Source organism: Blastococcus sp. SYSU DS0669 (assembly GCF_054050895.1).
Genome location: NZ_JBJHAE010000002.1, coordinates 279,539 through 446,210, shown reverse-complemented (window position 1 = coordinate 446,210; position 166,672 = coordinate 279,539). Strand labels below are relative to the sequence as shown.

166 protein-coding genes, 1 tRNA gene, 1 other RNA gene, 1 pseudogene and 1 riboswitch are annotated in these 166,672 nt (G+C 73.8%); of the genes and pseudogenes, 103 read left to right on the top strand and 66 right to left on the bottom strand.

Annotated features, from left to right (window positions below; genetic code table 11):
• Positions 1-150 precede the first annotated feature (150 nt).
• Together ACI792_RS04715 and ACI792_RS04710 are read left to right on the top strand one after the other, a co-directional pair.
• Positions 151-1,092 carry a hypothetical protein gene (locus ACI792_RS04715; protein WP_456601548.1) on the top strand — a complete coding sequence of 314 codons (942 nt, stop codon included), beginning with the start codon at positions 151-153 and terminating at the stop codon, positions 1,090-1,092.
• 189 nt (positions 1,093-1,281) lie between these two features.
• Positions 1,282-2,136, top strand: a complete 855-nt coding sequence (locus tag ACI792_RS04710; protein ID WP_456601555.1) for an SAM-dependent methyltransferase — start codon at positions 1,282-1,284, stop codon at positions 2,134-2,136.
• A 10-nt stretch (positions 2,137-2,146) separates the two neighbouring features.
• Here the strand turns inward: ACI792_RS04710 and ACI792_RS04705 are convergent, their stop codons facing one another.
• The 3 genes from ACI792_RS04705 to ACI792_RS04695 form a co-directional block, all read right to left on the bottom strand.
• Positions 2,147-3,649, bottom strand: coding sequence for a phytoene desaturase family protein (locus ACI792_RS04705; RefSeq protein WP_456601547.1), 1,503 nt, complete (start codon positions 3,647-3,649; stop codon positions 2,147-2,149).
• 37 nt (positions 3,650-3,686) lie between these two features.
• Positions 3,687-5,348 carry a SpoIIE family protein phosphatase gene (locus ACI792_RS04700; protein ID WP_456601546.1) on the bottom strand — a complete coding sequence of 554 codons (1,662 nt, stop codon included), beginning with the start codon at positions 5,346-5,348 and terminating at the stop codon, positions 3,687-3,689.
• A 135-nt stretch (positions 5,349-5,483) separates the two neighbouring features.
• Entirely contained in the window at positions 5,484-6,602 is a 1,119-nt protein-coding gene (locus ACI792_RS04695; RefSeq protein ID WP_456601545.1) for a spore photoproduct lyase family protein, read from the bottom strand.
• A gap of 52 nt (positions 6,603-6,654) precedes the next feature.
• Between ACI792_RS04695 and ACI792_RS04690 the strand changes: the two genes are divergently transcribed.
• Complete coding sequence (locus ACI792_RS04690) at positions 6,655-7,431, top strand: LamB/YcsF family protein (RefSeq protein ID WP_456601544.1); 777 nt, start codon at positions 6,655-6,657, stop codon at positions 7,429-7,431.
• A 4-nt stretch (positions 7,432-7,435) separates the two neighbouring features.
• On the opposite strand, the gene ACI792_RS04685 is transcribed toward ACI792_RS04690, so the two are convergent.
• Positions 7,436-8,164, bottom strand: coding sequence for an ANTAR domain-containing protein (locus ACI792_RS04685; protein WP_456601543.1), 729 nt, complete (start codon positions 8,162-8,164; stop codon positions 7,436-7,438).
• Between the two features lie 151 nt (positions 8,165-8,315).
• On the bottom strand, positions 8,316-9,521 hold the full coding sequence (locus ACI792_RS04680) for a PP2C family protein-serine/threonine phosphatase (RefSeq protein ID WP_456601542.1): 1,206 nt from the start codon (positions 9,519-9,521) through the stop codon (positions 8,316-8,318).
• Positions 9,522-9,600: 79 nt separating this feature from the next.
• Here ACI792_RS04680 and ACI792_RS04675 point away from each other — a divergent pair, with 79 nt between their 5' ends.
• Both ACI792_RS04675 and ACI792_RS04670 read left to right on the top strand, forming a co-directional pair.
• The gene (locus ACI792_RS04675) at positions 9,601-10,230 is read left to right on the top strand and encodes a 5-oxoprolinase subunit B family protein (RefSeq protein ID WP_456601541.1); all 630 of its coding nucleotides are present in this window, start codon (positions 9,601-9,603) and stop codon (positions 10,228-10,230) included.
• The gene (locus ACI792_RS04670) at positions 10,231-11,076 is read left to right on the top strand and encodes a 5-oxoprolinase subunit C family protein (RefSeq protein WP_456601540.1); all 846 of its coding nucleotides are present in this window, start codon (positions 10,231-10,233) and stop codon (positions 11,074-11,076) included.
• A 74-nt stretch (positions 11,077-11,150) separates the two neighbouring features.
• Here ACI792_RS04670 and ACI792_RS04665 read toward each other — a convergent pair whose 3' ends face one another.
• From ACI792_RS04665 to glgA, 8 genes are all read right to left on the bottom strand, one after another.
• Complete coding sequence (locus tag ACI792_RS04665) at positions 11,151-11,954, bottom strand: ABC transporter ATP-binding protein (RefSeq protein WP_456601539.1); 804 nt, start codon at positions 11,952-11,954, stop codon at positions 11,151-11,153.
• Complete coding sequence (locus ACI792_RS04660) at positions 11,951-13,048, bottom strand: FecCD family ABC transporter permease (protein ID WP_456580774.1); 1,098 nt, start codon at positions 13,046-13,048, stop codon at positions 11,951-11,953. Before ACI792_RS04660 ends, ACI792_RS04665 begins: the two co-directional genes overlap by 4 nt.
• 13 nt (positions 13,049-13,061) lie before the next feature.
• A complete protein-coding gene (locus ACI792_RS04655; protein WP_456601538.1) occupies positions 13,062-14,039 on the bottom strand; it encodes an ABC transporter substrate-binding protein in 978 nt (325 codons plus the stop codon).
• A 258-nt stretch (positions 14,040-14,297) separates the two neighbouring features.
• Entirely contained in the window at positions 14,298-14,789 is a 492-nt protein-coding gene (lepB, locus tag ACI792_RS04650; protein ID WP_456601537.1) for a signal peptidase I, read from the bottom strand.
• Between the two features lie 287 nt (positions 14,790-15,076).
• Positions 15,077-16,411, bottom strand: coding sequence for a sensor histidine kinase (locus ACI792_RS04645; protein ID WP_456601536.1), 1,335 nt, complete (start codon positions 16,409-16,411; stop codon positions 15,077-15,079).
• A 9-nt stretch (positions 16,412-16,420) separates the two neighbouring features.
• Complete coding sequence (locus tag ACI792_RS04640; RefSeq protein ID WP_456580770.1) at positions 16,421-17,095, bottom strand: response regulator; 675 nt, start codon at positions 17,093-17,095, stop codon at positions 16,421-16,423.
• A 218-nt stretch (positions 17,096-17,313) separates the two neighbouring features.
• Entirely contained in the window at positions 17,314-17,724 is a 411-nt protein-coding gene (locus ACI792_RS04635; RefSeq protein WP_456601535.1) for a response regulator, read from the bottom strand.
• A 424-nt stretch (positions 17,725-18,148) separates the two neighbouring features.
• Entirely contained in the window at positions 18,149-19,339 is a 1,191-nt protein-coding gene (glgA, locus tag ACI792_RS04630; protein ID WP_456601534.1) for a glycogen synthase, read from the bottom strand.
• 236 nt (positions 19,340-19,575) lie between these two features.
• Between glgA and glgC the strand changes: the two genes are divergently transcribed.
• Both glgC and ACI792_RS04620 read left to right on the top strand, forming a co-directional pair.
• Entirely contained in the window at positions 19,576-20,796 is a 1,221-nt protein-coding gene (gene glgC / locus ACI792_RS04625) for a glucose-1-phosphate adenylyltransferase (RefSeq protein ID WP_456580767.1), read from the top strand.
• 4 nt (positions 20,797-20,800) lie between these two features.
• Entirely contained in the window at positions 20,801-21,259 is a 459-nt protein-coding gene (locus tag ACI792_RS04620) for an SRPBCC family protein (protein WP_456601533.1), read from the top strand.
• Between the two features lie 3 nt (positions 21,260-21,262).
• Here ACI792_RS04620 and ACI792_RS04615 read toward each other — a convergent pair whose 3' ends face one another.
• Positions 21,263-21,922 (bottom strand): O-methyltransferase, encoded by a 660-nt coding sequence (locus tag ACI792_RS04615; protein ID WP_456601532.1) that lies wholly within the window; start codon positions 21,920-21,922, stop codon positions 21,263-21,265.
• Between the two features lie 196 nt (positions 21,923-22,118).
• Between ACI792_RS04615 and sigE the strand changes: the two genes are divergently transcribed.
• The 4 genes from sigE to ACI792_RS04595 all read left to right on the top strand — a co-directional run bounded on the left by sigE (position 22,119) and on the right by ACI792_RS04595 (position 25,258).
• On the top strand, positions 22,119-22,706 hold the full coding sequence (sigE, locus tag ACI792_RS04610) for an RNA polymerase sigma factor SigE (protein ID WP_456580764.1): 588 nt from the start codon (positions 22,119-22,121) through the stop codon (positions 22,704-22,706).
• Positions 22,703-23,272 carry a zf-HC2 domain-containing protein gene (locus ACI792_RS04605; RefSeq protein WP_456601531.1) on the top strand — a complete coding sequence of 190 codons (570 nt, stop codon included), beginning with the start codon at positions 22,703-22,705 and terminating at the stop codon, positions 23,270-23,272. The genes sigE and ACI792_RS04605 overlap by 4 nt, the downstream gene beginning before the upstream one ends.
• A gap of 32 nt (positions 23,273-23,304) precedes the next feature.
• A complete protein-coding gene (locus ACI792_RS04600; protein ID WP_456601530.1) occupies positions 23,305-24,834 on the top strand; it encodes a S1C family serine protease in 1,530 nt (509 codons plus the stop codon).
• 61 nt (positions 24,835-24,895) lie between these two features.
• Entirely contained in the window at positions 24,896-25,258 is a 363-nt protein-coding gene (locus ACI792_RS04595) for a twin-arginine translocase TatA/TatE family subunit (RefSeq protein ID WP_456580761.1), read from the top strand.
• Positions 25,259-25,477: 219 nt separating this feature from the next.
• On the opposite strand, the gene ACI792_RS04590 is transcribed toward ACI792_RS04595, so the two are convergent.
• Positions 25,478-26,629 carry an Mrp/NBP35 family ATP-binding protein gene (locus tag ACI792_RS04590; RefSeq protein WP_456601529.1) on the bottom strand — a complete coding sequence of 384 codons (1,152 nt, stop codon included), beginning with the start codon at positions 26,627-26,629 and terminating at the stop codon, positions 25,478-25,480.
• A 154-nt stretch (positions 26,630-26,783) separates the two neighbouring features.
• Here ACI792_RS04590 and ACI792_RS04585 point away from each other — a divergent pair, with 154 nt between their 5' ends.
• Both ACI792_RS04585 and ACI792_RS04580 read left to right on the top strand, forming a co-directional pair.
• Positions 26,784-27,473: an AzlC family ABC transporter permease gene (locus tag ACI792_RS04585; protein ID WP_456580759.1), complete on the top strand. Its 690-nt coding sequence runs from the start codon at positions 26,784-26,786 to the stop codon at positions 27,471-27,473.
• Complete coding sequence (locus ACI792_RS04580) at positions 27,470-27,781, top strand: AzlD domain-containing protein (RefSeq protein WP_456601528.1); 312 nt, start codon at positions 27,470-27,472, stop codon at positions 27,779-27,781. The genes ACI792_RS04585 and ACI792_RS04580 overlap by 4 nt, the downstream gene beginning before the upstream one ends.
• Positions 27,782-27,882: 101 nt before the next feature.
• Here the strand turns inward: ACI792_RS04580 and ACI792_RS04575 are convergent, their stop codons facing one another.
• Together ACI792_RS04575 and ACI792_RS04570 are read right to left on the bottom strand one after the other, a co-directional pair.
• Entirely contained in the window at positions 27,883-28,428 is a 546-nt protein-coding gene (locus ACI792_RS04575) for a DUF1003 domain-containing protein (protein ID WP_456601527.1), read from the bottom strand.
• A complete protein-coding gene (locus tag ACI792_RS04570) occupies positions 28,421-29,659 on the bottom strand; it encodes a magnesium transporter MgtE N-terminal domain-containing protein (RefSeq protein ID WP_456580756.1) in 1,239 nt (412 codons plus the stop codon). The genes ACI792_RS04575 and ACI792_RS04570 overlap by 8 nt, the downstream gene beginning before the upstream one ends.
• Before the next feature lie 24 nt (positions 29,660-29,683).
• On the opposite strand from ACI792_RS04570, the gene ACI792_RS04565 reads away from it, so the two are divergent.
• The 4 genes from ACI792_RS04565 (at position 29,684) to ACI792_RS04550 (ending at position 33,013) form a co-directional block, all read left to right on the top strand.
• A complete protein-coding gene (locus ACI792_RS04565; RefSeq protein WP_456601526.1) occupies positions 29,684-30,559 on the top strand; it encodes a PhzF family phenazine biosynthesis protein in 876 nt (291 codons plus the stop codon).
• Entirely contained in the window at positions 30,556-31,524 is a 969-nt protein-coding gene (locus ACI792_RS04560) for a DMT family transporter (protein WP_456601525.1), read from the top strand. The genes ACI792_RS04565 and ACI792_RS04560 overlap by 4 nt, the downstream gene beginning before the upstream one ends.
• Positions 31,525-31,628: 104 nt before the next feature.
• Entirely contained in the window at positions 31,629-32,582 is a 954-nt protein-coding gene (locus ACI792_RS04555; protein ID WP_456601524.1) for an HpcH/HpaI aldolase/citrate lyase family protein, read from the top strand.
• Positions 32,583-32,815: 233 nt separating this feature from the next.
• Positions 32,816-33,013 carry a hypothetical protein gene (locus ACI792_RS04550; protein ID WP_456601523.1) on the top strand — a complete coding sequence of 66 codons (198 nt, stop codon included), beginning with the start codon at positions 32,816-32,818 and terminating at the stop codon, positions 33,011-33,013.
• Positions 33,014-33,023: 10 nt separating this feature from the next.
• Here ACI792_RS04550 and ACI792_RS04545 read toward each other — a convergent pair whose 3' ends face one another.
• Positions 33,024-33,386: a DUF4190 domain-containing protein gene (locus ACI792_RS04545; RefSeq protein ID WP_456601522.1), complete on the bottom strand. Its 363-nt coding sequence runs from the start codon at positions 33,384-33,386 to the stop codon at positions 33,024-33,026.
• Between the two features lie 162 nt (positions 33,387-33,548).
• Here ACI792_RS04545 and ACI792_RS04540 point away from each other — a divergent pair, with 162 nt between their 5' ends.
• The gene (locus ACI792_RS04540) at positions 33,549-34,751 is read left to right on the top strand and encodes an acyl-CoA dehydrogenase family protein (protein ID WP_456601521.1); all 1,203 of its coding nucleotides are present in this window, start codon (positions 33,549-33,551) and stop codon (positions 34,749-34,751) included.
• A 77-nt stretch (positions 34,752-34,828) separates the two neighbouring features.
• Here the strand turns inward: ACI792_RS04540 and ACI792_RS04535 are convergent, their stop codons facing one another.
• Complete coding sequence (locus ACI792_RS04535) at positions 34,829-35,533, bottom strand: DUF4230 domain-containing protein (RefSeq protein ID WP_456601520.1); 705 nt, start codon at positions 35,531-35,533, stop codon at positions 34,829-34,831.
• A 324-nt stretch (positions 35,534-35,857) separates the two neighbouring features.
• On the opposite strand from ACI792_RS04535, the gene ACI792_RS04530 reads away from it, so the two are divergent.
• The 3 genes from ACI792_RS04530 to ACI792_RS04520 all read left to right on the top strand — a co-directional run bounded on the left by ACI792_RS04530 (position 35,858) and on the right by ACI792_RS04520 (position 41,610).
• A complete protein-coding gene (locus ACI792_RS04530; RefSeq protein ID WP_456601519.1) occupies positions 35,858-36,793 on the top strand; it encodes a quinone oxidoreductase family protein in 936 nt (311 codons plus the stop codon).
• Positions 36,794-36,875: 82 nt separating this feature from the next.
• Entirely contained in the window at positions 36,876-37,187 is a 312-nt protein-coding gene (locus ACI792_RS04525; protein ID WP_456580748.1) for an EthD family reductase, read from the top strand.
• Between the two features lie 82 nt (positions 37,188-37,269).
• Positions 37,270-41,610 carry an FtsK/SpoIIIE domain-containing protein gene (locus ACI792_RS04520; RefSeq protein ID WP_456601518.1) on the top strand — a complete coding sequence of 1,447 codons (4,341 nt, stop codon included), beginning with the start codon at positions 37,270-37,272 and terminating at the stop codon, positions 41,608-41,610.
• 69 nt (positions 41,611-41,679) lie between these two features.
• Here the strand turns inward: ACI792_RS04520 and ACI792_RS04515 are convergent, their stop codons facing one another.
• Positions 41,680-41,976 carry a WXG100 family type VII secretion target gene (locus ACI792_RS04515; protein ID WP_456580746.1) on the bottom strand — a complete coding sequence of 99 codons (297 nt, stop codon included), beginning with the start codon at positions 41,974-41,976 and terminating at the stop codon, positions 41,680-41,682.
• A gap of 178 nt (positions 41,977-42,154) precedes the next feature.
• Here ACI792_RS04515 and ACI792_RS04510 point away from each other — a divergent pair, with 178 nt between their 5' ends.
• From ACI792_RS04510 to ACI792_RS04500, 3 genes are all read left to right on the top strand, one after another.
• Entirely contained in the window at positions 42,155-43,693 is a 1,539-nt protein-coding gene (locus tag ACI792_RS04510) for an acetolactate synthase large subunit (RefSeq protein WP_456601517.1), read from the top strand.
• Between the two features lie 101 nt (positions 43,694-43,794).
• On the top strand, positions 43,795-45,246 hold the full coding sequence (locus ACI792_RS04505; RefSeq protein WP_456580744.1) for an esterase: 1,452 nt from the start codon (positions 43,795-43,797) through the stop codon (positions 45,244-45,246).
• Between the two features lie 179 nt (positions 45,247-45,425).
• Positions 45,426-46,619 (top strand): MFS transporter, encoded by a 1,194-nt coding sequence (locus ACI792_RS04500; protein ID WP_456601516.1) that lies wholly within the window; start codon positions 45,426-45,428, stop codon positions 46,617-46,619.
• A gap of 11 nt (positions 46,620-46,630) precedes the next feature.
• Here the strand turns inward: ACI792_RS04500 and ACI792_RS04495 are convergent, their stop codons facing one another.
• Entirely contained in the window at positions 46,631-47,299 is a 669-nt protein-coding gene (locus tag ACI792_RS04495) for a hypothetical protein (protein ID WP_456601515.1), read from the bottom strand.
• Between the two features lie 141 nt (positions 47,300-47,440).
• On the bottom strand, positions 47,441-47,578 hold the full coding sequence (locus tag ACI792_RS04490) for a hypothetical protein (protein WP_456580741.1): 138 nt from the start codon (positions 47,576-47,578) through the stop codon (positions 47,441-47,443).
• Between ACI792_RS04490 and ACI792_RS04485 the strand changes: the two genes are divergently transcribed.
• The 3 genes from ACI792_RS04485 (at position 47,577) to ACI792_RS04475 (ending at position 49,373) form a co-directional block, all read left to right on the top strand.
• Positions 47,577-48,062, top strand: a complete 486-nt coding sequence (locus ACI792_RS04485; RefSeq protein ID WP_456601514.1) for an SDR family oxidoreductase — start codon at positions 47,577-47,579, stop codon at positions 48,060-48,062. The two genes, ACI792_RS04490 and ACI792_RS04485, sit on opposite strands and share 2 nt — an antisense overlap.
• A gap of 196 nt (positions 48,063-48,258) precedes the next feature.
• A complete protein-coding gene (locus ACI792_RS04480) occupies positions 48,259-48,756 on the top strand; it encodes a GtrA family protein (RefSeq protein ID WP_456601513.1) in 498 nt (165 codons plus the stop codon).
• Positions 48,757-48,866: 110 nt separating this feature from the next.
• Entirely contained in the window at positions 48,867-49,373 is a 507-nt protein-coding gene (locus ACI792_RS04475; protein WP_456601512.1) for an OsmC family protein, read from the top strand.
• 16 nt (positions 49,374-49,389) lie between these two features.
• Here the strand turns inward: ACI792_RS04475 and codB are convergent, their stop codons facing one another.
• The 3 genes from codB to ACI792_RS04460 all read right to left on the bottom strand — a co-directional run bounded on the left by codB (position 49,390) and on the right by ACI792_RS04460 (position 52,711).
• On the bottom strand, positions 49,390-50,697 hold the full coding sequence (gene codB, locus ACI792_RS04470; protein WP_456601511.1) for a cytosine permease: 1,308 nt from the start codon (positions 50,695-50,697) through the stop codon (positions 49,390-49,392).
• Positions 50,694-51,182, bottom strand: a complete 489-nt coding sequence (locus ACI792_RS04465; protein WP_456580737.1) for a nucleoside deaminase — start codon at positions 51,180-51,182, stop codon at positions 50,694-50,696. The genes codB and ACI792_RS04465 overlap by 4 nt, the downstream gene beginning before the upstream one ends.
• A gap of 152 nt (positions 51,183-51,334) precedes the next feature.
• The gene (locus ACI792_RS04460; protein WP_456601510.1) at positions 51,335-52,711 is read right to left on the bottom strand and encodes an aminotransferase class V-fold PLP-dependent enzyme; all 1,377 of its coding nucleotides are present in this window, start codon (positions 52,709-52,711) and stop codon (positions 51,335-51,337) included.
• Between the two features lie 110 nt (positions 52,712-52,821).
• Between ACI792_RS04460 and ACI792_RS04455 the strand changes: the two genes are divergently transcribed.
• The 8 genes from ACI792_RS04455 (at position 52,822) to ACI792_RS04420 (ending at position 60,608) form a co-directional block, all read left to right on the top strand.
• Positions 52,822-55,029 carry a putative bifunctional diguanylate cyclase/phosphodiesterase gene (locus tag ACI792_RS04455; RefSeq protein WP_456601509.1) on the top strand — a complete coding sequence of 736 codons (2,208 nt, stop codon included), beginning with the start codon at positions 52,822-52,824 and terminating at the stop codon, positions 55,027-55,029.
• 202 nt (positions 55,030-55,231) lie between these two features.
• On the top strand, positions 55,232-55,882 hold the full coding sequence (locus ACI792_RS04450) for an ATPase, T2SS/T4P/T4SS family (protein ID WP_456601508.1): 651 nt from the start codon (positions 55,232-55,234) through the stop codon (positions 55,880-55,882).
• 25 nt (positions 55,883-55,907) lie between these two features.
• Positions 55,908-57,344 carry a recombinase family protein gene (locus tag ACI792_RS04445; RefSeq protein WP_456601507.1) on the top strand — a complete coding sequence of 479 codons (1,437 nt, stop codon included), beginning with the start codon at positions 55,908-55,910 and terminating at the stop codon, positions 57,342-57,344.
• 222 nt (positions 57,345-57,566) lie between these two features.
• The gene (locus ACI792_RS04440) at positions 57,567-57,785 is read left to right on the top strand and encodes a hypothetical protein (protein WP_456601506.1); all 219 of its coding nucleotides are present in this window, start codon (positions 57,567-57,569) and stop codon (positions 57,783-57,785) included.
• Positions 57,782-58,027 (top strand): hypothetical protein, encoded by a 246-nt coding sequence (locus tag ACI792_RS04435; RefSeq protein ID WP_456601505.1) that lies wholly within the window; start codon positions 57,782-57,784, stop codon positions 58,025-58,027. The genes ACI792_RS04440 and ACI792_RS04435 overlap by 4 nt, the downstream gene beginning before the upstream one ends.
• A gap of 131 nt (positions 58,028-58,158) precedes the next feature.
• Positions 58,159-58,377 carry a hypothetical protein gene (locus ACI792_RS04430; protein WP_456601504.1) on the top strand — a complete coding sequence of 73 codons (219 nt, stop codon included), beginning with the start codon at positions 58,159-58,161 and terminating at the stop codon, positions 58,375-58,377.
• Positions 58,374-59,474, top strand: a complete 1,101-nt coding sequence (locus tag ACI792_RS04425; RefSeq protein ID WP_456601503.1) for a replication/maintenance protein RepL — start codon at positions 58,374-58,376, stop codon at positions 59,472-59,474. Before ACI792_RS04430 ends, ACI792_RS04425 begins: the two co-directional genes overlap by 4 nt.
• 759 nt (positions 59,475-60,233) lie before the next feature.
• The gene (locus ACI792_RS04420) at positions 60,234-60,608 is read left to right on the top strand and encodes a hypothetical protein (protein WP_456601502.1); all 375 of its coding nucleotides are present in this window, start codon (positions 60,234-60,236) and stop codon (positions 60,606-60,608) included.
• Positions 60,609-60,919: 311 nt separating this feature from the next.
• On the opposite strand, the gene ACI792_RS04415 is transcribed toward ACI792_RS04420, so the two are convergent.
• Positions 60,920-61,285 carry a hypothetical protein gene (locus tag ACI792_RS04415; RefSeq protein ID WP_456601501.1) on the bottom strand — a complete coding sequence of 122 codons (366 nt, stop codon included), beginning with the start codon at positions 61,283-61,285 and terminating at the stop codon, positions 60,920-60,922.
• A gap of 223 nt (positions 61,286-61,508) precedes the next feature.
• On the opposite strand from ACI792_RS04415, the gene ACI792_RS04410 reads away from it, so the two are divergent.
• The 5 genes and pseudogenes from ACI792_RS04410 (at position 61,509) to ACI792_RS04390 (ending at position 63,594) form a co-directional block, all read left to right on the top strand.
• Positions 61,509-61,943 (top strand): helix-turn-helix domain-containing protein, encoded by a 435-nt coding sequence (locus ACI792_RS04410; protein ID WP_456601500.1) that lies wholly within the window; start codon positions 61,509-61,511, stop codon positions 61,941-61,943.
• The gene (locus tag ACI792_RS04405; protein WP_456601499.1) at positions 61,940-62,218 is read left to right on the top strand and encodes a hypothetical protein; all 279 of its coding nucleotides are present in this window, start codon (positions 61,940-61,942) and stop codon (positions 62,216-62,218) included. The genes ACI792_RS04410 and ACI792_RS04405 overlap by 4 nt, the downstream gene beginning before the upstream one ends.
• Positions 62,215-62,331: pseudogene (locus ACI792_RS04400) on the top strand (E3 binding domain-containing protein); the annotation flags it as partial. The gene ACI792_RS04405 and the pseudogene ACI792_RS04400, both read left to right, overlap by 4 nt.
• Positions 62,332-62,337: 6 nt before the next feature.
• Entirely contained in the window at positions 62,338-62,901 is a 564-nt protein-coding gene (locus ACI792_RS04395) for an E3 binding domain-containing protein (protein ID WP_456601554.1), read from the top strand.
• A 156-nt stretch (positions 62,902-63,057) separates the two neighbouring features.
• Positions 63,058-63,594, top strand: a complete 537-nt coding sequence (locus tag ACI792_RS04390) for a hypothetical protein (RefSeq protein ID WP_456601498.1) — start codon at positions 63,058-63,060, stop codon at positions 63,592-63,594.
• Between the two features lie 15 nt (positions 63,595-63,609).
• On the opposite strand, the gene ACI792_RS04385 is transcribed toward ACI792_RS04390, so the two are convergent.
• Entirely contained in the window at positions 63,610-63,969 is a 360-nt protein-coding gene (locus tag ACI792_RS04385; protein ID WP_456601497.1) for a hypothetical protein, read from the bottom strand.
• Between the two features lie 34 nt (positions 63,970-64,003).
• Here ACI792_RS04385 and ACI792_RS04380 point away from each other — a divergent pair, with 34 nt between their 5' ends.
• Positions 64,004-64,924 carry a restriction endonuclease gene (locus ACI792_RS04380; protein WP_456601496.1) on the top strand — a complete coding sequence of 307 codons (921 nt, stop codon included), beginning with the start codon at positions 64,004-64,006 and terminating at the stop codon, positions 64,922-64,924.
• A 431-nt stretch (positions 64,925-65,355) separates the two neighbouring features.
• Positions 65,356-66,096: a hypothetical protein gene (locus ACI792_RS04375; RefSeq protein WP_456601495.1), complete on the top strand. Its 741-nt coding sequence runs from the start codon at positions 65,356-65,358 to the stop codon at positions 66,094-66,096.
• Positions 66,097-66,367: 271 nt separating this feature from the next.
• Here ACI792_RS04375 and ACI792_RS04370 read toward each other — a convergent pair whose 3' ends face one another.
• Complete coding sequence (locus tag ACI792_RS04370) at positions 66,368-67,090, bottom strand: TIGR02391 family protein (RefSeq protein ID WP_456601494.1); 723 nt, start codon at positions 67,088-67,090, stop codon at positions 66,368-66,370.
• Positions 67,091-67,162: 72 nt separating this feature from the next.
• Between ACI792_RS04370 and ACI792_RS04365 the strand changes: the two genes are divergently transcribed.
• The 6 genes from ACI792_RS04365 to ACI792_RS04340 are packed head-to-tail and all read left to right on the top strand — an operon-like array spanning position 67,163 to position 70,708.
• Entirely contained in the window at positions 67,163-67,753 is a 591-nt protein-coding gene (locus ACI792_RS04365; protein WP_456601553.1) for a CpaF family protein, read from the top strand.
• The gene (locus ACI792_RS04360) at positions 67,750-68,613 is read left to right on the top strand and encodes a type II secretion system F family protein (protein WP_456601493.1); all 864 of its coding nucleotides are present in this window, start codon (positions 67,750-67,752) and stop codon (positions 68,611-68,613) included. The genes ACI792_RS04365 and ACI792_RS04360 overlap by 4 nt, the downstream gene beginning before the upstream one ends.
• A complete protein-coding gene (locus tag ACI792_RS04355) occupies positions 68,610-69,551 on the top strand; it encodes a type II secretion system F family protein (protein ID WP_456601492.1) in 942 nt (313 codons plus the stop codon). Before ACI792_RS04360 ends, ACI792_RS04355 begins: the two co-directional genes overlap by 4 nt.
• A gap of 29 nt (positions 69,552-69,580) precedes the next feature.
• The gene (locus ACI792_RS04350; RefSeq protein WP_456580731.1) at positions 69,581-69,787 is read left to right on the top strand and encodes a hypothetical protein; all 207 of its coding nucleotides are present in this window, start codon (positions 69,581-69,583) and stop codon (positions 69,785-69,787) included.
• Positions 69,777-70,244 carry a TadE family protein gene (locus ACI792_RS04345; protein WP_456601491.1) on the top strand — a complete coding sequence of 156 codons (468 nt, stop codon included), beginning with the start codon at positions 69,777-69,779 and terminating at the stop codon, positions 70,242-70,244. Before ACI792_RS04350 ends, ACI792_RS04345 begins: the two co-directional genes overlap by 11 nt.
• On the top strand, positions 70,241-70,708 hold the full coding sequence (locus tag ACI792_RS04340; protein ID WP_456601490.1) for a hypothetical protein: 468 nt from the start codon (positions 70,241-70,243) through the stop codon (positions 70,706-70,708). Before ACI792_RS04345 ends, ACI792_RS04340 begins: the two co-directional genes overlap by 4 nt.
• Before the next feature lie 6 nt (positions 70,709-70,714).
• On the opposite strand, the gene ACI792_RS04335 is transcribed toward ACI792_RS04340, so the two are convergent.
• The 8 genes from ACI792_RS04335 to ACI792_RS04300 all read right to left on the bottom strand — a co-directional run bounded on the left by ACI792_RS04335 (position 70,715) and on the right by ACI792_RS04300 (position 78,852).
• Positions 70,715-71,518 (bottom strand): trypsin-like serine peptidase, encoded by an 804-nt coding sequence (locus ACI792_RS04335; protein ID WP_456601489.1) that lies wholly within the window; start codon positions 71,516-71,518, stop codon positions 70,715-70,717.
• Positions 71,519-71,548: 30 nt separating this feature from the next.
• Positions 71,549-72,688 (bottom strand): hypothetical protein, encoded by a 1,140-nt coding sequence (locus tag ACI792_RS04330; protein ID WP_456601488.1) that lies wholly within the window; start codon positions 72,686-72,688, stop codon positions 71,549-71,551.
• Between the two features lie 6 nt (positions 72,689-72,694).
• Complete coding sequence (locus ACI792_RS04325) at positions 72,695-74,866, bottom strand: PASTA domain-containing protein (protein WP_456601487.1); 2,172 nt, start codon at positions 74,864-74,866, stop codon at positions 72,695-72,697.
• Positions 74,866-75,408, bottom strand: coding sequence for a hypothetical protein (locus ACI792_RS04320; protein WP_456601486.1), 543 nt, complete (start codon positions 75,406-75,408; stop codon positions 74,866-74,868). Before ACI792_RS04320 ends, ACI792_RS04325 begins: the two co-directional genes overlap by 1 nt.
• A 6-nt stretch (positions 75,409-75,414) precedes the next feature.
• Positions 75,415-76,773: a hypothetical protein gene (locus ACI792_RS04315; protein WP_456601485.1), complete on the bottom strand. Its 1,359-nt coding sequence runs from the start codon at positions 76,771-76,773 to the stop codon at positions 75,415-75,417.
• A 47-nt stretch (positions 76,774-76,820) separates the two neighbouring features.
• Entirely contained in the window at positions 76,821-77,366 is a 546-nt protein-coding gene (locus tag ACI792_RS04310) for a hypothetical protein (protein WP_456601484.1), read from the bottom strand.
• Between the two features lie 13 nt (positions 77,367-77,379).
• Positions 77,380-78,333: a hypothetical protein gene (locus tag ACI792_RS04305; RefSeq protein ID WP_456601483.1), complete on the bottom strand. Its 954-nt coding sequence runs from the start codon at positions 78,331-78,333 to the stop codon at positions 77,380-77,382.
• Between the two features lie 108 nt (positions 78,334-78,441).
• Complete coding sequence (locus tag ACI792_RS04300; protein WP_456601482.1) at positions 78,442-78,852, bottom strand: helix-turn-helix domain-containing protein; 411 nt, start codon at positions 78,850-78,852, stop codon at positions 78,442-78,444.
• Between the two features lie 456 nt (positions 78,853-79,308).
• Here ACI792_RS04300 and ACI792_RS04295 point away from each other — a divergent pair, with 456 nt between their 5' ends.
• On the top strand, positions 79,309-79,776 hold the full coding sequence (locus ACI792_RS04295) for a hypothetical protein (RefSeq protein WP_456601481.1): 468 nt from the start codon (positions 79,309-79,311) through the stop codon (positions 79,774-79,776).
• 18 nt (positions 79,777-79,794) lie between these two features.
• Here the strand turns inward: ACI792_RS04295 and ACI792_RS04290 are convergent, their stop codons facing one another.
• The 3 genes from ACI792_RS04290 to ACI792_RS04280 form a co-directional block, all read right to left on the bottom strand.
• On the bottom strand, positions 79,795-81,378 hold the full coding sequence (locus ACI792_RS04290; protein WP_456601480.1) for a helicase HerA-like domain-containing protein: 1,584 nt from the start codon (positions 81,376-81,378) through the stop codon (positions 79,795-79,797).
• 67 nt (positions 81,379-81,445) lie between these two features.
• The gene (locus tag ACI792_RS04285; protein ID WP_456601479.1) at positions 81,446-83,053 is read right to left on the bottom strand and encodes an esterase/lipase family protein; all 1,608 of its coding nucleotides are present in this window, start codon (positions 83,051-83,053) and stop codon (positions 81,446-81,448) included.
• Positions 83,050-83,286 carry a hypothetical protein gene (locus tag ACI792_RS04280; protein ID WP_456601478.1) on the bottom strand — a complete coding sequence of 79 codons (237 nt, stop codon included), beginning with the start codon at positions 83,284-83,286 and terminating at the stop codon, positions 83,050-83,052. The genes ACI792_RS04285 and ACI792_RS04280 overlap by 4 nt, the downstream gene beginning before the upstream one ends.
• Positions 83,287-84,046: 760 nt before the next feature.
• Here ACI792_RS04280 and ACI792_RS04275 point away from each other — a divergent pair.
• The gene (locus ACI792_RS04275; protein WP_456601477.1) at positions 84,047-84,652 is read left to right on the top strand and encodes a DUF305 domain-containing protein; all 606 of its coding nucleotides are present in this window, start codon (positions 84,047-84,049) and stop codon (positions 84,650-84,652) included.
• Positions 84,653-84,818: 166 nt separating this feature from the next.
• Positions 84,819-85,019, top strand: coding sequence for a hypothetical protein (locus tag ACI792_RS04270; protein ID WP_456601476.1), 201 nt, complete (start codon positions 84,819-84,821; stop codon positions 85,017-85,019).
• Positions 85,020-85,110: 91 nt separating this feature from the next.
• Here ACI792_RS04270 and ACI792_RS04265 read toward each other — a convergent pair whose 3' ends face one another.
• Together ACI792_RS04265 and ACI792_RS04260 are read right to left on the bottom strand one after the other, a co-directional pair.
• Positions 85,111-86,622 carry a tannase/feruloyl esterase family alpha/beta hydrolase gene (locus ACI792_RS04265; protein ID WP_456601475.1) on the bottom strand — a complete coding sequence of 504 codons (1,512 nt, stop codon included), beginning with the start codon at positions 86,620-86,622 and terminating at the stop codon, positions 85,111-85,113.
• 341 nt (positions 86,623-86,963) lie between these two features.
• Positions 86,964-87,200, bottom strand: a complete 237-nt coding sequence (locus ACI792_RS04260) for a hypothetical protein (RefSeq protein ID WP_456580722.1) — start codon at positions 87,198-87,200, stop codon at positions 86,964-86,966.
• Positions 87,201-87,268: 68 nt separating this feature from the next.
• On the opposite strand from ACI792_RS04260, the gene cutA reads away from it, so the two are divergent.
• The 3 genes from cutA (at position 87,269) to ACI792_RS04245 (ending at position 90,623) form a co-directional block, all read left to right on the top strand.
• Positions 87,269-87,595 (top strand): divalent-cation tolerance protein CutA, encoded by a 327-nt coding sequence (gene cutA / locus ACI792_RS04255; protein WP_456601474.1) that lies wholly within the window; start codon positions 87,269-87,271, stop codon positions 87,593-87,595.
• 127 nt (positions 87,596-87,722) lie between these two features.
• Entirely contained in the window at positions 87,723-89,489 is a 1,767-nt protein-coding gene (locus tag ACI792_RS04250; protein ID WP_456601473.1) for a putative bifunctional diguanylate cyclase/phosphodiesterase, read from the top strand.
• A gap of 111 nt (positions 89,490-89,600) precedes the next feature.
• Positions 89,601-90,623: an esterase/lipase family protein gene (locus ACI792_RS04245; protein WP_456601472.1), complete on the top strand. Its 1,023-nt coding sequence runs from the start codon at positions 89,601-89,603 to the stop codon at positions 90,621-90,623.
• 23 nt (positions 90,624-90,646) lie between these two features.
• On the opposite strand, the gene ACI792_RS04240 is transcribed toward ACI792_RS04245, so the two are convergent.
• Complete coding sequence (locus ACI792_RS04240) at positions 90,647-90,937, bottom strand: DUF6343 family protein (RefSeq protein WP_456601471.1); 291 nt, start codon at positions 90,935-90,937, stop codon at positions 90,647-90,649.
• 46 nt (positions 90,938-90,983) lie between these two features.
• On the opposite strand from ACI792_RS04240, the gene prfB reads away from it, so the two are divergent.
• From prfB to ACI792_RS04185, 11 genes are all read left to right on the top strand, one after another.
• The gene (prfB, locus tag ACI792_RS04235) at positions 90,984-92,093 is read left to right on the top strand and encodes a peptide chain release factor 2 (RefSeq protein WP_456601470.1); all 1,110 of its coding nucleotides are present in this window, start codon (positions 90,984-90,986) and stop codon (positions 92,091-92,093) included.
• Positions 92,094-92,302: 209 nt separating this feature from the next.
• Entirely contained in the window at positions 92,303-92,983 is a 681-nt protein-coding gene (gene ftsE / locus ACI792_RS04230) for a cell division ATP-binding protein FtsE (protein WP_456601552.1), read from the top strand.
• A 57-nt stretch (positions 92,984-93,040) separates the two neighbouring features.
• Positions 93,041-93,925 carry a permease-like cell division protein FtsX gene (gene ftsX / locus ACI792_RS04225; protein WP_456580716.1) on the top strand — a complete coding sequence of 295 codons (885 nt, stop codon included), beginning with the start codon at positions 93,041-93,043 and terminating at the stop codon, positions 93,923-93,925.
• Positions 93,926-94,062: 137 nt separating this feature from the next.
• Positions 94,063-94,539 (top strand): SsrA-binding protein SmpB, encoded by a 477-nt coding sequence (gene smpB, locus ACI792_RS04220; RefSeq protein ID WP_091930005.1) that lies wholly within the window; start codon positions 94,063-94,065, stop codon positions 94,537-94,539.
• A gap of 58 nt (positions 94,540-94,597) precedes the next feature.
• Positions 94,598-95,518 (top strand): NADP-dependent oxidoreductase, encoded by a 921-nt coding sequence (locus ACI792_RS04215; protein WP_456601469.1) that lies wholly within the window; start codon positions 94,598-94,600, stop codon positions 95,516-95,518.
• Positions 95,518-96,411: an amidohydrolase family protein gene (locus tag ACI792_RS04210; protein WP_456601468.1), complete on the top strand. Its 894-nt coding sequence runs from the start codon at positions 95,518-95,520 to the stop codon at positions 96,409-96,411. Before ACI792_RS04215 ends, ACI792_RS04210 begins: the two co-directional genes overlap by 1 nt.
• The gene (locus ACI792_RS04205; protein WP_456601467.1) at positions 96,408-96,788 is read left to right on the top strand and encodes a VOC family protein; all 381 of its coding nucleotides are present in this window, start codon (positions 96,408-96,410) and stop codon (positions 96,786-96,788) included. The genes ACI792_RS04210 and ACI792_RS04205 overlap by 4 nt, the downstream gene beginning before the upstream one ends.
• Before the next feature lie 45 nt (positions 96,789-96,833).
• Positions 96,834-97,832, top strand: coding sequence for an N-acetyltransferase family protein (locus ACI792_RS04200; protein ID WP_456601466.1), 999 nt, complete (start codon positions 96,834-96,836; stop codon positions 97,830-97,832).
• Between the two features lie 9 nt (positions 97,833-97,841).
• Positions 97,842-98,720 (top strand): SCO6745 family protein, encoded by an 879-nt coding sequence (locus tag ACI792_RS04195; RefSeq protein ID WP_456601465.1) that lies wholly within the window; start codon positions 97,842-97,844, stop codon positions 98,718-98,720.
• Positions 98,721-98,812: 92 nt separating this feature from the next.
• A complete protein-coding gene (locus tag ACI792_RS04190) occupies positions 98,813-100,462 on the top strand; it encodes an SLC13 family permease (RefSeq protein WP_456580710.1) in 1,650 nt (549 codons plus the stop codon).
• A gap of 279 nt (positions 100,463-100,741) precedes the next feature.
• Complete coding sequence (locus ACI792_RS04185; protein ID WP_456601464.1) at positions 100,742-101,893, top strand: magnesium and cobalt transport protein CorA; 1,152 nt, start codon at positions 100,742-100,744, stop codon at positions 101,891-101,893.
• Between the two features lie 16 nt (positions 101,894-101,909).
• On the opposite strand, the gene ACI792_RS04180 is transcribed toward ACI792_RS04185, so the two are convergent.
• Positions 101,910-102,809 carry an aminotransferase class IV gene (locus ACI792_RS04180; RefSeq protein ID WP_456601463.1) on the bottom strand — a complete coding sequence of 300 codons (900 nt, stop codon included), beginning with the start codon at positions 102,807-102,809 and terminating at the stop codon, positions 101,910-101,912.
• A 4-nt stretch (positions 102,810-102,813) separates the two neighbouring features.
• Complete coding sequence (locus ACI792_RS04175) at positions 102,814-103,551, bottom strand: sulfotransferase-like domain-containing protein (protein WP_456601462.1); 738 nt, start codon at positions 103,549-103,551, stop codon at positions 102,814-102,816.
• A 106-nt stretch (positions 103,552-103,657) separates the two neighbouring features.
• Here ACI792_RS04175 and ssrA point away from each other — a divergent pair.
• Positions 103,658-104,035: a transfer-messenger RNA gene (gene ssrA, locus ACI792_RS04170) on the top strand.
• 93 nt (positions 104,036-104,128) lie between these two features.
• On the opposite strand, the gene ACI792_RS04165 is transcribed toward ssrA, so the two are convergent.
• The 3 genes from ACI792_RS04165 to ACI792_RS04155 form a co-directional block, all read right to left on the bottom strand.
• On the bottom strand, positions 104,129-105,973 hold the full coding sequence (locus tag ACI792_RS04165) for a hypothetical protein (protein ID WP_456601461.1): 1,845 nt from the start codon (positions 105,971-105,973) through the stop codon (positions 104,129-104,131).
• Positions 105,970-106,998 (bottom strand): hypothetical protein, encoded by a 1,029-nt coding sequence (locus tag ACI792_RS04160; protein WP_456601460.1) that lies wholly within the window; start codon positions 106,996-106,998, stop codon positions 105,970-105,972. Before ACI792_RS04160 ends, ACI792_RS04165 begins: the two co-directional genes overlap by 4 nt.
• Before the next feature lie 98 nt (positions 106,999-107,096).
• Entirely contained in the window at positions 107,097-107,891 is a 795-nt protein-coding gene (locus ACI792_RS04155; protein ID WP_456601459.1) for a hypothetical protein, read from the bottom strand.
• A 328-nt stretch (positions 107,892-108,219) separates the two neighbouring features.
• Here ACI792_RS04155 and ACI792_RS04150 point away from each other — a divergent pair, with 328 nt between their 5' ends.
• The 10 genes from ACI792_RS04150 (at position 108,220) to ACI792_RS04105 (ending at position 119,447) form a co-directional block, all read left to right on the top strand.
• Positions 108,220-108,369: a hypothetical protein gene (locus ACI792_RS04150; RefSeq protein WP_456601458.1), complete on the top strand. Its 150-nt coding sequence runs from the start codon at positions 108,220-108,222 to the stop codon at positions 108,367-108,369.
• 1,040 nt (positions 108,370-109,409) lie between these two features.
• Complete coding sequence (locus ACI792_RS04145) at positions 109,410-110,870, top strand: type I restriction-modification system subunit M (protein ID WP_456601457.1); 1,461 nt, start codon at positions 109,410-109,412, stop codon at positions 110,868-110,870.
• 2 nt (positions 110,871-110,872) lie between these two features.
• Complete coding sequence (locus tag ACI792_RS04140; RefSeq protein ID WP_456601551.1) at positions 110,873-112,027, top strand: restriction endonuclease subunit S; 1,155 nt, start codon at positions 110,873-110,875, stop codon at positions 112,025-112,027.
• Positions 112,024-115,446, top strand: coding sequence for a DEAD/DEAH box helicase family protein (locus tag ACI792_RS04135; protein ID WP_456601456.1), 3,423 nt, complete (start codon positions 112,024-112,026; stop codon positions 115,444-115,446). The genes ACI792_RS04140 and ACI792_RS04135 overlap by 4 nt, the downstream gene beginning before the upstream one ends.
• 64 nt (positions 115,447-115,510) lie before the next feature.
• On the top strand, positions 115,511-116,221 hold the full coding sequence (locus ACI792_RS04130) for a PD-(D/E)XK nuclease family protein (RefSeq protein ID WP_456601455.1): 711 nt from the start codon (positions 115,511-115,513) through the stop codon (positions 116,219-116,221).
• Entirely contained in the window at positions 116,214-116,816 is a 603-nt protein-coding gene (locus ACI792_RS04125; RefSeq protein ID WP_456601454.1) for a hypothetical protein, read from the top strand. Before ACI792_RS04130 ends, ACI792_RS04125 begins: the two co-directional genes overlap by 8 nt.
• On the top strand, positions 116,813-117,343 hold the full coding sequence (locus ACI792_RS04120) for a hypothetical protein (protein ID WP_456601453.1): 531 nt from the start codon (positions 116,813-116,815) through the stop codon (positions 117,341-117,343). The genes ACI792_RS04125 and ACI792_RS04120 overlap by 4 nt, the downstream gene beginning before the upstream one ends.
• Positions 117,303-117,677, top strand: a complete 375-nt coding sequence (locus tag ACI792_RS04115) for a restriction system modified-DNA reader domain-containing protein (RefSeq protein WP_456601452.1) — start codon at positions 117,303-117,305, stop codon at positions 117,675-117,677. Before ACI792_RS04120 ends, ACI792_RS04115 begins: the two co-directional genes overlap by 41 nt.
• Before the next feature lie 346 nt (positions 117,678-118,023).
• A complete protein-coding gene (locus ACI792_RS04110; RefSeq protein ID WP_456601451.1) occupies positions 118,024-119,268 on the top strand; it encodes a hypothetical protein in 1,245 nt (414 codons plus the stop codon).
• Positions 119,269-119,279: 11 nt separating this feature from the next.
• The gene (locus ACI792_RS04105) at positions 119,280-119,447 is read left to right on the top strand and encodes a hypothetical protein (protein WP_456601450.1); all 168 of its coding nucleotides are present in this window, start codon (positions 119,280-119,282) and stop codon (positions 119,445-119,447) included.
• Positions 119,448-119,673: 226 nt separating this feature from the next.
• Here the strand turns inward: ACI792_RS04105 and ACI792_RS04100 are convergent, their stop codons facing one another.
• Positions 119,674-120,558, bottom strand: a complete 885-nt coding sequence (locus ACI792_RS04100) for an alpha/beta fold hydrolase (RefSeq protein ID WP_456601449.1) — start codon at positions 120,556-120,558, stop codon at positions 119,674-119,676.
• A 14-nt stretch (positions 120,559-120,572) separates the two neighbouring features.
• Positions 120,573-122,042, bottom strand: a complete 1,470-nt coding sequence (locus tag ACI792_RS04095; RefSeq protein WP_456601448.1) for an NAD(P)/FAD-dependent oxidoreductase — start codon at positions 122,040-122,042, stop codon at positions 120,573-120,575.
• Between the two features lie 855 nt (positions 122,043-122,897).
• Positions 122,898-122,992: riboswitch (SAM riboswitch) on the top strand.
• A gap of 6 nt (positions 122,993-122,998) precedes the next feature.
• Here ACI792_RS04095 and ACI792_RS04090 point away from each other — a divergent pair.
• From ACI792_RS04090 to ACI792_RS04060, 7 genes are all read left to right on the top strand, one after another.
• The gene (locus ACI792_RS04090; protein ID WP_374201310.1) at positions 122,999-123,073 is read left to right on the top strand and encodes a putative leader peptide; all 75 of its coding nucleotides are present in this window, start codon (positions 122,999-123,001) and stop codon (positions 123,071-123,073) included.
• A 137-nt stretch (positions 123,074-123,210) separates the two neighbouring features.
• Complete coding sequence (locus ACI792_RS04085; RefSeq protein WP_456601447.1) at positions 123,211-124,227, top strand: methionine ABC transporter ATP-binding protein; 1,017 nt, start codon at positions 123,211-123,213, stop codon at positions 124,225-124,227.
• Positions 124,224-124,883, top strand: a complete 660-nt coding sequence (locus tag ACI792_RS04080) for a methionine ABC transporter permease (RefSeq protein WP_456601446.1) — start codon at positions 124,224-124,226, stop codon at positions 124,881-124,883. The genes ACI792_RS04085 and ACI792_RS04080 overlap by 4 nt, the downstream gene beginning before the upstream one ends.
• A 62-nt stretch (positions 124,884-124,945) precedes the next feature.
• Positions 124,946-125,761, top strand: a complete 816-nt coding sequence (locus ACI792_RS04075; RefSeq protein ID WP_456601445.1) for a MetQ/NlpA family ABC transporter substrate-binding protein — start codon at positions 124,946-124,948, stop codon at positions 125,759-125,761.
• Positions 125,762-125,882: 121 nt separating this feature from the next.
• A complete protein-coding gene (locus tag ACI792_RS04070) occupies positions 125,883-126,446 on the top strand; it encodes a TetR/AcrR family transcriptional regulator (RefSeq protein WP_456601444.1) in 564 nt (187 codons plus the stop codon).
• A 22-nt stretch (positions 126,447-126,468) separates the two neighbouring features.
• Positions 126,469-127,680, top strand: a complete 1,212-nt coding sequence (locus ACI792_RS04065; RefSeq protein ID WP_456582839.1) for an MFS transporter — start codon at positions 126,469-126,471, stop codon at positions 127,678-127,680.
• Between the two features lie 40 nt (positions 127,681-127,720).
• Positions 127,721-129,235: an adenylate/guanylate cyclase domain-containing protein gene (locus tag ACI792_RS04060; RefSeq protein WP_456601443.1), complete on the top strand. Its 1,515-nt coding sequence runs from the start codon at positions 127,721-127,723 to the stop codon at positions 129,233-129,235.
• A gap of 98 nt (positions 129,236-129,333) precedes the next feature.
• Here ACI792_RS04060 and ACI792_RS04055 read toward each other — a convergent pair whose 3' ends face one another.
• Together ACI792_RS04055 and ACI792_RS04050 are read right to left on the bottom strand one after the other, a co-directional pair.
• Positions 129,334-130,392 carry a potassium channel family protein gene (locus tag ACI792_RS04055; protein WP_456601442.1) on the bottom strand — a complete coding sequence of 353 codons (1,059 nt, stop codon included), beginning with the start codon at positions 130,390-130,392 and terminating at the stop codon, positions 129,334-129,336.
• Positions 130,393-130,467: 75 nt separating this feature from the next.
• Complete coding sequence (locus ACI792_RS04050) at positions 130,468-132,210, bottom strand: class I adenylate-forming enzyme family protein (RefSeq protein ID WP_456601441.1); 1,743 nt, start codon at positions 132,208-132,210, stop codon at positions 130,468-130,470.
• 82 nt (positions 132,211-132,292) lie between these two features.
• Between ACI792_RS04050 and ACI792_RS04045 the strand changes: the two genes are divergently transcribed.
• Positions 132,293-133,144: a patatin-like phospholipase family protein gene (locus ACI792_RS04045; protein ID WP_456601440.1), complete on the top strand. Its 852-nt coding sequence runs from the start codon at positions 132,293-132,295 to the stop codon at positions 133,142-133,144.
• A gap of 594 nt (positions 133,145-133,738) precedes the next feature.
• On the opposite strand, the gene ACI792_RS04040 is transcribed toward ACI792_RS04045, so the two are convergent.
• Positions 133,739-134,461: an alpha/beta fold hydrolase gene (locus tag ACI792_RS04040; RefSeq protein ID WP_456601439.1), complete on the bottom strand. Its 723-nt coding sequence runs from the start codon at positions 134,459-134,461 to the stop codon at positions 133,739-133,741.
• Positions 134,462-134,745: 284 nt separating this feature from the next.
• Here ACI792_RS04040 and ACI792_RS04035 point away from each other — a divergent pair, with 284 nt between their 5' ends.
• Positions 134,746-135,897, top strand: a complete 1,152-nt coding sequence (locus ACI792_RS04035) for a glycerophosphodiester phosphodiesterase (protein ID WP_456601438.1) — start codon at positions 134,746-134,748, stop codon at positions 135,895-135,897.
• An 88-nt stretch (positions 135,898-135,985) separates the two neighbouring features.
• Here ACI792_RS04035 and ACI792_RS04030 read toward each other — a convergent pair whose 3' ends face one another.
• Together ACI792_RS04030 and ACI792_RS04025 are read right to left on the bottom strand one after the other, a co-directional pair.
• Positions 135,986-137,581, bottom strand: coding sequence for a long-chain-fatty-acid--CoA ligase (locus tag ACI792_RS04030; protein WP_456601437.1), 1,596 nt, complete (start codon positions 137,579-137,581; stop codon positions 135,986-135,988).
• 62 nt (positions 137,582-137,643) lie between these two features.
• A complete protein-coding gene (locus ACI792_RS04025) occupies positions 137,644-138,297 on the bottom strand; it encodes a TetR/AcrR family transcriptional regulator (RefSeq protein ID WP_456601436.1) in 654 nt (217 codons plus the stop codon).
• Between the two features lie 108 nt (positions 138,298-138,405).
• Between ACI792_RS04025 and ACI792_RS04020 the strand changes: the two genes are divergently transcribed.
• From ACI792_RS04020 to ACI792_RS04010, 3 genes are read left to right on the top strand one after another with little or no spacing between them, the layout of a single operon-like run.
• Complete coding sequence (locus ACI792_RS04020; RefSeq protein WP_456601435.1) at positions 138,406-139,626, top strand: acyl-CoA dehydrogenase family protein; 1,221 nt, start codon at positions 138,406-138,408, stop codon at positions 139,624-139,626.
• Positions 139,623-140,621, top strand: coding sequence for an acyl-CoA dehydrogenase family protein (locus ACI792_RS04015; protein WP_456601434.1), 999 nt, complete (start codon positions 139,623-139,625; stop codon positions 140,619-140,621). The genes ACI792_RS04020 and ACI792_RS04015 overlap by 4 nt, the downstream gene beginning before the upstream one ends.
• Positions 140,618-141,517, top strand: coding sequence for an enoyl-CoA hydratase-related protein (locus tag ACI792_RS04010; RefSeq protein WP_456601433.1), 900 nt, complete (start codon positions 140,618-140,620; stop codon positions 141,515-141,517). The genes ACI792_RS04015 and ACI792_RS04010 overlap by 4 nt, the downstream gene beginning before the upstream one ends.
• A gap of 89 nt (positions 141,518-141,606) precedes the next feature.
• Here ACI792_RS04010 and ACI792_RS04005 read toward each other — a convergent pair whose 3' ends face one another.
• The 4 genes from ACI792_RS04005 to ACI792_RS03990 form a co-directional block, all read right to left on the bottom strand.
• The gene (locus ACI792_RS04005) at positions 141,607-142,245 is read right to left on the bottom strand and encodes a response regulator (protein ID WP_456601432.1); all 639 of its coding nucleotides are present in this window, start codon (positions 142,243-142,245) and stop codon (positions 141,607-141,609) included.
• Between the two features lies 1 nt (position 142,246).
• Positions 142,247-144,250 carry a sensor histidine kinase gene (locus ACI792_RS04000; protein ID WP_456601431.1) on the bottom strand — a complete coding sequence of 668 codons (2,004 nt, stop codon included), beginning with the start codon at positions 144,248-144,250 and terminating at the stop codon, positions 142,247-142,249.
• A gap of 172 nt (positions 144,251-144,422) precedes the next feature.
• Entirely contained in the window at positions 144,423-145,064 is a 642-nt protein-coding gene (locus tag ACI792_RS03995) for a hypothetical protein (protein ID WP_456601430.1), read from the bottom strand.
• A gap of 119 nt (positions 145,065-145,183) precedes the next feature.
• Positions 145,184-145,795, bottom strand: a complete 612-nt coding sequence (locus ACI792_RS03990) for a hypothetical protein (RefSeq protein ID WP_456601429.1) — start codon at positions 145,793-145,795, stop codon at positions 145,184-145,186.
• 182 nt (positions 145,796-145,977) lie between these two features.
• Between ACI792_RS03990 and ACI792_RS03985 the strand changes: the two genes are divergently transcribed.
• Both ACI792_RS03985 and ACI792_RS03980 read left to right on the top strand, forming a co-directional pair.
• A complete protein-coding gene (locus tag ACI792_RS03985; RefSeq protein ID WP_456601428.1) occupies positions 145,978-147,132 on the top strand; it encodes a sensor histidine kinase in 1,155 nt (384 codons plus the stop codon).
• Positions 147,129-147,809 carry a response regulator gene (locus ACI792_RS03980; protein ID WP_456601427.1) on the top strand — a complete coding sequence of 227 codons (681 nt, stop codon included), beginning with the start codon at positions 147,129-147,131 and terminating at the stop codon, positions 147,807-147,809. The genes ACI792_RS03985 and ACI792_RS03980 overlap by 4 nt, the downstream gene beginning before the upstream one ends.
• Positions 147,810-147,816: 7 nt before the next feature.
• Here the strand turns inward: ACI792_RS03980 and ACI792_RS03975 are convergent, their stop codons facing one another.
• The gene (locus ACI792_RS03975) at positions 147,817-148,317 is read right to left on the bottom strand and encodes a MarR family winged helix-turn-helix transcriptional regulator (RefSeq protein ID WP_456601426.1); all 501 of its coding nucleotides are present in this window, start codon (positions 148,315-148,317) and stop codon (positions 147,817-147,819) included.
• 82 nt (positions 148,318-148,399) lie between these two features.
• Here ACI792_RS03975 and ACI792_RS03970 point away from each other — a divergent pair, with 82 nt between their 5' ends.
• Positions 148,400-148,969, top strand: a complete 570-nt coding sequence (locus ACI792_RS03970) for a YceI family protein (RefSeq protein ID WP_456601425.1) — start codon at positions 148,400-148,402, stop codon at positions 148,967-148,969.
• Positions 148,970-149,093: 124 nt separating this feature from the next.
• Here ACI792_RS03970 and ACI792_RS03965 read toward each other — a convergent pair whose 3' ends face one another.
• Complete coding sequence (locus tag ACI792_RS03965) at positions 149,094-149,621, bottom strand: GNAT family N-acetyltransferase (RefSeq protein ID WP_456601424.1); 528 nt, start codon at positions 149,619-149,621, stop codon at positions 149,094-149,096.
• Between the two features lie 58 nt (positions 149,622-149,679).
• Between ACI792_RS03965 and ACI792_RS03960 the strand changes: the two genes are divergently transcribed.
• The 3 genes from ACI792_RS03960 (at position 149,680) to ACI792_RS03950 (ending at position 152,768) form a co-directional block, all read left to right on the top strand.
• Positions 149,680-150,021 carry a hypothetical protein gene (locus ACI792_RS03960; protein ID WP_456601423.1) on the top strand — a complete coding sequence of 114 codons (342 nt, stop codon included), beginning with the start codon at positions 149,680-149,682 and terminating at the stop codon, positions 150,019-150,021.
• Between the two features lie 100 nt (positions 150,022-150,121).
• Positions 150,122-152,014 (top strand): translational GTPase TypA, encoded by a 1,893-nt coding sequence (typA, locus tag ACI792_RS03955; RefSeq protein ID WP_456601422.1) that lies wholly within the window; start codon positions 150,122-150,124, stop codon positions 152,012-152,014.
• 316 nt (positions 152,015-152,330) lie between these two features.
• Positions 152,331-152,768, top strand: a complete 438-nt coding sequence (locus tag ACI792_RS03950; RefSeq protein ID WP_456601421.1) for a DUF5994 family protein — start codon at positions 152,331-152,333, stop codon at positions 152,766-152,768.
• 152 nt (positions 152,769-152,920) lie between these two features.
• On the opposite strand, the gene ACI792_RS03945 is transcribed toward ACI792_RS03950, so the two are convergent.
• Together ACI792_RS03945 and ACI792_RS03940 are read right to left on the bottom strand one after the other, a co-directional pair.
• Positions 152,921-153,898, bottom strand: a complete 978-nt coding sequence (locus ACI792_RS03945; protein ID WP_456601420.1) for a sulfite exporter TauE/SafE family protein — start codon at positions 153,896-153,898, stop codon at positions 152,921-152,923.
• Positions 153,899-154,238: 340 nt separating this feature from the next.
• On the bottom strand, positions 154,239-154,802 hold the full coding sequence (locus ACI792_RS03940) for a sigma-70 family RNA polymerase sigma factor (RefSeq protein WP_456582821.1): 564 nt from the start codon (positions 154,800-154,802) through the stop codon (positions 154,239-154,241).
• Between the two features lie 74 nt (positions 154,803-154,876).
• Here ACI792_RS03940 and ACI792_RS03935 point away from each other — a divergent pair, with 74 nt between their 5' ends.
• The 5 genes from ACI792_RS03935 to ACI792_RS03915 are packed head-to-tail and all read left to right on the top strand — an operon-like array spanning position 154,877 to position 159,812.
• Positions 154,877-155,521 carry a zf-HC2 domain-containing protein gene (locus tag ACI792_RS03935; RefSeq protein WP_456582820.1) on the top strand — a complete coding sequence of 215 codons (645 nt, stop codon included), beginning with the start codon at positions 154,877-154,879 and terminating at the stop codon, positions 155,519-155,521.
• Positions 155,518-157,299 (top strand): copper resistance CopC family protein, encoded by a 1,782-nt coding sequence (locus tag ACI792_RS03930; protein ID WP_456601419.1) that lies wholly within the window; start codon positions 155,518-155,520, stop codon positions 157,297-157,299. Before ACI792_RS03935 ends, ACI792_RS03930 begins: the two co-directional genes overlap by 4 nt.
• A gap of 40 nt (positions 157,300-157,339) precedes the next feature.
• Positions 157,340-158,071: a YcnI family protein gene (locus tag ACI792_RS03925; protein ID WP_456601418.1), complete on the top strand. Its 732-nt coding sequence runs from the start codon at positions 157,340-157,342 to the stop codon at positions 158,069-158,071.
• Positions 158,068-158,739, top strand: a complete 672-nt coding sequence (locus ACI792_RS03920) for an SCO family protein (RefSeq protein WP_456601417.1) — start codon at positions 158,068-158,070, stop codon at positions 158,737-158,739. The genes ACI792_RS03925 and ACI792_RS03920 overlap by 4 nt, the downstream gene beginning before the upstream one ends.
• Positions 158,736-159,812 (top strand): hypothetical protein, encoded by a 1,077-nt coding sequence (locus ACI792_RS03915; protein ID WP_456601416.1) that lies wholly within the window; start codon positions 158,736-158,738, stop codon positions 159,810-159,812. Before ACI792_RS03920 ends, ACI792_RS03915 begins: the two co-directional genes overlap by 4 nt.
• 17 nt (positions 159,813-159,829) lie before the next feature.
• Here the strand turns inward: ACI792_RS03915 and ACI792_RS03910 are convergent, their stop codons facing one another.
• The 4 genes from ACI792_RS03910 to ACI792_RS03895 form a co-directional block, all read right to left on the bottom strand.
• Complete coding sequence (locus tag ACI792_RS03910; protein ID WP_456601415.1) at positions 159,830-160,552, bottom strand: phosphocholine cytidylyltransferase family protein; 723 nt, start codon at positions 160,550-160,552, stop codon at positions 159,830-159,832.
• Positions 160,553-160,631: 79 nt separating this feature from the next.
• On the bottom strand, positions 160,632-161,765 hold the full coding sequence (locus ACI792_RS03905; protein ID WP_456601414.1) for a CDP-glycerol glycerophosphotransferase family protein: 1,134 nt from the start codon (positions 161,763-161,765) through the stop codon (positions 160,632-160,634).
• A complete protein-coding gene (locus ACI792_RS03900; RefSeq protein ID WP_456601413.1) occupies positions 161,762-162,535 on the bottom strand; it encodes an HAD family hydrolase in 774 nt (257 codons plus the stop codon). The genes ACI792_RS03905 and ACI792_RS03900 overlap by 4 nt, the downstream gene beginning before the upstream one ends.
• 41 nt (positions 162,536-162,576) lie before the next feature.
• Entirely contained in the window at positions 162,577-164,169 is a 1,593-nt protein-coding gene (locus tag ACI792_RS03895; protein WP_456601412.1) for a mannitol dehydrogenase family protein, read from the bottom strand.
• A gap of 425 nt (positions 164,170-164,594) precedes the next feature.
• Here ACI792_RS03895 and ACI792_RS03890 point away from each other — a divergent pair, with 425 nt between their 5' ends.
• The 4 genes from ACI792_RS03890 to ACI792_RS03875 all read left to right on the top strand — a co-directional run bounded on the left by ACI792_RS03890 (position 164,595) and on the right by ACI792_RS03875 (position 166,444).
• Positions 164,595-165,377 (top strand): M23 family metallopeptidase, encoded by a 783-nt coding sequence (locus ACI792_RS03890; RefSeq protein ID WP_456601411.1) that lies wholly within the window; start codon positions 164,595-164,597, stop codon positions 165,375-165,377.
• Positions 165,378-165,406: 29 nt separating this feature from the next.
• Positions 165,407-165,841 (top strand): helix-turn-helix domain-containing protein, encoded by a 435-nt coding sequence (locus ACI792_RS03885; RefSeq protein WP_456601410.1) that lies wholly within the window; start codon positions 165,407-165,409, stop codon positions 165,839-165,841.
• A gap of 10 nt (positions 165,842-165,851) precedes the next feature.
• The gene (locus tag ACI792_RS03880; protein WP_456601409.1) at positions 165,852-166,265 is read left to right on the top strand and encodes a VOC family protein; all 414 of its coding nucleotides are present in this window, start codon (positions 165,852-165,854) and stop codon (positions 166,263-166,265) included.
• Positions 166,266-166,371: 106 nt separating this feature from the next.
• Positions 166,372-166,444 (top strand) — tRNA-Ala (locus ACI792_RS03875).
• Positions 166,445-166,672 lie beyond the last annotated feature (228 nt).

Genomic DNA, 166,672 nt, shown 5'->3' with positions numbered 1-166,672 from the left:
GCGGGGGGGGGGGGGGCGTGGGGGGCGGGGAGGGGTCGGGGGGGGGGGGGGCGGGGGGGCGGGGGCGGCGCGCCCCCCCCCCCCCCCCCCCCCCCCCCCCCCCCCCCCCCCCCCCCCCACCCCGAGTGGCTCGCGCTGCCCGACCGCACCGTGGTGGTGCTGGGCGCCGGCGCCGAGATGGGCCCGCTCACCGCGCTGCTGCGGTGGGGGGCCCGCGTCGCCGGTGTGGACCTGCCCCACGCGCCGCTGTGGGAGCGGGTGCTCGACATCGCCCGCGCGGGCGCCGGCACCCTGCTGGTGCCGACGCCGGAGCCGGGCGACGAGCCGTACCCGGCGGGGGCGGGCGCCGATCTGATCGCCGAGGTGCCGGCGGTCGCCGACTGGGCCGCCGGGCTGCCCGGGCAGCCGGTGCTGGGCAACTACGTCTACGCCGACGGTGCCACGAACGTGCGGGTCTCCGCGGCGGTCGACGCGCTGACCGTGCGCCTGGCGGGGGAGCGGCCGGAGCTCGCGCTGGCGTTCCTCGCCACGCCGACCGACGTCTTCGCCGTCCCGGCCGACGCGGTCGCGCAGTCGGTGGAGGCCTACGCGCGGCGTTCCCGCACGGCCAAGCTGATGGGCCGCCCGCTGCGGACCATCTCGGGTGGCCGCCTGCTGCAGCGCGCCTACGTGCCCGGCACCGACCCCGGCATCGCCGACAGCCTGGTCGCCCAGCAGGGCCCCAACTACGCGCTGGCCAAGCGGCTGCAGCGCTGGCGGGCGACCACCGCCCGCGCGGAGGGCGGCACGGTGTCGATGAACGTCGCCCCGCCCACGCGGACCCGCTCGGTGCTGAAGAACCGGGCCCTGGCCGCGGCCTACGCAGGCGCCCACCGGTTCGGCGTCGAGATCTTCGAGCCGGCCACCTCCAACGTGCTCATGGCCGCGCTGCTGGTGCACGACCTGCACACCGGCGGCGGCCCGGCGCAGGAGCACCCGTGGCAGGACGAGGCGCACGAGGCGGCGCACGGCGGGCTGTGGCGGGCGGCGTACCAGCCGCGCAGCGCGCTCGGCCTGGCCGCCCTGCTCGGCTACGGCGCCGCCCGCGGCTGACCCCCGGCCCTGGTTGATGGGAGCGAGATGACCCGGCTGTTCGGTGCACGGACCCTGCTGACGGTCCTGCGGACGGGGAACGCCCGCGCCCGCCTGCGCGCCACGCGGGACGGCCAGGCCGCCATCCGGCTGAACCTCGGGGCGGCCGGGCTGACCACCGGCGTCCTCGACGCGGTCGGGGACGGGGCGGTGGCGGCCCCCGACCTCGCCCGCCGGCTCGGGGTGGCCGACGAGGCGCTGCTGGGCGCCTTCCTGGAGGTGCTGGCGGCAGCGGGGCTCCTGCGGCAGGACGCCGGCCACTGGTCGCTGACGGCCGGCGGCCAGGCCGTGGTGGGCGACGACCTGGTACGCGCCTCGTACGAGGCGTTCGCCGGGTTCCACACCGACGTCTACCGCGAGCTCGGGAGGCTCCTGGCCGGCGGGCCCCCGCGGAGGGACGTCGCCGAGCAGGGGACCGTCATCGCGCGGATCTCGGCCGCCTTCGAGCCGTTCGTCGACGACCTCCTGCGGGAGGTGGTCGCCGCCGTCGCGCCGCGGCGGGTGCTCGACGTCGGCTGCGGCGCGGGGCTCCAGCTGGCCACGATGCTGGCCGCGGCTCCCGAGGCCGAGGGGATCGGGGTCGACGCCGACGCCGGTGCGGCGGCGCTCGCCCGGCGCACGCTCGAGCAGCGCGGTCTCGGTGCGCGGGCCAGGATCGTGCCGGCCGACGTCCGGGGGCTGGCCGACGACGGCCCGTTCGACCTCGCGCTGCTGGCGAACGTCGTCTACTACCTGCCGGTGGAGGAGCGCGTCGCCCTGTTCACCGACGTGGCCGGGCGGCTCTCCCCGGGGGGCACGCTGCTGGTGGTCACGACGGTGGCGATGCCGCAGCTGTTCAGCCGGCACTTCGACCTGTTGCTGCGGGCTCAGGAAGGGGCCATGTCGCTGCCCACGGCCGAGGACCTCGTGGGCGGGCTGCGCGCGGCCGGCCTGCGACCGCAGGAGCCGCGGCGGATCGCACCCGGCGCTCCCCTGCTCGCCGTGGCGGCGGTCCGGCCGTCCTGACCGCCGGGTCTCAGGCCGGGCCGACGAGCCCGGCGACGATCTCGGCGGAGAGCCCGACCAGCGGCAGCCCGCCGCCGGGATGCGCCGACCCGCCGACCAGGAACAGCCCGGGGACGCGGGAGGCGTTGCCCGGGCGCAGGAACGCGGCGCGCGAGCCGTTGCTGGAGCTGCCGTAGATCGACCCGCCGACGCTGCCGGTGGCACGGGCCAGGTCGGCCGGCGTGCGGACCACGCGCCAGCGCAGCCGGTCGCGGACGTCCAGCCCCCGCCGGGCGAGGACGCCCAGCACGTGGTCGGCGTACCCCTCGGCCAGCCCCGGGGCGTCCCAGTCCACGGCGTGCCCCGGGTCGTGCCGCGGCGCGTTGACCAGGACGAACCACGACTCGCTGTCGCCGTCGGGCACCAGAGCGGGGTCGTCGGGCGCGCTGACGTAGACGGTGGGGTCGGGCACCGGGCACGGGAGGCCCGCGTGGCGGCCGGTGCCGAAGACGGCGTCGAACTCCAGGTCGTAGTCGGACGGGAAGAGCACGGTGTGGTGGTGCAGCCCCGGGGTGCGGCCGTGCAGCGCCAGGAGCAGCACGAATCCCGACAGCGACGGTGTCGCCCGGCCCAGATCCCGGCGGACGCGCCGGGTACGCGGGTCCGGCGCGAGCAGGTCGGCGTGCAGGGCGGCGGCGTCGACCCCCGAGACGACGACGTCGGCCGGCAGCCGCTCGCCGTCGGCCAGCTCCACACCGGCGACCCGGCCGCCGTCGACGAGGACCCGGCGGACCGCGCAGCCGGTGCGCAGCACCGCGCCGTGCCCGACCGCCCGGTCCAGCACCGCGAGCCCGAGCCGGTGCAGCCCGCCGCGCACGTACCAGGAGCCGAAGGCCTGCTCGGCGTACGGCACGGTCGCCAGCACCGCGGGCGCGCGGCGCGGGTCCGAGCCGGAGTACGTGGCGTAGCGGTCCAGCAGGGTGCGCAGGTGCGGGTGGCGCAGGTGCCGACGGCCGAGACCGCGCAGCGACTGCCACGGCGCGATCGCCGCGACGTCCGCCGGACGCCGGGCCAGCCGCGCCAGCGTCGTCGCGCCGGCCAGCGGGGTGCGCAGGAACGGCTCCTCGCTGATCCGCCACATCGTGGCCGCGCGTTCCATGAGCGCGGCCCACTGGGCGCCCGCGCCGGCGCCCAGCGCGTCGTCGAGGGCGGCCGGCACGGCGTCCGCGCGGCCCGGCAGCGTCAGCCGGGTCCCGTCGCCGAACCGGTAGCCCACCGCGGGGTCCAGCCGGACCAGGTCGACGGCGTCCTCGAGCCGGCCACCGGTCGCGGCGAACAGGTCCCGGTACACCCGCGGCAGGGTGACCAGGCTGGGCCCGGTGTCGAAGGCGTGCCCGTCCCGGGCGTACCAGCCGAGCTTGCCGCCGACGTGGTCCGCCTGCTCCACGAGGGTGACCGCGTGGCCGAGCGCCGCCAGCCGCGCCGCGGCGGACAGGCCGCCGAGCCCGGCTCCCACGACCACCACCCGCGCCACGGGCCCACCGTAGCCAGCGCGGCGCCGCCGGCCCGGGTCAGCGTGGGACGGAGAGCGCCAGGACGGCGAGGTCGTCGTGCTCGTGCCGGGAGCCGAGCAGCTGCCGCTCCACCGCGTCGGAGACCGCGGCGACCGTCTCCCGCGCCGCACCGGTGGGCGCGCCGGCCACGACCCGCAGCAGCGCCTCCTCGCCGTACTGCACGCCCCGGTCGTCGCGCGCCTCGGTGACGCCGTCGGTGTACAGGACGAGCGTCGCGCCCGGCGGGAGGTCGACGACCTCCTCGGAGTGGACCGCCCCCGCGTCGATCCCCAGGGGGCGCCCGGGAGTGCCCACGAAGGAGGCGGTGCCGTCGGGACGGCGCAGCACGGGGAGCGGGTGGCCGGCCACGCTGATCGAGGCCCGGTGGCCGTCGGCCGAGGGCGCCAGGAGCAGGCAGCAGGCGGTGACGAACCGCAGCGGCCCGCTGCCCTGCTCGTGCAGCAGCGCGGAGTTGACCGCACCGAGGATCCCGGCGGCGGTGCCGGACGCCGCTGCCGCCCGGGCGGTGTGCCGGGTGATGGCGGTGACCGCGGCGGCCTCCGCGCCCGTCCCGCAGACGTCGGCGATGAGAACCATCCACCGGCCGTCGGGCAACGGCATGACGTCGTAGGTGTCGCCGCCGACGAGCGCAGCCTCGCCACCGGCCCGGTAGGTGGCCGCCAGCTCCACGCCCGGGATGGCCGGCAGGTGCGAGGGGAGGAGGCTGCGCTGCAGGGTGTCGGCCAGCTCGCGCACCACCGATTCGGCGCGCAGCCGGGCGAGGAACTGGCCGATCTGCCGGCCGGCGTGCCCGAGCACCTCCAGCAGCTCCGGCGGCACGGGGCGGGACTGCGCCGAGAACAGCTCGCAGACGGCGAGCAGCGTGTCGCCGCGGAGCACCGGGAAGGCGACGCCGGTGCTGAGCCCGTCGGCGCGGACGACGTCCCGGCGGACCACGCGGGCGTCGGTGGCGAGGTCCTCGGCGACCACCGGGACCCGCTGCTGCCAGGCCTTCCCGGGCAGGCCCTCGCCGCGCCGGAAGACCCGGCCGGGCGCGTCGGCCGCCAGGGCCGGGACAGCGGCGCCGGGGGCGGCCCAGGTGCCCGCGTGGACCAGCCGCCCGTGCTCGACGTCGGCCTCCCACAAGAGCGCGGCGTCCCAGTCCAGCTCGGTGCACAGGGTCGGCAGCAGCTGCTCGAAGGCGACGTCGGCGTCCGGGGCCTCGGTCAGCGCGGCCGTCACCCGCAGCGTCGCCGCCAGGTAGCGGCTGACCTCGAACTGCCGCTCCAGCAGGATGGTGGTGCTGGCGTCCCGGAGGACGGCGACCACGAAGGCGTCCGCCGCCTGACCCGCGGTCGTCGTCAGCCGGGACAGCGTCAGGTCGACCGGCACCTCGTGCCCGGCCGCGTGCAGGGCAGGCACCCGCGTGGTGGCCCCGACGAGCTTTCCCTCGCCCGTCGCCCGGTACCGGGAGAAGCCCTCGGCGTGACCGTGGCGCAGTCGATCGGGCATGAGGACCTGCAGCGGGCGGCCGGTCACCGCCGCCGGGTCGTGCCCCAGCAGGCTGCTGACCGACGGGCTCACGTAGGCGATCCGTCCCTCGCCGTCGGCGACGATCACCGTGTCCGGCAGGGCGGCCAGGAGGGCGTCCGCAGGCAGCATCGGGGCTGTCCCGGGCATGGTTCCTCCTCGAGCACGACGACCCCCGACGGGTCGTCCACGCTCCGCCACGGTCAGAAGCCTTTCACACACATGGTGAGCACGCCGCCACAGATCGTCGACATGTGACCATGTCGACACGGTGACATGTCGCCGTCAGAAGGCATACCGGATGGCCAGCCACGGCGCGCGCCGGGCGACCAGCTCGCGCAGCCGGGCCACGGCCGCCCGCTTGACCGCCGCGCGGTAGCGCACGTTGTCCTGCCCGTTCTGGCTGCGCTTCGGTTCCTGCAGGTCGGGCCGCCACAGCAGCTGCTCCGCGGTGGGGTGCCAGCCGAGGTTCACCTCGTGCAGGGCCTCGTTGTGGGTGAGCAGGATGACCTCGGCGGCGGCCTGCGCCTTCGCTGCGGCCCCGAGCTCGTCGTCCAGGCGCTCGAGCAGGGATCCCCACGCCTCCTCCCAGCCCGCGCGGAGCACGACCGGCGAGAGGTTGAGGTGCACCTCGTACCCCGCCGCGACGAAGTCGTCGACGGCCGCGATGCGGTCGGCCACCCGGCTGGTGCGCACGTCGAGCACCCGCGCGTCGTCCTCGGGCATGACGGAGAAGCGGACCCGCGTGCGCCCGCGCGGGTCGAGGTCGAGCAGCTGCCGGTTGACGTACTTGGTGGCGAAGGAGGCCTTCGCCGTCGGCAGGTCGCGGAAGGTGGCCACCAGGTCGGCGACGTTGTCGCTGACCAGTGCATCGACCGAGCAGTCGCTGTTCTCACCGATGTCGTAGACCCAGCTCTCCGGGTCGCACTGGTCGGGCTCGGCCTTGGGCCCCTGCCGGGCCACGTGCCGGCGCAGGTGCCCCGTGATCTGGTCGATGTTGGTGAAGACGGTGATGGGGTTGGCGAAGCCCTTGCGCCGGGGCACGTAGCAGTAGGCGCAGGCCATCGCGCAGCCGTTGGCGGTGCCGGGGGCGATGAAGTTCGCCGAGCGGCCGTTGGGCCGGGTGACCAGGCCCTTGCGGACGCCGAGCACCAGCGTCTCGGTCTTGACCCGGACCCAGCGGTCGACGTTGCCGGCGTTGCCGTGCAGGTCGGGGATCTGCCAGTGCGAGGGCACCTCGACGACCTCCGCACCGGGGAAGCGGCCCAGCACCTGCCGGCCGCGGGGGGAGTCCAGCGCGGCCGGCTCGGCGTAGACGCGGCGGACCTGCAGCAGGTGGTTCGGCGGCATCGGTGCCGGCGGCGGCTCGACGTCGAAGAGCGTGAGCGGCTCGGCGGCTCCCATACGGGGTGCAGCGCCGGCGGGGCGGTCCCCATTCCGGTGCGAGACTGCGCGCGTGACCGCACCCGGCGCCCCTCGCATCGACCTCAACGCCGACCTGGGCGAGGGGTTCGGCGTCTGGCGCCTGGGCGACGACGACGCGCTGCTGGAGGTCGTCAGCAGCGCCAACGTCGCCTGCGGCTTCCACGCCGGGGACCCCGTCACGATGCGCCGCGTGTGCACCGCCGCCGTCGCCGCCGGGGTCGCGATCGGGGCGCAGGTGTCCTACCGGGACCTCGCCGGGTTCGGCCGGCGCTTCGTCGACGTGGCGCCGGACGAGCTCGCCGCCGACGTCCTGTACCAGCTCGCCGCGCTGGACGGCGTGGCCAGGGCGTGCGGCGGCCGGGTCTCCTACGTCAAGCCGCACGGGGCCCTCTACAACGCCGTGGTGCACCACGCGGTGCAGGCGGGTGCCGTCGTCGAGGCGGTCGCGGCCTACGACCCGGGGCTGCCCGTGCTGGGCCTCCCCGGCTCGGTGCTGCTCGGCAGCGCGGCCGCCGCCGGGCTGCCGACGGTCGCGGAGGGCTTCGCCGACCGGGGCTACACCCCCGAGGGCACCCTCGTGCCCCGAGGGTCGGCGGGCGCGCTGGTGCACGACCCGCAGGCGGTGGCCGAGCGGGCGGTACGGATGGCCGCCGAGGGCGCCGTCGTCGCGGTCGACGGCAGCCTGGTGCGGGTCGAGGTGGGCTCGGTGTGCGTGCACGGGGACACCCCGGGAGCGGTGGAACTCGCGCGCTCGGTGCGGGCGGCGCTGGAGGCGGCCGGGCTCGCCGTGAGGCCGTTCGCGGGCTGAACGGTCAGTCGCGCGGGCGCAGCTCCTCCATCGGACGGCGGCCGGAGAGGAGGGCGGCGGCGATCTCGTCGACCGACCGACCGGAGGCGTAGGCGTCGGCGCGGAGCACGGCCAGCGCCTCGGCCGGGTCGACGTCGTGGGTCATGCTCAGCTTGCCCACCGCCTCCCACACCGCCGCCCGCTGCCGCGGCGCCGGGCCGTGCAGCCACTCCGGCCCCTCCGCCGGGGTCCAGGTCGACCACACCGCGGCGTCGCCGAGCGCCGAGGTCACCAGCTCGCCCACCGCCACGGCCTCGAAGACGTCGAGCTCCACCACGCCGGCCGACCGCGTGAGGTAGAGGTCGAGCGCCCCCGCCCCGGCGGGGCCGGGGCCCAGGGGCAGGGCGACGACGGCGCGGAACGGCGTGCTGCCGAGCAGGAGGTCGGCGAAGACCGGCCAGCGGCGCCGGAGCTCCTCCTCCACGGCGAGCACCGGCTGGCCGGTGCTGTCGGCCGTCGCGCACGGTCCCTCACCGGCGGTGAACTGCAGGCGTTCGGCGTTCGAGGCCTCCGGGTTGCTGGCGCCCAGGGGGAGCCGGCGACCGGTGCCGTCGACCACGCTCAGGCCGGCACCGTCGACGTGGAGCAGCTCGGCGCACGCGCGGCTGAGCCGCAGCGGCAGCCCCTCCGGCCCGGCCAGCCCGGGATCGGACTGCCGCGCCAGGGCCGCGTCGAACCGGCTCCCGATGGTCACGCCCGATTGTCCGCCCGCGCACCGGGATCCACATCCTGTGACGTGTCCTCTGGCGTCCCGGGCGGGTACGTGCAGGCCGTCTCCCGCACCGCCGGTGCCCCGGCCACCGTGGCGCCCGCGGAGTCCGCTGCCGGCCGCCGGTACCCGGGTGTCACAACGCCAGTTGTTCCTCGCGTCCGGTCCGCCACTCCACCAGGACGATGGTGGCGTCGTCCTGCAGCCGGCCGGCCTGGTGCTCCATGACGCTGCGCATGAGCCGGCGGAGCGTCTCCGGCGGGGGCTCGCCCGCCGTCTCCGCTCGGACGACGAAGTCCGCGAGGCGGTCCTCGCCGAAGAAGTCGCCTACCGGCGAGCGCGCCTCGGTGATCCCGTCGGTGTGCAGGAGCACCCGGTCGCCCGGCGCGAGCTGGAGCTCGCAGGCGTGCGGGGGGCCCTGCTGGAGCCCGAGCGGGAGGGCCGGACGGCAGGGGTGCGCGGGAAGGAGCAACCCGTCGCGCACGACCAGCGGGACGCCGTGCCCGGCGTTGACCCAGGACAGCCGGCCGGACTCCAGGTCCAGCCGGCTCAGCAGCGCGGTGGCGAACTGGCTGCCGGGGAACTGCCCGGCGATCGCGGCGTCCATGGCCGCCGACGTCGCGGGGAGGGACTCGCCGCGCCGGCGGGCCGACCGGTAGGCGCCGACGGCGACCGTGGCCAGCAGCGCCGCGGGCAGGCCGTGGCCCACGGCGTCGAGGACCATGAGGTCGGCGACGGGACCGTTCACGGCGTAGTCGAAGGTGTCCCCGCCGATGTCGTAGCACGGCTCCAGGGCCGCGGAGATGACGATCCGCTCGGTGCCGAAGGTCAGCGGCGGGACGAGCGCCCACTGGATCTCCGCGGCCAAGCTCATCGGGCGGGTTCGGCGCAGCCGCGCGAAGACGTCGCTGTACGCGTCGCGCGTGACGCAGAGCTCGGCGACGAGCGCGGCGAATGCACGGCGCTCGTCCTCCTGCTCCGCAGGGGGCTCGGCGTCGAAGGGCAGCTCCAGGACGCCGACGCGCTCGGCGCCGTCGAGGAGGGGGAGCCAGAGGCGGACCGCGCTGTCGCCGTGCCCCGGGGAGCGGGTCACCTCCACCCGGCGGAAGGCGAGCCCGCCGACCGAGCCGTCGACGGTGAGCCGGTCGCGCGGCGGGACGTCGACACCGGCGAGGGGAACCAGGGACAGCTGCTCGTAGTCGGCGAGGTAGACGACGGCGGCGCGGGCGCCCAGGGCCACCGCGTGCCGCGACACCACTGTGCCGAGCCGGTCGGCGGGGAGGTGGTGCGACGACCGCAGCAGGGACCGCAGGGGATCCTCGGCGTCCGGCGGTGAGGTCACGACCGGCCCAGCATCCCACCGGCCGGCGATGACGGCGACCGGGGCCTGACGGCGGTGCCCGGTGACCGATCATGGTGCCATGACGGGTGGCGAGGGGTGCGTCCGCGCGACGGCGTACGGCGACCGGGCGGTGCTCGTCGAGGCCGCGGACCCCGCCGACGTGCCGGGCCTGCACGCCGCGCTGGTCGCCGCTCCGCTGGCCGGGCAGGTGGACCTGGTGCCCGCCGCGCGCACCGTGCTGGTGCTGCTCGACCGGCCGGTGACCGACCTCGACCTGGTGGCCCTGCGGAGCCTGGTCCCCGCCGCCCCGGAGGGCGGGCCGGCCCGCGCCCCCGTGGTGCTGCCGGTGGTGTTCGACGGGCCGGACCTCGCCGAGGTCGCCCGGCTCACCGGCCGCCCGGAGGAGGACGTCGTCACCGCGCTGACCGGGGCCGCGCTCACCGTGGCCTTCGGCGGGTTCGCCCCCGGCTTCGGGTACCTGACCGGGCTGCCGGCGGAGCTGCAGGTGCCACGCCGGACGACCCCGCGCACCCGGGTGCCGGCGGGGTCGGTGGCGCTGGCCGGTCCGTACGCGGGGGTGTACCCGCGGGCCTCGCCCGGTGGGTGGCAGCTGGTCGGGCGCACCGACGCGGTGCTCTTCGACGTCGACCGGGACCCACCGGCGCTGCTCGCCCCGGGCACGGCCGTCCGCTTCGAGGCGGTGGGCTGAGTGCTCACCGTGCTCACGCCCGGCCCGTTCACGACGGTGCAGGACGCCGGCCGCACCGGCTGGGCCTCCATCGGGGTGCCGCGCTCGGGCGCCGCGGACCGGGCGGCGGCGGCGCTGGCCAACCGGCTGGTGGGCAACGAGCCCGCGGCCGCGGTGCTGGAGGCCACGGCCGGCGGGCTGCGGGTGCGCGCCGAGCGGACCGTGCTGGTGGCGGTGACGGGGGCGCCGGTGCCGGTCGTCGTCGACGGGCGGCCGGCACCGTTCGCGGCGCCCACGACGCTGCGGCCCGGCGCCGTGCTGGGGCTGGGCACCCCGCGCGCCGGCCTGCGCAGCTACCTCGCGGTGCGGGGCGGCATCGACGTCCCGCCCGTGCTGGGGTCGCGCAGCACGGACACGCTGTCCGGCCTGGGCCCCGCCGTCCTCGCCGCGGGGACACGGCTGCCGGTCGGTGGGCTGGCGGGCGAGGAGCCGGTCGTGGACGTCGCCCCCGTGGGCGCACCGCCGGAGCGGCCGGTGCTGCGGGTGCTGCCCGGGCCGCGGCGCGACTGGTTCGACGACGCCGCGTGGCCGGCCCTGCTCGCGAGCGCCTGGCAGGTCGGTGCCGCCAGCGACCGGGTGGGCCTGCGGCTGGCCGGCCCCCGGCTGGCGCGGGCCCGCGACGGCGAGCTCGCCAGCGAGGGGCTGGTGCCCGGCGCCCTCCAGGTGCCGCCGGACGGCTCGCCCGTGCTCTTCCTGGTCGACCACCCGGTCACCGGTGGCTACCCGGTGCTCGCCGTCGTCGTCACCGCGGACCTGCCGGTGGCCGCGCAGCTGCGGCCCGGAGACGTCGTGCGCTTCCGAGCGTGACGGGCGGGGCCCGGAGGGTTCGTCGCAGGTGGGGGACGACGCGTGGTCGCGGTGTCGTCCGGAGGACGACGGTGTCACCGCACGGGGAGGACGGCCGGGCCGTGCGGCCCGGGGACGATGCGGGCCCGCGCGCCGTAGTGCTCCGACAGCACCGCCTCGGTGAGCACCTCCTCCGGGCGCCCCTCGGCGACGACCCGCCCCTCGGCCAGGAGGGTGAGCCGGTCGGCGTACTGCCCGGCGAGGGTGAGGTCGTGCAGGGTGCTCACCACGGTCAGCCCGTCCTGCCGACGCAACCGGTCGAGCAGGTCGAGCACCTGCTGGGCGTGGCCGAGGTCGAGGGCGGCGGTCGGCTCGTCGAGCAGGAGCACCCGCGGCTGCTGGGCCAATGCCCGCGCGAGGACGGCGCGCTGCTGCTCGCCGCCGGAGAGGGTGACCACGGCGCGGTCGGCGAGCCCGTCGAGCTCGAGCCGTCCCATGACGTCGGCGACGACCTCCCGGTCCACCCGGCGGGGCGCGGCCAGCAGGGGGCGGTGCGGGGTGCGCCCGAGCAGGACGTAGTCGCGGGTGCTGATGCCCTCGGGCAGCACCGGGAGCTGCGGGGCATAGGCCAGCAGACGGGCCCGGTCGCGGCGCGGCAAGCCGCCGACGGGCCGGCCGTCGATCCGCACCTGGCCGGCGTGGGGGTGCAGCCCCAGCACCGAGCGGAGCAGCGTGGACTTGCCCGACCCGTTGGGGCCGATGATGCCCAGCCAGCCGCCGGCGGCCACGGTGAACCGGACGGCGGAGAGCACCGGGCGCCGTCCGTAGCCGGCGTCCAGCCCCACCACCTCCACCCGCGCGCCGCCGGTCGGCGGCGGGGCCGCTGCCTGCCCGCTCACCGCCGTCGCGCCCCCGCCCACAGCAGGCCGGCGAAGAACGGGGCGCCGACGAACGCGGTGACCACGCCCAGCGGCAGCTCGGCCGGCGCCAGCACGGTGCGGGCGAGGAGGTCGGCGAGCACCAGGAACGCCCCGCCCGCGAGCAGGGAGACCGGGAGCACCCGGGAGTTGGCGCCGCCCACCAGCCGCCGGACGATGTGCGGCACGACCAGCCCGACGAAGCCGATCAGCCCGCTCACCGCGACGGCGGAGGCGGTGGCCAGCGAGGCGGCGACCACGACGAGCAGCCGCAGCCGCCCGGGGTGCACCCCGAGCGAGCGCGCCTCGTCGTCACCGACCGCCAGGACGTCCAGGGGCCGGGCGCACAGCAGCAGGGTCCCCACCGCCACCCCGAGGTAGGGCAGGACCAGGCCGACGTCGGACCACTGGGCACCGCCCAGGTGCCCGAGCAGCCAGCCGTAGATCTCCCGCAGGTCGTCGGTGTTCTGCTGCTGGACCAGCGTCTGCGCCGCGGCCAGGAACGCGGCGACCGCGATGCCGGCGAGCAGCAGCGACGCGCTGTGCGAGCCTCCGGCCGCGTGGCCGAGGGCCAGGGCGCAACCCACGCCGACGAGCGCGCCGACGAAGGCGGCGAGCGGCACGACGCCCACGGGGCCGACCTGCTGGCCGGGCGCGTAGGCGATCACCAGGGTGGCGCCCAGGCCGGCTCCGGCCGCCGCGCCCAGGAGGTAGGGATCGGCGAGCGGGTTGCGGAACACGCCCTGGTAAGCGGCGCCGGCGACGGCGAGCGCGGCACCGACGAGCGAGGCGAGCACCACGCGCGGCAGCCGGAGCTCGACCAGCACCGCCGCGCGGGTGCCCTCCAGCGCGCCCGGCACGGAGAGGCCCAGTGGCGCGAGGGCGCGGTCGAGCAGCGTCGCGACGACCGCGCCCGGCGGGAGCGGCACCGCGCCGACCCAGATGCCGGCCAGCACGGCGGCGACCAGGACGGCGGCGGCGCCGGTCCCGGCCAGGAACGCCGAGCGCCGCGACCGCACGGCACCCGGACCGGCCGCGGTGCGGCCGGTCCGGGTGCCAGGGGCTGCGGTGCTCATGCCGGTGCGGTCCTCAGCCCTGCAGAGCCTCGGCGACGGTCTCGGCGAAGTCCGCGACGCGCGGACCCCAGCGGGACGCGACGTCGTCGTCAGCCTCCACGATCCGGCCCTCGACCACCGCCGGGACGCTGCCGAAAGCCGGTCGCTGGGCCACCGTCTCCGCACTCTGACCGCAGCACTTGGTGTCGGCGAGCACGATGATCTCCGGCGCCTGGTCGACGACGTACTCCGCCGACAGCTGCGGGTAGCCGCCGCTGGGGTCCGAGGCGCCGTCGGCGATGTTCTCCAGGCCGAACATGCTGTAGATGCTGCCGATGAACGTGCTGCTGTCCGCGGAGTAGAGCTCCGGGCCGAGCTCGTGGAACACCCGCTGCCCGGCGGCATCGGCCGGCACCGAGTCGACGGCGGCCTGGATGCGGTCGCGCACGTCGGCGACGACCTCGGCGGCCTCCTCCGGGTGGCCGGTGGCCTCGCCGAGCAGCTCGATCTGCCCGTAGGTGTCGTCGAGGTCCTCGGCGGCCTCGAGGAGCAGCACCGGGACGTCGAGGGTCTCGAGGGCGTCGACGATGCCGTTGGTGTCGTTGCTGAGCACCACGAGGTCGGGCTCGTACCCGGCGATGGCCTCGGCGTTGGGCGTGAACGCCGACAGGTCGGTCGTCGGCGCCTCCGTGGGGTAGGTGGAGTTGTCGTCGACGGCCCGGACCTGGTCGCCGGCGCCGATGGCGAAGAGCATCTCGGTGGCGGAGGCCGACATCGAGACGATCTCCTCCGGGCGCTCGTCGAGCGTGACCTCGCCGTTGTCGCCGGTCACGGTGACGGGGAAGCCGCCGGCGGCCGAGGACGGTGCCGCCTCGTCCGCGGCCGTCTCCGGGGACCCGCCGCAGGCGGTCAGGGCCAGCAGCGGAGCGGTCAGCAGACCGAGGAGGGCAGGGCGGAGCCGCCGCGGGGCGGGCGCGCTCGTCCGCGCCGCGCGGGGGGATGTGCCGGGCAAGGGGGGCCTCCACGAGGAGGCGGCGAGCGTCGTCGCCCGAGCTGGTCCGACGCTCGATGCGCGACCCTTGCCGCGAGGGTCGGATGCACGGCGCAGGGCAGGCGATCTGGCTCGGCCGGTGGAGGGCCTTCACAGTTGCGGGACAGCGCCGGGTTCGCACCGGACTTCGCTGCCGCTGCACCGCCGGCGGGGAAGCCGGCGGGCAGAAAGGTACCAGCGGACCCGTCCCGGCCGCCCCGGGAGCGCAGCCGGCGGGGATCAGCAGGGGGTGGTCGTCGGCGCCTGTGGACGGGGCCACGTGGTGGCGAGGACGACCCCGCGGAGCCGCTCCTCGTCGACCGGGCCGAAGACCCGCGAGTCGACCGAGCCCTCCCGCTCGTCGCCGAGCAGGAAGACCGAGCCGTCCGGGACGCTGACCGGCCCGAACCAGACGCCGTCCAGCCGCGCGGGATCGCTCCAGGGCTCGCAGACGGCGGCGCCGTCCACGACGAGGACACCGTCCTCGACCGCGACGGACTCCCCGCCGAACGCCACGACCCGCTTGACCAGCGGCGCGGCGCCCGGTGCCGCCGGGTCGGCCACCACGACGTCCCAGCGGTCCACCGACACCGGCCACCGGAGGACCAGCACGAGGTCCCCGACGTCCAGCGTCGGCGCCATGCTGCCCGAGGCGACCCGCACCAGCTGCACCGGGAACAGGCCGAGGACGGAGAGGACCAGGCAGACCAGGGCTCCGGCACCCAGGCGCACCCCCAGGGAGGACCGACGACGGACCGCGGTGCGCGGCGCCGCGTGCCGTCCGGTCGGGCGGGGACCGCGGTCAGCCACGGCACCCGCGCCGGCGGCCGGCGGCGCCCGCTCCGGGCAGGGAGGGCTCATGGGAGGCGCACCGCGCGCGGCCGGGGACGTCCATCTCGGGTGCTCCTCTCCGCCGCCGCGGTCTGCGCTGTCGGTGCGAGGGTGCCGCGCCGCGGGGAGCCGGGGCAGCCGGGCCCGGGGCGTCCGGCTCCCCCCAATCCAGGGGGTCGCGGCGCAGGTCAGACCTCGTGCTCGACCGGCAGGCGGACCGTGATGCACGCCCCGCCGCCCGGGCGCTCGCCCATCTCGAGCCGGCCGCCCAGGGCGGCCACGCGGTCGGCCATCAGCTTCAGCCCCAGGTGGCCTTCCGGGCTGCCGCTGTATCCCGGCGGGAAGCCGACGCCGTCGTCGGCCACCACCAGCCGCACCCCGGTGCCGCGCCCGCCGTCGTCCGCCTCGAGCGTCACCCAGACGCACTGCGCCTGCGCGTGGTGGGCCACGTTGGCGAGCGTCTCCTTGGCGGTCCGGTACAGGGTCGCGGTCTGCTGGGGGCCCAGCGGGGGCAGTGGCCCGGTCCGCACGTCGACGGACACCCCCTGCTCCTTGAGCGGGAGCACCAGGTCGTCCAGGGCCCGCGGGAGCCCCTCGGCCGAGAGGTCGGGAGGGTAGACGTCCAGCATGACCCGGCGCAGCGACGCGACGGCGGTGCGCACCACGCCCGCCAGCCGGTCCACCATCGCCCGGCGCTCCTCGGGGACGGTGGAGCGCAGCGCGCTGAGGGCGTAGCTGACGCCGGCGAGGTCCTGCACCGGGCCGTCGTGCAGGTCGGCGGCGATGGCCCGCCGCTCGCGCTCGGACGACTCGAGGGCGGCATCGGCGAGGGCGGCGCGCTCGGCGTCGTTCCGCCGGACGCGCTTGGCGAGGGAGGCCGCGATGGGGAACTGGACCGCCTGCAGGAGCACCAGGCCGCCGAGCGCCAGCGGCAGGATCTGACCCCGCAGCCGGGCGGCCTGCCGGTCGATGACCGTGTGGTCGTAGTAGATCTCGAGCACGAGGTTCTCCCCGTTCCCCGACAGGGGGGCGTAGACCTCCAGGACCGGCCCGGAGTCGTCCCCGTTGTAGGTCGCGTCGGGGGACTCGTCGATCTCGGCGACGATGCGACCGTCGAGCGCGGCCCGCAGCTCCTCGCTGAGCGGTTCCTGCAGACCGATCAGCTGGCGCTCGCTGGAGTAGATGACCCAGCCCTCGTCGTCCCAGATGACGATCGCCTCGATCGAGGGGTCCAGGAGGCGGCTGGCGACGGCCCGCTCGAACTCGATCCGGTTGGCCACGGACCCGTTGAGGTATCCGGGCACGAGCGGGCCGAGCGCCAGGGTGGAGATGCGGGTGGTGGTCCGCTGCACCTCCTCCAGCGCGTTGGACCGGGCGATGCGCTCGCTGATGAGCACGGTGGCGGAGGACACGGCGACGAGCGCCAGGACGGCGGCGACGGAGAAGAAGGTCAGTTCCCGTCCGATCCGCGATGCGGGCCGGCGGCGGTACCACGCTCGGTGGTACGGGTCCCCAGCTGTCATCCTCCGCGTTCAGCGCTCGCGGGTGGGCGGCAGCAGGCCGACCTCTTGGGCCTTGATCACGGCCTCCAGCTGCGACCGGACGCCGAGCTTGGTGTGCAGGGACTTCACGTAGCCCCGGCAGGTCTCGACGGTGATGCCCAGCAGGCGGGCGATGCCCTTGACCGGCATGCCGCGGCCCAGGCAGTCCAGCACCTCCTTCTCGCGCCGGGTGAGCACGGGAGGAGGCGCGGTGCGCCCGGTCGGGGCGGAGGGGGAGCCGCCCGCGAAGGCGGAGGGGGCGACGATCATCTGCCCGAGCCGGACCCGGGAGAGGACGTCGATCATCTCTTCCAGGGAGCCGTTCTTCGGGATGTAGGCCGAGGCGCCGGCCTGGGCCGCCCGGACCACCCAGGTGGGGTCGCAGTGCCCGGTCACGACCGCGACGATCGTGCCGGGAGCCACCTCGCGGATCTGGCGGGTCGCCGTCAGCCCGTCCTGCCGCGGCATCTCGATGTCCATGATCACGATGTCGGGGCGAAGGTCCCGGGCCATCGCGACGGCCTGCGCCGCCGAGGTGGCCGTGCCGACTGGCTCCATGCCCGCGGACCGCAGGGCGCCGGCGAGCAGTTCGGCGAACGTCCGGTGGTCGTCCACCACCAGGATGCGCGCCGCGTCGACGCGGGTCGGACGGTCGGACAGGGTCATGAGCGGCACGGTCGACTCCCAGCTGTCGCGGCCCCCGGGTGAGGGCCTCCGTTGCCGGGCGAGTATGCGGGCGGCCAGGCCGTTGTGGTACGGCAACGGCCAGTACCGGGACCTTGGTCCTCATCGGGTGATCTTGATCACCGTCGCGCCCTCGCGCTGCGTCGTCACCGCGGTGCTGTGCGTTCCCGCCCCGAGGGCGACAACCCCCGGGCGTCCGGTCAGATGGGGCGTCCTCCGCAGGCCGCGGCTTCGGGCCACGCGCTGCCCCCGTCGGCGACCGTGCGGATGTGGTCGGCGAGGGCGTCGGAGTCCTCACCCTTGGCGAGGAAGCCGGCGGCACCGAGCGCCCTGGCCTCCTCCATGACGCTCGACACGACCGTGCCCGTCAGCAGCACGATCCTGACGTCGGGGCACTCGTGGCGCAGTTGCGCCGCGGCCTCGAGCCCGGTCATCCGTGGCATGACGTGGTCCAGCAGGGCGACGTGCGGACGGGTGGAGCGGGCGGCCGGCAGGACCTCGTCGCCGTCGGAGCAGGCGGCGACGACCGCGATGTCGGCGGTGGACTCGAAGAGGTCGCAGAGTGCGAGCCGGACACCTGTGTGGTCGTCGGCGATCAACAGGCGGATCACGTGCACCCCTGTCCTGAGGTGGCGGCCGGGTGCACCGAGGGTTCCGGTGCCGTGCGGCGGAGGGAAAGAGCCGGCTGGGAGTGTGGATGCCCCGACCGGCTGAGCGCCAACCGCGCAGTGACGGCGCGCGGTGCATCCGGGGGGTCGACGGGGGTGGTGCCGCCCCCGGGCGCTGGCCCGATGCGGCGGGACGGGCTCGTGCCCTCGGAGCCGGGATCTGGCTCCGAAGCGGCTCCTGCCCGGGTGGGGAGCGGCTCGGCGGCGGCGGCATGCGGTCCTCCTGTGCGAACGGGTTCCGGATCCCCCCGGACGGGGCGGGACGATGCGCAGAGTCTCGGCGCGCCGAGGCCCGGTCGACAGCCGAGGGGTGGGGACGTGCCTGCCCCCAATGTGAGGGGCCGCTCACTCCGCCACCTCCCGGCGCTCACCGGCGGGCGCCGAGGACCTCCGTGTAGACGTCCACCGTCTGACGGGCGATCGCGGCCCAGCCGAACTCGGCGACGACCCGCTCCCGGCCCGCCGCCCCCATGGCGGCGGCGCGCCCGGGGTCGGCCAGCAGCTCGGCGGTGCGCGCGGCCAGACCGGCGGCGAACCCGGTCGGGTCGGCCTCGTCGTACGGCACCAGCAGGCCGGTGCGGCCGTCGTCGACGACCTCCGGGATGCCGCCCACGGCGCTGGCCACGACGGCGGTCCCGCAGGCCGCGGCCTCGAGGTTCACGATGCCGAGCGGCTCGTAGACCGACGGGCAGACGAACACGGTCGCGCCGGTGATCAGCGGCACCAGCTGCTCGCGCGGCAGCATCTCCTCGATCCACACCACACCGTCGCGGCGGGCCTGGAGTGCGGCGACCGCGTCGGCGACCTGCTGCCGCTCGGCCGGGGTGTCGGCGGCCCCCGCGCACAGGACGAGGCCGGCGTCGGCGGGCAGCTGCTCGGCCGCGGCGAGCAGGTGCACCAGCCCCTTCTGGCGGGTGATCCGGCCGACGAAGAGCGCGTACGCCCGGTCGGGGTCCACCCCCAGCCCGCGGACGACCTCCGGCGCGTGCACCGGCCGGTACGCCTGCGCGTCCACGCCGTTGCGGACCACGTGCACCCGTGCCGGGTCCAGCTCGGGGTAGACGGCGAGCACGTCCTCGCGCATGCCCGAGCTCACCGCGACGACCGCGTCGGCGGCCAGGTAGGCGGTGCGCTCGGCCCAGGAGGAGAGGCGGTAGCCGCCGCCGAGCTGGTCGGCCTTCCACGGCCGGCGCGGCTCCAGCGAGTGGGCCGTGACCACGTGCGGCACGCCGTGCACCAGCGAGGCCAGCAGCCCCGCGGTGTTCGCGTACCAGGTGTGGCTGTGCACCAGGTCGGCGCCGGCCAGCGCGGCGGCGATCTCGACGTCGACCCCGACCGCCTGCAGGGCGCCGTTGGCCTCGGAGAGCCCGGGCGGCACGGCGTGGGCGGTCGCGTCCGGCCGCGCCCCGCCGAAGCAGTGGACGTCGACCTCCACGTCCTCCCCGCCGCCGGCAGGGCCCGGCACGGCGCGCAGGGCCGCCACCAGGTGCTCGACGTGCACCCCCGCGCCGCCGTAGACGTCCGGCGGCCACTCTCGCGTGACGATCCCGATGCGCACGCGGTCACCCTAGAAGGACCCCGCTGCCCCCCGCCGCTCGCAGGCTCGCGGCGGGTCCCTGCAGCGGGGCCGTTCCCTCACGTCACCTGCTCACGGCGGGTCCCTGCAGCGGGGCCGTTCCATCGGGTCACCGGGTCAGGGCGCTGTGTGCCGGCGGTCACTCGTTCGGGGGCGGCGGGGCCGCGGGGCGGGGGTTGCGTGCGGCGGGGGGACGGCCCAGCCGCTACGTTGCGGACATGCGCGGCGGTCCACGGGTTCTCGGCATCGTCCTGGCGGGCGGTGAGGGAAAGCGGCTGGCTCCGCTGACCCAGGACCGCGCGAAGCCGGCCGTCCCCTTCGGGGGCAACTACCGGCTCGTCGACTTCGTGCTCTCCAACCTGGTCAACGGCGACATCCGGCACATCGCCGTCCTCACCCAGTACAAGAGCCACAGCCTCGACCGGCACATCACCCAGACCTGGCGCATGTCCAGCCTGCTCGGCAACTACGTGACCCCGGTGCCGGCCCAGCAGCGGCTCGGCCCCCGCTGGTACACCGGCAGCGCCGACGCGATCTTCCAGAGCCTCAACCTGATCTACGACGAGCGCCCCGACGTCGTCGTCGTCTTCGGGGCCGACCACGTGTACCGGATGGACCCGGCCCAGATGGTCGACCAGCACTTGCAGACGGGGGCGGGCGTCACCATCGCCGGGCTGCGGGTGCCGCGGCGGGAGGCGACGGAGTTCGGCGTCATCGACTCCGACGCCGAGGGGAAGGTGCGGGGCTTCCTGGAGAAGCCGGCCGACCCGCCGGGGCTCCCCGACTCGCCCGAGGAGAGCTTCGCCTCCATGGGCAACTACGTCTTCACCACCGACGCCCTGCTGGAGGCCCTGCGCGCCGACGCGGAGGACGCCGACTCGGTGCACGACATGGGTGGCTCGATCATGCCCATGCTCGCCGAGGCCGGGGAGGCGTGGGTCTACGACTTCTCCACCAACGTCGTGCCCGGTGCCACCGAGCGGGACCAGGGTTACTGGCGTGATGTCGGGACGATCGACTCCTACTACGACGCGCACATGGACCTGGTGTCGGTCTCGCCGGTCTTCAACCTCTACAACGACCGCTGGCCGATCTACACCCTGCCGCCGCAGCGCCCGCCGGCGAAGTTCGTGCTCGGTGGCCGGGCCGAGGAGTCGATGGTCAGCGCCGGCGCCATCATCGGCGGTGGCTCGGTGCGCAACTCGGTGATCTCCCCGGGGGTCCGCGTGGAGCGGGGCGCGCGGGTCGAGGACAGCGTCGTCATGGACGGCGCCTACATCGGCGAGGGCGCGCAGGTCCGTCGGGCGATCCTGGACAAGAACGTGGTCGTGCCGCCCGGCGCGCGGATCGGCCTGGACCACGAGCTCGACCGCGAGCGCTACCACGTGAGCGCCGGCGGGATCACCGTCGTCGGCAAGGGCATCCGCGCCTACGTCTGAGGGGATGGCGGGCCTGATGGCGCGGGACGTCGACGTCGTCACCGAGACGGTGATCCACCGCCCCCGGGCCGAGGTCGCCGAGTTCGCAGGCGACCCCGGTCGCGCGCCGGAGTGGTACCGCACGATCGGCTCGGTCGAGTGGCGGACCGCTCCGCCGGTCGCCGTCGGGTCGCGCGTGGACTTCGTGGCCCGGTTCCTCCGCCGGCGGCTGGCCTACACCTACGAGGTGGCCGAGCTCGTGCCCGGCGAGCGGCTGGTGATGCGCACGACCCAGGGGCCGTTCCCCATGGAGACCACCTACACCTGGGACGAGCTCGCCCGGGACCGCACCCGGATGACGCTGCGCAACCGCGGGCGCCCGGAAGGCTTCCCCGCCCTCGCCTCCCCGTTCCTGGCCGCCGCGATCCGGCGGGCCAACCGCGCCGACCTCGCCCGCCTGCGCGAGCTGCTCGAGCGGTCGTAGCGGTCAGGCGCGCTTCGTCGCCACCAGGAGGCCGGAGCCGATCGGGAGGACGGCGGGCAGCAGGGTCTCGTCGTCGCGGATGGTCCGCGCGATCTCCCGCCAGGCCACCGACTGCGGGTCCCGGGCGGTGCGGTCGGCGACCCTGCCGCCCTCGAGCAGCCCGTGGCAGGTCAGGTTGCCGCCCACCCGCACCAGGGCGAGCAGGGCCGGGAGGTGCTCGGCGTACTCCCGGGGCGGGCCGGCGCAGCAGACCATGTCGTAGCCGCCGGGGGAGAGCCGGGGGAGGACCTCGCCGGGGGTGCCGAAGATCAGCCGCGCCCGGCTGGCCGGCACCCGGGCCTCGGCCAGGGCGGTGCGGGCGGCGCGCAGCTGCTCGGGGTCGCCGTCGAGCGCGGTGAGCACGCCGTCGGGCCGCATCCCGCGCAGCAGCCACAGCGCGGCCAGCCCGCCGCCGCTGCCGATCGAGACCACCGAACGGGCGCCGCTGGTGGCGGCCAGCACGGCCAGGGTGGCGCCCACGGGCGGCTCCACCGGGGCGGGGCCCGAGAGGAACTGCGCGCGCCTCCGGGCGGCCTGCATCTCGGGCGACTCGGTGGCGAAGCGGTCGGCGTAGGCGGCGCCCTGGTCGGTGCCGCCCGGGGGTGGCGGCTGATCGGCGCTCATCACCGGCCGAGGGTAGTGGCCGGGGGCCGCCGGGCCGTGTGCGCGGGCGGACCTGTGCGTCTCCTGGGAGTCGCGGTGCGCGGGAACACAGGTGAGCCCGCCGTCCGTTGATCAGGACGTGCGCCTGATGCGATCCGTGTCCCGCCCCGCCGACGCCGCGGAGGTCGCCGGCGGTCCTGTCTGCGATCCTGGTGGCGTGCCCGAGTCCACCGCTCCCGAGCCCGCCGCCGCGGCGGAGCACGAGGGCTGGGTGGCGCCCAGCTGGGAGCAGGTCGTCCGTGACCACTCCGCGCGCGTGTACCGGCTGGCCTACCGCCTGTCGGGGAACCCGCAGGACGCCGAGGACCTGACCCAGGAGACGTTCGTGCGGGTGTTCCGCTCGCTGGCCGACTACTCGCCGGGCACGTTCGAGGGCTGGCTGCACCGCATCACCACGAACCTCTTCCTCGACATGGTCCGCCGCCGCCAGCGGATCCGGTTCGACGCGCTGCCCGACGACACCGAGCGGCTGCCCGGCCGGGCGCCGAGCCCCGAGCAGGTCTACGCCGACACCCACCTCGACCCGCAGGTCCAGGCGGCCCTCGACGCGCTCTCCCCGGAGTTCCGGGTGGCCGTGGTCCTCTGCGACATCGAGGGCCTCACCTACGAGGAGATCGCCGCCACGCTGGGCATCAAGCTCGGCACCGTGCGCAGCCGCATCCACCGGGGCCGGGTGCAGCTGCGCGAGGCCCTGGCCCACCTCGCCCCGCGCCGTGCCGGTGTCCCGGGGGAGGTGGGGGCGTGAGCATCCCGGAGAGCCACCTGGCCCAGGAGGCGATCGCCGCGCTGGTCGACGGCGAGCTCGGCGCCGGGCCGGCGGCGCGGGCGGCCCGGCACCTCGCCGGCTGCGCCAGCTGCCGCATGGCCGTGACCGCGCAGCGCGAGGCCAAGGACGCCCTGCACGGCTCGGCCGACGTCGCGATGCCCGGTGACCTCATGTCCCGGCTCTGCGCGATCCCCTTCACCGCCGAGGTGCCGGGCGCCGGCTCCGGTCCCGGGGCCATGAGCGCCTCGGCCGGGGAGCTGACGGTGACCGGCAGCTCCGGCGCCTTCTCCCTCGACCTCACCGAGAGTGCGCGCCGTCGCGGGTCGGCGGGTGCCCGCTGGTTCCGCCGCGGGGTCGCCGGGACCATGGTCGGCCTGGGTGCCGGCGTGACCGCGCTGGCGCTCACCCTTCCCGGTGACCCCGGCCGCGCGCCGGCGGCAGACCCCTTGCAGCCCGAGCAGCAGACCGAGGTCGCGCCGCCGGTGCTCCGGACCGTCACCGTCGGCAACGCCGGCGGGCTCGGCTCACCGGGCGGCACGCCCTGAGCAGCACCCGCCACGACCCGTCCGAGGGACCGGTGCCCGGCGACGCCGGCGCGTACGCGCGCCCCGACGGTCAGTCGGGGGCCTTCGACGAGTCGACGGCGCCCCGGCTGGAACCCCGCGCCGTGGACGCTCCCCGGCCGACCGCCGCGCAGGCGGGCGCCTTCGGGCGGCCCGAGCGGGTGGCGGGCAGCTTCGCCGGCGACCGCCCGCCGCCGGCGCCGCGCCCCGTCCCACCCCCGCCGCCCGAGGCGCTGCTGCGCGCCTTCGGTCCGCCCGCACCGGGCCGCGGAGGGCTGCAGGAACCCCCCGGCGGGCGCCCGGGTCGACGGCGCACCGCCACCGGGCCGTGGTGGAAGGCCGACGCGCGCGAGGACCCGTGGCGCGACCCGTCGTCCCCGGCGGGCCTCGGCGCCCCCGCCGTCTACGACGACGAGGAGAACCAGCCGGGCCCGGTCGTCATCGACCCGCAGGGCCGCCGCAAGGTGCGGCTGCGCGACCTCTCGGTGCGGCTCACCACGCTCGCCGTGCTGGGACTGCTGCTCGTCGGGATCCTCGGCGGCGGGGTCGGCTGGTACCTGACGCGGACCGCCGACGAGACGCCGCTGTTCACCCCCGGCACGACGCTGGCGCAGGTCGACCCCGGCCGCACCGGCGAGCAGAGCCCGGTCTCCGACATCGCCGAGGCGGTGATCCCGGCCGTCGTCTCCATCGAGGTGCGCGTCGGTCAGGCCGGTGCCACCGGTTCCGGGGTCGTCATCGACGGCGAGAACGGTTACATCGTCACGAACAACCACGTCATCTCCGGCGCCGACGGCATCGAGGGCGCCGAGATCCGGGCGGTCTTCTCCGACGGCAGCGGCTCGGCCGCGCGCATCGTCGGACGCGACCCGGCGAGCGACCTCGCCGTCATCAAGGTGGAGAAGCCCGGCCTGGTGACGGCGACCCTCGGCCGGTCGGCCGACGTCATCGTCGGCGACCCGGTCGTGGCCATCGGCTCGCCGCTGGGGCTCGCCGGCACGGTCACCAGCGGGATCGTCAGCGCGCTCGACCGCCCGGTCCGGCTCTCCGGCGAGGGCACCGACACCAACGCCGTCATCAGCGCCGTGCAGACCGACGCGCCGATCAACCCGGGCAACTCCGGCGGGGCACTGGTGGACGCCGAGGGCGCGCTCGTCGGCATCAACACGGCGATCGCCTCCACCGGGGCGGGCGGGTCCATCGGCCTGGGCTTCGCCATCCCGGTGGACACCATGAAGCGGATCGTCGAGCAGCTCATCGCGACCGGCTCGGCCGTGCACGCCACGCTCGGCGTCAACGCCCGCTCGGTCACCGACGGCACCCGCGACGGCGCCCTCGTGGTCAACGTCGAGCCGGGCAGCCCGGCGGCCCAGGCGGGGATCCGCGAGGAGGACGTGATCATCGCCGTCGACGACACGAGGGTCGGCAGCTCCGAGGAGCTCTCCGTCGCCGTCGACGCCCGGCAGCCCGGCGACGTCGTCGCGGTCGAGCTCGTCCGGGGCGGCAGCTCGCGCACGGTCGAGGTGACGCTCGGGGCCGCGTAGGCCGGCGGGGCGGCTACGCTGACCACCGTCAGCGCTGGCGGCCGGAGGAGCGGGGAGCGCGGTGTTCGACTCGATCGGCTGGGGCGAGATCCTGGTCCTGGCGCTCGCGGCGCTCTTCATCTTCGGGCCCGAGCGGCTCCCCGACCTCGCGAAGGAAGCGGCGGCCGGGCTCAAGCGCATGCGCGGTGCCATCACCGGCGTCCGCGCGCAGGTCAACGACTCCCTGGGTGAGGACTTCGAGGGCCTCCGCGACCTGGACCTGCGCAAGTACCACCCGCGCACCTTCATCCGCGAACAGCTGCTCGGCGACGACGAGCCGCCGGTCTCCGCGGCCAGGGCGGGCGGCGCGACGGCCGCGACGGTGGTCGCCGCCCAGGCCCGCGACCGCAGCGTCCCCCCGCCCTTCGACGTCGACGCGACGTAGTCCCAGGGGCCGGCACAGGTCTTCCAGGCCGCGCGCTCGCCCCCCGCCGCCGGGATCAGGTGACCTGATCGTCGAGCGCCCTCCCTCAGGGCAGACGGTGAGGGAGGACGCGCCGCGGGGAGGGAGGACGACGGCGCGAGCGGACGGGCCCGGTCCTGAGACGCCGCGGGGCCGGTCCCCGGACGTCCGGGAACCGACCCCGCGAGGGTCGTGCACTGCTCAGTGGCGGACCGGGGTCAGCCCCAGCGACATGCCCGAGAGCCCGCGCTGGCGGACGGCGAGGCCTTCGGCGATCTTCTCCAGCGCCTGCGCCGCGGGGGAGTCCGGGTCGGCGAGCACGATCGGCGCACCGGCGTCGCCGGCCTCGCGCAGCCGGGTGTCCAGCGGGATCTGGCCGAGCAGCGGCACCCGGGCACCGAGGGTGCGGGTCAGCGCGTCGGAGACGGTCTGCCCGCCACCGGAGCCGAACACCTCGACGCGCGAGCCGTCGGGGAGGTCCATCCAGCTCATGTTCTCGATGACGCCGACGACCTGCTGGTGGGTCTGGGTGGCGATCGCACCGGCCCGCTCGGCCACCTCGGCGGCGGCCAGCTGCGGGGTCGTGACGACGAGGATCTCGGCGTTCGGCAGCAGCTGCGCGATGGAGATCGCGACGTCGCCGGTGCCGGGCGGGAGGTCGAGCAGCAGCACGTCGAGGTCGCCCCACCAGACATCGGCCAGGAACTGCTGCAGGGCGCGGTGCAGCATCGGCCCGCGCCACACGACCGGGGTGTTGCCCGGGGTGAACATGCCGATCGAGATGACCTTCACGCCCATGGACTGCGGCGGCATGATCATGTTGTCGACCTGCGTGGGCTTGTCGTCGACGCCCAGCATCCGCGGCACCGAGTGGCCGTAGATGTCGGCGTCCACGACACCGACCGAGAGCCCGCGCTTGGCCAGGGCCGCGGCGAGGTTCACGGTGACGCTGGACTTGCCGACGCCGCCCTTGCCGGAGGCGACGGCGTAGACGCGGGTGAGCGAGCCGGGCTGCGCGAAGGGGATCACCGGGTCCGCGGCGTCGGTGCCGCGCACCGTCTTCCGCAGCTCGGCGCGCTGCTCGTCGTTCATCACGTCGAGGGCGACCTGCACCGAGGTCACCCCCGGGACCGCGCCCACGGCCTGGGTGACCCGGTTGGTGATCGTCTCCCGCATCGGGCAGCCGGCGACGGTCAGGTAGACCTCGACGGCGACCGAGCCGTCGGGCCCGATCCGCACGTCCTTGACCATGCCGAGCTCGGTGAGCGGGCGGTTGATCTCGGGGTCCTGGACGGTGGCCAGGGCGGCGTTGACGGCGTCGAGCGCGGGTGTGCCGGTCAGCTGGTCGGACATCGTGTTCGTCTGTCTCCTCACGAGCGGGGGACCGGCGTCCGGTGGTCGCGGCCGGAGCGGCGACCCGCGCGATCGGTCGCCTGCCACTCTACGGCGGCACGCGGACCCGACGGCCCGGCGGAGGGTGATCTGGGGCGCAACTAGGGTCGTCGTCGTGCAGCCCGACCGTGCCGAGACCCTGCGGGACGCGGTGGGCCTCGGGCTCGCCGTCGGCCTCTACGGGGTGGCGTTCGGCGCCGCGGCCGACGCCGCCGGGCTGGACCTCTGGCAGGCGGTGGTGCTGTCGGCGGTGATGTTCACCGGCGCCTCGCAGTTCGCGCTCATCGGCGTGCTCGGCGCCGGCGGCAGCCCGCTGGCCGCCGTCGGCAGCGCGTTGCTGCTGGGCACCCGCAACACCGTCTACGGCGTGCGCCTGGTGCCGCTGCTGCGTCCCCGGGGCGCGCTGCGCCGGGCGGGCTCGGCGCACTGGGTCATCGACGAGACGACGGCCCTCGCGCTGGCCGCACCCGACCGCGCCCTGGCCCGCCTGGCGTTCCTCGTCGGGGGCGCCACCCTCTACCTCACCTGGAACGTGACGACGGCGGTCGGCGCGCTGGGTGCCGCGGCGCTCGGCGGCACGGCGCGGGCGGCCCTGGACGCCGTCGTCCCGGCGGCGTTCCTGGCGCTGCTGTGGCCCCGGCTGGGACGTGGCTTCGCCGAGCCCGCGGTGCAGCGACGGGTCGCGGTCGGGGGAGCGGTCGTCGCGCTCGCGCTCACCCCGTACGTGCCGCCCGGGGTGCAGGTGGTCGCCGCGGTCGTCGCCGTGGCCCTGGCCGGGCGCCCGCGACGGGCAGTGGCCCCGTGAGCGCGACCTGGACCGCGGTGCTGGTCGCCTCGGCCGGCTGCTACCTGCTCAAGCTGGCGGGGCTCTCGGTGCCCGCGGCCTGGGTGGAGCAGCCGTGGGTGGCCCGGGTCGTGGACTTCGTGCCCGCCGCGCTGCTGGCCGCGCTGGTCGTCGTCCAGGGGCTGACCAGCGGCGACCAGATCGTGGTGGACGGCCGCCTGGCCGGCCTGGTGGTGGCCGCGCTGGCCCTGGCGCTGCGCGCGCCGTTCATCGTGGTGCTGCTGCTCGCCGGCGCGGCGGGCGCGGGGGTGCACCTCCTCACGGGCTGACGCGCGCGTCGGACCGCGCCGGCGCGCTGGTCCACCCGGTGCGGGGCGTGGTCGACGCCGTGGTGGCACTGCTGCTCGTGGTCGTCCTGGGCCGGGCCTGGCTAGACCGGGGCCGCGCCGCCGCGCGCCTCGGCCTCCTCGCGCTCCCGCCTCTTGCGCTTCTTCTCGCGCTTCTCGCTGTCGTCGCCGTCCTCGCTGGCGAGGCGGTTGAGCTCGCCGCGGATGAAGTCGCGGGTCGCGAGCTCGCCGACGGCCACCCGCAGCGCCGCGAGCTCGCGGGCCAGGTACTCGGTGTCCGCGCGGGTCGACGCCGCCCGAGCCCGGTCTTCCTCCGCCTGCACGCGGTCGCGGTCGGCCTGCCGGTTCTGCGCCAGCAGGATCAGCGGCGCGGCGTAGGCGGCCTGGGTCGAGAAGGCCAGGTTGAGCAGGATGAAGGGGTAGGGGTCCCAGCGCAGCCGCACCGCGAAGACGTTGAGCGAGATCCAGACGACGACGAGGATCGTCTGGACGGCCAGGAACCGGCCGGTGCCCAGGAACCGTGCGATGCCCTCGGCGAACTGGCCGACGGCGTCGGGGTTGAGGCGCAGGAAGCTGCCGAACCGGTGAGCGCCGCTGCGGGGGACGTCGAGCCGCGGGCCGTCAGCCACGGCGGGCCCGCTCCCGCCAGTCGTCGGGGAGCAGGTGGTCGAGGACGTCGTCCACGCTGACCGCGCCCACCAGCCGGCCCTGCGCGTCGACGACCGGGGCGGCGACGAGGTTGTAGGTCGCGAAGTAGTGGGTGACCTCGGCCAGGGGGGCCTCGGGCTTGAGCGGCTCGAGGTCGTCCAGCACGCCGCTCACCAGCGTGGATGGTGGCTCGCGCAGCAGCCGCTGGATGTGCGCGAGCCCCAGGTAGCGGCCGGTCGGCGTGGCCGACGGCGGGCGGCAGACGTACACCTGGCTGGCCAGCGACGGGGTGATCTCCTCCTGTCGCACCCGCGCCAGCGCCTCGGCGATCGTCGCGTCCGGGGAGAGGATGACCGGCTCGCTGGTCATCATCCCGCCCGCGGTGTCCTCGGAGTACTTGAGCAGCTGGCGCACCGACTCGGCCTCGTCGGGCTCCATCAGCTCCAGCAGCCGGTTCCGGTCGACGGCGTGCAGCTCGGAGAGCAGGTCCGCGGCGTCGTCGGGGTCCATCTCCTCGAGGACGTCGGCGGCCCGGCTCTCCTGGAGGGTGCCGAGGATGGTGATCTGCTCGGCCTCGGGGAGCTCGCCGAGGACGTCGGCCAGCCGCTCGTCGTCCATGGCCTCGGCGACCTCGTGCCGCCGCTTGATCGGCAGCTCCTGCAGGGCGTGGGCCATGTCCGCGGCGTTGAGCTCGCGGTAGGTGGCGATCAGCGTCTCGGCGCCCTGCCCGGTCTGCGGCAGCGCGAGCCCGGTCACCTCGTCCCACTCCAGCTGGTGGAGCTGGCCGCGCCGGCCGAGCCGGCCGGGCTCCTGGACGGCGACGCGGGAGAGCAGCCAGTCGCCGGTGCGGGTCTGCTCGATGGCGGCGTCGACGACCGACGCGGGGCGCCCGGACTCGTTGATCGTCACCCGCCGGTCGAGCAGCTCGCCGAGCACCAGGGTCTCGCCGGCCCGCTGCTCGAACCGCTTGAGGTTGAGCGTGCCCGAGGCGAGCAGCACCGCGCCCGGGTCCAGGGTCGTCACACGGCCCATCGGGACGAAGATCCGCCGCCGCGCGACCACCTCGACCACGAGGCCGAGCACCCGGGGGCAGGCCGTCCCGACGCGCAGGCCCACGACGACGTCGCGCACCTTGCCGACCCGGTCGCCGTTGGGGTCGAAGACGGTCAGCCCGGCGAGCCGGGAGACGTACGCCCTCGTCGCCGTGGTCACGGTCGGAAGGCTACCGTCGGGGCCGTGGCTGCCCCGGTCGAGCTGGACTACGAGGTCGTCGACGTCTTCGCCCCGCGTGCGTTCGCGGGCAACCCGCTGGCCGTGGTGTTCGGGGCGGACGAGCTGACGACGGAGCAGTGCCAGGCCCTGGCGAACGAGTTCGCGCTCTCGGAGACCTCCTTCCTGTGCGCCCCGACCGAGCCCGGGGCCGACTACCGGGTGCGGATCTTCACCCCCTACGCCGAGCTCCCGTTCGCCGGCCACCCGAGCGTCGGTGCGGCGCACACGCTGGTGCGCACCGGGCGGCTGCCGGCGGGCCTGCTGCGCCAGGAGTGCGGTGCCGGAGTGCTCGACGTCGTGGTGGACGGCGAGGGCGCGACCCTCTCCGGCGGCCGGCCCACCCTCGACGACGGTCCCCCCTCCGCCGCGCTCGCCTCGGCGCTCGGCCTGGACGCGGACGACCTCACCGGTGTGCCCGCCGACGTCGCCGGCTGCGGCCTGCCGTTCGCCTACCTCTCGGTCTGCCCCGACGCCGTCGACCGCGCCGCCCCCGAACCCAAGGCGCTCGCCGGGTTCGACGTGGGGGAGGGGGTGTCGGTGCTCTCCTGGGACGCCGCCACGGCCACCGCCCGCGCGCGGGTCTTCGCCCGCGACCTGGTCTGGGGCGAGGACCCGGCCACCGGCTCGGCGGCCCTCGGCGCCGGGGTGTGGCTGGTGGAGAGCGGCTTGCTCGCCGGTGAGGGCACGTCCGGCTACACCGTGCGGCAGGGGGAGCGGATGGGGCGTCCCTCGGTCCTCGAGTGCACCGTCACCGCCGCGGGCAGCCGGGCGGTCGCCGCCACGGTGCGTGGCGCGGTCGTGCCGGTCGCGTCCGGCCGCATCCGGGTGCCCCGCTGGTGAAGGACCCCGTTCCCCTCGCACCTCGCTCCGCTCGGCGGGAGCCTCTGGACGGGGCCGGCACCGCCTGGGCGCTGCACCGTCCGGGGGGCCGGGAGTTCGGCCTGCTCGCCCTCGCGGTCGTCGGCGTCTCGCTGTCGGCGCCGCTGACCGCGATGGTCGCCGCGCCGATGCTGGCGCTGGCCTTCTGGCGCAACGCCGCCGGCGCCGCACTCCTCGTCCCCGTGCTCCTCACCGGTGAGCGGTCCACCCTCACCGGGCTCCGGTGGCGCGACCTGCGGAGCTCCGTCGTCGCGGGGTTCTTCCTCGCGGCGCACTTCGCCGCGTGGCTGCCCAGCCTGTCGATGACCACCGTCGCCGCCTCGGTCGCGCTGGTCACCACGACCCCCATCTGGACGGCGCTCGCCGCGCGGGTCTCCGGGGTCCGGCTGCCGGCCGCGGTGTGGTGGGGGCTGCTCCTCGCGTTCGCCGGCGTCGTCCTCATCGTGGGGGTGGACGTGACGGTGAGCGCGGAGGCGCTCGCCGGTGACGCGCTGGCCCTGCTCGGGGCGATCTGTGCGGGCGGGTACGTGCTCGCGGGGGCCCGCGCTCGGCAGCGGCTGGCGACCTCCGCGTACGCCGTCGTCTGCTACTCGGTCTGCGCGGTCGTGATCGCCGTTGCCGCCCTGCTCGTCGACGCGCCGCTGACCGGGTTCGAGGCGCGCGACTGGTGGCTGATCGCGGCGATCACCGTCTCCGCCCAGCTGTTCGGCCACACGCTGCTGAACCTGGTGCTCTCCTCCGTGGGCCCCACCGTGGTGAGCCTCGCCGTCCTGCTGGAGGTGCCGGGCGCGCTCCTGTTCGCCCTGGTGCTGCTGCAGCAGGTGCCCCCGCTGCTCGCGCTCCCCGGGGTGCTCCTCGTGGTGGCCGGGGTGGCGCTGGTGGTGCGGGCCGGCCGCCCGACGACGCTGGTCGAGCCCGCCACCTGAGAAAGGCCACCGTCGCCCGACGGCCGATGATCAATGCGGGTCCGTGGCCGGGGATCGTCGTCGCTACCCTCCGGTGACCAACGTCGTCGACCAGCGGAGGCACCGTGGCCGAGCTCCGATCCCGTCGTTCCAACCTCGCCGTCCCGGGCAGCAACCCCCGGTTCCTGGAGAAGGCCAAGGGCCTGCCGGCCGACCAGGTGTTCCTCGACCTGGAGGACGCCTGCGCGCCGCTGGCCAAGCCCGGCGCCCGCAAGAACATCGTCGCGGCGCTGAACGAGGGCGGCTGGGGCGACAAGATCCGGACCGTCCGCGTCAACGACTGGACGACGGAGTGGACGTTCCAGGACGTGCTCGAGGTCGTGGGCGGCGCCGGCGCCAACCTCGACTGCATCATGCTGCCGAAGGTCCAGGACGCCGCCCAGGTCAAGGCGCTGGACATGCTGCTCACCCAGATCGAGAAGAGCAACGGGCTCGAGGTCGGCCGCATCGGTATCGAGGCGCAGATCGAGACGGCGCAGGGCCTGATCAACGTCAACGACATCGCCTTCGCCAGCAACCGCATCGAGACGATCATCTTCGGCCCCGCCGACTTCATGGCCAGCATCAACATGAAGTCGCTGGTCGTGGGCGCGCTGCACCCCGACTACCCGGGGGACCCGTTCCACTACATCCTCATGCAGATCCTCATGGCCGCCCGCGCCCGCGGCGTGCAGGCCATCGACGGCCCCTTCCTGCAGGTCCGCGACGTGCCCGCCTTCGAGGAGGTCGCCCAGAGGTCGGCGATGCTCGGCTTCGACGGCAAGTGGGTGCTGCACCCGGGCCAGATCGACGCCGCCAACGAGATCTACGCGCCGTCGCAGGAGGACTACGACCACGCCGAGCTGATCCTCGACGCCTATGACTGGGCGACGTCGGAGGCCGGTGGCAAGAAGGGCTCCGCGATGCTCGGCGACGAGATGATCGACGAGGCCAGCCGCAAGATGGCCCTGGTCATCGCCGGCAAGGGGCGGGCCGCCGGGCTGCAGCGGACGTCGTCCTTCACCCCGCCGGAGGCGTGACCTCCTCCGAGGGACACGAGACGGCGGCCGCCCGGTGGGTCCGGGTGGCCGCCGTCGTCGGGCCGGTGTGAAGTCGATACCGAACCGACCGCAAATGCGGGGACGCGCCCGGTGACGACCCGTCGCCGAGTGGTCCGGCGGGCGCCGTGATGGCTTGTGGTGCCGGCGGCCTGCGCGGACCGTGTCCGCTGGAGCACCGTCAGCGCCCGGAAGCGTGGCGAGAGGTGAGGTCGATGGCCGAGGACGTCATCACGCGGGAAGCCGACCGCACGATCCATGCCATGTTGGCGGCGTCGGGCGGCAAGCCCGTCATCCAGATCATCTTCGACCCCGAGGCCGACACCACCACCATCCAGAGCGTCGGGTTCGAGCACGCGAAGATCCCGAACATCATCCACACGCTCGGGCGCGTGCTCGTCGGCGAGATCTAGCCGGGGCGCCTCAGGGGCCGAAGCCCCCGCTGGAGAGGGCCGCGAAGGCGACGATCCAGAGCAGGATGATCAGCACGAAGAAGCCGGTGACCAGGCCGCCGACGATGATCCCGGCCAGCGCGAGCCCGGCGCCGTCCTCGCCGGTCTGGCGGATCTGCCGGCGGGCGACGATGCCCAGGACCAGCCCCGCGGGCGCGAAGACGAACGCCATGATCAGCGCGAGGATCGCCAGGGTGTTGGTGGGCCGGCCCCACTGCGGGGGGCCGTACCCGGGTGGCGGGCCGTAGGGCTGCCCGTAGCCGGGCGGCGGCCCGTAGCCCGGCGGGGGGCCGTAGCCGGGGCCGCCCTGGGGCGGCTCGTCGCGGGAGGTCACGCGGGGCACGCTAGCCCGCGCCGGCCGCCGGCGGTCCGACCCCCGCGAGTTCGCCTGCACGCCGTCGCCCGCGGGGAGTGACCGAGGGCACGCAGAGCCGGGGGGCCGGGTGCTCCATACTCACCGGTAACCCGGACACCGGAGTCCCCGAGGAGCGAACCTGTGACCCGTCTGGCCCAGACCGCCGACCTGACCGACATCCAGCAGGAGATCCTGTCGACGGTCAGGAGCTTCGTCGACAAGGAGATCATCCCGCACGCGCAGGAGCTCGAGCACGGCGACGTCTACCCGCAGGAGATCGTCGACGGGCTCAAGGAGCTCGGGATCTTCGGGCTGATGATCCCCGAGGAGTACGGCGGCCTCGGCGAGTCGCTGCTCACCTACGCGCTCGTGGTCGAGGAGATCGCCCGCGGCTGGATGAGCGTCTCCGGCGTCATCAACACGCACTTCATCGTCGCGTACATGATCAAGCAGCACGGCACGCAGGAGCAGAAGGACCACTACCTGCCCCGCATGGCCACCGGTGAGGTGCGCGGTGCGTTCTCGATGTCCGAGCCGGGCCTCGGGTCCGACGTCGCCGGCATCCGCACCAGGGCAGTACGTGACGGCGACAGTGACACCTATGTCATCGACGGCCAGAAGATGTGGCTGACCAACGGCGGCAGCTCCACCCTCGTCGCGGCGCTCGTGCGCACCGACGAGGGCGCGGACAAGGCCCACCAGAACCTCACCACGTTCCTCGTCGAGAAGCCGGCCGGCTTCGGCGAGGTCAAGCCGGGGCTCACCATCCCCGGCAAGATCGACAAGATGGGCTACAAGGGCGTCGACACCACCGAGCTGGTGTTCGACGGCTACCGTGCCGAGGCCGCCGACATCCTCGGCGGCGCGCCGGGCAAGGGCTTCGCCCAGATGATGGACGGCGTCGAGGTCGGCCGGGTGAACGTCGCCGCGCGCGCCTGCGGCATCTCCATCCGCGCCTTCGAGCTCGCCGTCGCCTACGCCCAGCAGCGGGAGACCTTCGGCAAGCCGATCGCCCAGCACCAGGCGATCGCCTTCCAGCTGGCCGAGATGGCGACCAAGGTCGAGGCCGCGCACCTGATGATGGTCAACGCCGCCCGCCTCAAGGACGCCGGCAAGCGCAACGACGTCGAGGCCGGCATGGCCAAGCTGATCGCCAGCGAGTACTGCGCCGAGGTGACCACGCAGTCGTTCCGCATCCACGGCGGCTACGGCTACTCCAAGGAGTACGAGATCGAGCGCCTCATGCGCGAGGCGCCGTTCCTGCTCATCGGCGAGGGCACCAGCGAGATCCAGAAGACGATCATCAGCCGGGGTCTGCTCAAGACCTACAAGCTCAAGGGCTGAGGACGCACCTCTGCGGGGTCCCACCACGCGCAGGCTCGCGGCGGGGCCCTGCAGAGGGCGGGCGGACGGGGCCCGTCTCAGCCGGCGTCGCGGGCCGGTGGCTCGAACTCGACGGTGACGTCGTCGACCCCGAGGGAGCGGGCCAGCGCGCCGAGCATGGCGCGGGTGTTGGTCTCCGCCCGCTCGAGCACGTCGCTGTCGGCCGCGGCGGCGGCGAGGCGCCGCTCGGCCACCGCGTAGAGGTCGCTGTCGTCGGTCGGGTTCTCCACCAGCGCGCTGCCGACCCGCTGCACCAGCCCGCGATCGCGGTCGACGACCCGGCTGCTGTCCGCATCGATCCGGACCTCGGACAGCTCCGGCGCGGGCAGCACGATGGTCGCCGACCCGCCGTCGGGGGAGAGCGTGACGGCGCCGTCGTCCAGGCCCTCGAAGTCGACATAGGCGTTGGCGGTGCCGGTCGCGAGGAAGTGCACCCGCTCGCCGCTGATGACCGACGGCACCCAGGGGGTGTCGACCTCGAGGTCGACCATCACCTGCAGGTCCGCCGTGGCGGCGTGGTACTCGGAGAGGTCGTCGAGGGCGATCAGCAGCGCCGGGGTGCTCCGGTCGACGACCTGCGGCTCCAGCGGCGAGCCCCAGTCGGAGATCCAGCCGCCCACGGCGGAGACGACGGGAACGGCGACGGCCACGGCGACGCCGGCACCGATCAGCCGGACGGGTACGCGGCGACGGGCGGCCGGGGCGGCGGGAGCGCTGGGACGGTCGGTCAGGAGTGCGGGCACGCGGACACCTCGCGAATCGGGCCAGGGATTGCGACGGGATGATCGGATGTGTGAGCGCCGCCACGGTCGTCGGTATTCCGCCGGTGGGCGTGTCGGTCGGGTCCGCCCGGGCCACGCCCTCCGAGCTGCCGGGGTCGCGGCCGACGCTGCCACCGCCGTGGCGGCCGCCGCCTCGACCGGGTCGGTGAGCCGGGCCGATGCATGTCCGGGCACAGTCGGTGTCTGCCCACCCGGGCTGGGCAGAGAGCGACTGTGCCCGGGACCGGGACCGTCGCCCTGGGCGTCGCTCGCTGCCGGTGCGGCACCGGGGTGTAGGCAAGAGTCATGCGCGCAGCCGGAGTGACCGAGTTCGGCGGGCCCGAGGCCCTGCACATCGTCGACGTGGAACCCGAGCCCCTGGGGCCGGGGCAGGTGCGGCTGCGGGTCCAGGCGGCCGCGGTGAGCCCGACCGACACCCACGCCCGGAGCGGCGCCTACGCCGGGCGCGACCCCGTGAAGACCCCGCCGTGGGTGCCGGGCATGGACGTCGCCGGCGTCGTCACCGAGCTCGGCGAGGGCGTCGACCACCTGGCCGTGGGTGACCTGGCGATGGGGATCGTCGTCCCGTTCGGCCCCTACGGCGGCTACCGGGAGGACAAGGTGCTGCCGGGCGACTCCGTCGTCCGCGCGCCGGCCGGGGCCACCGCCGTGGAGGCCTCGACCCTGCCGATGAACGGGCTCACCGCGCGGCTCTCGCTGGACCTCATGGGGCTGCGGCCGGGAGAGGTGCTGGCGGTGACGGGCGCGGCCGGGGCCTACGGCGGGTACGTCGTCCAACTGGCGAAGGCCGACGGGCTCACCGTGGTGGCCGACGCGGCGGAGGCCGACGAGGAGCTGGTGCGCGGGCTCGGTGCCGACGTCGTGGTGCGGCGCGGGGACGACGTCGCCGGCCGGATCCGCGAGCACTACCCCGAGGGCGTCCACGGGCTGGCCGACGGCTCGGTGCAGGACGAGGTGGTCCTTCCGGCGGTGCGCGACGGGGGAGCGGTCGCGACCGTCCGCGGCTATCGAGGCAACGGCGAACGCGGGCTGCGGTTCTTCCCGACCCTCGTGCGCCGGGTGGCCACCGACCGCGCCGCGCTGGACCGGCTCCGCCGGCAGGTGGAGGAGGGAGTGCTCACGCTGCGGGTGGCGGGCACCTTCCCGGCCGAGCAGGCGGCCGATGCCCACCGGCTGCTCGAGGCCGGCGGCGTGCGCGGGCGGCTGGTGCTGACCTTCTGAGGTCGCGCCGGGGACCGCTGACCTGGTTGGCTGCGCGGACGGACCGGGCGACGGAGCCCGGGGAGAGCGGAGGTCGGTCGAGATGGTGCACAGGCTGGTGGTCAGCTACGGGACCCCGGAGGACCCGGCGGCGTTCGACGCCTACTACCGGGAGACCCACGTGCCGCTGGCGCTGAAGCAGCCCGGCCTGGTGCAGGTCACCTTCGGGCACGGCAAGGCCATGGACCCGGCCCAGCCGGCGCCCTACCTCGTCGCCGAGCTGGACTTCGACTCCGAGGCGGCCATGGGCGAGGCGCTGTCCTCGCCCGAGGGCCGGGCCGCCGGCGCCGACCTCGCGAACTTCGCCACCGGCGGGGTGTCCTTCGTGCACTTCGAGGTGCAGACCGCCACCTGACCCGCCCGGGCGGGTGTCCCGCGCCTGGGCGTTTTCCACAGGCCGACGGCCCCGGAGCGGCGCGTCCGCCTACCGTCCGGGCGTGCGGGTCCAGCTGAGCGTCGCCCAGGACGACGGCACGTCGCTCGACGTCGTCGTCGACGTGGACGACGACGCGCCGGTCGGCCGGGTCGGCGAGGAGCTGGCCCGGGTGGCCGGCGTGCCCGCCCAGGGCCTGTGGCTGGCCGGCGCGCGGCTGGACGACGACCAGCCGGTGGGGGAGAGCGGGCTCGTCGACGGCGTCGTCGTGCACCTGGCCCCGGTCACGGCCGACCGGTCTCCGCGCGGGTGGCAGCTGCGGGTGCTCAGCGGCCCGTGCAGCGGCCTGGTCGCCGGGCTGCCGATGGGTGAGCACCAGCTCGGCCGCGACGGCGGCTTCGGCCTCGCCGACCGGGCGGTGTCCCGGCGGCACGCCCTGCTGCGGCTGGGTGCGGACGGCGCGAGGCTGCGCGACCTCGGCTCGGCCAACGGCACCACGCTCGAGGGCGCGCCGGTGCCCGAGGACGACGACGTGCCGGTGGCGCCCGGTCAGGTGGTGCAGCTCGGCCACACCCAGCTGGTCATCGGTCCGGCCCCGGTCGCCGACGCCGCGGTCGAGCCCGCCGGCCCCGGGGCGCGCGCGTTCGTGCGGGCTCCGCGGCTGCTCCCGTCGGCGCGCGAGGTGCGCATCGAGCTGCCGCAGGCGCCGAAGGGGCGGGAGCCGCGCCGGCTCCCGTGGGTCATGGTGCTGGCGCCGGTGCTGGTCGGCGTCGTGCTCGCCGTCGTCCTGCGCTCGCCGCTGTACCTGGTCTTCGCCGTCGCCGGCCCGGTGATGATGGTCGGCAGCACCGTCGCCGACCGCCGGCAGAGCGCCCGTGACCAGCGCCGGGAGCGCGAGGAGCACGAGCGGGCGCTCGCCCTCGCCCACCAGCGGATCGAGCAGGCCCTCGCCGAGGAGACCGCTCGCCGGCGCGACGCCCACCCCGACCCGGCGACCGCGCTGCTCACCGCCCTCCTGCCGGGCCGACGGCTGTGGGAGCGGCGCCGCACCGACCCCGACGCCCTCGACCTGCGCCTGGGCGCCGCCGATCTCCCGGCCCGCGTGGTGGTCACCGTCCGGTCGGGCACCGGCGAGCCGCCGGAGCAGCGCACCGTGCACGCCGTCCCGGCCGTGGTGCCGCTGCGCGAGGCGGGCGTCGTCGGGCTGGCGGGGCCGGCCGGGCCCCTGGCGGGACTGCTGCGCTGGGCCGTGCTGCAGCTGGCGATCGCGCACCCGCCGCGCGACCTCGCCCTCACCCTGCTGGCCGCGCGGGGGAGCGCGGACTGGGGCTGGGTGCGCTGGCTGCCGCACGTCCGCCCGGCCGACGGCGAGGGACCGGTCGCCTCGGTGGGGAACGACGCGGAGACGGTGACCGCCCGGGTCGCGGAGCTGACGGCGCTCATCAAGGCCCGTCGCGCCGCGAGCACCGGGAGCGGGCGTGCCCTCCCGGAGTCCTTCCCGGCGCACGTGCTCGTCGTGCACGGCTTCCGGGCGCTGCGGGCCACCCCCGGCCTGGCCCAGGTGCTGCAGGACGGCCCCGCCGTCGCCGTCTACGCCGTCTGCGCCGACGAGGAGGAGCGCTTCCTCCCCGAGGCGGCGACCGCGACCGCGGTGCTGGACCCGGCCGAGGAGGCCCGGCTGGTCCTCCGGCGCAGCGGCCACGACCCGGTGCCCGCGGTGCTGGCCGAGCCCGTGCCCGCCGAGCTCGCCGAGCGGGCGGCGCGGGCGCTGGCCCCCCTGCGCGACGTGAGCCTGGAGGAGGACGACGCCGTCCTGCCCGGCAGCGCGCGGCTGCTCGACCTGCTCGGGCTCGAGCCGCCCAGCGTCGACGGCGTGCGGGCGCGCTGGCAGCTGGAGGGGCGGACCACCCGGCTCGTCGCCGGTGCCGGCATCCACGGGCCGTTCACCCTCGACCTGCGCACCGACGGGCCGCACGGGCTGGTCGCCGGCACCACCGGCGCGGGCAAGTCCGAGCTGCTGCAGACGATGATCGCGTCGCTGGCGGTGGCCAACCGGCCGGACGCGCTCAACTTCGTGCTGGTCGACTACAAGGGCGGCAGCGCGTTCAAGGACTGCGTCGACCTGCCCCACACCGTCGGCATGGTCACCGACCTGGACGCCCACCTCGTGCAGCGGGCGCTCACCTCGCTGCGGGCCGAGCTCACCTACCGCGAGCACCGGCTGGCCGCCGCCGGGGTGAAGGACGTCGACGACTACGTCGAGTCGCAGGTGCGCGAGCCCGGCCGCCCGCCTCTGCCGCGGCTGCTCATCGTCATCGACGAGTTCGCGTCGATGGCCCGCGAGCTCCCCGACTTCGTGAGCGGGCTGGTCGACGTCGCGCAGCGGGGCCGGTCGCTGGGCATCCACCTGCTCCTGGCCACGCAACGGCCCAGCGGCGTGGTGTCGCCCGAGATCCGGGCCAACACCAACCTGCGCATCTCGTTGCGGGTCACCGACGGCGCGGACAGCAGCGACGTGCTCGACGCGCCGGACGCGGCGCGGATCCCGAGGTCCGCGCCGGGCCGCGGGTTCGCGCGGCCGGGGCACGGCGCGCTGGTGCCCTTCCAGGCGGGCCGCATCGGAGGACGCCGGCCCGGCCAGGGCGCCGTCGCCGCGGCCGCGCCGTTCGTCGTCCCGCTGGGCTGGCATCAGCTCGGGTACGCGCCACCGCGGAAGCCGGCGACGGCGACCCGCGCGTCCGACGTCGAGGTCACCGACCTGTCGGTGCTGGTCGACGCCGTCCGCGGCGCGGCGGAGGCCGAGGCCGTGCCCGCGCAGCGCAGCCCGTGGCTGTCGGCGCTGCCCGCCCGGGTGCAGGCCGCCGACCTCGCGGCACCGGCCGGGGCCCCGGCGACCTGGCTGCCCTACGGCCTGCAGGACCTGCCGGCGAGCCAGGAGCGGCGGGTGGCCGCCTTCGACCCCGCGGTCGACGGGCACCTGCTGGTGATCGGCTCGCCGAGGAGCGGGCGCTCGCAGCTGCTGCGCACGCTGGCGGGGGCGGTCGGCGCGCGGTGCTCGACCGCCGACGTGCACCTGTACGCCCTCGACTGCGGCAACGGCGCGCTGCTGCCGCTGGCCGACCTGCCGCACTGCGGCGCCGTGGTGACGCGTGCGGAGACCGAGCGCGCGGCCCGGCTGCTCGACCGGCTCGCCCGGGAGCTGGAGCGCCGGCAGCAGGTGCTGGCCGAGGACGGTTTCGCCGACGTCGCCGAGCAGCGCCGCTCGGTGCCGGCGGAGGAGCGGCTGCCGCACGTGCTCCTGCTGCTCGACCGCTGGGAGGGGTTCACCCCGGCGCTCGGCGAGGTGGACGGCGGCCGGCTCACCGACGTCCTGCTGGCGATCGTCCGCGAGGGCGCCTCCGCAGGCATCTCCGCCGTGGTCACCGGCGACCGGTCGCTCGGCACCGGCCGGCTCTCGTCGCTCACCGACGGCAAGCTCGTCATGCGCCTGGCCGACCGGGGCGACTACCCGCTGGTCGGCGTGGCCGGCCGGCAGGTGCCCGGGTGGCTGCCACCGGGCCGGGCGGTCGCGGTCGACGGGGCGGTGGAGACGCAGGTCGCGCTGCTCGCGGAGGACGAGTCGGGGCCGGGGCAGGCCGCGGCGCTCGCCGGGATCGCCAAGGACGCCCACGTGCGCGACGCGCTGGTGCCGCGCTCGGCCCGGCCCTTCCGCGTCGACGTGCTGCCCGCGCGCCCGGGCTTCGAGGCGGCGTGGGACCTGCGCCCGGCCGGCGCCGGGGCCGGGTTCGCGCTGGTCGGGGTCGGCGGCGACGAACTGGTGGGCGCCGGACCCGACCTGGTCGAGCGGGGCCCGGCCTTCGTGGTCGCGGGGCCCGCGCGCTCGGGCCGCAGCACCGTCCTCGTCGTCATGGCGGAGTCGCTGCTGCGGCAGGGCACCCCGGTCGTCCTCTGCGCGCCGAAGGCCTCGCCGCTGCGCGCGCTGGCCGGGCGGCCCGGCGTGCTCGACGTCGTCGTCGACCCCGCCACCCCGGCCGACCGGTGGTGGGAGCTGCTCACCGCCGACCCCGGCCGGCCGCTGGTGCTCCTCCTCGACGACGGCGAGGTGCTGCGCGACTGCCCCGCGGCCGAGGTCTTCCGCGAGGTCGTGCGGGGAGCCGTGCCCCGCCGCGCCCTGGTGCTGGGCGGGAACGCCGACGCCCTCTGCACCGGGCTGTCGGGCTGGCAGGTCGAGGCGAGGAAGGCCAGGCAGGGCGTGCTGCTCTCCCCCCAGGGCAGCACCGACGGCGACCTGATCGGCGTGCGGGTGCCCCGCAGCGCCGTCGGCGGGGCGGTCCGGCCCGGGCGCGGGCTGCTGCACCTGGGCGACGGCGCCCTGCTCACCGTCGCCGTCCCCACCGCACCCTGACCGCGGCCGGCCCGGGAACGGCGACGGCCGCCTCGCGCGGGGCGAGGCGGCCGTCGGGTGGTGCTGCGGTCAGCGGCCGAGCGCCCCCGCGAGCTGGGCGTCGGCCTCACGGAACGTGGCGGCGGCCTGGGTCAGGTACTGGGCCATGCCGTCGAGGCCGGCGACCGTGGTGCGGGCGCCGGTCGTGAATTCGTCGTAGGAGGCCTGGAAGCTGCGGCTGGAGGAGTCCGTGACGTAGCCGTCCGCGACGAGCTGGTCGACCAGGCTCTTGAGCTGCGCGAGCATGCCGTCGATCTCGACCCGCCCGTTGGTGAGCCGGCCGGCGGCGTCCTCCATCTGGTGGTAGGTGACGTTGACGTTCGCCATGTGAGTCCAATCGGGAGGTCCGGGTGCACCGGGCACCGGCGGGAGCGGATGTGCGGCGGAACGTAACAGCGGGAACAGCGCCACTTCGGGGGTTGTCCACAGGCCCGAGGGGGCCCGTGCGGACGCCGTCGGGGGCTCCGGTCGCTCCCGCGCGGAGGGCGTGCCAGTGTCGGCAGGTGTGAACGGCGCACAGGCACTGATCCGGACCCTCGTCGACGCGGGCGTCGACGTCTGCTTCGCCAATCCCGGGACGTCGGAGATGCACTTCGTCGCCGCCCTGGACGACGTCCCCGAGATGCGCGGCGTGCTGACCCTCTTCGAGGGGGTCGCGACCGGCGCGGCCGACGGCTGGGCGCGCATGACCGGCCGGCCCGCCGCGACGCTGCTGCACCTGGGCCCGGGCATGGGCAACGGGCTGGCCAACCTGCACAACGCCCGCCGCGGCCGGGCGCCGATGCTCAACGTCGTCGGCGACCACGCGCGCTCGCACAAACGGCTCGACGCGCCGCTGGAGTCCGACATCGACGCCGTCGCGGGCACCTTCTCCACCTGGGTGCGGCGCTCGCTCTCGCCCGCCGACGTCGCCGCCGACGCGGCCGAGGCGGTGGCCGCCATCGCGAACGGTGGCGTCGCCACGCTGGTGCTCCCGGCCGACGTCTCCTGGGAGGAGGGCGCCGCCGTGGCCCGGCCGCGCGCGGTGCGCCCGCGGCCACGGGTGGCCCCGTCGGTCGTGGACGACGTCGCCGCGGTGGTGCGCTCCGGGGAGCCGGTGGTGCTCATGCTCGGCGGCGACGTCATGGGCGAGGACGGTCAGCTGGCCGCCGCGCAGGTCGCCGCGGGCACCGGCGTCCGCCTGATGGTGGAGACCTTCCCGGCCCGGTCGACCCGGGGCGCCGGCCTGCCCGACCTGCACCGGCTGCCCTACCCGCCGGAGATGGCGATGGCCGCCCTCGCCGGCACCCGGCACCTCGTGCTCGCCGGCGCCACCGCACCGGTGCACTTCTTCGGCTATCCGGGCGTGCCCGGCCATCCGGTGCCCGAGGACTGCGCGGTGCACGTGCTCAGCGCCCCGGGGGAGGACGGCACCGCCGCGCTGCGGGCGCTCGCCGACGTCGTCGCGCCCGACGCGAAGCCCGAGGTCGCCGACTTCGAGCGGCCCGAGCTGCCCACCGGTGCGCTGACCCCGCGCACGATGGCCGCGGTGGTGGGCGCGCTGCTGCCGGAGGACGCGATCGTCGTCGACGAGGCCCTCACCTCCGGCGCCGGGCTGACGGAGATGACCTCGGCCGGGCCACGGCACGACTGGCTCGCGCTCACCGGCGGCGCGATCGGCGACGGGCTGCCGATGGCGCTCGGTGCGGCGGTGGCGTGCCCGGACCGTCCCGTGATCGGTATCCAGGCCGACGGCAGCGCGATGTACACGATCTCGGCGCTGTGGAGCTACGCGCGCGAGCAGGCCGACATCACGACGATCATCTGCGACAACGGCTCGTACAAGATCCTCGAGCACGAGCTCTCGCGGGTGGGCGCGGCCAACGACGGCGAGCGGGCCCGCAAGCTGCTCGACCTCGGCGGCCCGCGGCTGGACTTCGTGTCGATCGCGCAGGGCATGGGGGTGCCGGCGAGCCGGGCGGGGACGGCCGAGGAGCTGGCCGAGCAGCTGCGCCAGGCGCTGGCCGAGCCCGGCCCGCACCTGATCGTCGCCACGCTGCGCTGAGCGTCCTCGTCCCGAGACCCGGCTATCCGGTTCCCTCGGTCGTGGGGTAGACAAGGGCGCCCTAGTGACGCGCAGCACAGTGCCGACGAAGGAGTCGCATCTTGTCCCTGCACCGCAACCGGTTGGTCCCCCTCGCCCTCGCCGCAGGCGTCGGGCTCGGGACGTTCACCCTCGGGGGCTCGGCCCTCGCCGCTCCCCAGTCGTCGAACCCGGAGTGGCAGCCGGTCCAGCAGTCCCCGAAGGAGCCGGTCTACAACCTCCGCTGGACGGTCGCCGACCCGCAGTACGACTACGTGAACGGGGGGCAGGGCGCGGAGTTCGTGCCGCTCACCGACGAGGCCGGCAACCCGATCAGCAAGGTGCTCTACGGCATCGACCGCGGCTCGGCCTACCGCATCGAGGTGCCGCTGGACTGGAACGGCGACGTCGTCTTCTGGGAGCACGGCTACCGGGGCACGGGCACGACCGTCTACGTCAGCGACCCGAGCTACGACCTGCGGCGCACCTACATCGAGAACGGCTTCGCGTGGGCGGCGTCGTCCTACGGCGAGAACCGGTACGACATCGAGGCCGGCGCGCTCGCGACCGAGCGGCTCGCGCAGGTCTTCGACGCTCGCGTCGGCAAGGCCGACCAGCGCTACCTGCAGGGCGTCTCTATGGGTGGGCACGTCATCGGCACGCTGCTCGAGCGCGACCGCGGGGTCGAGTGGGACGGGGCGGCTCCGATGTGCGGCGTCATGGGGGACTACGAGCTCTACGACTTCTTCCTCGACTACAACCTGCTGGCGCAGACCCTCTCCGGGGTGGACGCCTACCCGTTCCCCTCGCAGGCGGAGTACTTCTCGCAGGCCGTGCCGCAGTTCAAGGCCGCGCTCGGCACCCCGACCACGGCGACCCCGGTGTACTCGGGCCTCACCGAGGCCGGCGAGGTCTTCCGCGACAACATCACGGCGATCACCGGCGGCGAGCGCCCCGGTGACGACGAGGCCTTCGGTTACTGGGAGGGCCAGAACTTCGTCTACGCCGTCGTGACCAACGAGCCCGCCGGGCTCGACGGCGTGCTGCCGGGTGCGGTGTGGATGAACGCCGACCAGGACTACCCGGTCGACTACACGTTCGAGGACGGCAGCACGCTCGACCAGCGCATCGAGCGGGTGGCGCCGGCGCCCAAGACCCGGAGCACCTACCAGGCGGTCCCGGTGCCGGCGATCACCGGCGACATCGACGTCCCGGTGCTCTCCTCGCACACCCTGGGTGACTACTACGTGCCGTTCTCGATGGAGCAGTACTACGCCCGCGACGTCGCCGCCCAGGGCAACGCGGACCTGCTCGTCCAGCGGCCGATCCGGGCCGCCGGGCACTGCGAATACACGCCCGAGGAGGCGGCCAGCCAGTTCCTCGACCTGGTGAACTGGGTGGAGAACGGCGTCAAGCCTGCCGGGGCCTCCGTGCTCGACCCCGAGGTCGTCGCCGACCCGAACTACGGGTGCGAGTTCACCACCCCCGTGCGCACGGGTACGCGGGCCTTCTACGAGGAGTGCCCGACCCCGTAACGGCGTCGCCTGACGCGCACCAGCACGGCATGACCTGAGGGCCCTCCTCCCCACCCGGGGAGGAGGGCTCTCGGCCGACCCGGGTGGCCGGTGCCCGGCGGCGCTGCCTAGATTGCGTGGCAGTGGACGGCGGAGGAGAACCGGAGCCCGGGCCCGCCGCACCCCGCCCGTCGCGGCGGTTGATCACCGACCCCGTCTTCGGCCCCTACTGGGCCGGCAAGCTGCTCGCGAACGTCGGCATCTGGATCCAGAACATCGCCAGCGCGGCGCTGGTCTGGCAGCTGACCTCGTCGGCGTTCCTCGTCGGTCTGGTGAGCTTCGCGCAGTTCGTGCCGCAGCTGGTGCTGACACCGCTCAGCGGCGCGATGGCCGACCGGGGCAGCCCACGCCGGCAGATCCTGCTCGGCCGCGCGCTCTGCACCCTCGGCGCGGCGGTCCTCTCCGGCTGGGTGCTGCTGACCCCCGAGATCACCGACGTGCCCGCGTGGGTGGTCATGGTGACCGCGCTGATCGTGGGGCTCGGCTTCTCCGTCGGCGGGCCGGCGATGCAGGCGCTGCTCCCGTCGCTGGTGCGGCCGGGTGAGGTGGCGCGGGCCGTGGCCCTGGACAACCTCACCTTCTCGGTGGGCCGGGCCGTCGGGCCGGCCGTGGGCGGCGTCGTGGCCGCCACCGCCGGCTACGGCGTCGCGTTCGGGCTCGCCGCCGTCGGCCACCTCGTGTTCCTCGTGGCGGTCTTCCGGCTGCGGACGCCGGGGGCCCCCACCGCACCCGGGCCGCGGCTGTCGGTCATCGCGGGGGTGCGGTACCTCCGCACCGACCCGGTGGTGGGCGTGCTGCTGCTCGGGGTCACCGCGGTGGGCGTCGGCGCCGACCCGGCCGTGACGCTGGGGCCCTCGCTGGCCGACGTCCTCGGGGGCGGCCCGGAGCTCGTCGGTGTGCTGGCCTCGGCCTTCGGCGCGGGCGCGTTCCTCGGCTTCTTCGCGCAGGTGGCGCTGATCCGGTGGCTCGACCACGCCCAGATGGCGACGACGGGGCTCGTGCTGCTCGCGGGCTCGGCGGTGGGCGTCGCGGCGAGCTGGAACGTGCCCGCCGCCGTCGTCGCCTTCGTCGTCGGTGGCGTCGGTCTGACGCTGGCCATGAACGGCATCACGACGCTGCTCTACGACCGGGTGCCGCGGGAGTTCATCGGCCGGATCATGGCGCTCTGGCTGATGGGCTTCGTCGGGTCGCGGCCGCTGGCCGCGGCGCTCAACGGCGCGCTGGCCGACCTCCTCTCGGTCGGCGCGGCCCTCGTGGTGACGGCGGTGATGGTTCTGGGTGCGGCCGTGGTGTGCCGCCCCTCCGTGCTCCGGCGCCCTGCGCCCGGGAGCTGACGTCGCGCCGCTCAGCGGGCGGGTGCCCCGCGGGGTGCCTCCCGGGCGAGGAGGAGCGACGTCACGACGAGCCACAGCCCCCCGAACACGAAACCGAGCAGCCCGGAGGGGCCGACGGCGGTCAGGGCGACGAGCAGCGGCACGAGGGTCGCCGCGCTGAACCAGGTGAACCAGCGGGGGAAGGAGCCGGAGCCGAGCCCGGCGACCACCACCGCGAGCACCATGACCAGCGATGGCACGGCCGCCAGGCGCGCGCTCTCCCAGCCGGTGGTCAGCAGCGCCTGCGCCGCGGCGCCGTTGCCCAGGTCGGCCGCGGTGGCCAGGCCGATGCCGTCGGCGGCGAGGGAGAGCCACAGCGCGGCGGCGAGGACCGCCCCGGCGGCCCCCACGACCGCCACCCCGTCGGACGCCGCCCTGAGCCGCTGCCACAGCGGCCCGGCGAAGACGGCGGCGAGCACCGCGCCGACCGACAGCAGGGAGGCGCCCGCGCGCAGGGCGCCGGCGTGGTCCTCCAGGCGGGCGGCGAGCACGTCGGGCGCCATCGTCGGGCTGATCCCCGCACCGCCCAGGTCACCCAACGAGGCGCCCGCGTAGGCGACGACCACGGAGGCCGCACCGGCCAGCGGGACCAGTCGTCGGAGGGCGCGGGCGCGGTGCACGGTGGCGGTCTCCGTCGTCATGCCTGCTCCCCGGTCAGCGCTCCCGCCTGCGTCGGCGGTCGCAGCACTGTGGGGCACGCGCCGCCGCTCCGCAAGGAGTTGGGCGGCGGTGTCGACGTGGGGACCTGCGCGGGGCTCCGGCTCGGTGGGCCGGAGCGGACGTCAGTGCTTCTTGCCGTGGGTCAGGTTGTCCATCTGCGAGCTGGTGTCGGCCTTCGCCTTCTTCTCGTTCCGCTTCTCCTTGATCGACTTGCCGCTGGCCTTCTTGGTCATCGACTGTCGCGGGGACTTGTCACCCATGGTGCGCGCTCCCTCATCGGGAGCCTGGACGGCTCCGTGCGGCGGACGCTACGCCGCCGACCTCACCGGCGGGGGCGGGCGCGCGCGGCCGGCTCTGCGTGGCGTGGTCCACGGGGTGCACGCCGCCTACCCGGTGATGCTCCGCCAGGGGTCCGGGCACATCGTCAACGTCGCCTCCGTGGCCGGCCTGCTGCCGAACCCCGGTTTCGCCCCCTACGCGGCGACGAAGTGGGCGGTGGTCGGGCTGTCGCTGTCCCTGCGTGGCGAGGCCGCCTCGCGTGGCGTGCGGGTCAGCGTGGTGTGCCCCGGCGGGGTGGACACCCCGATGCTGGACAAGGGCATGCCCTCCGACCTGCCCCGTGTGCCGACGGTGGAGGCCGCCGACGTCCGTGCGGTGATCACCGCGCTCAGCGGAGGACGCCTCTACAGCGCCGACGCCCTGGCCGCCGACGTGCTGTGTGGCGTGGACCGCTCCGCCGGCTGACCTGTCACGGATCGACGCCACCGCCGGACCCACCACGTTCGGACGGGGCGCGCGGACGGCGCCGCGCTGCTGGCCGCCGTCCGCGCGTCCGCCGGCGCCGGCGCCGGACCCGGGTCGGGGTCAGGGGGCCGGGATCAGGGTCCGGCCAGGGTGCTCCCGGATGTGGCGGGAGGGCCGGGGCGCGAATGCTCGAGGCATGACAGCAGCGGTCCTCGAGCGCCCCCCGGTCACCCGGGCGGGCATGGGCATCGAGGTCCGACCCGCGCCGGTCGCGGCGTGGCTGCGGAGCGACCGGACGCCGGCGCAGTTCGCCCGGTTCGTCCTCGTCGGTGGCTCGGCCAACGCCGTCTACCTGGGGCTGTTCCTTCTCCTGGCTGGCCTGGGCGAGCAGGCCGCGAACCTCGGGGGCGTCGTCGTCTCCACCGCCGTCGCCAACGAGCTGCACCGCCGGCTCACCTTCCGCGCCACCGACCGCGCCGGCTGGGCGACGGCGCAGTGGGCCGGTGGGGGGCTGGCGCTCGCGGGGCTGGCGGCCACCAGCCTGGCGCTGGCCGCGCTGGACTCGTGGACCGCCTCGGCGGGTCCGCTGGGGGCGGTGGCGGTGGTGTGGACGGTGACCGCGGCCGTGGGGGTCGCCCGGTTCGTGGGACTGCGGTGGGCGGTCGGCGGTGCGGTCGGCCGACCCGGACCGTGATCCAGTGGGTGAGGCCCGCAGGGCCGCCCCCCGAGCACTGGCGGAGCACCTCCGCACCCCCGACCATGGCAGTGCCGCCCGTCGAGGTCGGTGACGCACCGGGAGGTCGGATGGACGCCGCACGACTGCGCGAACTGCAGGCCCCGCTCAAGCAGCGCTACCGGGACGACCCGCCCTCGGCGTGCGCGCAGATGGAGGCGCGCGCCGACTTCGCGGACCCGGGCATCACGTGCACGGTGCAGACGTGGTCGGGACCGGCCCGTGCGGGCCTGCACCCCGCCACCGGTGGTGACGGCTCGGACGCCTGCTCGGGCGACATGCTGCTGCAGGCGCTCCTGGCCTGCGCCGGCGTGACCATGCGCAGCGTGGCGACGGCGATGGGCGTCGACATCCGGTCCGCATCCCTCACGGCGCGCGCCGACATGGACGCCCGCGGCACGCTCGGCGTCTCGAGGGAGGCACCGGTCGGGCTCGGCCCGGTCGCCGTGGACGCCGAGCTGGACACCGACGCCGACGACGCGACGCTGGCGAGGCTCGCCCAGCTCACCGAGCGCTACTGCGTGGTGGCGCAGTCGCTGGCCGCTCCGCCCCGGCTCACGGTGCGCCGCACCGGCTGACCGGTCCGGCGCCGGGTCAGACGGCGGCCGGCTCCTGCGCCGGTCGCCGTCCGCGCTGCACGAGCACCACCGCGGCCACCGCGACGAGGACGCCGACCACCGGCGGGATGAACCAGCCGGCCTCGTTGCTCCACCAGGCGGCCACCGCGGCGACGACGTAGGCGCCCAGGTTGCGCCACTCGAACGCGGGGAGCACCGACGCGCTCGGCATCCCGCCCCGCCAGCGGGCGAGGAAGTCGCCGATGACGACGCCGCCCAGCGGGGGGATGAGGATGCCGAGCCAGACCAGGTACTCGATGAGGTTGTCGTAGATGCCGGTGATCGCCAGGAGCGTGCCCAGGACGACGCCGCCGATGACGAACGGCTTCTTCGACCGGGAGTTGGCGATCTCCGCGCCCGCGACGCCGAAGTTGTAGGCGGTGTTGTCGTTGGTGGTCCACAGGTTGGCGACCAGGAACACCAGCCCCCAGCCGACCAGGCCGAGCTGGTACAGGACGAGGACGAAGTCGCCCTCGCCGAAGGAGATCGCGCCGATCGCGCCGAAGCCGAGCATGAGCAGCTCGCCGATCAGGAAGGCGACGACGCAGGCCCAGAAGCCGGCCGACGGCGTCCGGGCGAAGCGGGTCCAGTTCGGCGCCTGGGTGCCGCCCGAGGCGAAGGTGCCGACGACGATGGTGACCGCGGCGGCGATCGTCATGGTCGACGAGGGCTCGACGGCGGTCAGGCCGCTCCACCCCCCGACCTCCTCCAGCGACCGCCAGGTCACCCAGCCGGCGAGGATCAGCAGCAGCGGGACGGAGACCACCGAGAGGGCGTACATGCCCTTGTAGCCGTAGTAGGCGGTGACGCCCATGACGGCGCCGCCGGCGATCATGAGCGCGATCTCGACGCCCCGGCCCGACCAGTCCAGCGCGCTCGCCGTGAGCCCGGCCAGGGTCGCGACCGTGACGCCGTACCAGCCGACCTGCGTGCCGCCGAGCAGGAGCGAGGCGAACTTGGCGCCGGTGGTGCCGAGCGAGTAGCGGCACATCATCACCGTGGTGAGCCCGGTGCGGGCGCCGATGCCACCGATGGCGGCGACGTAGACGCCGAGGACGGCGCTGCCGAGCAGGAGCACCCAGATCAGCGTGCCGACCTCGAAGGCGGCCGCGATCTGGGCGCCGGCCAGCATCGTCGGCGTGAAGAAGGTGAAGCCCAGCAGCACGATCGCCAGCGAGAACAGCGACTTGCGGGCGTGCCGGGGGACCGGGTCGATGGGGTAGTCGGGGTCGATCTCGCCGGCCACCGGCGCGACGTCGTCCCGACTGCTCGTGCTGCTGCTCATCTGCCGGCCTCCTGCGTGGTGTCGTCTTCGCCGATGTCCTCGTTCCACAGGCGCGGGTGCGCGGCGATGAACTCCGTCATCAGCTGCACGCACTCGGGGTCGTCGAGGACCAGGACCTCGACGCCGTTCTCGGCCAGCCAGTCGTGCCCGCCGGTGAAGGTGCGGGACTCCCCGACGACGAGCCGGGAGATGCCGAACTGGCGCACCAGCCCGCTGCAGTACCAGCAGGGGGAGAGGGTGGTGACCATCGTCGTGCCGCGGTAGGTCGCCTGGCGGCCGGCGTTGCGGAAGGCGTCGGTCTCGCCGTGCACCGAGGGGTCGTCGTCCTGCACGCGCCGGTTGTGCCCGCGGCCGAGCACCGTGCCGTCCGGCCCGATGAGCGCACCGCCGATCGGGATGCCGCCCTCCGCGAGCCCGGCCCGGGCCTCCTCGATCGCGACCGCCAGCCACCGCCGGGCGGTCTGCTCGTCCAGTGGGACCGTCATGCCTGGTTCACCCCGTTTTTCCGTCGGCGTGGTGCCGAACCTTGGCAGGGACGGTGCCCGCCGTCCATGACCTCCTCGTTCCCGTCAGGTCACGACTGGGCATCGGTCAGCCCCGCGAGCACCTCGCACACCCTCGCCGCGACCGTCGCCGGTCAGGTTCCCGCCGGGATCTGGCGGTGGGCCTCGTCGAGGACGTGATCACCGTGCTCGTCGATGCGGTAGCGCACCCCGGCCTCCGGCGTCGCGGCGATGGCCCGCAGCGCCTCCCCGAGGGCAGCGACGTCCCCGCTGCCGGTGGCCCTGTTGGCGCTGGCTCGCACGGCGCCGGGGAGCACGCCTCCGCCCCTGCGTGCATCCCGGTGGAACTGGTCGACCTGCTGCTCGGTCAGGCCGAGCAGCCGGGCCATGTAGGGATGCGCGCAGAAGCAGCCGCTGCGCACACCGATCCCGTGCTCGGCGGACAGCCGGGCAGCCAGCAGGCCGTGCGGGACGCCGTCGAGGTTGAACACGGCGACCGGCAGCCGCTCGCCTGCCGCGGGGCCGTAGCGGCGCAGCCCTGGAACCGTGCGCAGCTCGGCGTCGAGCGCCTCGGTGAGCGCCTGCTCGTGGGCGAGCAGCCCGGGCCAGTCGCTCCCCAGCTCCTGGGCGGCAGCGGCCAGGGCGATGGCGCCGACGACGTTGGGCGTCCCGGCTTCGTCCCGGTCCGGGGCGTCGGCCCAGACGACGTCGTCGAAGGAGACGGCCTTGACCGCGCCGCCGCCGACGAGCAGTGGCTCCCCGGAGCGGAGCACGTGCCGTGGTGCGACGAGCGCTCCCGAGCCGAAGGGTGCGTACATCTTGTGGCCGGACAGAGCGAGGGCGTCCACCCCCAGGGCCGTCATGTCGATGGGCCGGTGCGGCGCCAGCTGGGCGGCGTCCACCACCACGAACACACCCCGTGCCCGCGCGGCCGCCGCGATGGCGGCCAGGTCGGGCTGCCAGCCCGTGACGTTCGAGGCCCCGCTCACTGCGAGGACGCGGGGCGTGGGCCGCTGGTCGAGTGCGGCCACGACCTGTTCCACCGAGAAGGTCCCGCGTGCGTCGACGTCGACGATCCTGAGCCGCGCGTGCCGACGCCACGGCAGGACGTTGGCGTGGTGCTCGATGGCCGTGGTGACCACCACGTCGTCCGGCTGCAGGTCGAGCCGGAAGGCGAGGGCGTTGAGGGCCTCGGTGGTGTTGCGGGTGAAGACCGCGACGTGCGAGCACGGCTCGGCCCCGACGAAGCGCAGCACGCTCTCCCGTGCCTCCTCGTAACGGGCGCTGGTGTACCGGGATTTCGCGCCGGCGCCCCGGTGCACGCTGGAGTACCAGGGCATGAGGTCCTGGACGGCCTGCATGACCTGTACGGACGCCGAGCTGGTCGCGGCGGCGTCCAGATCGACGTAGCGGGAGTGACCCCCGACGGTGGGCACGTGGATGCTGTCACCGATGAGCCGGTTCGGGGTCGTGTAGCGGACCGGGTGCATGGTGGTCGTATCGGCCGCCACGCTGCTTTCTGAAGTGCAGGTCACGGGTGCCCGCCTTGGTGTGGCCCCTTGTGGTGAGGTGGGCGTCACAGGGCTCAAGACGCCCCCTGTCGTCTGACGACTGACCGGGCATGAGTGGAACCCGGGCCTTGGGCGCCCTCGGGCACCGTCGTCGTCGCGGCTTCCGGCTGACGACCCGGGTGTTCTGGGATCTGGCTGTCTGGATGGTCGGCCTCGGCCTGACGGTCGGGCTGATCTTCCCGCCGTTCGCCACGGGGCTCGGCGTGCCCGCCGAGTTCGCGCAACGCCCGTTGTTCCGGGCGGCCTGCCTGGGCGCCGGCTTCCTCGTCGGCGCACTCAGCTACCTGGTGTGCCGGTGCGTGGTCGGTGGTCGACTCGCCGTCCTCAGCAGTCACCTGCGATCGGTGGCCCAGGGGATCTCGGAGGCCAGCCGCACGGGTGACTGGGCCCAGTCGACGTCCCAGCGCATCCAGGTGGACTCCGACGACCAGCTGGGGGAGACCGCCCAGGCGTTCAACAGCCTGCTCGACGCCCTCGAGGCCGGAGAGCACTTCCGCTCACTGGTGCGGAACGCCTCGGACGTCATCACCGTCGTCGATTCCGCGGGGACGATCACCTACCAGACCCCGTCGGTCGGGTGGGTGCTCGGCTATCCGCCGGGGACGCTCATCGGCACCGACATCCAGGACCTGGTGCACCCCGAGGACGCGCCGGCCTTCCGCGATCAGCTCACCTCTGTCGTCCGCGGTGCTCCGACCAGTTCGTACCCGGCGGCCCGGATGCGGCACCGGAACGGCTCCTGGCGCTGGACCGAGACGGTCGTCAACCACCTCCTGGACGATCCGGCCGTGAACGGCGTCGTGCTGACCACGCGCGACGTCAGCGATCGCAGGGAGCTCGAGGAGCGGCTCCGCACGCAGGCCTACTACGACCCGCTCACCGGCCTGCCGAACCGGGCCCTGTTCATGGAGCGGCTGCGCAGGGCGGAGGAGAGCCAGCGCACCACCGGCGCGCCGGTGGCGGTGCTGTTCCTGGACCTGGACAACCTGAAGACGGTCAACGACACGCTGGGTCACGACGGCGGCGACGCACTGCTCGAGGTCGTGGCCCACCGGATCAGCGGGTGCCTGCGCCCCGGGGACACGCTGGCCCGTCTCGCCGGCGACGAGTTCGCCGTCCTCCTCGTCGGTCCGCGGAGCGAGGAGATGGCACCCGGTGTGGCCGGACGCATCCTGGCGGCGCTCCGCGAACCGGTGATCGTCCTCGATCGCGCGATCCGTGCCGGCCTCAGCATCGGCCTCGCCACCACCACCGGCTGCGCCGCCAGCGGTATCGGTCTGCTGAGCGCGGCCGACATCGCCATGTACGTGGCGAAGACCAACGGCAAGGGACGCTGGGAGACCTTCCAGCCGAGCCACCACGCCGCCCAGCTCGACCGCGAGCGCCTGCAGGCCGACCTGTACCAGGCGGTGGAGCGGAACGAACTCGTGCTGCACTACCAACCGATCATCGACCTGGCCAGCCGCCGGGTCAGCGGCTACGAGGCGCTGGTGCGCTGGCAGCACCCGGAGCGAGGGCTGGTGTCGCCGGCGCAGTTCATCGACCTGGCCGAGGAGAGCGGCCTCATCGTGCCGATCGGCCGCTGGATCCTCCGCGAGGCCACCCGCCAGGCCGCCGCCTGGCAGCAGGCCGACGGCGCCGGCCCGCGGATGAGCGTCAACGTCTCCGTGCGCCAGTTCCAGCACCCCGAACTGGTCGACCACGTCACCGAGGCCCTGCGCGGCTCGGGTCTCGACCCCCGGCAGCTCACCCTCGAGATCACCGAGTCCCTGTTCGCCGAGGACACCCACGCCACCACCGAGAAGCTGGAGCAGCTCAAGTCCCTGGGGGCACGGCTGGCTCTCGACGACTTCGGCACGGGCTACTCGTCCCTGAGCTACCTGCGCCGCTTCCCCATCGACATCCTCAAGATCGACAAGTCCTTCGTCGACGGCGTCGCCACGAACGACGAGGACCGGGCCGTCATCGGCGCCATCGTCCAGCTGGGGCGGACCCTGGACCTCGCCCTCGTGGCCGAGGGCATCGAGACGAGCGAGACGCTCGCTGCACTGGAGGCGCTGGGTGTCCACTACGGGCAGGGGTACCACCTCGGTCGCCCCGCCGCCCCGCCGGTGGATCCGCTCGCCCTGCCCAGCGCCGAGCGTCGTCGTCCGAGCAGCCCGGGCACCCCGATGCGCGCCGCACCCGAGCCCCGGGGGGGCGTGGAAGCGCTGACCGGGGAGCAGATCGACGTCCGGGAGGCCCCCTTCCCTGCCTAGCCCCGCACGGGCGGGATCCCGCCGGAGCGCAGCCGGCTCCCCGGTGCTTCCACCTCGAACCGGGCCCGTTCACCCGGCCGGGTGTTCGTGCCCCCGATCGGGCCGTGGTCTGTCCACAGATCGCCTGACGTCACCCCATGGGACCGGTCCGTTTCCCTACAGTCCCCGGCGTTCGACTGCTCGCGGCTCGACGGGGATGGGTGTGCCGACTGCTCTGGACGTCGTGGACGGTGAGGTCCGCGAGCTGATCCGCCGGCGTGGGCTGGACCCGTTCACCGATCCGGGCCCGGTGCGGTTGCTGGTGCGCGACGTCGTCGCCGACTACTCCGAGCGGTCGCTGACCTCGGCGCTGCCGCCGATCGGTGACGTGGAGTCCGTGGTGCGGGACGTGTTGGACCGGGTGGCCGGGTTCGGGCCGCTGCAGCGCTACCTGGACGACCCGGAGGTCGAGGAGATCTGGGTCAACGAGCCCGGCCGGGTGTTCGTCGCCCGCCGGGGGCGCAGCGAGCTGACCACGACGATCCTGGCGCCCGGGGAGCTGGCCGACCTGGTCGAGCGGATGCTGCGCACCTCGGGTCGGCGGATCGACATGTCGACCCCGTTCGTCGACGCGATGATGCCCGACGGCTCCCGGCTGCACGTGGTCATCCCCGACATCACCCGGCGCCACATGGCGGTCAACATCCGCAAGTTCGTGCTGCAGGCCCACTCGCTGGACGAACTGGTCGCGCTGGGCACGCTGACCGCGCAGGCCGCCCGTTTCCTCGAGGCCGCGGTCGCCTCCGGACTGAACATCCTGGTCTCCGGGGGCACCCAGGCCGGCAAGACGACGCTGCTGAACTGTACGAACTGACGGAGGTTGGGCGTAGCTTGGAGGCGTGACCACCTCGCTGACCAGGGCAAACGCGTCAATCGGTTCCGATCAGGACGCACCTCGGGCCGCGATCTACTGCCGCATCTCCGATGACCGCCAGGGCCTCGGGCTAGGGGTGCAGCGTCAACAGGAGGACTGCGAGGCGCTGGCACGCCGGAACGGCTGGCAGGTGACCCGCCGCTACATCGACAACGACATCAGCGCCTACAGCGGGAAGCCCCGGCCGCAGTACGCGGCCCTCATCGCCGCTGTGGAGGCGGGTGAAGTCGACGTGGTGGTGGCCTGGCACCCGGACAGGCTGCATCGCTCGCCCATGGAGCTCGAGCACTTCATCCCGGCTATCGAGCGGGCGGGCGTGCAGGTAGCCACAGTGCAGGCGGGTAACTGGGATCTCTCCACCGGTGCCGGACAGATGATCGCCCGCGTGCTGGGCGCGGTCGCGGCCAACGAGAGCAGGCAGAAGAGCGAGAGGGTGAGGCGGGCCTTGCAGCAGCGAGCTACGGCCGGGCAGCCTCATGGCCGCCGTGCCTACGGGTGGACCCGGGAGCACGCGCCGGACGGCACCATGCGGGAGACGGTGGTGCCCGCCGAGGCCGCCGTGGTCCGCCGTATCGCGGACGCCCTCCTGTCCGGTGAGTCCCTGCGCGCGGTAACCGCTGCCCTCAACGAGGACGGGGTGCCTTCTCCGACGGGTAAGCCGTGGGCGAAGGGCATGGTGCGGGCGTTGGTGCTGCGCGAGCGCAACGCCGGCATCCGCATCCACCGGGGCGTGGAGGCGGGGGCGGGCGCGTGGGAGCCGATCCTGGACCGGGGCCGGTGGGAGCAACTGCGGGCCGTCCTGACCGACCCGACGCGGAAGACCAGCACCGGCACCGCCGCCAAGCACCTGCTTTCGGGCATCGCCCGCTGCGGCGTCTGCGGCGCGACGCTGCGCATGGCGCGCAACCGGGGCGTGGACTCCTACGGCTGCGCCGAGCGCCGGTGCGTGATGCGCAAGCAGGCTGACCTGGACGGGCTGATCAACGGCATCATCGTTGCGCGGCTGGCCCGGCCGGACGCTGTAGACCTGTTCACCACCGGCGACACCCCGGACCAGCAGGAGGCGCTGGCCGAGGCCGAGGAGCTCCGGGGACGGCTGGACGACGCTGCCGACCAGTACGCCGACGGCAAGATCGACGGCCGTCAGCTTGAGCGGATCACCGCCCGGCTGCGCCCGCAGTTGGACGCTGCCGAGGCGCGGACGCGCACCGTGGACTCCGCGCCGTTGCTGGACGGCCTGGCGGGGAACCCCGAGGTCCGCGAGCTGTGGGACCGGCTGCCGCTGTCCCGCCGCCGTGCCGTGGTGGCCGTCCTGCTCGACGTCCGGCTGCACCGCACCCGCCGGGGTGCCCGTGCGTTCGACCCGGCGGCTGTGGAGGTGACGTGGAAGGGCGCGGACTGATTCCCGGTCTTGACCTGCGGTTATGCACCCGAGGGCAGGTTTCTAGTCACCGCATGGGCAGTTATGTAGCTTGGTCTTCAGCCCCGGTCCCGCACACCGCGCGCTTGGGCTGACCGCCCGCGGAAGCGAGCTACCTGCGTGCCCCAGACGGGCCGCCGTGGCGGGCGAGTCCAGCGGACGCCGTAATGCGTCCACCGGAAGCCGGTACCCATGAGCAGGCCCATGTCGGCCGCCACCGCCACTGCGCGCGGCCGTCTCGCTGTCACGTCCCGCCACTACGGCCCCGACGCCGACCAGACCCGGCAGGCGCGCCGGGACCTAGAAGCCGCCAAGCTGGCGGACCACATCAGGCGCGTGGTGGACACTGCGCCACCTCTGACCCTCGAGCAGCGCATCAAGCTGTCCGCCCTGCTGCGCACTCCGGCCGGGAATGCCCGGTGACGGCCCGCCGCACTGAGCCGGCCGTCGGGCTCAGCACGGCCGAGCGCCTCGTCCTGGGCTACCTGCGCGGCGTACTGCGCGCCCGCGCGGGCGCGCGGCTGAACCTGCACCGGGTGGCCGCGTGCGTGTGCCTGCCCGCCGACGTCGTCGCTGCCTCCGTGGAGGCCCTGGCCGCCCGCCGCCTGCTCCACACCCGCGCCGACGGGCGGGTGGTCCTTCACCAGGGTGGCGACGCCCCGTGAGGCCCCCGAACATGCGAGGGGCGGCCCCGGCTGACCACCGGAACCGCCCCCAAGGCACCGAGACCGCGACCGCCAAGTACGCGCCTGGTGACCATGATCGTACGGCTGGCACTGACAGTCCCGTCCCGCTTGTGGCGCTGGTCCGCTATGTCATCGACGGCCGTGACGCCAGCCCGCTGGACCGGCTGTGTCGAGCGGCCCGTGACGCCCGTTCGCTGACCGGGAGCAGCGCCGACCGGGTGACCGTGGTCGCGGCCCTGACCACCGCCGCCGAGGCCGCCGGCCTCCCGCGCCGTGTGGCCGAGGCAGTGCTGCGGCGCACCCTGCGGGGCAGGAGGGCGGCGGGGTGACCGGCGGGCCAGAGCGTGCGCTGGACGGCCCCTACATCGACCTGATCCGCGACGGCGTCACCGGCCTGGACAACGCCACCGGCAGCGACTACGACACGCCCGTCTTCAACGCGCTGGTGAAGGTGGCGATGAGCATGTGCCAGCGTGGCCACGACTTCGCCACCTACCACCTGCGGCTCACCGAGTCCGTGAGCAAGCTGGGGCACCAGGCGCGCCGCAGCCGAGGACGCAAGGACCGCAGCCGCGCCGAGACCAACGCGCTGCTGTCGAAGGCGTGGACCACGGCCGAGGGCGTGGTGGCCGAGCGACCCGCGCTGACCAGCGGGGGCCGCGCCGCGTTCATCGCCACCGTCCGCGCCCACGTGGCGGACGCCGCCCTGGACGTGACCGACAGCCAGCGCGCCGTCCTGGCCTACGCCTGCGACAGCGCCGAGGCGCACGACAACACCCTGCGGCCGGTCATGCCGCTGCGGGCCGTGGCCGAGGCCACCGGCCTGAGCATCAAGACGGTCCGGCTGGCGCTCGCGGCCCTGTCAGAGGCGGACCTGCTGCCCCGCGCGCGCCGGGGGCGTTCGGGTGCGGACCCATCCCGATGGAAGGCCAGCCTGTACCGGCTGCCCACGAGCGTGACGCTGAGGGCACATAGCACCTCGGGGGACAAGACCTATGTGCCCTCGCACAAGACCTATGTGCCCTCGCCGAGCGTGACGCAGAGCGTGACAGGCCCCGTGGTCGCGCCCGCGACCGTGACCGTGGCGGACGCCGATGCCGCCGCTGCCCGAAAGCGCCAGAGGGACCGCCAACGCCAGCAGCGCCACCGGGCGCACACGCGGGGCGATCACCGTCTGTGCATTCACCCGCCGGAGAAGTCCCCCTTCATCGACGGCACGACCGACCGCGCCACCCCCACCGCCGAGGAGGACGAGACCGTGAACCTGGCAGACCTGGCCCGGGCCAACGCCGAGATCGCCGCGCTGAAGGATGAGATCCGCGCCGAGATCCTGGCCGAGTTGCTGAGTGACCGGCAGCTCGCCCCCGTGCGACACCTGCACCCGGTGCCCGCCCCTGAGCCGGCCACTGCCCAGGGCCAGCAGTGACCAGCCCCCGAGTGCGCCTACCCCGGGCACCGGGTGGGGGTGCGGGTGCCCAGCAGCCCGGCACGTGCCGCGAGGGCGACTCGGGGGACGAGGCGGCGCGCGTCGCCCATCCCGCGCCGGGTGCGCCCCGCGCGCCGAGTGCCCGTGCACCCCGCCCCGGCGGCCAGGCCACCCCGGCACCCCAGCACCACGGCACGCACCCCGCTCGACAGGCGCGGCGCGGGCGGCAGCAGGTGGGCGCGTGCAGCGCGCCAGCCAGCCGGGCCAGCCAGCGCGGATACGCGGGCACTGCAGTCACGAGCAGACCGAGCCCGAGGCAGTCGTGCCCGGCATTGGCAGTCAGCCCGAAGGCACAGCGCAGCAGCGCAGCCAGCCCGAAGCCGAAGGCATCGCGGCAGCGACACGGCAAACACCGACATGCGGGTCAGCGAACCGCGCACCAGCCCGCACCAGCACCAGCAGCGGGCGCGCGGCACCGCCACCAACGGGCAGCCCGACAGCCCGCGAGTCGGCCTGGCAGCCAACGCCCGTGCGCTGTCACCGCAGGCCACCGCAGCAGCCACCGCACTGCGAGTGTCGCCAGCAGGACGGCAGCCACCGGCGCACCGTCAGCCAGCCCGCGCAAGCTCGCGGCTGGCAGGGGAGGGGGTGCCGAAAATCGCGGACCCCCGGCCCCTGACCCCCACGCCGCTAGTCAGGTTCTTTACCCCGACCAGGGCTAACGCCCGAGCGCCCCGAGACCCATGCGAGGAGTGACCAGTGGACATCGAGAACGTGCTGCCCGGCGAGGGCGGGACGGGCGACCGCCTGTGGGTCATTGCAACGAGGGACTACCTGCTCAGCCCCGCCGAGCTGGCGCTGCTGGGCCGGGCCTGCTCGGCTTTGAACCGCTGCGACGAGCTGGAGGTGGCGGTGGCCGAGTCCGGCTTGGTGGACCTGGAGACGGGGCGCGTGACCCCGGCGGCCGTCGAGCTGCGGCTCGTATCTCAGGAGGCCGCCAAGCTGCTGGCCGGGCTGCACATGCCCGGCGCAGACGAGGACGGCGAGGGTGCTTGGAACCCGCAGGCACCGCGCGGTCCACGCGGCCCCAACGACGGGCGCAGCCTGCGCGCGGTCGAGGGTGGCCGGTCGTGAGGCTTCGCCCGTCCGCTGTCCGCCCGGGGACCCCGCCGCCTGAGCTGCTGACCTTCAACGCCGCTGACTGGCCCGACGACGGCCCGGTGTCCGGCGACGAGTTCCCGGACTGGCCGCCCGGGTCTCCTGCCGTGGTGGTGCCGCTGCCGACGGACCTGGCCCGGCAGATGCGTGCCTGGTCTCGTTGGACGGCGGCCCGGCAGGCGTGGGTTGACGAGCACGGGGACCGCTGGCCTACCGGCGTGGTCGAGCGGTGGGTCGAGGAGCGGGACGCACGTCCAGGCGGTGCCCGTTGAGGAGGGGGCTGTTGCCTACATCGCCGCGCTGATCCGGAACTGCATGTGGGCGACGGTGAGGCCCCTGATGACTGCCATGTTGAGCGCGGTGTTGTGCTCCGTCTGCTCCCACACGTGGTCCATGTGTTCCAGCCGCCAGCCGAGGGACTCGATGCCCTCGATGAGCGCCGCCGGGTCCCACCGCTGCACGCGGGTGGTTTTCTTCCCCCCGAGGCCTACACCGCTGCCCGTCGAGAACCCCACTGTCACGGCGCACGTGAAGATCCGGCGGCCACCGTCCCGCGCACGGGTCGCGGCCTCCAGGATGGGCAGCGCTTCGTCCTGTGGGACGGAGCTGTCCTCGGGGCCGGGGCCGTCTGCCTTCTGCCTGCCGAACGCCATGCCATGACTCTAGGTGCGCCCTGACCGCACCACCCCGCGCCCGTGGCAGGCGCGCCGGACGTACTCCGGCGAAGGGGACTCGGCCCGCACCGTGCGGGGCGACCTCGCCACCGACCTCCCCAATGGAGGCCCCGTGCTCACCGATCCCGCCGTCCACCGTCCCGGCCCGGTCCCCGTCGTGGCCGCGCCAGCCCGCCGCCCCCGGCCTCGCCGCGTGGCCCCGGTGTCTGACCTGGCGACCGAGTACGCCCGCGACCTCGGCCCGGCAGGAGTGCTGCTGTGCAGCCCGCTGGCGATGCAGCACGTGGCCGACGCGCTGGCCGGTGCGGTCCGGGCGCAGCGATCCGCCGGCCTCCCCGTGCCGCCCGAGGTGCTGGACTTGGTGGCCACGCTGGTCCGGCACCTGGCCGATCATGGCGAGGGCTGCCGCCAGCGGCAGGCATCTCTGCCGCCTGCACCTGCGTCGGCAACGTGGGCTGCACCGGCCCCGCTGGTCACCGTCAGCGAGGCCGCCCGGCTGCTGCGGCTGACGCCCCGGCGGGTGCGGGACTACGTGCACGACGGCCGCTTGCCCGCCGTGCGACGGGGCCGCGAGTGGCTGCTGGACCGGGCCGCCGTCCTGGCGGCCGCCGACGACCGAAGGGAGCACCACCCGTGAGCACGATCCCCACGGTGGACCAGGCAGCCGCGCAGGTGGCCGCCGCTGAGTCCGCCGACGACACCGTTGAGCTGCGCGCCGCCCGCGCGCTGGAGCCGCTGCTCGATGACGCCTACACCCGCGCCGGGCTGCACCGCCGGACCCCCCAAGACGTGGCGCGGTACCTGGCGGTCAGCCGCGCCCGCGCCGCCGAGGCGGAGCAGCGGGCCGCCAGCCGCGACGCGAACCTGGCCGTGGCCTACGCCCGCGCCCTGTCCACCGGGGCCGTCCGGTGACCGGCCGCATCGCCCCGCCCGCGCCCACCGCAGCCGCCACCGCTCTGGCGAGCGCGTTGGGCATCCGCCTGGCGGGTGTCGCTGGCACCGGCCCCGGCGGGCAAGTCACTGAGGACGATGTGAAGTTCGTGGCCCGCGACCGGGACTACCGGTCGGGGACCGCCGCGCACCTGCACGCCGTCCCGGCCGAGCCCCGGTCCCTGACCATCGGCGGGGGGCTGGCCGCCGATCCGGCCGTCGTCACCGCCAACACCCGCGTCGCGGTGAGTGATCCGGACGTGCGCCGCCTCGCCAACACGCGCGGGGTCCTGCTGGCCCGCGTAACCGGCACCGGCCGCAACGGGGCGATCACAAGAACCGACGTGCTGACTGCCGCCGCCGCGCAGGACCGGCAGCGAGCGGCCGCGCAGCGGCGGGCGTTCCCTGAGCCGGCTGCCGCGCTCGAGCACCGGATCTCGTTCACCGCGTCCGGCCTGCCGGTGTCCGTGCTGGACGAGGTGCCACCCTCGGTGCGCCGCGCTCTGGCAGCCGCGCCGGACCACGCCACCGCCTTCGCCCTGGTGGAGCAGTACCGCGGCCTCGGGGACACGGACGCCCGCGCTGCCCTATCCCGCGACCGGTCCGTGTCCTGCGACCACGGCGGCATCGGCCCCACCGGCCGCACCGTGCCGGGCTGGGACTGACCGCGCGGACGCCGCCCCATGACTCGCGGCGGCCGGGTCTTCCTCCCTGGTGCCCGGCCGCCGCGACCATCGAGCGTGGAGGTGCGTGCCTAGGGGCTGGCTGGGGAAAGAGGTCCGTCTGAGCATCCGGGCAGTGGTGGGAGGGAGGATGCCGCCATGGCCGACGCTGTAGCGATTGCCTCCGTCGTCTCCACCGCCACGCTAGGTGTAGCGGGGATCGTCACCCAGGCGTGGCTCACGCGGCGGACGTTTCAGCATCAGCGGCAACTCGCGATCGAACAGCAGAGGGCTGACGCCGAGAAGGAGGGCCGCGCCACCCTGGCCGAGCTAGCGCGGTGGTGCATCGAGTTGCGCGATCGGCTCCGATCCAAGCCGACCGATGAGTTGCTGCGTCACACGCGCCGGGCGTGGGAGCTTGAGGCGCAGTTGGCCATCCACCTCGCCCCCAACATGCGGGCGGCAGTCGCGTCGCTGGACGCCGTGATTGGGCGCTTCGAGGAGAATCACTACGACCGGCTTTTCGCTATCGGTCGGCTTCGTGCGCAGAAGGAGGAAGCCCTCGGCGATGAAGACTTTGCCCTCGCGTCACACCTGCGAGAAGAAGAGCGCGCACTGATCGAGCAGTTGCAGCCGGAGGTGGACGCAGCCCAAGTGGAGCTGGCGAAGGTCATGGGCATGCTGCACACGCAGTAAGGGCTCGGCCGAGACCTACCCCGCAACCGACCGCACGTTGTCGTGGTCATCGACGGCGTACAGGTCCACACGTAGCCGTGCGCGGACCCACGCGGGTACCCGCTGCGCCTTGGCGACCGCCTCGTCAGGCACCACCACGGCGTAGCGCACACCGAGCCGATCCTCAACCTCCATGCGCCGAAGCAGTTGCCCGTACAGGATGTCGAGCGCGGTACCGGTGTCTGGTCCGGCGCGCCCCTTTACCTCTGCGTAGATGGTTTCTTCGCCTCGCCGGGCCACCACGTCCACCCACTTGACGCCGGTCTTGACGTCCCAGCCGTCCGCCCGCAGGTAGGCGCAGAAGGCGTCCACGACTCGCGCCTCGTCACCCTGCACGCCAGCCTCCAAGGGCACAGATAGGTTGCGGCATATGGCCGTCCCACCTTTCCACCGCTACCTCGATCCGGTTCTCAGGGCCACAGCGGACGGCAACGAGCACCGGGTAGCCGACCTAGCGGCCGAGGCAGCCCGCGTCCTCGAGTTGACTAACGAGGACCTGCGGGAGGTCACCCCCAGCGCCCGGCGCTCCCGCAATCTGGACCGAACCTATTGGGCGGTCACCTACCTCTTCCAGGCCGGGCTTCTCCTGCGCCCTGGGCGGGGGGCGGTGCGAATCAGCCCAAGGGGTGCCGACGTCCTGCGGTCCAACGGTGGCCCCGTTGACCTGGACACCCTGCGCCAGTTCGAGGAGTTCCTCGACTTCAAGGGGCGACGGCGGGAGGCGGACGGGTCCTCGCCCGACGGGTCACCGGTAGATGACGCCCTCGTCGAGTCGTCGCCTGTGGACGCCGTGCAGGCCCTGGTGGACTCCGCCAACGGCTCCGTCGCCGCCGACCTCCTCGGGCGGATCGTCGCCCAGCCGCCGGACTTCCTAGAGCGCGTCGTCCTCAAGCTGCTAGCCGCCCTCGGCTACGGGGGGCTTCAGGCCACCGCTGAGCACCTGGGCGGTCCCGGCGACGAAGGGCTTGACGGGGTGATCCGTCAGGATGCCCTGGGCCTCGACGTGGTCTACGTCCAGGCCAAGCGCTACGCCGTGGACCGCAAGGTTGGTAGGCCTGACATCCAGGCTTTCGTGGGCGCGCTCACCGGGGCGCAGGCCAACCGGGGTGTCTTCATCACGACCAGCTCGTTCACCCCCGACGCCAGGACCTACGCGGATCGGGTGGGTCTGCGGCTCGTCCTCATCGACGGCCGCGAGCTGTCCCGGCTGATGGTGGACCGGAACGTCGGGGTCTCTATCGAGGAGACGTACCACCTGAAGCGGATAGACGAGGACTTCTTCGACGCTTGATGGAGTCCCATGGGATGCGTACGAAACCGTAGCGGTCAGATTAGGGTGGCGGCTTCGGCAGTTGCCCGAGCCTGCCCAGCGGCCCGGGACGCAAGCATGCACACGCCCGAGGCCGGCTGGCTTGGTCGGTCTCGCGGCGGTTTGGTCTTCCCCTAGGTCGTTCGCCGCAGGGTTGGCCGGTAGGGGGAGATGGCAACGACAACGCCGGATGGTGGTCCACAGCCTGGCCGCATAAAGCGTTTGCGCAGGTCATGGCGCGAACTGTCTGAGCGGACTGGCTTCCGTCTGCTCTCGGACGCCGCGACCCTCGGGGGCTTCTTCGTCGGTGTCTGGGCTCTGGTGGCGGAGGGACCGCAGGCGCAGGCGGTTCTAGCAGTCGCTCTGGCAGTGATCACTGTGCTCGCCGTCGTCCTGGCGTTCATCTGCAGTCCGTGCTGCTGAAGCGGGAGGCGAGGCAGCGGCGGAAGCGGCGACACGCCGACGCCGCCCCCGCCTTTGCCGATGCGGCGGCGCAGGTGTCGTTCGCTGTGGATGCTGCTAGCTCGCCCGAGACCCGTCAGCTGTATGTGCGGTACACGGACGCCGCTGTCGCGAAGGCGGCGGAGGCGTTTGGCATCGCAACGGGCAAGCCCTGTAGGGCTACGCTGAAGCAGGTGTACGCGCCTCCCGAGGGATCGGCGGACGGACGCGCGGACTGGGACGCCGTCGTCCGGACCGTCAGCAGCAGCGAGCCCTCGAAGTTCGTCGGTCGCGCGGGCCACGTCGACTGGGTACGTGACAACACAGACTTCGCTGAGCTGGCACGGGGTGACGTCGCAGTCTTCTTCTGCAACGATCTGCCCAGGGAGGTGGGCCAGGGCTATGTCAACTCGCACTGGGACCGCAACCTCCTACGCAGCGGGAAGTACCCCTACCGGTCCACGATCGTTTGGCCCGTCAAGGGTGTGTTCGTGGATCAACCGCATAGTGGGTTCGAGCCGATGCTCGGCTTCCTGTGTGTAGACAGCGCCGACGAGGGAACTTTTGATGAGGGAGTGGACGTGCCGGCTGGGAGGGTCCTCGCGCATGGGTTCTACTCGCTCCTGGCAGTGCTCCGTACCGCCCAGGAGGCACAGCCAGACCGCCGCGAGCAGCCGAACGCGGCTCGAGCGCAGGGGGACGATTCGCAGTGACGCGTAGATCACGCGCAGCCCAGAGTAAGGCCCGCCGCAAGTGCGCGGACCTGAAGAGCAAGGGGTCGGGCACGGAGCGGGGCGCTTGGGCGCGCGTCTACGAGTACCCCGGGGACAGTCGCTATGTCGTGGTTGAGGGCGCGAAGGGGCATCGGTCGGTCTTTCCCAAGGAGCCGATAGAAGTTCCCGCGCGGTGAGGTGGCGAGGCCCTGCCCTCAATGGGTAGGGCCGCGTGCAGGGGCGGAGAGCCTGATCCGAAGCGTCCTAGTAGTCACACTGCGCCGGGTTCTGACGCCACTATCGCTGCTGAGTCCAATACCCGCGCCAAGACGCTGAGGGCGGCCAGGGCTTCCAGTGCCCGCTGCTCCCCCCACTCTTCGGTGACGTTGTGTGTGGCCGGGTTTCGAAGCAGCGAAAAGACGCCTCGGGCATAGGAGAGCGCGCCCGTCTGCAACGCCTCTTCGAACGGGCGGCCCGGGGTGGCCGGAACCCGCAGTCGGGGCTTACCGGGTGCGGGCGGTTTTTCGCTAAGCGACTCAGTCATCAGGGCGTCGTCAGCCACGTCCCAGCGGTCCAACTTGCTCTGAACCTTGAGGCTCAGATTGCCCGCAGCGGCGGCCACGGCTTGGCGGTAGTGCCCGCTATCCCATAGTGGCGCTGCCGTCTCCCACACCCATGGGTGCAACCCCGTGGCCCGGAGCTGTGGTCCCTGTGGTCCAAGTGCCCGAGCCAAATCCTCGCTGTCGTTCAAGACGCCGGTCGCACGCAGGATGGCCCGACGATGCTGCTGGTAGGTCTGAGCGTCGACGCCGACGTAGCTGGCCTCCTGGCCACACGCGGCCAGCAAGCGCCTAATCGTTGGCTGTGCTGCGACGATCTCGTCGTCGAGTGCGGTCGCCTCGGGACTTCCAATTCGTATGGCGGCACGTTGCCTGTCCCATAGAGCGAGGTACGCCGCAAAGCGTTCGCGCGCGAAGGCTGCGTCCAACGGCATGTCGTCAGGCTACGAGACACGGCAGAAGGGCCCCGCACGCACGGTCACCCATGCCGCGCCGGACATTTCACGCTGCTCAACTGCCTGTGCGCCGCCGTGCCGGCCCGGGAGCGGGTGATCACCTGCGAGGAGGTCTTCGAGCTGCGGGTGCCGCTGCCCGACGTCGTCTCCATGCAGACCCGCCAGCCGAACCTCGAGGGTGCCGGGGAGATCCCGCTGCGCCGGCTGGTGAAGGAGGCGCTGCGGATGCGGCCCTCCCGGATCGTGGTGGGTGAGGTGCGGCAGGAGGAGTGCCTGGACCTGCTCATCGCGCTGAACTCCGGGCTTCCGGGCATGTGCACGCTCCATGCCAACAGCGCCCGCGAGGCCGTGGTGAAGATGTGCACGCTGCCGCTGCTGGCCGGGGAGAACATCGGGACGTCGTTCGTCGTCCCGACCGTCGCCGCCAGCGTCGACCTGGTGGTCCACGCGGGCACCGACGCCGATGGCCGACGCCGGGTGCGCGAGATCGTCGCGCTGCCCGGCCGGACCGAGGGCGGGGTCGTCGAGACCGCCGACGTCTTCACCAGCCGCGAGGGGCGCCTGGTGCGGGCCGACGGCTACCCCCCGCACGCCGAGAGGTTCGCCGCCGCCGGGTTCGACCTCGCCGGCCTGCTGGCATGACGCAGTCCGGCGCCCTGCTGGGGCTGCTGCTCGGGGTGGGCCTGCTGCTGATCTGGCGCAGCGGGTCCCGTGCACCCAGGCCGCGCACCGACCCGCGCCGGCCCGGGCGGCGGCAGGAACTGCTGGCCGCCGCGGGGCTCACCGGCATCAACGGCGCCCAGCTGCTCGCCCTGCAGATCGGGCTGGGGGTGCTGGTCACCGTCGTCGTCCTCGTCGCCACCGCGACCGTGACGGTCAGCCTCGTGTTCGGCCTGTTCGGCTTCCTGCTGCCGCAGGTCCAGGTGCGGCGGCTGGCCGGCAAGCGCCGGGCCGACCTGCGCGAGGTCTGGCCGGAGGTCGTCGACAACCTGGCCTCGGCCGTGCGCGCCGGGCTCTCCCTCCCCGAGGCGCTCACCGTGCTCTCCACCCGCGGCCCGGAGGTGCTGCGCCCGCCGTTCGCGCGGTTCGCCGCCGAGTACCGCTCCAGCGGCCGTTTCGGTACCGCGCTGGACCGGCTCAAGGACGACCTCGCCGACCCGGTGGGCGACCGCATCGTGGAGACGCTGCGGGTGGCTCGCGAGGTGGGCGGCACCGACCTCGGCCGCGTCCTGCGCACGCTCTCCACCTTCCTGCGCGAGGACGCCCGCGCCCGCGCCGAGCTCGAGACCCGGCAGGGCTGGGTGGTCTCGGCCGCGCGGCTGGCCGTCGCCGCGCCGTGGGGTGTGCTGCTCCTGCTGGCCACCCAGTCGACGACCCTCGCCGCCTACGACTCCGCCCTCGGCACGGCGGTCCTGCTCGGCGGCGGGGCGGTCTGCCTGGTCGCCTACCGGCTGATGCTGCGGATCGGCCGGCTGCCCGAGGACGTGCGGGTGCTGCGGTGAGCGCCGGCGTTGTCGGGATGCTGCTCGGCCTGCTGGCCGCGAGCGGGCTGGTCCTGGTGCTCACCTACGCGCCGCCGTTCCGCTCGGTGCGGCTGGTCGACCGGCTGGCGCCCTACGTGCACGACACCCCGCCGCCGTCGCGGCTGCTGGGGACCGCCACCGAGCCGGGCATGCTGACGGCGGTGCGCCGGATCGCCGGGCCCTCGATCGCCAACGGCGCACGGCTGATCGACCGCGTGCTGGGCGGGCGGGCCGCGGTGCGCCGCCGGCTGGACGCCCTCGGTGGCGAGCTGACGGTCGAGGACTTCCGCATCGAGCAGGTGGTGTGGGGCGGGCTGGGGCTGCTCGCGGCAGGCGTGGCCGCGACGCTCGGGGCGGTCGCCGCCGGGAGCCTCAACGTGCTCTCGGCAGGGCTGCTCTGCGTCGCCGGCCTGCTCGGCGGGCTTCTGGGGCGGGACTGGTGGCTCACCCAGCAGGTGCACAAGCGCGAGGAGCTGCTGCTCGCCGAGTTCCCGGTGGTCGCCGAACTGCTGGCGCTGGCGGTGACGGCAGGGGAGAGCCCGGCCGCGGCGATCGCGCGGGTCACCCGGCTCTCCGGCGGGGAGCTGGCCCGCGAGCTCGGCGCCGCGCTGGGCCGGGCGCGGGCCGGCGTGCCGCTGACCGACGCGCTGCAGCAGGTCGCCGACCAGACCTCGCTGGACGCCCTGGCCCGGTTCGTCGACGGCCTCCTCGTGGCGATCGAGCGGGGCACGCCGCTGGCCGAGGTGCTGCGCGCCCAGGCCGCCGACGTCCGCGAGGCCGGCAAGCGCCGGCTGCTCGAGGCCGGCGGCCGCAAGGAGATCGCCATGATGGTGCCGGTCGTCTTCCTGGTGTTGCCGGTCACCGTTCTCTTCGCCCTGTTCCCGGGGTTGATCAGCATCGTCTCGCTGTCGCAGTGAGCAGCGGACGAACGACAGGAAGGACGACGATGCGTGCACTCGCGCACCTCGATGCCGCGCTGCAGGCGCTGGCGGCCCGCATGCGGGGCGAGGACCCCGAACGGGGTGACGTGCCCGGCTGGGTCATGGTCACGGTGATGACCGCGGCCCTGGTGGTGGCGATCCTGGGGGTCTTCCAGGACGCCATCGTCACGGCGGTGCAGAACGCGCTGACCTCCGTCACCGGTGCGGGCTAGAAAAGGACCTCGCTGCCCCCCGCAGCTCCCACGCTCGCAGCGGGTCCCTGCAGCGTGGCCGTTCCAGCGCCTCGATGACGAGCGCGGGAGCGCCGTCGTCGACTTCGTCATGGTCTCGGTGCTGATCATGACGTTGCTGCTGGCGGTGCTGCAGGTGGCGGTCTACGTGCACGTGCGCAACGTGGTCACGGCGAGCGCGCAGGAGGGCGCCCGGTACGCGGCCAACGCCGACGTCGACTCCGCGGCGGGGGCCGCCCGGACGGTGGAGACCGTCGCCCGGGCCACGTCGGAGCAGACGGCGCTGGGGTTGGCGTGCACGTCGGGGGAGGAGGCCGAGCCCTCGGGCGCCACGCTGGTCGTGGTGCGTTGTTCTGGGTCGGTGCCCGCGCTGCTGGCGGCGCTGGGCAACCTGCTGCCGCTGGAGGTCACCGGCCGGGCGATGAAGGAGGCGGCGTGAGGTGGCTGCGTGCCCGCCTGGGGCTGATCGACGGCGAGCGCGGGTCGGCGCTGGTGGAGTTCGTGTTCGTCGCGCTGGTGGTGTTCGTGCCGCTGGTCTACGTGGTGGCGGGGTTCTCTGCGGTGCAGCGCGGGGTGTTCGCCTCGCAGGCGGCGGCGCGGGAGGCCGGCCGGGCGATGGGCACCGCCCCGGACGCGGTCACCGGGCAGGAGCGGGCACTGCGGGCCGCGCGGCTGGCGGTGGAGGACCAGTCGGTGGACCTGGCCGACCTGCAGGTGGCCTACGCACCGGCCGGTGCGGGGTGCGACGCGGCGGGCGGCTTCCTCCCGACGCTGGCACCGGGGGAGGAGTTCTCCGTCTGCGTGACCGTGACCGTGCGCATCCCGCTGCTGCCGGAGTTCGTGGACGCCAACACCGCCACCGGCCAGTTCGTCGTCGAACGCGATCGCTACGTCGACGGCTGAGTGCGGTCAGCGGGTGTTCGCCCGGATCCACGCCATGAGCTGCGGGGTCAGCCGCGCGGCGACGTTCGAGGTGACCGTGCCGCGGCGGTTCCTCGGCCCACGCGCGACGTGCACGGCGATGAGCACCCGACCGCCCATGGAGGGGTGCCGGCGCACCCACACCGGGCTGCCGCTGTGGCCGGGCTTGGTGTCGTTCAAGTAGTGCAGGAGCTGCCCCTTCGCGCGCACCGTCGCGGAGTAGGTGCGCCACTGCGAGCTGCCGCAGGGCAGTGGATGTGCCGCGGTGCCGCACTTGTCGCCGGGATAGCCGCTGATGTTGACCTTCAGCACGCCGGTGGCCTGGGGGAGCCGGCCGTCGATGCTGCGCCCGACGGGATCCAGCCGGCCGGCGCTGTGCCGGATGCTCCAGACCCCCGAGCGGGTGCCGATCGGCGTGCGCAGCCGCAGCAGGGCGACGTCCCGCGGGCCTCCCTCGTCGGCCGGGCCGAAGCCGGCGTGCCAGAGCAGCGCCGCGCTGCCCCGGGTCGTCCCGAACGGCGCCGACGGCCCGTTCCGGGCGGGCGTCACCACGATGTCCGCCGGATCCGCACCGACCAGGTTGTGCGCCGCCGTGAGGATGGTTCGGGACCCGATCAGGGTGCCGGTCCCCGTCCAGCCGCCGCCTCCGGCCGGCCGGTTGTGCAGGTGGCAGATGTAGCGGAACGGTGCCGCGGTGGTGTCCCGCACCAGCACGCGGGTGTCCCGGCCGAGCACCTCGGCCTCCAGGGACGGCTCCGGTGGGGCGGCGGGCAGCAGAGCAGGAAGGGGCATCGCCGGCGTCCTCTCTCGGTGCTCGGGTGCTTACATGAACCGCGCGGCGGGCTGCCGCGGTGGCCGGACCGGGGACGGCGCGGGGACGACCGGGCTTGGCCGGAGGGTGACCCGCCGGTCCGGGTCGGCCGCCACGATGCCGATGGACTGGGCGCTGGTCCGCCACTCCTCGGCGTCGTCGGCGATCAGCTTCAGCTTCGCCTCGAACTGCGGCCGGGACTCCTCGAGCACGAACTGCTGCCCGAGCCACCGCAGGACGCGCCGTCCGGTCACCGCCATGCGTTGCCGCGGTGAGGTCACCGGCGTGATCCCGAAGTAGCGGGTCAGCACCTCCTCGATCACGTCCCACGCGTTGTCCGCGCCGAACAGCCGCTTCACGTCCTCGGCGCCGACGATGCGGAAGGCCTCGTCGAGCAACTGCATGACCTCGATCCGCATCACCGCGACGTTGCCGTACGAGGTGAACTTCAGGTTGTTGCGCAGGTCCAGCCCGGCCCGGCGGACGATCGCGATGCTGCCGAAGCTGGGGTCCTGCGCCCGGTCGCGCATCACCTCCGAGATCCGCCGGTCCCGCCAGAACTGGGCCACCTGCTCGTTGAAGGTGACGAACAGCGGGTGGAAGTCGCCGTTGCGCCGGGCTCCCGGGGCCAGCGGCCCACGGCCGTAGCCGAAGGCGCGCAGGTAGGCCGCGCGCCGGTCGCGCTCGGTGTAGCGCAGCACGTCACGGCGGTCGAACCGGTAGAGCCCGGTCGCCCCCTCACCCGAGCTCAGCCGGACGGCCCCGGCGTCGAACAGCTCCTTGAGCTTCTGGACGACGCGGAACACCCCGATCCGCTCGTGCTGGTAGAGGTAGTACAGGTCGGCGATGCCGGTGATCCGCTCCGAGGTGACCTGCTCGTCGTAGGGCTGCACGCCCCGCGGCAGCGGGATCCGGTCGATCACCGGCGGCGCCTCGGCGCCGAACCCGATGAGGGCGTTGAGCCCCGGGTCGACCGGGTGCCCGTCGGAGTCGGCCGAGTCCAGCGCCTCGAACCGGCTCTCGACCGCCGAGGCGATGACGTCGGCCAGCTCCGGCTGCCCGGCGAGCCGGGAGGCCAGGCGGCCGGTGATCGCATCGATCACCGAGGCCTGCAGATCCTGCAGGCGCTGTTCGTCTCCGGCGGTGGCCATGGCTGGTCACTCCTTTCCCGGGTCGTCCTGGTCACTGCGGGAGCGGCCGTCGTCGTCGGCGCCGGTGGCGTCGCCATCGGCGTCGTGGTCGTCGTGGTCGTCGTCGGCCGAGGCCGCCCGCGATCGCCAGGCCGCGAAGGGGTCCTCATCGAGCAGCGGCACCGCGCCGTACGCGTACCCGTGCTGATCGCCGGGAGCGGCCTCCGCGGGGCGTTCGACAGCCGCCTCCTTGGCCCGGTTCTCGGCCGCCTGTCGCTGGAACTCGGCCACCACCTGCCTGATGCGCAGGGCCGCCAGGTCCAGCGCGTCGCCGCGGTCGAACACCGGGTCACCGGACGACGACGCTCCCTGCCTCGCCGGTGCGAGACGGCGCAGGAGGGTGACCACGCTGCCCACGGCGGCGACCGCCTGCCTGATGTCGTCGGGGCAGTCGTCGTCCGAGCCGGACGCGGTGCGCCACAGCTGACCGCCGGCGCCCAGCACCTGGCGGACGGCGTCACCGACCGCCGGCGCGATCGCGCACAACTGGTCGACGAGGTCGCCGCTCCCGTCGCCGGAGGAGACGCGCAGGCACACCTTCTCGTCGACCGGCAGGACGGTGCCCTCCCCGGGATCGGAGTCGACGACGCGGCCGAACGCGATCTCCGGGTCGTCCACCGGCTGCAGCCCGCCCAGTCGCAGGCCGGCGTCCCGCAGCCGGCGCTCGGCCTCCGTGACCGTCGTGTCGCGGGTGCACGGCACCGCGGTCTGCGCCAGACCGGCGGCGTAGTCGACGACGACCTCGCTGCCGCGCGCCACCTCGGTCCCCACCGGCGGGGACGTCCCCAGCACTCGGTCGAGCGCGCCGCTGCGCACCGCCCGGCCCTCACCCAGCCGCAGGCGCAGACGGCTCCGCCGGAGCATCTCGTTCGCCTCGTCGAGCGAGCGGTCGATGACGTCGGGCACCGTGGTGAACTCCGTGCGCCGTGATCCCGGCGTTTGGCCGAGCGGTGGGACCAGCAGCTTCAGCTCGTCGACGAGCTGGTCGTACTGGGTGACCAGCTCGGCCAGCGCGGACCGCACCCGGGGGGTGTCGAAGCCGCCGCCCACCTGCGCCTCGCTCGCCTCCCGCAGCAGGGCCGCGACGGCGGCGGCGTTGGGCAGCACGTACTCGGCCAGGGCGATCCGGCCGTGGTCGCGGGCCAGGTTGGCCGTCTGCCGGCCCACCGCCTGCTCGGCCCAGTCGAGCAGCTGCTCGACGCTGAGCCGGTCCCGCGGGCGGGAGGGGAGCGGCAGCACCAGGATCTGCCGTTCGGCGGGGCCGACGTAGACCGAGTCGAGCGCGTCCCGCACCCGGTCGACGGCCTCCCCGATGGTCTGGAAGGTCAGGTCCAGGTGTCCCAGCCGGCCACCGATGAACGAGTACCCGCCTCCGTCGCCGTCCAGGGACCGGGCGTAGGTGTGCCAGGACTGCCAGAGCCGCAGCACGTACTCGGTGAGGACCCGGAAGTGGGTGAGGCTCTCCTCCTCCACCGGGGTGTTGGCCCGGTTGCCCACCTGGCCGTTGCGCCCGGCCAGCGGCAGGATCGGCCGGCTGGCCAGCCCCGACAGGTCCCGCAGGGCGCCGAGCGCGCCCCGGACCTCGTCCGGGTCGACCAGCGCCGTGCCGTCGGCGGTGCTCCCGAGGAGCACCCGGAGCTGCTGCTCCACCAGTGGCGCCCGGGGGCCGTCGGCCCGCCCGAACTCGTCCCGCAGCTGCTGCACGGCGGTGCGGATCACGACGGCGAGCGCCTCGTGGTCCTGCTGGTCGCCGGCCGGCCGGAGGCTGGTGATCCGTCCGAGCAGCGGGAGGCCCCGGTCGACGACGTCCCTCGCCTGGGTGAGCAGGACGGCCTGCGCACCGGTCACCGCCGCGTCGTCGGCCCTCTGGAGCACCAGCCCCGGCGCGGCCGGGACGTACCGCCGGTGCCCGTCGACCTCCTCCTCCACGAACGACGAGGCGAGCGCGGCGCGGAACCGGTCGACGTCCTCGACCCGGGTCCGGGTGCCGATGACGGCGCGCAGCGCGCCGTCGACGAGGCGGTCGAGGTCGTCGCCCGCCTCTCCGCGCCCACCGCCGGCCAGTGCGTCGGAGACCTGCAGCGGATAGGCGCTGGCGTCGCGCAGCGCCTGGGCCAGGTCCTTGGTGCTCGTCGCCATCATCGGCCTCCTGCTGCCGCGTCTTCGCTGGTCCGGCCGGCCTCTTCGACCTGTGCGCGCACCAGCACGGGTTCGTCCTGCAACCGCTCGACCAGCTCCATCCAGCAGCCGTCGAGATGGCCCCGCAGCGCCCACATCCGGGGCCACGTCTCACCGATGCCGTCCTGGACCTGCCAGGACCACTCCTGCCACCCACCGGGCCGGTCGTGCGCCAGCCGGCGCAGCCGGGTGAGGGACTCCACCCCCGCCAGCCCCGTGACGAAGCGCTGCAGGCTGGTCTCGCAGGCCGTCGCGCAGGCGGCGAGCTGCTCGGCCAGCCGCACCGTGTCGCGGCGGGCGGCCGCGGTGGCGGCGCGCTGCGCCGCCTCAGCCAGGCCGGCGAGCCAGCCCTGGACGTCGTCGCAGGCGTCCCGGACCAGGTCCACGACCACGCTCTCGCCGTCCCCCGGGTGGTCGTCGGTCACCCGGGCGAGCAGCTGCACCCGCTCCTGGAGCTCCCGGACCGCCTGCTGGAGGTGGGCCACCGCCGCGTGCACGGCCATCGCCGGTCACCGCCGCCCGAGGTCGCGGTAGAAGTGGCGGGCGATGACGTCGGGCGGGGCCAAGCGGCGGTCCAGCGCGTGCCGGGCCGCGCCGATCAGGAAGCGCTCCGGCACGATCCCCGGGTCGATCCCGCGGGCCAGGCGCGCGCCGGCCTCCTCGACCATCGCCTCGTGCCGGTGGTCGAAGGAGAAGACCTGCGCCAGCGACCGTTTGCCCAGCGCCTCGAACGGCCGGTAGCAAAGCGTGTCCACGACCAGCGGGACGACGCGGGGCGCCGTCCGGATGAGCGCCTCCGGCGCCGCCGGGCGGACGCCGCCGTAGGTGCGGTCCCAGACGGCCTGGAGGGCCCGGGCCTGCTCGGGGAACCCCATGCGGGCGAGCAGGACGGTGCTGACCCGCGTGCGCAGCAGCGGCAGGGGGTGCACGCCCGCCGGGCTGTAGGTCGTCACGCTGGCCGGCGACCGGGCGAGAATGTCGATCAGCGAGGCGACGATCGCCGGGCCACCGAGGAGCAGCCCGAGCAGGTCGGCGAAGGTCTCCCGGTTCCACCGGGCCCAGGTTCCCGCGACCGCCGGCGGCGCCCCCGCCTCCCTCAGCCGGGCGTGCAGTGCCTCGGGCACCGCGCGCGACAGGCCCAGCTCCGTGTGCAGGTTGTGGCTGATCTCGTGCAGGATTGCGCCCAGGGTCCACGGGTTGACCAGCCGGTGGTAGGGCAGCTGCACGATCGGGAAGGGGTTCGGCTGCGACCCGAGGCGCTGCAGCCGCACGTCACGGCGGAAGGTCGCGGGGGAGAAGCCGGTCCGCATGTAGCTCATCGGCGGCGGGGCGGGCACGGACTTCGCCCGGCCCAGGCCCATGTAGACGTCCTGGTAGACGTCGAGGGCGATCCGGTCGCAAGCCAGCAGCCAGGGCCCGTAGCGGCTCTGCCGCTGGCCGAAGAACTCGAAGTACCAGTCCCACACCGCCTCGGTGGCCCGGACGGCGCCGTGCGCCTCCTCGGTCCGGGTCACCAGCTCGCGCAGGGCGGGGCCGGTCGGTGCGGACGACGCCCGCCGCGCCGCCTGCCCCACCGCCGTCGTCCGGGAGTCGAGCTCGGTGCCCAGCTGTGCCAGCAGCCGGTTGACCGCCGCGACGTGCCCGGGTGACGGAGCCTGCGGGCCGGTGCCGAACTCGGTGGGTCCGAAGGGCCGCAGCGCGGCGGCGTGCCGGGTCACGTTCAGGGCCTGGGCCCGCAGCCACGACCGCAGCACCCGGGGCGGTGGGGCGGCGGGCGGCCGCGCCGGTGGCCGGCCGGTCGGCCGGGTCGGCGATGCCGCCTCGCCGGCCGGGCCGGGCGCGGTCCGGGGAGACAGGCTGGTGGTCATGGTGCCGTCCCAGGAGCAGGGCGGGCCGCCGGAGCGGCCCGGCCGGATCAGCGACAGGTGCAGCGGCGGGAGCCGGGTGCCGGGACGCCGCCCGCGTTCTTCCGCGTGGCGTGCCACCGGCGGTCCAGGGCGCGGCACCGCTGGACGGCCCGGCGGCGCTTCGCCGGGTCGTCGAGGACGTTGGCCACCTGCTTGGCCAGGCTCCGCGTCGCGGCCTGGGTGGTGAGCGGTGCCCCGCGTCCGTGCTGGCGGGCGAGGTCGGCGGCGGTCCGCTGCACCACCTGCGGCACCGCCGCCACCAGGCGCCGGGTGCTCGGGTTGCGCCACAGCTGCCGCCCCACCTTCGCCACCCCGCGGACCAGCTGCGGGGTTGCGCGGGCGATTGCCGGCGCCAGCTTGGTGGCGAGCGGGACCAGGGCGCCCAGGAAGGCCTCGGCCTCCGCCTCGCTCTCCGCGTTGGCGGCGAGCGCACCCAGGTGCTCCATGAGGAGCGCGGGAGACGACGCCGCCGGTGGCCCGGCCAGGCCGAGGGCGGTCTCCAGCTCGTACTCGCCGTCGGCGGTGAAGTACTCGAAGTCGGTGCTGGTGGACATGGTGCCCTCCGGATCAGCGGACCGGCTGCGGCCGACGCGGCCGGACGATCCCCGTGGGGGTGCGGCGGCCCGCCACCTTGCGCACCGCGGCGGCGTTGCGCTTCATCACCGCGCGCGTCACGGCCGGGCGGGTGAGCACGGTGCGGGTCTGCTGGGTCAGCACGCGACCCGCGACGCCCGTCGTCGGTGGGTGGCCCCGGACGGCGGCGGCCACGAGCGGCCGGGCGGTGGCCTTGACTACCGTGGGGATGACCCGGATGGCCGGCCGGGTGACCCTCCGCCGGCGCATCAACCGGGACAGCAGCGTCGTCGCCTGGACCAACTGCGGGATGAGCTGCTCGAGGACCCGGCGCTCCCGCGGGGTCAGCACCATCACCGTCGCCGCGCCGACCAACGCGTCGGCCTCTGCCGCGGACGGTGTGTCGGCAGCCATCGCGGCCATGACCTCCGCCGTGGCGGGCACGCCCTGGGTGGGCTGCTCGCCCTCGCCGAGGCCGAGCGCGCTGCCGATGCCCTGGATGAGGCCACCGAGGAACTGCTCGTCCTCGAACTCGCCTTCGTACTCGTCCTCGAACTCGTACTCGTCCTCGGACTCGAACTCGCGGGCCGGCCGGCGGCGCTTCTTCTTCCGGAACAGGCCACCCAGGAGCGGGAGCGCCATCTTGGCCAGTGGCAGGAGCGCGGGGAGGAACTCCTCGCCCTCGTACTCGCCGTCGCCGGACTCCCACTCGTACTCGCCGTCGCGGGCTTCCCACTCGTACTCGCCGTCGCCGGCTTCCCACTCGAACTCACCGTCGCCGGCTTCCCACTCGTACTCGCCGTCGGCCTCGCCCTCGCCGAGACCGAGCGCGCTGCCGATGCCCTGGATAAGGCCACCGAGGAACTCCTCGCCCTCGTACTCGCCGTCGCCGGCCTCCCACTCGGACTCTCCGTCGCGGACTTCCCACTCCAACTCCGCTTCGCGCATCCCGTCCACCACGGCACCTCCGAATCTCGCGGTGAAGCAGATGCGGGAACGCTAGGAGCGACCTGTGTGCGGCGGTACTCGCACGTTCTCAGGACGCCTGGGCGTGCGTCACGCATCCACGTCCCGGCGCGGGGCGACCGGGGGCACGGGGTCGGCCGCCCGCCGCTGTGCGACGGCGGCGGTCATCGCCGCTCGCGAGTTGACGTCCAGCTTGACGAAGATGCGCCGGAGGTAGGTGCCGACCGTCCACGGGCTGATGTCGAGCACCGTGGCGATCGCCCGGTTGGTCAGCCCCGCGGCCACCATGCGGGCGATCTCCGACTCCCGTGGACTCAGGCTCACCGCATCGGGACACGGGTGCTGCTGGACCGCGATCCACCGGAAGCCGCCGAGCTCGATGTCCAGGACGACACCACCATGGTCCGCCGGCCGCACGGCGCTGCCGGACAGGACGGCGTCGAGGAGCTGGCCCAGGGAGCGGACGAGGTCGTCGAGCACGCCGCCGGTCGTCGCCCGCACCGGTCGCGCACCGGCACTGCGTGAGACGGGCCTTCTGGCGGTCGGGGTCGGAGGCGCGGACGTTCCCACGGTTGTCATCGATGCCCCCCGAGGCTGGGAAGGACGCCAACCGGCGCTATCTCACCGTAGATGCGCGGTTACAGCGGCAGCCAGTCGTGCGAATACGCGACGCGCTGGCGGGTGCGTTCAGCCCTGCGCCGTGACTGCGGGGACGGGCAGCAGGAGCACGCGGAGCGCCCGCCGGTCCCGCGCCGTTCGCGCCCGGGCGGCCAGCGCCCCGGGCAGTTGGGAGCGCGGCATCGCGCACGCCCAGGTCGAGGACGACGAGTGAAACCGAGACTCTGCCGCTGGGGCTGCCCGGACGGTGGAGATCGTCGCCCGGGCCACCTCGGAGCAGACGGCGCTGGGCAACCTGCTGCCGCTGGAGGTCACCGGCCGGGCGATGAAGGAGGCGGCGTGAGGTGGCTGCGTGCCCGCCTGGGGCTGATCGACGGCGAGCGCGGGTCGGCGCTGGTGGAGTTCGTGTTCGTCGCGCTGGTGGTGTTCGTGCCGCTGGTCTACGTGGTGGCGGGGTTCTCTGCGGTGCAGCGCGGGGTGTTCGCCTCGCAGGCCGCGGCGCGGGAGGCCGGCCGGGCGATGGGCACCGCCCCGTACGCGGTCACCGGGCAGGAGCGGGCACTGCGGGCCGCGCGGCTGGCGGTGGAGGACCAGTCGGTGGACCTGGCCGACCTGCAGGTGGCCTACGCACCGGCCGGTGCGGGGTGCGACGCGGCGGGCGGCTTCCTCCCGACGCTGGCACCGGGGGAGGAGTTCTCCGTCTGCGTGACCGTGACCGTGCGCATCCCGCTGCTGCCGGAGTTCGTGGACGCCAACACCGCCACCGGCCAGTTTGTCGTCGAACGCGATCGCTACGTCGACGGCTGACCCGAGCCGTCTCCGGCGTCAGCGACGGCGACGCCGGGTGCCGAACAGCCCGCGGGTGAGCTCCCGGCCGAGCGCCGACGCCGCCGACCGGGCGAACGAGCGGAAGACCGGTGACTCGAGCACCCGGCTCAGGCCGCCTTCCTCCGGCTGGGGCTCCGGGGAGGCGCGCCGGCGAGGCGTCGGTGGCTCGGAGGCTTCTGGCGGCGCACCGGTCTCAGGGGGAGAGAGCCGGGCCGCCAGCCGTTCGTACGCGGAGTCGCGGTCGAGCGGCTGCCCGTACTTCTGCTGAAGCGGCGATCCCGCCACCGCCTGCGCCATCGCGGCCGGCTCGATCGGCGCCATGAGCGAGCGCGGTGCCCGCAGCATCGTCCACGCGACCGGGGTGGGCGTGCCCCGGTCGGACAGCACGGTCACCGCCGCTTCGCCGATGCCCAGCCCGGTGAGCAGCTCCTCGAGGTCGTAGTCCTTCGTCCGCGGGAAGGTGGAGACCGTCTTCCGCAGCGCCGTCGCGTCCTCGGGGGTGAAGGTCCGCAGCGCGTGCTGCACCCGGTTGCCGAGCTGACCGAGGACGGCGCTGGGTACGTCGGTCGGGTTCTGCGTGACGAAGAAGATCCCGACGCCCTTCGAGCGGATCAGCCGCACGGTCTGGGTCACCGACTCCAGGAACGCCTTGCTCGCGTTGCTGAACAGCAGGTGCGCCTCGTCGAAGAAGAACACCAGCTTGGGCTTGTCGAGGTCGCCGACCTCGGGCAGCTCCTCGAACAGCTCGGCGAGCAGCCACATGAGGAAGGTCGAGAACAGCGCCGGCCGGTCCTGGACGGCGGCCAGCTCGACCGCGGTGATGACGCCGCGGCCGTCGTCGGTGGTGCGCAGGACGTCGGTGGGCTCGAACTCGGGCTCGCCGAAGAAGACGTCGCCGCCGAGCTCGGCCAGCGCGATGAGCTTGCGCAGGATGACCCCCGCGGTGGCGGTGGAGAGCCCGCCGAGGTTCTTCAGCTCGGGCTTGCCCTCGTCGGACAGCAGCCACTGGACGACCGCACGGAGATCCTGGAGGTCGAGCAGCGGTAGCCCGGCGGCGTCGGCGTAGTGGTAGATCAGCCCGAGCGAGCTCTCCTGGGTGGCGTTCAGGTCGAGGACCTTCGACAGCAGCAGGGGGCCGAAGTCGGTGAGGGTGCAGCGCACCGGAACCCCCGTGCCGAGCCCGCCGAGCGCCAGGAACTCCACCGGGTAGGCCGTGGGCTGCCAGTCGTCGTCGGTGTGCGCCGCCCGCTGCGTGATGCGGTCACCGGAGACGCCCGGCTGGGCGAGCCCGCTGAGGTCGCCCTTGACGTCGGCGAGCACGACCGGCACCCCGGCGGCCGAGAGCTGCTCGGCGATCAGCTGCAGCGTCTTGGTCTTGCCGGTGCCCGTCGCGCCCGCGATGAGGCCGTGCCGGTTGAGCATTGCCAGCGGTACGCGCACGGCGGCTCCCGGGTGCGGAACCCCGTCGTGGACCACCGAGCCCAGCTCCACCGCCGGCCCCGTGGTGGCGAAGCCGGACGCGATCCGGCCGGCCGGGTCGTCGGAGGTCGCGGCGCCGGCTGCGGCGTTCTGGTCACTCACACCGCGGACCGTATCCGCAGGTGCTGCCGAGCGCGGGCGGAGAGCCGCTCCTTCGGCGGAGGCGGGATCAGACGGCGCGCCCGATCGCCCAGGCGACCCCGACGCCCACGGTCGCGGCCGCCGCCCGCGACCGCCCGCCCCGCGGACGCGCCCACCGGGCGAGCAGGACGGCGCCGCCCAGGGCCAGGGGAGCGGACAGCACCCCGGCCAGCCGGCCGACCAGGCCGAACCAGTACGGCGACGCCCCACCGGGGTCGGGTCCGCGGCGACCGTCCACCAGGAAGTCGGACACGTGCGGCAGGACGTCGGGCTGGAGCGCGGCACCGTGGTTGCCCCGGTAGGCGCCCGGTTGCTCGACCACGCGCGCCGGGCGGTCGTCGAAGCCGTCGACCCCGGCCGTCCCGACGTCGCGCATGCCCAGGCCGCGGAGGGCGGCGCACAGCCAGCCGACCGGCGTGTCGTGGGTCGCGCGGTCGTTGAGGACGAGGTCGGTCACCTGGCCGCGAGCGACGACCTCCGTCCACGGGTACTCCCGCGGCAGCACGGAACCTGCCAGGTAGATGCGGTCGAAGTAGAGCGCGGGCACCGCCTCGAGGGCGCGACCGAGCAGGTAGGTGCCGTTGCTGTGCCCGGCGAAGTGGCGGGGGCTGCCGTGGTGGACGACGTGCACCTGGCCGTACCACTCGAGGAAGCGGCGCAGGTTCCGCGACCGGCTGAAGGGCAGCGCGAAGTCGATAGCGCTGAAGTAGCCGTAGCTGGGCGCCCACACGACCGGGGGGCGGCTGCCCGGTTCTCCCGCCGGCCGGGAGAGCCGGCTGGTCAGCTCGCCGACCCAGGTCGCGTACCTGCTGGTCCGGATCCCGTGCAGCACGACGTACACGGGAGCGTCCGACGTGCCCTCGGCGCGCAGCAGCTCGGTGTCCAGGTGCCCGAGCAGCGCGTGGCGCAGGATGCCGTACCGCTCGGGGTCCCCGGTGACGTCCACCAGGCTGCTGTGGTCCGCGCCCGGGACGTCGATCCGCATCGCACCCGCCATGTACTCGATGTCGAGGCTGTCCTCCCGGGTGACGAGGTCGTCGCGGTCGCCGAGCACCTGCACCACGAGCACCGCCGGCGGTGCCGGGGTGCGGAAGGCGTTCACCCAGCGCAGCCGCAGCTCGGTGAGGTAGGGCGACCCCGACTGCAGGTCCTCGGCGGTCAGCCGGCCGACTGCGGCGGCCAGCGCGTACGGCCCCCGCATCACCAGCGGCAGCCGGCTGGTCCGGAAGCCGGCGTTCGGCGCGGCCAGGAGCACCATGCGCGCCACCTTCGACGTCCAGGGCTGGGCGGCCGATCCGCCTCCGGCGACCCCGGCGTCGAGCAGGAACGCGTGCCGGACCAGCAGACCGCCGAGGCTGTGGCCGACCAGCAGGATCCGGTCGACCGGCCGGCCGACACCGTTGTCGCCGGCCCAGGTGCGCACCTGCACGGCGAGCCGGTGCGCGGCGTCCTCCATCCGCTGGGAGCTCAGCGGCGTCAGCCCGTGCGGCCAGACGCGCACCTGCCACCCGGGACCGAGGTCCGCGCCCACCTGCCGGAGGAGCTCCGCCGACCGGCTGGCCGCGCCGAGCCCGGGGACGTAGACCAGCAGCCCGGTGGCGCCGTCGCTGCCGGGCGGGATGGTGTCGGTGCTCATGACGATTCCTCCTGCTGGTCGACGACGGGTGCGTGGCCGAGCTGGACCTCCGAGAACGCGCCGGTGAGGGAGAGGCGGGTGAGGAGGTAGGCATCGAGGAAGCCGACGACGGCGAAGAACAGCAGGGTGCTGCCGATCACGTGCTCGGCGTCGCTCAGCCCGAACGCGCCCGCGACGGCGTCGACGAGCCGGCCGAAGGCGCCCGGGGCCGGGGCAATCTGGATCAGGCCCACGCTCACCCTCCCCGCCGCCCGGGCGCGGCATCGGGACGGGGCGCCGCCGAGGGGAGCGGCGGCCGGGTGCCGGGACCGTCCGGGCCGAGGCGCAGAAGGTACGGGGCCTGAGACCTACGCGCGTGGCGCTCGGGGCCGGCCGCTGCCACGTGACCCCACTCCTCCGCGCGGCGGTACCCGCTGCGCACGTCACCTCCGTCCGGGGTGACCGGAGCACGAGCCCGGTCCTTTCAGGAGGGCCGCCGCCCTGTGCCGGATCCCCGGCCCTGGCGACGAGCAGCCGGTACCGCTGACGTAGGTCGCCTGCTCGGGAGTCGCGAAGCCGTCGGAGATGGTCTGCGCGTTCTGCCAAGTCGGTCGACACCCGGTAGACGACGTCGTCGCCGTCGTCGCCGTCGTCCCGCCGGAGCTCCTGCTCGTGTCGTCCGGGCAACCGTCGTCGGGCTGTCGATGCCGACGATCCCCGGCGCGCCCAGCCGCTCCTGACTCGCTCGTCCGGGAGCCGTGTGACAGTCCCGTGACATCTACCGGCGGTAGGACCGCAGCCCCGTTGCGTTGCCCCGCGAGCGTGTTTGTCCTCCGGATGCAGGGGGCAGGCGGTCGTCGCCCCGATCCAGGGTGCCGCCCTCCACCTCCCACACGGTCAGCGAACGGCGAGGCCGGGCCGCCGCCGCACCGGCCGGCTCGCGGGAGGCCACGGCGGCACCGCCGGCGCGGAACGGGTGACGCGCCGGCCGACGAGAGAGCGGAGACCTCAGCGATGGCTTCCACGCACGACGACGAGCAGCAGCAGGAACGCGAGCAGGGCGGCGGCAAGCTGTCGCACGAGACGAAGATGTACCTGCGCTTCGCGGCCATGATCCTGACGGCGATGGTCGTCATGTACTGGACCATGTTCGTCAGCTCCTGGGAGTGGAGTCACGTCCGCTTCAGCGAGAGCCGCGTCTTCATGGCGCTGACCATGGGCGGGACCATGGGGCTGGTCATGCTCGCGTGGATGCTCAACATGTACAAGAACGTGAAGGGCAACATCGCGATCGTCGTCGGCAGCCTGCTGCTGTTCGGCGGTGCGGTGTACCTGGACCGCAGCCAGGCCACCGTGGACGACCGCAACTGGATGAGCGCGATGATCCCGCACCACTCGCTGGCCATCACCCGCTCCGAGCGTGCGGACATCGACGACGTCCGCGTGTGCCAGCTCGCCGTCGACATCATCGTCGCCCAGAAGAAGGAGATCGCCGAGATGGAGTGGCTAATCGAGGACATCCGGGAGAACGGCGAGGCGGAGACGCTCGAGGAGGCCCGGGAGCGGCCGGTGCCGGAGTTCACGGCCGAGGCGCTGCGGGACTGCCCTCCGGCCGGCTGACGTCGTGAGAGGCCGGCCGCGGTAGAGCGGTAGAGCGGTCCGCCCTCGCGGACGGGGACTCTCGACCCTCGTGCCGGGGCCGTGGCGGGAGCAGTCTGGAACCGGGCCCGCAGAGGGCCCGTCCGGGCGCCGGCCGGCGCCCGTCGGTCCTGCACAGGGAGCCGTCATGAGCGTCCACGCCCACACCCCCGGCCTCGTCGAACCGCCCACCGCGCAGGAGGCGGAGGCCCCGCACCCGGCGGTGAAGCTGGCAGCGGAGGACCACGCCTGGCTGCTGGGCCTCGGCGTCCTCGCCGCGGTCGTCCTGGTCTTCGTCGCCATGGTCGTGCTGACGGCGCTCGCCGGCGGGAGCGGCTACGTGCGGTGAGCCACCGCGCTGAGCCGGGGGCGCGCGGGAGAGGACGGGGAAACCGCCGCACGGCCACGGGGGCATGCCGTGCGGCGGTCGTCCTCCCCGGTCAGCCGACGACGTACTCCGGCACCACGCGGGTGCTCACCACGTCGCCGTCGGCGAGCTTGCTGGCGGTCACCTGGTCCGGCGCCTCGCCGTGCTCGACCCACCGCTCGATCGCGGTGAGCCAGTCCACCGTGTCCTCACCGGGGCCGCCGGCGCAGTGGTAGACGCCGGGCAGCAGGAACAGCCGCATCCAGTCCTCGGTGGCCGCCCGCCCACCGTTGGCCGCGACGGCGTCCCGCACGTAGCCGATCGTGCCCTCGGGCGTGATCAGCGGGTCCGCCCAGCCGTGCCACACCAGCAGCTTCCCGCCGGCGCGCTCGAAGCGGTGCATGCGCACCTCGTCGGCGTTGTAGATCTTCGCCATCGACCGCAGCTTGGGGGCGTCCCGCGTGGGGTCGAAGTCGAACAGCGAGTAGTCCGGACCGGGGTCCCGCGGGAAGGCCAGGTACCGCAGCACCGACTCGGCGAAGGCGCCACCGCCGGAGAGCGCCGTGTCGGTGCCGATGGACCAGCCCGGCCAGCCCGCCTCGGACCCGACCACGAGGCCGCCCGGGTAGAGCTGGCGGCCGCGGTCGTCCACCGGCGGGGCGTAGAAGGCGCGCACGACGTCGACCTGCGCGGAGGTCAGGCAGGTCGGCTGGTCGACGTCGTCCGGGCACTGCAGCGTCCCCGGGTCGAAGTCGCAGCCCTCCGGGTCGGCGATCACGCCGTCGACGACGCCATCCAGGGCGTCGCACCGGGCCAGCGCCGCGGCGGCGACCACCGGTGCCTTGGTGCCGGGCAGGATCACCGTGCCGTCGGGGTTGCGGTTCACGGTCTCCAGGTGTCCCTGGGAGAGCGGGGCCAGGTAGTTCTGGTAGAGCGCCGGGGCACCGGCGACGATGCCGTCGAAGTCCTCCGGGTATCGCTGCGCCTCCGACAGGGCCTGCCGCCCGCCGGTGGAGCAGCCCTGGAAGTACGAGTAGGCCGGCCGCTGGCCGTAGAACTGCTCGACGTACTGCTTGGCGGCCATCGCCACCACGTGCGGTGAGCGGTGGCCCCAGTCGATCTCCGCCCGCCTGTTGTCCAACGCCCAGGACCCGTCGCTCTGGCCCTGGTGGCCGCTGTCCTCCGCGGCGACCGCGTACCCGCGCGACAGCGCGTCCCCGCAGGCGTCGATGGGGATGAATCCGCAGAAGCCGCCGCACCCGGTCTGGAAGTACTTCTGGTTCCAGCCGGTGGTGGGGAACTGCATCCGGAAGCGGATGTCGCCGATGGCGCCGGTGATGTCGCAGTGCTCGGGGGTCCCGGCGGTGCCGGGGACGACGGCGGCCGTGTCGACGACCGCGCGGCCACCGTCCACCCGGACCGCGCTGCCGACCAGTGCGGCGCACCGCTCGGTGCCCGACGCGCCCGGAGCCGGTCCACCGGGGGGTGCAGCCGACGCCGGTACGGCGAGCGCCACGAGGATGACGAGGGCGAGGAGCACGGCACCCGCCCGTCCTCTCCCGGTGGTGTGCGGAGCCTTCGTCATTCGGGCCTCCCAGAATGCGGGCGCATCCTGTTCCGCTGATCGGAACAATGGTCGCCCGGTATGACGGGCATTCAAGGAGGCGGCCTATTGCATCGCAAGTCCAAGGGTCCACAGAATGCGTCGACGCGCCGAGAAATCCACACAGGCGCCGCCATTGTTCCGATGACCGGAACGAAGCGCAGCCGATCCGGTCCGGGACCGGTGGCCCGCGGGGGGACGTCGAGCGCCGGCTGCAGGAGCCGGCCGACCGGGTCGACGACGTCCGCGACCACCGCCCCGCGAGCGGCGGCAGCGGCGCGGCGGTGGTCGCGGAGGGCTGACCGACCCGGTCGGCCCGGGGGTCAGGCGCCCCGCTCGACCTCGGCCTGCACCACGCCGCGCACCGCGCGCAGCAGCGACTCGTCGGAGGTGTCCCCGTTCGAGAGGGCGGCGCGCGCCTGGTCGTCGAGCAGGCTCCCGTCCACCGACTCGAGCCAGGTGACCTCGCCGCCGACGCGGCGCCCGACCCGCAGGCCCTCGCCCTCCGGGCTCACCACGTACTCGTCCCCGTCCAGCTGCATCGTCATCTCGTCGCTCATGCCCGCCTCCCTACCCGCGCCGCCCCCGGTTCCACGCAGGAAGGGCGCCGCGCGGGCAGGATCCGGCCATGGACGAGGAGTGCTGCGAGGTCGTGATCACCGCCGCGGACGCCGACTGGCTGGCCGGCTTCACCCGCACGCTGGTCGAGGAGCGGCTGGCCGCCTGCGGGCACCACACCGCCCCCATCCGTTCGGTGTACCGCTGGCAGGGCGTGGTGCACGACGAGCCGGAGGCGCGGGTGGCGCTGCACACCCGCCGCGCCCTGGTGCCCCGGATCGTGGCCCGCACCCGCGAGCTGCACCCCTACGACGTGCCGTGCGTCATCGCCCTCCCGCTGGTCGGCGGCAACCCCGACTACCTGCGCTGGATCGACGAGGAGACGCGGCAACCCTGACCGGGCCGGTTGTCCGGGCCATCCTGTGGGGGTACGGGACCGCCGTCGGCTCATGGCACCCGCCGCTCCTGCCGATGCAGACGGTGCGCCGTACCGGACGGCGCACAGCGACCCGGCGGAGGGGGATGTGGCGAGAGCACCTGGCGAGCGCGAGCTGCCCCTCGACGTGCGCCGCAGCACGGGCTCGTCCGGTCGGGACGCCGCGCTCGTGGAGGCGGTGCTCGACGCCCTGGCCTCACCGACCGTGCTGCTCGACCCCGCCGGCCGGGTCGTGCTGGCGAACTCCGCGTGGACGGCGGCGGGGCGGGAGCGCCGGGCGCCGATCCTGCCGGGTGCGGACTACCACGACCTGGCCCTGCAGCTCTGCGACGACGACGCCGCCCGCCGCCTGGTGCGCGAGCTCCGCGAGCTGGCCGACGGCGAGCGCGCCGAGGTGTCGGTCGACCGCTCGGTGCCCGACCCCACCGGCGCCGGCACGAGCTGGTTCCACGTGCAGGCCTCCCGCGTCGACCAGGCGGGCCACGTCGTCGTCACCCACGTCGACATCACCGCGCGTGTGCTGGCCGAGCGCGCCTCCTCCTGGCAGGCCCGCCACGACGCCCTGACCGAGCTGCCCAACCGCACGCACCTGCACGAGCTCATCGACGCCGAGCTGCGCCGCCCCGGCCGCCCCGCCGTCGCCGTGCTGTTCCTCGACGTCGACGGCTTCAAGGACGTCAACGACTCCCTGGGCCACGACGTGGGGGACGAGCTGCTGCGCCAGCTGGCGGGACGGCTGCTCGCCGTCACCCGCGGGCAGGACACCGTGGGCCGGCTCGGCGGTGACGAGTTCGTCGTCCTGTCCCGGGACTGCGAGGCCGACGGCGCCGAGCTGCTGGCGCAACGCTGCCAGGCCACCTTCGAGCAGCCGTTCGACCTGGGCGGCCGCACGCACCGGCTCAGCGCCAGCATCGGCATCGCCGCCGTCCCCGCCGGCTCGCCCGCCGAGGTGCGCTCGACGGACCTGGTCCGGGACGCCGACCTCGCCATGTACGCGGCCAAGGCCGCCGGGCGCAACCGGGTGCGGGTGTTCAGCCCCGACCTGCGCGACAGCGTGCAGCGCAAGGTGCAGCTCGCCGCCGAGCTGCGGGACGCGATCAGCGACGGCCAGCTCCTGCTGCACTACCAGCCGGTGGTGGAGGTGGCGACGGGGCGGATCACCGGTGCCGAGGCGCTCGTGCGCTGGCAGCACCCCGAGCGCGGCTGCATCGGGCCGTGCGACTTCGTGCCGGTGGCCGAGCAGCACGACCTGGTCATCCCGCTCACCCGCTGGGTGCTCGGGGAGGCGTGCCGGCAGACCGCGGCGTGGCGCGACGCGGGCGTCTCCGTCGTCACCGCGGTCAACGTCAGCGCCGCGCACCTGGTGAACGGCACGCTCGTCGACGACGTCCTGACCGGGGTGCAGGGCGCCGGCCTGGCCCCCCGCCAGCTGGTCGTGGAGCTCACCGAGAGCAGCGCCGCCGAGGACCCGGCCCGGGCGGCGCAGCAGTTCCGGCGACTGCGCGAGCTCGGCGTGGAGTCCGCGATCGACGACTTCGGCAGCGGCTACTCCTCGCTGAGCCAGCTCGTGTCCATCCCCACCGGGCTGCTGAAGATCGACCGCAGCCTGGTGACCGGCGGCGACGGGCCCGGCAGCCACGCCACCGCCGCCATCGCCGCGGTGGTCGGGCTCGCGGAGGCCTGCGGGATGCGCAGCCTCGCCGAAGGCGTGGAGACGGCCGCGCAGCTGCAGCGCGTCGTCGACCTGGGGTGCTGGTACGCCCAGGGCTTCCACCTCGGCCGGCCCATGCCGGCCGACGAGTTCCTCCGGTGGGCGCGGGCCAACGGCGGGCGGCTGGACCTCTCCGGCCGCTGAGGCGTTCCCCCGCCCGGACTCCGGTGACGCCGGCCACAACCCTCCGGGCGCTCGCTCGTTGTGGTCGGCGAACGGGGCGAGGACGCGCCCCCTGCCCCGAGGAGACACCCGATGCCGAGGTCCCGGCTGCTGACCGCACTGACCGCTGCGCTGGCCACCGCCCTGCTGGGCGGCGGCGTGGCCGCGGCGGCGCCGTCGACGGGGGAGTACGCCCCGCTCGACCAGCGCGGCCCCGCGCTGTCGGTGGCGAAGGCCGACCTCGAGGCGAGCCTCACCTGCAACGGACCGCTGCGCGACCTGCGGCAGGACCCGATCCTGCTCGTGCCCGGCACCACGATGGACCCGTACGCCGGGTTCGACTGGAACTACATGCGGGCCTTCGACCAGCGCGGCTGGCGCTGGTGCGCGGTCACCCTGCCGCACGACGCCACCGGCGACATCCAGGTGGCCGGCGAGCACCTGGTGCACGCCATCCGCACCGTGAGCCGGGAGGCCCGGCGCGACGTCGACGTCGTGGGCTGGAGCCAGGGCGGGATGGTGCCCCGCTGGGCGCTGCGCTTCTGGCCCGACACCCGCGCCCTCGTCGACGACCTCGTGGGCCTCTCGCCGTCCAACCACGGCACGGTGCTCGCCGACACCTCGTGCAGCACCGGGCCCTGCACGCCGGCGAACCACCAGCAGGCCTCGCAGTCGGAGTTCCTCGAGGCGCTCAACAGCGGGGCGGAGACCTTCGACGGGGTCGACTACACCGTCGCCTACACCGCCGCCGACGAGATCGTCGTCCCCAACACCCCGCCGGTGGCCAGCTCCGCGCTGCGCACCGGCGCCGGCCGGATCGCCAACATCGCGACCCAGGAGGTCTGCCCGGCCAATGCCGCGGACCACTTCGCGATCGGCAGCTACGACCCGGTCGGCTACGCGATCGTGGTCGACGCGCTCACCCACGACGGACCGGCGGTGCGCGGGCGCATCCCGCTGACCACCTGCGCCCAGGTGTTCCAGCCGGGGGTCGACCCGGCGACCTTCACCGCCGACTACGCGGCCTTCGTCGGCTACGCGCTCGACGACGAGGGGAACGCCCCCGAGGTCGACGACGAGCCGCCGCTCGCGCCCTACGTGTACGCCCGCCGCTGACCCCGCAGCGCCGGCCGGTCACCTCAGCCGGGTTCGCCCCGTGCCTTGCGGCGCACGATGATCACCAGGTCGACGGCCGCGATCACGGCGAGCACGAGCAGGACGACGCCGGGCCAGGACGGGAGGTCCTCGACGGCGAGCCAGCCCAGCCCCGCCAACAGGCAGAAGACCAGGCCGAAGCCGGCGAGGAACAGCCGCAGGGTGAGCGCGGAGCGGGCCGGGCGCGCCCCGCCGATGCCGGCCGTGGGGTCGTGGTGGTCGGGCAGGCCGCGCGCGTAGTCCTCCCGCGAGCGGGGCCGGTCGGGTTCGCTCATGGCACGCCTGCCTACCCGGGGCGGGGGCGCACTACCCTGGGTCGACGTGGCCGCTGACTTCTCCGTCGTCCTGGACGAACTCGACACGACCCTGAAGTCGATCGAGGCCGTCCTCGACGTCGACCGACTCCGCCGGGAGGTCGCCGAGCTGGAGCTCCAGGCGGCCGCCCCCGACCTCTGGGACGACGTCGAGGCCGCGCAGGCGCTGACCTCCAAGCTCTCCTACATGCAGGGCGACGTGCGCCGGGTCGAGGAGCTGCGGAGCCGGCTCGAGGACGTCGGGCTGCTGCACGAGATGGCCGCCGAGGAGAACGACGAGGCCACGACCGCCGAGGCCGAGCGGGAGCTGGAGAGCCTGCGCAAGGCGATCGACGAGCTCGAGGTGCGCACCCTGCTCTCCGGCGAGTACGACTCCCGCGAGGCGCTGGTGACGATCCGGTCCGAGGCCGGCGGCGTCGACGCGGCCGACTTTGCCGAGATGCTCATGCGCATGTACCTGCGCTGGGCCGAGCGCCACAAGTACCCCACCGAGGTCCTTGACATCAGCTACGCGGAGGAGGCCGGCATCAAGTCGGCCACCTTCTCGGTCAAGGTGCCCTACGCCTACGGCACCCTCTCGGTCGAGCAGGGCACCCACCGGCTGGTGCGCATCTCCCCCTTCGACAACCAGGGCCGCCGGCAGACCTCGTTCGCCGGCGTCGAGGTGCTGCCCGTCGTCGAGCAGACCGACCACGTGGAGATCCCGGAGAACGAGATCCGGGTCGACGTCTTCCGCTCCTCGGGGCCCGGCGGGCAGAGCGTGAACACCACCGACTCCGCCGTCCGGATGACCCACATCCCGACCGGCATCGTGGTGTCCTGCCAGAACGAGAAGAGCCAGATCCAGAACCGCGCCGCGGCGCTGCGCGTGCTCCAGGCCCGCCTGCTCGTCGTCCGCCAGCAGGAGCAGAAGGCGGAGATGGACGCGCTCAAGGGGGAGGGGAGCAGCTGGGGCAACCAGATGCGCTCCTACGTGCTGCACCCCTACCAGATGGTCAAGGACCTGCGGACCGAGCAGGAGACCGGCAACACGACCGCGGTGCTCGACGGCGACATCGACGCGTTCATCGAGGCCGGCATCCGGTGGCGCCGCCAGCAGGAGACGGCCGCCGCCTAGCGGCTCCGGGTGCCGTTCCGGCCCGTCGCGGCGGATGCCAGGGAACTCACAGTCGGGCGCCGGCGGAGCCGGATGCGACTGTCCGTCACCGGGTGACCTGGCCGTTGCCGCCGCCCTGGTGACGCAGGGCGAGAACGAGTCCGGTGCGTTCCGTGGCGATCGGGCCGCAGAGGCCCCCGGGACTAGTACCGTGGCGCCTCGTGATCGAAATGCAACACGTCACCAAGCTGTACCCGGCGAGCGGCCGGCCCGCCCTCGACGACGTCTCCACGGAGATCGACAAGGGCGAGTTCGTCTTCCTCATCGGGTCCTCGGGTTCGGGCAAGTCGACCTTCCTGCGGCTGCTGCTCAAGGAGGAGGACCCGACGTCGGGCACGATCACGGTGAACGGCCAGACGCTGAACACGCTCAGCAAGTGGAAGGTGCCCAAGCTGCGCCGGACCATGGGCTGCGTCTTCCAGGACTTCCGCCTGCTGCGCAACCGCACGGTGGCCCAGAACGTCGCCTTCGCCCTCGAGGTGATCAACAAGCCGCACCGGACCATCAAGCGGGTGGTCCCCGAGGTGCTGGAGATGGTCGGGCTCGAGGGGAAGGCCAACCGGCTCCCCGGCGAGCTCTCCGGTGGTGAGCAGCAGCGGGTCGCGATCGCCCGCGCGTTCGTCAACCGGCCGCTGGTCCTCCTGGCCGACGAGCCGACCGGCAACCTCGACCCGGAGACGAGCGAGGGCATCATGCTGCTGCTCGAGCGGATCAACCGGACCGGCACCACGGTGCTCATGGCGACGCACGACTACCACATCGTCGACTCCATGCGGCGCCGCGTCATCGAGCTCAACGGGGGAGCCCTCACCCGCGACCAGTCGCGCGGTGTCTACGGCGTGGGCCGCTAGCAGCGCCCGCCGCACCGCCGCCGATCGCGTCTCAACGCACTCCACGACAGGGAATCCATGCGCGTCAACTTCGTGCTCTCCGAGGTGGCCACCGGGCTTCGTCGCAACCTGACCATGACGGTCGCGATGATCCTGACGACGGCCATCTCGCTCGGCCTCATGGGCACCGGCCTGCTCATCGCCGGGATGATCTCCGAGATGAAGGAGATCTACTACGACAAGGTGCAGGTCTCCATCTTCCTCGCCGACGACGTCACCGACGAGCAGCGGCAGGCGATCCAGACCGAGCTGGAGTCCTCCGACGAGGTGGCGAGCTTCCTCTACGAGTCGCGGGAGGAGGCGTACGCGCGCTTCCAGCAGCAGTTCAGCCAGCAGCCCGAGCTGGTCGCGAACACCCCGCCGGACGCGCTGCCGGAGAGCTTCCGCGTCGAGCTGGTCAACCCCGAGCGCTACGAGGTCATCGCCGCGCAGTTCCCCAACGGGGCGGACGGCGTCGACCAGGTGCGCGACGAGGGCGAGTTCCTCGACCGCCTGTTCAGCCTGCTCAACGGCGCGCGCAACGCGACGATCGCCGTCGCGGTGGTGCAGGCGCTCGCGGCCCTGCTGCTGATCTCCAACACCATCCAGCTGGCGGCGTTCAACCGGCGCAACGAGACCAACATCATGCGGCTGGTCGGCGCCTCCCGCTGGTACACCCAGCTGCCGTTCATCCTCGAGGCCGCGATCGCCGGTCTCATCGGTGGCCTCCTCGCCGCGGGCGGCCTGATCCTCACCAAGGTCCTCTTCATCGACCGCACCCTCTCCGGCCCGATCCGGGCGGGGATCATCCCGCAGGTCGAGTGGGACGCGATCATCACCAACAGCGTGATCGTCTCCGGGGTGGGCGTCGCCCTGGCCGGCATCGCCGCCTACGTGACGCTGCGGTTGTACGTAAGGTTGTAGGGAGGAAAGGCGAGGCGCCCCGCGGGGCGGGTCGAGGAGCGGGGGCCGGAGGCCTCCGCGAGGAGGCCCGGGACGCGCTCGTCGCACAGGGGTACGGCACCTGGCCGCGGTGTCGTCCGGAGGACGACGGAGGAGCATTGCCGCGGGAGCAGGGGCGCAAGTTCATCGCCCAGAACAAGAAGGCGCGGCACGACTACTCGATCCTCGACACCTACGAGGTGGGCCTGGTGCTCACCGGCACCGAGGTGAAGAGCCTGCGGGCCGGCCGTGCCTCGCTCGTCGACGGGTTCGCCTCGATCGACGACGGCGAGGTGTGGCTGCAGCACGTGCACATCCCCGAGTACACGCAGGGCACCTGGACCAACCACGCCCCGCGCCGCAAGCGCAAGGTGCTGATGCACCGCGAGGAGATCGACAAGCTGATGGGCAAGACCCGCGAGGGCGGCCTGACGCTGGTGCCGCTGGACCTGTACTTCAAGGACGGCAAGGTCAAGGCGACCCTCGCCCTGGCCAAGGGCAAGAAGTCCTACGACAAGCGGCACGACCTCGCCGAGCGCGACTCGCGCCGGGAGATCCAGAAGGCGTTCGGCCGCTACGTGAAGGGCCGTCGCTGAGCCACGCCGGAGCGGCGTCCCGGCACGGGCTGACGGCGGCGCGCATACGGTGATGCCCATGAGAGGCATCGCCTACGACCGGTTCGGCGGGATCGACGTGCTGGAGCTGCGGGACGACCTGCCCGAGCCTCCCGTCGGCCCCGACACCGTGCTGGTGCGCACCCGCGCCGCCGGGGTCAACCCGGTCGACATCGGCATCCGCGAGGGCAACCTGGCGGGTTTCTTCCCGCACCACTTCCCGATCGTGCCGGGCTGGGACCTCGCCGGGGTGGTGGAGGCCGTCGGCCCCGCCGTCGTCGACTTCGCCCCCGGCGACGAGGTGTTCGGCTACCTGCGCCGGGACGACGTCCAGTGGGGCACGGCGGCCGAGCTCGTGCCGGCCCCCCAGCGCTGCGTGGCGCACAAGCCGGAGTCGCTGTCGTTCACCGAGGCCGGGGGCGTGCCGCTGGCCGGGCTCACCGCCTACCAGGCGCTCACCGAGGCGCTCTCCGTCGGCGAGGGCGACCGCGTGCTCGTCCACCGCGCCGCGGGTGGCGTCGGGTTCTTCGCCGTCCAGATCGCCGTCGCCCTCGGCGCGCACGTCATCGGCACCGCGAGCGCGCGCAACCACGGCTTCCTCACCGAGGCCGGCTGCGCCGAGGTGCTCGACTACTCCGCCGGCCCGATCAGCGGGCAGCTCTCCGAGCCCGTCGACGCGGTCCTGGACCTCAACGGCGGCGACACGCTCTCCGACGCACCGAAGCAGGTCCGCGACGTCTCCCGCATCGCCAGCGTCGTCGACCCCTCGGTCAACGGGATGGGCGGCCGCTACGTCTTCGTGCGCCCCGAGCGGCACGACCTCGAGGAGCTCGCGCGGATGGCCGACGCCGGCCAGCTGCGGGTCGCCGTCGCCAAGGCGTTCCCGCTGGCGCAGACCGCGCAGGCGCACGAGCTCGTCGCCGGCGGGCACGTGCGCGGCAAGGTCGTCGTCACCCTCTGATGGCGATCCGGCCACCGGTCGACGACGGCGACGTCCCGCGGTACTGGCGCGAGCTGGGCCTGCCCGGGCTGGTCGACGTGCACGTGCACGTGCTGCCCGAGCGGGTGCAGGCCAAGGTCTGGCAGTACTTCGAGGCGGCCGGCACCCACTACGGGGCGGAGTGGCCGGTGGCCTACCGGCTGCCCGAGGAGGAGCGGCTCGCCGTCCTGGAGCGGCTGGGGGTCCGCGCCTTCCCGACGCTGCCCTACCCGCACAAGCCCGGCATGGCCGCCTGGCTCAACGACTGGTCGGCCGGGTTCGCCGCGGGCCGCCCGCAGGTGCTCCAGTCGGCGACCTTCTTCCCCGAGCCGGGCGTCGCGGGCTACGTCGCCGAGGCGCTGGACCGGGGTGCTCGGGTGTTCAAGGTGCACGTGCAGGTCGGCGCCTTCGATCCGCGCGACCGGCTGCTCGGCGAGGTCTGGGCGCGGCTCGAGGAGACCGGCACACCGGTGGTCATCCACTGCGGCTCCGGGCCGCTGGCCGGCGAGCACACCGGGCCGGAGCCGATGGAAGGGCTGCTCGAGCGCTTCCCGCGGCTGCAGCTGGTGATCGCGCACCTGGGCATGCCCGAGTACCGGGAGTTCCTCGACCTCGCCGAGCGGTACGAGCGGGTGCACCTGGACACCACGATGTTCGCCACCGACTTCACCGAGCGGCTGATGCCCTTCGACCGGGCGGACCTGCCGCGGCTGGCGGCGCTGCGCGACAAGGTCCTCCTCGGCAGCGACTTCCCGTCCATCCCCTACCCCTACGCCCACCAGCTCGCTGCGCTGCACCGGCTGGGGTTGGGGGACGAGTGGCTCCGCGCGGTCCTGTGGCGCAACGGCGCCCGGCTGTTCACGATCGGGGCGTGACCCCGAGCGCCCGGCTGACCGCGACCGTCCTCGGCACCCCGGACCCCCAGGGGCTGGCCCGCTTCTACCAGCGGCTGCTGGGCTGGCCGCTCCGCGACGACGACCCGCAGTGGAGCACGCTGCGCCCCGAGGACGGCGGCCCCGGGCTCTCCTTCCAGCTGGAGGAGGACCACGTGCCGCCGGTGTGGCCGCCGGTGCCGGGCACGCAGCAGATGCAGCTGCACCTCGATCTGCAGGTCGACGACCTCGACGCGGCCTCGGCGGTCGCGGAGGAGGCCGGTGCCCGCCGGGTCGGCGGGCACGCCGACGACCGGGAGGACGTCCGCGTCTTCACCGACCCGGCCGGCCACCCGTTCTGCCTGTTCGTGCGGCTGTAGAAAACCGCTGGCCCCGCGCCGGGCGGCTGCCTACCCTCGGCTCCCGTGCCCGCACTCCCCGCCGCCCCCGACGGCCTGACCGTCCGCCCGCTGAGCGCCGACGACGCGCCGGCGGTCGCCGAGCTCCTGGTCGCCGCCGAGGCCCTCGACGACACCGGGGAGTTCCCCGACGCCGACGACGTCGCCGAGGAGTGGACCGGCTGGGGCGTCGACCCAGGGCGCGACGGGGTCGCCGTCATCGGTGCCGACGGGGCGCTCGCCGCCTACGCGGTGGTCTCCGCCAGCCCCACCTTCCGCGAGTCCTACCGGATCAACCTCGACGGCCGGGTGCACCCCGACCGGCGCGGCCAGGGCATCGGGACGGCGCTGCTGGACTGGGAGCTCGCCCGGGGCACGGAGGTGCACGCCGAGCGGCACCCGGAAGCCCCGGCGCACCTGGTCGTCAACGTCACGGGGACCCAGCCGCGCCTGGAGCGGTTGGTGGAGCAGCGCGGGCTGACGGCGGAGCGCTGGTACCGCACGATGGAGCGTCGGCTCGCCGACCTTCCCGAGACCCGCGGGGTCTCCGGCGTCGAGTTCGTCCCGTTCACCCGGGACCGCGACGACGAGGTGCGTCGCGCGCACAACGCGGCGTTCACCGAGCACCACGGATCCAGCGAGCGCGACGCCGAGTCGTGGCAGCGGCTGTTCACCGGCAGTCGCGCCTTCCGGCCCGACCTCTCGGTGCTGGCGGTCGCCGACGGCGCCGTCGCCGGCTACGTCCTGGCCTACGTGTACGAGGCCGACACCCGGGCCCGCGGGTACCGGGAGGTGGTGCTCGGCCAGATCGGCGTGCTCCCCGGCGCCCGGGGGCGCGGCCTGGCCTCGGCCATGATCGGCGGCAGCCTGCGCGCGGCCGCGTCGCGGGACTGCGCGGTGGCCGCCCTCGACGTCGACAGCGACAACGTCACCGGCGCGCTCCGGCTCTACGAGAGCCTCGGCTTCACCACGGTGCGGACCCGCGTGGCGTGGTCCCGCTCACTGCCGCCGGTGGCCGCTGGCTAGGGTGCGCCCATGGTCAGCGCCGATCGAGCCGAGCCCGTCTTCGACCCCGCCCTCGTCGGCCGCGCCCACCGCGCGATCGACCCGCTGCACTCGCACCTGTACTTCGCGCCCGAGCAGGACGAGTACCTCGCTGCCCTCGGGCTGCGGCCGGGGCGGATGGTGTACTTCGCCGGCCGGTCGGCCGCCATGGGCGCCGTCGGCGCCGGCGTCGTGACGGCGACCTTCTACAACTTCGCGCCGTCGCTGGTGGCGCACATGATCCCGCGCGCCTGGACGCTCGCCACGCCCGAGCAGGTGGTCGCCGCCCGCCTGAAGGCCGCGCGGGCGTCGCTGACCCGGCTGCTCGGCGAGGAGATCACCGGGTCGCCGGAGGTCGTCGAGCTCGCCGGGCTGCTGCGCGAGGCGAGCGAGGGGCTGAGCGCCGAGGGCCGGCCGCTCTACGCAGGGCACGCCGACCTCCCGTGGCCCGAGGAGCCGCTGCTGGCGCTGTGGCACGGCACGACCCTGCTGCGCGAGCACCGCGGTGACGGGCACGTCGCCGTCCTGGTGCACGCCGGGCTGACCGGGCTGGAGGCGCTGATCACCCACTGCGCCACCGGCCGGGGCTTCACCGTCCCGGCGGCCAAGGCGACCCGCGGGTGGAGCGACGAGCAGTGGGACGCCGCGTGCGCGGCGCTGGCCGAGCGCGGCCTGCTCGACGACGCCGGGCTGACCGAGGAGGGCGAGGAGCTGCGGGCCCGGATCGAGGTGCAGACCGACGCGCTCGCCGCGGACCCGTGGCTGCAGCTGGGGGCGGAGAAGACCGCCCGTGTGGTCGAGCTGGGCAAGGGGATGTCCCGCGTCCTGACCGCCAACGGCGCGTTCGGCCAGGGGGTCTTCGGCCGCTGATCCGGCCCCGGCAGGCGCCGCGAGCGGGCGACTGGTGGGCCGTGGGGAGTGCTCCTAAGGTCGTGGCCGGGTCCAGCCCCGAGGGAGGCGCCATGACCGCGACCGAGCGCGAGCAGGGTGGCGTCCAGGCCGCCGCGCACGGCGGGCCCGGGTGGCAGCGGACCGACGTGGACGCTGCGTTCCGCGGCAGCGCGACGTACCGCAGCCTGGGCGAGCAGCAGCTCAGCCCGGCCGAGGAGCGGTTCGAGAAGGGCCGCCGCACCGTCGGCCTCTTCCTCGCGCCGCTGGTCACCCTCGTCTTCGCGCTGGTGCCGATCGACCTGCCCCGCGACCAGCACCTGCTGGCCGCGATCCTGCTCGGCGTCATCGTCCTGTGGATCACCGAACCGGTCCCGATCCCGATCGGCGGCCTCATCGGCGTCGGCGCGATCGCGGTGCTCGGTGTGGTGCCGGCCGACGACGCGCTGGCGCCGTTCGGGTCGACGACGGTCTTCACCTTCATCGGCGCGTTCATCCTCGCCGCGGCCATGCTCAAGCACGGGGTCGCGCGGCGGTTCGCGATGTTCATCCTGTCGCTGACGTGGGTCGGCGCCTCCACCGCGCGCGTCATCATCGCCTTCGGGTTCATCACCGCGGTGCTCTCGGCGTTCGTGTCCAACACCGCGACCGTCGCCATGCTGCTGCCCACCGCCATCGGCATCCTGTCGGTCATCGCCAAGCTGCTGCAGGACAAGGAGCTGGTGAAGCCCGACTTCGACCCGCTGCGCCTGCGGGTCGGCGTCGCGCTGATGCTGATGCTGGCCTACGGCGCCGGTGTCGGCGGCCTGCTCACCCCCGTCGGCAGCCCGCCGAACCTGATCGGCCGCGGCCTCATCGAGGAGGCGACCGGCGAGCGCATCGGCTTCCTCGACTGGATGCTCATGGCGCTGCCGATCTGCGCGCTGATGTTCGTCGCGCTCGTCATCGTGCTGCTGCTGGTCAACAAGCCGGAGATCAAGCGGATCGAGGGCGTGCACGAGTACGTGCAGAAGGAGCGGGGCGAGCTCGGCCCCTTCTCCGGTGCCGAGCGGAACACGCTCATCGCCTTCGGCGTCACCGTGGCGCTGTGGATCTTCCCCGGCGTCATCGCGCTGACCGCCGGGACCGAGTCCGACCTGTACGCGACGATCAGCGACCGCCTGGACGAGGGGATCGTCGCCGTCCTCGGGGCCTCGCTGCTGTTCCTGCTGCCCACGGACTGGAAGCGCCGGGAGTTCACGCTCAACTGGAGCGACGCCGCCACCATCGACTGGGGCACGATCCTGCTGTTCGGCACCGGCATCATCTTCGGCTCGCTCCTGGCGAGCACCGGGCTGGCCGAGACGATCGGCCAGGCCTCCGCCGACGGCCTGGGCCTCACCAGCACGATCGCGATCACCGTCTTCGCGGTGATCCTGGCGATCATCATCAGCGAGACGACCTCGAACACGGCATCGGCCGCCGTCGTGGTGCCGATCATCATCCCGGTGGCCGTGGCCGCGGGCATCAACCCGTTCGTGCCGGCGCTGGCGGCGACCTTCGCGGCGTCGTTCGGGTTCATGCTCCCGGTGTCGACGCCGCAGAACGCGATCGTCTACGGCTCCGGCGTCGTGCCGATCACCAAGATGATCCGGTCCGGCATCTCCTTCGACGTCCTGGGCGCGATCCTCATCGTGCTGCTGCTCCCGCTGCTGGTCGACCTCGTCCTGGGTGCGGTGGGCTGACGCCACGGGCTCACCCGTGTGGGCGATCGCACGTCCGGCGATCGGCGCCGGACGTGGGACGATGGTCGACGGCCGAGAACGCGCGGGCGAGGGCAGCCCGGACCGGGAGGGGGGACGTTGTGCGCAGCGAACCTCCCAGTACCGATCCCGAGTAGAAGGACCACCCTTCCCCCCACGCCTCGCAGGCTCGCCGCGGGCCCCTGAAGGGTGGCCGTTCAGCGCCTCGCCGCTTGCGCGAGCACCTGTCGCCCTCGCCGTCCCTCGCCCCGGGAGCCCGTCATGACCGAGCGCCGACTTGCGCCGCTGACCGCCCTGACCACGCTGACCCGCCGTCCCGCCCGACCCGGACCGGCGCAGCCACCGAGTGGCGCCACGGCGTCCGCGGTGCTCTCCGACGCCCCGGCCGTGCCGTCGCGGATCGTGGACAACGCCGTGTACTCCGAGGGGCGCCGCGTGGCGACGCCGGACTCTCCTGCCGACAGCCGGGAGGAGCTCCTCCACGGGGAGGGGCGCCTGGCCTGGCTCGGGCTCTACCGGCCGGGCCCGGGCGAGCTGGGGACCCTCGCGGAGCTGTTCGACCTGCCGGAGCTGGCCGTCGAGGACGCGATCAAGGCCCACCAGCGGCCGAAGTTCGAGCGGTACGGCAGCACGGTCTTCGTCGTCCTCAAGGCCGCGCGGTACCTGGACGCCGCCGAGGAGGTCGAGTTCGGGGAGCTGCACCTGTTCCTCGGGCGGGACTTCGCGATCACCGTGCGGCACAGCGAGTCGCCTGACCTGTCGCGGGTCCGGCGCCGGCTGGAGAGCGACCCGGAGCTGCTGGCCAAGGGCAGCGAGTCGGTGCTGTACGCGACCCTGGACGCCGTCGTCGACGGGTACCGGCCGGTGGTCGACGGGCTGGCCAACGACATCGACGAGATCGAGACGCAGGTGTTCGGCGGGGACCCCGGCGTCTCCCGGCGCATCTACGAGCTCTCCCAGGAGGTGCTGGAGTTCCAGCGGGCGGCCCAGCCGCTGAGCGGCATCATCGCCGCGCTCACCGCGGGGTTCGACAAGTACGGCGTCGACGAGGAGCTGCGCAGCTACCTGCGCGACGTCGCCGACCACGTCATCCAGGTCAACGAGCGCGTGGAGGGCTTCCGGCTGCAGCTGCGCGACATCCTCACCGTGAACGCGACCCTGGTGGCGCAGCGGCAGAACGACGAGATCCGCGAGCTCACCGAGGCCTCGATCGCGCAGGGCGAGGAGGTCAAGAAGATCTCGGCCTGGGCCGCCATCCTGTTCGCGCCCACGCTGGTCGGCACGGTCTACGGCATGAACTTCGACCACATGCCCGAACTCGACGAGGTGTGGGGCTACCCGTTCGCGCTGCTGCTCATGGTCGGCGTCAGCCTGACGCTCTACCTGGTCTTCAAGCGCCGCGACTGGATCTGAGGACCCCGATGCTCCGTCAGGTCACCAGGGTGCCGCTGCTGGCGGTCAGCTCCCCGTAGGCGGCCGACAGCTGCCGCGTCAGGGCGCCCGGCTCACCGGTGCCGATGCGCCGGCCGTCGACGGCGAGGACGGGCGTGAGCTCGCCCATCGTGCCGGTGACGAACACCTCGTCGGCCGCGTAGAGCTGGGTCGTCGAGAAGTCGCCGACCTCGGTGGGGACGGCAGCCTCGGCGGCCAGCCGCAGCACGGTGGCGCGGGTGATGCCCTCGGGGCACGCGCCGGTCGTCGGGGTGCGGAGGACACCGTCGGCCGCGAAGAAGACGTGCGTCGCGTTGGTCTCGGCGACGAAGCCCCGGGCGTCCAGCATCAGCGCGTCGTCGGCGCCGGCGACGTTGGCCTCGATCTTGGCGAGGATCGAGGTGAGCAGGTTGTTGTGGTGGATCTTCGGGTCGAGCACGTCGGGGGTGGGCCGGCGGACGCTCGACGTGATCAGCGTGATCCCGCCGGTGTCGTAGACCGGCGGCTTGTGCTCGGCGAGCACGATGAGCGTCGGGCCGCTCCGGTTGAGCCGCGGGTCCATGCCGCTGGTCACCTTGACGCCGCGGGTCAGGGTGAGCCGGATGTGCACGCCGTCGGTCATGCCGTTGGCGGCCAGCGTGGCGCGGATCTGCTCGACGATCGCCGCGTCGTCCGGGATGTCGGTGAAGGCCAGCGCCTGCGCCGAGCGGCGGAGCCGGGCCAGGTGCTCCTCGAGCGCGAAGATGCGGCCGCGGTAGAGCCGCAACCCCTCCCACACCGCGTCCCCGCCCTGCACGACGGAGTCGAACGGGCTGACGCCGGCCTCGTCGCGGTGGGCCAGCCGGCCGTTCACGTTGACCACCAGGTCGCGGTTGCGCTCGTCGAACTGCTGCAGCACGGGGTCAGCTCCTCAGCCGGTTCTCGGCCAGCTCGTCGTAGTAGGGGAGGCACTCGGCGGCGAGACCGGCCAGCGACCCGGGCAGCTCGACGGGGGAGTCGCGGTACGGGCCGAAGCCGGTGGACGCCTCGACGCTCGCGTACCAGTGCGGCGCCCACACCCCGTCGCTGTCCCGCGGGCCGGGGGGCCAGGAGAGCATCCGCTCGTCGAACGGGACCTCCAGCGCCGAGCAGAGGGCGGTGAGCACGCCGCGCGGGTCGCGCAGCAGGTCGTCGGAGTCCACGACCGGTCCGCCGAAGCGCCGGTGCAGCGCGACCTGCTGGGCGAGGCCGAGGTCGGCCAGCGTGGGGCGCTCGCGCACCCGGGCGTAGGAGGCCAGCAGCCGGCGCGGGTCGCGGATCAGGAAGGCGTGCCGCAGCCCGGCGAAGGCGTCGAGGTCGACCTCGGGGAGCACGTGGTGGGTCATGTGCTTCTGGTAGGAGATCGTGGCGCCGTCGGGCAGGTCGCCCTCGGTCAGCGTGCGGACGACGGTGCGCCAGTCGGTCGGCTGGCTGGCGACCACCTCGTCGCGGCCCGGGTGGTCCAGGCCGGTCGCAGCGAGGTAGTAGGCGTACAGCGGCTCGTCGACGACGACGGTGTCGGGACGGTTCTCCCAGGCGCGCATCGTCGCCGTCGACAGGGTGCGGGGCCCCGACCACATCGCGATGCGCACCGGCGTCGTCGTCCGGCCGGCCCCTGTCATGCCCGCATCGTGCCGGACCCCGAGCCCGGGGGCACCCGGCGCGGCCGGCGTCCCGCCGGGAACATCCGGCTGGACAGGGCCGTTACCATGACTGCACAACTACACAGGGGGTGAATGGTCTCGACTTCGGTCGGGTGTCCAGGGGAAGCGAGCCGAGGAAGCCGACGATGAGCTCGTTAACCATGCGTCGGAAAAAACACAAGCGCCGACTCTGATCGCGCTGAGCACTACGCCCTCGCTGCCTGACAGCGGGTCGTAGTCTCTGTCAGCCCGGGTTCGTCATCGGCCCGGATCCTGGCATCAGCTAGATGACTCACCGTGCGTGCCGGTCGCGGGTGCGCGCGGGACATCTCACAGCGACTGGGCCCGTCACACCGACTTGTCCGTGTGATCGGTGGGGCCGAGAGAGGCATAGCGGACTGCGCTCGGAGAAGCCCTGGTCATGCGTCGAAGGACGCGGGTTCGATTCCCGCCACCTCCACCACGAGGTCTTCGCAGATTGTGCGGAGACTCTTCGTAGATTGACGAACCGCCCCGGACCTCCAGGTCCGGGGCGGTTCGTCGTCTCACGCAGGGGTCAGGCAGCCTCGAGGACCGGCTGCATGTGGCCGCCGCGGAGGCGACGCAGGTGCTCGGCGTCGACGGCCTTCGCCTCCTCCTTCGTCAGGTCGCGGAAGCCCCAGTAGGGCGGGTCGGGCTGCAGCAGCGGGTGGTCGGCCGGGCCGCGGGCGGTGCGGTCGTGCCAGCTGCGGAGCTGTTCCTCGTTGAAGACGCTGGCCTTGACCGCGGCGACGATGGAGGCCATCGCCAGGCCGGGGAGTCGGTTCTGACCGCGGCGCAGTCGCTGCCGGCTGGCGTTCTTGAGGATCCCGAAGACCCCCTCGGCCAGCGCTCGCCGCTTGAACAGCCGCCGCCACCGGCGGCTGCCGTAGTACTCACGCTGCATCAGCTTGCGCTGGTGGTTCGCATCGTCCGGGTCGGGCGTGAAGTCCATCGTCTTGTTCGTGCAGGACTTGCGGGTGGTGTGGTCCTCCGGCGGGGTGATGATCGGCAGCCCCAGCTGGGTGGCCGCCTCGACCTGCGCGGCGCCGAGGGCGTGGCAGCCGGCGCGCCCGGCGCGGGCGGGGCAGATCCACTTGCTGGTCACGCTCTTGCCGAGGCCGCTCTCCTTGCGGTCGAAGGCCCAGTTGCGCTGGAACTCGTCGACGTCGTCGTGGAAGGCGTCCCATTCCTCGGCGGTGGCGCGCTCCGGCGGCAGCGGCCGCTGGTCCATCGGGGCGGCGGCGCAGTGCAGCCAGCCGTGCTGCATCTGCGCGCCGTTGATGTCGACGACCCTGTGGTTGTCGGTGCGCATGGCGAGACCCTGTTCGATGCCCCGCTGGGCCAGCGGTACGGCCCACCGGCCGCCCTTGAGGTTGGTGTACAGCATGTCGCCCACGAGCCGGGTGATCTGGTGGCGGCTGCGGATGCGGTCGATCAGCCCGAGCGAGGCCTCGACGACGTCGGCGTTGGCGGGGGTGAGGACGAACCCGTCGATGAGCACCGGCTCGGAGTCGTCGTCGGCGTTCGGGTCGGGCACCCGGCAGATGGTGTGCTGGTGGAAGCCGAAGCCGACCTCCTTCTCGCCGCTCTTGCTGGTCTTGTAGCCCCAGGCGGCGTCGAGGCAGCGGCCGCGGGCGCCGGCGGGCGCGGGCGCGCTCTGGTCCTCGGGCGCGGTGGCGCCCTCGTCGTCGGTGGCGATGCCGGCGACCTCGAGCGCGTCCGGGTCCGCCCCGTCGGTGACCCCGTCGGCGAGGTCCTTCTCCAGCTCCTTCTTCCGCTTGCCAGGGCCGCGGGTCCAGGCCCACTGCCCGGTGGCGTCCAGCGCACTGGTGCTGCCGGTCCGCGGGATGGTGGCGACAGCGATGAGCGCGTCGATGATCTGCTCGACGGTCCCCTGACGAGCGGCGCGCTCGGTGTCGTCGAGCTGCGGGGCCGCGCCGTGGCCGTAGTCGAGCCGCTTCCGCAGGGCGGTGGCGGCGTTGGACAGGTCGTCGTAGCCGATCTCCTCGACGCCGTCCTCGGCCCAGATCCTCTTGCGGGGCTTGCCGTTCTTGACCAGCGCGGGCGCGTCGGGGTCGAACGGCTTGGCGTTGGTGCGCTTCGTCGTGGTCGGCGGGCGCAGCACGCCGAGCTCCCACTGCTTGTCACGGGGCAGGGCTTCGGTGAGCACTTGGTGGATGCTGGCGAGAGTGGTCTCGTGCCCCAGCCGGGTGCACAGGTGCATGCCGATGAACAGCAGGCGGGTGTTGTCCCGGATCCTGCCGATCCGGCCGGGCTTGCCGGGCTGTCGAGGCGGGCAGGCCATGTCCAGGACGCCGCTGCTGTCGATGACGTGTACGGTGCGGTCGACCAGGGCCGGGGTGAGGTGCTTGGCGCTCATCGGGCGCCCCCGCGCAGCGCATCGACGGCGGGCGTGGACAGGCCCTTGTGCTCCAGCCACGGGCCCAGGTGAGGAACCAGGTCGACCAGCGTGCGGGCGGACTTCAGCCCGGCCGCCTGCAACAGCACGCCGATGGGGACGGTGTCGGTCATCAGGTCGGCCAGCCAGGTGGCGCGCAGCCGCGCCGCCTCGATGTGCGGGACGTTGTAGAGCGCGGCGTTCTCGACGGCGCGGGCCGCGGTGTTCCGCCGGTCCACCTTGTCCCCGAGCACCAGCTCGCCGGCCCGCCTGCCGTCGACGGCGGAGCGGAGGAGGTTCTCCAGCCTCGAACGGACCGGCACGATCCGCGGCCTCGGCTCCTGGACGTGGACCTGCAGGCCCTGCATGCCGAGGTCCTCGATGTGCTCGATGCGCAGATGGCGCAGGTCGACGCTGTCCAGGCCGGCGCCGGCGCCGAGGGCCACGACGGTCGACAGGTCGCGGCGCTTGGCCTCGGTCGGCTGGGTGCGGCAGACGCGGGTAATGACCGCTAGATCCGTCGGCGTGTAGGGAGGCTTGACCGCGCTGTGCCCGATCGGGGTGAGCCGTGCCGGGGTGGTCGGTCCCGGGTTGACAGTGCGGGCGAGGGCGAGCAGGCGCCGCCGACGCTCCGCCTTGACCGAGTCGCCGGCTCCTGTCATGCCCAGGCGCAGGTACTCGTCGATGAAGGCGGTGGTCAGCACCTGAACGGGCTCGAGGGTCAGGCCCCGCTGGATTGCATAGGCCGCCAGTCCGGCGATGTGCGTGCAGTGCTTGCGGACGCTCTCGGCACCGGTCAGCGTGCTGGCGGTGATGACGGTGCGGAGGAACGGCCGGATGGCGGCCATCTGCACGACCGTGAAGCTGGCGCCGACGTAGTCGTCGATCAGCTGCGCCAGCTTCGGCGGCAGGTCGCGCTGCTGCTCCTGCTGGGCCTGCACCTGTGCCAGCTGGCGGGCCATCGCCGCCTTGCTGGGCTTGCGCGGTCGGGTGGAGTTGCTCGTCAAGGTCGGCTCCCCGGTCCGGCTGCCCGGCCTCTCCGGGCAGCTCGAGCCGGGACCGTGCGGGGGCCGCTCGGCACGGCAATCACCGCGACTGGCAGTCGTCAGGCGCCGCGCAGCACCGCCCTGTGCCGGTCGGACGGCTGGTCCGGCAGTGCTGCGGCGTGGGTAAGGCCGAGGTCGAGGTCACGCCGGGTCAGCCCCGCTGCGGCGATGAGCACCGCCAGTGGCTGCACGGTCAGCAGCACCTCGTGAGTGACCGCCGCGGCGAGCACCCGCTGGGTGAGTCCGAGTCCGTGGCGCTCCGCGAACGCCCGGGCCCGCCGCCAGGCGGTCGGGTCGGCGTCGCCCGCCTCGCCGTCCCCGCGGCGAGCGCGGCGGGCTGTCTCCACCGCGGCGACGAAGGCCGCCGCGTCGGCGCCGCGGTCTCTCGCGGCGACGGCCAGGAGGTGGTCGATCTCGCCGGCGAGCGATGGTGAAGGCAGGGCGTCGACCCGCTCGCCGTCCGTGCGCCGGGCCTGCCGCCACGGCACGTCATGGTGGGCCGCCTGCAACCGGCGCAGGATGCCGCGGCGGTTCTCCCGGGTCTTGTCCGACGCGCCGCCCCGCGCCAGCGCGAGGTCGAAGTCGAGCAGCGTCGTGTCGGCCAGGGTTTCGTTCAGCGACAGGTCTCGGTTGCGCTCGGCCAGTCGGCCGGCGACCGCACCGAGCGCCTGGATGTCCTTCTCGACGCGGGTTCGGGTGAGCGGCCCGGCCTTCTTGACCACGGCGATGGCGTCAGGCGCGAGGGCAGCCCAACGCTCGGCGGCCACGCCGGTCGGGGCGTAGTCGGCGAGAAAGCGGTCGAGTTCAGCGGGGTCGTCGAGCCGAAGGCCGGGGCCGTTGGCGGTAGCGGTCATGGCCGGTACGGGTCCGGCGATGGGTCGGATCGGCAATGAGGTTGATCCGACCGCGGGGAGGGCGCTTGGCTGACGCTGCTTGCGTGGACCGCCGACCCACCGACCCGGGACATGGGTGTGGCCCCGCCCTTGCGGGCGGGGCCACGGTGTGGTTCAGGACGCCGGGCGGACCTCGACGTCGGATACGTGCCAACTGCCGACAGAGCCGGCAGGACTTCGATGGCGGCCGGCCGGCGGTGTGCAGCCGGGCGGCGTCGGCCGTCACCCATCCGGCGTTCGACTGGGCCCAGACGCCGGGGTACTCCTGCCGCAGCCGTTCCTCGACGCGGTGGAGGCTCTCCCAGAGAAGGTCCGCGCCGGGCACGTCGTGGCAGAGGTGCTCGACGGCGGCGTCGGCGAGCGCCTGCCGGCGAACCAGGAGCTTCCTCAGCCGGTAGTCGCGCAGCGGTTCGGGCGTGCTGGCGCCCTGGGTGTGTGAGTTGTGGGTCATCGGCTTCTCCGTGCCGATCGGCGTTCCCGGCACCGGCGGTGCGGGTGATGCGAACGGGCCGAGGCCCGTGCGCATCACCCATCCGCGCGGCTTCCCAGGGCGCAAGGCCCCGGTCACCGCTCCGTCGGAGGCGCCATCCAGCCCAGCACCAGCTCCGCGTCACGGGCGAGTGCGTCCAGCCGCGCCTCCAGCTTCCCGAGCTCACGGGCGCAGTCCATCGCCCGGTCGGAGCCGGCGCAGTCGGAGCACGCACCGGTCGACTCCTCCAGCCGCGAAAGGAGCAGTTCCGCGGTGACGCGGAGGACCGCGAGCTGCGCGGGGCCGGGACCCCAGCGCAGCGGTAGAGGAGCAGCCGGATGGGGATGCCCACCAGCGTCGCTGCCCGGGTGAGCACAGCCTGGTCCGAGGCGGTGACGACGCGGGCTGCCGGCCACGGCTCGTGGCCGTTGTCGATGGACGGGAAGGGGAGCACGGACATGCCGGCACCTCCGGTTGCTGGCGACCCAATGGGCCGCGGCGGACGATCCGCGCCCTCAGCTGTGCCGGCTGAATCCGTCCGGGCATTCGACCGGGCAGCCCGATTGACGAAGGAAAGCGCCCCGTGACCGTGCCGGCGACGGCGTCTCGTGGTGCCGCCGGATCGCAGTCTGACAACTACACAGAGATCAACGGACGCCGGGTCGCCGGCGGCTGGCAGCCGTCATCGAAGGAGGTGATCCCGACGGCGTAGCCGCCCGCGGCCAACAGGTCTCCGGACTCACTGACGTCTGGGCACAGGACATGTGCCCAGGTCATGCCGACGCCGAAAGGAGGTGAATCCTCGCTGGCGTGACCGACCGTGTCCGGTTGTCCACTGTGTGGCGGCCGTCGGGCTACCGTGCCTGTGCTTGAACCTGACCGAGGGAGTTGCACGTGCTGTCGCGCGCGAAGAAGTACGGACCGCTGAAGTCCGAGGACGTGCTGTTCACGGCAGCAGACCAGTTCCGCGACTCGGTGCAGCCGGGAGAGCCGCAGAGGGGGGTGTCGGCGTGATCACCGGCGAGCTCAAGAGCAAGATCGACAGAGTGTGGGACGCCTTCTGGTCAGGAGGCATCTCCAACCCCCTTGAGGTCATCGAGCAGATCACCTACCTGCTGTTCATCCGTCGGCTCGACGACCTCCAGACGCTGAAGGAGCGGAAGGCCAACCGCACCAGCAAGCCGATCGAGGACCCGATCTACCAGCCCGGCGAGGCGGACCTGCGCTGGTCCCGGTTCAAGGACTTCGAACCCGGCGTCATGCACCAGGTGATCGGCGAGGGCGTATTCCCGTTCCTGCGTCAACTGGGCGGGGACGGGTCCACCTACTCGGAGCACATGAAGGACGCCCGGTTCACCATCCCGACACCGGCACTGCTCTCCCGCGTCGTCGACATGCTTGATGACGTCCCCATGCAGGACCGCGACACCAACGGCGACCTCTACGAGTACATGCTCAGCAAGATCGCCAGCGCCGGTCAGAACGGCCAGTTTCGGACTCCGCGGCACATCATCCAGCTCATGGTCGCGATGACCGCTCCCCAACCGTCGGATGAGATCTGCGACCCGGCGTGCGGTACCGCCGGCTTCCTCGTCGCTGCCTCCGAGTACGTCCGCCGCGAGCACCCCACGGTCATGACCGACGCGCAGCAGCGGCAGCACTACCACCGCAGCATGTTCCACGGGTACGACTTCGACTCCACCATGCTCCGCATCGGCAGCATGAACATGCTCTTGCACGGGGTCGAGCAGCCAGACATCCGCTACCGCGACTCGCTATCCGAGGGCGCGGCGGGCGAGGAGGGCCTCTACTCCCTGATTCTCGCGAATCCGCCATTCGCCGGCAGCCTTGACTACGAGTCGACGTCGAAGGACCTGCAGCGGGTCGTCAAGACAAAGAAGACGGAGTTGCTGTTCCTCGCGCTGTTCCTGCGGTTGCTCAAGCCTGGCGGGCAGGCAGCGGTCATCGTCCCCGACGGAGTGCTCTTCGGGTCATCGACAGCACACAAGACCCTTCGCCGGGTCCTAGTCGAGGACCAAAAGCTCGACGCCGTGGTGAAGCTCCCGTCCGGGGCATTCAGGCCGTACGCGGGCGTGTCCACAGCGATTCTGCTCTTCACCAAGACCAACAGCGGCGGTACTGAGAACGTCTGGTTTTACGATGTCCAGGCCGACGGCTTCAGCCTCGACGACAAGCGCATTCCTGGCGGCCCCGATGACCTTCCAGACGTGCTCGCACGCTGGGCGGAGCGCGATGGCGATGAACTGAAGCGCGAGCGCACCGAGCAAAGCTTCTGCGTGCCCAAGTCCGACATCGTTGCTCAGGAGTATGACCTCTCGCTGAGTCGATACAGAGAACTTGTCCACGACGAGGTCGAGTACCAACCTCCGCTGGACATCATCGAAGGTCTCGAGAAGCTCGATGCTGAGATTCGCCAGGGGCTTGCAGAACTAAAGGCTATGCTGTCGTGAAGATGCTTGCGCTTGGCGAGTGTTGCGAGATTGTGTCGGGGGCAACGCCGAAGAGTTCCATCCCTGACTTCTGGGGCGGTGACGTCGCTTGGGCGACTCCGGCCGACCTGAGTGAGCTCAGTGGCGCTTACATCGAGACGACGCCGCGCAAGCTCACTGCGGCAGGGCTCGCTAGCTGTTCTGCGAAGGTGCTGCCCGTGGGCTCAGTGCTCCTCAGTTCTCGCGCTCCCATCGGTCACGTTGCCATCAACAGAGCACCAATGGCGACGAACCAGGGCTTCAAGAGTCTGATCCCGAAGGCTGAAGTTCTGGACGCGAAGTACCTCTATCACTGGCTGTGCTTCAAAAAAACATACCTGCAGTCCCTCGGCAATGGCGCGACGTTCAAGGAGATCTCCAAGACGACCGTCGCACGTGTCGAGATACCGGTGCCATCGATGGAAGAGCAGCGCCGTATCGCGGCAATCCTGGACCAGGTTGACGACCTCCGCGCAAAGCGTCGTCAGCAACTCGCCCATCTCGACGCTCTACCCCAGTCTCTCTTTCACAGCATGTTTGCTCAGTCCTACGAGCCGTCGCCGCTTGGTCACGTGGCAACCTTCATCCGTGGGGTCACCTTCAAGCCCGACGACAAGGTCGAAGAGGGTCCCGGAGCTGTTGCCGTGATGCGGACGAAGAATGTGCAGAAGCGACTGGATCGATCCGATGAGATTCACATCCCTGCGAGACTGGTCAAGCGTCAGGAGCAGTACCTGAGCCAGGGAGATACGCTCATCTCTAGCGCAAACAGTTGGAATCTGGTCGGCAAGGCCTGCTTTGTTGAGAGCCTGCCGAAGCCTGCCGCGATCGGCGGATTCGTCACAGCTCTGCGGAGTAGAGGGCAACTTGATCCCCACTACTTGTTTCACTGGTTCACTTCCCGCAAGATTCAAGAAGTGGCAAGGAGCTTCTCGACTCAAACCACCAACATCGCCAACCTCAACCTGAAGCGTTGTGCGGACCTGCCGATTCCCGTGCCGCCGATCGATCTTCAGCGCGAGTTCGCAGCATGTGTCGCGCAGATCCACGCCGAGCAAGTCGCTGTTCAGCATGGGCAGACCAGTATTGACGAACTCTCTTCATCACTGCTGTCCCGAGCGTTCCGGGGTGGCCTATGAGATCTAACTTCGATCTCATCGCGACGGAATGGCCGCAGATCCACGGTGACTGCGCCCGTGCCGAGTCGTACCTTTCGTCTGACTCGCGGTCGGCGTGTTTCTATGCCCGCCGTGCGGCGGAGCAACTCGTCGGGCTGATCTACGACATCGACGGGCTGGCCATTCCGTACAAGGACGACCTATCGGCCCGCATCAACGAGCCGGGGTTCCAGCGGCGCGTCGGCGTCGGCATCGGGCAGAAGCTGAACCTGATCCGCAAGCTCGGCAACCGCGCAGTCCACGACGTCCAGCCCATCCCGGCCCGAGCCGCGGTGGATGTGCTGCGAGAGTTGCACCACGTGGTGGTGTGGACAGCCTTCCGCTACTCCTCCAACCCGGCGGCGGTTCCCACTGGGGCCGTGTTCGACCCGAAGCTCGCCGGCAGTCAGGCGCCGCTGAGTCGGGCGGACGTGGTCAAGCTCGCGGAGAAGTTCCGCCAGCAGGACGAGGCCAATGCCCGAGCGCTCAAACAGCGAGATGATCTCGCGGCGGCGAAGGACGCCGAGATCAAGGAGTTGCGGCAGCAGATCAAGGCTGCGCAGGCCGCGAACGCGCTGACCGACACGCACGACTACTCCGAGGCCCAGACCCGCGACCTCATCATCGACGAGCTTCTCCGCGAGGCCGGCTGGCAGCTCACCGATGTCCGGGACCGCGAGTTCGAGGTCACTGGCATGCCCAACGCCGAGGGCAAGGGCTTCGTCGACTACGTGCTGTGGGGCAGCGACGGGCTTCCGCTGGCGGTGGTGGAGGGGAAGAAGACCACCGTCGAGCCTGCCGTGGGCCAGCAGCAGGCCAAGCTGTACGCCGACTGCCTGCAGCAGATGACCGGCCGCCGGCCGGTGGTCTTCTACACCAACGGCTACCAGACCTGGCTGTGGGACGACGCCGCCGGCTATCCGCCGCGGCGGGTCGAGGGCTTCTTCACCGCCGACGAGCTTGAGCTGATGGTGCAGCGCCGCACCGGCCGCCTTCCGCTCGCTGAGGCGGGCATCGACAAGGCGATCGTCGGCCGGCACTACCAACAGCGCGCGATCCGGACAGTGGGGGAGACGTTCACCGCCAAGCAACGGGCCGCGCTGCTCGTGATGGCCACCGGGTCCGGCAAGACCCGAACGGTCATCGCGCTGGTCGACCAGCTCATGAAGGCGGGCTGGGTCAAGCGAGCGCTGTTCCTCGCCGACCGCACCGCCCTGGTCAACCAAGCCGTCGGGGCGTTCAAGACCCACCTGCCGAACGCGACCACGGTCAACTTGGTCACCGAGAAGGTCGCCGACGGCCGGGTGTACGTCTCGACATACCCGACGATGATGAACCTGATCAACGAGACCGACGACGGCCGCCGGCTGTTCGGCCCCGGCTACTTCGATCTCATCGTGATCGACGAGGCCCACCGGTCGGTCTACCAGAAGTACCGCGCGATCTTCTCCTGGTTCGACTCCCTGCTGGTCGGCCTGACCGCCACGCCGAAGGACGAGGTCGACCGCAACACCTACACGCTGTTCAACCTTGAAGACGGCGTGCCCACCGACGCCTACAGCCTCGACGAGGCAGTCGCCGAGGGGTATCTCGTGCCCCCCGTGGCGGTGTCGGTGCCCACCAAGTTCCTCCGCGAGGGCATCCGCTACAACGAGCTCAGCGAGCAGGAGAAGGACGACTGGGACTCCATCGAGTGGAGCGAGGACGGCGACGTCCCCGACGCCGTCACGGCCGAGGAGCTCAACAAGTTCCTCTTCAACGCCGACACCGTCGACAAGGTCCTCGCCACTCTCATGAAGGACGGCCACAAGGTCGCCGGTGGCGACCGGCTCGGCAAGACCATCATCTTCGCCAAGAACCAGGCCCACGCTGACTTCATTCAGAAGCGCTTCGATGCCAACTACCCCGAGTACGCCGGCCACTTCGCCCGCGTCATCACCCACTCGGTGACCTACGCCCAGAACCTCATCGACGACTTCTCGAGCAAGGACAAGGCGCCGCACATCGCCATCTCCGTCGACATGCTCGACACCGGCATCGACGTCCCCGAGGTCGTCAACCTCGTCTTCTTCAAGCTCATCCGCGCCAAGAGCAAGTTCTGGCAGATGATCGGCCGCGGCACCCGGCTGTGTTCCGACCTCTACGGACCGGGAGAGGACAAGAAGAACTTCTACGTCTTCGACTTCTGCGGCAACCTCGAGTTCTTCAGCCAGAACCTGCCCGACTCCGGCGGGTCGCTGCAGAAGTCGCTCGCCGAGCGGCTGTTCGAAGCCCGACTGGGGCTGCTCACTGCACTGGACCAGGCCGGCGCTAGCACCGGCGCCGGCCACCAGCCGGAGGTCGGCCATGGCGAGGTCAGCGAGCGCGGCCTGCGCGTCGACGTGGCCTGGGCGCTGCACGAGGTGGTGGTCGGCATGAACGTCGACAACTTCCTGGTCCGCCCGGCTCGGCAATGGGTGGAGACGTACTCCGACTGGGACGCCTGGCACCAGTTGACCCAGGAGAAGGCCGGCGACATCGCGCACCACCTCGCTGGCCTGCCCTCAACCAAGCGGGACGACGACGAGGATGCCAAGCGCTTCGACCTGATCCTGCTGCGGCTACAGCTGGCGCGGCTCGACGGCGATGCCGTCCTGTTCGAGCGGCTGCGTACGCAGGTGCAGGACATCACCGCCGCGCTGCTTGGCCAGACCGCGATTCCCTCGGTCAAGGCGCAGGAGCAGCTGCTCGAGGAGCTGTCCGGCGACGAGTGGTGGGTCGACGTCACCCTCCCGATGCTCGAGCTCGCCCGGCGCCGAATCCGTGCGCTCGTGCGGTTCGTGGAGAAGTCCCGGCGCGCCGTCGTCTACTCGAACTTCGCCGACGAGCTCGGCGAGAGCAGCGTCATCGAACTGCCCGGCGTCACCCCCGGAACGAACTGGGAACGGTTCCGCGCGAAGGCCCGCGCCTACCTGCGCGACCACGAGGACCACCTGGCCCTGCAGCGGCTGCGCCGCAACCTCCAGCTCACGCCGGAGGATCTGGCGTCGCTGGAGGCGATGCTGGTGGAGTCCGGCGCCGGTAGCGAGGCCGACATCGCCCGCGCCCGCGAGGAGTCCCACGGACTCGGGTTGTTCATCCGCTCCCTGGTCGGCCTCGACCGCGAGGCCGCGACCACCGCGTTCGACCGCTACCTGTCCGACGGCGCGTACTCGGCCGACCAGATCCGGTTCGTCCAGCTCATCGTCGAGCACCTGACCGCCAACGGGGTCATGGACATCGGCCGCCTCTACGAATCACCGTTCACCGACAGCGCACCGCACGGCCCGGACTCGATCTTCACCGAGGACGAGGTCGACGGCATCGTGACCGTTCTTCATCAGGTGAGGGAACGTGCTCTTCCGGACGTCACGGTCGCGTGACGGCGGGGTCACTGATCCATCGAGCAGGAGTGAGCAGTTGACCATGTCGCAGGGAGCAGCACACGTGACCGGGCCCGGCCAAGACGCCCTCGATGATGTGCACGCCTGGGAGCCGCTCCACGCGACGCTGACCATGGCGTGGGAGGCCATCGTCGCCGCCGAGGACGCCAAGGGCGCCAGCGCGGTGACGCACTGGACGAGCAGCCTGGACCGGCTGCGGGACACGCAGCGGAACCTCGTGCAAACCGGCCGCTGGCGGGGCGGTCCGCGGACGCTGCTCGCGGCCCTCGATCAGCAGTACCGAGAACTCGCCATGACCGCGGGGCTGGCGTGGCTGCTGCGCCCGGACGGACACCACGGCCTGGGCCCAGCTGCGCTGGACAGACTGCTTGACCACCTCGGGATCGACGGCTCCGGTACGGACGCCGGCGTGCGGGTGGTGCTGGAGGAACAGCGGGTGGAAACTCGCGCCGACCTCGTCGTCTACGGCAGCGACTGGACGATCGTGGTGGAGGCCAAGACCTTCGCGGTCGAACAAGACCGACAGCTGGACCGCCTGTACGCGCACTGGCGGAACGAGCCGGCCCCCTGCTTCGTCTTTCTCACCCGAGGCCGACGGTTGCCGACCACCGCCGTGGATAGCCGCGGCCAGTGGCGAGCGCTCACCTGGGAGCAGGTCGCCGACCTCGCCCGCGCGGCCGTCAACTCGATGACCGGGGCGGCACCCGGCGTCCACGACTACATCACCACCCTGGAGGCCTACCACCGTGTCTGACCCGATCGTCCCCACCCGGGAAGATGCCGACGCGAAGGCGTGGTTCTACCTCGACCACCGGCACGACATCGAGACCTGGGCTGCCCTGCGCGCTGAAGGTCGCCAGCTGCTGGACAAGCACCTCGTCGGTGTCGCTGCGCAGCTGGAAGAGCTGGCAGAGGAGTTCGATGCCGAGCTGGAGACCAACGACCTGGACTCCGGCTCCTGGCCCAGGGCGGGACTGCGCCGCTTGGCCTGGCAGCACAACGGGACCGCGGACGTCAGCGTCGCCATCCAGTGGGAGCGTGCCCGCCTGCTCACACCGGGACCGAACGAATGGCCGTACGTCGCCGTGCGTCTCCCCGCAGACGCGGCCGACGAGGAACGCCGACGGCAGCTCAGCGAGGCCATGCGGCCGGTGCGGGCACAGCTCAAGGGGTCCTCGGGTCGGACGTTCCCGTTCTGGCGCTACGTGCAGCCTGCGAGCGGCGCACCGCTGGACCCGGACGCGCTCACCCGGGAGATCCTGACGAGCTTCCGCGAGCTGTGGGACGCCGCAGTCCCGGCCCTCGACGATCTACACACCGCCGCGGCTCAGCCGGTGCAGGACCGATGACCGCGGCCGCGCCAAGTCCTGGTGCCGCCGACCAGCTACCGCTGTCAGTCCTGCTGCCGGACGCCCCCGCCGCTCCCGCGCTGATCTACGACTCCACGGCCGCGCTGGCGATGGCCGTCGTCGACCGCGGAGCCGTTGCCGCGTTGACCGCCAGCTGGGACGTGCCGGGAACCTACGTCCTGCTCGACCGACATGACTCCGACGGCACCTGGGGTTCCTACGTCGGCAAGGCACCGGCAGGCGTACGAACACGCCTGGGCCAGCACCTGAAGGCGAGGGACCACTGGTGCCGGGCGCTCCTCATCCGGCGCGACACCACGTTCAGGTTCAACAGCGCCCACGTCGGGTGGTTGGAGGGCCGGCTGTACGACCTGCTCGACGCGGCGGCCAACACCCGCCTGCACAACGGCAACCGGCCCAGCGACGAGACGCTGCCACCCTATGAACGCGTGGCGTTGGAGGGCGTCGTTCCCCCGATCCGGCGCCGTGCTGCGCCTCCTCGGCTACGACACCGAGACCCCCGATGACCAGTCGGCCGTCCGGCCGGCGGCGAAGACCCGCAGCAGCCGCTTCTACGGAATCACCGTCAAGCAGTTGCTCGATTCCGGCCTGCTCAGCCAGGGGGAGACGCTTACCTCGACGAACGGCGTCTTTCCCGCTACGGCTCTGCTACGTGCCGACGGCGCCCTTGAGTACAACGGCAGGCCCCATTCCAGTCCCAGTAAGGCGGCCAGCGAAGCGAAGGGCGGCCTCGCGGCCAACGGCTGGGACTTCTGGGCGGTCGACCGCCCCACCGGCCGCGTGCCGTTGGCTACCGTGCGCGCCCGCTGGCTTCAGGAGCAAGGGCCGGCAACCCGTTGAACAGCAGCGAGTGGCGCCCGAACTCGGTTGAGGAGACCGAACCGCCCCCTTACCGGTGATCTCACCGGGCTGTCACTGGAGCCCCTTATCGTGATCAAGATCGATGGGTTGTGGCCATCCCGTGCCGGTGCCGCTGCATCTCGCAAGCGCGCTGCGCCGTGGGGCAAGGGCAGCGCGGAACGCAACGGGACGGGGAGATAGCAAGTTGAGGTTCTGCTGGACATGGTCGTCGGCTGATGCCGCTGGCACGGCGGTGACAGCAGCAGGAAGTCCCCGGCCGGATCCTCAACTGGGGCGCGCGGCTGCTGATGCCATCTGGGCATCGCAGACCTGGTGCCATCGGAAGGTGGACAGCCTCCGCCTCCTGGAGGGGGAGCGGGGGCGGCGCAGGGTCTCTCTTGACTGCACTCCGCCGCCGGAGCCTGGGTTGGCGGCTGAGGCCAGCGAACGGGTGCTGCCCTCGATCGAGTTCGTCAAAGGGCAAGTACTCGTGCCGATCGCCATGATCAGCAAGGCCGTCATGCGCTCGCTGGATGTCAGTGACAGCGGCGGTGCATCCTTGCCGGTTGCCAACACAGCCCAGAACGGTGAAGTCGCGTGGGCAGCGCTCTGCCATGCCTTGAGCCAGGTCACGGATCCCTTGCCCGGGCAGCTGGTGAAGAGCTTGGCCGAGATTGCGCAGGGAGCGCCAGCGGCAGCCGCCCTTCAGGCCGAGGACCTCCTGAGCACCGGGCAGGTTGACGGTGTGCAAGTCTTCGATCCCCAAGCCGTCCCAGCGGCGGTAGGGGACCTCGTCCGAGACCTGGCCGACAACTTCCTGATGCTGGTGCTTCTTCCAGCCAACGACGTGGGGACGCGTCAGATCCTCAAGTACTCATTTCACTGGCGATCGGTCCCAGAGGCGAACACCACGTGGCTGAACAGGGTGTTGACCGCCTTCGGGTTCAGTAGCGCGGAGTACTCGCTTGAGGCTCACGGGGCTTCGTGGGCGGCGTCGTACCACCTGGAGGTACACGCCCCGCCGGGGTTGACCTCCACCGGACTTGAGCTTCCGCCGCGGGAGGCGGGAGGCGCCCCTGCCGGGCAGGACCTCACAGTGGACCCCGTTGCTCACGTCCACGGGTCTTACCCGGACCAGCCGCCGCTTGAGCCGCGGGCACGCCTTCAGCTCGCGGTGCCGTTCCCTGGTCTGCGGGCTACCGCCCTCCTGGTTTCACTCTTCTCCGCCGTCATCTTCGTTCTTGAGCAGGTACTCCCTGGCGCGCCCGAGGCGCTGCGGGATGCGGGCGACGGAGCCGCGGCCCTGCTGCTAGCGGCGCCGGCGATCGTGTTGGCACTCCTCTCGCGCTCCGGTGAGAACATCCTCGAAGCCCGGCTCCTCTTTCCCCTCCGAGCGGTTGTTCTAGGTTGCGCGTTGCTGTTGACCGCAGCGGCGGGCAGTGTTGTCGGGCAGCTGCACGAGCCCTACTTCAACTTGCTGTGGTGTCTCGGGGCATGGAGCACATCAGCAGCTACGCTGCTGCTCCTCCTTGCTGCGAGGTTGTCAGCAGTCCGGGGTAGAACACCGGGTAGCTCGGTTGAGGGCAACTAGGAGGGGATGACGTGCGCATCTTCAAGAGCATGAAAGCTCGCAAACCGATCGTCCGTATCACCACGATCGAGGGCAAGCGCAACGTGACAGTCCAGCAGTCGCCGCGGAAGTACGGTGAGGATCGCGCCCGGCTAGTGAGTCCGGCGACGAAGGTCGGCAAGAGTCGGGCGACGGCGTAGGGACACAGCGTCAGTCCTCCTGCCTCTTCGGGAGAGGTCCGCGCTACCGGACATGGCCGCAGTCGGGCCAGGGGCACACTGCCTGACCTGCACGGGTGCTGATTTCAAGGCCGAAGGGTGCAAACCGCTCGGGTCGTTCGTAGAAACGGATGCCCCGACCTCGCGGTTCGCCGATCTACGAAGACCCCACCACACCACCACCCCTGTTGCACCACGGAGGGCCCGGTCAGCTGACCGGGCCCTCCGCGCGTCCGGGTGCGGTCGCGCCGGTCAAGAACTCCGTGACCAGTTGCTCCACGGCGACGGGGTTGTCGAGCATCGGCCAGTGCCCGCTGTCGTCCAGCACGACGACCTGCGCCCGTGGGAAGGTCTCCCGCTGCCGTTCGGCCCAGCGGACAGGTGTGTACGGGTCCCGGGCACCCCAGAGGACCAGGACCGGGCGGTCGAACCCCCGCAGCCTCCGGTGGAGGTCCTCGGACACCGCAGCGAGGTCGGTCGCGCGGTAGAGCCGGAGCACGGCCCGGCAGGCAGCCCTGTCCCGGGAGGCGCGGTAGATGCGCTCTACCGCGTCCAGCGGCATCCCGCGCGGATTGCCCCGGCGGAGGTGTGCCTTGATGGCGGGGAGGGTGGTCGTGGCCATGAAGGCTTCGCCGAGCCCGGTCGTGCGCCAGATCCGCGCCAACGAGTGCCACGAGTAGTCGCGCATCACGCCGATGTCCACCAGTGTCAGGCTGGCGCACTGCTCCTGGTGGTCGGCCGCCCAGGTCAGGCCCCAGGGGCCACCGAAGTCGTGGAGGACCAGGTGCACCCGGCGGATGCCGAGCTCGTCGAGGAACACCTGCAGGTGCCGGGCGTAGCCGTCCACGGTGTAGACGAACCGGTCCGGCTTGTCGGACTCGCCGAAACCCGGCATGTCCGGAGCCACCGCCCGTGCGAAGGCGCCGGTGCGGGACACCAGCCGGCGCCAGTCCTCGGCGGGGCCGGGGTTGCCGTGGAGGAACACCACGGCCTCGTCGGCATCGGCCTGGCCGGCGTGCAGGAACGACGTGGGGACGCCGGCGACGGCGATCTCGGAGCGCCCGACCTCGGCCAACCGCGTCAGCGTCGTCACGGGAGCGTCCTCGCTCAGTGCCGGGCGTGAGCCGACGTGGGCCCGGTCGCGGCGGATGTGGACTCGGCCGCCCGCCAAGGAGGCGGGATGACCGCGCGGTGGTCGTGGTCCGGAGGGGCGCCGGCGCGGGCCGCTGCGGCCAGGACTCGCGGGCTGAAGACGGCGGTCGGTGCCGCCAGCATGCCCAGCAGTCGGACGTAGACATCGGCCACCGCCGGGTCGTGGGTCGCGGCGGCCACCACGCGGTCCAGGTAGCGGTGCTGCGCGCGCATCGCGGCGCCGGCGTGGGCGCCGGTGGTCGTCGGGAACCGCAGGTCCTCCCCGGTGGAGAGCATCCAGGGAGCCGCCATCGCGCGCGCCAGCGCCCGCTGCGTTGCGGCCGCGAGGCCGGCTCGGTCGTCGGCGCGGTGATCTCGCCGGTGCTGCCGCAGGCGGCTGCCGAGGGTGTCGGCGGCGACCGCGGCCACGCTCATCCCCTGCCCGTAGATCGGGTTGAACGCGCAGGCGGCGTCTCCGAGGACGATCAGTCCTTCCGGCCAGCGGGCCATCTTCTCGAAGCGCAGCAGCCGGTTGGTGGTGCCGCGGTGGGCCCGGATCGGCGACACCGGCTCTGCGTCGGCGACGGCATCCGCGATCACCGGGTGGCGCAGGCTGCGGGCGAACGCCCTCCAGCCGTCCTCGTCCGTCGGCGGGTGCTGGCCGGCCGCGCCCATCAGGCAGACCATCCACTGCCCGTCCTCGATCGGGAACAGGTAGCCCGTGCGTGGGATCGACGGCGGCTTGGAGGAGAGCATCACCGCCTTCCAATCAGCGCTGAAGCCGTCCGGCATCCGGAAGACCCGGGTGGCGTAGGCGATCTTCGGGTCCACCTCGGTCACCGGTGGGGAGGGATGACCCAGCTCCCGCAACCAGGCCACGGCTCGAGAGCCCCGCCCGGCGGCATCGACCACCACGTCGGCCGGGAGTTCGAACGGGGATCCGGCCCCGCTCACCGGACGCACCCTGACGCCGGTGACACCGCTGCCGTCCCGAGCGGGACGCACACCGGTGACCTCGTGGCCGTCCAGGACGTCGACCCCGGGCAGCTGCCTGACCCGGCGGCGCACCGTCGTCTCGAACACCGGACGGCTGGCCGAGACCACCTCCCAGCCGGGCGCCCCCCGGTCCAGCCACCCCGCCGGCGTCAGGATCAGGATGTCGCTGGGGACGCGCATCTGCACGGCGCCGGCCGCCCGCAGCTCGGTGACGTATCCCGGGAGCAGGCCGTCGATGAGCCGCAGGCCCCGAGCGAGCATGACGTGGAACTGGTGATCCTGCGGCACGCCGCGCCGGTGCTGGGTCCCGTCGGGCAGGGTGTCCCGGTCCACCACGACGACGTCCTCGAAATGGTCGGCGAGCACACGCGCGGCCAGCAACCCCGCCATGCTGCCGCCGACCACCACCGCACGGCCCGTTGCCTGCTCCTGACCACCCGGAACAGCCATGGTGCCCTCCTCCGGTGCGAAGCCGGTCCCGAGGCGGCAGCCTGGCACGGGCCCGGAGGCGGTGACAGGCCTCCTACCACGCACCACCGCCCGTCCGCGTGGTCCTCACCGTCACGGAGAGGCGCGGAGACGCTCGGTGAGACGGCGGCTCCGGGGCGGCGCAACGACCACTCGGGTGCAGCCGGCCGCACGTAGCCGGATCGAGGGGCCTGCGTGACGATCGGGCCCATGCAGGCCGGATCGGGCGCGAGGTCTCATCCGGCGGTGACGCGGCCACGGGTCCGAGGCGCCTGATCAGAAGCCACCCACACCGCCACCGCCGAGGACGGCGCCCGGTACGTCTCCGAACGGGGCGCCGGTGCGCTTCCCGCACCGCCGGCAGATCTTGTCGTCCGGTCCCGACGGCCGCTCGCTGCCCGGGTGTCGCTGGACGTAGGAGTGGAAACCGAACCGACACCGCAGTGGCTTCCGAGTCATGGGCGAATGCTAGGAGCCGCCGGTCCCGCCAGGGAGGGTCGTACGGCCCGGCGAACCGGGCCTGCGCCGAGGACTCGGGCCCGTTGGATCCGTCGCCCGGGTAGGGGCCGGCGGTCTCGTCGGGGATCTCGCCGGACGCCGTGGTCGCCGACGCCGACGATCCGGCAGCGCCGGACGAGCCGCCGGAACCGGTACCGCAGGCGGCCAGGCCGACCCGCGGGCTGAGCAGCGTGACATGGCTGCTCCTCGGTCGGGGTGGTCGGGATCGCGGACCACGCTCGGGCGCCGGCCCGCCCACCGGCTGCAGATCTGCTGTGTGAGTGACGTCGCAGGTCGCGGACGGGAAAGCCTCTGATCCGCTCCGTAGACTCGGCCCCGCAACCATCCGGAGCGGCTGAGAGACCTGGCTCGTCGACGTCGCAGCAACCCCCCGCATCGGCGGGCGCGGGTGCTACTGCCAGGACCGATGGAGGAACACCATGCGGTACGAGCTGCTCTCGTGGGCCCGCCGGCACGTCGACCTGTGCCGCACCGGCACAGCCATGTGCCGCTGAGGCCTCCCGCCTCCTAGCGACGCCCGCCCTGCTCGACGGCGGGCGTGCAGCCCCAGCCGCCACGCACCGCGGGCCGCCACGCCGTCGCCGGCGTCGCCGCCCGCCCGTGCCTGCTCAATCCCCGAGGACCGCATCCCGTGATCGAACTGAAGGACGTCCGCAAGGTCTTCCCCGCCCGCGGGCGGGCCGGCGAGGTCGTCGCCGTCGACGGCGTCAGCCTGTCCGTGGCCCGGGGCGAGTTCGCCGGCGTCGTCGGCCCCAGCGGCTCGGGCAAGAGCACGCTGGTGCGCCTGGTCAACCTGCTGGAGCGGCCCACGTCGGGCTCGGTCACCGTCGACGGGCAGGTGCTCACCGAGCTGCCCGACGAGCAGGTCCGGCAGGCGCGGCGCTCCATCGGGATGGTCTTCCAGCACTTCGAGCTGCTCGACTCGCGCACCGCGGCGGGCAACGTGGAGCACCCGCTGGAGCTCTCGGGCGTGGGCCGGACGGAGCGCAGACGGCGGGCCGGCGAGCTGCTGGACCTCGTGGGGCTCGGCGACCGCGCCGACGCCCGCCCCGCCCAGCTCTCCGGCGGCCAGAAGCAGCGCGTGGCGATCGCCCGCGCGCTGGCCGTCCGCCCGAACGTGCTGCTCTGCGACGAGGCCACGTCCGCGCTGGACCAGGCCAGCACCACCGGTGTCCTGGAGCTGCTGCGCCGGGTGCGGGACGAGCTCGGCCTCACGGTCCTCCTGATCACGCACGAGATGTCCGTCGTCAAGGCCGTGTGCGACAGCGCCGTGCTCCTGGACCGGGGGCGGGTGGTCGACGGCGGCCGGCTGGCCGACGTCCTCACCCGGCCGGGCTCCCCGCTGGGCGATGCCCTGCTCCCGGCACCGGTCGCGGACGCCGGTGCCGGGCACGACGGCGCCCTGCTGCGGGTGACCGTCACCGACCGGACCCCGGAGACCGTCGTCCTCCGGACGTTGATCGGGGAGCTCGGCCTGGCCGTCGAGATCGCCGGCGGATCGGTGGAGACCGTCGCCGGTGGCCGCTACGGCCGGCTGCTCCTGCGGGTCAGCGGGGGGATGGCGGGCCTCGACGACGCCGTGCACCGGCTGCGGGGCGGCGGCGTCCTCGTCGAGCGCGTGGCCGCGACCGCCGAGGTGGCCCGGTGAGCGACTGGAACCGCATCTGGCCGCAGCTGCTGGACGCCACCTGGGAGACCCTCTACATGGTCGGCGTCGCGGCGCTGGTCACCGTGCTGCTCGGGGTCCCGCTGGGCGTGCTGCTCACCGTCACCGCGCCGGGCGGGCTGGCCCCGCGGCCGCTGCTGCACCGGCTCGTCGGCCTGGTCGTGAACCTCGGCCGTGCGCTGCCGTTCATCATCCTGCTGGTCCTCGTCGCCCCGGTCACCCGCGGCATCGTCGGGACGACGATCGGCTCCACCGCGGCGATCGTGCCGCTGACCATCGGCGCCGTCCCGTTCCTCGCCCGGCTGGTGGAGACCAGCCTGCGCGAGGTCGCGGAGGGCAAGGTCGAGGCGGCGCTGTCCATGGGTGCCCGCCGGCGCGACGTCATCCGCACCGTGCTGCTGCCGGAGGCCCGGCCGTCGCTGGTCGCCGGCGTGACGATCACCGTCGTCGCGCTGATCAGCTACTCGGCCATGGCCGGTGCGGTCGGTGGTGGCGGGCTGGGCGACTTCGCCATCCGCTTCGGCTACCAGCAGTTCCGCACCGACATCACCCTCGCGACCGTCGTCCTCCTGCTGGTCATCGTCCAGGCCCTCCAGTGGGCCGGCGACCGCTGGGCGCGCTCGCTCGCGCACGCCTGACCCGACCTCCACGGCGGCCACCCGGCCGCCGTCGCACCCCACTCCCGAGGAGAACCACCACCATGCGCACCCGCTTTCCCGCCCTGCTCGCCGCCTCGGCGATGACGGCCCTGCTCGCCGCCTGCGGCGGCGACGCCGAGCTCTCCGCGGCCGACGAGCCGCTGCGGGTCGGCGCTTCCCCGGTCCCGCACGCGGAGATCCTGCGCTACATCGACGAGAACCTCGCCGAGGACGCCGGCCTGGACCTGGAGATCGTCGAGTTCACCGACTACGTGCAGCCCAACGTCGCCCTGGACGACGGCTCCCTGGACGCCAACTACTTCCAGACCATCCCGTACCTGGAGGAGCAGGAGGCCAGTGCCGGCTACGACTTCCAGGCGCTGGAGCCGGTGCACATCGAGCCGCTCGGCATCTACTCGAGCACGCTGACCGACCTCGCCGACCTGCCCGACGGCGCGACCGTGGCGATCCCGAACGACCCGACCAACGCCGCGCGGGCGCTGCGGCTCCTCGAGGCCAACGGCCTGATCACCCTCGCCGACACCGGCGACGCCGCGCCGACCTCGCTGGACATCGAGGGGAACCCGAAGAGCCTCGAGATCTCCGAGGTCGAGGCCGCGCAGGTGCCCCGGTCGCTGGCCGACGTGGACATCGCGGTCATCAACGGCAACTACGCCATCGAGGCCGACCTGGTCCCGGCCGAGGACGCACTGGCGCTGGAGGAGGGCGAGGGCAACCCCAACGCCAACCTCCTGGTGGTGCGCACCGGCGACGAGGGCGACGAGCGCATCCAGGAGCTGGAGGAGCTGCTGCACTCGGAGGACGTGCGGCAGTTCATCGAGCAGAACTACGAGGGCGCCGTCCTCGCCGCGTTCTGACCGGGGCATCCTGACCGCCGGGGCGGGGCGCCCGCTCGGGCGCCCCGCCTCGCGCACCGCCCCGGGGCGCATCTGTACGCTCGTTCCTATGAGCTCTCCGCCGGCTGGACGAGCCCGCCCCGTGGGCGCCGGTCCGGCGCCGGTCCGCCGTCCGCGCCGGCACGACCCCGGCCGGCGCGACCGCCTGGTCGACACGACCCTCGACGTCATCGCCGCACGGGGCGTCACGGCGGCCACGCACCGGGCGATCGCGCGCGCCGCCGACGTGCCGCTCGGGTCGCTGACCTACCACTTCGGCTCGCTCACGGAGCTGCTCGCCGCTGCCTTCACGCGGCACGTCGACGACGTCGCCGCCCGGTTCGACGCCCGGATGGCGGCCGCCCCCGACCGCGCGGCGGCGCTCGACGCGCTGGTCGAGCACCTCACCGGCGACCTGCTCGGCTCGCAGCGGGACCTGGTGCTCGCCGTCGAGCTCTACGTCGCCGCGGCCCGCGACGCCGACCTGCGCGCGGTGACCCAGGACTTGATGTCCCGGAGCCGCCGAAGCCTGGAGCGCCACCTCGACCCGGTGACCGCCCGGGAGGTCGACGCCCTCGTCGAGGGGCTGGTCCTGCACAGCGCCCTCTCCACCGACCCGATGGACGCCGCGCAGATCCGCGCCGCGCTGTTCCGGTTCGCCGGCTGAGCCCAGGAGCCCCGACCCCGCCATGTCCTCCGCCTCCGCGACCGTCGAGCCCGCGCGACTGCGCCGCGCCCGCATCGCCGTCGCCGCCTGCTTCTTCCTCAACGCCGTCTTCTACGCCGGGCTCGTGCCACGGCTGCCGGCGGTCAAGGCCGAGCTCGAGCTGAGCAGCACCGCACTGGGGGCCGCGCTGGCGGCGGTGCCGCTGGGCGCACTGCTGGCCGGGCTGTCCTCGGCCGCGCTCAACCGCCGGTTCGGCTCCGGTCGGGTCGCCTCCTACGGGCTTGCGCTGCTGGGCGTGGTCGTGTGGACGGTCTCGGTCGCGCCGAACTGGCCGGCCCTGGCCGCCGCCTTCCTGGTGGTCGGCGCTCTGGACGCGGTCGTGGACGTCGCGCAGAACGCGCACGGCCTCCGGGTCCAGCGGCTCTACGGCCGCTCGATCATCAACTCGCTGCACGGCGTCTGGAGCATCGGCGCGGTCACCGGCGGGCTGCTCGGCGCCGCGGCGGCCGGGCTCGACATCCCCTTGACCGTGCACCTCGGCGTCTCCGCCGTGGTCTTCGGCGCGGCCGCCCTGGTCGTCTCCCGCGGTGTCCTCCCCGGCACGGACGAGCCCGAGCCGGTCGCCGAGCAGGTGCCGCTGGCGCGCCCCAGGCGTCGGGCCGCGGTCCCGGCGCTGGCGGTGCTCGGCCTGCTCGCCGCCTGCGGCGCGCTGATCGAGGACGTCGGTGCGTCGTGGAGCGCCCTCTACCTGCGCACCGAGCTCGACGCCGGCGCCGCGACGGCCGGCCTGGGCTTCGTCGCCCTCATGGCGGCGATGACCGTGGGTCGGCTGACCGGCGACCGCGTCGTCGACCGGTTCGGGGAGCGCCGGGTCGCGCGGGCCGGGGGAGCGATGGCCGCGGTGGGTCTCGGGCTGGCGCTGGCCGTCCCCTCGGTGGCCACCACGCTGGTCGGCTTCGCGCTGGCCGGCCTGGGCGTCGCCACGCTCATCCCCGCCGTCTACCACGCCGCGGACGAGCTCCCCGGCCTCCCGCACGGCCAGGGCCTGATGGTGATCAACTGGCTGCTGCGGATCGGGTTCCTGCTCTCCCCGCCGCTGATCGGGATCCTGGCCGATGCGTTCAGCCTGCGGGTCGCGCTGATCGGCGTCGTCCTCGCCGGGATCGGCGCGCTGGCGCTCGGGCGCACGCTGCCGGGGCGGCCCGCGGCCGCCCGCCCCGCCCCGACCGGGTGAGCGGCCGTGCCGTGCGCGCCCCGCGGTCGTTGAGCCGGTCGTGACCATCGCGGGTGACGACGTGCGCCGTCGGCTCACCGACATGGCCGAGTGGGCGCCCAGCGGCCGCCTCGCCGTCCCGGTCATCGTCGGACTGGTCGTCGGCGCCAACCTGATCGGCGTCGGCACCGTGGTCCTGCTGCTCCTCGGGGTGGAGGGCAGCCGGGGGAGCGGTGGTCGCGCCGAGGTGCTCTGGGCGGCCGCGGGCTACCTCGCCGTCGCCCTGCCGCTGGCGGTGGTCGCCGGGCTGCGGCGGCAGCGCGCCACCAACCGCTGGCTCGTGGCCGGCCGCGAGCCCTCGGGTGAGGAGGCGCGGCAGGCGCTGCGGCTCCCGCTGGACACCGCCCTCGTCGCCGCCGTCGTCTGGCTGCTGGGCGCGGTGCTCATGGGGGCGGTCGCGGCGGTCACCTTCCCCGACGCCCGGGTCGGCGCCCGGATCGCCGTCGCCGTCGTGCTCGGTGGCGTGGTCACCGCCGGCGTCACCTACCTGCTGGTCGCCCGGGCCGCCCGCGCCGTCACCGCCCGCGCGCTGGCCGCCCACCCGCCCGACGGGGCGCTGACCCTCGGGGTGCGCATCCGGTTGCTGCTGACCTGGGGGCTCACCAGCGGGGTGCCGATGATCGGCGTCGTCCTGCTGTACCTGGACCCGAGCAACCCCGAGGGGCCCGGTCGCGCCGCCGTCGTCTTCCTCGTCGTGGTCGCGCTGCTGGTCGGCGCGCTGGCCACCGTGCTCACCGCCCGCGCCGTGGGCCGGCCGCTGCGCGACCTGCGGCGCGCGGTGCAGCGGGTGGGGGCGGGGGACTACGACGTCGACGTCGTGGTGGACGACGCCGGGGAGATCGGCCTGCTGCAGGAGGGGGTCAACTCCATGGCCGCCGGCCTGGCGGAGCGGGAGCGTTTGCGCGACCTGTTCGGCCGGCACGTCGGGACGACGGTGGCCCAGCGGGCGCTGGCGACCGGGGTCTCGCTGGGCGGGGAGGAGCGCACCGTCGCGGCGCTGTTCGTGGACGTCGCCGGCTCCACCGCGCTGGTGCGCCGCACGGGCCCCGAGGAGATGGTCGGCCTGCTCAACCGCTTCTTCGGGATCGTCGTGGAGACGATCGAGGGCGAGGGCGGCCTGGTGAACAAGTTCGAGGGCGACGCCGCGCTCTGCGTGTTCGGCGCCCCGGCCGACCACCCCGACCCGGCGGGTGCCGCGCTGCGGGCGGCCCGGCGCATCTGCGACGCCGTCGCCGCCGCCGGGGAGGTCGACGTCGGGGTGGGCGTGGCGTGCGGCCGGGTGTGGGCCGGGCAGGTGGGGGCGGCCAGCCGGCTGGAGTACACCGTGATCGGCGACCCGGTGAACGAGGCGGCGCGGCTCACCGACCTGGCCAAGGACCACCCGGGCCGCGCGATCGCCAGCGAACCGACCGTGCTGGCAGCGGCACCGGAGGAGCGGGGGCACTGGCACCCGGCGGGCGAGGTGGAGCTCCGCGGCCGCGACGAGCCGACCCGCACGTGGGTGCGGGTCCTATAGATCGCCCCCCGACTGCAGGGTCGCGCAGGCGCGACGGACGCGCTCGTCGCAGCAGGGGAACGGCACCTGGCGGCGGTGTCGTCCGGAGGACGACAGAACTACTGCGTGGGCGGCTGCATCGTCTTCCCGGGCTCGTGCGCCTTGACGACGACGAGCACGTCCTCGGGCTGCAGGGTGCCGATCAGCGGGTCGTCGAAGCGCAGCGTGCGCCCGCCCCGGGTCACCGAGAGCACGATGTCGCGCAGCTGCCGCGGCCCGAGCCCCACCTCGTCCCTGGTCGCGGTCCGCTGGTGCAGGTCGAGGCCCTGGCCACCGGTCACGAGGTCCTCGACGACGGCGACCACGCGGGGGCTGTCGGTGGAGAGGCCGAGCAGGCGGCCGGACGTCGCCGAGGTGGTGATGACGGTGTCCGCGCCGGACTGCCGCAGGAGGTTGGCGTTCTCCTCCTCGCGGACGCTCGTGGTGATCGGCACGCTCGGGTTGAGCTGACGCACGGTGAGGGTGATGAGCACCGAGGAGTCGTCCCGGTTGGCCGCCACGATGACCGACCGGGCGCGCTCCACGGCGGCCCGCCGCAGCACCTCGGTGCGGCCGGCGTCGCCGACGATGCCGGTGAGGCCCAGAGCGTTGGCCTCGTCGATCGCCCGTGGGTCCGGATCGACGACGACGATCTTCTCCAGCGGGGTGCCGCTGGCCTGCAGGGAGCGGATGGCGCTGCGGCCCTTGGTGCCGTAGCCGCACACGATGACGTGCTGGCGCACGCGGGACCTCCAGCGGTGGATGCGGAACTCCTCGCGCGAGCGCGCGGTGAGCGCCTCGAGGGTCGTTCCGATGAGGACGATCAGGAACATGATCCGCAGCGGCGTGATCAGCAGGACGTTGGTCAGCCGCGCGCCCGGGGTGACCGGTGTGATGTCGCCGTAGCCGGTGGTGGAGAGGCTGACCGTCGCGTAGTAGGCGGCGTCGAGGAACGAGATCTCGTCGCCACGGCTGTCGGCGTAGCCGTCGCGGTCCAGGTAGACCACGACCACGACGACGAAGAGGACGACCGCCGCGATGACGACGCGACGCAACACCTGGCGGACCGGCGACTGCTCGGTGTGCGCGATCCGCACACCGGTGTGCTCGGTCTCCAGCCCGTTCCGCTGTTCCTCCACGCCGCGGACGATAGTGAGCGCAGAGCGCGGCCGCGTGCCGCCGCACCCGAACGGGGTGCGGCGGCACGCACCGGCTCAGCCCCCGACGGCCTCGCGCTCGCGGGCGGCGAGCTCCCGCTTGAGCACCTTGCCGGCCGCCGAGACGGGGATCGCATCGATGAACCGCACGTCGCGCAGCCGCTTGTACGGGGTCACCTTGTCGTTGACCGCGGCCATGACCGACTCTGCGGTCAGTGCCGCGCCGGTGGCGTCGTCCTTGCGGACGACGTAGGCCACCGGCAGCTCCCCGGCCTCCTCGTCGGGCCGGCCGACGACCGCGGCGCCGGCGACGCCCGGGACGCCGAACAGGATCTCCTCGAGCTCGCGGGGGAACACGTTGTAGCCCTTGTAGAGCAGCATGTCCTTGGTGCGGTCGACGATCGAGAGGTAGCCGTCCTCGTCGAGGATGCCGACGTCGCCGGAGTGGAACCAGCCGTCGGCGTCGATCGACTCGGCCGTGGCCTCGGGGCGGTGCGCGTAGCCCCGCATGACCTGGGGCCCGCGGATGCAGACCTCGCCGCGCTCGCCGGCCGGCAGCGGGTCGCCGCCGCCGATCGGCCGGATGCTGATCTCGGTGTCGAAGATCGGCACGCCGACGGTGCCCGGCTTCCGGGTGCCCGAGCGGAAGGACGGGTTGCCGGTGGCCATCATCGTGACCTCGGTCAGCCCGTAGCCCTCGCCGATCGTGGCGTTCGGCATGAGCGCCTGCATCCGCTCGATCAACGTGACCGGCAGAGGTGCGGCGCCGCTGCTGATCCCGCGGACGTGGGAGAGGTCGGCCTCGGCGAACCCGGGCACCTGCAGCAGCGCCACGAAGACCGGCGGCGCCCCGCCGATGGAGGTGACCTCGTGCTTGATCATGTCCTCGACGTACTTCGCCGGATCGAACCGCATGTGGATGACGGTCATCGTGCCGCCCATGACCATGCCGTTGAGGTAGCCGATCGCCCCCATGGCGTGGAACCAGGGCGTCAGGTTGATGATCCGGGCCTCGCCCAGGCGGGTGGGGCATTCGTCGGGGCCGAGCACCTGCTGCAGCGTCACGTCCCCCTCCTCGTCGAGGGCGGGGAGGCTCCCGGAGGTCCAGCAGCCCGACTGCAGGACGTTGGTGACGACCTGGCGGTGCGGCAGCTCCACGCCCTTGCTGACGCCGGTGGTGCCGCCGGTGTAGGCCAGGTGCGCGAGGTCGTGCTCGACGTCGACGCCGGCGTCGAGGTGCCGGTCGGTCGGGTCGCCGGCCAGCAGGTCGGCGAGGTCGACGTCGGTGGGCTCGAGGCCGTCGATGCGGGCGGCGAAGTCGAGGATGTGCGCCTCGCCGGTGACGACGACCGTCCGGACCCCGGTCTGCCCGATGGCGCCCCGGACGAAGGGCAGCACCTGGTCCCAGGTGACGACCACCGTCGCGCCGGCGTCGTCGAGCTGGGCGGCGAGGTCGGCGGCGGGCAGCAGCGGGTTGGTGGGGGAGAAGGTGGCTCCGGCCAGCAGGATCCCGTAGTAGAGCGGCGGGTACTGCCGGCAGTTGGGGATGTGGACGGCGACGACGTCGCCGCGCCCGATGCCGTGGTCGGCCAGCCAGCCCGCCACCGCGTGCGCGCGGGCCCCGAGCTCGGTGAACGTGAGCGGCACGTCGTGGTCGACGAACGCCGTCCGGTCGCCCCACCGTCGCACGGCGGCCCGGAGGACGGAGCCCACCGGGACGCTCGGGTAGTCCAGGGACCGGGGCAGCCCGGGCGGCCAGCTGGCCGCGGTGGGTGCCGGGGCGGACTGCACGGTGGTCATTCGTTTCCTCTCGTCGGGTGACCTGAGCCACAGGGTGGCCCAGCTCACAGGCTGTGTCGAGGATTCTGTGAGGATGTCGCCCATGAGCGACCAGCGGACCGCCCTCGTGCTCGGCGGGGGCGGCATCACCGGCATCGCCTGGGAGATCGGCGTGCTCGCCGGCCTGGCCGAGGCGGGTGTCGACCTCACCGGGGCCGACCTCGTCGTCGGCACGTCGGCCGGCTCGGTCGTCGGCGCGCAGCTCACCGGCGGCGCCCCGCTCGAGGCGATGTACGCCCGGCAGCTCGAGCCGCCGACGCAGGAGAAGGTCGCGCGGATGACCCGCGGGAACCTGATTCGGTACGGCTGGGCGATGGTGGCCAGCCGCGGCCGCGACGTGGAGTTCCGCCGGCGGATCGGCACCCTGGCGATCGCCGCGGAGAAGGCGGGGCTCACCCCGAGCGAGGAGGAGCGGATCGACGTCATCGGCTCCCGGCTGGTCTCCCGCGACTGGCCCGAGCGGGCGCTCGTCATCACCGCGGTGGACGCCGCCACGGGCGAGTTCCGCACCTTCGACCGCGAGTCCGGCGTCCCGCTGGTGCAGGCGGTGGCCGCGAGTTGCGCGGTGCCCGGGGTCTACCCGCCGGTCACCATCGACGGCCGCCGGTACGTCGACGGCGGGATGCGCTCGGCGGCCAACGCCGACCTCGCCCAGGGCTACGACCGGCTCGTCGTGCTCGCCCCCATCCCGCGCGGGGTCGGCCCGCTGGCCAGCGTCGACGCCCAGGTCACCGGCATGGTGTCGCGCGTCGCGGTCGTCTCGCCGGACCAGGCGGCCCGGGCGGCGATCGGCCGCAACGTCCTCGACCCCGCCGCGCGGGAGCCCGCGGCCCGGGCGGGGCGGGTCCAGGCGGCCGCGGTCGCGGCGCGGGTCGGCGAGGTCTGGGCCGGCTGAGCGGCGGCAGGTGAGGGTGACAGATTGGGCCAACTCCGGGGATGCGACCGCCCGAGGTGCCGCTAGGGCGTCCGTTGGGGGGAGCCTGCGGATCGCCCTAGCGGCCCGCTCTGAGGCGGCTGATCGAGTGGTCCGGCGGCCAGTGCCCAACTGGGGAAAAGGGGCCCGGGTGAGCGTCCGAGCATCAGCACGCCGGACGACGCAGACGGCCAGTCGTCGGTCTGAGCTCGTCTCGAGCGCGTGGATGGGGAAACGCCGATTGGATGCCAGGCCCCGTGGCGCTCATCTCGGCGGGTTTCACGGTCCTTGTCATCCCCATGCTGGCGCGCACTCTCGGTCAGTCGTTGCCTAATGCGGCCTTGCGGGTGTCATCTGCTTGCCCGCGGGCTTCGGGATCCGTCGACTGGCTCGGTACTGGTTGAGCCGGCGCAAGCCCTGAGCTCGAGTGGTCTGCCCTAACTCCAGCCGACCGGCATGACCACTGGCTCGGGTGTACCTGAGGCCGCCTCCTGTCCCCAAGCGGCCCACTCTGAGACACCGCTGGCTATGTCAGGGGGTCGGGCAGCCCGGCCTGTTCCGGCGCTGTTTCGCCGCTCAGGGACTGGCGGGGGTAGCCCGCCCTGCAGTAGCCCTGGCCGCGGCATCCAAGACCTCGGCGAGCCGCTCCGGCATGCTCAGCTGAGGCGTGTGGGACGAGTGCAGCCGCTCGACGCGATCGGCCTGGGCGGACATGGCCGCTTGGGCCGCAACCGGAACTGCCTGGTCCTGGTCGCAGAGGACATACGTGGTCTCGTGGCCGGCAAGGGGAGCTGAGCTCGCGTCCGCCAGGAGCTGCAACGACGTCGGGACATAGCGGGGGTAGACCTCGCGCAGGAAGCGCTTCTCGTCGACATCGGCGCACAGCGCCTGTCGGACCACATCCGGGTTGTCGCTGACCCGGACCAGGCCCTCCTCCGGGTCCTCCACTATCCACTCCGGTATCTGGCCACCAAGCAGATCCGCGACCGACTGGCCCTTCGCGGGGCGCAGGGCTGCCAGGTACACGCTGTGCTCGACCGCAGGATGGTCGGCCAACTCGGCGAGAACCATCCCGCCGCCGGAGTGGCCCACGAGAATCACGCCCGTACCGCAGCCGTCGACCACCTCCTGGACCGTCCGCACGTCGCCCGCCAGCCCGCCCCCACCGGCGTGATCGGATCCTGAGCTAGGCAGGTCAACAACCTCGACCCGGTGGCCCTTCGCTGTCAGGGACGTTGCCGTGTCGTCCCAGATCCAACTGCGGCAGAAGGCGCCGTGAATCAACACGAAGCTGGTCATGGGGAGAGGGTCCTCCCGCCAGCGTTGCGCCAACAAGGGCTGTCGGTGCGACCGGTGTCCCACTCCTCTGAAGCCGCCTTCTGGGCGAGTCCGCGACGGACTGCTAGCCCGATGCCATCACCCTCATGGGCCGTACTCAGGGGCTGGCTGAGGGGCGGCACCTGGGTGCCACGCGTTGGTCACCGGGAGTTGCTGCTCACGACTGGCCCCGGGCACCTGGTGCCGCTGGGATGACCTCGCGGAGCCGACGGCGATGGTCGCCGTCCGAGCCCGCGGGAGCCCCCATGTCCCCAGCACGCCGCCTGCGTGCCGCGGTCGCCGCCGTCGCGGTCGCCGTCCCCCTGTCCCTCGCCGTCCCGGCGGCCGTCCCCGCGACCGCGGCGCCGCGGCCGCCGGTCCCCGAGCCGGCGACGGCGCTCGCCGAGGACCTGCTCGTCGTCGGCCACCGCGGCGCCTCCGGCTACCGGCCGGAGCACACGCTGGCCTCCTACGAGCTCGCCGCCCGGATGGGGGCCGACTACATCGAGCCCGACGTGGTGAGCACCCAGGACGGCGTCCTCGTCGCCCGGCACGAGAACGAGATCTCCGGGACCACCGATGTCGCCGACCGGCCGGAGTTCGCCTCCCGCCGCACCACCAAGGTCATCGACGGCGCCCCGCTGACCGGCTGGTTCACCGAGGACTTCACCCTCGCCGAGCTGCGCACCCTCCGCGCCGTCGAGCGGCTTCCCGAGGTGCGCGAGGAGAACACCCTCTACGACGGCCTCTACCAGGTGCCGACCCTCGACGAGGTGCTCGAGCTGCGGGCCCGGCTCTCCAAGGAGCTCCGCCGAGAGATCGGCGTCTACGTCGAGACCAAGCACCCCACCTACTTCGACGGCATCGGGCTCTCCCTCGAGGAGCCGCTGATGACCGACCTGCGCGAGGCGCGCGTGCACAAGCACACCTCGCCGGTGTTCATCCAGTCCTTCGAGACGGCGAACCTGCGCGAGCTGGAGGAGCAGGGGGTGCGCGTGCCGCTGGTCCAGCTGCTGTCGGCCTCGGGGCAGCCCTACGACTTCACGGCCGCCGGTGACCCGCGCACCTACGCCGACCTCACCACCGCCGAGGGGCTGCAGGAGATCGCCACCTACGCCGAGGGGGTCGGGCCGGAGAAGAACCAGGTCATCCCGCGCGAGGCCGACGGGACGCTCGGCACCCCGACCGCGCTCGTCGACGACGCGCACGAGGCCGGGCTGCTGGTGCACCCCTACACGTTCCGCAACGAGAACGTGTTCCTGCCGCCGGCGCTCCAGGACGGGGCCGCCCCCGACGACTACGGCCGCGCGCTGGCCGAGCACGTCGCCTTCTGGGAGGCCGGCATCGACGGGATGTTCACCGACAACCCGGACACCGGCGTGGTCTCCCGCGACCTGTTCGACACCGCCACCGGCTGACCAATTCCCCGTGATCATGGCGCCGTGACCACTCCCCGGGGTCCCGGGGCGGTCACGGCGCCATGATCGCCGGGAGAGGGGGGCGGGTTCAGACGACGGGCTCGGCGACCAGCGACCCGGCCGAGTGCTCCTGCCGCAGCGCCGTCTTGAGCACCTTCCCGCTCGGGTTGCGGGGGAGCGCGGCCACCACCGAGTACTCCCGCGGGTTCTTGTAGCGGGCGAGCCGCTCCCGGCAGAACGCCGCGAGCTCCTCCGACGTCGGGGGGTCGGCGGCGTCGCGGGGGGCGACCACGGCCAGCGGCGCCTCGCCGTAGCGGGTGTCCGGCACGCCGATCAACGCCACCTCGGCGACCTTCGGGTGGGCGGCCAGCACGTTCTCCACCTCGGCGCAGTAGATGTTCTCGCCGCCGGAGATGATCATGTCCTTCTTGCGGTCGACGACGTAGAAGTAGCCGTCCTCGTCCTGGCGCACGAGGTCCCCCGAGTGGAACCACCCGCCGGCGAAGGCCTCCGCGGTCGCCTCCGGCTTGCCCCAGTACTCCTTCATCACCATCGGGCTGCGGTAGACGATCTCGCCGACCTCACCCCGCGGCACGTCCTCCATCGCCTCGTCGACCACCCGCACCTCGACGTTCAGGATCGGCGTGCCGACCGAGCCGATCTTGCGCACGGAGTCCTCGCCGCGGAGCAGGCAGGTGACCGGGCTGCACTCGGTCTGCCCGAAGGCGGTGACCACCTCGGCCTGCGGGAAGGCGTCGATCAGCGCGCGCAGCAGGGTGGTGGAGGCCGGCGCCGCGCCCCAGGAGATTCGGCGCAGGGAGGAGAGGTCACGCGCGGCCAGGTCGGGCACCGCCAGGACGGCCGCCCACATGGCCGGCACCAGGAAGATGCTGGAGACCTCCTCCCGCTCCATCAGGTCGAGGGTCGCGGCCGGGTCGAACGCGCCGGACCGGAGGATCACGTGGACCCCGCCGAGCAGCAGCGGCGGCAGCCCGCCGGCCAGCCCGGCGATGTGGAACAGCGGCGCCCCGGGCACGGAGACGCGGTCGGCCGGGTCCCAGCCCAGCGTGGTGATCTGGCTGAACACGTGCATGGTCAGGTTCCGGTGGGTCAGCACCGCGCCCTTGGGCCGCCCGGTCGTGCCGGAGGTGTACATGATGAACGCGGCCTCGTCCTCGTCGACGACGACGTCGAGCCGCTCGCCGTCGGCCGCCGCGAGCGCGGCCGCGTAGTCCTCGCTGCCCGGCCCGGCGTCCCCGCCGCCGATCACCAGCGCCGTCGTGACCGCCCGTGCCTGCTCGCGCGCCTTGGCGGCGACCTCCGCCAGCGGGGTGTCCACGACCAGGGCGACGGCGCCGGAATCGGTGAGCACGTAGGCGACCTCGTCGGCCACCAGCCGGAAGTTGACCGGGACGACGACCGCGCCCAGTCGCACGCCGGCGAGGTAGGCCTCCCACGTCTCGGGGCCGTTGAGCGCGAGCACGGCCACCCGGTCGCCGGTGCGCACCCCGCGCGCGTGCAGCGCCCGGGCCAGCCGGTCGACCCGCTCGTCCAGCTCGGCGTAGGAGCGGCCCGACCCCTCGAAGCGCAGCGCCGGCGCGTCCGGGGTGGTCCGGGCGTGCCGGGCCAGCATGTCGCTCATCGTCATGCCGCGGCCCTGCAGGACGGGGATCTGGACGCTCACGGGCTTCTCCTCAGCCAGGCACAGTGTGACCTGCGTCATGCTGGTGGCCGGGGAAGGGGCGGTCAACCCTGACTGTCGAGCGCGAGCAGCCGCGCGGAGAGCCGCTTCCAGAGCGCCAGGTGCGGGTCGGTCGCGGCCGGCCGGTCCTCGAAGGCGTAGACCAGCGCCACCCCGCGCATGCTCGTGAAGAGCAGTTCGCAGAGGTCGGCGTACACCGGGGCGCCGGCGATCTCCGGGCCCCAGATCCCGTCGGCCACCGCGGCGATCGAGGCGCGCAGCCGGCGCTCCTCGCCGCGCAGCGCCGCCCGGAGGTCGGGGTCGGTGCGCGCCGCCGTCCAGAGCTCCATCGCCGCCCAGAACGGGGGCTCCTGGAACGTCGCCCACATCAGGTCGATGGCGCGGTCGACCCGCTCCCGCCCGGTCGGCTCGTCCTCCATCAGCGCGGCGGCCCGGCGCCGCACCTCGTCCAGCTGGGTCGTGGACAGGTGCGCGGCGGCGGCGACCAGCAGCTCGGCCCGGGAGGGGAAGTGGTGCAGCAGCCGGCCCCGGGACACCCCGGCCCGGGCCTGGACGGCGAGCGTCGAGGCCCCGGCGAAGCCCTCCTCGACCAGGCAGGCGACGGCGGCGTCGAGGATGAGCAGGCGGCTGCCGGCGGTCCGCTCCGAGCGGGAACGCGGCCCCGGGGCGGGGGCGCTTCCGACGGGCTCGGCGCTCATCCGCGGAACAGTAGGCCGCGCGGGGCGCCCGCAACAGTCACCGTTGACCGCTCCGGGTGACGCCTGTCACGCTGCGGCCGACCCGCCCACCCGACGAGAGGCGTGCCCGTGGACTTCGACGACAGCCCCGACGAGGCCGAGTACCGGGCGCGGGTGCGCGCCCTGCTCGAGGAGCACGCCGGCGAGCTGCTGCACCTCGAGCCGGGTCAGGAGGGCATCGACGCCCGCACCCACGAGGCCGAGATGCGCCGCACCCAGCGGGTGCTCGCCGAGGCCGGGCTGGTCGGCGTCACCTGGCCCCGCGAGTACGGGGGCCAGGGCGGCACGCTGGTGCAGCAGGCGATCGTCGGCCAAGAGCTCGCCCGCTCCCGGGTGCCCACGCTGATCAACCACATCGGCATCGGCATGTGCGGGCCGACGGTCATCGCCCACGGCAGCCCGGAGCAGCGCGAGCGCTACCTCGCCCGGCTGCTGCGCGCCGACGACGTGTGGTGCCAGCTGTTCAGCGAGCCGGCGTCGGGCTCGGACCTCGCGGCGCTGCGCACCACCGCCGTCCGCGACGGCGACGGCTGGGTGGTCAACGGGCAGAAGGTGTGGACGACGCTCGCGCACGTCTCCGACTTCGGGATCCTGCTGACCCGCACCGACCCGGAGAAGCCCAAGCACGCCGGCCTGACGATGTTCGTCGTCGACATGCACGCCCCCGGCGTGACGGTGCGCCCGCTGCGCCAGATGGGCGGGCAGGCCGACTTCAACGAGGTCTTCTTCGACGACGTCCGCATCCCCGACGAGGAGCGGCTCGGCGAGCCGGGCGAGGGCTGGCGGGTCGCGCTGACGACGCTCATGAACGAGCGGGTGGCGATCGGCGGGGCCGGGGGCGCGATCGGCGCGCCGGTCGAGGAGTTCGCGCGGCACGCGCGCGAGCGGCTGCCGCACCTGCCGCCGGAGCGCCAGGTGCTGGCCCGTCAGGCGGTCGGGCGCGCGGTGGTCGCCGCGCTCGCCGCCCGCTACACCGGCTACCGGCGGCTCACCGTGCTCAGCCAGGGCGGCATCCCCGCGCCGGAGGCCAGCGCCGGCAAGCTCGCCGGCACCGAGGCCGGCCTGCTCATGGCCGACGCCGGGGTGCGGCTGCTGGGCGACGACGCCGTCTACGCCGCCACCACCGACGGCGACGACCGCTGGCAGCGGACCCAGTCCTGGCTGCCGGGCATCAGCATCGCCGGCGGCACCGACCAGGTGCTGCGCAACATCCTCGGCGAGCGCGTGCTGGGCCTGCCGCCGGAGCCCCGCAGCGACAAGACCGCTCCTTTTTCGGGAGGGACGCGATGAACTTCGACCTCGACGCCGACCAGCGCGACATCGCCGACGGCGCCCGCGAGTTCTACCGCGGCAACGCCTCGCCGGCCGCGGCGCGGGGGGGCCTGGAGGGGGGTCGGCTCGAGCCCGGGCGCAAGGCGCTGGCCGACATCGGCTTCCTGGGCATCACCGTCCCCGAGTCCGCCGGCGGTTCGGGCCGCTCGCTGCTGGACCTCGCCGTGGTGGCCGAGCAGGGCGGTGCCGTGCTCGCGGCGCCCTCGCTCGTCACCGCCGCGCGCGCCGCCGTCCTGCTCGCCGACGCCCCGGACCTGGCCGCGCAGCTCGCCGACGGCTCGACGGCGTTCGCCGTGCTCGACGGAGGCGTCGACGGCTCCGCCCCCTCGGTGGACGCCGCCGACGCCACCCTCTTCCTGGGCCTGGACGGCGGTGACCTGGTCGTGGGTGAGGGCGAGGTCCTGGCCGGCCGGCCGATGGACGCCACCCGCGGGCTGGCCTCGGTGCGGCTGACCTCCCGCCGGGTGCTGGCCCAGGACGCCGGGGAGCTGTGGGCCCGCGCCCGGCAGGTGGGTGCCGTCGTCATGGCCGCCGAGGACCTCGGCGGCGCCGAGCGGTGCGTGCAGCTGGGCGTGGCCTACGCCCAGGAGCGCGAGGCGTTCGGCCGCCGGATCGGCTCCTACCAGGCGATCAAGCACATGCTGGTCGACGCGTGGGTGGGCGTGGAGCAGCTGCGGTCGCTGGTCTGGTGGGCGGCGTGGGCGGCCGACTGCGACCCGGCCGAGCTGCCGCTGGCGGCGTCGGCGGCGAAGGCCTGCGCGGCGGCGACCTTCGAGCGGGCGGCCACCACGCTCATCCAGGTGCACGGCGGGATCGGCTTCACCTGGGAGCACGACGCCCACCTGTACTGGCGGCGGGCGAAGGTGGACCGGCTGTTGCTCGGCGACGAGGCCGAGCACCTCGACGCCGTCGCCCGCCTGGCCGTCACCGGAGCGCTGGGAGCAGGCCGGTGACCGACCAGCTGACCGAGCTGCGGTACGAGGTGGCCGACGGCGTCGCCACGGTGACGCTGCACCGACCCGACCGGCTCAACGCCTTCACCCTCACCATGGCCGATGAGCTCGCCCGGGTGGCGGCGGCCGCCGACGCCGACGCCGACGTCCGCGTGGTCGTCGTGACCGGTGCCGGCCGCGCGTTCTGCGCCGGGGCCGACCTCGCGGGCGGGCCCGACACCTTCGGCGACCGGCGCACCCGCGTGCGCCCGCCCGGCCCGCTCAGCGAGGACATCGGCGGCTACCCGCGGGACGCCGGAGGGGTCGCCTCGCTGCCGTTCGCCGCGCTGCGCAAGCCGGTCATCGCCGCGGTCAACGGCCCGGCGGTGGGCATCGGGGCGACCCTCACCCTGCCCATGGACATCCGGATCGCCGGGGCGTCGGCCCGCTTCGGCTTCGTGTTCGGCCGGGTCGGCATCGTGCCGGAGGCGGCGTCCTCGTGGTTCCTGCCCCGGGTGGTCGGTATCAGCCAGGCGATGGAGTGGGTGGCGACCGGGCGGGTGTTCGACGCGGCCGAGGCGCTGCGCGGCCGGCTGGTGTCCCGCGTGGTGCCCGACGACGAGCTGCTGCCCACCGCCCACGCGCTGGCGCGGGAGATCGTCGCGAACACCAGCGGTCTCGCCGTGGGCGCCGCCCGCCAGCTGCTGTGGTCGATGCTCGGCGCCGCCTCGCCGTGGGACGCGCACCGGGCCGAGTCGCGGGCGCTGGTCGAGCTGGGGGAGGGCCCGGACCCGGCCGAGGGGGTGGCCGCCTTCCTGGAGAAGCGTCCGCCGCGCTTCGCCGGCCGGCTGCCCGACGGCGCCGTCGCCGGGGTGCCGCGCTGGCCGCTGCCCCCGGACGACGTCACGCCGGCCTAGCCCCCGCCGGGAACGTCACCGCACCGGTGCCGGTCGCTGGGCCCGCGCCCGGCGTGCCGCACCCGCGATTCCTCGGCCGGCGGGCGTGGTCAGCGGCCGAGCCCCGCCTCGCGCGCGCGGATCATCGCCTCGGCCCGGTCGGTGACCTGCAGCTTGGCGAAGATCGCGGAGACGTAGTTCGCGACCGTCTTGGGGCTCAGCGACAGGGCGCGGGCGATGGACGGGTTGGGGTGCCCCTGGGCCAGCAGTTGCAGGATCTCCCGCTCGCGGTCGGTCAGCGACGGGAACACCTTGGGAGCCGGCCGGGGCTGGGCGAAGTACGCCAGCACCCGGCCGGCCACGGGCGGGCTGAAGATCGCCTCGCCGCGTGCCACCGCCCGGATCGCCCCGGTCAGCTCCTCCTCGTCGGCGTCCTTGAGCACGTAGCCGCGGGCGCCGGCCCGCAGCGCCATGAACACCGAGTCCTCGTCCTCGAACAGGGTGAGCACCAGCACCCGCACGTCGGGGACGACGGCCGTGATCGCCCGGGTGGCCTCGATCCCGCTCATGCCCGGCAGCTGCAGGTCCATGAGGACGACGTCGGGCCGCAGCTGCGCCGCCTGCGCCACCGCCTCCTCGCCGGAGACGGCCACCCCGACCACCTCGAGGCCGGCCGCGGTGTCCAGGAGCGCCAGCACGCCCTTCCGGAACAACGGGTGGTCCTCGACCACCAGCAGGCGTGCGACCACGTCAGTCCCCTCCGCTCAGCGGGAGCCGTGCGAGCACGCGGGTGCCACCGCCCGGCGCCGGTAGCACCTGGCACCGGCCCCCGGTCTCGGCCGCCCGTTCCCGCATCGACGACGTCCCCACACCGGGGACCGGCTCGACCGGCAGACCGGCCCCGTCGTCGAGCACCTCGATGGTCAGCTCGGCCTCGTCGGCGGCCAGCCGGAGCGTGCAGGTGCGGGCCGCCGCGTGCCGGACGACGTTGGCCAGCGCCTCCTGCGCGATCCGGTAGGCCGCCACCTCGACCGCCGCGGGGAGCGGGGGCAGCTCGCCGTCGACCTCGACGCCCGCCCGGAGGCCGTCGCCGTCGGTGCTGCACCGTTCGGTGAGGCGCTCCAGCGCGCCGACCAGCCCCAGCTCGTCGAGGGCCGGTGGCCGCAGGTCGTGCACCAGCCGGCGGACGTCGGCGATCGCGGTGCGCAGCTCGCCGCGCAGCTCCCCGGCCAGGGCCTCCGCCCGCGCCGGGTCGCGGGGGATGAGGGAGCGGAGCACGCCGGTCTGCACGGTGAGCCCGGCCAGCTGGGCACCGAGGCCGTCGTGCAGGTCCCGGCGCAACCGGCGGCGCTCCTCCTCCCGGGCGGTGACCAGCCGTTCCCGCGAGCGCCGCAGGTCGGCGGTGAGCCGCACCGCGGAGACCGCCACCCCGGCCTGGCGGGCGAGGTCGGACAGCAGCCGCCGGTCGGCGGAGGAGAACGCGGTCTCCCCGGGGCGCAGGCCCAGCCGCAGCTCGCCCACCTGCTCGCTGCGGTAGAGCAGCGGCAGGGAGCGGGTGCCCGACACCGGTGAGCCGGACTCGACGGCCGGCTCGTCGTCCCCCAGGACGATCGCGGCGTAGGGCAGGCGGAGGGACTCCCGGACGGTCGTGACGATCGCCGGCAGGACGTCGTCGGGAGCCAGGGTGCCCTCCAGCCGCGCGCCGAGGCGGGACAGCGCGGCGTAGGGCTCGGACCGCCGGCCGTACATCAGCCGGTTCACCGCCCGTTGCAACCGGTCGTGCGCCGGGGCGAAGAGGACCGCGACCAGACCGGTCGCCACCAGCGAGACGAGCAGGTCGTCGTCCCGGTGGAGGAGGGCCCCGAGGTAGCCGACGACGAGCACGTACCCGCCGACGACGAGCGCGGTGAGGCTGCCGAAGACCAGGGTCCGGTTGAGGACCACGTCGATGCCGTCGAGCCGGTACTTCAGGACGGCGACCGCGATCGCCACCGGCAGGGCGAGCATCAGCCAGGCGAACACCGCGCCGCTGACCAGCGGGAGGACGCCGTCCAGCGGCGCGAGGACCGCCGGCGCCACGGCGAAGACGAACCACTTCATCTGCAGCCGCTCGTCCCCGCGCGAGCGCCGGAACCGCACGACCACGGCGACGACGGCCCCGACGATGCCGGCGGCCAGGACGATGCCGAGGACGGCGAAGACGGGCAGCTGCTCCACCGGCGCCAGGCCCGGGAGCCCGATCGGGTTGTCGATCCGGTAGTCGACGTCCTGCCCGCTGAGCGAGTCGGTGAGCATCCCGAGGACGCACGTCGCGCCCAGGGCCGCGCCGGGCAGCACGGCGACCGGCCACCAGCGAGGGGAGGGCAGCCGCCCGTCGGGGAACAGCAGCGGCAGGTAGAGGAAGAGCAGCCCGAGGACCACGTACCAGTACCAGCTCTGCATCCAGGCACCGGCGACGGCGAGGGCGTCGGGCCGGCCGCTGGTGGTCATCACCCAGGCGGCGTAGGCGTCACCGGCCGGGACGACGCCGACGAGCAGGGCGGCCCAGGCCATGAGCCACCCGACCGCGTTGTGCGGGCGGCGCAGGACCAGCAGCGCGCCCAGGGCAGCGAAGAGGCCGAAACCGCCGAGGACCGGGACCGCCTCGGCCGGATCGAGGCCCGGGCCGCCCAACCGGGTGTCGAGCACGGCGTACGCGGTGGCACCGGCCACGTACACCGGGACGACCGCCCAGGCGAACAGCCGGGGCAGCACGGCGGCGCCCCTCCGTCGGCCGCCGGCAGTCCGACCGGGCGGGACGGGGACGGGGGCGGTCACCTGGATCGTCACCTGGTCGCTCCCTTCGGCCTGCGCACGATGCGCGCCGGGACGGCCCGGCGTCAACGGAGGGCCGCGCCGTGCGCGCGGCCCTCCGCGAGGGCGCCGGTCAGAACGCCGGTGCCGGGTCGTGCCGGGTCGCCGGAGCGACCTGCAGCGACCGGCCGAGCAGCACCCAGGCGAGGCCGGCGGGCACGCTGATCGCCGCCCAGAACCACGCGTCGTTGTCGGCGCTCACCAGACCGCCGAGGGCGCCGATCGCGATGCCGAGCGGGAGGGCGGCGGCGAGCAGCGCGCCACCGGTGCGGGGCAGCGATCCGGCGCACCGCCGGATCACGACGACGCCGAGGAGCAGGCCGCCGACGGTGGAGACGAGGAACCCGAGGAGGAAGGTGACGTGCCCGAGCGCCACCTCACCGCCGCCCGCGGTGATCGACGCGACCTCGATCCCGTTGCCGACGGCCATGGCGGCCAGCCCGACCGCGGTCAGCGCCGTTGCCACCGCGCCGACCCGTCCCGCGTCGCCGCCGAGCGCCCGGCGGAGCGCGGCCAGCCCGGCGAGGATCAGCACCGGTGGCAGGACGAGGAAGACCCAGGCGGCCGTCGCGGCCGCGAGGGAGACGGAGTCGGCGTCGTCGGCAAGGACGGTGGCCCAGGCGACCGGCAGCAGCGCCCAGAGGGCGCCGCCGACGAGGCCGGCGGTGGCACGCCGGTGAGCGGCGGTCTCGGGGGCGGTGGTCGTGGTGGTCATCGCGGAACTCCTCCGTGGTCGGGACTCGCTGGTGTCGATCACGGTCCGGTTCGGGAACTCCCGGGCGACAGGGGACGGACTCCCGGATCGACCGGGAAGTCCGTCCCTGCTCGCCGTGCTCAGGCGTGCGTGCGCACGCCCTCGGACACGGTCGCGGGGTGACCGGACAGCAGCCGGAGGCCGAGTGCGGCCCAGGCGGCGTCGAAGGTGAACAGGCCGATCTCGTGCAGCGGTGCCTGGGCGGACATCGCGACGGCGGCCGCGATCCCGGCGACGAGCACGGTCACCCACCAGGCGCCGACGACGGGGGAGCGGCGCAGTCCGAGGGCGAGCGGGACGGCGCCGGCGATCAGCAGCAGGAAACCGAGGAAGAAGGCCCAGAACGAGGCCTCCAGCGGGGTGCCGGTGGCCAGCCCCGTGCCGAGGTGGACGACGGCGAACACGGTGAGCAGCCCGGCGCCGGTCAGGCTGATGGAGCGACCGATCCGGCCGGCGCGGGAGAGCGCGGCCCCGGTCCGGCCGCGGCCGAGGCCGTGGACGGCCACCGCCAGGGCCACCGTGCCGAGGGCGAACCCCCCGAGGAAGAGGACGTAGACCGGCACGTCGGACACCGAGCCGTCCGGCCGCTGCACGTTCCAGATCAGTTCCGTGGCGACGGAGACGAACATCAGGACGCCGGCGATCAGCGCGGCTGCCCCGGTACGGCGGTCGACGGCGGTGGGGTCGGTCATCGGATCTCCTCGGTGGGCGGACCCACGGGCGGGTCCGGGCAGGGACGAGCCTGGGCGGCGGCGGCCCGGCAGTCGTCGGGCCCGCGGGCGACTCGCGCCGTCCCCCGCAAGGCGGAGACGACCGGCCGGATCCGTCGTCCGGAGGACCCGGGAACGGCCTCCGGCTGGCTACCGTTCGCCGCATGGACTGGGCCCGGTCAGCGCGGGCGGCGGACGCCCTCGTGGTGGCGGTGCTCGTCGTGTGGGGCCAGGCGTCGGTGTGGTCGACCGACGTCCCCGCCGCCGTCGCCGCCGACCGGCCCGTGCACGCGCTGCTGGCCTTCGCGGCGACGGCGCCGCTGTTCGTCCGCCGCTACCGGCCTCTGCTCGCGCTGCTGCTCGTGCTCGGCGCGGGGTGGCTGCACGACCAGCTCGGTGGCACGTCCGGTCTGCTGTGGTTCGGCCTCTGCCTGGGTCTCTACGCGCTCGGCGCCCACGCCGACAGGTGGTCGGTCGTCGTGGGCTCGGGAGTCGTCGCGGCGGGCATCCTCACCTACGACGTGCCGCGGTTGCGGGCCGGTGACCCGCTCGACGAGGTGCTGCCCGCGTGGTTCATCCTCGCCGGACTCGTGGGCCTCGGGCGCTGGATGCGGTACCGCCACCGCGAGACCCGACAGCTCCAGGCACGCGCCTCCCTGACCGACCGGGAGGTGGCCGAGCAGGCGGCCCGCGCGGTCTCCGACGAGCGCGCCCGCATCGCCCGGGAACTGCACGACCTCGTCGCCCACAGCATGGGGGTGATCGTCATCCAGTCGCAGGCGGCCCAGCGGGCGATGGAGGGCCGTCCCGACCTGGCCCGCAGCGCGCTCGCCTCGATCGAGACCGCGGGTCGCCAGGGCATGGCCGAGATGCGCCGGCTGCTGGGCCTGCTCACGGGTGGGGACGACGGTGCGGTCGCCCCCCAACCGGGCCTCCGGGACCTCGGCGGACTCGTCGCCCGCGTCCGCGACGCCGGCGCACCGGTGCGGTTGGTCGTGGAGGGTGACCTCGCGTCGCTGCCGGCGGGAGTGGACCTGGCCGCCTACCGGATCGTGCAGGAGGCCCTGACCAACGTGCTCAAGCACGCCGGGCCGGCCACCGTCCAGGTCACCGTCCGCGCGGTCGGCGGGGTGGTGGACGTCGAGGTCCGTGACGACGGCCGGGGGAACCACGGGGAACAGGGGACGGGCACCGGCCACGGCCTGGTGGGCATCCGCGAGCGCGTCGCTCTCTACGGGGGCACGGTGGACGCGGGCCGGCTGCCGGACGGCGGCTACCGGGTACGGGCGCGGCTCGCGGTCGACGGGACGCCGGTGTGACCATCCGCGTGCTGATCGTCGACGACGAGGAGCTCGTCCGCACCGGCCTGCGGCTGATCCTCGAGGCCGAGCCCGACCTGACCGTCGTCGGCACCGCCGCGGACGGCGCCTCGGGGGTGACCGCGGTGCGGCGGTTCCGGCCGGACGTCGTCCTCATGGACATCCGGATGCCGGGGACCGACGGGCTGGCCGCCACCCGCCGGCTCCTGGGGGACCCCGACGGCGTCCCGTGCAAGGTGGTCGTCCTGACGACCTTCGACGTCGACGAGCACGTCTACGAGGCGCTCCGGGCCGGGGCCAGCGGCTTCCTGCTCAAGGACGTCCCGGCCGATCAGCTCGTGCACGCGATCCGGGTCGCGGCGGCGGGGGAGGCGCTGCTCGCACCGTCGGTGACCCGGCGGCTGATCTCCGCGTTCACCCGCCGCGCGCCGGTCCCGACCGGGTCGCCCCCGGCCGGGCTGGCCGACCTGACGCCCCGGGAGGTCGAGGTGCTGGAGCTGCTCGCGGAGGGGCTGTCCAACGCCGAGATCGGCCGCCGGCTGTTCGTCGGCGAGGCCACCGTGAAGACCCACGTCGCGCGCATCCTCACCAAGCTGGGCGTGCGCGACCGCGTCCAGGCGGTGATCGTCGCGTTCCGCTCGGGGCTGGTGCCCGTCGACCGGGATCCGTCCGTGTGATCCGGTGTCAGGGGATCCGCGACGGGTCGAGGTGCTGCAGCAGGGTCTCGCCGAGATCGCGCATGGCGACCACCTGGGCGGGGGAGAGCTGGTCGAACAGCTCCCGGCGCACCCCCTCGACGTGCACCGGCGCCGCGCCCTCCAGCGCGGCGAAGCCCTCCTCGGTGAGGACGGCGAGCTGGCCGCGCCCGTCCTCGGCGCACACCTGCCGGCGCACCCAGCCGCGCTCCTCCAGGCGGGAGACGGCGTGCGAGAGCCGGCTGCGGGAGGAGAGGCACCGGTCGGCCAGCTCGCTCATCCGCATCATGCGCTCGGGGGTCTCGGAGAGGGCGACGAGGATCTCGTAGTACGCGTGCGAGATCCCGGTGCGGTGGTTCAGCTCGCGGTCGAGCCGGTCGAGCAGCAGCTGGGCGCTGTAGAGCCAGGCGCGCCAGGCCTTCTGCTCCTCCGGGTCGAGCCACCGCGGCTCACCCGTGGGGAGGGACTCCGGCGACACCGACGTGGTCATGCCCTCAGAATACTGGCGGAATAGTCAAGCGCTCAACTACGCTGTCGGCGGAGACCCACCCCGCAGGACCAAGGGAGACACCATGACCACCAGCAGCAGCACCACCGTCCAGATCCCCGGCTACATCGCCGGCACCTGGGACATCGACGCCAGCCACTCCACCGTGGGCTTCTCGGTCCGCCACATGATGGTGAGCAAGGTCCGCGGCTACTTCCGCGAGTTCTCGGGCGAGATCGTGACCGCCGAGGACCCGACGCAGTCCCGCGTCACCGCCCAGGTGAACATGGACTCGATCGACACCCGCCAGGAGCAGCGCGACGCGCACATCCGCTCCGCCGACTTCTTCGACGTGGGCAACCACACCGAGATGACCTTCCGCTCCACCGCGGTGAAGACCGACGGCGCCGACTGGACCGTCGAGGGCGACCTGACGATCAAGGGCATCACCAAGCCCGTCGTCCTGGAGCTCGAGCTCAACGGCTTCGGCCCGGACGCCTACGGCGGCACCCGCGCCGGCTTCAGCGCCAAGACCGAGATCTCCCGCAAGGAGTACGGCGTGGACATCGACATGCCGATGGACGGCGGCGGCGTCGTCGTCGGCGACAAGATCAACGTCGAGCTCGAGATCGAGGCCGTGCTCCGCACCGCCTGAGAGAGGACCCTCTGCCCCCCGCGCCTCGCAGGCTCGCCGAGGGACCCTGCAGAGGGGCCGTTCCAGCACGTCGCCGGGGCCCCGGACGGTTCGCCGTCCGGGGCCTCCTGCACGTCCCGGACGGCTACGGCGTCGCGGGGTCGAGCACCTGGAACAGGACGTGGTCCTGCCACCGGCCGGCGATGCTGAGGTAGCGCGGCGCCAGCCCGTAGCGGGTGAACCCGTTGCGCTCGAGCACCTTCTGCGAGGCGGCGTTGTGCAGCAGCGTGCCGGCCTCCACGCGGTGCAGGCCCAGGTCGCCGAACGCCCGCCGCAGCATCTCGCCGACGGCGCGGGTGGCCAGCCCCCGGCCGTTGGCGGCCGAGGCGACCCAGTAGCCCAGGCTGCAGGACTGGAAGGCGCCGCGGACGACGTTGTTCAGCGTGACCCGCCCGACGACGGCACCGTCGTCGTCCAGGACGACGCAGGGGAGTGACAGCCCGGCCGCGTGCCGCTCCAGGGCGGCCCGCACGTCGGCCCGCTGGCCCGCCTCGGTGTACCACCGCTCGTCGCGGGCGGGCTCCCACGGCGCCTGGAACTCCCGGTCCTCGACGACGAGCCGGGTCAGCGCGGGGGCGTCGTCGAACGTCAGGAGGCGGGTCCGTGCGGGCACGCCCGCGACCCTGCCAGGTGGCGGCGCGGTCGACTCGTCGACAGGGACACTGGGGAACATGTCGACCTCCGCTCTCGCCCGCGTCCCCGCCTCGCTCCTGGTCGCCGTCGGGCTGGCCGCCGGCTTCGGGATCGCGCAGGGCACCGGCATCCGCGCGCTCGGCGGGGCGGTCTTCGCCGTCTGCGGCGTCGGGGCCGCCTGGATCGCCGCCCGCCGGCGCGGTCCCGCCGTCACCGCGGGGCTGGCCGCCCTCTACGTCGGTGCCTTCGTGCTCGCCCACGTGCTGGCCCTGGGCGCCGGGTTCCCGGCCTGGTTCGCCGTGAGTCTGGTCACTGTTGCCGCCGCAGGCCTCACCTTCGGGGTGGTCGACCGCTCGCGGGAGACGGCGCCCGCCCGCTGAGCACCTAGAGTGGAGGGAAGGTCGCGGCTCCGGTTGCTGTTGACCTGATGCCCGCGCGCGTCCGCGCGGCGCCCCCGACCTGCCTGAGGTGCCCTTCCGCATGCCCACCCGCAACGACCTGCGCAACGTGGCGATCGTCGCCCACGTCGACCACGGCAAGACGACCCTGGTCGACGCCCTCCTCCGTCAGGCCGGCGCGCTCGGCCGCGCCAAGGGCGAGGGGACGGACAACGACTCCACGCAGGACCGCGTGATGGACTCGATGGACCTCGAGCGCGAGCGCGGCATCACCATCCTGGCCAAGAACACGGCGATCCGCCTGGCGGACGAGGACGGCAACCCCGTCGTCGTCAACATCGTCGACACCCCCGGCCACGCCGACTTCGGTGGCGAGGTCGAGCGCGGCCTCTCCATGGTCGACGGCGTCGTGCTGCTCGTCGACGCCTCCGAGGGCCCGCTCCCGCAGACCCGCTTCGTGCTGCGCAAGGCGCTCGGCAAGGGGATGCCGGTCATCCTCGCGGTCAACAAGACCGACCGCGGCGACGCCCGCATCGAGGAGGTCGTCGACGAGAGCTACGAGCTGTTCATGGAGCTGCTCGAGGACACCGGCCTGGACGTCGACGCGCTCGAGTTCCCGATCGTCTACTGCAACGGCCGCACCGGGCAGGCGTCGCTCAACCGCCCGGAGAACGGCACCGTCCCCGACAGCCCGGACCTCGGCCCGCTGGTGAAGACGCTGCTGGACACCATCCCGGCGCCGGAGTACGACGCCGAGGAGCCGCTGCGCGCGCAGGTCACCAACCTCGACGCCTCGCCGTTCCTGGGCCGGCTGGCCCTGCTGCGCATCCACTCCGGTGAGATGAAGCGCGGCCAGCAGGTCGCCTGGTGCAAGACCGACGGCACCATCAAGAACGTCAAGATCACCGAGCTGCTGGTCACCGAGGGCCTCACCCGGACCCCGGCCGAGAGCGCCGGCCCCGGCGACCTGGTCGCCATCGCCGGCATCGAGGACATCATGATCGGCGACACCCTCGCCGACCCGAACGACCCGCGCCCGCTGCCGCCGCTGACCGTCGACGAGCCGTCGATCTCGATCACCATCGGGATCAACACCTCGCCGCTGTCGGGCAAGTCGGGCAAGAAGCTCACTGCTCGGCTCATCAAGAACCGGCTGGACCAGGAGCTGGTCGGCAACGTGTCGGTGCGGATGCTGCCCACCGACCGCCCCGACACCTGGGAGATGCAGGGCCGCGGCGAGCTGGCGCTGGCCATCCTCGTCGAGCAGCTGCGCCGCGAGGAGTTCGAGCTCACCGTCGGCCGGCCGACCGTCGTCACCAAGGAGATCGACGGCAAGCTCCACGAGCCGGTCGAGCGGGTCACGATCGACGTCCCGGGCGAGTACGTCGGCACCCTGACCCAGGCGCTCGCGGTCCGCCGCGCACGGCTGGAGAACCTGGTGCACCACGACACCGGCTGGGCGCGGATGGAGTACATCGTCCCCTCGCGCGGCCTCATCGGGTTCCGCACCGAGTTCCTCACCGAGACCCGCGGCACCGGCGTCCTGAACCACAACCTCGAGGGCTACGAGCCGTGGATGGGTGACATGCGCGCCCGGCCGACCGGCTCGCTGGTCGCCGACCGCCAGGGCGTGGCGACGACCTACTCGATGTTCTCGCTGCAGGAGCGCGGCTCGCTCATGGTCGAGCCGGGCACCGAGGTCTACGAGGGCATGATCGTCGGTGAGAACTCCCGTCCGGACGACATGGACGTGAACATCACCAAGGAGAAGAAGCTCACCAACATGCGCAAGTCCACCTCCGAGGAGCTGGAGCGGCTCATCCCGCCGAAGATCCTCAACCTGGAGCAGGCGCTGGAGTTCTGCGCCGAGGACGAGTGCGTGGAGGTCACCCCGGCCGGCGTCCGCATCCGCAAGGTCGTGCTGGACCAGACCGAGCGCGGCAAGGCCAAGAACCGCAAGCCCAAGCCCAGCTGAGCCGCCCTCCCGCCCGGCGGGAGTGATCGCGCACGCTCTGCCCCCGGCTGCTCCGGCACCCGGGGGCAGAGCGCTGTCCGGGCCCGCGAGGCGCGGTGGCGTGGTCGTCAGGTCACGAATCGTGATGACCGGCCGGGGAAGCGCGGCGCGCCCGTCGTGTGGTCCCCGGGACGGGTGTGTCGGCACGCCTACGTTCTCCTCGGGGCCATGTGCCGTGGCCCGGGGACGAGTGGACGAGAGGCGGCCGACGCTCATGGCGACGATCACCCGTACGGTTCCGGCGAGCGATGGCTTCCGGGGTGGGATCGACGTCCGGGTGAGCCTGCGCGCGGACGCGGGGTCGGGTGGTTCGTCCTTCGACGGGGCGTGGTTCCCGCGCAGCCGTGACCTCGCCGTGGAGCTCCCCGAGCTGATCGCGGCGCTGGAGCGGCGCGGGGTGCGGGTGGAGCGCTTCACCTACCCCCTGGACGCGTGGGAGCCGGCGCCCCGCAAGCTGGAGGTGCTGGGCCGGACGGTGCGCGCCGGTGGCTTCCGCAGCATGGACCCGCAGGTGGTCTGCCTCACCTGGGCCGGCGGCAACCGCCGCGCCGACCTGCTCGTCGTCCCCCCGGAGACCGACGTCCTCACCGGCGCCCGGGCGCTGCGGCTGTGCACCCGGCGCGGCCTGCCCTCCTCACCGCAGATGGTGCTCGCCGCGGCCCGCTCGACGCCGCTCCCGCAGGTGCCGACCATGCAGGGGTCCCGCGCGGTGTAGCGCCGCTCCGCCCTGGGCGGGGTCCGCGGTCGCGCCTGTCCTCCTCGCGATGATCAGCTGACCTGATCATCGAGCGTCCTCCCTCACGGTGCGCGGTGAGGGAGGACACCCCACGATCAGGTCCCCTGATCCCAGCCCACGGGCGGGGGTGTTCAGTCGCGCGGGGCGCTGGGCCGGCCGGCGCCCACGGGCTCCTCGGCGGTCACGTCAGCGATGACGTCGTTGCGCTCGGCCACCTCGGCGACGGCGTCGGCCGACTCGACCGCGGTGTCCCGCCGGTACTGCCGGTAGGAGTGGACGACGGCCAGCACCCAGACCGCGGCGAGGACGATGTAGACCACGGCGCTGACGGTGGCCCCGGCGTCGATCCAGTCGCTGCGCAGCAGGGTGCGGGCGTTGGTGAGGACGATCATCCCGCCGACCAGGGAGCCCAGCAGCCGGGGCGGGATGTGCCGCACCAGCCACGCGGCGATGGGGGCCGCGACCAGGCCGCCGGCGAGCAGCCCGGCGACCCACATCGGGTCGATGCCCTGGGAGCCCAGCGCGAGCAGGAAGCCGGCGCTGGCGGCGAGCGCCACGAGGAATTCGGAGGTGTCGATCGAGCCGATGACCTTGCGCGGCTCCATCCGGCCGCTGGCCAGCAACGCGGGGGTGCCCACCGGGCCCCAGCCGCCGCCACCGGTCGCGTCGACGAAGCCGGCGACCAGGCCCAGCGGGCCCAGGAAGCGCTTGCGGATCGGCTTGCCCACGTTGCGCCGGTCGATGCCGCGCAGCGTGAACCGCACCAGGATGTACGCGCCCAGCGAGACCAGGATCAGCGACATCACCGGGGCGGCGATCTCGGTCGACAGGCCGGACAGGAAGTGCGCTCCGGCGAACGCGCCGACGGCGCCGGGCAGGCCCACCCGCGCGACGACCTTCCAGTCGACGTTGCCGAACTTCCAGTGCGAGAGCCCCGAGGCGAGCGTGGTGCCGATCTCGGCCAGGTGGATGGTCGCCGACGCCGCCGCCGGGTTGGTGCCGATGGCGAGCAGCAGCGTCGTCGAGGTGACGCCGTAGGCCATGCCCAGGCTGCCGTCGACGAGCTGGGCGCCCAGGCCGGCGAGGGCGAGCAGGATCAGGGTCTTCACGGGGCTCTGACTCCGGGTCTCACGGGCGCGGGCGCGCAGGGGCGACCGCGTGGAGGGGGACGATACGGGTCCCGCAGGGGTGGCGGGAAGGAATCAGCAGCCCGGACAGGCGGCGGTGCAGACGCGCAGCAGGTCGACGTGCCGGCGGCTCACCAGGAGCAGCATCGTCGTCCGCGTCACGGCGCAATGTCTACCAGATCGATGCACTTAGGCGCATGGCCGGTCCCGGTGGATGGGACGGGGGCGTGGAAGGAGCCGCCGGGCGTGCTCGGTCGGGCCGGACCGGGACCCGGCGGCGCGGCCGTCGGGCAGCACGGTCTCCGCGAGGTGCCCGCCGCGGTCAGCTGCGGGCGGTCTCGCTCCGACCGGGGTCCGCGCTCACCCGGGCGAGGGAGTCCACGAGGTCGGCGCGCGCCCGCGCCACCCGCGAGCGGATGGTGCCGACGGGACATCCGGCGACCTCGGCGGCCTCGGCGTAGGGGAGGCCGAGCAGCTGGGTGAGCACGAAGGCCTCGCGCCGATCGGGGTCCAGGCGGGCCAGCAGGTCGGCGACCGCGGCGCTCTCGCCGACGGCGTCCGCGGCGCCCGACGGGGCCAGCTGCTCCAGGTCCGCGGGCTCCCGGACCAGGGTCAGCCGGCGCCGGCGGCGGGAGCGCAGCGCGTCGGCGCAGACCCGGCGCGCGATCGCCAGCAGCCAGGTGCGCACCGAGGACCGGCCCTCGAAGCGGTGCAGCGCGCCGAACGCCCGCAGGTAGGTCTCCTGCGTCAGGTCGTCGGCCGAGGCGCGGTCGCCGAGCGCGGCGCAGAGCCGCCAGACGTCGGACTGGGTCTCCCGCACGAGGGTGGCCGCAGCCAGCGGATCACCGTCGGCGGCGTCCGCGGCCACGCGTGCCAGGTCGTCCATGTCCTTCTCAGGGTGTCACGGGAAAGTCCGCGGGAGGCGGGAACCCGACGCCGCCCGGAGGAGACTAATGAACCATGTCCTGCTCCTCCTGCCGCGAGGCGCTCTCCGCGCGCCTCGACGGCGAGCCCTCCGGCGTGCCCGCCGCCGAGCTCGACGCGCACCTGGCCGCGTGCGCCGGCTGCGCCGGCTGGGCGGCCGCCGCCGAGCGCGTGACCCGGCGCGCGCGGCTGGCCCCGGCGCCCGAGGTGCCCGACCTCACCGCGGCGGTCCTCCGGGCCCTGCCCCGCGAGCTGCCCGGCGCCCGGACGGCCGCGCGCGCCCGGCTGGCCGGCACGGCGCTGCGCCTGGCACTGCTGGCCGTGGGCGTGGCGCAGGCCGCCCTGGCGTGGCCGCTGCTCGCCTCCGGCGCGGGCGCGATGAGCGCCCCGGTGCACATGGCCCGCGAGAGCGGCGCCTGGAACCTGGCGCTGGCCGCGGCCTTTCTCGCCGTCGCGGCCGGCCCGCGGCTGGCCTCGGGCGCGCTGCCCTTCCTGGGGTCCTTCGTCGCCCTGCTGGTGCCGGTGACGCTCGCCGACCTGCAGGCCGGGCACGTGCACGCCGACCGCGCCGCGGCCCACCTCCTGCTCCTCGCCGGCACCCTCCTGGTCGCGGCGGTCGCGTGGCGCGGCCGCCGCCGCCGTCCCGCCGCCGTGGTCGCCGACCGACGGGTGACCGCGTGAGGCGCACCCTCCTCCTGCTCGCGCTGCTGGTCGCCGCGTGGCTCGGCGCCGGCATCGGCACGGCGGGCCCCGCCGCCGCGCACGCGACGCTGGTCTCCACGACGCCGGGAGAGGGCGCCTCGATCGAGGAGGCGCCCGGCGAGGTGACCCTCCGGTTCAGCGAGGGCGTGTCGCTGGGCGCCGGGTACGCGCGGGTGCTGGGCGCCGGCCAGGAGCGGGTCGACGCCGGGAACGCCTCGGTCGACGGCGACGTCGTCACCATCCCCCTGCGTGGCGGGCTGCCCGACGGCGGGTACCTCGTCACCTACCGCGTCATCTCGGCCGATTCGCACCCGGTCTCGGGTGCCTTCTCCTTCGCCGTCGGCGACGGCGAGCTCCTGGCCACCGGCCCCGCCGACGCCGGTGCCGCCACCGACCCGGTCGTCGGGGCGCTGCTGCCCGTGACCCGCTGGGCCGGGTACGCCGGGCTGGCCCTGGCCATCGGTGTGCCGGTGCTGGTCGCCGTCTGCTGGCCCGCCGGGCGCGCGGCCGAGCGGCTGCGGCGGATGGCCCTCGGTGGCGCGGCGGCCGTCGCCGTCTCCGCCCTCGCCGGGTTCCTCCTGCAGGGCCCCTACGCCGCGGGCACCGGGCTGGGCGGGATCACCGACCCGGCGCTGCATGGCGCGACGGCGCAGTCGGGGGCGGGCTGGGCCGCGCTGGCGCGCGCCGCCCTTGCCGTCGCCCTGCTGCTGGCGCTGCGCCGGGCGTGGCGGGCGACCGGGCCCGGGCGCGGGACGACGGTCGCGGTGGTGGTGCTCGGCGGCGGGCTGGTGCTGGCCACCGCGGCCGTCGGCCACCCGGTCGCCGGGCCGTGGCCGGTCCTGGCCGTGCTCGTCGCGGCGGTGCACGCGGCGGCGATGGCGGTGTGGCTGGGCGGGCTCGCCGGTCTGCTCGTCGCCGCGGTCCGGCCGGGAGCCGGGCCCGGCGGGGCGGCGGCCGCGCTGCCGGCGTTCTCCCGGCTGGCGTTCGGCGCCGTCGTGGCGCTCGTCGTGTCGGGCGTCGTGCAGTCGGTGCGCGAGGTCGCCTCGCCGATCGCGCTCGTGGAGACGACGTACGGCCGGCTGCTCGCGGCGAAGCTGCTGCTCGTCGTGGTCATCCTGGCCGCGGCCGGGATCTCCCGCGTGTGGGTGCAGCAGCGGCTGGGCGTCCGCCGGCCCCCGCGCCGCCGCACGGCGACCGTGCACGCCTTCGCGTCGGGCGTCGCGCCGGAGCGGACCGAGCCCGCTCCGGAGGAGGTCGAGGCCGCCGCGGAGCGCGACCGGCTGCAGGCCGAGGCCGCGGCCGAGCACCTGCCGGCGCTGCGCCGCTCGCTGCTCGTGGAGGCGGTGCTCGCGGCCGTCGTCCTCGCGCTGTCGGCGGTGCTCGTCGCGACCCCGCCGGCCCGGACGGCGCTGGCCCAGCCGGTGGAGGTCGTGCTGCCCCTGCAGGGCGGCTCCGGGGCCGCGTCGGGCAGCCTGCAGGTGCAGGTCGACCCCGCGCGGCCGGGCGAGAACTCCCTGCACCTCTACCTCTTCGACGACGCCGGGCGGCTCACCCAGCCGGCGGAGATCCGGGTCACCCTGACCGAGCGCAGCCAGCAGATCGGCCCGCTCGACGTCGACCTGCAGCCCGGCGGCCCCGGCCACTTCATCGGCGACGGGATGACGATCCCGGGCGCGGGCACGTGGACGCTGACCGCCACCGTCCGGCTCGACGAGTTCACCGCGCTCACCGCGGCCACCGACTTCCCCGTGCGCTGACCGCCCTCGGCGGTCCGGCCACCCCCCGAGAAGGAGATCCATGTCCTCGACCCGTCTGCTCGGGCGGACGGCGGCCGTGCCGCTCGCCGTCCTCACCGCGGTCGCGGCCGCGGTGGTCCTCGCCGCCCCGGCCGCCGCGCACGTCACGGTCTCCTCGAGCGACGCCGCCCCCGGCGGGTTCGGCAAGCTGACCTTCCGGGTGCCCAACGAGAGCGACACCGCCGGCACCGTCGCGCTGCGGATCCAGATCCCCGAGGAGGCCGCGATGGGGTCGCTGCGGGCCCAGCCGGTGCCGGGCTGGACCATCACCACGGAGACCGCCGAGCTGGCCGAGCCCGTCGAGGTGCACGGCCGGGAGATCAGCTCGTACGTCGCGGTCGTGGAGTACCGCGCGACCGACGGCGTCGGCATCGCCCCCGGCCAGTTCCAGGAGTTCGCGCTCTCCGGCGGGCCGTTCCCGGAGTCGGAGCAGGTCAGCTACCCGGCGGTGCAGCGTTACAGCGACGGTAGCGAATCGGCCTGGATCGAGCCCACGCTCGCCGGCCAGGCGGAGCCCGAGCGCCCCGCCCCGGTGCTGTCGCTGGCCGCCGGCGTCCCGGACGGCGGGCAGGACAGTGCGGACGGCGAGGTCGCGGTGGCCGCCGACGAGCACGCCGGGCACACCGCCGACCCCGGCGCCCTCGCGCTCTTCTTCTCCATCCTCGCGCTGATGACCGCTCTCGCCGGTGTAGTCCTCGGCGTCCGCGCCTCCCGACGTACCGTGTCCTCGTGACTCCCGCCGTCCGACGTCCCCGCCGGGCCGCACCGGCGCTCCTGCTCACCGCGGGCCTGCTGCTGACCGGCTGCGGTAGCTCGGCGGATGACGCCGCCGAGGACCACGACCACTCGGGCTCCGGCCTCGCCGCGGCCGTGGTGGAGGGCCCCGAGGACCGGTTCGCCGGGCTCGACCTGCCCGAGCCCTACCGCCGCCCGTCGTTCACGCTGACCGACACCACCGGTGCGCAGTACGACTTCCGGGCCAACACCGCGGGTCGCCCGACGATGCTGTTCTTCGGCTACACCAACTGCCCCGACATCTGCCCCACCACGATGGCCGACGTCGCGGTGGCGCTGCGGGGTGTCGACCCGGCGCTGGCCGAGCAGGTGCAGGTCGTCTTCGTGACCACCGACCCGGCGACCGACACCCCGGAGGTGCTCGGGGAGTACCTCGACCGCTTCGACGCCGACCTGCCCACCTCGTTCGTCGGCCTCACCGGCGACCAGGAGGCGGTGGAGCAGGCGCAGCTCGCCGCCGGGGTGCCGCAGGCCGAGGACGACGGCCGGCTGCACTCCACGCTGCTGCTCCTGTACGGCGGTGACGACGAGGCGCACGTGGCGTTCGACGCCGGGAACACCCACCAGGACATCGCCGAGGACCTCCAGGTGGTGGCGGGCGCGTGAGCCGTGGCCCCGGCCGGCTGCTGGCGGTCCTGGCGGCCGTGGTGGCGCTCCTGGCCCTGGCCGGGCCGGCGTCGGCGCACGTCGGCGGCGGGGCGGCCGGGAGCGACTTCGACGCCCGCGTGGTGGCGGTGACCCCGCAGCTGCCGGGGGTGAGCGTGCGGTCGCTGCAGTTCGGTGACGAGCTCGAGCTGGTGAACACCACCGACGTCGAGGTGCTGGTCCCGGGCTACTCCGACGAGCCCTACCTGCGGATCGGCCCCGACGGCGTCTGGCGGAACGCCAACAGCCCGGCCACCTGGATCAACCTCGACCGCTACGGGCGGACGGCGCTGCCCGCCTCCGCCGACGCGGACGCCGCGCCCGACTGGGAGCAGGTCTCCACCGAGCCCGCCTACGTCTGGCACGACCACCGCACCCACTGGATGAGCGAGGGCGTGCTGCCGCCGCAGGTCGCCGCCGACCCCACCCGCGAGCACCTCGTCTCGGAGTGGGTCGTGCCGCTGCGCCACGGGGGGACGGAGGCCCACGTCGCCGGCGTGCTGACCTGGACCCCGCCGCCGTCGCCGTGGCTGGTGTGGCCGCCGGTGGCCGCGCTGGTGCTGGCCGCGGCGGCGGCGGGGCTGCTCGCCCGCACGCCGCTGCCCCTGGGCGTCCTCCTCGGCGTGGGGGCGCTCGCGGCGCTCTGGCACGCGGTGACCACGCCCGAGCCGTCGGTCACGGTGGGCTCCCACACCGGCGCCGTCGTCTCCGCGCTCCTGTCGGCGGGGGCCGCGCTGCTGTGCGCCGTCCTCGGGCTGCGGGCCGCCCGCCGGGGGCAGGGCGCCATGACCGGGCTGCTGGCGGTCGTCACCGGGTGGCTCCTGCTGGTGCAGGGCCTGCCCGACGTCGACGTGCTGTGGTCGGCGAACGTGGTGTCGGCCGGCCCGGAGCCCTTGGCGCGGCTGGCCGTGGGCGTCTTGGCGTCCCTGGGCGTGGGCCTGGTCGCCGGCGGCATCGCGGCGGTGCGCCGGTTCCGGGACACCTCGCCGGCGCCCGCGGGAACCGCCGTCGACCGGCCGGTGCCGGCGGCCTGACGGCGGTTCCCGCGCGGTCAGGCGATCTCGGCGACGACGTTCGCCGGCCCGCCGCCGAACAGGGTGTTCGCCCGCTGGAGGTCGCCCTCGAAGTCCACCTCGACCGCGGCGTACGCCGAGATGTCGACGGGCTGCACGCGCAGGCCCGTCCGGGCGATCGCCGTCTCGATGCCCCGCTCGAAGTAGTCCTCGTGCGAGCAGGCCTCGAGGTGCTCGATGAGCGTCGCCTTGTCGCCGGAGGAGATGTAGTTGATCCCCACCGCCTCGCCTAGCCCGCCGCGGACGATCTTGGACAGCTCGCGGATGCAGCCGTCGCCGTCGAGGGTGTACTTGACCTCCTCCTCGGCGACGGTGCTGGTGTCGACGCAGACGAAGCTCTGGTCGGCCGCCATGAACGGGAGCGCGACCTCGAGCACGGCCGGGTCGAACACCACATCGCCGTTCAGCCAGAGCACGCCCCCCTCGCGGGTGGTCCTGAGCCCGCGCAGCAGGCTCTTCGACGTGTTGGTCACGGAGAAGTCCGGGTTGTACGTGAACAGGAGGTCGGGCGCGGCCTTCATGATCCGCTTGCTGCGGTAGCCGACCACCGCGGTGATCGACACATCGGCGCCCAGGACGGCGCGCAGACCCTCGAGCTGGCGCTGCAGGATGCTGCGCCCGTCGTCGAGCCGGGTCAGCGGCTTGGGGTCCTGCCGGCCCAGCCGGGTACCCATGCCGGCGGCGAGGATCACGACCTGCACCGACGGCGTCTGCGGCGGTCGGGGGGTCGTGCGGGCCGTCAGGGGGGATCCACCCAGACGGACGGGCTCGAGGACGTGGTCACCGGTCCGCACGGACATCATCTCCCTCGGAGTTCGAGCTGGTGGTCGGCCCTGCCGCGGCTGCGGTCGGGAGGATCAGGTCGAGGACGCGCCGGGTGGCGCCGCCGTCCTCGAGGTGGCAGAACGTCTCGCGGAACCGGGCGTAGCGCCCGGCGTGCTCCGCGGTGACGGTGTCGATGTCGGCGATCGCCGAGATCAACTCGTCGCTCGTGGCGACGAGGGGACCGGGCGCGACCTCGGCGAGGTCGAAGTAGAAGCCTCGCAGCTGATCCCGGTACCGGTCCAGGTCGTAGGTGTAGAAGATCTGCGGCTTCCCGGTGATGGCGAAGTCGAACATCGTCGACGAGTAGTCGGTGACCATCAGGTCGGCGGCCAGGTACAGGCCGGCGATGTCCGGGTGGTTGCACACGTCCCGGACGGCCGACCCGTCGACGACCTCGAGCCGGCTCATGACCATGTTGTGCAGCCGCAGCAGCAGCACGTGGTCCTCGCCCAGCCGCTCGGTGAAACGGTCGAGGTCGATCGGGAACTCGAAGTCGCGCTCCCCGCTGCCCTCGAACACCAGGTCGTCGCGCCAGGTGGGCGTGTAGAGCACCACGGTCTGGTCGTCGCCGATGCCCAGGTCCCGGCGGACCTCGGCCCGGATCTCGTCCTTGCGCGGGCTGCTCAGCAGATCGTTCCGGGGGAGGCCGGTCTCGTGGATGGGGCCGCCGTACCCGAACGCCTTCCGCAGCCGCTCGGTCGTGGCCGCGTTCGGCGAGAGCAGCAGGTCCCACCGGGCGATGTCCTGGTCGAGGTAGGCCAGCCGGCCCTCCGGTGCCCACAGCACGTCGTTGTGGATGCGCTTGAGCATCGTGCCGTGCCAGGTCTGCAGGTACGTGGCGCCCGGCCGCTTCTCCCAGTCCAGGGGGATGTGGTCGTTGCTGATGACCAGGTCGGCGGCCTCCAGCGCGGCGATCGACTCGGGGCTGCCGAAGGTCACCGTGCGCACGTCGGCCGGGAAGCCCGCCTGCGTGTGCGGCGCGGACAACCAGGTGTGCTCGGCCGGGGTCCCCTGCGCGCGCAGGGCCTCGTACAGCGCCCGCGGGCTGTCGGAGAAGTGGCCGCGGAAGGTGACGTAGACGATCTTCACCGGGTGGCCCCCCTCAGGGCGTCGTGGGAGCGGGGCGGGCAGGCGAGCACCAGGTCGGCCAGCTCCTGCCAGGAATCGACGACGGCGAGCGCACCGGCGGCGAGCAGGGCCTTGGCGCGGGCGGCCCGCTCCTCGGGGAGCACGAACAGCAGGTTGCCGACGGTGGGGCAGCCGGCGCCCACGGCCGAGCGCACCCCGGCGACGGCGTCCTCGACCGCGAGCCCCTGCTCCGGGGCGATGCCGAGCTCCGCGCAGGCGTGCGTGTAGACGGCGGGATCGGGCTTGCTGGTGGGCGTGGGCAGCGAGTCCTCCGCGCTGAACCGGCGCGCGGGCGGGATGAGCTCGTCCAGCCCCGTCGCGGTGAAGCACGCGGCGAGCCGGGACAGTGCGCTGGAGCTCACCGCGGCCAGCTCCAGCGGACCGGCGAGCGCGCCGAGCGCCTCGAGCGTGGGGGGGTGCGGCCGCAGCGTGGATCCGAGGTGCGCGGTGACGGCGCGGCGCTCCTCGGCGACCCACGGCTCGACGTCGGCGTCGGGGATTCCGGCCTCGGTGGCCAGCGCCAGGGCGGTGGACCGGAAGTTCATGCCGGTGGCCGCGTGGCGCAGCTCGTCCGCCGTGTAGCGGCGGTCGATGCCGAGGGATGCGAGGAAGGCGTTCGTGACCTCGGCGGAGGCCTCGAACGCCGGCTCCTCGGAGGGGAAGAGGTTGCCGTCGGCATCGCAGAGCAGGTACTGCACCCGTTCGACGAGCGCCGGCGGGAGGGTCGGCACCAGGTTGTCTCCTTTCGAGGACGGGGTGGGCGGGGAGGCGGTCACCGTGGCGGTGCCGCCGGGTCGGGCGTGCGGGCGGCCACGGTGGCCCGGACGCCGTCGCGGTCCAGGGCCGTCAGGGCCGCTCCGAGGTCGGCTACGAAGGCGGGCCGGGAGCCGAGGTCCCCGAACACCGCCGTCTCGCCGAGCAGGGGGCGCGGGTCGTTGCCGCCGGCGCGGGCGAGCTCCTGCAGCCGGTCGGCGAGGTCGTCCTCGACGGTCAGCGGACGGCCGGCCTCGTCCGTGCCGCGCAGGTACCGGAACCACCCGGCGACGGCGAGGGTGAGCAGGCCGTGCGGCCGCCCCTCCTCGATCGCCTGGCGCAGCGAGGGCAGCAGGTGGTGCGGCATCTTGGTGGAGCCCCGCCGGCACAGCCGGGGCAGTCCGTCAGCGATCGCCGGGTTGGCGAACCGTTGCAGGAGGGTGCGCTTGTAGCCGGCGAGGTCGATCCCGTCGGGCGCCGGCAGCAGCGGCGTCACCTCGACGTCCATCAGGCGGGCCATGTAGCCCGCGAGCACCGGGTCGGCCATCACCTGGTCGAGGCTGGCGTACCCGGCCAGCGAGCCCAGGTAGCCGAGGGCGCAGTGGCTGGCGTTCAGCAGCCGGGTCTTCATCAGCTCGTAGGCGCCCACGTCCGGGACGAACCGCACGCCGACGGCGTCGAGCGGGGGGCGGCCCGCGGAGAAGGTGTCCTCGATGACCCACTGGGAGAACGGCTCGGTGATCACCGGCCACCGGTCGTCGACCCCGTAACGGCTGGCCACCGCGGCCCGCTCGTCGGCGCTCGTGTGCGGCGTGATCCGGTCGACCATGCTGCTGGGAAAGGCCACGCGGTCGGCGATCCACCGGGCGAGGACCTCGTCGCGCAGCCGCGCGAACCCGACGACGGCGGCGCGGGCCGCGTCCCCGTTGCGGTGCATGTTGTCGCAGGAGACGACGGAGAACGGGTCGAGCCCGGCCCGGCGGCGGCGGTCGAGCGCCTCCACGAGGTAGCCGAACACCGTGCGCGGGGAGGACGGTTCGGCCACGTCCTGGCGGATGTCGACGTCGTCGGCGTCGAACAGCCCGGTCCGCGGGTCCACCCGGTAGCCGCTGTCGGTGATGGTCAGCGACACCATGCGCGTGCGCTCGTCGGTGAGCAGGTCGAGCACCGCGGCCGGGTCGTCGGGCGCGAAGTGGTAACCGACCATGACGCCGACGACGCGTGCACGCTCGCCGTCGGGGCTGCGCTCGACGACGGTGTAGAGGTGGTCCTGCGGGGCCAGGGCGTCCTTCATCGTGCGGCTGTGCAGCCCGACGCCGACGACGCCCCAGTCGTCGCTGATCCGGCGCTCGGCGAGCTCGTCGAAGTAGAGGAGCTGGTGGGCGCGGTGGAAGCCACCGACGCTGAAGTGGACCACGGCCGGGGTGAGCGCTGATCGGTCGTAGGTGGGCACGGCGAGCTGGGCCTCGTGCAGCGGCAGGGTGGCGTCGGTCAGCGGGTGCACCTCGGCGGCCGCCACCGCTGTGGCGGCCGGCGGGACGGGGGACCCCGGATGCCCGGCCGGAGCCGTCCCGGCGGGTCCCCGCAGGGACAGGAGCTCGGCCTGTGACATCGCGTCCCTCCTTCTCTGTCCTGAGCGCGGCGCACTGCCGACCGGTTCCGGGTCTCCGGGGGTCAGCAGTACACGGGTCATACCGGGTGCCGCGCAACGAGGTCCGGCGCCGCGTCGCAGATGCGGAGGCGCCGGAGCGGCGCGGATGTTTCACGCCGAGTGAGGGAAATGCCCGTTGCGGGGCACTCGAAACGCGTCCCGGACCCGTGCTGCGCGTCCATGATCGTCGATCGGTCCGGGGCCCCGACAGGCGGGTCGAAGCACACGGGTGTCATTCCCTCCTGTGACTCGTGGGGTTCGCGGGACAGGTGGTGCGGCTCACCTCGGCGTGTCCCGGAGGACGCGCCGGACGCTTGGTCACGGATGCGTCACGCAATGTTTCGATGGGTGAGCGCACGTGGTGGAACGCGAGACGGACAGGGTGCATGGACGCTGGTATCGGCCCGGAGGCCCGCACGGCGGTGCTGGCGGCGGTCGGCCCCCGGACCGGTCGGGCGGCCGAGCGGAGGGCGGGCCGGCGCGCGCCCCGGGCGCAGACCCGGCGCAGCCCGGCGCTGCTGCTGAGCTCGCTCCTGCTGGGCGGCGTGCTCGCGGCCGGGATGAGCCTGCAGGGCGCGCCCGCGGCCGAGGCCACCTCCGTGATGGCGGCCCAGGACGCGCTGCTGACCGCCGAGGAGGGCGTCGAGGTGCTGCCGCAGGCCTCGATCACCCTCGCCGAGGCCCAGGCGCGCCTGCAGGAGGTCGCCGCCTCGCGCGCAGAGCGGCAGGCCGCCGAGGAGGCCGCGGCGGCCGCCGCCGCCGAGGCTGCGCGCCCCAAGGCCGTCCTGCCCGTCGCGGGGGCCCGGCTCACCAGCGGCTACGGCAGCCGGTGGGGCACCTTCCACTACGGCATCGACCTCGCCGCGCCGATGCGCACCCCCGAGTACGCCGCCGTCGACGGCGTGGTCCTGCGGGCCGGCTCGGCCAGCGGCTTCGGCCTGGCCGTCTACATCCTCCACGAGAACGGCGACGTCACCGTCTACGGCCACATGGACAAGATCCTGGTCACCCCGGGGCAGTACGTGGAGGCGGGGGAGACCATCGCCCTGCTGGGCAACCGCGGCCAGTCCACCGGCCCGCACCTGCACTTCGAGGTGCACAAGGGCGGTCTGGACGGCAAGCGGATCGACCCGATCCCGTGGCTGGCCGCGCGCGGCGTCCACATCTGACGCAGGTGCCCGCGTGGTCTGATCGCCCCGTGGCCGGCGCCGTCGAGGAGAGCAACCGGCGGCTGCTGCGCGCGCGGGACGCCATCGACCGCCACTACGCCGAGCCGCTCGACGTCCCGACGCTGGCCCGCATCGCCCTCGTCTCGCCGGCCCACTTCATCCGCTCGTTCCGGACCGCGTTCGGCGAGACCCCGCACCGCTACCTGCAACGCCGCCGGGTGGAGCGGGCCATGTTCCTGCTGCGCACCGGCGACCGCAGCGTCACCGACGTCTGCATGGAGGTCGGCTTCTCCAGCCTCGGCACGTTCAGCCGCGTCTTCCGCGACGTCGTCGGGGAGCCGCCCAGCGCCTACCGGCGTCGCGGGCCGCTGCCGCCGGTGCCCACCTGCTTCGCGATGGCGTGGGCTAGGCCGGCCACTGATCGAGCAGTTTCGGAGAAGCGGTTCCCCGCCCCGGCTCCCTAGCGTTCGCCCCATGCTGACGACCATCTCCATCACCCAGATCTACGTCCCCGACCAGGACGCCGCCCTCGACTTCTACGTCGGGAAGCTCGGCTTCGAGGTGCAGACCGACATGCACTTCGGGCCGATGCGCTTCCTGACCGTCGCGCTGCCCACCGACCCCGGGCACGCGGTGCTGCTGGAGAAGCCCGGCGCCCCCGCGATGAGCGAGGAGACCGCTGCCCAGGTGCGCGAGCTGGTGAGCAAGGGGGCGGCCGGCGGCCACCTCTTCTTCACCTGCGACGACGCCTGGAAGACCCACGCCGAGCTCCGGGAGCGCGGCGTCGAGATCACCGAGGAGCCGGTCGACCAGCCCTACGGCATCGACTTCGGCCTCCGCGATCCCTTCGGCAACCACGTGCGCGTCGCCCAGATGAAGCAGGCCTGAGCACGGGCCCGCCACGGGATCCGCGGCACCGACCCCCTCCGTCGATCGCGCCGACCCGCCCTGTACAGTTGCTCCCGGCTCGGAGGAAGGACGCCGGGCCGGGATCGGGGCTGTGGCGCAGCTGGTAGCGCACCACACTGGCAGTGTGGGGGTCAGGGGTTCGAGTCCCCTCAGCTCCACCCCGATGACCAGGCCGTTCCCCTTCGGGGGAGCGGCCTGAGTCGTCTCTGGTGGCAGTTGGTCCACTCCTCACCCGGCGTTAGGAGGGGCACTCCTTCGGCCGGCAGCTCGCGGGCCGGGGGTGCATGGTTGGCTCTCGATGTCCGCCCGTGTCGCCCTGCGATCTCGGTGTCCCGCAGTGCCGGCGCGGAGCCCGGGCCGGGTCGCGCAGGGCTACCAGGCGCTGT

What these genes read in the sequence shown, in the direction of transcription:
- ACI792_RS04025 (WP_456601436.1), bottom strand. Translation starts at nt 138,297, where the DNA reads ATGAGCGCCGAGCCCGTCGGAAGCGCCCCCGCCCCGGGGCCGCGTTCC.
- ACI792_RS03985 (WP_456601428.1), top strand. Translation starts at nt 145,978, where the DNA reads ATGGACTGGGCCCGGTCAGCGCGGGCGGCGGACGCCCTCGTGGTGGCG.
- ACI792_RS04360 (WP_456601493.1), top strand. Translation starts at nt 67,750, where the DNA reads ATGACGCAGTCCGGCGCCCTGCTGGGGCTGCTGCTCGGGGTGGGCCTG.
- ACI792_RS04615 (WP_456601532.1), bottom strand. Translation starts at nt 21,922, where the DNA reads ATGAGCGCCGATCAGCCGCCACCCCCGGGCGGCACCGACCAGGGCGCC.
- ftsE (WP_456601552.1), top strand. Translation starts at nt 92,303, where the DNA reads ATGCAACACGTCACCAAGCTGTACCCGGCGAGCGGCCGGCCCGCCCTC.
- ACI792_RS04140 (WP_456601551.1), top strand. Translation starts at nt 110,873, where the DNA reads ATGCTTGCGCTTGGCGAGTGTTGCGAGATTGTGTCGGGGGCAACGCCG.
- ACI792_RS04675 (WP_456601541.1), top strand. Translation starts at nt 9,601, where the DNA reads ATGACGGGTGGCGAGGGGTGCGTCCGCGCGACGGCGTACGGCGACCGG.
- ACI792_RS04245 (WP_456601472.1), top strand. Translation starts at nt 89,601, where the DNA reads ATGCCGAGGTCCCGGCTGCTGACCGCACTGACCGCTGCGCTGGCCACC.
- ACI792_RS04525 (WP_456580748.1), top strand. Translation starts at nt 36,876, where the DNA reads ATGGTGCACAGGCTGGTGGTCAGCTACGGGACCCCGGAGGACCCGGCG.
- ACI792_RS03960 (WP_456601423.1), top strand. Translation starts at nt 149,680, where the DNA reads ATGTCGACCTCCGCTCTCGCCCGCGTCCCCGCCTCGCTCCTGGTCGCC.
- ACI792_RS04270 (WP_456601476.1), top strand. Translation starts at nt 84,819, where the DNA reads ATGAGCGTCCACGCCCACACCCCCGGCCTCGTCGAACCGCCCACCGCG.
- ACI792_RS04215 (WP_456601469.1), top strand. Translation starts at nt 94,598, where the DNA reads ATGAGAGGCATCGCCTACGACCGGTTCGGCGGGATCGACGTGCTGGAG.
- ACI792_RS04285 (WP_456601479.1), bottom strand. Translation starts at nt 83,053, where the DNA reads ATGAGCACCGACACCATCCCGCCCGGCAGCGACGGCGCCACCGGGCTG.
- ACI792_RS04475 (WP_456601512.1), top strand. Translation starts at nt 48,867, where the DNA reads ATGGACGCCGCACGACTGCGCGAACTGCAGGCCCCGCTCAAGCAGCGC.
- ACI792_RS04480 (WP_456601513.1), top strand. Translation starts at nt 48,259, where the DNA reads ATGACAGCAGCGGTCCTCGAGCGCCCCCCGGTCACCCGGGCGGGCATG.
- ACI792_RS04190 (WP_456580710.1), top strand. Translation starts at nt 98,813, where the DNA reads ATGACCGCGACCGAGCGCGAGCAGGGTGGCGTCCAGGCCGCCGCGCAC.
- ACI792_RS04320 (WP_456601486.1), bottom strand. Translation starts at nt 75,408, where the DNA reads ATGGCCGTGCACGCGGCGGTGGCCCACCTCCAGCAGGCGGTCCGGGAG.
- ACI792_RS03970 (WP_456601425.1), top strand. Translation starts at nt 148,400, where the DNA reads ATGACCACCAGCAGCAGCACCACCGTCCAGATCCCCGGCTACATCGCC.
- ACI792_RS04490 (WP_456580741.1), bottom strand. Translation starts at nt 47,578, where the DNA reads ATGGGTGACAAGTCCCCGCGACAGTCGATGACCAAGAAGGCCAGCGGC.
- ACI792_RS04620 (WP_456601533.1), top strand. Translation starts at nt 20,801, where the DNA reads ATGGCGGGCCTGATGGCGCGGGACGTCGACGTCGTCACCGAGACGGTG.
- ACI792_RS04040 (WP_456601439.1), bottom strand. Translation starts at nt 134,461, where the DNA reads ATGACCAGCTTCGTGTTGATTCACGGCGCCTTCTGCCGCAGTTGGATC.
- ACI792_RS04325 (WP_456601487.1), bottom strand. Translation starts at nt 74,866, where the DNA reads ATGGCGACGAGCACCAAGGACCTGGCCCAGGCGCTGCGCGACGCCAGC.
- ACI792_RS04330 (WP_456601488.1), bottom strand. Translation starts at nt 72,688, where the DNA reads ATGGCCACCGCCGGAGACGAACAGCGCCTGCAGGATCTGCAGGCCTCG.
- ACI792_RS04305 (WP_456601483.1), bottom strand. Translation starts at nt 78,333, where the DNA reads ATGCGCGAAGCGGAGTTGGAGTGGGAAGTCCGCGACGGAGAGTCCGAG.
- ACI792_RS03975 (WP_456601426.1), bottom strand. Translation starts at nt 148,317, where the DNA reads ATGACCACGTCGGTGTCGCCGGAGTCCCTCCCCACGGGTGAGCCGCGG.
- ACI792_RS04265 (WP_456601475.1), bottom strand. Translation starts at nt 86,622, where the DNA reads ATGACGAAGGCTCCGCACACCACCGGGAGAGGACGGGCGGGTGCCGTG.
- ACI792_RS04465 (WP_456580737.1), bottom strand. Translation starts at nt 51,182, where the DNA reads ATGACGGTCCCACTGGACGAGCAGACCGCCCGGCGGTGGCTGGCGGTC.
- ACI792_RS04050 (WP_456601441.1), bottom strand. Translation starts at nt 132,210, where the DNA reads ATGACCACCGTGCAGTCCGCCCCGGCACCCACCGCGGCCAGCTGGCCG.
- ACI792_RS04695 (WP_456601545.1), bottom strand. Translation starts at nt 6,602, where the DNA reads ATGGGAGCCGCCGAGCCGCTCACGCTCTTCGACGTCGAGCCGCCGCCG.
- ACI792_RS04485 (WP_456601514.1), top strand. Translation starts at nt 47,577, where the DNA reads ATGGTGCGCGCTCCCTCATCGGGAGCCTGGACGGCTCCGTGCGGCGGA.
- ACI792_RS04120 (WP_456601453.1), top strand. Translation starts at nt 116,813, where the DNA reads ATGACCGCGGCCGCGCCAAGTCCTGGTGCCGCCGACCAGCTACCGCTG.
- codB (WP_456601511.1), bottom strand. Translation starts at nt 50,697, where the DNA reads ATGAGCAGCAGCACGAGCAGTCGGGACGACGTCGCGCCGGTGGCCGGC.
- ftsX (WP_456580716.1), top strand. Translation starts at nt 93,041, where the DNA reads ATGCGCGTCAACTTCGTGCTCTCCGAGGTGGCCACCGGGCTTCGTCGC.
- ACI792_RS04700 (WP_456601546.1), bottom strand. Translation starts at nt 5,348, where the DNA reads ATGCCCGGGACAGCCCCGATGCTGCCTGCGGACGCCCTCCTGGCCGCC.
- ACI792_RS04165 (WP_456601461.1), bottom strand. Translation starts at nt 105,973, where the DNA reads ATGAGCGCCAAGCACCTCACCCCGGCCCTGGTCGACCGCACCGTACAC.
- ACI792_RS04380 (WP_456601496.1), top strand. Translation starts at nt 64,004, where the DNA reads ATGGCCGTCCCACCTTTCCACCGCTACCTCGATCCGGTTCTCAGGGCC.
- ACI792_RS04550 (WP_456601523.1), top strand. Translation starts at nt 32,816, where the DNA reads ATGGCCGAGGACGTCATCACGCGGGAAGCCGACCGCACGATCCATGCC.
- ACI792_RS04335 (WP_456601489.1), bottom strand. Translation starts at nt 71,518, where the DNA reads ATGCCCCTTCCTGCTCTGCTGCCCGCCGCCCCACCGGAGCCGTCCCTG.
- ACI792_RS03990 (WP_456601429.1), bottom strand. Translation starts at nt 145,795, where the DNA reads ATGACCGACCCCACCGCCGTCGACCGCCGTACCGGGGCAGCCGCGCTG.
- ACI792_RS04530 (WP_456601519.1), top strand. Translation starts at nt 35,858, where the DNA reads ATGCGCGCAGCCGGAGTGACCGAGTTCGGCGGGCCCGAGGCCCTGCAC.
- ACI792_RS04660 (WP_456580774.1), bottom strand. Translation starts at nt 13,048, where the DNA reads ATGAGCACCGCAGCCCCTGGCACCCGGACCGGCCGCACCGCGGCCGGT.
- ACI792_RS04155 (WP_456601459.1), bottom strand. Translation starts at nt 107,891, where the DNA reads ATGACCGCTACCGCCAACGGCCCCGGCCTTCGGCTCGACGACCCCGCT.
- ACI792_RS04350 (WP_456580731.1), top strand. Translation starts at nt 69,581, where the DNA reads ATGCGTGCACTCGCGCACCTCGATGCCGCGCTGCAGGCGCTGGCGGCC.
- cutA (WP_456601474.1), top strand. Translation starts at nt 87,269, where the DNA reads ATGGACGAGGAGTGCTGCGAGGTCGTGATCACCGCCGCGGACGCCGAC.
- ACI792_RS04495 (WP_456601515.1), bottom strand. Translation starts at nt 47,299, where the DNA reads ATGACGACGGAGACCGCCACCGTGCACCGCGCCCGCGCCCTCCGACGA.
- ACI792_RS04640 (WP_456580770.1), bottom strand. Translation starts at nt 17,095, where the DNA reads ATGACCCTGTCCGACCGTCCGACCCGCGTCGACGCGGCGCGCATCCTG.
- ACI792_RS04645 (WP_456601536.1), bottom strand. Translation starts at nt 16,411, where the DNA reads ATGACAGCTGGGGACCCGTACCACCGAGCGTGGTACCGCCGCCGGCCC.
- ACI792_RS04135 (WP_456601456.1), top strand. Translation starts at nt 112,024, where the DNA reads ATGAGATCTAACTTCGATCTCATCGCGACGGAATGGCCGCAGATCCAC.
- ACI792_RS03940 (WP_456582821.1), bottom strand. Translation starts at nt 154,802, where the DNA reads ATGGACGACCTGGCACGCGTGGCCGCGGACGCCGCCGACGGTGATCCG.
- ACI792_RS04415 (WP_456601501.1), bottom strand. Translation starts at nt 61,285, where the DNA reads ATGGCGTTCGGCAGGCAGAAGGCAGACGGCCCCGGCCCCGAGGACAGC.
- ACI792_RS04240 (WP_456601471.1), bottom strand. Translation starts at nt 90,937, where the DNA reads ATGAGCGAACCCGACCGGCCCCGCTCGCGGGAGGACTACGCGCGCGGC.
- ACI792_RS03890 (WP_456601411.1), top strand. Translation starts at nt 164,595, where the DNA reads ATGGACGCTGGTATCGGCCCGGAGGCCCGCACGGCGGTGCTGGCGGCG.
- ACI792_RS04590 (WP_456601529.1), bottom strand. Translation starts at nt 26,629, where the DNA reads ATGTCCGACCAGCTGACCGGCACACCCGCGCTCGACGCCGTCAACGCC.
- ACI792_RS04260 (WP_456580722.1), bottom strand. Translation starts at nt 87,200, where the DNA reads ATGAGCGACGAGATGACGATGCAGCTGGACGGGGACGAGTACGTGGTG.
- glgC (WP_456580767.1), top strand. Translation starts at nt 19,576, where the DNA reads ATGCGCGGCGGTCCACGGGTTCTCGGCATCGTCCTGGCGGGCGGTGAG.
- ACI792_RS04440 (WP_456601506.1), top strand. Translation starts at nt 57,567, where the DNA reads ATGTCGGCCGCCACCGCCACTGCGCGCGGCCGTCTCGCTGTCACGTCC.
- ACI792_RS03935 (WP_456582820.1), top strand. Translation starts at nt 154,877, where the DNA reads ATGTCCTGCTCCTCCTGCCGCGAGGCGCTCTCCGCGCGCCTCGACGGC.
- ACI792_RS04370 (WP_456601494.1), bottom strand. Translation starts at nt 67,090, where the DNA reads ATGCCGTTGGACGCAGCCTTCGCGCGCGAACGCTTTGCGGCGTACCTC.
- ACI792_RS03925 (WP_456601418.1), top strand. Translation starts at nt 157,340, where the DNA reads ATGTCCTCGACCCGTCTGCTCGGGCGGACGGCGGCCGTGCCGCTCGCC.
- ACI792_RS04210 (WP_456601468.1), top strand. Translation starts at nt 95,518, where the DNA reads ATGGCGATCCGGCCACCGGTCGACGACGGCGACGTCCCGCGGTACTGG.
- ACI792_RS03995 (WP_456601430.1), bottom strand. Translation starts at nt 145,064, where the DNA reads ATGACCACCACGACCACCGCCCCCGAGACCGCCGCTCACCGGCGTGCC.
- ACI792_RS04315 (WP_456601485.1), bottom strand. Translation starts at nt 76,773, where the DNA reads ATGACCACCAGCCTGTCTCCCCGGACCGCGCCCGGCCCGGCCGGCGAG.
- ACI792_RS04065 (WP_456582839.1), top strand. Translation starts at nt 126,469, where the DNA reads ATGTCCTCCGCCTCCGCGACCGTCGAGCCCGCGCGACTGCGCCGCGCC.
- ACI792_RS04455 (WP_456601509.1), top strand. Translation starts at nt 52,822, where the DNA reads ATGAGTGGAACCCGGGCCTTGGGCGCCCTCGGGCACCGTCGTCGTCGC.
- ACI792_RS04195 (WP_456601465.1), top strand. Translation starts at nt 97,842, where the DNA reads ATGGTCAGCGCCGATCGAGCCGAGCCCGTCTTCGACCCCGCCCTCGTC.
- ACI792_RS04185 (WP_456601464.1), top strand. Translation starts at nt 100,742, where the DNA reads ATGACCGAGCGCCGACTTGCGCCGCTGACCGCCCTGACCACGCTGACC.
- ACI792_RS04045 (WP_456601440.1), top strand. Translation starts at nt 132,293, where the DNA reads ATGAGCGACCAGCGGACCGCCCTCGTGCTCGGCGGGGGCGGCATCACC.
- ACI792_RS04015 (WP_456601434.1), top strand. Translation starts at nt 139,623, where the DNA reads ATGAACTTCGACCTCGACGCCGACCAGCGCGACATCGCCGACGGCGCC.
- ACI792_RS04390 (WP_456601498.1), top strand. Translation starts at nt 63,058, where the DNA reads ATGGCCGACGCTGTAGCGATTGCCTCCGTCGTCTCCACCGCCACGCTA.
- ACI792_RS04275 (WP_456601477.1), top strand. Translation starts at nt 84,047, where the DNA reads ATGGCTTCCACGCACGACGACGAGCAGCAGCAGGAACGCGAGCAGGGC.
- ACI792_RS04095 (WP_456601448.1), bottom strand. Translation starts at nt 122,042, where the DNA reads ATGGCTGTTCCGGGTGGTCAGGAGCAGGCAACGGGCCGTGCGGTGGTG.
- typA (WP_456601422.1), top strand. Translation starts at nt 150,122, where the DNA reads ATGCCCACCCGCAACGACCTGCGCAACGTGGCGATCGTCGCCCACGTC.
- ACI792_RS04075 (WP_456601445.1), top strand. Translation starts at nt 124,946, where the DNA reads ATGCGCACCCGCTTTCCCGCCCTGCTCGCCGCCTCGGCGATGACGGCC.
- ACI792_RS04035 (WP_456601438.1), top strand. Translation starts at nt 134,746, where the DNA reads ATGTCCCCAGCACGCCGCCTGCGTGCCGCGGTCGCCGCCGTCGCGGTC.
- ACI792_RS04310 (WP_456601484.1), bottom strand. Translation starts at nt 77,366, where the DNA reads ATGTCCACCAGCACCGACTTCGAGTACTTCACCGCCGACGGCGAGTAC.
- ACI792_RS03895 (WP_456601412.1), bottom strand. Translation starts at nt 164,169, where the DNA reads ATGTCACAGGCCGAGCTCCTGTCCCTGCGGGGACCCGCCGGGACGGCT.
- ACI792_RS04515 (WP_456580746.1), bottom strand. Translation starts at nt 41,976, where the DNA reads ATGGCGAACGTCAACGTCACCTACCACCAGATGGAGGACGCCGCCGGC.
- ACI792_RS04175 (WP_456601462.1), bottom strand. Translation starts at nt 103,551, where the DNA reads ATGACAGGGGCCGGCCGGACGACGACGCCGGTGCGCATCGCGATGTGG.
- ACI792_RS03880 (WP_456601409.1), top strand. Translation starts at nt 165,852, where the DNA reads ATGCTGACGACCATCTCCATCACCCAGATCTACGTCCCCGACCAGGAC.